Consider the following 196,838-nt stretch of genomic DNA (forward strand, 5'->3'; position numbering starts at 1 on the left):
CAGTTAAGTAGCGGGCTTTAAAATGCTCTATGGCTAAGTGCTTAGCCTAGGAACTTGCGTGCGTTTTGGAATAGACGCAACCAAGGACCTTGCTCTTGCCAGCCTTCTGGTTTCCAGCTGTGTTGTACCGCACGGTAAACACGCTCTGGGTGAGGCATCATGATAGTCACTCGACCATCTTCAGATGTTAGACCAGTGATACCTTCAGCAGAACCGTTCGGGTTGAATGGGTAACGTTCCGTTGCTTGACCGTAGTGGTCAACATACTGAAGTGCTACTTGACCATTAGCTTGAAGGATCGCTTTGTGTGCATCATCACGGTATTCCGTGTGACCTTCACCGTGAGCAACCGCAATCGGCATAATCGAACCAGCCATGTCTGCAAGTAGAACAGAGTTAGACTCTTTCACTTCTACCTGAACTAGGCGTGCTTCGAACTGAGCGGATTGGTTACGTACGAACTTCGGCCAGTTTTGCGCACCTGGGATCAAGTCATGCAAGTTAGACAGCATCTGACAACCGTTACACACACCTAGTGAGAAGGTTTCTTGACGGTTGAAGAATGCTTCGAACTGCTCGCGTGCACGTGTGTTAAATAGGATAGACTTCGCCCAACCTTCACCGGCACCTAGCACGTCACCGTAAGAGAAACCACCACAAGCCACTAGGCCATGGAATTCTTCTAGTGAAACACGACCAGATAGAATGTCACTCATGTGAACATCCACTGGGTTGAAGCCAGCTTTATGGAAGGCTGCCGCCATTTCCACTTGACCATTTACACCCTGCTCACGCAATACGGCCATGCGAGGTTTCGCACCAGTATTGATGTAAGGCGCTGCAACATCAGCATTGATATCGAAACTTAGCTTCGCAGATAGACCTGGATCTTTGGCATCTAGCAGGTTATCGAATTCTTGCTGTGCTGATTCTGGGTTATCACGCAATGCTTGGATACGGTAACTTGTTTCAGACCAAGTACGCTGCCAAGTCACACGATCTTGAGAAAGCACTTGCTCACCTTGGAAAGCGAAGTTCAAGGTATCGCTATCGTTTAGTGTAGCAACCGCTGTCGCAGAAACACCCGCTGCTTGGTAAGCCGCTAGGACTGCATCCACTTCGCTGTTCGCGACTTGGATTACCGCACCTAGTTCTTCGTTGAACAACGTCGCTGCTAGAGACGCTTTATCTTTCGCTACATTTGTTAGGTCAACGTCTAGACCGATGTGGCTAGCAAACGACATTTCTGTCAGCGTTGCGAATAGACCACCGTCAGAACGGTCGTGGTAAGAAAGCAACTTACCTTCAGCGTTCAAGGCTTGAGTCGTATCAAAGAAGCCAGCCAGTACTGCTGCACTGTCAACGTCAGGTGTTGCGTTACTTACTTTGTTAAACACTTGAGCAAGTACCGAACCACCTAGACGGTTTTGACCCGCGCCAAGATCTAGAAGAATCAATTGGCTGTCAGCTTTCTTAAGCTCAGGTGTTAGCGTCTTACGAACGTCTTCCACTGGTGCAAACGCTGAAATCACTAGAGACAATGGTGAAGTAACGGCTTTTTCTTCGCCGTCTTCTTTCCATACCGTCTTCATCGACATAGAGTCTTTACCCACAGGGATCGCGATATCCAGTGCAGGACACAGTTCCATACCTACGGCTTTAACCGTTTGGTATAGCTTCTCGTCTTCACCTGCGTGACCCGCAGCCGCCATCCAGTTTGCCGATAGCTTAATGTGGTTACGTTTGGTGATTTTCGCTGCTGCAAGGTTGGTTAGCGCCTCACCTACTGCCATGCGACCAGAGGCTGGTGCATTCAATAGTGCTGCAGGCGTACGCTCACCCATTGTCATTGCTTCACCAGTGTAGCTATCTAGTGATGAAGTCGTTACCGCAACGTCAGCTACCGGCACCTGCCATGGACCAACCATCTGGTCACGCGCCACCATACCTGTGATCGTACGGTCACCGATAGTGATCAAGAAGCTCTTAGACGCAACCGTTGGCAAGCTAAGTACGCGCTTCGCTGCTTCAGCAAGATCCAGCTCAGAACCGTCAAAGTCATCGCCTTTAACATCGGCTTTAGTCGCTTCACGGTGCATCTTAGGTGGCTTACCAAATAGTACTGACATTGGTAGGTCAACTGGGCTGTTGTCAAAGTGTGGATCTTCCACTTCCAGATGTAGTTCTTCTTTCGCTTCACCAACCACAGCAAACGGACAACGCTCACGCTCACAGATCGCAGCGAACTCATCAATGCGGTCAGCAGGAATTGCCATGACGTAGCGTTCTTGCGATTCGTTACACCAGATCTCTAGTGGTGACATGCCTGGTTCGTCGTTCAATACCTTTCGTAGATCGAACTTACCGCCACGCTCGCCGTCTTTTACAAGCTCTGGCAAAGCGTTAGATAGACCACCAGCACCCACGTCGTGGATGAAGCTGATTGGGTTCTTGTCACCAAGCTGCCAACAACGGTCGATTACTTCCTGACAACGACGCTCCATTTCTGGGTTGCCACGTTGCACCGAAGCGAAATCTAGATCTTCGTTACCGTCAGAAGAGGCCATAGATGATGCTGCGCCACCACCAAGACCGATCAACATAGCAGGACCACCTAGCACGACTAGTTTAGAACCTACTTGGATCTCGTCTTTTTCAACGTGCTCACGACGGATGTTACCAATACCGCCGGCAAGCATGATTGGCTTATGGTAACCACGCACTTCATCACCTGTAGGGCCTTCTACTTTCTGTTCGAAAGTACGGAAGTAACCTAGTAGGTTTGGACGACCAAATTCGTTGTTAAATGCCGCGCCACCGATAGGACCTTCGATCATGATGTCCAGTGGCGTCACGATACGGCTTGGCTTACCGTATTGACTTTCCCATGGTTGTTCAAAACCAGGAAGTTTCAGGTCAGAAACCGTGTACCCTGTTAGACCCGCTTTAGGCTTCGCACCGATACCTGTCGCGCCTTCGTCACGGATCTCACCACCAGAACCTGTTGCTGCACCGGCAAATGGAGCAATCGCTGTCGGGTGGTTGTGAGTTTCAACCTTCATCAAAATGTCGATGTTCTCTTGCGAGAAATCGTATTCACGAGTTTCAGAGTTCGGGAAGAAACGACCTGCTTTGTGGCCTTCCATCACCGCAGCGTTGTCTTTGTAAGCTGACAACGTGCCATCTGGGTTGTGCTCGTGTGTGTTCTTGATCATCTTGAACAAAGAACGCTCTTGTTCTTCGCCATCGATTGTCCAAGAAGCGTTAAAGATCTTGTGACGACAGTGTTCAGAGTTCGCTTGAGCAAACATCATTAGCTCTACGTCATTTGGGTTACGGCCCAATTCTTTGAATGACTCTACCAAGTAGTCAATTTCGTCTTCCGCCAAAGCTAGACCAAGCTTTTGGTTAGCTTCTACCAATGCATCGCGGCCGCCGCCTAGCACATCCACGCTGGTCATTGGTGCTGGTGTTGCATGACTGAACATTGTTTCCGCTACCGCTACATCTAACAGTACGCTTTCAGTCATACGGTCATGAAGTAGTGCTGCGACTTCACCACGTTGTACATCAGACAATGCTTCATTTGCATGCACAAAGTACTGAACACCACGCTCAACACGCTCGACTAACTCAAGACCACAGTTATGCAGGATATCCGTTGCTTTAGAAGACCATGGAGAGATGGTACCTAGACGAGGTACTACCAAAACGTAGTTATCAGATACTTGAATCGGCGCAGACTTAGCCCCGTAAGTCAGAGCCTGTTCTAACACCGCTTGTTGCTCTGATGTCAGTGCCTGACCTGACTTTAGCTCAACAAAATGTAGAAACTGGGCATCGATATCTGTGATGGATGGATGCAGATCTTGTAGACCTGCTAAAAGCTTAGCTTTGCGAAACGCAGAAAGCGCTGCGGAACCATGCAGAGTCAGCATGTCGAGTTTTGCCTCATGTGGTAGTTTGGGGAAAAATTTGCGCGTATTTTAAATCATTGGGGCGTTTTGAAGCCAGCATAGTCTGCTTAATATGACGACTTTCCTTACTCAGTATCGTCAACTTGCGCTTTAGCTTGTTGTTTTAAGCGCTTTTTTTGCTCACGACGATATTGAAAAAAGTTTGAGAGCTGTGAGCTTGCTTGCTCCGCTAGCACACCTCCCGATGACTCTACTCGATGATTCAGGAAAGGATGAGAGAAAAATCGCTGCTGACTTTCAATAACACCGCTCTTTGGTTCTGTCGCGCCATAGACCACACGAGCAATACGACTGTGCACAATCGCGCCAGCACACATGGAGCAAGGTTCCAATGTGACGTATAGAGTGGCTTCTGGCAAACGGTAATTATTGACGTTTCTACAAGCATCCCGAATCGCCTGAATCTCCGCATGAGCGGTCGGGTCACAAGTATGAATAGGTGAGTTAAAGCCTTGACCAATAATCTTTCCATTCAGCACGATGATAGCTCCGACAGGAATTTCACTTTCCGCTTCTGCTCTCATTGCTAATTCTAGGGCTTTCGCCATCCAATACGCATCAATCTCTGCTTGAGAATGACTCGGGTCTATTGCACTCGGCATTTCAAATCTCCTACACTCAAGAAAACTATTATACAAGGAGTTTGAAGCGTGCAAACTGTAGCTGATTTAATGATTACCAATTTAGTCACTCTTAAAGAAAGCGACTCAATGGCCAAAGCAAAAGCTCTGATGGCAGAAAAGAACATTCGAAACCTGCCAGTCGTTAATGATGAAGGCGCCTGCTTAGGTATGCTCACACAAAGAGAATACCTAAAACACGCATTTTATTTAGTGAGCCAGTTCGGCACCCAACAGCTCACAAAAAAAGAGGAACAGACACCTGTACGCAATGCCATGAACAAAGACATACTTAGTATTGAACCAGGTATGTCGTTAAAAGCAGCGGCGGAATTCTTCATTGAAAACAAGTACGGTAGTTTACCTGTTGTTGAACACGATAAGCTTGTTGGAATTCTAAGCCCTGTAGACTTTGTGAAACTTGCTCATAGCATGCTATAGAGCTTTAATTTGAAGATAAAAAAACCAGCACTGGCTGGTTTTTTTGAGATAGATATCAAATATCTGCTGTTGGTCTTTTCTCTAAAATAACATCAGCGGCTTGCGTACCAAAATCCGTTTCCGTGATGGAAAAGCTAACAGACTGTCCTTTCTTCAAGGTTTTATGACCTTCAGACATTATCGCTTTATAATGCACAAACACATCAGGCTGATCATCGCGCTTAATAAAGCCAACCCCCTTTGTGTCGTTAAACCAGCGTACCTTACCGAAAAAACGCTCTGTCATTGACCACCTCTTGTTATTTTTTTAAGCCAACCACTCAGGTGACGCCAACGCCACCTGAGCGTACTAGATTACAGCGACTCGATGCTTGTTTTTTGCTCTTCAAGCCTCGCGACAACCGACTTTAAGTCTTCACACTTCGCTTTTTCTTTCTCAACAACTGCCGCAGGTGCTTTTGCTACGAAAGATTCATTTCCAAGCTTACCTTCAATACGCTGAAGGTCCTTACTCGCTTTGTCGATTTCTTTTTGCAAACGTGCAAGCTCTGCTTCTTTATCGATCAGACCAGCCATTGGTACCAATACTTCCATCTCACCGACTAGCGCAGTCGCAGACATTGGTGCTTCAGCGCCAGCTTCAAGCCAATTGATCGACTCAATCTTCGCAAGTTTCTGTAGGAAAGCTAAGTTAGCCTCCATGCGCGCTTTGTCTTGCGCGGAGCCATTACGGAAGAAAATCTCCAACGGCTTAGACGGAGCAATATTCATCTCACCACGGATATTACGAACGCCTTCAATAACGCCTTTTAACCATTCCACATCAGCTTCTGCTTCTACATCAATCTTAGAAGTCTCTGTTTCAGGGAACGTTTGCGTCATAACAGTTTCGCCCGTTTGACCCGCTAGCGGAGCAACACGCTGCCAGATTTCCTCTGTAATGAACGGCATCATTGGGTGTGCAAGACGAAGGAATGCTTCCAATACACGAACCAATGTACTACGAGTGCCAGCAAGCTGTGCTGGCGTTGCATTTTCATCCCAAAGCACTGGTTTCGACAGCTCTAGATACCAGTCACAGTACTCATGCCACATGAATTCATAGATAGCTTGCGCCGCCAAATCAAAACGGTGTGTGTCGTAAGCTTTATTTACCGCATCTTCCGCATGCTGCAAACGCGAAATGATCCACTTATCCGCTAGAGACAACTCAACTTCGCCACCGTTCTGCGCACAGTCGTTACCTTCTGTGTTCATTAATACGTAACGAGCTGCGTTCCAAATCTTGTTACAGAAGTTGCGGTAACCTTCTAAGCGGTTTAGGTCGAACTTAATATCACGACCACCCGATGCGAGCGAGCACAGAGTAAAGCGCAATGCATCAGTACCGTATGCAGGCATACCTTCTGGGTAAGCCTCACGAGTGTTTTTCTCAACTTTTTCCGCCAAGCGTGGTTGCATCATACCGTAAGTACGTTTTGCAACCAGCGCATCTAGGTCGATACCATTGATCAAATCCAATGGATCGATCACGTTACCTTTTGACTTAGACATTTTGTCGCCACGTTCATCACGGATCAAACCAGTGATGTAAACGGTTTTAAACGGCACTTTGTTAGTGAACTTCAGGGTCATCATGATCATACGAGCAACCCAGAAGAAAATGATGTCGAAACCTGTTACCAGAACATCAGACTCACCGAACAGGTCTAGATCTTCCGTTTGCTCAGGCCAACCTTGTGTTGCAAAGGTCCATAGCGCGGAAGAGAACCAAGTATCTAGTACATCTTCATCTTGAGTCAGTTCAAGGTCAGCCGCTAGATTGTACTTAGTACGAACAGTCGCTTCGTCTTGACCTACATAGAAGTTACCTTCTGCGTCATACCACGCAGGGATTTGGTGCCCCCACCAAAGTTGACGAGAGATACACCAATCTTGTAGATCACGCATCCAAGCAAAGTAGGTGTTTTCCCACTGCTTTGGTACGAATTGAATGTCGCCATTCTCAACCGCTTCGATCGCTGGCTTAGCCAATGATTCAACCGCTACGTACCATTGATTAGTCAGGTATGGTTCAACCACTGTGTTACCACGTTCACTGCGCGGCACCTTAAGCTTGTGGTCATCAATCTTCTCAAGCAGGCCTAGCTCTTCGAAATCTTTAACAATGACTTTACGAGCATCGAAACGATCAAGGCCACGGTATTTTTCTGGTGCGTCGTTATTAATTGCCGCATCATCAGTGAAGATGTTTAGCATTGGCAGATCGTGACGCTTACCCACTTCGTAGTCATTGAAATCGTGGGCAGGGGTGATTTTCACACAGCCTGTACCAAATTCTTTGTCTACGTATTCATCAGCAATAATTGGAATACGACGATCAACTAACGGCAATAGAATTTCTTTACCTACTAAATCAGCATAACGCTCATCATCTGGAGCAACGGCTACAGCAGAGTCACCTAGCATGGTTTCTGGACGCGTTGTCGCCACAACAATGTAATCTTTGCCGTCCGCTGTTTTCACGCCGTCAGCTAGCGGGTAACGGAAGTGCCACATAAAGCCATTTTCTTCTTCTGACAATACTTCTAGGTCAGAGATGGCTGTGTGTAATTTTGGATCCCAGTTAACAAGACGCTGACCACGATAAATAATGCCTTCGTCGTATAAACGAACGAAAACTTCTTGAACCGCAGCAGACATACCTGGGTCCATAGTGAAGCGTTCTTTACTCCAATCTACAGAATCACCCAAGACACGCATTTGATCAGAGATTGTACCGCCTGATTGACCTTTCCACTCCCAGACTTTCTCTAGGAATTTTTCACGGCCTAGCTCAGTACGCGTTTGGTTTTGCGCTGCCAATTGACGTTCAACTACCATCTGAGTCGCGATACCCGCGTGGTCGCTACCTGGCTGCCATAATGTGCGTTTACCTTGCATACGTGCACGACGAATCATGGCATCCATCAAACTATGCTGGAACGCATGGCCCATGTGTAGGCTACCCGTGACGTTTGGCGGTGGAATCATGATAGAAAACGGTGTGCCGTCACCCTTAGGGGCGAAGTAATTATTTTCTTCCCAGCGCGTATAAATTGGCTGTTCGATACTCTGAGGTTGGTAAGTCTTTTCCATTATGGTGTCTTAAAGCTCTTGGATGGCAAAATTAAAGTTGTGGGAATTATAACGCTTACATGGCGACCGAGAAAGTCAACAAACTATTAAGAACGCTTGCCTTGCTCAATTTCCAGTAGAACTTCTGAAACCAGTTCCGGCAAACGCTTTTCAAGCACTCTTCTTATCGCATTTTCAATAAGTTGCTTAGACGCGAAGATGTCAGTTTCATTCCTTGTCTCCGCAAGATCTATAGAAGGTTTATGCTGATTATCAGGAGTAGATTCATCAGATTTCTTGAGTGTGGCATCTGTTAAAGTGGATACTTTTTCAAAAACAGCATCAGCAACCTGATTTTCAGTGGGCTCAAGGTCAGAACTATCCCTAAATAAGGACTTCTTTAAATGAGTTTCTTGACTAACAGGCGTTGAGACATCGTCATCTCCTACAACATCCATAAGAATAGGAATGTCATCTTTATTACGTAGCGCTGCCGTCAAAACCGTTTCATCTGGTTCTGACAAATACATTTGAGCATCAGAAAGCACATCAGACATAAAAAACCACAAACAACTTATGTAAAGGGCGCATCAGAATCAACCACACGCCCAACCACAACAATCTAATTGTACAACTTTCGCACTGACGTCCATAAAAGTCCACCCTATCTCACACAAGAGCCAATTAACTTTAACTATACCCAGCCAAGATATACGAAAGGATACAGAGAACTCCTATTTACCTATACAACAAATGTTTACAGACATACCAAACTAAAAAGCCCTGTCGTAAGTGATCACAACAGGGCTTTCATGGGTTGAATTAACTCTCTAGTTTACTTTGCTTAATAAGTACTGAGTCAACAAACCTACCGGACGACCACTCGCACCTTTTGCTGCACCGCCAGTCCATGCTGTACCTGCAATGTCCAAGTGTGCCCATGGATAGCTTTCAGTGAAACGAGACAAGAAACATGCCGCCGTTACCGAGCCCGCCTCAGGACCGCCAATGTTACCCATATCCGCAAAATTACTGTCTAACTGCTGCTGGTACTCTTCATCTAGCGGCATCTGCCATAGTTTATCGGCAGCATCTTTGCCCGCTGCTTTTAAGGCATCCGCTACTTCTTGCTTGTTGGCATACATACCCGTGTTCACACTACCAAGCGCCACAATACACGCACCAGTTAGAGTTGCGATATCAACGACTGACTGAGGTTTAAAGCGTTCAATGTAAGTCAATGCATCACACAAAACCAAACGACCTTCCGCATCTGTGTTTAATACTTCAACCGTCTTGCCTGACATAGTTTTCACGATGTCACCGGGTTTCGTTGCACGACCACTTGGCATGTTCTCAGCCGCAGCAATCACAGCCGTGAAGTTCAATGCAGGCTTAAGCTCACAGATGGCTTTCATCGTACCAAACACACTTGCCGCACCGCACATGTCGTACTTCATTTCATCCATCTTCGCACCTGGCTTCAATGAAATACCACCTGTATCAAAGGTAATGCCTTTGCCTAGCAATACATGCGGCGCTTCGTCTTCTTTACCGCCACGGTAATGCATGACGATTAGGTAACTTGGCTGATCGCTACCTCGACCAACAGACAGTAGACAGTGCATGCCCAGGTCGTCCATTTTGGTTTCGTCTAGCAATTCGATCTCGATGTCGTAATCTTCTCCTAACTGCTGAGCTTTTGAAGCAAGGTAAGCTGGCGTACAAACGTTGCCTGGCAAATTACCTAACTGGCGAGTAAAGGCAGAACCCGCAGCCGTCGCTACACCAACTTTAAGTGCATCTTCATTTGCGCCTTCGATTAACAACGTTTCAACTTTATTGACTTTCTCCGCATCAGATTGCTTGAAGCCTAAGAACTCATAAAACGCTTCGTTTAACCATTGAGCTAGAAGCGTTACTACATTGTCAGCACTGCGTTCTTTCACAGTCAGAGCACTTGCTGCAACGGCAACTGTCGCATACGGTAGCGATTTAATTTGACTACCAACCGCTGCTGCCACTTTTTTAACATTCATGTCAGTCAGTGCATCTTTACCTGTTCCAACCAGTAATAACGATGGTTGACCTTCTACAACACTTGGCAATAGAAGTGTTTGAGCAACTGAACCTTTGAAAACGCTTTGTTCGCGTAGCGCGGTAATTTGACCATTAACTTTTTCGTCCGCTTGAGCCGTTGCTGCTGGCAATACACCTTCACTTGGAACAAAAACGACAAGCAGGTCAGCTTGAACATCAGCAACATTGTTGAACAATTCTGTTTTCATATTTCCCATCCAATTCAATAATCTTTCTAAAATACTGGCTACCTACGGCAACTATCGAGATAATACTGGCCGTTTAATTTTTAGTAGCGATCACCTGAAGTCACGCTAGAACTCCAGTAGAGGTTCCTTTGAAACTATTCAGATACTTGGCTAAAGAAGTGTTGGTGTCAACCGCAGCAGTGACCCTCATCTTACTTCTTGTCATTTTAAGTGGACGCATCTTTAACTATTTAGGTCGCGTCGCAGATGGCAGAATGAGCTTTGACTTCCTTTTTATATTATTGGGTCTACATATCCCAAGCTTCATTCAAGTCATTTTACCTTTGGCTTTTTTCCTTTCACTATTATTAGCATATGGTCGTTTATATATTGAGAATGAAATGTCCATTCTATTTGCAAGCGGCATCAGCAAACTCAAGCTGGCAGGATACACCTTGGGTATTGCATTTTTTATTACAGTACTGTCTGCTGCCATCAACTTCTGGATATCGCCTAGCTTTGAATATAAGGCGCAAGAAATCACCCAAGAACAAGACAAGCTAACCGCCTTTGATTTTCTTCAACCAGGCAAGTTTGAAGGGCATGGCCAACGAGCGACCTACATCGAACGATTTACGGCTGATGAGGACTGGATGGAAAACTTATTTATTTCAGATGTCAGCCAAAAATCCAAACAGTATGTACCATCTCAAACATTAGCTCAGTACGGAGAGTTGGTGCGTTTCCCTGAACACGACGGTCTACAATATTTAGTATTAAAAAATGGAGTCCGCTATGAAGGCAAACCCGGAACAGGGAACTACAGCATTACTACGTTTGATACGTACGCTATTAGAATAGAAGATTCTCCATCTGGCGATATTACAGATGAGAAAGCTCAACCTACTTTAAAGCTTTTACAGTCCAACGAACCCAAACTGGTCGCTGAACTACATTGGCGTATTGGGTTAGTCATTATCGTCCCTATCCTTGCTGTGATTGGCTTATCTCTAAGTCAGGTTAACCCTAGACAGGGACGCTTCTTTAAGATGCTACCTGCTATTATCTTGCTTATTACCTACCTTGGCCTACTCATTTGGGGACGTACTGCACTTGAAAAACAAATTATTCCACTATCACTAGGGATGTGGTGGGTGCATGGCATTTTCGCTCTTATTGCTGCATATACGTTTATGATGTTTAACCAAGTCTTTTCTAGGAAAGCCGCCAAACTACCCAACTTAAACGGAGATTCGAATGCGTAAATTAGACCGCTATGTGGGTCAAAGCGTCTTCCTTGCCGTCTGTTTAGTCGCGTTTGTTTTACTAGGACTAGACTTTGCCATCACATTCATCGAAGAAGTGAAGAAAGTAAACGAGCAATATACAGCGACAACTCTGATCCAAGTGTTAGGGCTTCGTATGCCAGGTAAGCTGGCTGAATATTTACCCGTCTCATCCCTAATTGGGACATTAATTGGGCTAGGGGCGTTAGCCTCTACCTCCGAGATAACTGTTATGCGAGCTGCCGGCATTCCTTTATGGCGGATAGGTTACGCAGCTTGTAAACCCGTTCTAGCTCTTGCCTTAGCGGGCTTGCTCGTTGCCGAGTTTGTATCTCCTATCGCCGAGCAAAAAGCAAACTTAGTTGATAAATTACAAGTCGGTGCAAGTAACGATTTTGCCATCACCGGTGGTAGCTGGCTAAAAGCAAACGGGGACTACGTCTACATCGATGCCGCAGACACTAAAGGAAACCTTTATAACATTACCATTTATGATCGAGAAGGCGATCAATTAAAAGCCATTCAAACAGCTAAGCGAGCGACGCAAGAAACGGATAACATCTGGAAGCTCCACAATATCGCCACTTCTACATTTGAAAACGATCAAATTAGTGTCAGCCATGCTGACACATTAGAATGGCGCTCGTCTCTCAAAGCAGATTACCTTTATTTATCCACCCAAAAACCCGATAGCCTGTCTTTGTCACAGCTTTATCAATACTCTAGCTTTTTGAACGAGCAAGGTTTAAATGCAGGGGAATACGAGCTAGCATTTTGGAGTAAAGTGTTTCGCCCGCTGTCTTCGTTAGCGTTAGTAATTGTAGCGATTTCAACTATTTTTGGACCACTTCGCTCATCCACTATGGGCGGCAGAATTTTCTCAGGCGTGCTTATCGGCTTAGCTTTTCAAAACACCTTATACATTATGGGAAGGCTTAGCTTAGTCAGTTCATTGCCCCCTCTTGCAGGGATCTCTCTACCGATCATAGCGTGCTTCATCATCGGTATTTATTTACTGAAGCGCCGTCACTAGAGCAAAGAAAAAGCAACGAGACCTATGACGGATCTCGTTGCTTGTGATCAATAAACTCTAAGCGTGTTTGAGAAAGCTTATCATGCCAAGTCTGTTGATTCTTATCGATAAAAGCCCACAAAAAGCCCACCCCGAAGCACGCCCATGACACCATTGCAAAAACATAGCGAGCCGTTGCCTGACGCACCGTAATCGGCGCCCCGTTTTCTTGCACCACGCGGAACTTCCAAACTTGCATCCCCAATGTCTGGCCAGGGTAACGCCAGAATTTCACAAAGAAGCTCCAAGCAATCAACAACAACACCCAGAACAGCCAAAAACCTTCCACCGCTTCGCCATCATTCGCCATCACAGCGATCCAACCCACGATAAAATACAGGGCTATTAACAAAAGAGAGTCGTAAAAGGCCGCCGCCAAACGACGCCATAAGTGAACTTTGCGCATTATGTCCCTTCACTCTTACATGCTAAACGATATAGCAAGCTATAATGCAGAGTAATAATGCGCATTTGAAGCAGCTTTTGGAAAACCTTAGGAGAACACGATTGAGGTCAATAAATAGGCTTACGCTTGAATAAAACGCTTTATTCGCTCTAAGGCTTGTTCAATACGTTCACAATCGCACGTGTAAGCAAAGCGCACATATTTATGGGCATCCTTCATCCCAAAATCTGCTCCAGGCGTTAATGCCACAAACTCCTTTTGCAACAAATCCAAACACCACTGCATGGCATCGGACGTGATACTCGACACATCTACGTAGACATAAAAGGCCCCTTGCGGTGCTGAAGCAATAGGCAGACCTAATGATTGCACCCCCTTCATCAAGGTTACTCGACGTTTGGCTAGAGTTTGGCGTCGCGCCTCACATTCCTCCAATACATCCGGCTGAAAAGCACGTAACGCAGCATGTTGAGCTACGGATGATGCGGATATAAATAAATTCTGCGCTAGCTTAGTTGCACCTTCAATCGCCCACTCAGGCACCACAATCCAGCCTAAGCGCCAGCCAGTCATGGCGAAGTATTTTGAAAAGCTGTTCACCACAAAAATGTCGTCGCTAATGCTTAACGCCGTAAAATCTTCACCGTCAAAAACCAAGCCCTGATAAATCTCATCCACCAATAAATGGCCACCTTTCTGCTGCACGATGTCCCACGCTTTAGCAACGTAACCGGGTGACAACACTGAGCCAGTTGGGTTGGCAGGCGATGCTAGCCATAACCCAGTGGTCTGCTCGTGCCATTGTGCAGCAAGCGAGTCTAAATCAATTTCAAAGTTATTTACGCTAGCACATTCAAGCATGCGCGCTTTCGCACCCACTTGTATTAAGAAGTGGCGATTGCATGGATAGCATGGGTCTGGCATCAACACCTCAGAGCCGACTTCTGCCATCAAGGAACTGAGTAACAACAATGCTCCTGAGGCTCCTGGCGTAACAACAATACGCTCTGGTGCTACACTGACATGATAACGCTGCTTATAAAAATCACTGATCGCATGACGCAACTCTGGCAACCCTGTCGCAGCAGTATAACCCGTTTTACCAGCACTGATCGCAGCTTTGCCTGCCTCATTGACAGCCTCTGGCGCTGAGAAGTCAGGTTCTCCTACTTCTAAATGAATCACATCTTCACCAGCGGCTTGTAATTGCTTCGCCCGAGCCATCACCGCCATCACCTGAAATGGCGCAATTTGTTCGACGCGTTTTGCTAATTTCTGCATACTCATTCACTAAATTCGTTAAAAATGCTTGGAAAAGAATCGTCTTTTTGCGCAAAAATTGTGGTTCTGCCGCAAATTATCTGATAACTTTCCGCCCGAAAAATTAAACCACCTTAACTTAATGTCAACAGGTTACCACAAGGAACACCTGGGAAGTGAGGCAAGACTATGCCAAGTAAAAACCCTGAATCATTGATGAAAGACTTTACTCCTTACGTTGCGGCGGAAGGGGAAGAGTACATGAACGAAAATCAATTGGCGCATTTTAAGAGCATCCTTCTCAACTGGAAGCAAAACCTAATGGAAGAGGTTGATCGTACGGTACACAACCTGCAAGAAGAAGCTGTGAACTATGCCGACCCAAATGATCGTGCCAGTCAAGAAGAAGAATTCAGCCTAGAACTTCGTGCTCGTGATCGTGAACGCAAATTGGTTAAAAAAATCAACCAAACCATCGAACGTATCAACGATGACGACTACGGCTTCTGCGACGAGTGTGGTATTGAAATCGGTATCCGCCGTCTAGAAGCACGCCCAACTGCGACCATGTGTATCGACTGCAAAACACTGGCAGAGATTAAAGAGAAGCAAATCGGCAACTAAAACATGCCTAATGCTTATCGAGGCCGGTTTGCTCCTTCGCCAACCGGCCCGCTTCATTTCGGCTCATTACTGAGCGCCGTTGCGAGTTATCTCGATGCTCGTCAGCAGCAAGGTACATGGTTAATTCGCATCGAAGACGTTGACGGCTCACGCTGCTCAACCGACAACCAACACGCCATTATTAAGACCCTGAACAGCTACGAGCTTTTCTCAGACGAAACTATTCTAATTCAGTCTGATCGTTACGACTTATATCAGCATTATTTGGAAATACTGAAGACTCAGAATCTAGTGTATCCATGCCAATGTACACGAGCCTCACTTAAAAACACCCAAGGACTGCACCCCAAACGTTGCGACAGCAATACTCTACAACCTCACTCTTGGCGTGCGCAATGTGATGAGGGAGTATTTGAGTTCACAGATCCTATTCAAGGGCTACAACATTTCGATGTTAGCCAGCCACTGAACCATCCCGTATTAAAGCGTAAAGACGATTATTTCTCTTATCAGTTGGCGGTGGTGATCGACGACCACTTACAAAACATCAGCGACATTGTCCGTGGCGCAGATTTATTAGAAACCACCGGACAGCAGCTTTGGCTGTATCAACAATTTGGCTGGCAATCACCTAGGCTTTGCCATCTACCATTAATCATTAATGAACACGGCGATAAGATCAGCAAACAAAATCACGCCAAAGCGGTGCCCAACGCTGAGCCGAAAGTGCTGAGCAGGGTGCTGCATTATTTAGGTTTCAAAGATATTCCAAGTGACTATTCAATTGCTCAACTACTGGTTTGGGCGACTGAGCGCTGGTCACGCCAACAATTAACCCAAGCCAACCTCTCTTTATCGGAAAATGATCAAGCCCTGATACGTTAATCGACACTCGCACCGCCATTCATTCTGGGTATAATCGTTACATCAAGTTACAAGAGGTGACACGATGTATCATGTAATGGTGATTTGTAGCGAGTATTCACCGCTAAAAGAAGTTGATCGCTGGTTGAGCAGAAACGGCTTTCACGTCAATATAAGCCAATCAATTGAGCAGGCTAAAAAATACTACGAACTAGAGGACTTTGAGATCCTCTTGGTAGACGCTGACGCCTTAACTGACGACTCGTTAAGCACTATTCAATCTTACAAATTCATCGTGTTTGATCAACGCCCTAGCTTAAATGCCGCTGTAGAATACATGGCAAAAGGGGCCCACTATTTTATCCCTCTTCCAACCGACCCCGATACCGTTCTTGCACAAGTTATCGAGGCATTAGAAAAACCCAAAGCCACACAACAAAAAGACACACACGTCCAAAAAAACGACATAAACCTTTTTGGAGATCAAGAAAACGCCCCCAAAACACCACCTTTAGGAACGCCAGAAAGCGGCATCATTGGCAACAGCCCAGCCATGCATATCTTGTTTGACGAGCTGTTAAAGATTGCGAAAACCGATGCTACCGTCTTAATACATGGTGAATCCGGTACCGGTAAAGAGCTGGTCGCAAAATCCATCCACAACCTATCAAAACGTAAGAGCCAAGCACTCATAAGTGTTAACTGTGCTGCTATCCCAGAAAATCTGATCGAATCGGAATTATTTGGTCACGAAAAAGGCGCATTCACTGGAGCCGTCTCTGCGCGTGATGGCCTCATCGTAGCAGCTGATCACGGCACACTTTTTCTTGATGAAATAGGCGAACTCCCCCTTGAAGCCCAAGCTCGCCTATTAAGGGTATTACAAGAGGGTGAGATTCGCAGAGTTGGCGCGGTTACCTCAACTAAAGTCAACATACGATTGGTCACAGCTACTCATAGAAATTTATTGCAAATGGTCCAGAGCGGGATGTTTCGTGAAGACCTTTATTACCGATTGTATGTAATGGAGCTTAGCGTGCCCGCATTACGAGAGCGTGGCGATGACATCCCCTTGATTGCTAAAACTCTTTTAGAGAAGGCTTGTAAAAAACATGACAAGCCCATACCTCATTACAACAAAGCTTTCGATGCAGCTATACGAGAACACACATGGCCAGGTAATGTGCGAGAGCTAGAGAACGCTTTAGAGCGAGCCGTCATTTTAAGCCCTGAAGGCAAACTCGAAGCGCATAACTTAAAATTAAAACGCAATGAGCGTCACCAGGCCGCAACAAAAGGCGCACTTACTACAACCGCTCAAGCCCCCTCTTCCTCTTTTGCAATCGAGGGCACCACGCTAGACGACTATTTCAAGCATTTTGTGTTGACGCACCAACATAAAATGACTGAAACCCAGCTTGCACAGTCTCTGGGCATTTCCAGAAAAAGCCTTTGGGAAAGACGCCAAAAGCTCGGCGTGCCCAGAAAAGTAACAGAATAAAAGTAACAAGTGTTACCAAAACACTCAAAAAAGAATCGCAAAATCGTAAAAAAAGTGCACAACTTTTTCGAAAAATCCTTATTTTTCAGTATATTGAAAAAATTGGCACAACAAATGCCTTATAACAAGCACAACGATAACAAGATTGACGATAATAAAAATAAGTTAATCATGTGTGACGTTCCTAAAACAAAAATAAAACAAAGGAACACCGCAGCCTCTTCAAATAAAAATAAAAATTTGAGGCTGTGGATGGAAAATCGCTTTGGATAATTGATTTTTTTAGATATGCCAGCCGCAAGGCAATGAAAACAATGCAATAATAAAAATAAAACTTGAGTAGAACTGCAGAAGCAGCACGAACTTTGTTTTCGGAACTAGTATCTTCATGTATCCAAAGCGATTATTTTATTTTCGCCTCTCTAGCTATTCTTTTCTTCTATCTCTATTTCTTGTATCACTCTGAATTTTTAAACCGTGTATCTTCTACCTTTTGCCGTGTAGAATAACCAAACCCATCAATTATTGAATTTTAAATAATGCTTGCAGGTTTTAGGTCTTTGGTTCGTAAAGCGACGTCCTTATTTGGCTCAGACGAGTCTCAACAACTTCCTCTTGAAATCCCAAGAGATGATCATTCTTTTTCTAGAAAGAACATTAGTCCCAATGCGCTAAAAGTTCTTTACCGCCTCCATGAAGCAGGTTTTGATGCCTACCTAGTTGGCGGCTGTATTCGCGATCACCTAATCGGTATCGAACCAAAAGACTTTGATGTGGTAACCAATGCCACGCCAGAGGAAGCCCACGCACTGTTTTCCAACTCTCGCTTGATTGGTAGACGCTTCAAGTTGGTACATGTCACTTATGGACGAGAAATCATTGAAGTCTCTACGTTTCGTGCCAACAGTGCTGCGCAAGCAGAAGACACAGACAAACGACAATCTTTAAAAGGCAAAGATACTGCCCGCTCATCTCATGGCATTATTTTGCGCGATAACGTGTACGGCTCTATTGAAGAAGACGCAGAACGTCGTGATTTTACATTCAACGCTCTCTACTACAACATTGCCGACTTCTCTATCAACGACTATTGCGGCGGTTTAGAAGACATCGACAAGCGACAAATTCGCATCATCGGTGACCCAAAGCAACGTTATCAAGAAGACCCCGTTAGAATGTTGCGTGCCGTGCGCTTCGCCGCGAAGCTTAACTTTGAGATTGAAGCGAACACGGCGGCGCCTATCAAGGAGATGGCACACCTACTGGATCACATTCCACCAGCTCGCTTATTTGAAGAAGTATTAAAACTTCTAGGTAGTGGTTATGGCGTCAAAACCTTTCAACTCCTTCGTGAGTACGGACTGTTTAAATATTTATTCCCCGATACCGATGCCCTACTAAACAGCGGCTGGCAACGCAAAGACATCACACCAGATGCCTTTATTCAACAGGGACTCAGTAATACCGACAATCGCATCCAAGCTGGCAAAGGTACTGCACCTTATTTCTTGTATGCCATTTTAATGTGGCCAAGCGTAGCGCTTCGTCATGAAGAGTTTTCTAAACAAGGGTTACCAGAACTTCCTGCTTTACACCAAGCAGCTACTATGGTCTTAGATAACCAAGTTGCTTCCACTGCGATTCCACGCCGTTTCTCAACTCCTATGCGTGAAATCTGGGACCTACAATTCCGCCTGCCGAAACGTTATGGCAAACGTGCCTTTACATTGCTGCATCATCCGCGCTTCAGAGCAGCTTTTGACTTTTTATTGATCCGTGAGCAAAGCGGCACAGATTTAGGCGGGCTCGGCACTTGGTGGACAGAATTCCAAGAAGCACCTGACAATCAGCAGCGTGATCTCGTCAATCAAGCTGACGGTCGCAAAAATGAGGCCAGCAAACCCAAACGACGCCGTCCACGACGCCGTAAAAGCAACGCCAAACGTCCGTCCGATTCTCAAGAGTCATAAACAATGAATAATGTGGTTTATATTGGCCTAGGCAGTAACTTAGATAACCCTTTAGCGCAATTAAAAAGCGCCATTGAACAGCTATCAAATCACCCAAGCATTGCAAACTTTCAAGTCTCTAACCTTTATGGCAGTAAACCGGTTGGCCCACAGGATCAACCGGATTACACCAATGCTGTGGCTCGATTTGAAACCACACTCGATGGCATTGCGACGCTAGACCTACTGCAAAGCATTGAGCAGAATCACCGTCGCGTTCGTGAGCGCCACTGGGGGCCGCGCACCCTTGATCTAGACATCTTACTGTTTAACAATGACACCATTGCCTTACCAAGGCTGACCGTTCCACACCCATTTATGCTAGAGCGCGGGTTCGTGATCCGTCCCCTGCTTGATCTAGCGCCTGAAATGCTTCTGCACAATGGCAAAACCGTGGCAGAGCACGTTAGTCAACTTGATACCAGCGACTTGGTATTGATCAAAGAAGAATAAGCTATGTACTCAGATACTACTGCGAAAAAGCCGACGCGTCCGATTACCTTATCGAAGCTACAGAAGATGAAGCAAGACGGTGAAAAGTTCACCTGTTTGACTTGTTACGATGCCACCTTTACTCACGCTATGAATCAGGCAGGAGTCGAAACCATTTTGGTCGGTGACTCTCTAGGCATGGTCGTACAAGGTCAAGACAGTACGCTTCCAGTGTCCATTGAAGACATGTGCTACCACACTGCTGCAGTGAAACGCGGCAACAGTCACGCTTTTATTTTGGCTGACATGCCTTTTATGAGCTATAGCACCCCAAATCAAGCACTGGAAAACGCAGCAAAGCTTATGCAAGCCGGTGCTAACATGGTGAAACTGGAAGGTGGTAGCTGGCTAGCCGATACCGTTCGCCTGTTATCTGAACGAGGCATTCCTGTATGTGCCCACTTAGGCTTAACACCACAAGCGGTACACAAGCTTGGTGGCTATAAAGTACAAGGAAAGGACAAAGCAGCAGCAGACTTGATCCTAGCAGAATCGCTAGAATTGGTGGCCGCTGGTGCAGACATCTTATTATACGAGTGCATTCCAAGCGCATTAGGCAAAAGTTTAACTGAAGCCGTTTCCGTGCCGGTTATCGGTATTGGTGCAGGCTCTGAAACGGATGGGCAAGTCTTGGTGATGCACGACATGCTTGGCGTCAACATGGGTCGACCAGCAAAGTTCGTGAAAAACTTTTTGACCGAAGGACGCACGATTGAACAAGCCTTTGCTGCTTACGTTGCAGACGTGAAAAGCGGCGTTTTCCCAGCACCAGAGCATACTTTTGACGCATGAAAACATTCCATACCGTTGCTGAACTTCGCACAGCCCTAAAAAGCGAACGCCTACAAGACAAACGCATTGCCTTTGTACCGACTATGGGTAACTTACACGAAGGCCATATGGATCTTATTCGTCGCGCCCGCCTGGAAGGGGACGTTGTGGTGTCCTCGATCTTTGTGAACCCAATGCAGTTCTCCGCTAATGAAGATCTAGAGCGCTACCCACGAACACTAAAAGAAGACCAAGCCTTGCTTGAAAGCAATGGTTGTGACTTCCTCTTTGCTCCGTCTGCGTTAGAAATGTACCCGGATGGCAAACGTAGCCAGACTCAAATCGAAGTTACAGGCTTGTCTGATATCCTATGCGGCGCAACACGTCCTGGACATTTTGTTGGCGTGGCCACGGTTGTGACAAAACTCTTTAACATTGTCATGCCAGACTGTGCCATATTTGGTAACAAAGATTACCAGCAACTAAAAGTCATCGAAGACATGGTGCGCGATTTAAGCTCCAATGTTGAAATTATCGGTGTAGAAATTGCTCGAGCAGAGTCAGGTCTGGCCCTTAGCTCTCGTAACGGTTACCTAACTGAAGCCGAACGCAACACCGCAACAACAATTTATCAAACCCTTCTATGGGCTAAGCAACACATCCTAGAAGGTCACGTAAGTTACGCAGACATTTGTGAACAAGCTCAACAGAAGCTTGAAACTGTGGGGTTTAAGCGTGACTACTTTGAAATACGTGCACAACACGACTTACTAACACCATCAGAGAAAGAGAAGCGACTGGTTATCTTAGTTGCAGCCTATTTAGGCAAAGCGCGGCTGATTGACAACTTAACTGTTGAACTGCCGTAATAACTCTTAACTCAAATTAGGGAGATTGTCATGAGCTCACCAACGCAACACTCCGCTTGGCAAGCGCTGGCGCAACATCAGCAAGATATGACTTCAGTAAAGATGACTGAACTTTTCAATGCTGATTCGACACGCGCCGAGTCTTTCAAAGCATCCGCTGCAGGGTGGACACTGGATTACTCTAAAAACCGTGCCAACGCGAATACCATGAAACTACTGTTTGAACTGGTTGAACAAGCCGGCATGAAGTCTGCTATCCAAGGCATGTTCCATGGTGACCACATTAACAATACGGAAGACCGTTCCGTTTTACATGTGGCCCTACGCGCAAGCCAAGCTCAAGATTCTCTAATGGTCGATGGCGTCAATGTTCTAGAAGAAGTACGCAGTACCCTAAACCAGATGGAAAAGTTTGTCGCGCAGTTACACAGCGGCGAATGGAAAGGCTACACCGACAAAAAAATTACTGACGTTGTTTCCATCGGTATTGGTGGCTCTTACCTTGGCCCAAAAGTAGTGGCCGAAGCCCTTACGCCTTATAAGAAAGATGACATCAAGGTTCATTTTGTTGCAAACATTGATGGTTCAGACATTACAGAGAAGTTGAAGCTTCTTAATGCTGAGACCACTGTATTTATTGTTTCTTCGAAATCATTTGACACCTTAGAAACCCTTTACAACGCCAACGCCGCCCGCGCTTGGTGTATTGATCAAGGCGTGCCAGATGCAGACATCAAGAAACACTTTGCAGCAGTCAGCTCCAATGTCGAAAAAGCCGTTAAATTCGGCATGGCAGAAGAGAACATTTTCCCTATGTGGGACTGGGTTGGCGGACGCTACTCTCTATGGTCCGCTATCGGTCTTCCAATTGCCGTAGCCGTTGGTATGGACAAATTCTATGAGCTGCTAGATGGCGCTCATGCCATGGACCAACACTTCAAAACAGCCCCACTTGAAGAAAACCTTCCGGTGATCATGGGTGCACTCGGTGTGTGGTACAGCAACTTCCATAATGCACAAACCCACGCTCTGATTCCATACGACCACTATCTACGCGCGATGCCAGCACATATCCAACAACTGGATATGGAAAGTAACGGCAAAGCCAACTTGCTGGACGGTTCTGGCGTTGCTACTGATACAGGCCCAATCATTTGGGGTGGTGCAGGCACAAATGGCCAGCATGCTTATCACCAGCTTTTACACCAAGGCACACGCCTAGTACCAGTGGACTTTATTGCACCATTGAAAACCCATAACCCTGTTGCTGATCACCATGCCCAGCTGTTTGCAAACTGCTTAAGTCAATCTCAAGCACTAATGGTTGGTAAAAGCTTAGAACAAGCTGAGAAAGAATTGCGTGATGCGGGTGCAACGGAAGAGCAGGTGGCTGCGATAGCACCGCACAAAGTGATTCCAGGCAACCGTCCAAGCAACACCTTGCTAACAGAACAACTGACACCATTCACGACAGGTTCTTTGATTGCTTTGTACGAGCACCGTACTTTTGTTCAAGGCACTATCTGGGGCATTAACTCTTTCGACCAATGGGGCGTGGAGCTTGGCAAAGTACTAGGTACAGACATCTACAATCGCCTTGTAAGTGATTCTGACAACAGCCAGTTAGATGAATCCACTCAAGCACTGATCGCAGCCTTCAAAGCGGCACAATAAGCTTTCTAAACCTTAAAACCAAAAGCCCTCACAGTATGAGGGCTTTTAAATTCAAACTACATTTCATTTTAAAGATCAAAGTTAGTTGGCATTACCACTACATCACGAATAGTCATGCCACGTGGTCTGGTTAACATAAAGATCAAAATCTCTGCTATTTCATCTGCTTCTACTAAACTACCTGACGCTTTAGCTTCTGCAAGCTTTTCCTCCGGCCAATCAGATAAAAGAGAGGTGACAACTGGACCCGGCGATACTGAACCTACACGCAACCCATCTTTAAAAACTTGACGTCGAGTTGTTTGAACAAAGCAGTCAATCGCCCATTTAGATGAAGCATACACAGGCTCCCATGGCGTAGGGAAATGGGCTGCCAGCGAGCTAGTTACCAATATATCACCCGTTTTACGGGGAGCCATATGCTTAATCACATCTCGCACATTTTTCATTACCACATTGACATTTAAGTTCAACATGCGATCAATCGCATCGGGGTCTGCGTCCACTAAATCTCCACCGACATAAAGACCTGCATTCGCGTGAAAAATATCAAGTACACCGCCAGTGAGCTCTAAAATTTTTGGCACGAGTGTTTTACATGCTTCAGTGTCAAGCAAGTCAACAACCAAAGGTTTAGCCAGCTCAAACTCAGCACATACACGATCAAGCGCCTGAGCATCGCGGTCAACCAACACGACCGTCGCACCTTCACTTAACATTGCTTTCGCACTGGCCCAACCAATTCCTGATGCCGCCCCAGTAATAGCCGCGCACTTACCTTTTAATTTTCCAGACATGATCACCTCTTTATAGTTATTCGACAGAGAATTCACGTATTATCCGACTCATGAACAAGAGATCTTTATACTTTTTCTACAAAGAGTAGTGTTTTTTTGTTAACTATTTTGCGACAGCACCAATCTTCGTTGAGACTGTCGCAAAGGTAGCCAATCAACCAAAAATACAACCTTTCAACGCGCATCTCTAACAAGTCTAAAGAAACGCACATAATCATACTGACCAACTGAACTCTTATCCAAGGTCCCATCAGCAAAGCTAATAACCCAAACAAAGGTATCGGTTGAATCATAGTAAGAAGTAGGTGTCGAGCTAAACAAAACCATACTATTAACAGTGCTTTGATCATCTGATGCTTGAGTGTTCTTCAGTGGAAATACATCCTCATTCAAAGCAGGACGCGTACAACGCTCCTCGACAATACTTCGTAATTCCTTAACATTAGGTAGTCGCCAATCTGTATAACCCGCAAATCCACCGTCTGCATTTAATGAATCAATGTAGCTCAGCACTTGTGAAAAAGTCGACTGAAGCGTATCACCTGTGCGGCAATCACTGCCTGAGAAACCTTCCACACATTGTTTCCACATCAATCCAGTAGAGTGATCAACCACTACCCCATTCTCAGCGTCTACCGTAAAATTACTCGCTGGCGTAGTCGCAGTAATGGTTGACGTATTACATCCAGCCCAAGCATTCAAGCTCAGCATGCAACATAAAACTGAAAAGTATTTTTTATTCATCATCAGTTCTCACTAACATCACCCCTAGACTAGAGCCTTTTGAAAGACCATCCAATAAGCCTAACTCTTGACCGCTTGAAGCGGTATCACGCAAATATACACGCCATGCTCGACTAGAATTGCCAACCTCATAAAAAGGGGAGCTAGTCCAGTAGCTATCGACCAGGGTGTCACTTGTAAAAGGAAAAAAGTTTGTATCAATTGCAAAAGTCGTTCTTCGTGCAAAAGAATTACCGTAATAGACTAAGCTCATGAGCTCTTTTGTCGTCGGTAAGCGCCAATCGTTGAAACCGCATAACCCTTCTGCATTCACTCGCTCTCTAAAAGCTGATGTATTACAAAGGCCATCTGCACCATCATAGCCAAAACAACTATCAGGATTGCTAGTGTTTGAGTCCTCCCCTTCTGTCACACCCGAACCACTTAGATCAGGCTCGTACCAAGTAAAAGAGTCATCTGCATCGTGTAAGCTGCCGCTGAATGCACTGCCACTAGCACTATCACTGCTATCCTTCACTTCCCACATCAAACCTGTCACATGATCCAGAACGCAGTTCCAGTCTTCAGAATCGGCCGTTAAAATACTGCCATCGCTACCCACTTTGCTAAAGCTAAACCCGGCTAAGCCATCATCATCACCGCTGGCGATATCATCAACATCACGCCCAAATGAACAGTCTTGACCTTCAGGTAACAAATCACCGCCTTCACAAGCTTCTTGATGGGTGTCCGAACTCACAGCAAATTTTGAACCGGTATCATTTAGCTCTCTCATTTGAGCAAAATCAGTAACATCTATACCGTTATCCATTGGGACAAATGTTTTAATTGGACTAAAGCTACTGACCGTTGTCGCATCCAGTGAAGTTTGTGCAACAACCGCTGCATAATAAGTCACGCCATTTTCAAGGTACGCGGCAGGCGAGGTATAACTCGTTTCTTCCAAGTCATCTACCGCCAGTAATAAACTGGACAATTCTGAGCTTGCAGTTATTTCCTCTGTCGAATAATACACAGCGTAGGCGACGGCATTTGGCGTCTTATTCCAACGCAACAGGACTTGCTGATCCGCAACCACTGCCACCAATGAAGTAGGAGCCTGCAAACTTACGTCAATAGAATAGTCGACTGGCTCAGAAGAACTATCATCACCGTCGGAGTCATCCGATCCAGTCGAATCCTCTTCCGTATCAGTTTGAGTATCGTCTTCAGACGTATCTGTATCTTCCGTAGTATCAGTATCCGTATTGGTATCGTCCGTACCTGAAGAACCATCAGTACTTGTTTGCTCACCTGAAGAGTCCGTACCATCAGCCGAAGGCTCAGGCTCACCACACGCAGATAAAAGAAACAAACAAAATAGAGAAATAAGCAGTCGATTCATTAGAAAGTCCATAGAAATAGGCGATATACCATGTTGATGGAAACGGCATTTGTACGCAAATGTTTAGCCTATAAAACAAAAAAACGCCAAGAAGTTACCCTCTTGGCGTTTTTATACTAGCCGTTTAGATGACTAGATGTGTTCAACCGTTTCGATTTCATAGACCACTTCACCGGCAGGAATCTTAATCGCAACTTCGTCGCCTTCCATCTTGCCAATGATTGCTTTCGCAATCGGTGAAGCGTAAGAGATCTTTTTCGCTTTCACATCAGACTCATCATCACCCACGATTTTGTAGGTAACCGTTTCTTCGGTATCCACATTGAACAACGTCACTGTGGTACCAAAAATCACTTTACCTGTGTGTGGGATCGTCTTTACATCGATAACCTGTGAGTCAGAAAGCTTGCCTTCGATCTCAGAGATACGACCTTCACAAAAGCCCTGCTCTTCACGAGCCGCGTGGTATTCCGCGTTCTCTTTCAGGTCACCGTGCTCACGTGCTTCCGCAATGTCTGCGATCACACGTGGACGAACAACTGTTTTCAAGTGGTTCAGCTCTTCACGTAAACGTGTTTCGCCTTCCACTGTCATCGGTACTTTTTTCATTATTTCCCCGAATGCAAATCTTGTAGTCTTCTGACTGTGATTTCTTCATTCTTACGGCTGATGGCTAGGCTCGTTGCTTCCGCGCCCGCTAGGGTCGTGGTGTAACAAACTTTGCCTTGAAGCGCTGTACGACGAATCACAGAAGAGTCTGCAATCGCTTGCGTGCCCGATGTCGTGTTGATGATGTAAGCGATTTCGCCGTTTTTCAGCATATCAACGATATGTGGACGACCTTCGTTTACTTTGTTTACTTTCTTCACTTCAACGCCACTGTCAGCAAGGAACTTCGCTGTACCACCTGTAGCCACTAGATCAAAACCTAGTCCAGCCAAACGCTTCGCTACTTCAACCGCTCCTGGTTTGTCTTGGTCACGTACAGAGATGAAAGCACGGCCTGATGTTGGCAATACAGTACCACCACCTAGCACAGCCTTACCAAAGGCTTCGGCAAAACTATCGCCAACACCCATTACTTCACCCGTAGATTTCATCTCAGGGCCAAGAATTGGGTCAACACCTTGGAATTTGTTGAATGGGAAGACTGCTTCTTTCACACTGTAGTAATCAGGAATCACTTCCTCAGTAAAGCCAAGTTCAGCCAATGTCTTACCAGCCATCACTAGCGCAGCAAGCTGCGCTAAAGAACGACCGATACACTTAGACACGAACGGTACCGTACGCGATGCACGAGGGTTAACCTCGATTACGTAAATTTCACCGTCTTGAACTGCTAACTGAGTGTTCATCAGACCGATTACACCAAGCTCAAGTGCCATACATTTGATCATTTCACGGATTTCGTCTTGGATATCCGCTGGCAATGAGTATGGAGGCAAAGAACATGCAGAGTCACCAGAGTGAACACCCGCTTGCTCGATATGCTGCATGATACCACCGATTACTACCTGCTCACCATCAGAGATACAGTCGATGTCGATCTCGATTGCTGAGTTTAGGAAGTGGTCTAGTAGTACTGGGCTGTCGTTTGACACTTTTACCGCAGACGTCATGTAGCGAGTCAATTCTTTCTCGTTGTAAACGATCTCCATCGCACGACCACCAAGTACGTATGAAGGACGTACAACCAGTGGGTAGCCGATTTCAGCCGCTTTCACGATCGCTTGCTCAGTTGAACGAACAGTCGCGTTCTTAGGCTGCTTGTAGCCTAGGCGCTGAATCATGCTTTGGAAACGTTCGCGGTCTTCGGCACGGTCGATCGCTTCTGGCGTGGTACCAATGATTGGCACACCTTCGTTTTGCAGTGCACGAGCAATCTTAAGCGGTGTTTGACCACCGAACTGTACGATAACGCCTGTTGGTTTTTCAGTACGAACGATCTCTAGAACGTCTTCAAGCGTTACAGGCTCGAAGTACAGACGATCAGAGGTATCGTAGTCAGTCGAAACGGTTTCAGGGTTACAGTTAACCATGATGGTTTCGAAACCGTCTTCACGTAGACCTAGGGCCGCGTGTACACAGCAGTAGTCAAACTCGATACCTTGACCGATACGGTTCGGACCACCACCTAGGATGATGACTTTTTCTTTATCGCTTGGCGCTGCTTCACACTCGTCTTCGTACGTTGAGTACATGTACGCAGTGTTCGATGCGAATTCTGCCGCACAAGTATCTACACGCTTGTACACTGGGTGTACATTGACTAGGTAACGACGCTCACGAAGAGACTTCTCAGTAACGCTTAGTAGAGACGCAAGACGTGCATCAGAGAAACCTTTACGTTTCAGGCGACGCATGTAGTCGTAATCAAGATCCGAAAGACCTGCGTTTTCAAGCGCTTGCTCTTCTTTGATTAGGTCTTCGATTTGTACAAGGAACCATGGATCAACACCCGTTACTTCGTACACTTCGTCAACGCTCATACCTGATCGGAACGCATCACCGATGTACCAAATACGGTCTGCACCTGGTGCTTTCAATTCGCGCTGCAATTTCTCTTTGCTGCTTTCATCAGCAAGATCAAGTTGTGGGTTGAAACCATCAGAACCAGTTTCCAGACCACGCAATGCTTTTTGCATAGATTCTTGGAACGTACGACCGATTGCCATCACCTCACCAACCGACTTCATCTGAGTCGTCAGACGGTCGTTTGCAGTTGGGAATTTTTCGAATGTGAAACGAGGAATCTTCGTTACAACGTAGTCGATTGATGGCTCGAAGCTCGCTGGCGTTAGACCACCAGTGATGTCGTTTTGTAGCTCATCAAGGGTGTAACCGATCGCCAATTTCGCAGCAATCTTAGCGATTGGGAAGCCTGTTGCTTTAGATGCTAGGGCAGAAGAACGAGATACACGAGGGTTCATCTCGATCACGACTAGACGACCAGTCTTAGGATCCATACCGAACTGTACGTTCGAACCACCTGTTTCAACACCGATCTCACGCAATACCGCCAAAGAAGCGTTACGCATGATTTGGTATTCTTTGTCAGTCAGAGTCTGAGCCGGTGCAACCGTGATCGAGTCACCTGTGTGAACACCCATGGCATCGAAGTTTTCGATCGCACAAACGATGATACAGTTATCGTTTTTGTCACGAACTACTTCCATCTCGTACTCTTTCCAACCGATTAGAGATTCGTCGATTAGAAGCTCGTTAGTTGGAGAAAGATCAAGACCACGTGTACAGATCTCTTCGAACTCTTCCATGTTGTAAGCGATACCACCACCGGTACCACCCATTGTGAAAGATGGACGAATAATACATGGGAAGCCTACTTCGTTCAGTACACCAAGTGCTTCATCCATGTTGTGCGCGATACCCGCACGTGGACATTCTAGGCCGATTGCCTTCATCGCTTCGTCGAAACGGTGACGGTCTTCCGCTTTATCGATTGCGTCTGCTGTCGCACCGATCATTTCAACATTGTATTTTTCTAGTACACCGTGACGCTCAAGATCCAGGGCACAGTTCAACGCTGTTTGACCACCCATAGTAGGAAGAACGGCATCTGGACGCTCTTTCTCGATGATCTTTTCAACCGTTTGCCACTCGATCGGCTCGATGTAGGTCGCATCCGCCATAACAGGGTCTGTCATGATGGTTGCAGGGTTCGAGTTCACAAGGATTACTCGGAAGCCTTCTTCACGAAGGGCTTTACAGGCTTGCGCACCTGAGTAGTCAAATTCACAGGCCTGACCGATGACAATCGGGCCAGCACCTAAGATTAAGACGCTTTTTATGTCAGTACGTTTTGGCATAGTCTTCTCGTTCTCGCTTAGGCTTTCGTTGCTTTGATGTTTTCAATGAACTGATCGAATAGCGGCGCCACATCGTGTGGACCTGGGCTTGCTTCAGGGTGACCCTGGAAGCTAAACGCTTTCTTATCAGTACGCGCAATACCTTGTAGAGAACCGTCAAACAATGATTTGTGAGTCGCTTCAAGATTTGCAGGCAACGTTGCTTCATCTACGGCGAAACCGTGGTTCTGGCTGGTAATCATGACACGGCCAGATTGGATGTCTTGCACAGGGTGGTTTGCACCGTGGTGACCAAACTTCATCTTCACCGTTTGCGCACCGCTCGCTAGAGCAAGCAACTGGTGTCCTAGACAGATACCGAAAACGGGAATTTCAGTTTCTAGGATTTCTTTGATCGCAGTGATCGCGTAATCACATGGCTCTGGGTCACCAGGACCATTCGATAGGAAAACACCATCTGGGTTAAGAGCTAGCACATCGCTTGCTGGTGTTTTCGCAGGTACAACTGTCAAGCGGCAACCTCGCTCAACAAGCATACGCAAGATGTTGGTTTTCACGCCGAAGTCGTACGCCACTACGTGGAATGGGAATTCAGTTGGCGTTGTGTGACCGTTTACAAGATCCCAAGTAGACTCCGTCCACTCATAAGATTTTTCAGTCGTCACTTCTTTTGCTAGATCCATGCCTTTCAAACCAGGGAAAGCTTTCGCTTGTGCAACGGCTTCCTCTTCGTTGATGTTATCGCCAGCCATAATACAGCCAGCTTGTGCGCCTTTTTCACGTAGGATACGAGTTAGTTTACGCGTATCAATATCGGCGATACCTACAACACCCTTGCGCTTAAGATAAGCGTCAAGAGATTCTTGTTTACGCCAGCTGCTTGCTAGCAAAGGTAAGTCGCGGATAATCAAGCCCGAACACCAAACTTGGTTAGATTCTTCATCTTCGGCGTTAACGCCAGTGTTACCAATGTGAGGGTAGGTCAAAGTGACCATTTGTCGAGCGTAGGAAGGGTCGGTAAGAATTTCTTGATAACCGGTCATAGAGGTGTTAAATACAACCTCTGCGGTTGAGGAGCCATCTGCCCCGATCGACACTCCTCTGAATATTGTGCCGTCTTCCAGAGCAAGAATCGCTGATGTTGCCAAAGGAACCTCCCGTTAGAGCCTATTTTAGGTTGCAAAAAAGCGAGGTAAACTCGTGGTCCACCTCGCTTTCTTAAAATCATGCTGATGTCGTAGCAAAACTACTGCTATGTTATGAGCCGCTACGGCTAAATAAATCTGGCCAATTTTACTCTTATATGACGATAGCGTCCATATAAAAGACCCGATTAAACTGTAAACTTTAACGTTTTTTCGGCACTTTTAACTGACCATTTAGACAAGATTAAGATAATTAGCAAAGCAGCCCTTGAGCGACCCCTTGGGTTTTCTCAATCCCCTGAAGGTTCGCCAAAACAGCCAATGAGAATGCCATCGCCATCGCTGGCCCTTGTCCCGTGATAATATTATCGTCCATCACGACAGGCTGATCCGCAATGTACTCAGCTCCCTTCAAACCTTCCTCAAAGCCTGGGTAACAAGTCGCCTGTTTATCCATAACAAAACCATGAGTACCAAATACGACCGCTGGCGCAGCACAGATAGCAGCGAGCAATGCATCTTGAATATCATGTTTTTCCAGCATATCAATCAGCAGTTTACAGTCACGCAGATGTTCAGCACCTGGCATACCACCTGGCAGCACAATAGCATCATACATATGTTCCGACACATCGGTTAACAGCACGTCCGCTACGATATTCGTACCATTCGCCGCCTGAATTTGCTTTTCTTCATGGACACTTGCCACGGTTACTTCTGCACCACCACGACGTAGCACATCAATGATGGTGATTGCTTCGATATCTTCACTGCCATTGGCAATTGGAACTAATACAGTCGTCATGGATTCTCTCACTTATTTCAATTTGCATGTCATGAGGACAGCATGTTCGCTGCCGCCCTCACCTAAAGGATAATAATTTTTGCGGATGCCCACTTGCTCAAACCCAAGTAGCAAATAAAGCTTTATCGCACCAAGATTGGATTCTCGCACTTCTAACAGCGCTTCTTCACAGTCCTGCTGCTTCGCCCAATCCAACCATTGTTCTAATAAGGCTCGCCCTAACCCCTGTCGACGTCGATGAACATCCGTTACCACCATTTCAAGCTCTGTTTGCTCAAACATCATCGATGCCGTGAGCCAACCCACTATCTGTCTAGATTCTCTACATTCTAGAAGCCAATTATGGCGACTGTGTAACGCCTCTTCGATCAAAGAAAGTCGCCATGGGTGAGGATCAGAAGAGTTTACTAAATCATAGATAGCTGAACTGTCCGCCTCGGTAGCCGCACGTAAAACAGGCACTGAATGCTGATCTTGAATCATGATGAAAAACTCGACTGCATCACACCCCACGCTTCCTTACGAAGCTCAGGTATGCGTAACATTTGCGGTAAACTATGAACATTTGCGGTCGAGATATGACGCAACGGATGCTGTTCATTAAGTTCGTTAAGGTAAGCACGACTTTGCTCCCCTGCGACAATCAACTTAGCAGGCAACGCCGCATCAAGCTGATTTGCAATAAACTGTTCAAAACCACCCACAGCCCAGTCCACCCGTGCCATCAAATGGCGATTAGTCAGCCTCCCTGGCCATTGAAAGTGAGCCGATTGCCAAGCAGAGATATCTTGTTTAAGTAGCGCTTTGGCAAGACTCAGAGACAGTTTATCTAATGGCTCTTGATCGGCAAATGAACGGGGCAAATCAGTGATGATCAGAAGCTGCTCAGCCAACCAATAGGCACACAAATGCACCGGCATGGGCAAGCGCGCACCAGTGATGTCACCCTCTGCGACAGGTGCTTGGATAGGAGCAAGCTCTTCCTCAATCGGCTGCAGATCTTCAACGATGACTTCTGGGCCAGCATCAAGTTGTCGACGCAAATTCGCAACCGATGCATCTTTTTGTTTCTCATCCACTGGAATAACAGGGGCAGAAGGCTGGTGGGGCGTGAATGTTTCGTCTTCCATGTCCAATTCAGGAACTGGCATCGAAGGTGAACTGACCGCCACATTTTCAGGCATTTGCCATGGGTTTGGAGCCAGCCAAATCGCACCATTAACAGGTTCATCCTGTTGAAACCAACTCACCACACCTAGATCCGCTAAACAGCGTGTTTGAAATGCATGATATTGAGAAAGTTCGCGTGACACGAGCGGCCCCTTAAGGAGAAAGTGAATACAGGCAATTATACGCACTCAGCTACCTAAGCGCCAAACAATCCCCAAACAAGTTTTTTGACCAAAGTGTCAAGATAGCGTGGAGCGTTATGCAACAGATGCGTATAATTCTTGCATCCGATTTTTCACCCCAATCAATCTATAGGTCCACTATGAAAAAGCCAATCCTAAGCGCAGCCTGCGCCATGCTGCTTAGCCTTGCTATGCCATCTCAGGCAGACACTCTACCCGACCTGAAAGGCCGTACTATCGTAGCCGTTACAGAAAACGCCTACACTCCATTAAACTTTGTAGACCCAGAAACCGGTGAAGGCATCGGCTGGGAATACGATGCCTTCAATGAAGTGGCAAAACGTCTAAACGCTAAAGTCGATTGGCAACTCAGCAGCTGGGACACCATGATCCAAGCTGTCAAAGAGGGCCAGTACGACGTAGGCATGGATGGCATTACGATCAACGAAGAACGCGCCGCTCAAATTGATTTCTCAGAACCTTACATGGTGTCCGAGCAATTTATGCTCGTGCGCGCTGACGAAGATCGTTTTACCAATGCCAAAGAGTTTGCAGCGGATGATGACCTATACTTTGGCGCACAGCCTGGCACAACTAACTTCTACGTTGCGGTTTATGATGTTCTAGATGGCAACGAAGCCAACCCACGTATTAGCCTGTTTGAAACCTTTGGTGCATCGGTTCAAGCCCTTAAGACAGGTGACGTTGACTCAGTATTGATGGACAGCACATCCGCTCGCGGCTACATGGGTGCAAACCCTGGTGCCTTTAAAGTGGTCGGTGATGCCCTAGGTTCCGAAGCGTTTGGCTTTATCTTCACGCCAGGCTCAGACTTGGTGGAACCTGTAAATGCCGCGTTGAAGGCTATGAAAGCAGATGGCACTCTGGACGCGCTCAATCAAAAATGGTTTTTTGACTACAACCAGTAACCTCCCACATGGCATTTAAATCCTCTATGCAAAAATTACCATGGTGGCTTGTTGCCACCGTGGTGCTCGCTGCGCTGTTAGCTTGGAACATCATTGCGGATCAGAGCTATCAAAAGATAGCCAATACCCTCGGGCAAGGCCTACTGACCACTGTTGGCGTGACCCTTATGGCATTTGTGCTGGCCTCGATCATTGGTCTTCTCATCGCTTTGGCAGGCTTTTCTAAATGGCGTGTAGTAAGAGAGTTCTCGCGATTTTATATCGAGATTCTTCGCGGCATTCCCGTTTTAGTGCTTTTGTTTTACATCGCATTCGTAGGTGCTCCAGAGCTGGTCAAAATTTATAACTGGATGCTGCAATGGCCCATTGAACAAGGTTGGCTAGACAAAGCTCGTACACGAGATTTCACGCTACTCTGGCGCGCTATTTTTGCCCTATCCATTAGCTACAGTGCTTTTATCGCAGAAGTGTTCCGTGCGGGCATTCAAGAAGTCAGTAAAGGGCAGATTGAAGCGGCTCAAGCGCTGGGGTTAAATGGCTGGCAACGCTTTCGATTGATCATTTGGCCGCAAGCGTTACGTAAAATCCTACCGCCACTGGGTAACGACTTTGTTGCGCTTATCAAAGACTCCTCTCTGGTTTCCGTACTCGGAGTGCAAGACATCACTCAGCTTGGCAAAGTGTACAGCTCCTCAACGTTTCAGTTCTTTGAAACCTACAACGTCGTAGCGTTTATGTATTTGATTTTAACCCTCAGCTTATCCTTGATGATTCGTGGGCTAGAACAATATTTAAGAAGACACGAGCACAAGCGGTAGTGAGCAACACCCTCTTACTCTTAGGTGAGAGGATGTTTGCCGATATCGTTAGAAGTGCTGCCAGCCAGACACATCCCCATCATAGCCTTCAATCTCATAGCCAGATTCTGTGATTTCGCCAATGCGTGTACAGGGTAGATGCAATGTTTGTAGGATCAACTGAATGTCTTCTCGAGCCGATTTCGGGGCCGTGAAACACAGCTCATAATCATCACCACCCGTTAGCGCCATGATGCGTGCACCGTCTGGCTGCCAATTCATTAATGGCTCAGAAACAGGCAAAGCATTGAAATCTATTCTCGCCCCCACCCCAGAAGCACGAGTAATGTGCTGCAAGTCCTGACCAATACCATCAGAAATGTCCATCATGCTATGGACGATACGTTTCAAAGCCATACCCGCAATCAAGCGTGGATTGGGACGCCAGAAGCGCTCATAGAAGTAATCAAAGCGCTCAGTGTTGACATGCAGTTCGCCGGTCACGATCGGCACAGCGGCTGCCGCATCACCTAACGTTCCAGTGACATAAATATCATCACCTACTTGAGCTTGGCTTCTTTTGGGTGTCAGCTCTTGCTCAACGTAACCATGCACTTGCAAGGTAATGGTTAACGGGCCTTTAGTCGTGTCACCACCAACCAATAATAGGCCGATAGGCTCCGCCAGTTCCGCCATGCCCTCGGCAAAGCCTGCCAGCCATTGAGGATCGGATTCAGGTAAGGTCAAACCGAGAGTAAAGAATGCAGGTTTTGCGCCCATCGCCGCCAAGTCACTGACACAGGTCGCCACCGCTCGATAACCAATATCAACAGGGTCTGCATCAAACGGGAAGTGTCGCCCTTCTACCAAAGTATCCATGGAGAACACTAGACTCTGACCTTCCGGCACCATGACTTGGGCACAGTCATCGCCAATACCTAGCAGGATATCTGAACGACCTTCGGTCTTGGCCATGATCGACGATTGGAATATAGAACGGATTAACTCAAACTCTTGCATCACTTTTCCTAGACTAGATAAAAGAAAAGCCATCGTTTGATGGCTTTTCTAAATCGGTATGTCGATTACTTAGCGTTACGGCGAGCGGCGATTTCTTCGCGACGCGCACGCTGTGCCAGTTTGTCTAAGATACCGTTCACATACTTGTGACTTTCGCTCGCACCGAACGATTTTGCTAGCTCAACACCTTCGTTGATCGCCACTTTATATGGTACGTCTAGACGTTCTACCAATTCGAAAGTACCGATACGCAGTGTTGCTAATTCGATCGCGTCCAATTCCGCTAGCGGACGGTCTAGGAATACTTCGAATTGCTCATCTAGCGCTTTTGACTTCGACGCAACACCGTAAACCAATTCACGGAAGTAGGTCTTATCACAGCTGCTCATGTCGTGGTCAACCGCGAACTGAGCTTCAATTTCATTTACCGATGAGTGGTTCATTTGCCACTGGTAAAGTGCTTGCAATGCAAACGAGCGCGATGCGCTACGTAGTTGTGAGCGTGAAGGTTTCTTTGGCTTTTTCGCCTTATCTTGATCGCTCATTATTTGCCTTCCAACTCACGCAATACCGCAACAGTTTCTAGTGCAGACAAGGCAGCTTCGCCACCTTTGTTGCCTGCTTTGGTACCCGCACGCTCAATCGCTTGTTCGATGGTATCCACTGTCAACACACCGAATGAAACCGGTACACCAAATTGCAGCGCTAGTTGACCTAGACCTTTAACACATTCGCCAGCAACGTATTCAAAGTGAGGCGTACCACCACGAATCACCGCGCCTAAGGCAACGATAGCATCGTATTGGTTCTGCTCAGCTACTTTTTTAACCACAACTGGAATCTCAAATGCACCTGGTGCATAGATCACAGTGATGTCTTCTTTTTTGATACCGTGGCGAACTAGGGTATCGATGGCGCCTTCTTTTAAACTTTCTACGATGTAGCTGTTAAAACGGCCAACGACAAGCGCGAATTTTGCGCCTGGTGCTGCGAAATGACCTTCGTAAGTCTTAATATCGCTCATATTTGCCTCTAAACTTTAAACTTGATCGGCACGTATTGGCGTGCCCTTGTATGGAATAAATTCCACGGCTTCTAAGTCAAATCCTGTGACGGAGAATTTTCTTGGTGAGCTTAATAGGCGCATTTTACTAACGCCTAGGTCACGCAAGATTTGAGACCCCGTGCCAACGGTCAAGTAAGTACCTGAACCGCTTTTATCCGAACCCTTACCCGCAGGTGGGTTAATCGTCGCCGCAAAAATCTCAGCAAGGTCTGTTGGGCGATCTAGCGTATCCACCAACACCACCACACCGGAGCCTTCTTTGGCAATGTATTCTAATGCCCCTGACATCGACCATTTCGGTTCACCGTCCGCACTAATGATCCCCGCCACATCACGGGCAGGATCTCGAACATGAACACGAACTAATGTCGGAGTTTCAGGAGAAATGTCACCTTTCACAAAAGCCATGTGGCTTAGGCCGTGAACCGTGTCACGGTAAGTGATCAGATTAAATTCGCCCACTTCAGTTTGGACCGTTTGCTCCGCTTCACGCTTCACAGTGGCTTCGTTCAATGTGCGATAATGAATCAGGTCGGCGATTGTACCAATTTTTATGCCATGTTTCTCGGCAAACTTTTCTAAATCTGGTCGACGCGCCATAGTTCCGTCGTCATTAATGATTTCGACGATCACAGAGGCGGCTTCATAGCCTGCCATACGCGCCAAATCACAACCCGCTTCAGTATGCCCCGCGCGCGATAACACACCGCCTGGGCGCGCCATCAATGGAAATACATGACCCGGTTGGACAATGTCCGAAGGCTGAGCATTAGCCGCCACAGCACGTTTAACCGTCAACGCACGGTCGGCAGCAGAAATCCCCGTTGTCACCCCTTCTGCCGCTTCGATAGACAACGTAAAGTTAGTACTAAACTGCGCACCATTTTGCGTCACCATCAAAGGCAAATTCAGTTGTTCACAACGCTCTGGCATCAATGTTAAACAAATCAAACCACGGGCATGAACTGCCATGAAGTTAATAATTTCTGGTGTAATGCACTCTGCTGGAACAATCAGATCGCCTTCGTTTTCGCGATCTTCATCGTCCATCAGGATGACCATTTTACCTTGACGCATATCCGCCAAGATTTCTTCAATGGTATTAATTGCCATGGTACTTCACCTTATATTCGATATTGAGCGCCTTAACGACGCCCTGTAAACCCATGTTCAGCTAAGAATGCAGCTGTCAACGTAGACTCTTTGCTTGGCGCTGACGTTGCTTGCGGAGCGATCAATCGTTCTAAATAGCGAGCGATTTGGTCCACCTCGACATTCACTTTCGTGCCCACTGTGTAGCTTGACATAATCGTCTCATCCGCTGTGTGAGGCACGATGCTGAGTTCAAACTCGTCATTCTCTAGCCCCGTCACCGTTAAACTAATGCCGTCCACACAAATGGAGCCTTTCAGCGCAATATAACGCATTAGCTCAGGCATTACCTTGACGCGATAGCGAATACTGCGTGCATCCGGCCAAATTGCACTGATTTCCCCAATTGCATCCACATGACCACTGACAAGGTGGCCACCAAGACGGGAAATAGGCTGCAACGCTTTTTCTAGGTTCACAGTTTGACCTACTTGCCACTGACCTAACGTCGTATGCGCTAAGGTTTCCGCTGAAACATCCGCCCAATAACTCGCACCTTCTAGGCGAGTCACGGTTAGACATACGCCATTGGTAGCGATGCTGTCTCCCAGCCTCACATCGGACATATCCAACGTTTGCGCGTGAATTTTTAGAGTTAGGTCGCCGCCTTTGCGCTGCAATTGCGCGACGCGACCAAACCCTTCAATGATGCCGGTAAACATTATGCGTCTTCTTCCTCACGGTAAATCGGCTGATACACCAACTTAATGTCGTTGCCGACTTTCGCCATGTCCAACAAGTTTAGCTCAACCGCATCCGACATGTGCTCCAGCGGTAAACTTAATAATGGACGTGCTTCAGAGCCCAGAAGTTTTGGCGCCATATAAATCACCAACTCATCCACTAAGCCAGAGTCAAGGAAAGCCCCCGCCAAGACTGCGCCAGTTTCCACTAACACTTCGTTGATGCCATCGTCAGCAAGTTGCCCCATGGCCTCGACAAGGTCCAAGCGCCCATCGTCCGCCAGCGGTAAAAAGCGCACGTCGACTTTTTTCTTCTGTAACGTTTTTAGATGATCTGCTTCGATCTCTTCTTCATCACAGAACACCAAGACTTCGTTGGTTGGGTAAAGAATTTTCGCTTCTGGCGGAATTGACAGCGCCGTATCCATGATCACACGCAGGGGCTGACGAACCGCTTTCGTGTCCGCCTCATGATCGTTCTCATCAATGCGCACAGTCATGCTTGGGTTATCCATGATCACCGAGCCAATGCCCGTCACCACGGCAGAACTTTGCGCACGCAGGCGTTGTACATCTTGGCGAGCTTCAGGTCCAGTAATCCACTGGCTTTCACCAGACTCCATTGCTGTGCGACCATCAACACTCATAGCCATTTTCACACGCACATAGGGCAAGCCTTCTTCCATGCGTTTGATAAAACCTGGATTTAATGCGCGGCATTCGTTTTCTAACAATGGACCCAGCACTTCGATGCCTGCGTCAGCGAGCATTTTTAAACCATTACCCGCCACTTGCGGATTGGGATCTTGCATGCCATATACCACGGTCGCAACACCTGCTTTGATCAAGGCTTCCGCGCAAGGTGGCGTACGGCCATAATGGCTGCATGGTTCTAGTGTGACATAAGCAGTCGCACCGTTGGCATCCGCTGTTAAGCTAGCTAGGGCTTGCACTTCCGCATGGCCTTCACCCGCTTTTTTATGAAAACCTTCACCAATGATTTGACCGTCTTTAACTATAACGCAGCCAACACGCGGATTGGGATGAGTGGTGTATAAACCTTTACGAGCCAACTGCACGGCACGTGACATAAATTCGTGATGATTGATAGCCATCAACTACTTCTCCTCAGGTGTTTGGTTTGCGCCCAGTTCTAAGCGATCAATTTCTTGGCGAAACTCACTGATATCTTTAAAGCTTCGGTAGACCGACGCAAAGCGCACATAGGCCACCTGATCGAGGCGTTTTAGCTCTTCCATCACGGCTTCACCCAACACCCGAGATGGCAGCTCACGTTCACCGGTTGCCTGAAGCTTTTCTTTGATTCGAGCAATGGCAGTTTCAAGCGCCTCGATACTCACTGGACGCTTTTCAATCGCTTTAATAATGCCTGAGCGCAATTTATCTTCGTCAAACGGCTCTCGGCTACCATCATTTTTGATGAGCTTTGGCATCTGCAATTCAGCGACTTCGAAGGTTGTAAAACGTTCCTGACAGTGGCCACAGGTCCGACGACGACGGACTTGCGCCCCTTCAGACACCAGTCGTGAATCCAGTACTTTGGTATCTTGTGTACCACAAAAAGGACAGCGCATCTTGGTTCCAATAGTTGGCAAAATTTCGTACGATTCAAGCCAAAACAAGATTGGCTTATGCATGGGCTAAATAATACCAACCCCATCACGCTATGGCTATAAAATGGCCTCGGTTTGCGCATTGCCGTCAACTATATCTGGGCACAAAAAGGAGGCCCAAAGATTATGCCATTTGCCGAGCTTTCAGGACTGCTAGCGGCGCTGTGCTGGACACTTTCTAGCTTACTTGCTCCTACTTTAATCAAACAATTCGGCACTTTCCGCTTTAACACCTTTCGGATTGTCATAGCCGCTTCGATGCTGCTGTTGATCAGTCTCTGGCGAGTGGAAGAGCTAGACCGTTTGGCGCTGTATCTAGGACCACTGGTACTCTCTGGCCTACTTGGCATTTTAATTGGTGATACGTTTTTATTCAGTGCAGTACACCGCCTAGGCCCAAGACGTGCTGGGGTACTATTCGCCATGAACGCGCCATTTTCGATCTTACTGGCGTGGCTGTTTTTAAATGAGCAACTCTCGTGGCAAGAACTTCTGAGCTGTGCCGTGGTACTAGTCGGCGTTATCATTGCCATTCTGTTTGGCCGTCGCGGTCAGACTCATGAATGGGAAAATACTCAAGGTTTGCTTTGGGTGGGTGTCTTGATGGGCTTGGGAGCGGCACTATGTCAAGCAATCGGTGCACTGATCGCCAAACCTGCGTTGGTCGCTGGTGTCGATCCGATTGTCGCCTCCGCAGTACGCGTTACCACGGGTGCGGTGGCACTCAGCGCCGTCTACATGTTGCTTTATCGCCCTAAGCATCAAGCAACACTTTCTGATGCTCGCTTATTTCCTATCTCAATATGGCTACGACTTTTGCTTTTGGCTACGGTCGGTATGGTGATCGGCATGAGTGTTTTAGTCTGGGGGGTTGCCAACGCCAACGTCGGGATTGTCACCACGCTTTCTGCGACGGTGCCAGTCTTGATTCTGCCTGGCTTATGGATCACCACTAAGAAAATCCCTGCTCTTGGGGCATGGATTGGAGCCTTTTTCGTTGTGGCTGGCGCGGTGGGGATTGTTCTGAATTAAACGGATATGTGCTATGCTTAGCGCCAAAATTTACATGTATTTTCATTGATTGTGAGCACCTTGATTAGATTGCTGGCGATCAACAGTTTCTTCAACTTAGGACAGACATAACCTTATGGCACAGTTTGTATACAGCATGAACCGCGTTGGCAAAGTCGTACCGCCAAAACGCGAGATTCTTAAAGACATCTCTCTGTCGTTTTTCCCAGGCGCTAAAATCGGTGTTTTGGGTCTAAACGGTTCTGGTAAATCTACACTACTTCGCATCATGGCGGGCGTTGATCAAGAGTACAACGGTGAAGCACGCCCGATGCCAGGTCTAAAAGTGGGCTACCTGCCTCAGGAACCTGAGCTAGATCCAACTAAAGACGTGCGTGGCATTGTTGAAGAATCTGTTGCTGATGTCAAAGAAGCGCTGGTTCGTCTTGATGAAGTGTACGCGGCTTACGCTGACCCTGATGCAGACTTCGATGCGCTAGCGGCAGAGCAAGCAGAGCTTGAAAACCTGATCACAGCGAAAGACGGTCACAACCTTGATCGTGCCCTAGAAGTTGCGGCGGATGCTCTTCGTCTTCCACCTTGGGATGCGAACGTTGAACATCTATCAGGTGGTGAGCGTCGCCGTGTGGCGCTATGTCGTCTACTGCTAGACAAGCCTGACATGATCCTTCTTGACGAGCCTACCAACCACTTGGACGCAGAGTCTGTAGCGTGGCTAGAACGCTTCCTGAAAGATTACCCAGGTACTGTTGTGGCGATTACCCACGACCGTTACTTCCTAGACAACGCTGCGGGCTGGATCCTTGAGCTTGACCGCGGCCACGGTATCCCATACGAAGGCAACTACTCTTCTTGGCTAGACCAGAAGAATGCGCGTCTTGAAATGGAAGCGAAGCAACAAGCATCGCACAACAAAGCGATTAAGTCTGAGCTTGAGTGGGTTCGTCAGAACGCTAAAGGCCGTCAGTCTAAGTCGAAAGCTCGTCTAGCACGTTTCGAAGAAATGAACTCGAAAGAATTCCAAGAACGTAACGAAACCAACGAGTTGTACATTCCACCTGGTCCACGTCTTGGTAACAAAGTAATTGAAATCGAAGGCGTATCCAAAGGTTTCGATGGCCGTGTATTGATCGAAGACTTCAACATGGTTGTGCCACCAGGCGCGATCGTAGGTGTTGTCGGTGGTAACGGTGCGGGTAAATCGACACTGTTCAAAATGATCGCTGGCATTGAACAACCTGACACAGGTTCTGTGACACTGGGTGAAACCGTACAACTTGCTTACGTTGATCAGATGCGTGAGCTAGATGGTGAAAAAACGGTCTTTGAAGAAATCTCTGACGGTCAAGACATCATCACAGTTCACAACTGGAAAGTCCCTGCACGTGCTTACATCGGCCGCTTCAACTTCAAAGGTTCTGACCAACAGAAGCTTGTGAAGCACCTATCTGGTGGTGAGCGTAACCGTCTGCACCTTGCTAAACTTCTAAAAGAAGGCGGCAACGTATTGCTATTGGACGAACCGACCAACGACCTAGACGTTGAAACATTGCGTGCCCTAGAGGAAGCGCTACTAGCGTTCCCAGGCTCTGCCATTGTTATTTCCCACGACCGTTGGTTCCTTGACCGTGTCGCGACTCACATCCTAGCGTACGAAGGCGACTCTAAAGCCGTATTCTTTGAAGGTAACTACCAAGAATACGAAGCCGACTACAAGTCTCGTACTGGTAAAGACGCTACGCCAACACGTATCAAATACAAACGTATCGACGCGTAATCTTCAGGATTATTCGCTTAGACATCTCGTTCAAAACACAATAGCCGCTTCATCGAAGCGGCTTTTTTACACATAAACTGACCTCTTGTGCTTTGTAGGACCGCGCTTCGCGCGGGAACAACATTGCCCCTAAAAGCACTTCCCTCGGAAACCGAGGTCTTACAATAAAGCCCCTAAGATAACTGCAAAACCTTCTTCGACGCCTCAGCCAAGAACCCTGAGCGGGATTTATATTTGGGATTTGCTGCCACAACTTTATCGATTTTGGTGATCAACAAATGTGGCAGGGTGACATTGATCTTCTCGCTTTTGCCAAGCAATGGTGTGATATCCACATTTACGATTGCCCAAACACCATTTCTGTAGTCTGGGTTGTCTTTTAAATCGGCAATCGGGCTAGCGATAGGGATATCCTCACCGTCTTCCAACATCAATTCTAAATGACTAAAAATTGCTTCTTCTGCCATTTCCAAGGCTTCATCAAAGGTATCGCCAGCAGAAAAACAGCCTGGAATATCAGGAACCGTAACGCCGTAACTTACGCCATTATCAGTATGTAATACGATTGGATATTTCATGTTCTACCTACCCATCAAGCTGCGCTTGTTTTCTGATGCTGTTAAACGTGCCAAGCGGCAAGTCTTTTTTCGGGTGCGGCACTGTCACCGTGCCTCGCTTCGTTGGATGTTTAAACTGAACGTGACTTCCTTTAACACGTACTTGATACCAGCCATCCTCCAACAAAAGCTGAATAACCTCTCTACTCTTCATACGATCATTCCTTTGATCTTCAGAATTTAAAATTATAACCCCAATAACCCCATATTTCCAATACAACGATTAACACACAAAAAAGCCGCATCTTTTCAGATACGGCTTCCATTAATCAAAGCTTTATGTAAAAAGACATTACACCTTGAAGCTACCCACTTGGCGATCCAGCTCTTCGAACAAGTCACTGATCTGTTTAGACTGTGATTGAACCATTTCTGAAACCGCTTGTACCTCGTCTGTCTGCGCTTTCATAGATGACAAGTTTTCATTGATTTCGTTAGAGACTGTCGATTGTTCTTGGGTCGCTTGGGCAGTTTGAGCGGCCATTTGCTGCACTTTACCGAAGGATTCTTCTAGCGAACCAAAGATTCGGATGACTTCGTCAAAGTTCGCAACGGTTGTATCTGCGTTGTTACGACTATTCTGAATCGCACGCGATGATTCTTGAACGTTCACCTTCAACTGCTCAATCATTGACTCTATTTCGTTGGTGCTGTCTTGTGTACGGGTTGCCAGAGTACGTACTTCGTCCGCTACCACGGCGAAACCTCGACCTTGCTCACCAGCACGAGCCGCCTCGATGGCTGCGTTCAATGCAAGTAAGTTGGTTTGCTCTGCGATATTGCGAATCACTTCCAGTACTGAGGCGATGGCTTCGGAGCTTTTCTCCAATTCACCAGCGCGATTTAGTGCATCATTGATATCTCGTACCAAACCATCAATTGCGCCTTGGGATGTATTCACAGCACGAATACCTTGGTTTGTCAGTTCACTAGATGTCTGTGCTTCGTTTGCAGTGTCGTTGGCAACACCCGCCATTTCTTGGTTTGACATGCTCATTTGGTGAGCAGCACTAACAATGGAATTCGATGCATTGACCAGATTCATAGTCACACCGGATGTACGATCAGAAGCATGGCTTAAGTCAGCTGTCATACCACCTAGCGTTTCAGATTGTTGTCGAATGCTGCCAATAATACCGCGTAAACGCTCAACGAACCCATCGAACTCATGCGCCAAGTCGCCCAATTCGTCTTTTGCTGTGGAGTTAATTCGCAATGTGAGATCGCCATCGCCTTCTGCAATTTCTTTAATACGCTCTGCAAGGCGCGTAACACGGTGGTTTAAACGCTTAGGAATGATGTAACCCGATACGCCAGCAATCACTAACGCAATGATGATAATGATCATTTCCCAACGCTCGAAAGCGTCTATCCGAGCAATCGATTCATCCTGAGCTTCAACTGCACGCTTACTTACCGTTTCACCTGCTACATCCAACACATCACGGATCATTGAAAAGCTCGTATTGGCTTTTTCAATTGCAGCATCGAGATTTTGTCCAGAGGAAACTAAGCTTAGTAGCGTCTGTTCATCGGCTTTCCATTGTTTGAAAAGGCTATCGAACTGTTTAAATTGCTCAAGCAACTGAGGCTCATCGACTAGAGCTGCTCGATACGCTTGGAAGCGATCAAAGACTTGTTGTGCATTGTCGTTAAAGTCCGCTAGGTTATCATCATAGTTGCCACGCTGGTTAATGATGGCATTTCGCCCAACCAATGCTTGATAAATATCTCTATCGGCATTGAGCACAAGGCTACTGGCAGCAAAATAATTGTCCGATTGCTTCTTAATCGTCGTTTTTTCAAGTTCCAGCATGTAAGAAGAACCAATGAATAACCCTACTAGGATAACGCCTAATAAAGCTATAGGGGCAGTAACTTTGGTTCGAATAGAGTTTAAGCGCATGATCAACCCAACCTTGTTTTTGTATTTAAAGCCATAATACTTGGTGTACTTTGGCACGAGCAATTCATCGTAACAATTGCAAACAATTCTGATCTCAAGTCGAATGATTGGTTATAGTATGGTCTAAATAAGTAAGTTTACTGTTAACTTAGGTAAGTCAAAAAGCTTTCGACAAGGATTTACACTGCATGAAAATCTCACCTGAGGAGCTTCATACGTTAGAAACGATAAAGTCAGATGAATACTCTTTAGATAAAACAACACCGTATGATAAAGACAGCTATTTGAAAATTCTTTGTTATGCGAAATATCTACAAATTGCGTTGATTCTTGTTTTCTTCATTATTGGCTGTGTGATTACTCCTGTGGCATTTGAAACCGGCAATAACCAAGAGATCAATACCTTCTGGTTACTAACTGTCTTACTCGGTGCACACTTATTTAGCCTTTTCTTGTGGCTGATGTTCCAACTGAAGAAACCTGTCCCAACCGCTTCAGAAACAACATGGTTTACTGATCTGCTTAAGCGCGCTGTCAATTTAACAGGAGCACATAATCAGTCTTTTCAATGTTATGTCAGGCTCCACTTTAGTCAGGCTACTGGGAGATGGTACCTTGGGCGTGTTGTCCACAGTGCTTGGATGGGCTATTTGATTGGCGGTCTACTCAGCGCACTGCTGTTTTTGATGACCCATCAAGTCACATTTGTTTGGGAAACCACACTGTTAACAGCGACGGACTTCCAATCATTAACCAAGCTAATTGGCACTTTACCTAGTTTGATCGGTATTCCTACGCCGAGCGTGGAAGACATCGCTACTAGCCAGATAAACAGTACATTTCAGTCTGATGAAACACGTAAAACGTGGGCTGTTTGGATACTCTCTTGCGTTTTTATTTACGGAGTTATGGTGCGCTTATTATGCACGGTGATATGCCATGTACTTTACCGCAAAAAAAGAAACGATTTGTGGCAACAATTGGTTCAGAGCAGACCTAAAACATATCATTCAACACGAGAAATTATCGATGAGAACCACCATGATACTGCCGTTAGCAGAACAAATATCACTCCCCTAGATGCTCTTTCTGTCGCGGATTTCCCTTCTGATAGTTCCTATTTTTTATTTGAATGGAGCCGTGTTGCCCCCTCTATTGTTGCCTCAAACAATGCCATAGTGCCTTTAAATGATAGCGTAGCGCAGCAGCATTACCTTGAAGATTCGAACAATGATCGCATCATAGTCATTGATGCAGAAGCAAGTCCAGATCGAGGATCGCTACGTTTTATGAGAAATGCTGACTCTGTGACGAGAAGCTTTTATTTGCATGGTAATAGGTTTGCACACGCTTGGTCGCAAGCTTTACAGGAAAATGGCATTGCAGCAGAAAAGGTCGCTCGTATGAAAGATCAATCAGAGGATAGTTTATGACAACTTCATTGCTCATTGTCGGACATGCCAACACCGGTAAAACCTCTCTGATCCGTACGCTCATTCGAGATCATGAGTTTGGCGATGTGCAAAACTATTCCGGTACAACACGCCATGTGGAAAAGATTTCTTTATTACTAGGAGATCAGCCCCTACTTGATCTGATTGATACTCCAGGATTCGAAGACTCAATTAGCCTTTGGCAAAACCGCCAACGCCATGAGCATCAACACGTTTCAAATGAAAAATGGCTTGAATTAGTACAACAAGACTCGTCATTGATTGCTGACTTTGAACAAGAACTAAAAGTCATAAAGCAATTAAGTCGCTGCGATATTATTTTGTATGTTATCGACTTACGCCAAGCACCGCTAGGGAAGTATCTTGATGAACTCAGCATTCTCGCTTGCGCTAATAAGCCGATCGTGCCGATTTTAAATTTCAGTCGTAATGCTTCAAATCATGAAAAAGAGTGGAAGCGTTGCCTCGCCGAACGTCAACTGCATGCTTATGTCCGCTACGATACAGTGGCCTTCTACTTAGCAGATGAGCGTAAGCTTTATCAAACATTACAAAGCCTTTTACCGGAACAATACGATCAGCTTCAAGCGCTAACAAAACAACGTGAACAAGATGCTGAGTTAAGGCTCGCAAACACCAAAACAGCCTTAGCTGAATTACTGATTAACTGTGCGACGACACAGCAACTGTGTCAATCAAATACCCCCACAGCAAACGAGTCAAATGCCTTTGAAGACAGCATTCGTGAGCTTGAAAATAGATTTGTGGAAAGGTGCTTAAACTTATACGCATTCCGCAAAGAAGATGTAGCGCTTGAGGCTTTGCCAATTCATCAAGGACAATGGCAACAAGATTTATTTGATGCGGATACCCTTAAAAGCTGGGGGATTAGCACAGGCTCAAGCGCAGCCACTGGAGCAGTGATTGGCGCTGGCATTGATATTTTGAGTGCTGGGTTAACTCTAGGAACAGCAACGACTTTAGGAGCATTAATAGGTGCTGGCCTACAGACTGGACGCTCTTTTAAAAGCATATTATTCAATAAACTGCGCAATCGTTCCGTGCTTGCCCTCAAACCCGAGAGCCTCATAACGATTTTTTGGCGCAGCGCTAAACTCATAAGCCACTTGCATCATCGTGGTCATGCCAGCCAAGAAGCCTATCAAGGAGAAAGCGCGTCAAAGATACCAAGCACTGACATTGCTCATCTCGAAGTGCTATTTCAAAAGCTTAGTCAACGCTCTGAGTGGCAGTCTATTTCTCAGCTACCGGATCATGCTTTAATCAGGAAATTAAACCAAGAGATTGAAACGGCTGTCGAATCAAATCAATAAGGTTTACAGTAAGTTAAGGGCCTCATCCAGTTCTGTTTGCTTCGCTTTCATTAACGCCTCGCAGTGCGCAACCAACTCGGGAATATCTTTCTCTGTCATCCCCTTGGTATAGATAGGGTCCATCACCTCAACTTTTACTCGTCCATTATTAAGTCGGTTTAATTTAACTTGATGGTGAGTCGAACTACACACGACAGGTATGATCGGTACACCAGACTGAATTGCTGCATGAAACGCCCCGCGTTTAAATGGCAAAAAGCCTCTACCGCGACTTCTAGTCCCCTCAGGGAACATCCAAATAGACAGGCCTGTATCACGCATTTGCTCGACGATTTGAGCAATGGTCGCAATGGCTTTGCTGCGGTCATTGCGGTGGATTAGGAAATTCCCTGTTGCCCAATACAACCAGCCAAAAAATGGAATCCATTTCAAGGTACTTTTCCCAACTGTTACGGTGCTGTGTGGCACCACATGGGAGAACGTAAATAGGTCATAGTTGTTCTGGTGGTTGGCAATATAAACGGCTTGAGGCACATCATAAGCTTTATATGACACATGTTTGTAGACACGCAAACCAAATAGCTTGGCCACTGGTGCAAATGCCTTAGCGATGTAGTACACACGATCTTTGGAAAGCGCTAAAAATAGGCTCATTACTAAGCCTCCAGCGGTTACGAGCACAATTAGAAAAAACAAAGCTACCAGTCGAAATAACGCGATCATGTCACACCTTTTTTATCACGCAGGTCTTATTAGTTTAGTTCAATGCCTAGCCCACAACACCCTGGGCTAGGACGACTATTTTCGCCAACGTGCATCACGCCAGAAGTCAATTTGTGCAGGCTCTAAAAAGCTCCAAGCGACGAAACGGCTTACTTTCTGCCCCTGCGCCATCTCAATGGTTTTTACTTGGACAGCACCAACGGACTTCAATACACGGTACAACGCTGCTAAATTTTCCTTACGAGCAACCAGTGATGTAAACCAAAAACATCGATCTTTCACTTCCACACTTTCTTTGATCATGCGTGAAATAAAGCCCGTTTCCCCCCCTTCACACCAAAGTTCAGGGGCTTGACCTCCAAAATTCAACGTAGTCTTTTTGGCATCCCCCTTAACGCCGCGCCACTTACGCTTATTTTCTGACGTCATGGCATCTTGGCTAGAGTGAAACGGAGGATTGCACAAGGTCACATCAAATACTTCATCCTGTTGCCAAATACCCGCAAAAACATGCTGCATATTGCTTTGATGACGGAGTTGAATGCGCTTTTTTAAGCTTGGGTTCGCGTCAACTACAGTTTGTGCCGATTGCACAGCAATATTGTTGGCGTCACTACCAACAAACTGCCAACCGTACTCTTGGGAACCAATAATTGGATAGACACAGTTCGCCCCGGTTCCAACATCTAATGCCTTGATGCCTCGGCCACGAGGGATCTGACCCGCATTGCTTTCAGCCAACAAATCTGCAAGATAATGAATGTAGTCTGCTCGTCCTGGGATTGGCGGACATAAATACCCTTCAGGAATATCCCAAAACAGCACCCCATAAAAATGGTTCAATAGGGCTCGGTTCAACACTTTAACCGCATTAGGATCGGCAAAGTCAATGGTTTGAGTGCCGTATTGGTTGAGCTGAATGTAAGGCGCAAGCTCTGGGCACGAGTCTGCCAACAACGAAAAATTGTAGCGTGCTCGATGAGGGTTTCGAGGATGTAACGTTAGCTTGTGCTCTTTTTTAGCCATACGAAGGTTAAACCATTTTATAAATCTGACAGGGCATAAGAGTTTATTTTACTGAGTTTTACCCCCAACAAACAAACCCTAAGGTGTGACTGGGTAAGGAATCATACTTTGCACCACGTTTGCGCAAAGATTTCTTAGCCACAGACCTCCCGGGTCCTGACTCTGCTCTGATGGCCAAGACAAGCAATAATCGATCGGCGGGAAGTCATAAGGTAACGGCTTAATCACCAAACCAAACTGCTCTTGAAAACGATACGCAAGCAATTGACTGGTACTAAACAGCAAATCGGTTTTACCCACCGCTTCCAGTGCAGACATAAAATACGGCGTACGCAACGTATAGCGACGCTCTTTAGCCCGATCGCCCAGTGCCGATTCACTGTAAATTTGACTGCTGCCACCCAATGTCACTAAGACATGATTGTAAGACAAGAATTCATCCAAACTGATGGTTGGCTTCTCCGCCAAGGGATGATCTTTGGCCATGATGCAACCAAATCGTTCGCGCCCTAGAATCTTACTTTCAAAGCGTGAGGGCAATTGCACATACTCGCTGCAAAGCACCGCATCCACTGTTTGATTTTCAGATCGAAGCAAGCTGTTCTCGGTTACCAAACTAGTTTCTAGGGACGCATTGGGGGCCAGCTGATAAAACCGCTCGGCAATGGTCGGCATGTAAGCTTGCGCTTGATAATGGGACGTTTGCAGACGAAATACCCGCTCCGACTTATGTGGCACAAACTCTTGATCGTTGCTTAAGCCATTCATCTGCTCAAGTATCTGACGCAGTGGCATCTCTAATGCCAAAGCTTTTGCAGTCGGTAACATTTCCTTGTGCGTTCTAATGAATAAAGGGTCATCAAAAGCCTCACGTAAGCGGCTCAAAGTGCGACTCATCGCAGGCTGACTCAGATACAGTTTGTTTGCAACTCGGCCGACGTTTCGCTCTTCTAACAAATATAACAGTGCGGTCAGAGTTTTGATGTCCAGATGCATCATACTGCTATTCAACATAGTAATATCCATTTATTGAATAATATTTAGAAGCATTATGCATTGGATAACATAGCAAAACTAGCACACCATTTAGGCTTATGACATGGGCCTGCTAAATGGGGAAAAAGTTATGCCAATTTCAAGTCGCCAAGCCTTTTTATATGGTTTGTTCTTCTGCACCGTGTGTGTGCTGTTTTGGAGTGCTTTACCGATTGTTCTGAAACTGTCTGGTGGCTTTTCTGACCCCGCAACGCTAACCTGGTTGCGCTTCTCCGTAGCTGGGATCATTTTACTGGCTTGGCAGGGATGGCGAGGAAAGCTCTATGAGTTTACCAAACTGACCAAGAAACAATGGTTAACATTGGCCGCTGCAGGCAGTTTGTTAATCATCAACTACAGCTTTTTCGCGTGGAGCTTGGATTTTTTACATCCAGGTGTGGCGCAACTTAGTTTCCAAGTCGCACCCTTATTCTTGGCACTTGGGGGCATGATATTTTTCAAAGAAAAAATCCGCTGGCCACAGTGGCTATGCTTTGCCGTACTGGGTTTAGGTATGGTGATCTTTTTTCATCCAGTCCTAAGTGGTCAAATCAGCGGTGACCCAAGTATCCTTGCACTTGGCTTTTTGATTGTACAAACATCAGCTTGTGCGTGGTGCTTTTATGCCTTATTGCAGAAATCACTATTTAAAGTACTGTCCTCTACCAATATTTTATTGGGTATTTACATGTATGCCTTAGTCGTAATGCTGCCGTTTACCAGCCCGAGCGATTTGCTTGAGATGAACAGTGATCAAGCATTAGTCGCGGCGTTCTGTTGTTTTAATACCTTGATTGCTTATGGCGCTTTCGCTCAGGCACTGAACTACTGGCAAACCGTTCAAGTCAGTGCCTCTATTGCGCTGACGCCAGTCATCGCCTTTATCGCAACGGAAGCGTGTGTGGCGTTAGGGTTGTGGCAAGGAGTCATCATCTCTAGCCATGCGGACAGCCTGAGTTTATTCGGCATGGCTTTAGTTGTAGGCGCTGCTATTTCCGTACAGTTTATTACTGCGGCATTGAATAAACGACAAGCCAGACTGGATTCATTACAAACAACGACGGCTTAATAAGCAAAATCTGAATTCCCCCACTACACTAAAGAAGTACCTTTCGTTGAGTGGGGGTGTTTATGAAATTTGAAAGTCTTTGTGTCCAAGACATCATGTCCCACGACACGTTCCATGTTTATCCGACGACACGCATTGATGACTGCGCCGAGCAATTGGCTCGACACAAACTCAGTGGTGCGCCGGTCACCGATCAATACGATCACGTCATCGGTTTTGTTTCTGAACAAGACTTATTAGAGCCGTTAAGCCAAGCCGTTTATTACTGTCATCAACCTAAAAATGTGGAAAGTGTGATGCGTTCAAACGTGCTGACCGTGACACCAACCATGCAAGTCATGCAAATTGCTAAATTGATGATGGAAGATAAACCAAAGATCTTTCCCGTGGTGGAAGAAGGTCGCCTAGTGGGCGTTATCACTCGACGTTTGGTGACTCAGGCACTGCTGCAGGCGCAAAAACAATGCGTTCCCGTATAAGCGATTAGGCAGAGAGAAAATAAGGCATAGAATCAGGAAGCGAGGTTCTGACCAATCCAGAATGGGATCAACGTCAGAGATAACACCATGGCGATCGCTACGAGGGTAAATAGAAATTCCACTGGATTTTGGCGTGCATGGGCTAAAAAGCCAACCAGCCAATCACGTGCGCTGATGTTTTGAGCTCTGGCTGCACGCGCTGATTGATCTTCTGCAATCAGCGCTTTTGCCTGTTGGGCTTGGTCTTTGTCGCGTACCCAAATTCCCGCCATAGAAATTTGCCAACGCCCTGCACTGGTTTCGTAAAACTCAATATCATGTTCGTTCAGTAACGCACGGATATCGTCCGCTTCTTCTTCAGGAACATTCTTTAAACGAAATACCAATTGTGCCACGTTTGTTTCTCCAGGCTCGCGAGTTATCTGTATGGCGCGCAGAATAACAGACCCCAATCGTCAATCAAACGCTTATTCACTCTGATGCGCTTTCTGACGAATACTTAAGGTCAGAGATGCCACTTCAAAGCCAAACTTTGTCAGTACTGATTCATTGATCAAATGATCTGGTGTAACCAGATACATACGATCATCGACATTCAAATCAATGGTATCGCCATCATAAGGCACCCGTAACACGTACTCCATAAACAGCGCATTACCAGATGTTTCTAAACGCCCTGCTCCGATTACGTCCCCTGCTGTTGCGGTATAGGTGCCATCACCATTCGGGGTTAGCGTCCAAATGCGCTCCTGCTGTTCCCCATCATCGAATACAAACCACTCTTCCAGTGTGCCCACGCCATTTTCCCAGCTGCCTTTTAAGTCAGCGTAAAAATAACGTGTTACTTTACCACCTCGATCTTTCAGCACACCATGAGCGACGAGATCACCTTGAAAGAAGCTTTCCACCTTAAACTCAGGTTGATTACTGGCATACTCCTCTACCGATGTAGAAGAACAAGCGGTTAGCCATAACATGGCAAAAAACAGGGCCATTATTCGAATCATACGAGCCTCCATTGGCGCAAATTGGGTCAGTTCAAAATTATTCTGGGTACTGGTAGCGAATATCGACGGTTTGGTATTTGCCATCACTGCTAGCAATGTTGCCGCGCCCATTGAAGCGCAATAAATTACGAGTGTCTGGGTCGTACGCCACCGTAATTGGGTCAACAGCGAGGGACACAAACCAAGAAGTAGGTGTAATCGCAAAACACACCGCATCCGCCCGGGTATTCGCTAAACAATTAACGCGCCCGACCTCAAACCCGACTGTTGTCAAACGACTGGGAACTAGGTAATCAATTTGCATGGAAGTATTGCTTAATAGCTCTTCCCAATGAATTTTTACATAACGATCAAAGCCAGCATCGACCAACAAATGCTCATTCACTTTGATTCGCTTATCAAACACGACAGCACCAGATTCTTCTCGATATTGAACCTTTATCTGATCACCTTCAGAGGAAACTTTTATCCACTCTCCACGCAGTGTGTTCTCTTGTTCAAAAGCGGGTGCTTGTTCATATTGACCATAATGTAAGTGCTTCTCAGCAAACAACTTTCCGTTTGGGTCGTAATATTTGACCTCATGTTGATTACCCTCAACATATCGATGTTTCTCAACATAAATCAACTTCTGACTGTCTATATCAAATGCTTCACCAATCACAACTTTAGATTGCTGTGCTAAAGCTGGAAAGGTGATGACCAGTACCAACAGAGCGAATGTGTGTTTAAACATGCTGTTTGCGTCCATTACGTTTTTGAGTAAGTTTTGCCACAAAGACGCCTACCTGCATGACCCAAAACCAGATAAACGCCATCAAAGCCCAAGTTGCGATAGTAGAGCGCCCAAATGACACTTCTGCGAAATCAGCACCGACTAGGTAGCTCATGGGGGCAAAAAATGCGGCTAAGGCACTTAGTAACCAAGGACGATCCAAGCCCCAACTCAGACAATGAAAGAATAAAGATCCCACACCTGCCCACAGTCCGAGCAACCAAGGTGGAGGAATAGGAAACGTCCAGATAGACGAAGGCATTTGTAACCAGCCATCAAAGATCAATGCCCCATCAATAATGATGCCAAGGCCGACAAACAAAAGTATCAACCACCACTCACGCTGGTTGCGGACAAAGTAAATATGATGGATAACAAAATACACTACGATAGCGGCCACCGCCCAGTTGTCTCCTCCGAGCACGCAGGCGAACCAAAATAACTGAAAGCTGATGGCATTGAGCAGAGACTTCATCATAACAGGCCTCCGTCAGGGTCCTCGCCTAACGACGAGGAAAACGGTATTGAGGTTTGGCGAAAACGAACTGACCAGTACTGATTGCACGCTCTCTGAAGCCACCTTCACAGTAGGCTAAGTAGTAATCCCACATACGACAAAACACATCATCAAACCCTTGGCTCTTGACTGTTTCAATTTCGTGATGGAAACGCTCACGCCAATCAGCCAAAGTATCAGCGTAATGCTCGGTAATGTCTTCCACAGCAATAATTTGCATATCTGTTTTACGCGCTATTTTTTCTGCGATCACAGCGTTAGAAGGCAAACAACCACCAGGGAAAATATATCGCTGAATAAAGTCAACTGACTTACGGGCATAGTCATAACGCTGGTCTGCAATCGTAATAGCTTGAATCACCATCAGACCATCCGGCTTTAGTAATTGACTGCATTGAGTGAAATAGCTGTCATAAAACTCATGACCAACCGCTTCGATCATCTCAATTGAGACCAACTTATCGTATTGGCCTTTTAGGTCACGGTAATCTTCAAGCAACAAGGTAATCTTGTCTTGCAATCCTAGCTCTAGAACTCGAGCTTTGGCGTAGTCATATTGCTCTTGTGAAATAGTGGTTGTCGTGACATGGCAGTCATAATGCTGCGCCGCGTGAATAGCCATCCCTCCCCAACCTGTACCAATTTCAAGCAAATGGTCACCGGGACTGAGTTCAAGCTTTTGGCAGATTCTATCCAGCTTGTGAACAGATGCTTCAAAGAGGGTAGATTCAGGCGTAGGGTAAATCGCAGCGGAATACATCATGGTTGGGTCTAAAAACAACTCGAAAAAATCATTGCCCAAATCATAATGTGCCGAAATATTTTTGCGTGATCCATTTTTGGTATTGGCATTAAAAGTATGGAAAAGCTTAGTGGCCAAGCGCATCCAAAGCGAGCCATTCGAATCAGCTTCATTTATGACATTAAGGTTCGCACACATCAAGCGAATAACGGCAGTGAGGTCGGGCGTACTCCAATAACCTTTCATGTAAGCTTCTGCTGCCCCAATACTCGTACTTGAAAAAACATCTTTGTAGGCATGCGAATCGTGGACAGTAATATGAGCATGGTACGGTGTTTCAGAAAGGCTCTGTCCAAAAGTATAGGTATTATCGCCATCCTCTAGCACTAAATGCCCTAATTCAAGACGCTCTAAAATGGCTAGTACAGCTCTTTTAGAGGCTTTATCTACAATACTTCGACGATTTGTTTTTTTCTTTAAACCGACACTGACTGAGTTGATCATCAAATACCCCTTAATCCGAAGAGTGCCCTAATTTATGTTTAGGGTGATCATGCACAGGCACACGCTTTAGAAACAGCTTCAATGCTTGCCAATATATTCCCCAAGCAACTTTCATCGTCATCCAAGGATAACGCCACAAAATTGACGTTAAACTGGCCTTGGTAATTGGCTCACGACGTAAAGAGAGGGTCGCGTCAAACACACATTGCTGTTCACCGTGTTGCTCTTTGTTCTGCATGTGTATTGCAAGCTTTTCACTTGGCTGATTACTGCGCCAGTCATAAAAATGATCCATTGGATGGAATGGCGAAACATGCATTGATTTATCGATATTAATACGCTGAATTGGCTTTTCTGGATCACAAGAAAATACATAAGCAACCTTTTCCCCCCAAGGTGTATTCGTCACCTCTAGTAACATGGCGCATAGCTTTTCTTGTTTGTCGTAGCAGTAATAAACTGAAATAGGATTAATTAGATATCCAAAATATCTCGGGTTCGTCAACAATTTTACAGTGCCATCCAAAGCAAGACCTAAACGCTGATTGACCTCGTCTAGGACGGCTTGCTTGAGTGGAATTTCTGCTTTACCAAAATAGTCTTGGCGCACAAATCGTACCGGGCGCCAGCGTTTCATTGACCACCAAGGAGTTATCGCTAAGATATCCTCAATTTCGTCTAAGTCGAGCAATACCATGCAGACGTCATAAGTAAAGGTATGGTGCCGAGGAGCGAATCGACGATGCCGGACTACCCCAGTATACAAGGCGCTAGACCAGTCAGACATTACCACTCAACTCCCAAAGAACGAGCAACTCTGACAGCACTCCAACAACCGTCTTCATGGAAACCATTGCGCCAATAAGCGCCACAGAACCAAGTATTATTGTTATTAATCTCCTGCCAACGCTGTTGAGCTTCAATTCCTTCGAGTGTGAAAGTTGGATGAGCATAGGTATAGCGCCCTATGATCTTATCTGGATCGATCCAATGGGTGTGATTCAAAGTCACCACAAAGGTCTGTTTCGAATCCTGTATCCCTTGCAAAATGTTCATGTTGTAACTCAGCGTAGCAGGTTTAGAGCTATCATTACCTAAATGATAATTCCAACTCGACCAAGCCAACTTTGCTTTTGGCATGAGAGAGGTATCAGTATGTAATACGATCTCGTTGTCACGATAGGGAATGGCTGAAAGGATTTCACGCTCTAACTCCGTGGCATTTTCACCGAGAAGCGCTAAGGCTTGATCACTATGGCAAGCAAACACGACTTGATCATATTGCTCACTGCTCCCTTCTTCGAAATGCAATGTGACCGAGCCATCTGCTCTAGTCACGTTTTTGATATGACTCTCTAGACGTATCCGCTCTTTAAAAGAATCGCTAAGGGGGTCTAAATAGGCGGCAGACCCGCCTTCAACAACATGCCACTGGGGCCGATTATTCACACTAAGCAATCCATGATTCTTAAAGAAGCGGACAAAAAACAGCAGTGGAAATTGCATCATTTCCTGTAGCGTAGCCGACCAAATAGCACTTCCCATTGGAATGAGATAATGGCTGGCAAACATCTCACCGTAACCTTGGCGAGATAAGTATTCTCCCAAGGTAATTTCAGAGTCCAATTTGTCAGACTCTAAGTCTTCTATTGATTCTTTATTAAAGCGAAGAATGTCCTTCAACATGGATAGAAAGGACCAATTCACGAGGTTTTTACGTTGTGCAAAGAGCGTATTTAGATTGTTTCCACCGTACTCTAAACCAGTGCGTTCGCAACTAACAGAAAAGCTCATTTCCGTGGGTTTGGTTACAACGCCTAACTCTTTCATAAGACGAATAAAATTGGGGTACGTCCAATCGTTGTAGACAATAAAACCCGTGTCGATATGGCGAGTAATACCATGATCATCGACCTTCTTCGTAGCTGTATGGCCTCCAATTCTGGCATCCTTCTCAAATAACGTAATGTCATGACTCTTATTTAATAAGTACGCAGCTGTTAGTCCTGAAATACCGCTGCCGATAATGGCAATTTTCATTACTTTCTATCCTTAACTAGTGCGCTTGCGCGCGTTAAATTTGAACCATCCGGACGGGGCCAAGCGAGCCAAAGCCAACAATGCAGTAAGGCGTTTAGGAAAGGCATATTCGAATACGCGCTTTTCAACTGCATTCGCAATTCGGTGTGCCGCCTGTTCCGGGGACATAATAAAAGGCATATCAAAATCATTACGCTGTGTCAGAGGGGTATCAACAAAACCCGGCAAAATACACGAGACAGACACATCATCAGGAGCAAGGTCTAATCGCAGCGAATGCAATAAATAACGCACGGCAGCTTTACTAGCACCATACGCTTCAGAACGGATGAAAGGCGCCTGTACCGCTTGGGAAGACACGCCTACTAGATGAGAATTGGGTGTGCGTTTTAGTATTGGTAAACAAACTTGCAACGAGTTCACTACGCCAAGGTAGTTAACTTGATTGACGCGCTCAAAGAGACTCCAGTCAGGGGCATCTACATCAAAGTACTCGCAAGTCCCTGCGTTCAAAATGGCTAGGTCTAACTGATCTGTAAGCTGCTCAATTTCATTAGCCACAGATTCTATCTGAGTATTATCTGTAACATCGAACTTCACAAAACTGAGTTCATCCGGATAAAGCTTGGCTAACTGGTTCAGCTCGCCCTCACTTCTTGCTGAAGCAATCACACGATTGCCGGTAAGTAAATAATGTTTGGCAAGTGCCAACCCTAGACCAGAACTAGCGCCAGTAATCCAAATTTTCTTGTTGGGTTTATCCTGTGACATTTTCACCTCTCCGTGGCCATACGTTTGCGTAGCTTTTTAACCGCCCATCCCACTACAGGCACATGCTCATAGATCATTTGCCCCATGTCATAAACATCTTCGTGGTAAAAAATTCGATCCGTAAACTGTATTTGTGACATGCCTCTAACAACATGTGTCTCTTTACCCAGTTTAGGATGACTGAAGTACATATTCCATTTAATGTAAGCTGTATCTTTACCGACTAACTGATCTAGAAACTCGAAGCGACCACTTTCAACATTCTCACAGGCGTCAGACAAGTAAGCATGCAGCTCAGCGAGACCTTGAACTTGGTGTACAGGATCTCGAAATTTAACCGTGCTAGCATAGACGTCACCAATGGCATCTAATTTAGGTCTTTTGACATCTTTGTAGAAATCCTTAAACCGTTCTATTAATTCATTTGCTGAGTCAGAATGTAAGTTGCGTGCCTGCATGGTGAAACTACCTTTAGATCGATTCCAGTAACTTACTGATAATACGTTTTAAAAAAAACTTCAGATCACTGATCCACAAAACGGTATTGCTCGTATAATCACTTGTGAAAATACTTTCACCACACCCAGACTGACTAACGTGCACGTTTGGAGCCTAGGATGAACACAGTTTCTGAAACGAAAACCGATAACACTTTACTGGTAGATATGAGTCAAGTTGCACAGGCCCGTGACACACGAGCGCTTGAGAGGCTTTTTGATCATTATGCCCCGCGCATTCGTGCTTTCTGCCTGTCATCACAGCCTGGAGCTAACTTGATGGCTGACGACATTGCGCAAGAAGTGATGATTCGGATATGGAATAAAGCACATTTGTACAACCCATCAACGGCGTCACTAAATACATGGGTTTTTACGATCGCTCGAAATGCACGCATTGACTACATGCGTAAAAATGGTCGATATCAAAGCGATATCGATCCAGAAGACTTCTGGAGTGAAATGGCGGATGAAAATGCTGATCCCTTTCGGGAAGCGCAGCAACAACGCGACCAAGTACGTATAAGAGAAGGGTTAACACAATTGCCTAGTGAACAGCAGCAAGTCCTTTCTAAAGTGTATTTAGAAGGTAAAAGTCATTCAGAAGCTTCAGAAGAATTAGGTTTACCTCTAGGTACCGTGAAGTCACGTGTGCGCCTAGCGTTAAACAAGTTATCAGTAATTATTAAGAGGTAGTCGTCATGCTTAGCTGCCACCCTACTATAGACATTTTGACAGAATACGCTGCTGGCTCATTGCCACTGGCTCATTCGCTCGGCGTATCGGTCCATTTAGACCAATGTCCGCATTGCCGTGACCAAGTTAGGCGCTTAAATAACATCGGTGCCGAGTTATTTTCTGAGCACTCTGCAGAAGTACGACCTGATCATATGGCTTCTTTAAAAAGTAAGGTCATGGCGTCTCTAGTAAATCATGAAGAGACTCAGGCAGCTGTTGATGATAATACGGCGTTTCAACATATCCCACGTTCTTTACGACGCTGGATACCACAAGGTTTTAATGACCTTAATTGGATGCCTCTGACGCCATCTTTCAAGCTTGCTACGTTGAGCAATGAGTCAGGGGGTGCACAAATTGCTCTTTCTCGTGTTAAGCCTGGTGCAAGGCTCCCAAACCACACCCACACGGGTAATGAGATTACCGTTGTCTTAAAAGGGGCATTTTCTGACGATGAAGGCTTATATCGTGAAGGTGACTTCATTTGTCGTGACCATAACCACAAGCATCAGCCCCGCGTCACCAAGGATGCCGAATGTATCTGTTTGATCATTCTTGATTCCCCTATTGAATTCACAGGGTGGTTTACTCGATTATTGAATCCAATCATGCGCTATTTCCACCCTAACAGTGCAGCGACTTGACATAACTGTAATAGCCATAATCGGTGAAAAAATAAACTAAAGCCAATAAGGTGTAAATTTGATATGATTAGAGTTCAATCTATTATAAAAGGGATACACCATGGCCTCAAAAAAGAAAGCTGCCGACACTCCAATTGAAACTTCAGCAAGCATTGCTAAGCAAATGGAAGAATTTCTGGCTCGTGGTGGGCACATAGAACAAATTGAACAAGGCGTGAGTGGCCAGACAAACTTAAAAGGGTCACGACACATTACCTTGGGAAACAGTAAGCCTAGAGCTTAAATAGTACAAAAAGCCGATCTCTGATCGGCTTTTTACTTTCTACCTGTCATTAATACGACATAAAAGCGTCACCGAGCTGTCATCGTCTCTCCCTAGCCTGTTTAAGAGATCGTTGATGGTTAGTGGAGCTAGATCGTGTTACAAGTTGAACAAATTCTATCCAGTAAAGCCCCCGGCTTTTTAGAGAAAAGCCCTCTTATTACTAAGCCTACTCTTAGTTTGCTCAAACGCCTGTTTCACGAAAGCGAAGTAAACCAATTTCTTGAACAAAATGGCCATTGTGTTGGGTTTGAGTTCATTGATCGCGTTTTAGATCACTTCAATTTTGGCTATCGTGCGAGTCAAGTTGACCGTCGTAACATCCCAGCCATAGGCCGCACTCTGATTGTCGCTAACCACCCTTTAGGTGCTCTGGATGGACTGGCTATTTTGCGTCTCATTGGTGAAATTCGCCCAGATGTCAAAATCGTTGCCAATGACCTGCTACTTGGTTTTGATGCTCTACAAGGCTTAGTGCTCCCAGTGGACAACATCGGTGGCAAAACAGGGCGCAAGCAGCTTAAAGCCATTATGGATTGTCTACACCGAGAAGAGTGCGTGATTATCTTTCCAGCAGGGGAAGTATCACGCCTGTCGCCCAGCGGCGTGAAAGACCTAAAGTGGAACTCCAGTTACTTAAAAATTGCAGAGAAAACTAACAGTCAGATTTTACCTGTTCACATTGGTGGTCGTAATTCGATGATGTTTTACACCAGCTCTTGGGTATACCGTCCGCTGTCAACTATGCAGCTCGCCAATGAGATGTTCCGTCAACGCAATCGTCGTATTCCCATTCAAGTAGGCGAACCTATCCCGATTCAAGAGCTGGCTAAGTTACCATTAAGCAACAAGGAAAAGAACAAACTGGTAAAGCGACACTTGTACCGTATTGCCAAAGGTCGCAAGCCTCTGCTTAAAACAGAAAAAACCATTTCTCATCCGCAAAACCGCCAACAGTTAAAACTTGAGCTAAAACGTGCTGAACATTTAGGTTCCACGAAAGATAACAAACAAATTTACCTAGTCGATTACGAGCATGAATCCAGCTTAATGCAAGAAATTGGTCGCCTGCGAGAAATCGCTTTCCGAAAAGTAGGCGAAGGTACAGGTGAGCAAAAAGATATAGACAAATATGACCAATATTACCGACACCTTGTATTGTGGGATGAAGAGGAGCTTGAAATTGTTGGTGCGTACCGTATCGGAGAAGTCTACCGCTATTTAAAAGCTGGCCAGGATAAAAGTATCTATAGCAGCACATTATTCAGCTATAGCTGTGATATGGAGCCCTATTTTGCACGCGGCATTGAACTTGGACGCAGCTTCATTCAGCCTAAATATTGGGGAAAGCGTAGCCTCGACTACCTATGGTATGGCATTGGTGCTTATTTAATTAAACATCCTGAAGTGCGCTATATGTTTGGCCCCGTCAGTCTTAGTGGACATTTCCCACCTCTCGCCAAAGACATGATTGTCCATTTCTACCGCAGTTATTTTGCAGACCCTGAGCATTTAGCAAGTTCATATACCCGCTACAACATCCAAGAAGAACACAGAACGCTGCTGGAAAGCTACTTTAGTGGTGAAAACTATGAAGAAGACTTTCGCAGTCTAAAAGAGCAACTAGGCAATATCGGTGCAGCCGTTCCTACCCTGTTTAAACAATATAGTGAATTGTGCGAAGACCAAGGCGTTCGTTTTCTGGATTTTGGGGTCGACGCAAGCTTTGGTTACTGTGTCGACGGATTAGTCCTCGTGGATTTAGACCGCGTCAAAGACAGCAAAAGGAAGCGCTATTTATCCAGTAACGACATTGCTCACGAGTCCTTATGATGAGACCGATGTGAAGCACCTGAGTGATGTTTTAAGTACCAAAGGTATCCAAGCTTTAAAACAAAAGCGATGGCTAGAATAACTAAAACAATATGAGTGAATTCCATAGAAGCCTCCTCGATTGTTGAAGAACACCTTTTATTCTAGTCGATCAAGCCAAATAATTGTGCATTGTTTGAACAATACGCCCTCATTTTTGGCGCTAAAGTGATATAGCATCGGTACTACAGGCACAAATTGCACTAAAGCAGGGGATAAAGCAGCAACTTTTCCCCATTGGCGTAAGACTTGCTTGCATAGCGATGGATGTGCATAAGTCATGAGAATCCTGTTACGGACTCAAGGAGCTGAAAATGATTGAAAAGACCTATCTAAAAACCAAACCCGAATGCAAAGTGAAATTTGCCTTACCCATTGATAAAGTCGAGGGCGCTAAGAAGGTTTTCCTTGTGGGAGACTTCAATGACTGGAACGAATCCGCCACTCCCATGCGCAAGCAAAAGACAGGTGTATTTGCTTCGACAGTTAATTTAGAAAAAGATAAGCAATATCAGTTTCGTTACTTGGTGGATGGTAAAATTTGGCTTAATGATGAAAGTGCTGATGCATTCGCTCAAAGCCCAATCAGTCATGATCAGAACTGCGTTTTGCAGCTATAATCTTCGTTTTGACATTCTTTTTTAAAAGCTCCTAACGCTTGTTATAGGGGCTTTTTTATTGCCTTTCTCTTACTAAAATCGCTTTTTCTAGCCATCATTTTCACATTTTTTTTTACTCTATGGATTTCAAAACCACTCATTTTATGTACAATGATTTTTATTAAACGCTCATTTAATAAAAAATTATGCGCAAATTTCAGCAAAATGAGCTAACCCAATACATCCTAACTTAGGATTTAACTTTTCGACTTTGAGAGGTGAAACATGGCACATAAGCAGCAATACATTCACGGCCGTTACGTTGCGTCCACAACAGGTGAGACCTTCGAAACACGTAACCCAGCAACGGGTGAACTGCTAGCGACTCTAGAACTTGCAGGCGAAAAAGAGCTGCAAGCGGCTGTGGACTCTGCAAAACAAGGTCAAAAAGTTTGGGCTGCAATGAGTGGTGTTGAACGTGGCCGTATACTAAAACGCGCCGCTGACCTACTTCGCGAAAACAATGAAGAAATCGCGAAACTGGAAGTGCTGGATACTGGTAAACCGCTTCAAGAAGCGATGGTTGTCGACATCCAAACAGGCGCTGACGTAATCGAATATTACGCAGGCCTTGCAGACAAGATTCAAGGCGACTTCCAAGACCTAGATGCTGACAGCTTCTTCTACTCACGTCGTGAACCACTTGGCGTGTGCGCTGGCATCGGCGCTTGGAACTACCCAATTCAAATTGCTTGTTGGAAATCTGGCCCAGCCTTGGCTGCGGGTAATGCAATGATTTTCAAACCATCTGAAGAAACGCCGCTTACGGCTTACAAACTGGCGGAAATCTTCACTGAAGCAGGGCTTCCTGACGGCGTATTTAACATCGTTCAAGGGGATGCGCGCACAGGTCAATTGATCACTAACCACCCAGAAATCGACAAAGTCTCCTTCACAGGTGAAGTCGGCACGGGTAAAAAAGTTATGTCGGCTTCTGCGTCTTCACTTAAAGACGTCACCATGGAGCTAGGTGGTAAATCACCACTGATCATCTTCCCTGATATGCCTGTAGACCAGGCAGTTTCCGGCGCCATGTTAGCTAACTTCTACACTCAAGGTGAAGTATGCACCAACGGCACGCGAGTGTTCGTACACGAAGACATGCTTGAAGCTTTCAAGGCAGAACTAAAAACACGTACGGAAGCCATGATCATCGGCGACCCAATGGACATGGACACGCAAGTTGGTTCCTTGATCAACCAAGGCCACATGGAAAAAGTGCTAGGCTACATCGATGCTGCGAAAGAAGCTGGCGCAACATTACTATGCGGCGGCGAGCGCTACACAGAAAATGGCTGTGAAAACGGCGCCTTCGTTAAACCAACAGTATTCACAGATTGTACCGATGATATGCCACAAGTTCGTGACGAAATTTTCGGCCCAGTGATGTCAGTACTGAGCTTCAAAGATGAAGACGAAGCGATCCGTCGTGCCAACGATACCAAATACGGTCTAGCAGCTGGCGTATTCACCAAAGACGTGAGCCGTGCTCATCGTGTGATCAAACAGCTTGAAGCCGGTATTTGTTGGATCAACACTTGGGGCGCATCGCCAGCAGAAATGCCAGTAGGTGGTTACAAAGAGTCTGGTATTGGTCGTGAAAACGGTATCGAAACACTGCGCGCTTACACGCAAGTGAAGAGCGTCTTGGTTTCTATGACAGACATTCCTAGCCCTTACTAAGGTAGTGGAGACATCATGAGCGAAGTATATGATTACATCATTGTTGGCGCCGGCTCTGCGGGCTGTGTGCTAGCAGATCGCCTAACGGAAAGTGGCGAGCACAAGGTTTTACTCGTGGAAATGGGAGGCTCTGACAAGAGCATCTTTATTCAAATGCCAACCGCTTTATCGTACCCAATGAACACAGACAAGTACGCTTGGCAATTCCACACTGATAAAGAAGACGGTCTTGATGGCCGTGAAATGCACTGCCCACGAGGCAAAGTGTTAGGTGGTTCCTCCTCTATCAATGGCATGGTGTATGTTCGTGGCCATGCCTGCGACTTTGATGAATGGGAAGAAAACGGAGCCGAGGGCTGGAATTACCAGACTGTACTGCCTTACTTTAAACGTGCTGAGACTTGGTCTGGCGGAGCTGACACCTATCGTGGTGGTGATGGCCCATTATCGACCAACAACGGTAATGACATGACCATGAACCCATTGTATCAAGCCTTTATTGATGCAGGGGAAGAAGCGGGCTACGGAAAAACTGACGACTACAACGGTTACCGTCAAGAAGGCTTCGGCCCAATGCACATGACCGTTAAAGACGGCGTTCGTGCATCAACCTCAAACGCTTATCTACGCCGTGCTATGAAACGCTCGAACCTTACCTTAAAGACAGGCGTTTTAACTGAAAAAGTCTTGTTCGACGGCCAGCGCGCAACCGGTCTTGAGTTCCGTATAAACGGACAGAAACAGCAAGCAACAGCGTCCAAAGAAGTCATTCTTAGTGCCGGTTCAATTGGCTCACCAACCATTTTGCAGCGCTCAGGTGTCGGTCCAAAAGCGGTACTTGAAAACGCTAGTGTACCAGTGATTCATGACCTACCTGGTGTGGGTGAAAACCTGCAAGACCACTTGGAAGTGTACTTCCAGTATTGGTGTAAACAGCCTGTGACGCTGAACAGCAAACTAGGCTTGATTAGCAAAGGCTTAATCGGCACGCGTTGGATCTTGTTCAAAGACGGTCTGGGTGCCACTAACCACTTTGAATCTTGTGGCTTTATCCGCTCACGCGCGGGCCTTAAATGGCCAAACATTCAGTACCACTTCCTACCAGCAGCCATGCGCTACGACGGTCAGGCTGCGGTGGACGGCCATGGTTTCCAAGTACATGTAGGTCCTAACAAACCAGAGAGTCGCGGCAAAGTTTGGATCGAGTCAAACGATCCTGAAGCAAAGCCACGTATTCACTTTAACTACATTGGCACAGAACAAGACAAACAGGACTGGCGCGACACCATTCGCCTAACCCGTGAAGTCTTGCAACAGTCTGCCCTAGACGACTACCGAGGTGAAGAGATTCAGCCAGGTATGAATATCCAAAGCGATGAAGAAATCGATCGCTGGGTAAAAGACAATGTAGAAAGTGCCTACCATCCTTCTTGTACCTGTAAGATGGGCGCCGACGACGACGCAATGGCAGTTTTAGATGCCGAATGTCGTGTACGCGGAGTAGAAAACCTACGCGTGGTGGATTCATCTATCTTCCCAACCATCACCAACGGCAACTTGAACGCCCCAACCATCATGGTGGCAGAACGAGCAGCCGATATGATCTTAGGTAAATCTTTACTGCCAGCGGCCAACGCACCAGTATGGATTCATCCTGAGTACCAGACTCAACAGCGTTAAAGTTGAGTCACAGCGTTACTCCACCTTTAGGCCTCCTCGGAGGCCTTTTTTGCATCTTACGTCGACTCCCAAGCAGCAGAATTAATCACGACTCAACACTCCCCATAATGATATCTAAGCTGCATGATTATCAAAGTATAGTCATCACATCGATAAACAATCCGATGCTCATCGTTAATCCGTTTTGACTAATAGTCTGATAAGCCATGTTTCTATGGTTCTGGCTTACCAATGCCTTCAAATGAAAGATCCGGGTATAAAATCCAACGATTGCTCTCTTCACGTTTTGCCAGTACTTTGTATATCAATTTCGTCAAGGTACACATGGATTCGTAACAACTATGACAACGTTTACCACCTACTATTTAGAAATGCACTCTCCTCACCAACTGAATGCAAAAATGCTCCCAGACTCATTAAATATTGTTGAGTGTGAGCAGCCACAATATGAGCTAAATCGCTTTTTATACCAGCTTGTTGGAGATTCATGGGATTGGGGAGATTTAGACACTTATACTAATGAACAGTGGCAAGCTCGTGTCGAAGACGTGGCTTTAAGAACATGGATTGCATATTATCGTGGCAGCATTGCAGGTTACTATGAACTGTATCGACCAGACGGTGTAAATGCCGAAATTAAATATTTTGGTTTGTCACGAGAAAATATTGGCAAAGGATTTGGTGGAGCATTACTTAGCCAAGCAATAACATCCGCTTGGAAATGGCCTGGAACTCAAAGAGTTTGGGTTCATACATGCACACTAGATCATCCAAGTGCACTGAAAAATTATTTATCCCGTGGTATGACAATCTACAAACAAGAAATTACACCATTAATATAGAGTGTTTACTCCATACTCCCCTGCAAGGAAAAGCAATGAAGATAAGGACATTACAATTATCAGATGTCGAAGTTGCTAGCGGTGTGTGTATCGCCGCATTTGATCAATCTGTGGCGAGCTCTCTGCCCGCAGAGGGCATCGAGACCTTTGCCAAAATCTCAGCCCCCGAAGCCTTTCGAGAGCGAATGAGCAAGGACACAATGATGCTCGTCGCTGAAATAGAAACCAACATTGTAGGTTTTGCAGAGCTTAGGGAGGGAAACCACGTGTCCATGCTGTTTGTACGTCCGGATAGGCAGCAACAAGGAATTGGCAAGGCCTTATTAACACAGCTCATCAAACACGCCCGTAGCCCATCAATAAGCGTCAGCGCCTCGTTGTCCTCAGTCACTGCTTACCAAACCTTTGGCTTTATCTTATCAGGCGAAATTAACCAAATTGCAGGGCTGATCTATCAACCCATGACGATGACTCTACCCAATGAATGAACTATATAAATATCGTGCATGTTCAAGTCTTTACTGGGCAAGGCCTACGTCTACGTACTCAAAATGCATTAGACATGGCCTTCTGTACGTCAACCATTCCGGCGTATGTTACTGCTTTGCTGGATGCCGGTATCATCACTATTGATTACCGTTCCTAAACCGCCATATCTGTTGAGCGATCTCCCTGTCATGCTAAGCGCGACAGGGAGATGTCACTTGGTTTATTCAACGAAGTTTAAAAAACCCAAGGTCGAACCTGTTTGATCACCAAATCTTCATCAGCGGTGATTTTAAACTCCACTTCCAACGCGAATGGCTGGTCATCTTTGATCTGATACAACGGCTTAAAGTGAGCTTCTATTCGCTTCAAATCGTCTCTTAATTCCGCAATTTCGGAGGTTTCTAAAATCACTTTATTGGTGGATGACGCATTTAATAAACGGAAACCTTTGCCCGTATCACGTGCTACTAACAGCTCTTCAGGCGTTGATAATGCTTCAGGGTTAGTCACTAAATCTTCACCCACTTGCGCATTGATATAGAGCGTATTTGGACTACTGTATAGAACGTCTTCCGAGACAGCCACGCCATTAGCAAGCTCCCCTTTAAAATTAGGATGTATCAATACCCCCATGGCCACTTGTTTATGGTTAACACCGTTAAATTCTCGGGCTTCAAAAGCTCTAAAGTTCCACAAGCTAGCGTAGACTTGCTTAATGGATTTAGACAAGTGCCCTTCATGAAGATGATGCGTATATGAGTCATATAACCCAGCTCCGCTAAATCCTTCAAGATCCTCATTGTTCGTGCTAGAACGCGTACGCATGCTTTGCCCTGCAGGAAAACGTGCTTGTACCTCAGCAAGCTTGTTCATCAGCTCTTCTGGAAATGTGGCTCTTTTGATGCGTTTTTGGAATGCCTTTAGCGCTTTTTGCAACCGTTTAGGGTCTTTCTTTAGCTCGTCATCGGCCATCAACGCATCAACGTCAGCATAAAAACCATTGAAACGCATGAAGGCATCGTAGAAATAAAACGGCACGGCAAAGCCATCCGGAATAGTGCCTTCAGGTAAGCCAACACGACGCAGTTCGGCTAGGTTCGCTGCTTTCACACCAATACTTTTGGCATCATGAAACGATAACGAGTCAAGGGAAAGAATCTCTGTTTGAGAAAGATCAGGCTGTAGTTCAACTCCTTTTTTAGGTAAACGGGAGGTGAAATAATCCGTTACCTCATCCAAACTTGCCGCACGTAAACTATAGCCTTCTGATGTGACTTCATAACGAACATATTGCCCGACCAATGCCAAGATAGCCTCAGACGTTAACACATTCGCAATATATGAGTTGGGAATATTATCTTGTACGGCGCGCAGATTAACATGGGATAAAGGCGTCTGTCGGATCGAGGTAATCACACCTGCCACTCGCGGCATGGTATTCGGCAAGGTTTTGGCAATCACAATATCATTCGGATTAGGTTGCTCTTGTTCAGATAAAAACACCAATTTACCAAACGAGACAGCCTCGTTTAACGACGTATACATCTCAACATCACTGTACACATGCACACCTGCGTCTAAATACTGTGAACGCTGATTATTAAAGGTCTCCTTAGAAACACGGTAAGCAAGTTTTCCGTCAGCGGCTGGGAACGATAACAAAATGGCTTGATATACTTTACTCAATAATTCAATTGGGACATTCGGATCTAAATTAAAGGTATAGACCCCTAAAGAGCCATCAGGCGCTTCAACATCTGCCAAGTAGGACATATCAGCACGCAAAACGGTAGATGTTCTACTCGGATCATAATGGTCTATAACGCTGATTTTCTTACCCACATTTCGTGAAACCGCGATCTCTGAGCCTCGTTCTCCACGTTCAATCGATCCTGTTGATTCGACTTGCTTATCGCGAACGTTCGTATTTTTACCGCCACGCTTATCAGTTGATCCTTTTGTGCGGCCTTCTTTCTCACCCCCTTTCCCTCCTGAGCGACCTGATGCACCGCCAAATGAGAAATCAATGCCGACTGCATTCATAAAATTAGGGTGTTTTTGATAATTATTGGTATTCATCCAATACACTAAGATTGGCTGCTCAGGACGAATCTCCACAACAAACTTCATCAGTTCAACGTCTTTAGAAGCTTTCGAGCCCCGCTCAGCCCCTATATGTGCAAGCGTTAAAAACGTTTCACGATCAGGGATATAACCCGCACCTAATTCGATGGGAAGCTGCTCCGGTAATAGTTTTTCTGACGAGGGTGCCGCAAACGCTGACGGCTGAAATACAAATAGGGATGTCACCGCAACGCATGTTAATAAAGATTTCACTGAAGTCATTCCTAATGCAAAGTGAGAGTAAATAAATCAAAACTTTGAGTTATTTAATCACAATTAAAAATGAGAATTAATTTCATTTTCATACATTTACATTAGTTCGTTATTTGCTTCAGCTCACCTTATTTTCTAGGAAAACGCCAGAACAGCAGAATATTCATCAATGCCGAAGCCACATAAGTTAAGGCGCAAGCGGTTAATATGCGTTTAATTTTGGGAAGGTCTTGGCTGGGTAAGTAGCGCCCTTTTTTTAGCATGGGCAACGCTTTGTTAAAGCTCGCATCCCACTCTTCAGGCAAGATCGCTAGCTGTATGAAGACAGTCATCAAACCCAATGTCACAATCACCAGACCATGAAGTAGCGGTGTATAGGGCAAACGCAAAACGGCGCTGAGAATAGGCCAAGCAAATAGCATCAAGACCGCAAAGCGCTGAATAATCATCGCCACTGGCAAATAGCGTGTACGCAATCGTGCCACGGTTTCTTGACGGTGATGAGCAATGGCGTGACCGACTTCATGAGCCGCCACAGCCACTGCGGTGAGTGACCGCTCGTTTAGCACATAGGGGCTCAAACGAACGACTTTTGCTTGAATATCATAGTGATCCTTACCTTCTTGGGCCAGCTCCACTTTCACGTCATTTAATTCATAACGGGATAACAAATGCTGCGCTAACTCACCTCCTGTTCCTGGTAAATCTGGGCGAGGACTACGATATTGATTGATGACGCGTTTCACCCAAACCTGAGGACCAAAGAACAATAAACCAAGAATGATAAGTAACACTATATAAACAATCATGAAATAATCATCTCTCTCGTTACAGGACACACTTTGACGAATGGAAAAAGGGTCGCCTACACTTTAGTAAAGCTAGGAGCAAAACAATGAGAAACCCTTTAATCCCTGATATTTTGGCCATTTTAAAAGAACACTCTCAGGGTATTTCTGAGTTTGACCTTTTGAAAGCCTTGAAAGTTCGTCATGCCATGCTGAATCAGCTGGCAGAGGACGACAACCTTCTGCTTTTTCGCCAACACTTCTTGATCATGAATGCGCTGTATCAGCTGCAAACAAGTCTCTGGCAAGAGGAACAGCTGGCTCTTGAGATCTCCGGCACTCGAATTAGTTTAGTCTACGGAAAACACCAATCCTCGTCTTCCAATACGAACGTTTCTGACAGCGCAGATGCCAAGCTGGCGGCCTATTACAGTGACTGGGATGAATACGTAAAAACAGACAAAGAGGATGTTGAACAGCTGCTGCAAAGTTTTTATCAAGGTATCGCCAGTGTTGATGAGCGTAAAGATGCATTAAAGGTTCTCGCATTACATTCTGACTTCATGAATGATAAAGAAGCGATTAAGCGTCAGTACCGTAAATTAGCAAGAGACGCGCACCCTGATCATGGAGGCGATCCAGAGCGTTTTATCAGCTTAAGACAGGCTTACGAGTGCTTAATGCATACCTTTGTGTGAACTTTACACCGCATTTTTCAGTCTTAACATAACCTATTTTGTTAGCTGTTAACCCTTTTAAAAAATGAGCTTCTATGTCGCTTAAATCTCTGTTCTTATTAATGCCCATCCTACTACTGTCTGCCTGTTCAACACGCGAGATCGATCCCTCCAATGATTTCCCAAATAATGGCCGTGATGAGCAAGCACAAAAGCGTGAATCCCTCTACTTAAGTGAGCGCTTACCACCAGGCATACCCTATCCAGATGCCACTTTTATAACGGGTATTGAACAGCAAATACGTTATCTAGAGCGTATTTCTGCGACCTCATACCAGTTGGATAATCTACTCGTTACCCGTGATGATTTGCGCGCCACCGCAGAAGAAATTCAAACTTGGGTCAATCACCCTACCTACTGGCCTCAGTTGAGTGCTTATCAGATCGCTGGTCAGGATCAACGAGGTAATGTGCAGATTACAGGCTACTATGTCCCTGTGATGAGCGTACGCCATCAGGCAGATGATGAATATCGCTACCCTCTTTACCGCAAGCCTAATATGACCAAAGGAACACCTCTTCCTGATCGTGAGGCGATTGATTTTGAAGGTGCTTTGGACGGCCAAGGGCTAGAGATTGCTTATAGTAACAGTTTAGTAGACAACTTCTTTTTACACGTCCAGGGCTCAGGAATGGTCGAATTTGAAGACGGTGAGCGCCGCTTACTTTCTTGGGGAGGTGTGAACGGTCATGCATACCGCAGCTTGGGTAAAGTGTTGATCGAGCAAGGTGAAATCGATCGCGCTGACATGTCTGCTCAAGCCATACGTGAGTGGCTTGCCGCCCATCCTGAGCGCCAGCGAGAGATCATGTCGACGAACCCAAGCTACTTGTTCTTCAGTGAGGGACTGACCCAACCTGTTGGCGCTGCGAACGTGCCTTTGACGCCACTTTACTCTGTAGCGGTAGACCCAAGCGTCATTCCTCTAGGCAGCATTTTGCTAGGCGAAGTGCCTAAGCTTGATCAACAAGGCAACTTAATTGGACACGAGTTTCGCTTACTGCTGGCACAAGACAAAGGTGGCGCAATTAAAGGTCCAGGCCATATCGATTGGTATCAAGGTATTGGAGAAGAGGCTCATTTTCATGCAGGGCAACTCAAACATTTTGGCCGAGTGTGGCTACTACTGCCACGCTCGGCTAAATAACAAAATGTTAGTCTCTAAGCTGGAAAGCAACAGGAAGCGTGATTTCTAAGGAGTCACTTCCCATTTCCAAGCTGAATGCAGGTAATGGCTGAGAGCGTTTCACCATATCAATGGCGGCTTGGTCTAAACGCTTTGACCCTGAAGACTTATTAATCTTAATTGGGTGCGCTTTTCCGTTTGCGTGAGCAACAAAGTACACTGTAACAATGCCTTCTTCTCCTCGGCGACGAGAAGCTCTAGGATAACGTTTGTTGTGCGCCAACTTCGCCTTTAGCTTAGCGTAGTAATCCGCTTTCACTCCAGTTTGCCCACCATTGTGCGCCGCATTCGCTTTACCCGTTGTCGCTTTTTGCTGCACAACCGTCTGCGCTGCATTCACCTTCTGCGCCACGACAGGGGCAGGTTTTGGACGAGGCTTAGGCTCTGGTTTTGGCTTCGGTTTAGGTTCCTGCTTGGGCTCTGGTTTTGGCTTTGGCTTTGGCTCTGGTTTCGGCTTTGGCTCTGGTTTCGGCTCAGGCTGAACAATCTCACTCTTTTGCTTCACCTCAACCTTAGGTTCCGGTTTTGGAATCAGCTTAGGTGCAGGGATTGGCTCTGGTTCAGGAATTGGTTCCGGTTCAGGAATTGGTTCCGGTTCAGGAATTGGTTCCGGTTCAGGAATTGGTTCCGGTTCAGGATCTACAATTGGCTCCGGTGGTGTCACTTCGGCTTGGGCAACGATGGTTTCTTCTTTGATCCCCATGTCACCTAGCATACCTAAATCAAATTCAATGCCTTGTTCGCCCGAAGCCAAACTGCCGGATTCATTTTTTGGGTACATAAACGCCCCATAAAAAGCACCAGCATGCAAAGACACGGCAAGCCCACCCGCCACAATCCAATGTGTTCTCTTCATTACTCCGTCCCTTTTCCTAATTGTGTCGCCACACTTACTTTAGTTAGACCCGAGGCTTTAATTTCAGAGAATAATGGGCGTAAGGCTTCAATACTGACATCGCCGTCTGCTTTTACCTGAACCCAGAACGCATCTTTATCGGAGGCTTGATCAAATAGGGTACTTAAGCGACTTTGAACCTCTTCGACTTTGGTTAAGTCATCGTTCAAGTACAGCTCTCCATTGGTCCCTAGCACGATCAACACATTGGGCTCAGAGGCAGCACGCTGCTCATTAATGGAGTTAGGCGGTGTAATTTTGATTGGGTCGGATTTTTGAATCTGACCTGCAACCATAAAGAAGATCAACATCAAGAACACGACGTTGATTAATGGAATAACACCATCATCCCCAGCTTGGCTATCACGCTGTGCAATAAATTTTTGATTAATATTCATGGTTGAGATTCATTAAACGCGTTGGCGATCGATAACTTTTCAGCACCTTGTAACTTGAGTTGGTCAGCAAGCGTCATTAATGATTGTAGCGATACGCTATCTTCAGCCTGAAGAACAAACAAGCGATCTTTGTTTTGCTGCACAATGTCGCGAATGCGATCACTGTTTTGCACGGAAATAAACTGATTGTCGAACCAAACTCTGCCGTCGTTGGCTTTCAGCTCAAACAATAACGGTTCTTGCTTATCTTGTTCAGGCAATATTTCCTGAGAAGGCGCAGCCAAAGGTGTGTCTAGTGTTCTCCATGCCACAAACGATGACGTTAGCATGAAGAACAGTAGGAGAATAAAAACGACATCGATCAGTGGTGTTAAGCTAACGAGTTGCTTTTTTCGTGGCTGATCAAGCTTAAGCGGCATGTAACACCTCACGCGCAGCCACAGCTGCAAGGCGCTCACCCTCCTTTGAGGTAAAAACTTGCGTTACTGAATCGTTCATAATATGTGCTACACGCTCTACCTTACGTTCTAACCAAGCGTGCATAGCAATCACAGGAATCGCTACCGCAATACCCACTGCAGTGGTAAGTAATGCCTGCCAAATACCACCAGACAATACAGAAGGGTCAACTTGTGCCCCCGCACCTTCCATCTGCTGGAAAGCGGTGATCATACCTAGTACTGTACCGAGTAGACCCAATAATGGACTTAATGAGCCGATGATTTCCAGTGGTCGCAGGAATGAGCGTAGATCATGAAGGGTGTTCAATGCTCGGCGCTCGGCTTCTTCACGTACCGTAGCTACTTCTCGATTAGCATGACGTAACGCTTCCATGCTGTAAGCAACAATGCTTTCAACCGGACGCTTTTCTGAAAGTTTTGCTAGCGCACCATCGATATCACGCTCACGCCAAGCCTCCAAGGCCATATTAATATTTTTTCTGCTTTCTGCTCGTAGCATAGCCAGTTGCCACAATTTCACCAAAAAGATCGTCACGGCAATAACAGAGAAACCCAACAATATCCATACAACTGGGCCACCCACTATCAAGAAGTCTGAGATTTGTTCCATTGTGCTGTTCATTGCACGCTCCATAGAAGAAAGAATTTTTAACAATGATATTCATTCTCACCTAGATTTACAAGAATTTACCTGACAATTTACAGTAATCCAAAACCAACGATGTATCGTAAATAATTGCTCATAATAAAGAGGATTTTATAATGAGTCTTGGTGTTGTTTGGTTTGGTAATGATCTACGTACTGCTGATCAAGCTATGTTATGGCATGCGTCTCAAGAAGTAGATCAGCTTATTTGCATTGTCTGCGATACAGCACTGCCATCTCATTCATCATTTAATTCCATTGCAAAACCTTCGCAAGCACGTCAAAAATTTCAGCGTCAAGGGCTAAATGACTTAAGTAGAAGTCTGCAGGAATTAGGCCAAACTTTATTTGTATCGTCTGTTTCTGCATTGAACACCTTGACTGTCCTGCTTAACGAGCTCCCAATAACTCATGTTTATCGCAATATTCACCCTGGATGGTACGAGCAGTTCGCATTAAATGAGCTAAAAAAATCCTTCTCAGATGTACAGTTTCAGTTATTTAGCGGACTTCAACTGTTCTCATCTTCTCAAATCGCGCGATTCAATTCCGTATATCCGGATACGTTTTCCAAATTCCGAAAGCATATGGAACGTTTAGAAGTCTCTCCTCCTGCGCCAGAGATCAATCGACTGCCCGCTATTGCACCGTTTGTATTGCCTAATATAAGTCCTTGGAAAGTCACCCAAGAACAAGAAGCTCCGCTCTTTAATGGTGGCGAATTAGCCGCCCTAACACAGCTCAGCGATTACTTCGCTACGCCATTACCAAGCACTTATAAAGAGACACGCAACGCCTTTGATGGTTGGGAAAACTCAACGAAGTTTTCCGCTTGGCTGGCGCAAGGCAGTATCTCACCAAAGCAAATTAAGGCCTGCCTTGATGTCTATGAGCGTGATCACGGTGCCAATGACTCCACCTACTGGATTTTCTTTGAACTGTTATGGCGAGACTATTTCCATGGTTATGGACTGCATTACGGGCGACAGTTGTTTGCTCGCCAAGGTATTCGTGGCCAAGGCGCACAAGGCAGCTTCTACCCAGAACGCTTTAAGAAATGGTGCCAAGGCAATACGCCCTACCCCATCGTTAACGCCTGCATGCGACAACTCAATCAAACTGGCTACATGAGCAATCGTGGTCGTCAGTTAGCAGCAAGCTGCTTAATTTATGATTTGGGGATCGATTGGCGTTATGGCGCTGCTTACTTTGAATCGCAACTATTAGATTTCGATGTCGCTTCCAATTGGGGCAATTGGCAATACATTGCCGGAGTGGGGGCCGATCCCCGTGGTGGACGTCACTTTAATCTAGACAAACAGGCACGCACCTACGACCCAGAACAACGCTTTATTCAAACTTGGAGGGGTAATGACTTTGACCAGAATTTAGATTCTGTCGACGCTGCAGACTGGCCCATCTCACCCACGTCTTAGTCATGGCATTAAACTATTCTCCTCTTGTTGTCTGGTTTAAGCGTGATTTGCGTTTGAGCGATCACGCCCCTTTAAAACAAGCCTGTGCCAGCGGGCAGCCTGTTTTATTGCTGTATGTTTTTGAACCTGAACAGCTAGATGATCCCCATTACGATGAACGCCATTGGCGTTTTGTTTGGCAATCATTGCAGGACTTACAGCAACAGCTCGCACCATACCAAGGACAGATACACATTCGCCAAAAGCCGATTCTAGAAGCATTTGATGAATTGCATCGCAACACGGGCTTTACTCAGATACTGAGTTACGAAGAGATTGGTATTGGGGTAACGTTTAAGCGAGACCAAGCCGTCAAAAACTGGTGCCAGCAACACCAAATACAATGGACAGAGTTCCCAACTGGCGCGGTCATTCGGGCACTGACCTCACGCACCACGTGGGATAAAGCGTGGCAAAGCACTATGCGTGCGCCCTGTGACACACCAAACCTTGAGCAAGCCGAATGGTTTGCTATTCCCAAGACAACTTTCATACCACCTGATTCATGGCAAACACCCCAACGAGGCATGCAAACCGGTGGAAGTTCACTTGCTTGGCAAACGTTAACGAGCTTCTACGAGGGTCGTGGACAAGATTACTACCGCCAGTTATCAAGCCCTCTTACCAGTCGTAACGCCTGCACCCGCTTATCGCCTTACTTGGCTTGGGGCAACATCAGTCTGCGAGAAGTCTACCAAGACTTGCTGTCACGCTGGCACACCAAAGGTTGGCGTCGTACCTTGGTCGCGTTGAGCTCACGCTTGCATTGGCACTGTCATTTTATGCAAAAGTTTGAAAGCGAGTGTGAGATGGAGTGGCGCCCTATCAATCGTGGCTATGACCGTTTCCCTTACCGGCAAGACGAGCGCGTTAACGACGACCTCAGAGCTTGGCAAAGTGGTCAAACTGGCGTACCTATGATCGACGCTTGCATGCGAGCTTTACACTTTACTGGCTACATTAACTTTCGCATGCGCGCTATGCTGGTCAGCTTTTTATGCCACCACTTAAATATTGATTGGCGCTTAGGCGTACATCATTTGGCTAGGCTATTTTTAGATTTCGAACCGGGGATTCATTACCCGCAATTTCAAATGCAAGCAGGTATCACAGGCGCCAACACCATTCGTATCTACAACCCTATCAAGCAGTCCCAAGACCAAGACCCTGATGGGGACTTTATTCGACGCTGGGTACCTGAACTTGCTGACGTGCCAAGTCCACTCATTCACACCCCTTGGACCATGACGCAAATGGAGGAAGCTTTGTATCAATGTACCGTTGGTGAAGATTATCCAGCGCCCATTATTGATGTACCGAGTGCAGCGAAAGCCGCACGGGACAGGCTCTGGGGATTTCGTAAAGAAGCCCTTGTACAGCAAGAGAAACAACGTATTTTAACCACTCACGTACGGCCATCCAGCCGCCGTAAGGGCATGACATCATGAGCCAATTTGAAACCTTGCGCGTCATTTTGGGAGACCAATTAAATGCTGCCCATTCTTGGCTCAAAAAGCCCAATGACAAGGTCGCCTACCTCATCGCTGAGCTGCATCCTGAAGCCACTTATGTGCGTCATCATAAACAAAAATTGTGCGCCTTTTTTCTTGCCATGGAACGCTTCGCTCAAGCCCTGAAAGACGCCGGACACAACGTACAATATTTAACGCTCGACGATACCGAAGGACACAGCCTGGAATCCTTAATCCTGGGCATGGCGGATTCTCTTGGTGTGCGCCGTATTGAATTGCAGCGACCTGACGAGCACCGCGTGATGATGCAGTATCAAGCTCTGGCGAGCCAAGCTAAGGTGCCCGTGCATTTAGCCGACACGGAGCACTTCATGCTGCCCTTCGACGAGATCCCCCGCTTCTTCAAAGCTAAAACCAGTGTGCGTATGGAGCATTTCTATCGCAAAATGCGTCAACGCTTTAACATCCTCATGACCGACGACCACACACCGGAAGGCGGCCATTGGAATTACGACTCCGCGAATCGGCAAAAATTAAAGGCCAATGAGTTAAAAGACATCCCTGAGCCCTTGTTGTTTCAGCATGATGTAAGCCACCTACTCGAACGTATTGAACGTCATAAGATTCCGTTTCTGGGTGAAGCGGATTCTACCTTACCATGGCCTGTGACTCGCCAAGACGGCTTGAGCTTATTGCAGTATTTTTGCGATCACTTACTACCTAATTTTGGCCGTTTCCAAGACGCGATGACTGGCCGTTCGCCGCATGCTTGGAGTCTGTACCATTCGCGCCTATCGTTCGCGTTGAATGCCAAAATGATTCACCCAAATCATGTTATCAAAGCGGCCGTGATGGCCTATCGTCAGCGAAAAGACATCGATATCGCTCAAGTAGAAGGGTTTGTGCGGCAGATTCTTGGCTGGCGCGAATACGTGCGGGGCATGTACTGGATCAACATGCCCGATTACTACGAGCAGAATGCACTGGATGCCCAACGAGACTTACCCCAATATTTCTGGGATGGCCAAACCAAGATGAACTGTATGGCTCACGCCATCGGTCAATCTCTCGAATACGCCTATGCTCATCATATTCAGCGGCTGATGGTGACGGGGAATTTCTGTCTATTGGCTGGCATCCACCCAAAACAAGTGGATGAGTGGTATTTGGGGATTTACGTGGATGCCTTGGAGTGGGTGGAACTGCCCAATACCCGCGGCATGAGCCAGTTCGCTGATGGAGGCTGGATTGCCTCAAAACCTTACGCGGCCAGTGGTAATTACATTCAAAAAATGAGCGACTATTGCAGCGATTGCCACTATCAAGTGAAAGAGAAAGTGGGCGACAAAGCCTGTCCAATGAACAGTTTATATTGGCGCTTTATGGTACAACACCGTGACCGTCTATTAAAGAACCCGCGCATTGGTATGATTTACGGCAACTGGGACAAACAAGATAAAGCCCAACAAGATGCCGTACTAGAGCGGGCACAGTGGTGCCTAGATAACATCAACGAATTGTAGCGGACAGTCTCGTTCTGTTATTACCATTTCTCAGACAGATTGAGCATGACCTAAGCGTCATGCTCAATCTGACAAGATGTTCGATAGATTGATTGATAGATCCACCAAGCGGCCACACCCGCGCAGACATTCGCCAAGCTAGCACCGATAAACAGCCCCCATAAACCACCGATCTGGCCACCGATCCATAGGCAAGGTAGGAAAAAAGCAAACAGGCGAAGCGCCGACATCCACAACGCGCGATAGGGTTTACCCAATGCATTCGCCGCAGAAACCATCATCATACACACGCCCAAAGGCCCTAAGCTGATCGGTACCCACATCAAATGCCAAGTCACGATATCTGTCACCTCCGCGTCGCTCGACATCAACTGAGCTAAGCTCGGTGCCCACCACCAAACCAAGATCGCCACAAGGGTCTGGAAGACCAAGACATAACCCACAGCGATTCGTAGCAGCTGCTTAATCGCTTCGAATTGGCCTGCCCCAAAAAAGCGACCAACCATAGGTGGCAATGTCATGGTCAGCGCCAATACAGTCACAATCGCCAAAAACTCGAACCGAGAGCTTACCGCCCAAGCTGCAACCGCCGCCGTACCAAACCCTGCTAATAACTTAGTCGCCAACACTGACGATAGCGGTGGCAATAATTGGCTAACCATAGCAGGCCCCATAATATGACCAATGCTACCCAGTGTTTTGATAACAGACAGGTTGCCAAAATCAAACGTCAGCCAATGGCTGGCAAAGCATTTTGGCACAATAATCAACATCCCCAATGAGAAAGCTAAGCAAGTCGCTAAAGCGGCCCCCACAATGCCCAAATCAAGCACAAAGATAAACAATGGGTCCAAGGCGATGTTCAGTAAGCTGGTCACTACCATAATGGTGCCAGGTAGCATGGTATTACCATTAGAGCGACAAATACTGTAGAAGAAATAGATCATGGCGCCCATCCAAGTACTGACGAGCCACCATCCCCAGTAGTCATCAATAATCGGTGTCACGCTCTCTGGCGCACTTAGCAATGCCAGAACTGCAGCTCGGCAAAACCAAACCAATACGGCAACCAGACCGATACCGACGGCTCCCAACAGCACGACCAAACCGGCTAATTGCTTAGCGTACAGGGATTCTGATGCACCCAGTGCTCGGGAAATCAAAGACGTTGTGGCAATGCCTAGCCCCACCTGTATACCGATAAAGATTAACGCAATCGGTGCAGTGAAGCCTTGAGCCGCCAAAGGTAAAACACCCAATTGACCAATGAAGGCACTGTCTACCAACTGGAAACTCATAATCGATAAAATGCCAAACAGCATCGGCCAAGTCATCGAGAAAAGTTGTTTACCAAGTGAGGATGTTGACTGCATGGAATACCTTAAATATACGCATTAACTTTCGACCACACAGTATACGGGAGAGTCATGACACTAAGGCGAATTTTCCGTGATTTTTGCTAGGTTAACACGCTGTCCACGGCACCGTTCCGAGCAGTATTTCACCTCATCCCAACATTTAGCCCACTTTTTCCGCCAAGCAAAAGGTCGCTGACAAACTGGACATTGTTTACTGGGAAGGTGTGGTTTCTTGTGTGCCATGAGGTTTCTCTTGCTGTAATCGACAAACTCGCCACATTAATACGATGGCCAAGCCCGTAAAGATCACATACCCTACAGCCAAGGGTGTTACAGAAAAATCATAGAAACGACCTACCAATACAGACAAGACAACGGCCAGCAAACTGGACAGCGACGAAATCAGGGAAGCTCCGAGTCCTGCCATACGCCCTAATGGCTCCATCGCCATGGCGTTAATATTGCCAAACAATAACCCCATGCTAAAAAAGATTGGAATCCCCAAAGATAAGAATAACCATAATGGCGGCTGTCCTTGCCATACCAGCGAAACGCCCATCATGGCTAACGCTGCGCTACATTTCAAAGTTAATGCAAACCAGATCAAACGCTGCATACCAAAACGCATCACAATACGACCATTGGTAAAAGACGCTAACCCTGCGCCACCCGCCATCATGGCGAAGTACAGGGGAAAGGCCTCTCCCGTTTGGTAAACATCCTGAAAGATCGATTGTGAAACCCCCAAATAAAGCATGAGCCCCGCAAAAACGAGCCCTGCCATTCCCGTTAAGCACATCACTTCTTGTTGTTTAACGATAAACTGAGCATCACGCCACAAGCGAGATAAGACCATGGGCTGGCGTTGTTCTTTAGCTAGCGTTTCAGGCTGGCGCAGGATCAGCCAAATGGAGGCAATGGTGGCTTGGAGCATCAATGCGCCGAAGATCCAGCGCCAGTCTCCGAGCAATAACACCAGTTGACCAAAAGCAGGTGCCAGCATAGGCACTAAAATAAAGATAAGCATCACATAAGACATGATGCGCGCCATGGCCGCCCCTTTGTACAAATCTCGAATCAAGGCCCGAGAGGCGATCTTTGGACCAGCAACTCCGAAACCTTGAATAAAGCGTCCCAACAACAGCTCTTCTAACGTGTTCGCTGACATGGCAACTAAACAGCCCACTAAATATAGAACCACACCAGTGAGGATGCTTTTTTTGCGCCCTACCGCGTCCGATAACGGACCAAACAGCAATTCACCAAACACCATCCCTGCAATCAATGCAGACACCACCCATTGAATATGAGTGTAATCAGTGACTGCTAATTGCTCAGCCATATCTCGAAATGCAGGCAGCACGGCATCCATACTCAATGCCGTGAGCGACATCATGCAGGCAAATAAACCAATAAACTCTTTTTCAGAAAGGGAGATAGATGGACTAGGCAGGCGGCTAGCGAAACGGCGTTTCATGTTGTTATCCTTATAATTTAGAAACAAGGCTAGCATGAAACGCCGTGGTAAGGTGGGAGTAATTATCTAATTAAAGACAAGCTTTCTTCGGCAAAACCAGTACCGGCTTCAGTATAGAAGTTGAAAACGTTATCGATGCCCGCTTTTAACATGTAGTCACGTTCATCATGATAACGAGCAATGGCCGCTACCTGACCATGGAAACCACCACTACGCAGCTGCTTAACAACATTGACACTATCGTCTGCAGAAGGCAGTGCAAGCAGAATCAACTTCACATTAGACAGGTCTAAGTGCTCCCACAGGTCGACGTCTTCACCGTCACCAAAGAAGACATTGTGCTGATCGTTTTGCATTTGTTTGATACGGAACTGATCCGCATCCATACCAGCTACCACATTACCAACCATACTAGTGAGAGAATCGAAGGCGCCTCGTCCCACTCGACCTAAACCGACTACCAAGACTTCCATATTTTTAGGTTGTTCAAAGCAATCTTCAGGCAGTGGTACTGTATTTTCATAACGGCGAACAATGTCTTTATAGCGTCGGAAATAACTGTGCGCTTTACGATAGAAAACACTAGTAATTACAAACGAGAACGACACCGCTAACGCCAAAATCACTAACCAATCATTGCTGATCCAGCCCGCTTGCACACTCAGTGCTACGACAATTAGACCAAACTCACTGTAGTTTGAAAGCGCCAGCGCCCCCAGAAAGGAGGTACGCCCGCGTAGGCGTAAACTGGTAAAGAAATAGAAGAACAGTACGAACTTAACCACTAACAATGCTGTTAGGATCAAACTTAGTCCCAACATGCTCCATGTCGGTAAAGCACTGAATCCTATGGAGAGGAAGAAGCCAATTAAGAATAAGTCCTTAAAGTTCATAAGTGACTTGTTTAACTCAGAGGCTTTGGTATGGGACGCTAATAAAATACCCATAATCAACGCACCAAGGTCCCCTTTTACCCCCACTAGGTAAAACAGTTCATAGCCACCCAGCGCAAAGAACAGTCCTGTTAGCGGTAGCATTTCACCGTGACCAGACTTGTTCAAAAGTTTGCCTAGTACAGGACGCAACGGAATCAGAGCGAATAATAGTACCGCCCAGATCGAAGGCACTTTTCCGGTCGCTAATACGAGGAATACGACGGCTACGATATCTTGCATAACCAGGATACCGAGCGCCAGTTGACCATGGCGGGTCTTCATTTCACCGGCTTCTTCGAGCAACTTCACAATACAGACCGTACTAGAGAAGCTCAGTGCAAAACCAATTAATGCTGCGGTGCGCAGAGACAAGATTTCAAAAGCATGCAGACCTACGATGCCAAGCAAAGACGCGACACCGATGATCAGAATCGTCCAAGCTCCCATATGCCCTATGGTGGATGCCCAAACCTCCCGTTTTAGCAGGTCTTGTACATGCAGTTTTAGACCAATACAAAAGAGCATCAAGGTGATACCCAAGTTGGATAAATGCTCCAAAATACTGCTGGGCTGAACTTGCATAAAGTTCAAAATAAACCCCGCAGCCAAGAAGCCAATCAGTGGCGGTAAGTTCACCAACTTAACCGCTAAACCACAAATAAACGCAAACAGTATCCAGATAAATTCCATAACGACGACGTACTTTTCCTAACAATTCGGCACCCGATGTACCTTAGTTCACAGCATAACGACAAAGTGCTTAGCTTGCTATATAAGCAATCTAAGAATTATCTGACCGATCAGTGCAGCAATGGCGGCATAAGCTAGCATCGGTAAGATGGTACGCTTAATCATCGCGCCTTCTTGGTTTTTAATACCTAAGATCGTACATACGGCGATGATATTATTTAAACAGATCATATTGCCCATGGACGCGCCAACAGATTGCAATGCCAGCACCACACTCACCGGCAAACTGGTCTGCTCGGCAATACTGTATTGAATACCGCCAAAGGTCAGATTCGAGACCGTCGCAGAACCTGAGAAAAACGAGCCCAACGCTCCCAATAAAGCAGAGACATAGCTCCAGTTCGATCCCATTGTACTGGCAAGGCTGTTGGCAATGATAAAGATCGGCGCTTGCTCGCCCCCTTGCATCATAAAGTTCACCATCATCAGAGCGCCAATCAAGGCAAGGATAGGTAACTTAATCCGCCCCCAAGTTTCTTCTACCGCATGACTTAAATGACGACGTGACAATGACAATATTGGCATCAGCACCAGTACCGTGACGACAAATGGAATCAAGGCTGGCACATAAAGGGTTTTATAAGACCAACCGACGCTGGTATCTAAAATGGATGACCAAGACAAGATCAGCGCTTGGCTAACACCAAAGTCTCCCAACGTTAGCCAAGGCGTATCATCGTTGAGCCAAGCTTTAAATGGCCACTGCTGAATACGAGTCACCAGCAAAATAACAATCAACAAAATAAACGGTGAAAGAGCTTTAATCACCTCGATCTTCGGCAATTGAGTCACTTCTGAACGCTTTCCGTCGCCTTCTTTATGCAACCCAATATGGTATTTCGCTGCCAGAATCGAACCACATAATCCGATCGCGCCACCGATCAATGATGGAAATTCATAGTTCACCTGCGCCAACAAATAAAAAGGCAGGGTACAGCTTAACGCACTGATTAGAATGAAGAGAAGGTTCTGACGAATGGCTTGCCAACTGACCAAAAAACGCAGCGCCAGCATAGGGATAATCAAACTTGCTATTAAATGAATTAATGCCGTCCATTGGGAGGTTTGCAGCAATTGCGCTTCGCTAAGTTCAAGAGCGGCGAAGCCAAACCAGGCAGGCGTGCCAACCGCACCAAATGACACAGGCACACTGTTCATCACGAGGGTTAATAACGCCACCGGCATGGCAGAGAAGCCAAGTCCTACGAGAATCGGTGCTGCAATCGCAGCGGGCGTGCCAAAACCTGAAGCGCCTTCCAACATAAAGGCAAACGCCCAACCGATAATCATCAGCTGGGCAACTTTGTTATGACTGATGCTTTCAAGCCATTGACGTAAGGTATTCTCCGCGCCAGAAATCACCAGTACACGATTCAGTAGAATCGCTCCCGCAACAATCGAAATAGGCGTAAACACCGAAAGACCACCAGCGATGGCATTGGCCAATAGCAACGTTAAATCTGCTTGGAAAAAAAACGCTTGAAGCAACGCCACCAATAAAGCCGTCAAGGGTAACGCAACGTGCGCTGCCAACGGCCGCTGTTTGGTCATACTCCAAACCAAAAAGATGACAGGGGCAAGAGCGACTAAGGTATCCATACACGGTCTCCGAGTTTGCTGTCTCGTCATTATCTCTAGGGAGGAATGCAATAACAGTGCAAATGTCAGCAAAGTATTCGATTGCGTTTCAAAATAACGACTATTTATGACACTCGTTATTCCAGTTGATGACTACGCAGCAGATGCAATAGCACTTCTGGGATAAACTTACGCGGCATTTGCAACGCATAGAAATGCTCATAGGCCTGTGGAAGCTCTTGATAAATTTCAAGTTTCTTGGCTTCGATTTCGTCCTTTACCACCACTGGTGGCATCACCGATAGAAAACCGCTGTCACGGGCCAATAGACGCATCATCGCCATATCGTCTACTTCTGCTTTAATATCCGCTCGATATTCATGGGTAGCACAAAAGGATTCAAACACCGAGCGTATGCCCATATTCCGTGCGGGCAAAATCCAGTGCTTGTCTTCGTAACCTTTTGGAAAAGGTTGCTCTGGCTGTTGCCCATAAGGACCAACGATCGCTACAGATTGTCGCGCTACCAATTGGTTTTGCCACAGCACTCCTTGCACATCATTGGTGATGGCTCGGTTAGTCAGTGCGATATCCAATTCGTGGTTTAACAATCCTTCTGTTAGGTCACTCATGGTGCGGGCATACAACGAAAAGCTCACGTCGTCTTGGGCAAATAACGGTGTAATGAACGCCTCAATAAAGTTACGGGATAAGTGGGTTTCAAAGCCAATATTTAAGTGCGTATGCGAGGTATTACCGCTCTTTAAATACTGCTCCAACTCTTCTCCTGTGGAAAAAATATCCTGTGCGTAACTTTGCACTCGACGTCCAACATCCGTTAACACTAAGCGGCGTCCTTCTCGTTCAAACAAGGTACGTCCTATTTTATTTTCAAGCTGCTTAATTTGTGCCGACAACGCAGATTGAGACACATGCAACTGCTCTGCGGCTTGGGTTAAGTGGCCAATATTGGCCACGCGCCAGAAATAATAGAGGTGGTGGTAGTTCAAACGAGGCATAGGGGGGCTCAATTCATAACTAAAAAAGAACGATACATTAAAATATATGTATTTTTATTAACTTTAAAGACCCGTCATACTTAGCGCAAATGGATTCACTCGATGTAGCGCCTTTATTTATGACTTTCATGACGTTTCTTTTACCTGCCCTGTTCGCCGTTTCAGGGATTTTATGTGGCTTATCAAGATTGGAGCGTCATGCCGCTTGCATTGCCTTGTGGAGTGTTCGCAGCGCACCTCTACTTTTGCTCGGCATTTTGAGCTCTTGGCTTGTCACAACGCCTGATCCTCAAGCCGCTTTTCACGGGTCGTTACTTAGCGCTCTGATGCTCATATTGGTGGTCTTTATGGCCTGGGTATTGGTGCAGTTTTCGCAGCATTATATGAAAGGGGAGCAACGCGTCGCACAGTACTACCGCTGGCTGATGCTCACCTTAGCCGCCGTCACCTTGACACTATCTAGCAATCATTTATTAAGTTTCTGGATCGGCTGGGTGGGCATCAGCCTTGGCCTACACTTTCTACTCACGTTTTATCCTGAACGCCCCCGCGCAATCTTAGCGGCCCACAAGAAATTCATTCTTGCTCGGGTAGCTGAGCTGTCCTTGCTTGTCGCTTTCGCGTTGTTGTATTGGGAACATCAAACTTGGTATTTGCTTGAGCTTATGTCCGACATAGATGACGCCCTATCTTGGTCTGAGCAAATAGCGGCTTGCCTCATCGCCGTCGCAGCACTCATGAAGTGTGCGCAGCTCCCTGTGCATGGCTGGCTTATGCAAGTGGTCGAAGCACCAACCCCCATCAGTGCATTATTGCATGCCGGCATCATCAACTTAGGTGGCTATCTGGTACTCACGTTCTATCCATTGCTACACCTAAGTCATTCAGCCACTTGGTTACTGCTCATTGTCGCTGGATTCACGACCTTATTCAGTGCTCTGATTATGACAACACGAATCAGTGTAAAAGTGCGTCTCGCTTGGTCGACCAGTGCGCAGATGGGGTTAATGCTTTTAGAATGTGCTCTGGGCTTATACGAACTGGCGGTTCTGCATCTACTAACACACTCAGTTTATAAAGCGCACGCATTCTTAAACTCTAGCAGTGCCGTTCAGGAATTCATCACGCGCCGTGCCGCACCCGATGATACGCCAACCCCCATTATCTGGCTGTCAGCGTTTCTATTCAGTGCTATCACCGTTATTTTTTCGGCTCTGTTTTGGCACTATCAAGGTCCGATGAGCCCTTGGCTGTTGATGGCACTTGCGTTAACGATATTGGTTGCACAGGGACGCAGTATTCCCAAACCGGTGCCTTGGCCTCGATTGCTGATGCTCACATTTGGCCTGTCATTGCTCTACGGAGGCCTAAAGACAGCGCTTGGATGGCTGTTTCATGGACACATTGCTAGCCATACAGGAATTCCATTAAGTGCTGCTGACCTTTGGGTGTCAGGAATTTTCATCAGCTTATTCGTGTTAGCGGTTTGTTTGCGTTATTACGCCCATCTCGCTTGGGTAAATCGCTTCTCAGTGATTTTATTTGCCGGCCTTTATATGGACGAATGGTTCACCAAGGTGACCTTAAAAATCTGGCCTGTTGCACTACCGGCTTATTCAAAAGCGAAACACCACGGTGTTTCATTGCTGTTCCCTAATCTGTCAAAAGGTTGGAAAAAATAATGTCTGATTTCACTCTCTCCCAATCCTTGACAACACAGCAGCAAGAGGCGCTACAACGTGCCACAAAATGTCTAGCGCCAAACTGGCCACTCGATCGCATGATTGCAGTGAATCCGCTTTGGAACTTGGTGGATCGCCCCTTTGATAACGTCGCCACCGATATGTCCTTATTGGCTGGCATTCGCTGTCATATGCCAGTAGAAACCTACTTAAGTTGGTACGAAGAAGGTCGTATTCAAAATCAGCAACTGCTGCAAGCCGCCCATGAATACGGGCTGAACCTTTCTGCGGAAGCGCTGATTGTTCATCTGAGCAAAGACACAGGACGCGTGCAAAGCTGGCGTAACATTGCCGATTGGGCAGATTTAACTCGTAGCAATCATAAAATGTCGTGGCACGACGAGATCACTCATCAAATTAGCCAGTTCTGTGCTGCCCATTATCAAGATCAGCGCCCCATGCTCCAGCGCCAATATCGCCAGCAGTCTTTAAACCTGTATCAGCATTGGCTACAAGTATCTCGCATGGACAGAGGCTTATCGATCATCCTGTCAGAAAGCCATCTAGATGATGAGTTTGACTTGTTACCAGACGATCAAGAGCAATTATTTGTCACCGCTCTCAACGAATTAAAAGTTCCCAGTCAAAGCATTTACAACTTCGGCCAAGCATTACTCTTAGACATTAATGGTTGGGGCGCCTATTTGGCTTATCGTGCTTTCGAAGCGGAGAAAGTCGGTAAAAGCCAAGACGATGTGCGCTCTTTGCTTGCCATCAAGTTAGCTTGGGAATTGGTTATTTGGCGCTACTTAGAGAAACACCAAGCAGACGAATTCGAGGCATTGAAAGAGCGCTGGGGACAGCAACTACTGCATACTCAAGAGTTGCGCAGTCAACATCATGATGCTCTGAGCATCCCGCGTATTTGGGCCCGAGCGCTAGAACTGAGTGAACAACATCGTTTGCAAAAACAGCTCGTTAACGCACAACCTAACACTTCAGACAATGCGACCCTGCAAGCTATTTTTTGTATCGATGTGCGCTCAGAAGTTTATCGACGCGCTCTAGAAAGCCAGAGTAGCGAGGTGGAAACCTATGGTTTCGCAGGATTCTTCGGCCTGCCCATTGAGTACGAGCAAGCTGGCACTCAAGTTGCTCGGCCACAATTACCGGGGCTGGTTCCTGCTTCCATTCGCGTCTTCGAGAGTACACCAAACGAGCATAAGCTAGCACAAACCAGTCGCCATGCTGGCTGGAACCGCTGGGGCAATGCAGCCGCGGCAACTTTTTCGATGGTTGAGTCCATGGGCTGGTGGTATGCCTTTAAGCTGTTCAAAAAGAGCCTAAAAGGCGATCAAGGTCATGCCTTATCGCCTACCGATGCCACTCATTGGACGTTAACCCGTCAAGGCCATGCTTTGAGTGTTGATGACCAAGCGTTGTTGGCAAAAGGGGTTCTGGACACCATGGGGCTACGCTATTACGCCCCCACTGTGTTGCTGGTGGGGCATGGCAGCCATAGCTGCAACAACTTGCAAAGCGCTGGGTTGGAATGTGGCGCATGTGGCGGACAAACGGGGGAAGTGAACGTCCGTGTATTGGCTCAGCTGCTGAATGATACCCAGGTGCGTGAGGCATTAGCCAAACTTGGACACGAGATTCCTAGCCATACCCAGTTCGTCGCCGCCTTGCATAACACGATGACTGATCATGTCACCTGCTTCCAAGAAGTTCGTGACAGCTTTGTTTACGACTGGCTGCAGCAAGCCACTTATCTAACGCAACTTGAACGTGCCCCTCGACTTGATCCGGCCTTACTGGAAATGGATAAGCAGGAACGTAATGAAGCCTATTTAAAGCGAGCCAAAGATTGGTCACAAACACGACCTGAATGGGGCTTGGCTGACAATAATGCCTTTATTATTGCGCCACGCCAGTACACCAGAGCTTTAGATCTTAATGGTCGCTGCTTTTTACACGATTACGACTTTCAACTTGATCCAGACAGTGCCGTGTTAGAACGGCTGATGACGGCTCCAATGCTGGTCACCCATTGGATTAACATGCAATACAACTTATCAACCACTGATAACTTTAAGTTCGGCAGCGGTAATAAAGTACTGCATAACGCTGTGGGCGATCATATTGGTGTATTTGAGGGCAACGGCGGGGACTTGCGTATTGGACTCGCCATGCAGTCTCTGCACGACGGCCAACAATGGATGCACACACCGCAGCGATTAGCGGTCTATATTCGTGCGCCACAATCCGCTATTGCAGCCGTGGTTTCCAAGCATGCATTGCTGCAACACTTGATCAATCACCAGTGGCTTTATGTTTTCCAATGGCAAGACCAGTCCATCCACCGCTTTCATGCTGGTGAGTGGCACCCTTGCCCCGCTAATGATTAATCAATAAAGATCCGTATGCAGTTGAAGCTGCCACTGCGGTTCCGGCAAAATATTTTGGAGAGTCGCGAGCACAGACTCTCCAAAACCTGCTCGACTACCACATACGTAAACATGCGCCCCTTGTTCTACCACCCATTGGCGAATAGCTTTGTGGGACTGCTGCAATAAGTCCGGAACATAGACCCCATCACTGCGAGACCATGCTCGATCCAAACGTGTCAATATTCCCTGCTTCTGGAACTCGGTCAGCTCCTTAGCAAAGTAGTCATCATGTTCTAGATATTGCTCACCGAAAAATAACCAACATGGCGCATTGTCTTGCCCTGTTTGGCGTTTCTTTAAAAAGCTGATAAACGGCGCAAGCCCAGTACCCGCGCCGATCATAATCCAAGGTACAGTTGTCTTTGGATGAAAAGTCGTATGCTCACGCACACTGGCCAATACACGATCCCCCGGTGTTAACTGACTCAGCATTCCCGATACCAGCCCAATGGTTCCATCCGCACGGATATGCTGACGCACCAAAAGTTCTATTGTGTTGTCTTGGTAAGATGCAATCGAATAAAGGCGTTCATGCTCATCCTTTTGCTCAGGCTGTACTGCCAATAAGTCACCAGCTTCATAGCGCACATCGGCTCTAAACAATGTCACTCGATGAGCCAAGCGGTGCGTTTGCTCTGGGTTCAAACATTCGTTCGCCACCACCGTATAATCATCGTATTCAAATAATTCAGGCGCAGTATGGATACCTAGCAATTCCCCAACTTGCTGCCACCAATGAGCGACCCCTTGAGGATCCATTCGATCGATTTCTGTTGTAGGAATGGCTCTTTGGTAGCCTTTTTGCTCTAGTAGCTCAGACAAATAATGACCAAATGCACAGAACGTTTGATAATTTCGATCACCCAATGCGAGTACACTGAATTGGGTTTGAGAGGCAGCCGAGTTTGCCTCCTGCAATGTAGTAACAAACCGTCGAGCACTGTCAGGCGCTTCCCCTTGCCCATAGGTACTCACTACAAAGAAGACTCGCTGATAACGCTGAAGTGTGTGCTCAGTTAGCGTCGAAACACAGGCAATATCCATTAATGCATGAGCTGTATCGTGTAGGCGTTGAGCCAAATATTTTGCACTGCCAGTTTGGCTGGCATAGACGATGAGCGCCTGACTATGGGGCTGTGGAGTCGGCAAAGACTTTGCCGCCCAACGTACACACAATAAAGCGCCTGCCACACGTACTAACTCCCACCATGGCAATACCGTACCGGATTCATACAGTGAGTAAAGCGGCGAAACCATAAGCAAGCCACTGGCGTACAAGACTACCCCAGAGTAAATACGATAAGACTTATCACGTAAAGTGATTAGACAAAGCATCATAATAATGGCCAGTATGACCTGACAGAAAAAGATCACAGTTGAGATAAAAAGCTGCTCTGTACGAGTAAAAACGTAACCTACCTCACCTTCGCTAATATGCGCCCAAATGCCTCCCGGTAACTGATGTACAGATTGCTCGGCAAATTCAAAACTGCTTAACGATTCTAGTGAAGCCATAAATGACAGAGGGTGGCTCATACCAAATTCCAGCACCCCCCAAAGGTAACCAAGCACAAATAACATACCGCTGCTGACGAGCCACAGCACACGTTCAAACTGAAGCACAGCCTTTGTTAGCCAAGTTGATGACACCCAAGCCTCACTTATACTGGAAATATTATTGATAATTATTGTCATTATATTGCAAATATCAATTGCAAGCGATTATCATTAGAGAATTATTTACATTTGAATACTATTTAATGACAACTAGACTCTCAATCATTAATCGCTGGGCTCGATGGCTACATATTTACAGTGCGGCGCCAGTGCTATTACTGATGCTGTTTTACTCCCTAACAGGGGTATTGTTGAACCATACGACTTGGCAACTAGGTGAAACAAAAAAAGTAAACCAGATCATTGATTTGCCAGACTATTTACTAGATCTAGACTGGCAAACAGAGTCTGCAAAAACAGCCTTCAGTGTTGTGAATTGGTTAGACATAGAGCATGACATTCATGGCGTTGACATCGAGATCGGTTGGGAGCTGGAAGAATCATTACTAATACTCAACCTAGAAACACCGGAAGGTAGCTATACCGTTGAAGTCTACCCAGAGGACGAGGTCGCCGAGCTGTTTGTACTCGATCTGCCATTTTTAGAAATGCTCAACAACTTACACCGTGGCAAACACGTGACGGGATTTTGGCGCTTTCTCTCAGATTTCGCGGGTATTTGTATGTTTGTCTTTTGCGCCACTGGGTTGTGGCTGTTATTGACCAACGCTTTACAGCGACAAAGCACACTGAGCTGGGTTGGGCTCGGGGCAATTGTCATGGTAGTGACCATTTTTCTAATGCATTAACAAAGGAGAGCTTGATGCGCTCATTGTGTAAAACGTCCATTTTGGCCGCAACGTTAGGCTTTGCTGGCATCACACAGGCTGCGTCGATGGAGGTGTCTTTTGACATTCCTCAAGTGACGACTGGAAAGTATGCCCGTCCTTATGTGGCTATTTGGGCTGAGCAAGGCAAAGAATCCAAACCGCTGCTGGTCTGGCACTTACAAGGCAAAGAAGACAAGTGGCTGAAAGACCTGCGCCGCTGGTGGCGCAAAATTGGTCGCTATGATGCCCACGTTGACAGCTTAACCGGAGCGACAAAAGGCCCTGGCCATTACCAAGAAACCCTAGACCTTGGTGACTGGAGCGAGTTCACCCTGTACGTCGAAGCTGCCCGAGAAAATGGTGGCCGATCTTTAGTGAAAACCAACATCGATCTGAATAGCGCCAAACAGTACAACATTCCAGCAGAGGCTGAAATCGGCCCTATCCAAATTTCCATTAACCCCTAAATAGTTAGGATTGAATATGTTTAAGACAAGTCTTTGTGCTTTGGCTGTCGTTGCGGCAAGCTCAAGCTTTGCTCACGATCTAATGGTATTACCAAGCAAATCCATTCTGTCAGCCGTGCCTGCTAATGTGGCCGTTGATGTAACAGCTACACACGACGTGTATCGTTTTGATAAAGCCGTTTCTCCTGACAATGTCACAGTTTACAGTCCTGACGGCAAACGTATTCGCGACCTTGGCACCATGGTAAAAGGCGCAACACGTACGTCATTTGATCTTGCTGTCACCGAAGAAGGCACTTACAAGATCACCTACGGCTCCAGCATGGCGGGCTACATGACCACCTATGAGATCGGTGAACGCAATACTCGTAAGCGTCTACGTGGTAATCAGCAAGAAATGGCTGACCAAATCCCTGCGGATGCGAAAAATATCGAGACCACAAAAATGGGCCGCACTGGCGTAACATACATCACCAGTAAAGCGCCAACGGATACGGTATTGAAGCCAAGCAACCAAGGCTTTGAAATGGTGCCAGTGACCCACCCAGCCGATTACATTAACGGCGAAGAAATCGAAATCAAAACCCTAATGGATGGCAAGCCACTAGCGGGCGCGAACATTGTAGTCAAAGCAGAATCTGCAATGTATGGCATTGCCAAAGAGCCTGTTGAAGTCAGCACAGACAAATCCGGTGTTGCTAGCTTTACTCTAGACAATGCAGGTCGCTACAACGCTGCGGTTTCTTACAGCGGTCCAAGCAATGACCCATTGGCAGATAAAGAGTCTTACACTGTGTTCTACACCTTTGAAGTGGTATACGAATAATGACCAAAGCTGCCTTATTATTGGGTAGCGCAGTGGCTTTGCTTTCGAGCAAAGCCATGGCTCATTACCCTACGTTAGATTGCCAACTGGATCAGCAAAAAGTGGTTTGTGTGGCCGCCTACAGTGACGGTTCGGTCGCCTACAACGAGCACGTAGAAGTACGTAGCTATGACGATGACGTGCTGCAAACACTCACCACCGATGACGATGGTGAAATTCGTCTTGCTCAGCCAGATGGTGAATATTACTTAATCTTCGATCCTGGCCACGAAGATCCTGCTGAGTTCGACTATGCCGAATTCTAATATTGAGATCATTGCGCCAGCGGATGGTCGCGGGGAGACTCGTAACTTTCTATTGGTATGTGCCGCGGTACTTATCAGTGCCGTCAGCTTGCTATCACTGATCCACTCTGCGTCTCCTAAAGCGTTGTCAGAATTACCCAATCACCTGAGCAATTTAGCAACTCAGGTGAGCAACGCGGTAGAGGAAATCGAATTATTTGAAGAAGCTGAGCTGATCAGTGCCCCTTACCAGTTAGCTGACCTTCCTCTTCCAACTTACCAGAGCCAGTCATTCATTCAGCAAGATGAACATTGCTTTAGCTTGTTTCAAGGTCAATATGTGTTCGTTATCGAGCGTCATGAAGCAGGCTGGGATGCTCATTGGGCACCGTCAGAACAAGCTGTTGACTGCCACGCCTCGCTTGATTGGCATTCGCTTAACCAATAGGAACCCTCATGCGTTTACTTTTACTCAGTCTTTTGGTGTTACTCAGCTCTCAGGCAAACGCCCGCTTGCAAGTTGGCATCACACTGCACCCATACTATTCCTACGTGAGCAATATCGTGGGAGACAAAGCCGATGTATTGCCATTGATCGACAGTGGTTTTAACCCGCATAATTACCAGCTAAACCCTGCCGATATTGAGCGCCTCAACGGTTTGGACGCGCTGGTAGTGAATGGCATCGGTCACGACATGTTTGCGACCAATACCGTTGATCGTCTCCAGCCAAAAAACCTGACTGTCATTTACGCCAATAAAGATGTTCCATTAATCGGACACGATGAGAAAGTAAACCCCCATACCTTTGTCTCCATTGATGCTGCCATTCGCCAGGTTTACACCATCGCTAAAGAGCTGGGCGCTTTGGATCCAGACAACAAGGCATACTTCCTCAAAAATGCGCTGCAATACGCGAAAAAGCTAAGAGCATTAAAGAAACCGGTTCAGCAAGCACTGCTGAATAAAGACGTTAGCAAGCTACGCATTGCCAGTACCCACGGCGCCTACGCTTACCTATTACAAGAGTTTGGCTTAACCGTCTCTGCGGTCATCGAGCCTGCCCACGGTGTTGCACCTACCGCATCGCAACTGGAAGAAACCATCGAAACCATTCGTCAGCAGAACATTGACGTACTGTTCACCGAGCTGAACATGGAAAATAAATACGTGGATCTGATCGAACGTGAAACTGGGATCAAAATTTATTACTTCAGCCATATGACTCATGGCGCGTACAGTAAAGATCAAGTCGAGCAAGAAATGGGGCACAACTTAAGCAAACTGGCTGAGGCACTGAGTTCATGATGGGACCAAGTCTTCATTTATCTAATGTTGGTGTCACAGTAAAAGGACAAGTCCTCGTGACACCACTAAGCCTGCAACTAGAGGGTGGCTTGTGGCATGGCATTGCTGGCCCCAATGGCGGTGGTAAAAGTACCTTACTCAAAGCGATCGCAGGCCTTCACAATCATGTGGGTGAAATAGCCTTACATTGGCCTGCAGATCGTGGGCAGATCGGCTACATGCCTCAATTATCACCTTTTGATGCTTCACTTCCCGTGACGGCGCTGGATTTCTTACGTATGCATTGTGATAAGCAACCTGTATGGCGGCGCTATCGAGGCAACTCTTCTATTGAGCAAGTGATCGAAAGAGTACAAATCAAAGGTCTACTTAATAAACGCTTAGGCACGCTTTCGTCAGGAGAGCGGCAGCGGGTTTTATTGGCTTGTGCGTTGGTTAAACAACCCGACATTCTGTTATTGGATGAACCGTTAGCAGGAGTTGATAAAGCAGGTCGAGAGCAAATTATGTCTCTGCTCCGCGAGTTCAAAGCCGAAGGTGGTACGCTGATTATGATCGAGCACGACTGGCAAATCTTACAGGCTCATTGTGATACCCTGTCATGGATTGATGGCGGCTTGCTGCACCACGATTCTCCCGACACTGTTTTTTCCCAAATAAACAGCCTTCATTTAGGTCTTCGCCATGCTAGCTAATCTACACAGTTTCTTTTCAGGGCTAGTGGACGCTGGCTTATTACCCACTATGTTCAGTTATGGCTTTGTGGTTAATGCCTTCATCGCCTGCCTGATGATCGGCCCTCTACTCGGCTTATTAGGCACCTTGGTGGTGGTAAAACGCCTGGCATTTTTATCCGAAGCGGTTGGGCACAGCGCTTTAACTGGTGTATCCATTGGTATTTTGATGGGAGAGCCTGTCACCGAACCTTGGATCAGTCTATTCGCCTTCTCGGTCCTATTTGCTCTGACACTGCAGTGGGTACGAGGCAGAACCACTGTCCCTTACGATGCCTTGATTGGGGTATTCCTCGCCTTTGCTTTGGCGCTCGGCGCAGCATTACTGATGTTTGTCGCAAAGAAGATTAATGCACACTTGGTAGAACAAGTGTTGTTTGGCTCTATCTTAACGGCCTCTGCCTATGATTTAGTGATTTTGGCCCTCATCACCAGTGTGGTCTTAGTCCTCGCGTTTTTCAGTGCCAACGATGCCTACTTAAACGCCCTCAGCCCAGACATCGCTCGTTCACGACGCATTCGCACCACACTGCATGATTATGGCTTTGTGCTACTGATTGCATTAGTCACGGTAGCAGCCGTCAAAATCATCGGCGCCATTTTAGTCGGCGCACTACTGTTAATCCCAGCGGCCAGCGCCCGATTAATGGCTCGGGACTTACGTGGCATGGTGGGGTATTCCGTACTGATTGCCACCACCAGCGCCTTGATTGGCGTGCTACTGCCCATGCATATGAAGTGGGCCATTGGCACTGGCCCTGCCATCATTCTAGTGGCGTGTGTGTGGTTCGTTATCGCCATTTCTGTTTATTCGTTGCGTAAAGGAGGACAACCGGCATGCGCATAATCCTAATCAGTCTGTTCGCGCTTCTTGCCAATATTGGACACGCGGCTAGCCTCGCGACGGTGTCACCGATTGCCCATAGTATGAGTAGCGCTCTCAGCGAAAACACACCTATTGAGGTCACTTATTTGCCTCCTACCCGGCTACCGATCAATCGTATACCGAGTTGGCTAAACCGCTCGGCAACGGAACCGATGGCGCACTTTGATGCCATTGTAAACATCAGCTCTATGCGCCCAGACCTTGCGTTCTACGTGCCTTTACGCAGTCGTAATATTCGCATTGTGCCAATTGATATCGCCAAAGCTTTGATCCCTGGTGGAGAACAAGTGGCTACTCATCAAGCTGATGAGTACTTTTGGCTGAACACCAATAACGCCTTACTCATGCTCGGCATTTTAAAGCGAGACTTGTCCACCCTATGGCCTGAATACGCAGAGCAGATCAGTCAAAACTATCAAACGACTAGTGCAGCGTTACGTCAGTTAGCATTGGATATTGATGACGCTTTACTGATGAAGGGATACGACGCCATTGAACTGGATAAATCCTCATTAGAGCCTTTTAGCAAGGGGTTATTGCTGCCCACTCTTGATGCTTCTGAAGCGGAGGGGTTAAACACTGTCACTCTCTCAAGCAAGGCTTCAGCAAGCACTTGGCAGGTAGACGACTTCAGTCGCTACAGTGAGGTACCGTTTGTTGAACGCTGGCAACAAGCCATCCAATCCATGCCGTAATAACTGTTTTCAACGTTCTAAACAGAGCGTTTTTCTCTCAACTATCTTCCTAGCATGCTAAAGCGGAGTTCAGTTTCTGAACTCCGCTTTTTTTATTCTCAAAATCAATTAATGCAAATTAATGTAAATCAACGTAAATTTATTATTTAAATAATACTGATTATCGTTTAGCATTCGCTTCTCATTAAAAATATAAATAACACTAATATAAATTTTGTATGGATAAACGAATGAAAAACGCGGCTCCTAGTTACACTCCTTTCAAAGTAGCACCCATCGCTATCGCGGTCAGCTCAGCACTTGCAATGATGAGCTCCACAGCTCTTGCAGCAGAGCCAAGCACCGTTGAGTTGGAACAGATTGAAGTAGTTGATACTGCGCAAGATGGTTATGCGGTGAAATCAGCAGCGAGTGTGAAATACACTCAGGAATTAGTAGATACTCCTCAGACAATCAATATTGTCAACGAACAGGTTTTAGAAGATCAAGGCGTCACTTCCCTTGAAGATGCCCTACGTAACGTAGCAGGTGTTTCTACTTTTGGTGCCGGTGAAGGCGGTGGCGGTAACGTTAACACAACAGATAACGTGACCATTCGTGGCTTTGATGCAAACGGCAGCATCTACTCTGATGGTATCCGCGATGTGGCAGGCTACAGTCGCGATACATTCAATACAGAACAAATTGAAGTAGCGAAAGGTGCCAACGGCACTATTTCAGGCAAAGGTTCAGCAGGTGGATCGGTTAACTTAGTCACCAAAGCAGCTAACCTACGTGGTGACAAAAGCAGTATCAGCGCCTCTTACGATGAGGGTGATACAGCCCGCTTAACAGGTGACTTTAATAAAGTGCTATCAGATGACAGCGCTCTGCGCTTAAACCTGATGGCTGAACAAGGTGGCGACTACTGGGACAACGGCGAAGAAGAATACAAGAGTTACGCTATCGCGCCATCTTATTTCACTAAAGTCAGTGAAGACACAGACTTGACCATCAACCTTATGCATATGAAGCAAGACAACACTCCTGTGATTGGTTTGCCATTCGTTACGGAAACTGTTTCAACTGAAACAGGTTTACCAGAGGGTATGATCGCAGAACAGTACTGGAGTAATTACTACGGTGTTAAAGGGCTAGATTTCGAAGAAGTCGATGCAACAACCTTAACAGCAATCATCAACCATCAACTTAATAGCAGCTGGGCCTTCCGCAACCAAACTCGCTTTGGTGAAACAGAAACCAAGAGCATCGTTACACGCCCTTGGCCAAACTCAGATGGCACTTATAGCACTGAGCGTGCCAGCACTAACTTCAGTGAGAACCAACTGGCTGTTTCGCAATTTGATTTCTTAGGCGAAATAATGACGGGCTCAGTCAAACATGATCTTGTAGTGGGTGCAGAGATTTACCAAGAGACACAAAAGACACCAAATGTAAGTTTGGACAATGTCGTGCGCTCACAGACCAGTTACGATGCAACAAACCCCGGCGTCACCACAGCAACAGGATCGTACACTGTAGATGGTTACTCTAAAGATGCTACCGCAACCGGCTTAGCCGCTTACTTAAGTAACACCGCCACGCTGAATGACAAGCTTCAATTAGCTGGTGGCGTACGTCTAGAGAAATACAAAATTGACAGTACACAAAACGTTGGTCGCGGCACGAGTGCGACATCCGTTAGCGCTGTCGACAAATCAGATCTAATTAGCTGGCATACGGCGATCAATTTTAAACCAAGCAACAACGGAAGTATTTACGCATCCTTTGCCAATAACCAAGAACCTAACGGCAACAATTTATCTCTGAATGGTCGTAGTGCTGAGCAAGTTGCAGAATACGCAAGCCTAGATCCTATCGAGTCCATCACTGCAGAGGTTGGTACGAAGTGGGAACTATTTGACGACAAATTACTACTAGCAGCCGCTGTTTTCCAAACCAACAAAGACGTTTACCAAACAGTTGATAACGTTTTGGAAGCATCCGGTGAGCAAGAAAGTAAAGGGATGGAACTGTCTGCTACAGGTCAACTGACCGATACTATTAGTATCACTGCTAGCTACACTCATCAAAATGCGAAAGTCACTGAAGCGGCAGATCGAACAAACCGTTCAGGAGAAGTCACCAATGCAACAGGGAATGGCTTGAGCTCTGCACCAAAAGACTCGGCTGCTGTGTGGCTGTCTTACCAAGGCGAGAAGTTAGGCCTAGGCTTAGGTGCGGAGTACAACTCAGGCAACGAATACTGGCGTCAAAACCGTGTTTACTTCACCACCGGTGATGTCACTTTAGTGAATGCCATGGCGAGCTACGCCTTCACCGAGAATCTGTCAGCGCAGCTTAACATCAGCAACTTAACCGATGAACGTTACGCATCAGACTACAGCGCTAAAGGCCATTTCTTACCTGGCAACCCTCGAAATGTTAAGGCAACAGTGAAGTACGATTTCTAAGACGGCTTCAATCTAGCTAGATAAGAGCCAAGTGACTCCCCTTCTTCGCTCTTACAGAGCAGCTGTGTTAGTTTCAGCACAGCTGCTTTGCCGTTTTAGCTTTTCATTTACCTTTATAAGAAGCGTTTCAACATGTTGTTACACCTCAAAAATATTCTCACCAAAGAACAAGTCAAAGAGATTCGCCAAGCCTTAGATCAAGCCAATTGGCAAGACGGTAAACTCACCGCTGGCAACGCATCACGACAGCAGAAAAGCAACTTACAGCTTAACCAAGAAGATCCATTAGCCCGCAAGTTAGGGGACTTTTTATTACATACCTTGAGTCAACGGGAAGACTTTATGGGCAGTGCCCTACCTGCCAAAATTTTCCCGCCGATGTTCAATCGCTACGAAGGAGGTGGAGCCTTTGGCTACCATGTGGATAACGCCATCCGCCAGGTGCCCAACACACCGGTAAAGATTCGCACCGATTTATCGATGACGATTTTCTTGAGTGAACCAGAAGAATACGAAGGTGGCGAGTTGGTCATTCAAGATACCTTTGGCACCCAAGAAGTTAAGCTGCCAGCAGGAGATATGGTGTTGTACCCTTCAACCAGCGTACACAAAGTTAACCCTGTGACTAAAGGCGCACGTGTCAGCTCCTTTTTTTGGCTACAAAGCTTAGTGTCCGATAACGAACAACGTCGCACCTTGCATCAACTTGATCAAAGTATTCAAGGCCTTAGAAAAGAACACGGCGAAGAAAGCGAACATATCCAAAACCTAATTTGGGTGTATCACAACCTGCTCCGCCAATGGAGCCAAACCAACTAATGTTCAGAACGTCGATGCATTAGGTTGATACAAGCATTCGGACGTAATGTCCTGCACACTGGCACAGCCACACAGTGCCATGGTGGCTTCCAATTCATCCCGCAGGATGCGCAAGCAATGGGCTACCCCCAATGGACCCGCCACGGCTAGAGCGTAAAACAACGAGCGGCCAAGCAATACCGCATCCGCACCTAACGCAATCGCTTTAAAAATATCACTGCCACGACGAATACCGCTGTCCAATAAAACCGTCGTCTCCTTGCCTAGCGCAGCACGAATGGCTGGCAAGACCTCAATGGTAGCAGGTTGGCTATCGAGTACACGGCCGCCATGATTAGAGACGATGATGCCATCTATCCCAAGTGCAACAGCACGTTGAGCATCTTGTATCGACATAACGCCCTTCAATAAAAGTGGCAGCTTAGTTTGCTCACGTAACCAAGCGAGGGTTTGCCAATCCGCAGCCTGTCCCATCCAACAGGAAAAAACTGAGTCGCCTTGCGCTGCACTAGGTAGGCTTTCTAAATTCACCGCTCTGACGCCCTCTGGCAATGAAAAGCCTGCTCGCTGCTCAGCATTACGTACGCCGTTAATCGGCGCATCAGCAGTCACAACAATCGCTTGGTAACCGGCCTGCTCTGCACGGCGCACAAGTTGCAAAGTGGTTTCACGGGAGGGCTGACAATACAACTGGAACCAACGGGTGGCCTCTGGCGACATTTGCGCCACATCCTCCAGAGGCGCACTGGCTAGGGTGGACAAACAAAACCCTACTTTTTGCGCTGCTGCGGCTTGCATCGTTCCGAGCTCTCCTGTGGGATGAGCCAACTTTTGATAGGCCAGCGGCGCTACCAACAATGGCATGGCCAGATGCTGGCCAAATAAGGTCTGCTGACAACCGCCCTTGGCCATGTCTTCACATAACACACGCTGCTGTAACAAGACCTCATCGAGCTTTTGACGATTACGTTGGTACGTCAGGCCGTCCATAGCCGTTCCAGAGAGGTAAGCCCATGTAGGCGCAGGTAATATTTCTCTCGCATGTTGCTCATAATCCGCTAATGAGCAAACACCTACAGGGATGGTGGACATTTAAAACCTCTTATTTTGTTCGTTGCGGACGCTCTGCGGGCGGTGCAATAAAACGCACCACGCCCAACAAACGCCATAGTTTGGCAAAGCTTTCTGGTGCAAAGTTCACTAGCACAGTCACCGCAAGAGCAGATACCGTAATCAACAATAGCCATGTCATGATACCAATGCCAACACCCCAATGCTGAATCGCTGGGATCAAGGTACACAACAATGTTATCCAAGCGACACTTTGCAGTACACGGAACTCTTTGTTGGTAATCGCCATTTTCTTATACAGATCGCGATGGTGCTTTTGCACCGACACAGCAAAGTGCATAAAACTAAAGAAGCTGACAATTAAAATCCCCCATAATGCGGTCATTTTGCAGCTCCTTCTAAAGTGGGTTTACGAGTGACTGGTTTTGGGGATGCGACACGACGAGCCTTATTCTGTAAGTAACGCGCGGTGGCCAACATAATGCCGCCTAATAGCAAGCACATTACATCGAAACTTAAACGCAAGACATCCACATGAACGATGGCATGTAAAAGGCTAGCGGAAGACGTTAGCGTGTCCAATACAGGAATCAAGCAGAACAGTGCACCAGCAATGCCGAGTTGCACCACCCAAGCGCCTTTATTGCGATAGAAAATCGCATGGATCAATGACAGTAGCCAAGCCACAAAGAAGCCATTGATTTCCCAGTTGCTACGATTTTCGAAGGTTGCAGGCAGTAAGCGGTTTAACCAGAAATACACTGCCACCGCACCGCACAAACCAGCAATGCTGGCGATATTTGTGATCACCACTAATTCATAACCGAATTGGCCCATCTGGCGTTTGGCACGCTTGACCGCCCATAAGACAGAGCCCGTTCCCACCATAATCGTGCCCATCACACCCGCTAAGAAAAACGCCCAACGGGTAATCGCGTCTGCGAAACGCGCTTCATGTAGAGTATGCAGCACACCGCCGGCGGCACTGAAGAACGAATTGTTTTCACTCGCTTTCGCTTGACTACGTTCGACCTCCAATCCCGTCGCTGAGAACGTGACACTGTCATTGGAGCCACGCTCCGCCATTAACATATGGCGATCCACAGGGGAAAAGGTAAACGTCGCATCGGCTGTCAGAGGATTCTGAACCTGCACTCGGTTGATATCACCGCCAAACAACAATTCGGCTTGAGTCAGCATGTTACGTAAAGGTGGTGTTGGTATGTCTTGACGACCTTGATGACGAGCCGCTTGACGACCTTCGCCGCGGGTTCTTCGTTCACCTAGACGCTCACCCTCTGTTTCGCGAGCATCACGATTCGGTCTCGCGCGTACTTCTGAAGTGTCAGCGCCAGCACGGGCCCTGTCTTGTCCGCGAGCGCCATTCATAGCTTGCGTACGCTGTTCCGTCATACGCCCACCTTCTGTACGGGTAGTCGTCAATGTGGCCAAGTCGCCTTGTCCACCGCGCGGGCCGTTCTCTGCCATTTGCTGTTGGGCATTAGGTGCTTGGTTACGTTCACCGCCACCGCCGCCTCCACGAGTATTTTCCGTCCAAAATATTAAACTAGAGGACAACAGCAACAAACCAGAAAAGGTAATCATAATGTGGAATGGCAACGCCAGCACCGCTGTCACCGCGTGGGCATCCGCCCAGCCTAAAGAACGGTTTTTGGTGCGCATCATAAAGAAGTCACTGAAGATTTTCCGGTGCATCACAATGCCACTTAAGATCGCAATAAACATCGCCATGGTGGCAATTTCGACCACGGTTCGAGCAAAGCCTCGCGGCATGCCGTACAACTCAAAGTGGAAGCGATACAGGAAGTCACCGCCACGGGTTTCTCGCCCATCAATGGATTCACCTGTCGCAGCGTTCATGGTTTCTTGAGGACCACGGCGACGCTGGTTTTCACCTTCGTTCTGCCAACTTAGTCCTACCGTATTATCACGTACAGTCGGCAGAGAAATACTCCAGCTATTGGCGTCAGGCGCTACCTCTGAAAGACGTTCATAGGCCTTCATAATCGTATCGTCGGTGACATATGATGCATGCTGCTCAGGCGTCATCCAATGGCTGATTTCACCACGAAAATACGACAAAGTACCCGTTAGGAAAATCGCAAACAGTAACCAACCTAATAAAATGCTGCTCCACGTGTGCAGCCATGTCATGGTTTTACGTAACGGCCCCTTCATACCGTTTGCCCTCCGAGTAACCACCAGCATCCCCACACCACTACGTTGGCACCCAACGCAATCCAGGCGCTACGGTAAAGAGAGTTAATCGCCACGAAGGTCATAATAGAAAAGGCGTAATAGAGGAAAAACATAAAATGCACGATGGTGCGCATTTCACGCTCTGTGCCGCCAAGGATAGCGCTGGTTAATAGACTTAACCCGGCGGACAAAACATATCCACCAATCAATGCTACAGCCAGACGGATCGCTAAAGACATCTTCGGCGACAGAGCAAGGCCATACCCTTTTTTAATTGCATGCAACATTATTAAACATTTCATCCCCATTTAAAGATGAGAATGATTATATTTACAAGTTACATACCAAGCGACACCCCAAACGTAAATTTAAGTAAATAAAAACCATTTACATACATTTACCAATAATCGTTTTCATTCTTATTTACTTGTTTTCTGCAATTTGTAAAGATCTCCCTCCCAATTGGTCAATCAAATCTTAATTCTATGAAAGCTTTACTTCTTTCTGCGGTGCTTAGCCTCACCTTCAGCGCGTCAGTTATGTACTTCTTCAGTTCGTCTTCCGGCCAGCAACAACTGCTCTCATATATCGGTCTTTCGGATGATGTCTCGCCCTCTCAAGGCGAACGTCCACGCCGTAACCCTGATGCTAATAACCGTCCAGTAAGGAGCGAATAATCACCATGGCAATCTTACGATTCACGTTGAAGTGTGTGCTATGGAGCATCACATTGGGCAGCCCTATTTTTGCGGGTTGGTGGCTCTACCAGGACAGTCAAAACGCTTCTGTAAGTTGGCTAACGGATACGGTAAAAACGGGGTCTATTGAGATCACTATTCCAGCCACAGGTACACTAGAGCCCGCCAACTACGTAGATGTCGGTGCACAAGTCTCAGGGCAAATTAAAACCCTGCATGTCAGCGAAGGTGATGTGGTGAAAAAAGGTCAGCTGCTAGCAGAGATTGATGCCACCGTTTTTGAAACAGAAATCAAAGGCAGTCGCGCTAGTTTGTTAAGTCAAAAGGCTCAACGGGATCAATTGGTTGCCCAGTTAGAATTGGCAGAAAGCCAGCTCGAACGCGATCGACGCCTTAATGCCCGTGGTGCTGTCAGCGATGATTCCTTAAAACAAAGTGAGACAGACATTGTTGTTCAGCGTGCCAAACTTGCCGCCACCGAAGCCGAGCTACAAGTAGATGAAGCCACCCTTGAACAAGATCTCATCACCCTATCTTACAGCCAAATTTATGCCCCGATGGATGGCACCATCACCAGTGTTGAAGTGCGCGTAGGGCAAACGCTGAATGCCAGCCAAAGTGCCCCAACCTTGATGACTATCTCTGATTTGTCCCATATGACATTGCGTGCCAATGTGTCGGAGGCGGATGTACAACGTTTATACAAAGACATGCCCGTTCGCTTTTCGACGCTTGGTAACCCCAACGAGTTCTTTTATTCAAGTATGAACAAAGTGCTGCCAACGCCCTTAGTCAATAATGACGTTGTGCTATACCAAGCGTTAATCGATGTGGATAACAAAACGGGGCGTTTGATGGATGGCATGAGTACTCAGGTCTTCTTTATTGAAGCTCAAGCCAAAGACGTAATGACTGTGCCGCTTGCCGCCATCTCTGAGCGCCCCCGCGGCACCGTGGCTTACATTCCAGGATCAGAAAGCGGCTCACGTGCGACCACTGCAGTGAAAATTGGCCTTAAGAATCGTACTCAAGTGGAGATAGTAAGCGGACTAAGTCTTAACGATACGGTTATTGTTGGTCGAGAGAATGGTGCGAGCAGTGAGAAAAGCATCAGTTTAACTGGCTCATCGAGTAGTCGAGCACCAATGGGAGGACGTCGTGGGTTCTAAACGTCCGCTGCTGTCGATTGAGCAAGTGAGCCGCCATTATCGAAATGGTGACTCGCTGATCAGTGCTTTAGATGGAGTTTCTCTCACCGTACACGAAGGTGAATTTGTCGCCATCATGGGACAATCAGGGTCGGGGAAATCCACCTTGATGAACATTATTGGCTGTTTGGATCAACCCAGTGAAGGACGCTATCTGATTAACGGCCACGATGTTAATAAGCTCAATACCAACCAGCTTGCAGCGTTGCGTCTTAAAACCTTTGGCTTCGTCTTCCAACGCTATCAGTTGTTACCGACACTGAATGCTCAAGAGAACGTTGCCCTACCCGCTCTGTATGCGAACACAGCAAAAGAGCAGCGTCTACAAAAGGCCATGGAGCTGCTGCAAAAGCTTGGCTTAGAAGGACGTGAGCACCACAAGCCAAGTGAGTTATCGGGTGGTCAACAACAGCGTGTTTCCATTGCTCGGGCATTGATTAATGGCGCTGAAGTAATTTTGGCCGACGAGCCCACTGGCGCGCTGGACTCGAAAAGCAGTGAACAAGTACTAGCCTTGCTGAGTGAATTGAATGATCAAGGAGTAACGGTCATTCTGATCACTCACGATGCCGACGTCGCGGCCAAAGCCAAACGTCAGGTACATATTCAGGATGGCAAGATCCTGTCCGACAGCGATGTTTCAAACACCGACCCGGTGAGCGAAAACCCTGAAACCATGCAAGAGCTGCCCTCTATTGGCATTGATGAAGCCATTAATATTTCGTTTAAGGCGCTTCGTGCGAATTGGTTCCGTACCATGCTTACCTTGCTCGGAGTAGTAATTGGTGTCGCCGCGGTGGTGGCCATGATGGCCATTGGTGAAGGCGGCAAACAGCAAGTGGTACAGCGTATCCAGTCGATGGGCACCAACCTACTACTGGTTCGTCCAGGCGGCGCTAATATGCGCAACACAGGAGACATTGCTACATTAACCGAGTATGACGCTGAAGCACTCAGTACCCTTGAGCATATAGAACTTGTGGCACCTGAGCGAGAAAGTCGCTCGACGATTCGTTACCGTAGCCAAGACTATCGTGGCAAGATCATGGCCACAACACCAAATTATATTGACGTAAAAGAGTGGTCTTTATCGCAAGGGGTCATGTTCGACCAGCAAGACATACAGAATAAGGCCCCTGTGATTGTTATCGGCGACACCATTGCCACATCTTTATTTCCGGATGAAAACCCAATCGGTCAATACGTGATGATGAAGAGCGCTTTGTACCAAGTGATTGGTGTGCTCAGCACCCAAGGTGCCACCGCCAGCGGCGTCAACAACGATGAAATGGTGCTCATCCCACTATCTACTGGCCTGTCGCGAGTATTTGCTGGACAGTACCTAAATGGCCTAACCGTTAAAGTGGATGATACGGACAATTTGGACAGCGTCGAAGAAGCCATTCGTGCGCTCTTAATCCAACGTCATGGTACTGAAGACTTTCAAGTATTGAACACAGCGTCTTTGATCGAGGCCGTTTCCGAAACCCAAAACACCATGACTTGGTTGCTCGGTTCCATTGCCGCCATTTCACTGCTCGTCGGTGGTATCGGCGTGATGAACATTATGCTGGTCAGTGTTTCAGAGCGACGCCGAGAAATCGGCTTGCGTATGGCAACAGGCGCCAAACCAAAAGACATCTTACGCCAGTTTAATATCGAAGCATTGGTGGTGTGCTGCAGTGGTGGCTTACTAGGTATCGCAATTGGCCTCAGTGCTGCCTTAGCCATGTCCAGCTTTAACCTTGCTATCGCTCTATCTTGGCACCCACCTGCGCTAGCGTTTGCTTCAGCGTTCTTTGTCGGTTTGATTTTCGGACACGCACCCGCACGCAAAGCTTCTAAGCTCAACCCTATTGACGCACTCGCGGAGGAATAATGAAGTATCTAATCACCGGTTGCGCCGTTCTATTATTATCCGGTTGTGCCAGTCAGTATCAGTATGAAGCGCCCTCTGTGGCCGCAGAAACCATGCCGACGTATGCCCTTGCAGAATTTTCTGCTAACCAATGGTTAAGTTTTGGCTCCCCTGATCTGGAAGCCTTACTTAAGACTGCATTTTCCCATAACTGGAGCATCGCGGTGGCGGCTGAACGGGTACGTTTAGCACGATTGGCAATCGAGACAGAGGAGGCTAACCAAGGCATTTCAACGACGGCCACACTTACTGCTGGCTCAACACAAAGCGCCAACACCAATGACCTGAGTAACTTCACTAGCTCGGATGCGTCATCACTGTCCTTTAGTGCGAAATACGAATGGGATTTATGGGGTAAATTACAGGCCCAAATGGATCAGACCTTACTGTCCGCACAAACCTCTGAATGGGACTTAGAAGCTGCCCGATTGACCGTCGCGGCCAGTATTGTGAAGCAGTACATAGCCTATCTAACCCTGCAAGAGCGTCTGCTTTTGTCACACAAGAATTTGCGCTCAGCAAAGGAAAGCTACGAGTTGTATCAAGCGCAATTTGAAGAAGGCTTAGTATCACAAATTGACTTGATTGATCAGCAAGAGACCATTCTCAATTTAGAAGAAGACATTGAAACGTACCTCATTGATCGGCAAGATCAAATGCGAGCCTTGGCTCTATTAACTGGACAAAATGACTGGAAAGCACTCGATACCGAGTTTCGTTTATCAGACTTAACCATACCTGATGTGGCACTCAACCAACCTGCTGAGCTGATCCGCCAACGCCCTGATTTAAAAGCCGCTGAAGCATCAGTCAAAGCAGCATTCCTTAGCAAAGTGGAAACCGAGTTAGATCGATGGCCTAATTTATCTATTAGCATGAGCTTACGCCCTTCGGATTTGTATGATTTAGCTGAAGCCTGGACCTTATCACTCGTTGAATCCATTAGTTTGAGTCTATACGACAATGGCGACAATAAACGTGCCGTAAAAAAAGCCGACATCAACGAAACTATCACGCGCATCAATTACCAAAACACGGTTATTTCAGCCTTGCATGAGGTACAAGATACCCTCAGTACCTATCAGCAAAGCTTGATCGGCTACCGTTATGCACAAATTTACTATCAGAATCAGGTGACGAAAACCCAGCTTACTGAATATGAATGGGAAGAAGGTGTCAGTGACAAATCAGACCTAATTAGTGCTCAACGCAGTTTATACAACTCCGAGGCTTCTTTGGTGACAGCAAGACAAAGCATACTCAACGCCGTCATAGCGATTTATCAGGCAAATGGAGCCCCTCCCGAATTGTAAACTCTTCTGTAGAAAGCTAAAGCCGATTGAAGTCATGCTTCATTCGGCTTTTTTTGTGCACAAAAACAACACATAACTTTGATTTTGAGTCATTTCAGAGCCATTTAGCATTAGTCATTGCGCAAAGCAAAATAACTCGTTGCTAAATAAGGAACACAACGTTTCATTAAAATTAATGATAACCATTCCCATTACTATTTATATCATCCATCCTCTATGAGAATATAGCGCCACATTTACGAAAACTGACACTAATTGACATAAGGAGCCACCCTTCCCATGAAACCTACGTTGGTCGCATTGGCTGTAGCGCTAGCATCAGGCGCCCTACACGCCGACAATGAACTGGATACATTACTTGTAGAGGGACAGACAGAGCTTCAAACCACAGACAAAGCACGAGTGAGTGAGACTCAAGGCGCTACGACTATTACGAGTGAAGATCTTGTGGAAGCTCAAGCCTCTAACCTGGCCGATGCGCTGCAAAATAATGCCTCAGTGCAAGTAGACGAAGTGGGCGGCTCGCGCGGTAGTGAAATCACTATTCGAGGTCAATCAGGTAATGCAGTGAGTGTTCGCGTCGAAGGCGCACCGAATAACCGTAGTCAAATCATGCACAAGGGTAGCAGTGATCGAGACACCATTTGGTTAAATATGGACATGTATGAGTCTGTGACAGTCATCCCTGGTGCCGCTGCAAACACCTACGGTAACGGTTCAACAGGTGGAGTATTGCTTTTAGAAACCAAAGACCCTGAAAGCATTATCCGTGACGGCCGTGGTTGGGGCGCAAACCTGCGCTACACCCATGAAACCAATGGCGAAGCGAATGGCATCAGTGCCGATGTAGCTAAGCAGTTCAGCGATAAATTCTCCGCTAACGCCACCATTTCTGCCAAAGATACAGACGCCTATGAAGATGCTAGCGGCATTAAAACCGACAACGGAAGTACCGGTTCTGAGGACTTAAGCTACTTATTAAAAGGTGTCTTCACACCTAATGACGAGCAACGCTTAGAAGCCAGCATTCTAAAAAACAATATGGACTACTCTGACTTTGCTGACGATGGCACAGAGACAAAGAAAGAAGTTCGCGATCAAACTCTTTCTGGACAATATACCTATAATCCAAAGAACAACGATCTTGTCGATCTTAAAGTACGTGTCTCTCGTGCTGAAAGTGATCAAGACTCCGATGCTGGCACAGGGAGTTGGTCAAACACAGGCGGTGTTACAACGACCTACACAGAAATCGAAAATACTAGCGTTTTGTTCCCAACCCAAAACACCATGCATGTGGTGCGCTACGGCCTAGACTACACCTTTGACGATGTGCGCATGGTATATGACAACGATGACGGTACACCGAAACAAGTAGAGCGTACCTCGATTGGTGCCTACCTATCAGATACCCTACATATCGGTGAAGACTTAGAGCTTTCTGGCAGCCTACGATATGACCAGTACGATGCAGACTTCAATAGTGATTCCTTCGAAGGGGAGGACTCGATCAACTCTAAGCTGTCAGCAGTATGGAAACCGTTTGAAAATACGTCCGCACATGGGCTTGGCTTTACTGCATTAGTAGGCTCCGGTTACCGAGCTCCGGCGGTGTATGAAATTTACGGTAAAGGCTTCCCTTCTGAACCCTTCTCAGGGACCGATGCTGACGGTGATGGTGTATACGAAACAGGTAACGTTTCGGGTTGTATGGATGGGCACGGTAACTGGTGTGTGATTCCAAATGAAGACCTAACTGGTGAAACGTCTCTGGATACAGAAGTTGGCCTGACCTTCGAACGTATGGGAATTTGGCAAGCGCAGGACCGCGTTAATGCTAGTGTTAGCTATATCCACACGGATCTAAAAGACAAAATCTACAACGAAACACTGGGAACTCTTGATACAAGTATTGCTACCTACAATGGTAGTGCCTACAACGTACGTCAGTTTGTGAATAAAGATGAGGCCGCAGTTTTCGGCTGGGAACTGGCAGCAGGTTACGACAGCCCTCTAGTGTTTGCTAACTTCACACTACAAGACATGAACGGGTATGTGGTCGAAGACGATGGTTCAAAAACCAAAGATACCAGCTTAGTGCCACGTAGCGTTAGCGTTACACTAGGTACTTACTTCAATGACCAAAAAGGTCGTGTAGGACTGGATACCAAGTACCGTAAGGGGCGCAGCTACTTCGGTGGCCGCAATGGTACTACCGAGTACACTTATAAAGGTTACACCGTTTACGATGTTTTTGCCTCATACCAGTTCAGCGATAACTTGAGCGCACAATTTCGTGTGGACAACGTGACCGATGAACTTTATAGCAAAAGCCAGACATCTGAAGACAGTACTACTGGCGCTGATACAACATCTTACCAGCCAGGTAGAAATTTCAAAGTGGGTGTAAATTATCGTTTCTAACCCCCTTTAAAAACGATCATTTCCTTTCTGTTTGAGCAGCCTTTGGCTGCTCATTTTTCATTTCACACTGCACTCTTTGTCATATGCAACAGGATTCTAACCCATCATGACACTGCAAAGTTGTCTCATGCTTTCCCAGTTTCATTTCACCTTATGTAAATTAGTGTCAACCCACCTTCAATTTATGTAAAAAACGCACCATTTAACGAAACGTAGCGTCCCACAATTATTACTAATAATGATTCTCAAATGCATTAAAAACTCATTCTCATTGTGAGATGATAGCGCCCTCTCGTACGAACTTATGACAGTTTCCTTACAAAAAGTCCTTAATATGGAGATCGATGTTTTATGAAACCCACCATGATTGCTCTGGCTGTTGCGCTAGCATCTGGAACACTGCAAGCAGAAGAAGCACTAGACACACTTTTGGTTGAAGGCCAAACAGAATTGCAAACCACTGAACAGCCTCGCGTCAGTGAAGCGGAAGGTGCAACCACTATTACGAGTGAAGACATTGCTGAATCTCAGGCGTCTAATCTAGCCGATGCTCTGCAAAGCAATGCAGCCGTGCAAGTCGATGAAGTGGGTGGTTCACGAGGCAGTACCATTACGGTACGAGGACAAACAGGTAACGCTGTCAGCGTAAGGGTCGAAGGGGCACCAAATAATCGTAGTCAGATTATGCATAAGAGCAGTAATGATCGCGATACCGTATGGTTAAATATGGATATGTATGAGTCTGTGACAGTCATCCCGGGCGCTGCAGCGAATACCTACGGCAATGGCTCAACTGGTGGCGTGGTTCTTCTAGAAACCAAAGACCCGGAATCCATCATTCGCGAGGATCGTGATTGGGGAGCCAATATACGCTACACCAATGAGACGAATGGTGAGTCAAATGGCATCAGTGCTGATATCGCCAAACAGTTTAACGACAAGTTCTCTGCAAATGCGACCATCTCAGCCAAAAACACTAACGCCTATGAAGATGCAAATGGCGTCAAGACAGATAATGGTGGTACGGGTTCAGACGACCTAAGCTACCTGTTAAAAGGCGTGTATACGCCCGATGAAGCACAGCGCTTAGAAGCCAGCATTCTGCAAAATAATATGGATTACTCTGATTATGCAGATGATGGTACCGAAACGAAAAAGAAAGTACGTGACCTCACTCTATCAGGGCAGTACACCTACAACCCAAAAGACAATGACTTGGTTGACCTGAAAGTCCGCGTATCGCAAGCTGAAAGCGACCAGGACTCTGATGCTGGTACTGGCGATTGGTCAAACACAGGCGGTGTCACAACGACCTACGCAGAAATCGAAAATACCAGTGTCTTCTTCCCTACCCAAAATACCATGCATGTGACGCGTTACGGTTTAGATTACACCTTTGATGATGTGCGCATGTCTTACGACAATGATGACGGTACGCCAAAGCAAGTGGAACGTACTTCCATTGGCGCTTATTTATCTGACACCATGCACATCGGCGAAGACCTACAATTAACGGGTAGTTTACGATATGACTCTTATGATGCCGATTATGCTGGACGTGAGACTCAAGGCGAAGACTCTATTAACTCGAAATTGTCCGCGCTTTGGAAACCATTTGAAAATACATCAATGCATGGTCTTGGCTTTACTGCTTTAGTGGGTTCTGGCTACCGCGCACCAGCCGTATATGAAATTTACGGTAAGAAATTCACATCCGAGTACTTCACTGGTACAGATGCTGATGGCGATGGCGTATACGAAACAGGTAACCTTGCTGGTTGTGGCGATGGTAACGGCAACTGGTGTGTTATCGAAAACGAAGACCTGACTGGCGAGACCTCACTGGATAGAGAAGTCGGTCTAACCTTTGAGCGTATGGGTATATGGCAAGCTAATGACCGTTTCGACGCAAACATCAGCTACATTCATAACAACTTAAAAGACAAAATCTACAACCAACTTCTAGGTACACTCGACACCAGTATCGGTACATACAACGGTAGCGCCTACAATGTGCGTCAGTTTGTGAACAAAGATGAAGCCGCTGTCTACGGTTGGGAATTGGCTGCTCGCTATGACAGCCCTCTACTCTTTGCTAACTTCACTTTCCAAGATATGAATGGTTATGTGGTGGAAGATGATGGTACAAAGAGCAAAGATACCAGCCTGATTCCACGCAGTGTGAGTGTTACGTTAGGCACTTACTTTAATGATCAAAAAGGTCGTATTGGCTTCGATACCAAGTATCGTACAGGACGCATAGAAGAAGGCACACGCAGCACAAGCGAGTACTTAACGTACACTGTTTACGATGTATTTACCTCTTACAATTTTACAGAAAACCTAAGTGCTCAACTGCGTGTTGATAACGTGACCAATGAGCTATACAGCAAAAGCTCGACCTCTGAAGATGCCGACACTGGTGCGGATGTGACGTCATACCAACCTGGCCGCAACTTTAAAGTGGGGGTTAACTACCGCTTCTAACCACCTTCAAAGAGTTAAGATTTCCTTCTGATTGAGCAGCCTTTTGGCTGCTCTTTTTTCTTTTTATTCCTCTACTAAAGTGTAAATCAAAGTAAATACAAATGAGATGCAATATCACTTAAAGCTATAATATGAACAATTTATGACGTTCTAATGACTAATTTTATGTACCAGACTTACCGCTCTATTAAGCCTTACTTATTTGCTGCGTTCGTGGTGATCACTGCTTTAGCTGTGCTCGCTATACATCAGACAACTAAAACACAGTCTGCCAGTCACTTATTTATCAGCGAAGTATCGTTTTCTAATAACGATAAGCAAGATTGGGTTGAACTCTATAACCCCAGTCTCAACAGCGTTTCCCTAAAAGGTTTTTATCTAAGCGACGACATAGACGACCTAGAGCGATTTCGCATACCGTTCGATGTCATTGTCCCTTCACACGGCACAGCACTTTTATATGGAGCAAAAGCCGAAGATCTTCCGTTTGACGCGATTAAGCTGAACTTCAGTCTTAGTAACGGGGAAAGCGTTATTCTCACAAGCCCTAGCGGCAAGACTCAATTGGATCGCATCGCCTTAGTTGCACCAACCGCTTATAAAGGCCAATTTTCCATCGGGCATAATCTGAAAGATTCTGACGTTGTTGAGATATCCTATCAACCTACTCCAGGACACCTTGGGGGAGTGACATCTCGATGAGTAAGACGTTAAAAGTTCAGCGCCATGAGGTGAAGTATTACATCAGCTACGCGGATTACGAATACGCGCGTCATCTACTCGCCACGCTAATGCAGCGGGACCCTCATCAAAAAGACGAACGCGGCTATTTCATTCGTAGCCTCTACTTTGATGATGACTATGACACCAGCGTTGAGGAAAAACTGGACGGCATTGAACACCGTGATAAATACCGCTTACGCACCTACGACCCGACGCTCGATTGGGTCAAGTTAGAACGCAAGCGCAAGCACAACCAATTTGTCAATAAAAGCTCTGTGCGCTTGAGCAAGGCTGAAGCCCTGCAAATGATCGATGGCGATGTGGACTTTTTACTGGAAAAAGACAGCCAAAGCGCACGCTCTATCTACTTTGATTTAAAGCGCAAATTTATCCGTCCAAAAGTGATCGTCGACTATGACCGGGAAGTCTACATGCTCGACTACAACGAAATTCGCGTGACGTTTGATAAAAACATTCGCGTGAATACCAGCGATCTAGACCTATTTAATCCTGATCTTGAAACGCAAACTTTGCAACGCCCTGACACCATCATCATGGAGGTCAAGTTCAATACTTGTTTGCCCTCTTGGTTCCCGACTCTGCTGAAATTTGATGGCACCACCGCCATGGCGATTAGTAAATATTGCCAAGGTCGAATGCATATGCGTGAGTTTTACGGCGATTGATTAAACCTTTTTATTTAACCCTTTAACCTTTGAAACAAAACGAAACATCATGGACTCAACTAACCTAAGCCAAATTCTTAATAACAGTCTGCTCTTTTCGGAAAACACCATGAGCATGCTGCAGATTCTATTGTCATTGTCGATCACCTTCTTGATGGCGATGTTCATCTATTTTATCTATAAACGCACCTACAACGGTGTACTGTACTCACAAAACTTCAACATCACCTTGGTGATGACGGCGATTGCGATCAACGCCATCGTCATCGGCATCAGTGGCAACTTGATGCTGTCTTTGGGTATGGTGGGTGCGCTGTCGATTATTCGTTTTCGTACGGCCGTCAAAGACCCTCGTGACACAGCTTTTATCTTTTGGTCCATCATGGTGGGGATCGCCAATGGCGTGGCCTATTACGAGCTGTCATTTATCGCGAGCATTTTCATTGCCATCGTACTTTGGGGGCTATCACGTTCGGTGACCTTCGAGCCAGCTTACATGCTGATTATTAAATACCCACGCAGTAGCGATTGGGCTCCTGTACAAACTATTTTAGATGACCGCAAATTGGTCAACAGCTATCTAACTCGCTCTGACACCCTAAAAGGAGACGTGGTGGAACGCGTTACCGAAGTCAAAATTAAGCGCGGTCAGCAAGAACCTCTTCTTACTCAGCTGCGCTCATGTGCGAGCATCAACAGCTGTGTTCTTCTTTCAAGTAACGGCGAATTTACGGAATAATATGATGAAACACCTATCTCGACGTTGGGCGATCGCGCCTCTATACGCGGCCTTGTTCGCAGCCAGCACCCAAGTCTCTGCGGCCAACGATGCCATTGAACTGAATGTGGCACAGCCACCGTTATCGAACCCAGCCATCTTGGTCAAAGACGGCCGTATCCTTATTACCCGAGGTGGTACTTACCGTTTGACGGGACAAAGTGACAACGGTCAAATCTGGGTTAACACAGGAGATGAGAAAGTCACGTTACAGCTGGATAATATCCAACTGTCCAACGCTTACGGATCTGCTCTGTATATCGAAGAAGCGGGTGATGTGGATGTCGAGTTGGCACCAAACTCCAACAACCGCTTTGAAGACCACAACCACAGCGCAGAGAAAGAAGGCGAAGCAAAACAAAACGCGCCAATTTACTCTAAAGCTGATCTAAAAATCATCGGCGCACCACAAGCCACCTTGACCATTGTGGGCCGCTATAAAGACGGTATCGTGAGTAAAGACGACCTTGATATCCGTCACGCAAACATCAGTATCGAATCGATAGATGATGGTCTTTATGGTCAGGACAGTGTCGATATCCGTGATTCTAAGATCCTCATCAAAGCGGGTGATGATGGCATTAAAGCCGATAACGCAGAGCGCGAAGACAAAGGCTTTGTCTACTTGGAAGGCAGTAATATTCAAGTATTTGCTAAAGATGACGGTATCAAAGGCGTACGTCGTGTAGACATTATGAGCGGCACTGTTCGTGTCGAAGAGTCTTATGAAGGTATTGAAAGTCGTAATATCACCATCCATGGCGGTGATATTTTTGTTAAGTCGGAAGACGATGCTCTAAATATCTCCGATGGCAGCGGTGCAGATAAAGCAAGCTTCGGCGAACGCATGAAAGGTTTCTTCAAAGGTGGTGAACGACCTGAAGGTGAACCGGGTGAGCGCCCTCCACGTGGTGAGCGTCCGGAAGGCGAAATGGGTGAACGCCGTGGCGGCGGCGGAAAAGCCAAAGTGGACGGCATCGCCAGTATTCTAGGCGGTCGTGTTCATATTCAAGCCGGCGGTGATGGCTTTGATTCCAACGGTGACGCCATGATGAGTGGCGGCGAGCTGTTTATTGAGGGGCCAACCAGTGGACGTGATGGTTACATTGATGTGGATGGTTTCTTTAAGGTAACGGGTGGCCGCCTGTTCGCGATGGGCAGTGGGGGCATGGCGCAAGCGCCTTCCAATGACTCCACTCAACCTGCAGTCCAAATTAATCTTGAAAACACCTACACAAAAGGTGCCACCGTCATGATTCGCAATCAGCAAGGCAGCCCAGTGTTCAAACAAGTGATGCCAATGGATTTTCAATCGTTCACTATTTCGGAGCCTGAATTCACGCTGGGTCAAACTTACCAAGTGCAAGTGAATGACGAAGACATTACCACTGTGACACTGGATACCGTGATTACTCAATTTGGTAATACTGGTCGCGGCGGCCCTCGTGGCGAAAGAGGCGAAAAGAAAGGTTGGTGGTAACGCTTTAACACGCCCCACAACCACCACACTAAAATAGGAGACGTCATGTCTCCTATTTTTACTCTACTTCTAACGCCCGTTTTATCTCAGACCAATCCGCCGCGGCTGGTGACACGGATGCAGGCTGCTCTGCTTGGTACAGCGCAATCATCTGACCCGCAATGGAGACAGCGACTTCCATGGGACGTTTGCCTGGAATATCCGCGAGCCCTACAGGACAGGTCATTTTGGCGATATCAGCCTCAATAAATTGTCGATGGGCCAAGCGCTGACGAAAGCGTCGCGCCTTAGTATCTGAGCCAATCACGCCGATGAAGCCCATATCACCACGCTTTAATGCCGTTTCAGTGAGTTCGTAATCCAACTGGTGATTATGGGTCAATACCAACATATAGCTGCCCGATGCAGCCTGTGTGACTTCTCCAACCGGATCGTCGGTTAAGCACTTCTCAACCTGACTCGGGATGTGTTCAGGAAACTGCTCTGCCCGGCTATCCACCCATTTCACACGCACGGGCAATTCACTCAATATCGGAATCAATACCTTTGCTACGTGCCCTGCGCCAAATACTAAAAGAGGCTTAGCTGACGCCGCAAAATGTTCAAACAGCACGGACACATGCCCCCCACAGCATTGCCCTAGGGAGGCGCCTAAAGGGTATTGCTCCAGCGTTTGAGAGTCCTGTTCGCCCAATAGTAATTCACGAGCGCGAGCAATGGCTTTGAATTCTAGGTGCCCACCACCAATGGTGTCATAGGTCTGTTCTGCGGTGACCACCATTTTACTGCCCGTTTCCCGTGGCGTAGAGCCACGGGTGCCAATAATGGTGACCATAACAAAGGCACAGCCTTGACGTTGCAAGGCTGCCACTTGTTCTGCCCAACGAATCATACGGCCTCCTTTTGACCCGCTGCACGAGTCGCCATCACGGCATTCAGTACACGCTCTGGTGTCGCTGGCGTATCCAATGGTGGACTGACACGATAATCCGCTAGAGAAGCGATCGCATCACGCAATGCTGACCACACAGAGATCGCCAACATAAATGGCGGCTCTCCGACGGCTTTGGAGTGATAAACGGTTTCTTCGTCGTTATCACGCTCAAACAAGTCTACGTTAAAACGTTTGGGGGTATCGCTGATCGCTGGAATTTTATAGGTCGCAGGCCCATTACTGGTCAGCACACCTTTCTCGTTCCACTTCAATTCTTCGGTGGTGAGCCAGCCCATGCCTTGAATAAAGCCCCCTTCAATCTGACCACGGTCGACGGCTGGGTTTAAGCTGCGCCCCACATCATGCAAGATGTCAACACCCACGACTTTGTATTCACCTGTTAATGTGTCCACCACGACTTCGGACACTGCTGCACCGTTAGCAAAGTAGAAGAACGGGCGACCTTTGGCTTGCTCTCTGTCGTACCAGATTTTTGGGGTTTTGTAGTAGCCTGTCGCAGACAAGGAAACGCGGTTTACGTATGCAAAGAGCGCTGCTTCGGCAAAGCTCATGGACTCAGATTGATCCCCCCAATGAATACGACCCTTAGCAAAGCTGACGGTTTCAAGTGCACAGCCCTTTTGCTCAGCGATGCATTCCGCGATGCGCTGTTTCAACGTTAGTGCTGCATTCTTCGCCGCTTGGCCATTTAAATCAGTGCCGCTTGAAGCGGCCGTTGGCGAAGTATTAGGAACCTTATCCGTTCGCGTCGCGGTAATTTGGATTTCATTAGGATCGATTGCCAAGGCTTCTGCGACGATCTGAATGATCTTGGTGTGCAACCCTTGTCCCATCTCCGTGCCACCGTGGTTCACTTGGATGCTGCCATCGGTATAAATGTGGATCAGGGCACCGGCTTGGTTCAAGTGCTGTAGAGTAAACGAAATACCAAACTTCACTGGCGTCAGCGCCAAACCCCGTTTTAAGATACGACTGGTTTTATTCCACTGGGTGATTTCATCACGGCGCTTGCGATAATCACTGGATTGCTCAAGCTGCTCCATCAGCGCTAATAAAACATTGTGCTCCACTTTTTGATGGTATGGTGTCGTATCACGTCCATCAGGGCCATACAAGTTGAGCTTACGCACATCGAGTGGGTCTTTGCCGACTGCACGTGCGATATCATCCATGGCCCGCTCAATAATCATCATCCCTTGTGGGCCACCAAAACCACGGAATGCCGTATGCGATACTGTGTTCGTCATGCAACGATGACCTGCGATGCTCACATCTGGCAAATAGTAAGCGTTATCGGCATGGAACATGGCACGATCCACGATCGCATCAGACAGATCCGCTGAGTGACCACAGTTACCCGCCACCATGATGTCCGCCCCTTGAATCAGGCCTTGCTCATCAAAGCCAATATCATAAGTGTTGTAAAACGGATGACGCTTACCGGTCATGCTCATATCATCGACACGTGGCAAACGCAGTTTCACTGGTTTGCCCGTTTTCAACACCAAGGCCGCTGCCATGCATGCCCAAGCGGCGGCTTGGCTTTCTTTACCGCCAAAACCGCCCCCCATACGACGCATGTCTACGGTGATACGGTTCACTGGTACAGCCAACACTTCCGCCACCAGTTTTTGCACTTCACTGGGGTGCTGGGTGGAGCTGTACACCAGCATGCCTCCATCTTCGGCAGGCACCACCAGCGCCACTTGGCCTTCTAAATAAAAGTGTTCTTGGCCGCCGACATGTTGTTCCGCTTGCAAGCGGTGCGGGGCTTGCTCTAAGGCCTTTGGCGCATCGCCGTGATGCATAAAATGTGAAGGCCGAACAAATTGTTTATGGGTTAGCGCTACGGTCACCTCTAACAGAGGCGTTTGCGTTTCAAACTCAATTTTGGCTTGCTTTACGGCACGGCGCGCCTGTTGCTCTGTTTCCGCGACGACCACAAAGATGGGTTGTCCTTGGTATTTCACTTCGTCAGACGTCAAAATCGGATCACCACCGAACACCGCACCAATGTCCGTATGACCAGGGATATCTTCTACTAAGAGTGTCTCAACCACCCCTTCGCTAGCTCTTACCGCCGATAAATCCAGTGATGTAATTCGGCCCTTGGCAATGGCACTGTAGCCCACAGCACCGTATAACGTGCCCCGTGGCTCCAGCATATCGTCAACATAGATAGCTTCACCCGCCACATGTTTCGGCGCACTTTCATGCTTGCGTGATACGCCCGTTGCACCAATGGTTTGAGGGGCACTGTTTTGATTTGCGGTCAACTTACGCATACTGCACCACCTCCATGATTTGATTGGAATTTTCTTGTTCAGAATCGTGTTCTAGAACGGCACGCAGCAATAGATTTTGCGCCACTTGTAGGCGATAAGTACCGGTTGCACGAACATCATCAATTGGACTGAAGTCCTGGCTTAAGGCTTGTTGCGCAGCGACAATTCCTAGTTCGGTAAAGGGCTGACCGATCAAGGCTTTCTCTGCATTTAAAGCGCGTGCAGGCGTTGCCGCCATGCCGCCAAAACCAAGACGTGCATCGGTAACTACGCCATCTTTCAGTGCGATTGAAAACGCTGCACACACGGCTGAGATATCATCATCTAAGCGTTTTGAGATTTTATAGACACACAACGTTCGCTCTGATTGCAGTGGAATTTCAATGCTTTCAATAAACCCAGCAGGTGGCAGCTTAGTTTGACGATATCCAGTGAAGAACTCACTGATCGGTATCGCCTCTCGTCCGGCAGGACTTCTTAAGTGCAATACGGCATCCAGTGCCAACAACACGGGTGGCGTATCACCAATAGGTGAGGCATTGGCCACATTGCCACCCAATGTACCCTGATTGCGTACTTGCAAAGAGCCTAAGCGCTCTAATAACGAAGCGAAGGGAAGGAAATGTTTATGCAATAAAGATTCGGCATCACTATAAGACACCGCGGCACCGATTATGATGCTGCGTTCCGTTTCTTCACATTGCATGAGTTCCGCTACTCGACCAGTGTAAATAATCACCTCTGGCTGTTGTAGCTGCTGAGTGATCGCTAGCGAAAAGTCCGTGCCACCCGCCAATAGCTTTGCCTCAGGATGAGGATGGTCTGTTAAAGACTGCAATAACGCATCACTCGAGGTTGGAATTAGAAACTGACGACTGCCATCCACTAATGAGCCACTTGGCTGTTGGGTTAAAATCGCCTGTAAACAAGAAACGGTCTGCGCTTCTTTTTCAGAAAAGGCATCGTTGCTCCCCTGCCCTGCCAGACTTAGTGCTGCATCAATGATTGGGCGGTAGCCAGTACAACGACAAAGGTTTCCGGCAAGCGCCTGCTCAACATCAGCCCGAGTCGGTTGTGAACAGTTTTTATAAAGGAAGAACATCGACATGATAAAGCCGGGGGTACAAAAGCCACACTGAGAACCGTGTAAGTCCACCATGGCTTGCTGTACAGGATGTAATGCCCCTTGCTGTTTGAGATGCTCCACCGTAATCAGTTGCTTGCCATGCAAACTACCTAGGAGCGTAATGCAGCTATTAATATTGCGGTATTGCAGACGCCCTTCATTTACTTCAGCCAACACCACGGTACAAGCACCACAGTCTCCTGATGCACAACCTTCTTTGGTGCCCCGCTGCTCGGCTTTGGTGCGTAAGTATTCCAATACGGTGGTATGCGGTGCACATTGCTCAATGGACACTGTTTGATCGTTCATCAAAAAACGAATCATATCTCTCTACTCCTAATCTCAAACAAAGCCTTCCAACACACTTTGATTGCTTAGTGCCTGATTTTTAAGCCTTTACAACGAACACAAGCGATCGCTGAAAAAACTAATCAGTACACTGAATTATGCTTTATTAGGATAGAGTAGCAGGAATCCTGCCAAATTTAACCGATCGGTTAAATTTGGCAGGATATTGAAGTATAGAAAGTGTTAATTTTGAATTAGTGATTACTTTTTGCTAGCAACATTTTCTTCATAGAAGGCTTTGACCTTCTCTTTAAGCAAGAATTCTTTCTTTTGGCCTTCTTGAAATCCAATCTGAGCGCCTAGTTGCATCAGCCTTGGCATTTCGTTCAGAGTTTTCTGGCCTGTTGGTGTGTTGTAGAAGTTTATTAAGTCCTGTAACTCTGACTCACTAAATGTTTTATCGTACTCAAGTGTGATTTGCTCGTTAATAGCACTTAAATCAAAGTCCTTAGCAAACCAATCACGATGAATCGAGCGGTATTCCTCCAATTGGGCAGGAGTCAGTTGCCAACTCTGCGCTTGAGCTTCGATCATTGGTAACATAGCGTCAAAGCCATCCATCATAGACTGCTCCATACGCATCACTGACATTAACTCTCGTGCTTCTTTACTGGGAGTATCTGCGGCGTGTACAGCAGCCACACTGAACCCAATACATAAAACAGCTGTAGAAATAAATTTTTTCATTTAAAAGTCCTTTTAAGAGGTGTTACGAGAAGCCGAATATTACAATAGCCCTTCCCAATTTGATATTAATTATCATTCAAGATTCGTTATCGAATTAAGGTATTCGATCGGGTTAAGCCAATTGGCTTTTTGTTCACCTAGCGTCGAATCATCGATACGAGACTCATCGGCAAACACTAGACGAATGCCATAATGTAAATGCGGCGGCTTACCTTGCGCGTTGCCGGAGCTGCCAACGGTGCCAATCTGCGTACCTGCTTCGACATAGCGCCCTAGATTTTCTTCAATGGAGTCGAGGTGAGCGTAATAATGCATACGCCAATTAGGCCCAAGCGCCCAGATGTTCTTTCCACCACGTCGGCTATCATTGATGGATACAATAATATGATTCGTCGCCGCGACTACTGGCGTGCCACGTTCGGCGAAGATGTCCATACCTTTATGAACCAGAGACTCTCCCCAAGGCTCATACCAGAATGTTTCAGGGTGCCAATCACGAGGCGTCGCTCCAACAACTGGCATGACTATCGGCTCTTGCCAATTTTCGTTCGCATGCCAAACAGCGCCAACCATGCCAATAACACCGACAATGAATGCGCTGGTTACGATCAAGGTTTTACTCATGATGGACTCCGTATGATTAGGCGTCCTATCACTATCCCTAGACGCTTCCTGTTTCTCAAGGCGAAATAAGGAAGCGCTGTGATCTAACTTTGAAAGCGACGTGGGTTATTCTAGGAATGCCAATTGCTCATAAGCATTACGGAGCCACACTTTCATGCGCTGGCGTTCGGCAATATTCATTAGGCTACGGTTATTGGCTACCGCCCAGAAGCTGCTGTTGTTGAAGTCGATCTTCTGCGTCAGCTTACTTTGCAATTTAGGTAACTCAATGATGAAAGCATCACGCTGCTGAGCTTTTTTGAAAGTATCTGATTTTTGGAAACGCGAGAAGTCAGTACCGCGACCCAAGTTTTGCACTACGATAAACTCAAGCTCTGGCTGTTGGTAACGTTCTAGCAGTTGATCAAGTAGCAACACTGAGTCGGCACCGTCGTCCATCACATGCCATAGGCATACTTGGTAGTCCATTTCGTCTAACAAACCAAACACATCCGTATCATCAATCCAGTCACCTAAAGGCTTCGCAGCTTGCGCGGCTAAATCAATAATGAGATCTTTGCCCGGATTAGCTTCCATAGCTTCCAATAAACCATCTAAGCTATCTTCTTCACCAATCACAACTGGTGAGGCAAATTCGCTGTAAAATCGTGAAAACGTGCCGTGTGACGCATCGCAATCAAAGCCTAAAAAGGGTAATTCGTGATCAATGTAATATTGCGCTAGCAAACGCGCCGTCATCGATTTACCCACACCACCTTTTTCGCCACCGACGAAGTGTACCTTACCCATGTATCGCTCCCTGTGTTTAAAGTTAATAGCCAATATATACAGGACTTCATGACGGGATGATGAAGCCGTTAATCAAACATACAGGCAAGCTAAAAAAATAGGAACGAGTAAACGCAGATTAAGGTACGTTTAGTCAAAACCGAGTTAAAAACATCGACAAAGGTCTATAACTCAGGAGCATTACGTTGTGAAGGCGCGATTTGAAACGCTGCACTACCTTCAAAAGGGTCAACCTTGATCCGTTGTTCATGAGTCGCCTCAGCCCACCAAACTAATTGACTAAAAGTACGTGCCAAATAGTCTTGCCAATGACTAACTTCACTGTCTTTTAGTATCGCTCCAGATTCGTCTAATACCTCTTGCGCTTTCGGCACATGGATCATCGCTGAAACAGGCAAGCAGCCAAGCTCCCCTAAGAAGGTTCGCATACCCACTGCGGCACGCATTCCGCCCCACTGCCCCGCAGAATACGTGACGATTGCACTGGGCTTAAACGAGAACAGCGAGCTACCAAAATGGTTCAATAGGTTCGCCAACGCTGGGCTCATAGAATGGTTGTACTCTGGGCTTACCATAACATAGCCATCCGCCTGCTGGATTTTATCTGCCAACGCGTCTAAATCCTGTGGCACTTTGCTTTTTGCGTAAGCAAAGTGAGGTTTAAAAACCGCCCCTTGAACGTAATCCAGTGGATCAATTAATTCAAATTCATGCCTTGGATAACAATTTGAGAGCTCATTTAAACAAAGCTTAGCAACTCGCTCCCCTAACCTTTTAGGTCGCGGTGGTGTTGATGTTCTAACTGAGCCTAAAAACACTAAAAATTTCATACAACTATTCTATCTAACTCTGTTTCACTCAAGACCTGTCTATACCCACTATTTGGTATAGCAAGTCGCTTTAAAAAACGTCTAGACTGACTACTTTATCAGCATGGTACTTAATAATGACAATTAAAATGTTAAATATCACAGAGGCTTGCGAAGAATACTTCATTGCACCTGAAAAACTCATACAAGGAAACCCACTACAAAAAATTTGGATTGAATATACCGATCCTAGCGAACAGTTTTTTGTTGGTATTTGGCAAAGTGAGCAGGGTAAATGGCACATCCACTATACGGAAGAAGAGTATTGCCATATTTTGGAAGGGGAAAGTGAAATTTTTGATCTCAGCAATAACCAAAAAATGATTGTGAAACCAGGAGATCGATTCGTAATTCCCGCAGGATTCACAGGCACATGGACTGTCATCAAAGCTACTAAAAAAAATTTTGTTATATACGAGAAAAAGTAACTCAAACGCCATCAAACTAATATAGAAAGCCTAATAGTAAATAAGGCTTTCTATATTAAAAATAAAATCAAATTTAGAAATAATAGAACATAATTTCAAAGAAACTAGAAATTAATATAAAATAAATTCTTTAATGCTATCCAAGGTAAAGGATTTATAGTGAACAATACTTTTAAGCATAGGTTTAACCCTTTCATACGAGATAAATCTGTTTATTACGTAACTCTCTTAGCTATTATTTTTCAATGGTCTCTTTACCTTTTTAACAATGAAGTTCAATTCACACTATCCCTATACAGAGGTACGTTTTTAGTTTCTCTAGTATTGAGTGCATGTTTAATGTTTCTAGGCTATTTTTTCTTTATCCTTTTCAAGAAAAGCAAGAGACCGTTAAAAGAGCTGCTAGAATATGTATTAATCCCGATAAAGGAATGGCATGAAACTTTAAACTTTATCGCACTTACTTTATCAATATCTATAGTCGCTTCAATCTACACTTCTGTGAAAAGCTCTATCCCATTATTTGTACCATTTTATCTAGACCCCATACTTTACAATATGGATCAATTCATCTTTTTTGGTAACACGCCATGGGAGCTAACACATATTATTTTTAGCACACCAGAATCTACTGCCTTCCTAAACCTAATGTACAACCTTTGGTTTTTAGTAATCTGGGTATTTTTGACTATTTTTATGGTGATGACAAATCTAAAAATAAAGAGGCTACAATTTATTATCTCTTTCCTATTGTGCTGGATTGTTATTGGAAACATTTCTGCAATCATCTTTTCATCTGTAGGCCCATGTTTTTATGGCTCTTATTATGTAGGACATGACCCGTATGAAGGCTTGATGAATTTACTAACGCATCAGGATAACATTCTTGCTTCAGAATATGGCACACTACGGGTTTGGTCGCTCCCCATCCAAGATCTTCTTTGGGAGAGCTACGTAAATAAGACCAATGACTTAGGACTTGGCATCTCAGCTCTTCCCAGTATGCACGTTTCCATTACAGCAATTATTTCTATTGCTCTTTACAGCATAAATAAAAAGTTAGGAGCGGTAGCTTGGATATACACTTGCATTATTATGATTGCTTCCGTGCATTTAGGATGGCATTACGCTGTCGATAGCGCTCTCGCCCTTGTGTTAACAACAGCAATTTGGTTTTTCGTTAAAAACGTTTTGCTCAATGAATCGGACAAAAAAAAGCCCCTATCATAAGATAGGGGCTGAGATGAGACACCACAAGCGTGGGTCACATGACGAATCTTAAACGTCTAGGAAATCCATGATACCTTCAGCGGCTTTACGACCCTCATCAATCGCTGTCACCACTAGGTCAGAACCGCGTACCATGTCACCACCCGCGAAGATTTTTTCATTGGTGGTTTGGAACATGAACTTACCGTCTTTTGGTGCCAATACGCGACCGCGGTTGTCCGTTTCAATGCCGAACTTTTCAAACCAAGGTGCAGGGCTAGGTTGGAAACCAAAGGCCACCAATACGACGTCTGCTGGGATGATTTGCTCGCTGCCTTCAACGATTTCTGCGCTGCGGCGGCCATTGGCATCAGGCTCACCCATTTGTGTTTCAACTACTTTGATGCCTTCTACTTTGCCATCACCAATGATTTCTACTGGCTGACGGTTAAATAGGAACTGTACGCCCTCTTCACGAGCATTTTTCACTTCTTTGCGTGAGCCCGGCATGTTCTCTTCGTCACGGCGGTAAGCACAAGTAACGCTCTTCGCACCCTGACGGATAGACGTACGGTTACAGTCCATCGCGGTATCACCACCACCTAAGACAACCACTTGCTTGCCTTTCATGTTGATGTAATCGTCTTCGCTTTCTTCGAAATCCAAGCAATGGTTCACATTGGAAATTAAGAAGTCTAGGGCATCGTAGACACCTGGTAGGTCTTCACCTGGGAAGCCACCTTTCATGTATTTGTAAGTACCCATGCCTAGGAATACGGCATCGTATTCTTCAAGTAGGTGCTCGAATGGCACATCATCACCCACACTGGTACCCAGTACGAACTCAACGCCCATCTCTTCAAAGATTTCGCGGCGACGAGTCATCACAGACTTTTCAAGTTTGAACTCTGGAATACCAAACGTTAGAAGACCACCAATTTCTGGGTTCTTATCGAATACAACTGGCTTCACACCGTTACGAACCAGAATGTCCGCACAAGCAAGACCCGCAGGGCCTGCACCAACGATGGCAACGGTTTTATCAACTGGAACAACCTTTGACATATCTGGGCGCCAGCCCAATGCAAACGCTGTATCAGTGATGTACTTCTCCACAGAGCCGATGGTTACAGCACCGAAACCACCTTCACCTAGCGTACAAGCGCCTTCACATAGGCGATCTTGCGGGCACACTCGACCACACACTTCTGGTAGTGAGTTCGTCTGATGACTTAGTTCTGCTGCTTCCAGAATGTTGCCTTCTGATACCAACTTCAGCCAGTTCGGGATGTAGTTATGTACCGGACATTTCCATTCACAGTATGGGTTACCACACTCTAAACAGCGGTGTGCTTGGCCTTTCGCTTGCGTTTCTTCGAAAGGACGATAAATTTCCACGAACTGAGATTTACGCGTCAGCAGTGGCTTCTTCTTCGGATCTTTACGATCCACTTCAACAAATTGAAATACGTTGTTCAAGCGCTCAGACATAAGCTGCTATCTCCTGTGGCCGCGCTCGGCGCGGCACTCTCTCAAATGGGTCAAACTGGGTTAGGAACGTTCTTCTCTAAAGCTTATTCAGGACGCTGACGAGTATTCGCCAACAACTGTCCTAAGCTTGCTGCTTTTGGTTTCACTAACCAGAACTTACCGATGTAGTCGTAGAAGTTTTCTAGGATCTCACGGCCCCACTCGCTATCAGTTTCGCGAACATATTCTTCGATCACGCTGCGTAAGTGCGAACGGTATTCTTCAGTCAATTCTGTACCTACGCGTTGGATTTCCACCAACTCGTGGTTGTACTTGTCTACGAAGGTACGGTCTAAGTCGAGTACGTAAGCAAAACCACCGGTCATACCTGCACCGAAGTTGTAGCCAGTGCTACCTAGCACCGTTACCAGACCACCTGTCATGTATTCACAACAGTGATCCCCTGCACCTTCGATCACCGCATGAACACCTGAGTTACGTACGCCGAAACGTTCACCCGCTGTTCCAGCCGCGAATAACTTACCGCCGGTCGCACCGTATAGACAGGTGTTACCAATGATCGCTGATTCTTGAGACTCAAACGCCGAACCTTTTGGTGGACGAACTACTAGCTTACCGCCAGTCATACCTTTACCCACGTAGTCGTTGGCATCACCTTCTAGGTACATGTGCAATCCGCCAGCGTTCCATACACCGAATGATTGACCCGCTGTGCCTTTCAGTTTCAAACTTAATGGCGCATCAACCATGCCTTGGTTACCGTAGCGCTTGGCAATTTCACCTGACAGACGAGCACCGATAGAACGGTCGCAGTTGGTTACATTGAACTCGAACTCACCGCCTTCTTTCTCTTCCACTACCTCTTTAACGGTCTCCCACATCTTCTCAGCCAATAGGCCTTTATCATGAGGCGGGTTAAACGGTACTTGGCAGAATTGGGGCTTGTCCGCTGGGATCGCATCGTTGTTCAAAATTGGCGATAGGTCTAAGTTTGCTTGTTTAGACGTTTCACCTGGTAGCAAAGTCAGTAGATCGGTACGACCAATCAATTCTGCCATGCTAGAAACACCCAACTTCGCCATCCATTGACGCGTGTCTTCTGCCATAAAGCGGAAGAAGTTTTTGATCATTTCTACGGTGCCGATGAAGTATTCTTCACGCAGTTTTTCGTCCTGTGTTGCCACACCCGTTGCACAGTTGTTTAAGTGACAGATTCGTAGGAACTTACAGCCCATTGCCACCATTGGAGTGGTACCAAAGCCGAAGCTCTCTGCGCCTAGGATCGCAGCTTTCACTACATCCAGACCCGTTTTCAGACCACCGTCTGTTTGCAGGCGAATCTTACCACGCAGATCATTGGCACGAAGAGCTTGCTGCGCTTCCGCCAAACCTAGTTCCCATGGTGAGCCCGCATGGCGGATCGATGTGATTGGTGATGCAGCGGTACCACCGTCGTAACCAGAGATCGTGATTAGGTCAGCGTAAGCTTTGGCAACACCTGCGGCGATCGTTCCAACACCTGGCTCAGATACCAGTTTCACTGATACTAGAGCATCTGGGTTTACTTGCTTCAAGTCGAAGATCAGCTGTGCCAAGTCTTCGATCGAGTAAATATCGTGGTGTGGTGGTGGCGAAATCAAGGTTACACCTGGTACCGCGTAACGTAGACGAGCAATTAAGCCATTTACTTTACCGCCCGGTAGCTGACCACCTTCACCTGGTTTCGCACCTTGAGCGACTTTGATCTGTAGCACTTCAGCGTTCACAAGGTATTCTGGCGTCACACCAAAACGGCCCGATGCGATTTGCTTAATCTTAGAGCGACGTTCTGTGCCGTGACGAGCTGGGTCTTCACCACCCTCACCAGAGTTTGAGCGACAGCCCAATTCATTCATTGCTTGTGCTAGTGCTTCGTGGGCTTCAGGAGACAATGCACCAAGAGACATACCAGCCGAGTCAAAGCGTGGCAGGATAGCTTCGATTGGTTCAACCTTGTCCAAAGCAATCTCTTTCACGTCTTCTTTGATGCCAAATAAGTCACGTAACATCGAAGCAGGACGCGTGTTAACTAACTCTGCATACTTAGAGAAATCTTCGAATTTACCACTGCTCACCGAGGTTTGTAGGTTACGAACCACATCTGGGTTAAAGGCATGGTATTCCGAATCATGTACGTATTTTAGGTAACCGCCTTGCTGTATTGGCTTACGTGCTTTCCAAGCGTGGGCAGCAATACTCGCTTGCTCACGCTGGAAGTCTTCAAACGTGGCCCCTTGGATACGGCTTGGCACACCTTTGAAGCATAGATCAACTACTTTGCTATCTAGGCCAACTGCTTCAAACAGCTGCGCACCTCGGTAGGAAGCAATCGTAGAGATACCCATCTTAGACATGATTTTCATCAGGCCTTTGTTGATGCCTTTACGGTATTTCTGGTGACAAGAAATCGGATCACCTAACACTTCACCTTTATCGATCATATCGTTGATCAAGCGGTAAGATAGGTATGGGTAAACCGCTGTCGCACCAAAGCCTAGTAATACGGCGAACTGGTGTGGATCACGCGCAAAGCCTGTATCTGCGATGATGTTTGAATCACAACGCAAACCCACTTCAGTCAAGTGGTGGTGTACCGCACCCACAGCCATTGGCGCAGGAATCGGCAGCTGACCTTTTTCGAACTCACGGTCCGTCAACACAACAATCACAGCACCATTACGTACGACTTCTTCGGCACTGATTTTTAAGTTACGAACCGCTTGCTCTAAGCTAATTTCGTCAGGATTGTATGTAGTGTTCAAACGTACTAGGCGGAAACGGTGGTCGTCCAACGCTAATAGTCGGCTGTACTTACGTGCCGACAAGATTGGCGACGATAAGATAATACGATTAGCGTGCTTAGGCGTTTCTTCAAACAAGTTACGCTCAACACCGATCAATGTCTCAAGGGACATAACAACCGACTCACGCAGTGGGTCGATGGGTGGGTTGGTTACTTGAGCAAACTTCTGACGGAAGTAGTCTGATACCGGACGAGTTTGGCTCGACATAACCGCCATTGGCGTGTCGTCACCCATCGAGCCAACTGCTTCATGACCACTTTCAGCCAATGGACGGAAAATCTGATCACGTTCTTCAAAAGATACTTGGAACATCTTTTGGTAAGTCGACATCTGTTCAGGGGTAAACGGCACAAACTCCATCGAATGCTCTTGCAATAAAGCCTCAATACGCAAACCTTCTTGCTTCAACCACTTCTTATATGGGTGAGCAGATTTCAGTTTATTGTTAATGTCGTCCGTGTGCAGTACTTTACCGTTTTGCGTGTCCACCACCAACATTTGGCCAGGACCAACACGTCCTTTAGAAACAACGTCTTCGGCTTTGTAATCGTAAGTACCGATTTCAGATGCCAGTGTGATGTAACCATTCTTAGTCACTACCCAACGGGCAGGGCGCAAACCATTACGGTCCAACATACAGATAGCGTGACGACCATCAGTCATAACAAGACCTGCTGGGCCATCCCATGGTTCCATGTGCATTGAGTTAAACTCATAGAATGCACGCAGTTCAGGATCCATGTTCTCTACGTTTTGCCATGCTGGTGGAATGATCATACGTGCCGCACGGAAGATATCCATGCCGCCAGTTACCAATAGCTCCAACATGTTATCCATAGAAGACGAGTCAGAGCCCGTTAGGTTAACAATCGGTTGAAGGTCCGCTAACTCAGGGATCAAAGGAGAACGTAGTTTGCTACCACGTGCGATCGCCCAGTTACGGTTACCGTCGATCGTGTTGATCTCACCATTGTGAGCCACCATGCGGAACGGTTGTGCCAACGGCCATTTAGGCAAAGTGTTAGTGGAGAAGCGCTGGTGGAATACACAAATAGCGGTTTTTAGCTTTTCATTACCTAGATCTTTATAAAAAGTAGGTAAATCAACTGGCATCATTAAGCCTTTGTAGGCCAACACTTTGTCAGACAAAGAACATATGTAGAAGTTTTCGTATTCAGCTAGCTCGATTTCAGTACGGCGACGAGCCACGAAAAGACGAGTGGCGAAAGTGCGCGCATCAAGACGGTTACTGTCGACAAACACTTGCTCAATGCGAGGTAGGCAATCCATCGCAATCGTACCTAAGCAAGAAGGATCTACTGGCACATCACGCCAGCCCACTACATTCAACCCTTCTGTTTCTAGTTGCTTGGTTAACGCATCACGTTGTTTTTCAGCCAGTGCTTCGTCTTGGTCCAAAAACACCATACCCACACCGTATAGGTCTGAAAATACATGATTGAACAAAGTCTTAGCTTCTTCACGCAAGAACGCATCAGGCTTTTGAATTAATAGACCACAACCGTCGCCGGTTTTTCCGTCGGCAGCAATACCACCACGGTGTGTCATACAGGTTAAAGATTCGATTGCGGTTTTTAGAAGGTCATGACTAGACGTGCCTTCCATATGAGCGATTAGGCCAAACCCACAGTTGTCTTTGAACTCGCCAGGACGATAAAGGCCTGCATTCATACACCAACTCCCACAGTTAAAACGTAGAAAACTCTACTCGATTTACTTCATATAACGTTAGGTGAGAATGCCTCAGAAGGGCACGAGAAATGGTTGTAATATACCCACCTAACCATTCAAACTGAGGGTCATACTACTCTGGGCTTTGGGATCGCTCAAACTTCAAGCATGGTCAAATGGGGTAAAACGGGGCTTTCGAAGCCTCAAATAAGAACCGTTCTCATAGTAAAGTAGAATTATCTATGGTTCGCTGATTTGCAGACAGAAAATTCCTCTGACTTACATTGGAAATCAGAGAAATATGGTTTTTTTTACTTATTTCTCTTTTTTTTTATCAAAATGCGACGGAAATCATGCATTAAAAGTGCAAAAACACAAAAAGCGTACAAATTTCATACAGCTCATTGTGCTTTGGCCTTCTGAATATCTTGCTGAATACCTCGCACACTCCGCGCCCATGGGTTCAAGGTCCTCAAGGACTGAGGTAAGTTTTCAACCGCTGCGATGGCCTCACTACGATTACGGTACTCACCGTATACAACTACGTACCATTCCCTACCATTGTGCATGGCTTGGAAGTAACTAAAAGCGGCCAAACTTCCTTGATCCCGAATAAAATCCTGAACCGTATCTTTATTATGAGTTCCGAGCAATTGCAGGGTATAACGATTAGGGTTTCTCTCTAACCAAGCGTCTGTTTTATCAAATGGGTCCGTTGATTCCACTTGTTTAACCTGCGCAGGCGTAGTTTCCAAAGGCTCTTCTGTTTGCAGAACCGGAGTGGTTTGAATAGGTGCAACCGGGGCTGAGTCAGGCGTATTTTGAACAGGAGAGGTTGAACGGATTGGAGCCGTCTCAATATTATTGTTGCTCGTTTGCTCTGATGGTTGTAATGCTTCAGCGGGAATAGGCGGAAGGGATACCGGTGTTTCTTGACCAATCTGGCGCTGCATCGCTTCAATTCGCGCTAATGTTTCTGAGCTCGCCTGTCGCGGCGCACTCTGTGCAATCGGTGCAATGCTGGTACTGTTGCTAACCGGCATTGATTCCTCCTCGCCATCACTGAAAATCACCGCTACGAGTATTCCCAGCATAATGATAGACATCAACGCCATATGAACTAAAGGAAAGCCAAATGACCCGCCAAGACGTATCCAAGAGCGCTTGCCTTTAGTGTCTCCGTCATTATTTTTACCATCTCCCATCAATGCAAGTGCGGCTTGATTGATAGCTCCCGGAAAGCCTCCGGACTGTTGGTAAATCTTTTTCAGCTGGCGCTCATTAAAAGGTAAGTTTATCCCTCCCCCAATCGCACGAACCCGGTGCAATAGGTAAGCTTGAGTCTGCTCAAAAGAATACGGCGCGAGTTCAAGCTCATGACTTAATTGCTCATAGCGACTGCGCTGATAGCTGTCTAAATTTCGAGCAACAGAGTATTCGGTAAACAGCGCGACGTGTGGGACTTCCTGAGACTCTGTCGCGAGGGACATCATGTCCATGAGCATAGTAACGGCATCCGTATTTAACTCATGCGCATTATCAATCAGAATAATAGCTTTTTGCCCCTTCGCTTCAATCTCATGAGCAAATTTTAGTAAGGGACCAAATGAAGTTCCGGCATTTTGACTGTCCAGCACATCGGCATAGCCTTGATAAATACTTTGCAATAGCTGGCCAGCTGTCATCAGCATAGAAGCTTTCACATGACTAATGACAGCGGTGTCATTCTGCAGGCGTATAAACTCCTGTAAAAACCGAGTTTTACCGCTGCCGGCAGCGCCTTTTACAACAGAAAGCAGATTTGAGTATCGACTAAGGTGTTCCAGCATACCTAGCTGCTGGTTTCGCTCTTCGCTGGAGAAGTAGACTTGCGAATCATTGGAACCAAACGGATTCCTCAGCATCACTTTCGGTTGCTGATCTAAGGCTTCCTCCAGATTAAACTGAAAGTTTGGCTCCGCCATGCACGTCCTCAGGATATAAGTTGAATGATTAAGCGCTTGCTGCTTCTATCGCATCATCTAAACAAGCGTTGAAGTCTTCCATAGCAAAGTCAGACGTAACGTACGCGTCCCCCAGTGCCTTCAACAGTATTAAACGTAAACTACCATCGAGTACTTTTTTGTCCAACAACATTCGCTCAATAAATGCATTACGACTCATCTCTTTTGGTGGCAGCACAGGTAGGTTAGCTTTTGCTAACAGGTTCACACTGCGCTCAACATCTGACTCAGTCAGACTGCCCAAACGCCAAGATAGGTCAACCGCTAAGACCGTTCCCGCTGCAACGGCCTCGCCATGTAACCAGTTGCCATATCCCATTTCCGTTTCAATTGCGTGACCAAAAGTATGACCAAGATTCAAGATTGCGCGAATGCCGCCTTCTCTTTCGTCTTGCGCGACAACATCCGCTTTTGCTCGACAAGACTCGTAAATAGCATGTGTAATTTTCTCACCATCTAGTGTCATTAAGTCGTCAATATTATCTTCTAACCATGAAAAGAATGGCGCATCGCAAATCAATCCATATTTAATCACTTCCGCCATACCAGCAGACAATTCACGTGCGGGCAGTGAGTTCAGTGACTCCGTATCAATAATGACCGCTTGTGGCTGATAAAAGGCACCAACCATATTTTTACCTAACGGGTGATTCACTCCCGTCTTTCCGCCAACCGATGAGTCAACTTGCGACAACAGGGTGGTTGGCACCTGAATAAAAGGCACACCACGCTGGTAGGTAGCAGCTGCAAAACCAGCCATATCTCCAACAACCCCACCACCCAACGCAATGATCGTCGTTGTACGGTTGTGCTTCGCTTCTAATAAAGAGGATAGAATAAGCTCATAGGTATCTAGCGTTTTATACTTTTCACCATCGGGTAGAACGCATGTGTCGACTTGGTAATCGTCACCTAGTAAGGCAACTAAATCGGCTAAATAAATATCCGCAACCGTTGTATTTGTCACGATCATGATTTGTTTTCCATGTATCGCATCATCAAACAATTGTTTTTGTTGACGAATACCTGCTCCAATATAAATAGGATAGCTTCGATCACCTAAATCGACCGTAAGAGTTCGCATGCGTTTAAACCTCCGCAGCTAAATGCTTTTTAATAGCGTCCATTACTTTGTTCGCAACCGTTTTAGGGTGTCGGGAGTCGGTTTCCACAATCACCGATGCCACCTCACGATAAAGAGGGTCTCGAATCGAGAATAATCGATTCAATGTTTCTTTCGGGTTCCCCTGTTTGAGCAACGGGCGATTATTACTTTTGGACGTTCGCTGTAATTGTTGGGCAACTGATGCAAAAAGATACACGACTAAGGATTGCTGCTTTAGCATGTGACGATTCTCCTCTTTCATCACGATTCCTCCTCCAGTCGCTAAAACGACGGGAGTCTGGTCGTCTTGTAGCATACTTTGTAAAGTTTGCGTTTCTCGTTTTCGGAACCCTTCCTCACCTTCTTTTTCAAAAATCCAAGGAATGTCTGCACCAGCTTTTTCTTCAATCACCCGATCAGAATCGAAAAATTCTCTGTCCAGCTGTTGCGACAGAAGGCGCCCAATGGTCGTTTTCCCTGCTCCCATTGGGCCCACTAATATAATTGTCGGGGCGTTAATCATTTTTTTAATACTTCGAAGTTAACTGTTTTCGGCTACCGCCTAGTTTACCGACATTTTTAGCAGTTTTGGCGTAATAAATACAAGTAGTTCCCTTTTTTCTTGTTGTTCGGTGCTCTGCTGGAATAATGCCCCCAATAAAGGCACCTCACTAAGGACTGGAACTTTGCTAATGGTAACAAGACGCTCTTCCCGAAAAATCCCTCCTAAGACTAACGTTTCGCCATTTAATACCTCAACCTGAGTTTGGACACGATTGGTTTCCAAGCTAGGCACACCATTGACCATATCACCAACCGAGTCTTGATGAATTTTGAGGTTCAACAAGAGTGTGTTGGCATCTTTCACTTCCGGTGTCACTTCTAATACCAACCCTGCCTGACGAAACTCGACGCTTAGACTTTCATCGTTCATAACTTGATAAGGTATTTCAGTACCAGACTCGATACGAGCAGACTGCCCTTCTGCCGTGACAATTTTAGGTCGTGCGACAATGTTGGCTGAGCCATTACGTTCTAGCCAATCCAAGGTTGCAGATAAATTCATGATCCCAGATTGTCCACTCACTCCCAGCGTAATAGGAGAAGATGCAATACCAAGCCCAACATCAGCTGAAACGCCTTGATTGGCTCTATCCAATAATGATGCTTGCCAATTCACACCGAGTTGTTCTTGGACACCTTCATTGATTTGCACAATTTCCGCAGCGATTTCTATTTGTCGCATGGGGCTATCTAGCCAAGTTAAGGACTGCTCTAAAATGGTGGGTGCGCCACAGTAGTGTGTCATTAACGCATTGGTTCTCGGATCAATAATCACTTTAATACCAGAGAAAAATTGTTGTAGATGAGAGCCTACTTGCTCAGCTTTAGCATGCTTTAAATGCCAGATTCGGTGAAAACAATCCTTTGCCTTGGGCGTAATATCTTCCATGGAAGAAGGAGACATAGGCATCAGTACAGCAATATCGTCTTGCCATTGAAGTGTCAGCTGATGCTGCAACGCTACTGCCGATAAAACCTGCTCCCACGTAGCGTCTCTTATGGATAACGAAATATCGCCATCAATGTCTGGGTCGATAACGACACTACTATTCAGTTGAGTTGCGAGCTGAGGTAAGACTTGCTGAAGAGGCTGCTGCCTAATAAAAACATCCAGAGCAAAAACGAGATCACTTAATATGAATGAACTCAATATGATAAAGAAGTGCACATACCTACGCATACTAAGGCTCCTTTGAATCATCATATAGGCTTAATGCTCGATTCAGTTCTATGCGCCGTTGTTCACCCTGGCTATTTGTTAAGACAATTCCATCTTGATCAATCTCAGTGAGGGTGGCATGCAGCGCAGGTAACCAGCTACCTTGCTTATGCCAGTGCTCATCGCCATTTATATTTATTAAAGCTGAAGCGTCATAGTTGTTCAATGTGGTCAGTAATTCACCTTTGCTCGGCCATTCACTTTGACTAGAAATAGGCAGCCAATCTTGCTCAGGCTTTAGGATCTCTGGTTTAGTAAAGTGCCAGGTTAAATCTGCCTGCCAAAGCTCACCACTTCGATGCCAAGTGGCGCGCTCTAATGCTAACCAATATTGATTTTGTATTTCACTTAAAGCCTCACGCCAATGCGTTAACGTCATGTTATCTTGAAGCCGTAAGCCAACAACCAAATCATCTTGATATAGAAGTGTCATGGCGTTTGTATTTTGCAAAGACTTGATACGCTGTTCCACTGACACCCATTTTTGTGAAGCATGTTGCCATTGAATAATAGCTTGTTGGCGCTCCTTATATTCCTGCCATAATAGGCGTCCTCCCCATACAGCGCTGACTATTTCGATTAGTAGCAACCAACGAAGCATTTGAAGTATTCGTAAAGTACTGTTTGATGGATACCTCATGGCCACACCTCACCATTTAGAACGACTTTCACAGCTGGGAGAGATGCAGACCAGTTTTCGTACCAAAGCTGTAAATCCCGATCCGGTCCAGTCAATGTAAGATCTACTTGATAAGGCTGTAGTTCTATGTGCTCTAAACGAACAGTTCTCGGAAGTGCTTGTACGTATTCAAGCGTCGTATTCAGGTAAGAGAACTTCGCCTCAGGCCATGGCCATTGGAACGGCTCTTTTAGCGTAGGCATCTCAGCCAATAAGAAGCTGGCTACACCAAGGGTCAAAACAGTCGTTAGAAATGTTCCGGCGCCCCAACAGGACAGCTCAAAACGTCGCTGTTTTTCCGCCATATAGGCATCGCTGTATGGGTGAAAGCAATATGGTTCTCTGTTGATTAATAGCCAATCGGCCTCTCGCAAAGAGATCAACTCTTCACTAAGAATATACTTAAAACCAAGCTTCGATAGCGCTTGATAGTAAGTATTTGCCAACACATAAACATGCAGTGTATATGGCTCTCTAGCCCTGTCTTGCCAAAAAACTAGGTTGCGCTCTGACTCCTGAAGAGAAGAAGTCACTCCTGCGTAAGCCTGAGCAGCAACTCCTAGTAACTTTTTCGACAAGCGCCTACCGACAACATGTGAGGACTTTTCTAGCCAGTGATTGGGTAATAATATGGCGTTAGGAAAGGCACTCTGTTGACTGAGAAACTTCTCTAATTGACATAACTCATTCTGAATATCGGAATGCCCAGTACTTTTATGAACTTTAGAAGCTAAGTTTTCTTTCGCTGTTTTGGTGATGACACACCATGCACCATCACGCCAAACAATAAACTTGGGATGAGAAAATATAGACACGTCTTCCTCCATGAATCGATGTCGTTGTTAGTAACTTTTAAATATGACAAGCAAAATTAGTCGTTTGATTATTAATCATCATATTTTTACAAGAAGATAACACGAAAATTCCCTCCGACAAGCCTCCATGGCTAACTCAAGTCAGGTATAATCCATCGCACACTAATTAATCAGTGACCTAACATGGCCAAAACATTCAAAATTCTTTTTATCCTTGCTCTACTTGGCGCACTGGCCGCTGCTGGGATTATCTTCGCTGTATACCATCAAGTAAAAGACAGCATCCCAACTAAAGAAGAAATGCAAGCTATCGAACTGCAAATCCCTTTACGAATCTACACTCGAGATGAGCAACTAATCGGGGAGTTTGGTGAGCAACGTCGTACGCCTGTTCGCTACGAAGATATTCCTCTGGATTTAGAGAATGCTGTGTTAGCGGCAGAAGACAGTAATTTTTACCACCATCCAGGTGTCGATATCATGGGGCTATTACGCGCCGCCTATCAATTAGTATCGACTGGGGAAATTCAGAGTGGTGGTAGCACCATTACCATGCAGGTCGCACGTAACTATTTTCTGTCCTTTGAACAAACCTTCATGCGTAAATTCACGGAGATTTTTATCTCTCTGAAAATGGAGCAAGAGCTCAGTAAGCACGAGATTCTAGAGCTCTACATGAATAAAATTTATCTAGGTAAGCGCGCCTATGGTTTTGATGCAGCAGCACAAGTCTATTACGGTAAACCATTAAATGAGCTATCTCTAGCGCAATACGCCATGATTGCAGGTTTGCCTAAAGCTCCTTCACGCTATAACCCAATCGCCAATCCATCCCGAGCATTGATCCGCCGGAACTGGATCCTACAACGCATGCTAACGTTGGGAATGATTGATAAAACAGCCTATCAAACAGCTGTTGAAGCCCCAGTTACCGCGCAGAACTATGGTATTCAAGCGGATGTGGAAGCCAATTATGTAGCGGAAATGGTGCGTCATGAACTTTACCAAACCTACGGAGACAAGCTTTACTCAGAAGGCCTTGTGGTCTATACAACGATAAATTCACAACGCCAGAAGGACGCCAATGATGCAATTTATAACGGTGTACTTGCGTATGACGAGCGACACGGTTATCGCGGTACATTGGATACTCGAACCGATTTAATCAATGCCACATTAGAAGATCAGCAAGCAGTGTTTAAAGAGTTTGATAATATTCCTGATTGGACACTGGCCTTGGTATTGAGCACCGAACAAGAACAAGCGACTGTACGTTTACAAGATGGCAGTGCTGTGGACTTACCTTTCGCGGCGTTGAGCTGGGCGGCCCCTTACTTAAATGAAAACGCTCATGGCCCCAAACCTAAAACCGTTGAAGACGTTGTCGTACCGGGAGATATCATTCAATTACGCCCAGATGAAGAAACCGTCTGGCGTTTAGCGCAAACTCCTACCGTACAAAGTGCATTAATTTCTCTAGATAGCCGTGATGGTGCCATTGAATCCCTTGTCGGTGGATTTAACTTCTTCGCCAATAAATTTAATCGCGTAACTCAATCAAAGCGCCAGCCTGGATCGAACTTTAAGCCGTTCATTTATTCCAGTGCACTAGCCAATGGTTATACCGCTGCCAGTGTCATTAACGACGCACCGGTTGTCTTTCATGACAGCAACTTAGCCAATGCATGGCGTCCAACAAACGACGGCGGTAAATTCTATGGCCCAACACGATTACGCCAAGCGCTGTATCGCTCCCAAAACGTAGTCTCGGTTCGTTTGCTAGATGAAATGGGGGTACGTCCAACCTTGCAGTTTGTGAAACGATTTGGCTTCGACCCAGATGAATTACCGCATAATTTGTCCTTATCTTTGGGTAGTGCAAACCTCTCACCATTACAAATTGCTTCAGGATACAGCGTCTTCTCAAATGGTGGCTTCCGTGTTCAGCCTTACTTAATTGACCGTATCGAAGATCGTTCAGGTGAGACAGTATTCCAAGCTGAGCCAGTAACAGTCTGCAAAGACTGTACTTTATTAGAAGGTGTTGACATTGATAGCCCTGAAAAAGGACTATTCGACAAACAACAAGGGGTGGTTGAGCTACCTGTCGCACCTCGCGTATTGGATGCAGAAATTAACTACATCATGTACGACATCATGCGCGATGTGATTCGCTACGGCACAGGACGTCGTGCCCGTGTCCTAGAACGAGACGATATTGCAGGTAAAACAGGCACCACAAATGACGGTCGTGACGCTTGGTTTTCAGGCTTTAATGGCGATGTGGTGACGACGGTTTGGACCGGCTTTGATGATATGTCTCCGCTGGGACGTGGCGAATGGGGTGGCTCTGCTTCCCTACCCACTTGGATCAACTACATGCGCCCAACCTTAGCAGGAACAGAACCAAGCTATGTCGAGAAACCTTCATCATTGGTAACGGTTCGCATCGATCCAACCACCGGCGAGCGGGCATATCCTGGCCAGAATAATGCTATTTTCGAGCTATTCCGCAAGGATCATATTCCCACAAGACGAGTCACAGCACGCTCCGAGCCTCAAGAACGATCATCGGATACTACGGCAGAACCTGCTCCTTCCAGTAATATCGCCATTGAGAATTTATTCTAAACCACAAAAAACGCTGCCATCTGGCAGCGTTTTTTTATGCTTCAAGCGTTACGTGTGATGTTAATCTTGATGACAAAGAAGGTAATCCGCTAGCTGGGCAAAGCCTTCCCCACCTTCGGCATCGGTTAGGTAGCCTGGAAGATGCTTCAGCGTTGTTAAATGTGGCGCGATGTTCGCTACGCCGACACTTACAGGAAACTCAGCAAACATAGACTCATCATTGGGAGCATCGCCTACGTAGATGACTTGTTGATGGGCTTGCGCCATAGACAGTTGCAAGAATTGCGTCAGCACATGACGCGCCATAACCACTTTATCTACCCCTGATTGGCAAACATTGATATGAATGGAAGACGCTTTCGCATTCAACCCTTTATCTCGCAAAATAGCCAGTAACGCCTCTTTCTCTTGATGGGCGGGCGGTTGCACCTGCTGTGCATAATCGATCGCCACATCCGTTAATCGATAAGCTTGATCCTTTGCCAGAGCCAAAGTAGGAAAATGCACCAACTCTGCTTGAACCGTTGCTAACAGTGATGCTTGCTCTGTGCGCATAGCCGCTTCAGCATTCAAAAAATGGTAATGGACGACACCAGATTTTGGCTCTAGAAACACACCGCCACCTTCACTGATGACACCGGCTACAGGCAGCACTCGAGCCATCATATCCGACCATCCAGCACAGCCACCGGTGACGGGGATTACCTTAATTCCCGCTTGTTCTAATCGGTACAAAGCACTCAGTGCTGCAGAAGGTAAACGGCCATGAAGTGTTAAAGTGTCATCAAAGTCTGTGAGCACATAACGTATGTTTTTGAGTGATGTCAGCGGTAAATCCACTAATGGTTTAGGCATGTCGAATACACTCTTCGCTAAGCACAATGTCCACTCCTTGTTGCATCAGTAATTGACGCTGCTCTACGGAAATAACGTCGGTGTACAGGGCTTCCACTGCGGCAAAGGATGTGACACAGGCACTCGCCTTACGCCCCCACTTATGCTGATCTGCAACCAACAACACATGGCGGCTTTGCTCGATCAACACACGACTTAGATTGGCCTCGTCTGGGTCAAAATCGAGAATGCCATAGCGTTCATGTAAGCCACCGCAGCCTAGTATGCCGTAATCAAATACATACTTGCGCATACTCTCGATGGCATCGCTTCCCACCAAATCACAATGACGATGACGCATTCGCCCAGCCGTTAGCCTTACAGGAATGTCTTGGCGATTTGCAAACAAGGTCGCGACCGTTAGGTTATTAGTAAACACTTGCAGCGCTTGATGGTTCAGCAACGTCTTCGCCACGTACTCCACCGTTGTGCCTATGCCTAGAAATACCGACGCACCATTAGGAATGGCCTGCGCCACCTGTTGAGCGATTTTCTGCTTCGCATCACTATTCAAGAATTGGCGATTCGCGAAGGGTAGATTTTCCGCTGTGGATACCGGCGCAATGCCGCCATGTTGGCGCCTGACTAGATGTTTTTCAGCCAGCTGGTTAATGTCTTTTCGAATGGTTTGTGAGGACACATTGAAGCGTTCCACCATGTCCTCAACCAATAATAAATCGCACTGCTGCACCCAATTTAAGATGTGCAGCTGACGTTCATTTAAACTCAAATCATGACTCCAAATGCATAAACTGATTAGGATCATCGGTGATCACCGCATCCATACCCCACTGCCAGTGATCTTTAACCGCATCGGTGGTGTTGGCGGTGTAGCAAAGCAATTTGTAGCCAGCCTCTTTTATCGCTCGCGCTTGCGTTTCAGTTAATTGCGAATAGTCACAATTTAAACTGTATGCCGCTATGCCAGAGAGTTTCTCCTGCCAATCCTGCGGTACATCTTCCACTAAGTAAGCCAAGTAAAGAGCGTTGTTTAAACGATAACAGACTTCCAACGCAGGATAGTTGAAGCTTGAAATCATTAGCTTTTCAGCGTCTTGCCAAAGCGCTTTTAACGTAGCCAAAATCGGAGGTACAACCGTCTCAACATCCGTGCCTTCGTATTTGATTTCTAAGTTAAGCCCCAAACCAAGATCCTGAATACACACTATCGCCTGCTCAAGTGTGGGCACCCCTTCCCCTGAAAACTCGCGACCAAACCAAGCTCCAGCATCCAAAGATAAGACCGTTTTAAGCTCTGCATCTGCTGTCACTCCAGAACCATTGGTGCAACGGTCCAAGGTATCGTCATGAAAGATCACAAGGCCGCCTTGAGCAATTGGGTAGACATCAATTTCTACCCATTTCACGCCTGTTTTCGCTGCAGCTTTGATCGATGCCAAGGTATTTTCTGGCGCTAACAATGCTGCCCCACGGTGCCCCATAACTTTGCTCAGTTGCATGATTTTTCTACCCTTTGTTGGGTCTCAGCATCGAATAAATGCCAAGCAGATTTAGGAACCCTAAGGGGCAAGCGCTCTCCCGACTTAGGCGTATGATGTCCCGCCAATCGTACTACAAAGTTTGGCGTGTTGCCGTCTCCTAATTGAAGGCTACCGTGGACTAAGGTTTCCGCACCTAAGGCTTCCACTGCTTTCACGCTCAGCATGACATCGGCTTCTTCTGCAGCACAGATTTCCACATGCTCAGGTCGAATTCCCCAAATAAGCTTTTGATCCGCAAGCTGTGGACAAGGCAAGCGGATATCCACACCTAGTTGCAAATACTCACTTTTCACCGCGGTGGGGATAAGATTCATGGACGGTGAGCCGATAAATTGCGCCACAAACGTCGAGGCAGGGCGATCATACAATTCCATTGGGGTGCCAATCTGCTCCGCATGACCTTTATTCAATACCACTAATCGATCGGCCAACGTCATGGCCTCGACTTGGTCATGGGTCACATATAGCGTGGTCGTTCCCAGCTTACGCTGCAACTCGCGAATTTCCACGCGCATTTGCACACGTAGTTTTGCGTCTAAGTTGGACAAAGGCTCATCGAATAAAAAGACCTTAGGATCACGTACCATGGCACGCCCCATAGCAACACGCTGACGCTGTCCGCCTGACAACTGCTTCGGTTTACGACTCAACAGCTCTTCAAGTCCAAGCATTACGGCGACCGCATTCACCTTGGTGTCGATCTCGTCTTTATTCACACCTCGGTTTTTCAAACCATAAGCCATGTTGTCGTACACGGACATGTGTGGATAAAGAGCATAGTTTTGAAACACCATGGCAATGTCACGCGCGGCGGGCTCTTTGTCATTCACCCGCTCGCCTTTGATCAGCAAGTCTCCTTGGGTAATGGTTTCCAAGCCTGCCACCATACGGAGCAAGGTTGACTTACCACAACCGGATGGCCCCACTAAAACGATGAATTCACCTTGTTCAATATTCAGGTCAATACTGGGGATCGCGTGATATCCGTTAGCGTAGGTTTTACCAATATTTTCTAAGACTAAATCTGACATACTACTTCTCCGCGTCCACCAGACCTTTTACAAATAATTTCTGCATACCTACCACTACTAATACTGGCGGTAGCATAGCTAATAATGTGGTGACCATAACTTGGTTCCATTCCACATCACCTTGCTCCACAGAGAGCATCCGTTTAATACTCATGACCAAGGTGTAATAGGCATCATCTGTGGTCACGATCAACGGCCACAAATACTGATTCCAGCCATAGATAAACATGATCACAAACAGGGCCGCGATATTGGTGCGCGACAATGGCATCAAGATGTCAAAGAAGAAACGAATCGGTCCTGCACCATCGATGCGAGCCGCTTCCACCAATTCACCAGGTACCGTCATAAAGCACTGGCGAAATAAAAACGTTGCCGTGGCACTGGCAATCAGAGGCAGTACCAAACCTGAATAACTGTTGAGCATATCGAGGTTTGCCACCACTTCATACGTCGGCACAATGCGCACTTCAACGGGCAACATCAAGGTAATGAAAATGACCCAGAACGCTGCGCCTCGAAATGGAAAACGGAAAAACACAATCGCGTAAGCGGATAAAATGGAGATCGCAATTTTGCCGATGGTAATACCCAATGCCATCACCAGCGAATTCAGCATCATCGACCATACTGGGGCATCGATGCCATTCCCTGCTTTAGCGAACAACACCGCGCCCCAGTTTTGGATCGCCTGATCACCAAACCAGAGTGGGATTTCCCCAGAACCAAAGGCTTCCGTAGGATGCGTCGACGCGACTAGCGCCACCCAGACAGGCAATGCCACCATGGCAATGCCTAAAAGTAGGGAAAGGTGGCTAATGGCCGTTAGCCAAGGACGATTTTCAATCATTAGTATTCCACCTTACGCTCAATGTAACGGAATTGAACCACCGTCATAATCCCCACCAATCCCATGAGCACCACAGATTGCGCTGCAGAGCTGCCAAGATCTAGACCAATGAAACCGTCATTAAAGACCTTGTAAACCATGGTGGCGGTGCTCACACCTGGACCACCTTGAGTGGTCGCATCGATCACACCAAAGGTGTCAAAGAAGGCGTACACCAAGTTCACGACCAATAAGAAGAATGTGGTCGGTGATAGCAACGGAAACACAATGTCCCAGAAGCGTTTTGCAGGGCTGGCACCATCAATTGCAGCCGCTTCAATCAAAGAACGTGGCACCGCTTGAAGGCCCGCTAAAAAGAATAAAAAGTTGTAGCTGATCTGCTTCCAAGTGGCAGAAATTACCACCAAAATCATTGCCTGATCACCGTTTAAAAAGTGATTCCACTCGACACCAACCGTTTCTAACCAAAGCGCAACGGGCCCCATACTGGGGTCAAATAGAATCCACCACAAAACGCCAGCCAACGCAGGGGCGACGGCATAGGGCCAAATCAGCAACGTCTGGTAAGCCAACTTGCCTCGAATCACACGATCGGCCATCACGGCCAGCCACAAGGCTAACGCCATACCGAGGAAAGCCACCGAGAAACTAAATATCAACGTCACACCGATCGAGGTGTAATACTGTGGGTCTTGGAAAATATCGATAAAGTTATCTAAACCGACAAATTCACGGCTTAGACCAAACGCGTCTTCTTGATAAAACGCTTGTTCAATGGCCTGTTCGGCAGGCCATAAAAAGAAGATAAAGGTAATTACTAACTGTGGTAACAGCAGCAAATACGGCAACTTCTTTTGTGGAAAATGTACGGACATACTCGCACTCAGCTATTTAGAGCAAACATCAAAGCAAAAAAGCCTCCCTCCGAGAGAGGGAGGCACCTCAAGAGTGAGGAAGTGATGATCAGTTATTCGCTTTTTCGAATTTACGTAGTAACGCGTTACCACGCTCAACCGCTTTATCTAGGGCGGCTTGAGCGTCCGCATCACCACTCCAAACCGACTCTAGTTCTTCGTTGATGATGTCGCGGATTTGAACAAAGTTACCTAGGCGCAGACCTTTAGAGTTTTCTGTTGGTGTCACAGAGGTCATTTGAATCACACCTGTTTCCGTACCTGGGTTCGCAGCATAGAAGCCTTGTCCTTTAGTCAGATCGTAGGCTGCATGAGTGATCGGTAGGTAGCCTGAGAATTGGTGCCAGTCAGCTTGCATGTCTGCACGAGATAGGAAGTTTAGGAACGTTGCCACACCTTGGTATTCTGCATCGCTCTTACCTTGAAGCACCCAAAGCGATGCGCCACCAATGATGGTGTTTTGTGGGGTATCGATTTGGCTCGCCCAATAAGGTAATTGCGACACACCAAAATCAAATTTCGCATTACGCTTCATGCCGGCATAGCCTGCAGAAGAGCCCATAAACATCGCACATTCCTGGCTGTAGAATTTCGGTGCAGAATCACTACGACGGCCGCCGTAGCTGAAGATGCCATTTTGCTGCCACTCGCTCATTTTCGAGATGTGCGCAACTTGCACAGGACCGTTAAAAGCAAACTCGGTGTCCATGCCAGCGAAACCGTTCGCCTTCGTCGCAAAAGGCACATTGTGACGCGCACTTAAGTTTTCTAATTGAATCCAAGACTGCCAAGAGGTAGTGAAACCACATTCCACTCCGCTATCCAGTAGCTTTTGCGATACAGTTTCCATGTCTTCCCAAGTTTTTGGTGCCGACACGCCAGCTTTCGCAAACAGTTCCTTGTTGTAATACAGCACTGGTGTTGAGCTGTTAAATGGCATAGAAAGCATGTTGCCATCTTGGTCTGTGTAGTAACCCGTTACAGAGCTTAGATAGTCATCCTGATTGAACGGCTGACCTTGTTCACGCATCAATTTGTAAACTGGGTAAATCGCGCCTTCTGCGGCCATCATGCTCGCCGTACCGACTTCAAACACCTGCACAATCGCTGGCTGCTGCTTAGCGCGAAACGCCGCAATTGCTGACGTCATGGTTTCAGTGTAGTTACCTTTGTAAACCGGTTTTACTTCATACAAGTCTTGGGCACTGTTAAATGCCTGCGCAATTTCTTCAACTTTCTCACCGTTAGCGCCACCCATTGCGTGCCACCACTCAATCTGTGTCGCAGACATCGCAGAGCCTGAAACCGCTAATCCTACCGCTAATGAAACCAATGCACGTGAACTCATGCTAATAACCCTCGTTGTAAGCCAAAAATGGAATAAGAATTCGTCATAACGCATCAAACGAGGGTCAATGTACGTGCGTAATGTTTCATTTTGATGATATTTAAATTTCAAATGAAACCAGCTTCTTTCATTTGAACAATATTTTGTCCCTTATCGAACTTATAAAACGAAAAAAGGGTTTCAAGTCTGCCTTGAAACCCTTTTTCAACGAAGCCAATGTCTCGCTATACGCTACTCTTGCGAGTTAACTTGCGCCAATACCGCTTCGATTTCCTGTTTCTTTTTACGGGATTTAAAAAAGTTTGCGATCACCGATGCGGCAGTAATACCGATCAGAGCGGACAACATGTCATCATTGCCGTAGCTGACAATGAAGCTATAAATCAGCAGCACACTACCAATAATCAATATCAGTGGTTGATAAGAAACCTTCAACGCGCCAGTTTGTTCATTTTGAACGATAGTGACGCCGTAAAATGATCCGATTGAGCCAACATAAATACGGCGTGGGAAGGCTTTTAATTTAGCGGGATAGCCCTGCTCTTCTAATAATGTCGTAATGTCTTCTAATTGCTTCATGATTTTGTCTTTGATTGCACTCCACCTGTGACCGCAATGCGCATACCTTCTTCCATCGTTACATCTAAAGGTGTCAGTTTATCCAGTTCAACGTATACCGTCATACCACCGATTTGATAGCTCAAAGGAAGATAAACCCCCACTAAATTCCCGTCGCCAAACAGTCGCTGCCCCATTTTTTCACCAGTAACAAAACCAATGACCTGCATACCTTGGACTTCTAACGACACGACACTCTGCTGCTCAGTTTTATTGGACAGACTGAACACTGTCATCATGTCTTGCAGCGCCCCATAGATCGATTTGACTAAGGGGATGTTCTCAAACACCCTGTGGCTTACTTTCATTAGGTAGCGAACGCCGTAAAAGTTCACCACCAAGCCAATCAGAGCCAACCCTGCTAGGCAGGTTAACACTCCAAGCCCAGGGAAATAGTAGTCCACTGGCCATACTAACAACACTAGCGGGCGTACCAATGTCTCGGCTGTAGTAAACAACCAATAAATAAAATAGACCGTCAGGCCAATCGGTAAAACGGCCACCAAGCCTTTTAATACTAAGGATATCAGTTTATTCATTTTGCGCTCCATTAGGAGTAACAGAGCATACAAAACCCGTACCAGCATAGATAGAGAGTTGGACGCAATGATTCGGCAATAACATAGGAAAGTGCGTCACACTGGTCTGGCTTAGAGGTTTAAAGCCCGTTATTCTGCTGTGTCAGGTAAAAGGGAGAAGTTCATTGAATTACAAACGCTTAGAGACTTTTGTTTGGGTCGCCTCACTTGGCAGTTTTCGCAAGGCAGCAGAACGCATGCATACCACGCAACCCGCGATTTCTGCCCGCATCTCAGCCTTGGAATCCGAACTGGGGGTGAAACTCTTTGAACGGGAAGTTGGCTCAGCCCCCATCGCCCTAACCGCTAAAGGCAAAGACTTACTGCCTTACGTTGAGAAGATTTTGTACCAATCGGAACAACTACGTAAACGAGCAGAAAGTACAACCGCATACTCGGGTGTGATTCGTATTGGCGTTTCGGAAACCATTGCTCACACATGGCTATCGACGTTTTTGTCTCGTTTGCACAATGAAATGCCCAAACTAGACGTAGAACTCACGGTCGAAGTCACCACCGTACTCTCAGCAGGGATCAAAGACCGCTCCATCGATTTGGGGCTTTTAATGGGGCCTATTAATGATCCGAGCATTGTCAATTTAGACTTATGTACCTTCTCACTTTCTTGGGTAGCCAGCCCAATGCTTAACTTACCTGACCGTTTGCTGTATCTCGAAGAACTGACTCCTTGGCCGATCATCTCCTATGCCCGAAACAGTAAACCTTACGCTGAAATCTCCCAGAAATTCAGGGAGTTAGAAGGGCCTCCAGCGCACTTTTTTGCGTCGACCTCGCTCGCTGCCTGTCGCAGTTTGGCGCTGGATGCAGTGGGGGTTGCCACCATGCCCGATGTCATGATTGAGGACGCGCTGCAAGCAGGCACACTCAAGCGCATTCGCGCCATTTGGACGCCATCAGAACTAAAATTTACCGCGTCCTATTCAGATGAGCCGTTTAACCCCATTGCAGAAGTCGCCGCAAAAATCGCCGTTGAAACAGCCAATGAATACGCTCAAATGAACACTTGATAAAAAAAATTGATCAAAAATACCAAAAAAACACGATTAGACTTTTTATAGGGTGTGCTTCTACTCTTGATTTAACCCAACTGTGATAAAAATTAGGAAAACAGTCATGCCTCAGTCATCGTTAACCTTGTTGCAACAGACCTCAGAACTCCGCCAAGCGATACGCCGAAAAGAGCACACAGGGCCTACCAGTGGCTTAGCAACGGGAGCGATGCAAGGTAACGTAGTGATTCTACCGGCTGAGTACGCAAATGAGTTTTTACTGTTCTGCCAGAACAACCCTGTCTCTTGCCCTTTGATCGGCGTTTCAGAAGTCGGCGACTATCGTATGCCTATGCTAGGTGAAGACATCGACATGCGTCACGATATTCCCGAGTACTATGTCTATCGCAACGGTGAAAAGGTAGAAAGTCGCTCTGATATTGAAGCACTTTGGCAAGACGATATGGTTGCGTTTGTCCTAGGTTGCTCGTTTTCCTTCGAACATGCTTTGTCCCAAGCAGGCTTAACCCCTCGAAACATTGAAGAAGACGTTAATGTTTCCATGTTTGAAACTAATATTGCGACGACGCCTGCTGGACGCTTCCATGGTAATACCGTAGTGACCATGCGTCCCTATTTACCTAAAGATGCCATCCGAGCGATTCAAATTACCACACGTTTTCCTAAGGCCCATGGCGCGCCACTTCACTTCGGTAGCCCAGAAGCCATCGGTATCAATGACCTTAGTAAACCAGAGTTCGGTGATGCAGTCAGCATTCGTGCTGGCGAAGTACCGGTATTTTGGGCCTGTGGTGTCACACCTCAGCTGGCGATTCGTAATGCCAAACCGCCAATTTGCATCACCCATGCACCAGGTAAAATGCTGGTGACTGACATTCTCGATACTGACTTAGCGGTCTTTTAGTGTCTGCTTTACCGTGCAGATGCCCTAACTCTGTACGGCGATTTTTAAAATCAAAATAACTTTAAACCTTCAATTGAAAGGACAAGGAACAATGAAGAAAATCACAACAGCATTAGTATTCGGCAGTTTACTATCAACCTCTGCAATAGCGGATAAATGGCACATGCCAACACCTTATGGCGACGGTAATCTGCCGACTCAAATTGCTTACGGTTTTGCTGAAGAAATCAAAGAGAAAACAGGTGGCGAGTTGGATATTACTGTTCACTCAGCAGGCTCTTTGGTGAAACACACTGAAATTCCACGAGCAGTGAAAACGGGCCAAGTGCAGATTGGTGAAGTATTCCTAGGTATTTTGGGTAACGAGCACCCAGTCTTCAAACATGACAATATTCCTTTTCTAGCGACGTCTTTCGAAGAAGCCAAGTCTCTTTGGGAAGCGGCAAAACCAGCCGTTGAAAAGCAACTGGATAAAAGTGGTATGAAGCTGCTGTATGCGGTGGCATGGCCAGCACAAAGCCTTTACACCAAGATGCCTGTTTCTCAGCTAAGTGACCTTGAAGGCTCTAAGATGCGTGCATACAGCCCATCAACATCCCGTCTTGCTGACCTAATGGGCACAACACCGACAACCATCCAAGTACCAGATATCCCACAAGCGTTCAGCACGGGTATCATCCAAGCCATGATCACCTCTCCTTCAACAGGTGTCGACAGCCAAGCGTGGGACTATGTGAACTACTACACCGATGTTAAAGCGTGGATTCCAAAGAACATTATCGTTGTTAACAAGCGAGCATTCCGCCGTTTAGATAAAGACACTCAAACCGCCATCCTAGACGCGGCAAAACATGCTGAAGCTTTGGGTTGGGAAAAAGTCGCTGAACGCGCCGCGAGCGACAAGCAGAAGCTAATCGACAACGGCATGAATGTATCCGACCCATCGGATACGTTAATCAAAGAACTGCAAGCGATCGGAAATACCATGGTGTCCGAGTGGAAAGCGGAAGATCCTAAAGAAGTAGGTGCGATCCTAGACCGTTACCAACCTTAAGCACAACCTTCGCATCCTAGCCTCCCTCTCGCACTGAGGGAGGCACCTTCAAAAAGAGAACACCATGAAAGATTTCAAAGACACTTGCTACCGCATGTCGGGTTGGCTTTCTGGCCTATGCATCGTCGCCATCACATTGCTACTGCTTGCTCAAATTGTTGGGCGATTGTTCGGCTTTATCGTTCCTTCTGCTGAAGATTTTGCGGGCTTTGCCTTAGCCGCAGCGACTTTTTTCGGTTTGGCGTACACCTTTCACGAAGGCGGACATATTCGAGTCACATTGTTGATTCAACGCCTCAACCAAGGCCCGCGTAAAGTACAAGAAGCCTTCGTACTGACGTTAGGTCTGATCCTAAGCGCCTTTGTCGCCTACGCTTGCTGTTACATGGTGTATGAATCTTACATTTATGAAGAAGTGTCATACGGCTACATCCCTGTTCCCTTATGGATTCCTCAACTAAGTGTCGCCCTTGGCTCCATTGCCTTAGCACTTGCTGTGCTGGACGCTTGGCTCAGTGCGATTCGTGGTCAATCCCCACACTATATTCGTCATGAAGACGAACTGTCTCTGGAGGAATAACCATGGACTTAACACTTATTTCTATTATCCTCGCAGTCGGCATGCTTGTCATGCTGGCACTAGGCGTTTGGGTCTCTTTTACCTTAATCTTTATCGGTGGCTTAGGCCTTATCCTTTCTGAAAACTACCAGATTGGATTGTTATTCTCGACGTCTTCATGGGGTGCAGGCACCGCTTGGTCACTCACAGCATTGCCGTTGTTTATCTGGATGGGTGAGGTGTTATTCCGTACCCGTTTGTCCGAAGACTTATTCAAAGGTTTATCTCCTTGGCTGGGAGGCGTTCCAGGCAAACTGTTTCACGTCAACATTTTAAGCTGTGGCATCTTTGCCGCCGTATCCGGCTCTTCCGCTGCAACCGCAGCAACCATTGGACGTATGACGTTGCCAGAGCTTAAAAGGCAAGGCTACAGCGAGCGCATGGCAATTGGCACATTAGCTGGCTCTGGTACGCTAGGTCTATTGATTCCACCGTCTATCATCTTGATCGTTTATGGTGTCGCAGCAGAAGTATCGATTGCACGCCTATTCATTGCAGGGGCGCTTCCTGGCTTGCTGCTGGTCGCACTCTTTATGGGTTACACCATGATCTGGGGGCTGATGCACAAGGACGAATTGCCACAACAAACTCGCGCACAAGTTAGCTGGAGCGTGAAGTTCAAAGCACTTAAGCAGTTGTTACCAGTTGTTGGTCTGATTGGTTTTGTTCTTGGTTCGATCTATGGTGGTATTACCACACCTACAGAGGCCGCAGCCATTGGTGTAACTGGCGCATTGGTCATCGCAGCAGTAACGGGATCTCTCAACATTAGCAGCTTTATGGAAAGCCTAATGGGAGCGGTAAAGAGCTCTTGTATGATCACCTTTATTTTAATTGGTGCTCACTTCCTAACCCTTGCTATGGGGTTCTTAGGCATCCCGAAAGAATTAGCGGTTTGGATTGGCAGCATGAACCTGTCACCTATGGAGCTAATTCTGTATCTAACCGTGCTTTTTGTTATTTTGGGCTGTTTCCTTGATGGAATTTCTGTCGTGGTACTGACGGTTGCAGTGGTACTGCCTATGGTGGATGCAGCGGGTATTGATCTACTTTGGTTCGGTATTTTCATCGTGCTGGTTGTGGAGATGTCGCAGATTACACCACCTGTCGGCTTCAACTTATTCGTGATCCAATCCCTTACCGGACGCGATATTTTATACGTCGCACGTGCTGCACTGCCGTTCTTCTTGTTAATCGGCGCAGCCATTGTCCTGGTGACTCTATTCCCTGAAATCGTCACCTACTTACCCACTACGATGTCGCAACGCTAACGGAGGCTATTATGAAATTAAACTGTGATATGGGCGAAGCCTTTGGCGCATGGAAAATGGGCATGGATGAACAAATCATGCCATACGTTGATCAAGCGAACATTGCCTGCGGTTTCCATGCTTCAGACCCTCTGACCATGGCCAAAACCGTGGCGCTTGCAAAACAGCATAATGTCACCATTGGCGCACATCCGGCTTACCCTGATTTGGTAGGTTTTGGTCGCCGTAATATGGACATTGCGCCAACAGAGCTCAAAGCCCTGATTCAGTATCAAGTGGGTGCACTACAAGGTATTTGTAAAGCGCACGGGACTCAGGTTACCTATGTGAAGCCACATGGCGCACTTTACAATACGATGATGGCGGATTTCTCGGTACTAGAAACCGTGATGCAAGCGGTCAGCGAACTGGATCCATCATTGGTTCTGATGGTGATGGCCATTCCAGAATCTGATCAGGTTAAAGCCCTAGCAGAGAAATACCAGCTAGCACTTTGGTTCGAGGCATTCTCCGATCGCCTGTATACAGATGAAGGGCGCCTCACGCCACGTAAACAAAACGGTGCCGTGCATCAGACCTTTGACTTGATTGAGCAGCAAGTGCTGCAGCTTAGTGAGCAAGGCGCGTTAACCACTGAATCCGGCCAGCTTTTAGCGATTCAGGCTGACACCATTTGTGTCCATGGTGATGGCGCTCATGCCGTAGAAGCAGTCCAGCGTATCCGCCAAGTGGTTGATGGTGCCAGCGCCTTATGATGCATAACGAAACATCAACATCTGCCACCCCCACTCATATTGAAATCAGTCTAGTGAGCGATCAAGCCTGTTTGCTACAGTTTTCAGACAGTATCAGTGATGAGGTGGCCGATCAGATCAGTCTCGTGACCACTGCGCTCCAGAATCATCAGGGCATAATAGACCTGATTCCATCCTATACTACGTTGCTAGTGGTATTTGATGCAGGCTGCTTTGATCGGTTTGCCATTCAGAAAACGCTACAGAGCGTGCTAGCTAAAGTTGATTGGTCCAGTGCAGGCAATCGTATCAGTCATGAAGTGGTCATCCCTGTGTACTACGGCCCAGAAGTCGGACCAGACTTAGAAGATGTCGCAAAGCATTGTCAGCTAGACATAGAGGAAGTGATTCGCCTCCATAGTACGACGACTTATCGAGCTTATGCCATTGGCTTCACGCCAGGTTTTGCTTTTCTTGGCAATACGCCTGAGGCTTTACATGTTCCTCGCAAAACAACACCTCGACTAAAAGTACCACTGGGAAGTGTAGCCATCGCTGAGCGTCAAACTGCGGTTTATCCAAGCGTGACACCGGGAGGGTGGCAAATTTTAGGCCGAACCCCGACCAAATTAGTCGATTGGACGAGTGACAGTTTAGCGTTAATCAAAGCGGGAGACAGCGTTCGTTTTAAGCCAATGTCAAAAGAAGAGTTTTTAGCACAAGGGGGTAATCTAGATGGCTTTTAAGGTGTTAAAACCTGGCATGCTGACACTGCTGCAGGACTTAGGGCGACATGGCTATCAACACCTAGGAGTCACCTCAGGTGGTCCAATGGATGAGGTCGCTTTCCTGTGGGGCAACTCCTTACTGGATAACGATGATAATGCAGCTCAGCTCGAAATTACGTTTGGTATGCTTTCTCTAGAAGCCACGCAACCCACGAGTATCGCCCTAGCAGGCGCAGACTTAGGAGCAACGCTAAACGGTGATTCCATCATGCCTTGGCAAACTTATGCCGTCAAAGCAGGAGATGTGCTGACATTCCAGCAACCAAAATTTGGACTCAGAGCGTACTTAGCTGTCAAAGGGGGCTTTCTTGCTGAACCCGTGTTAGGCAGTGTCGCAACGGTCATACGAGAGCAACTTGGAGGCTTCACCGGAAAGGGAGATAAGCTACAGAAAGGTGACCTGCTACCTTATGCCCCAACGCAACAACATACTCCTAGGCATTTACCCCGACTGGCCATTCCGAATTATGATCAAACCGAAATCGATGTGGTGACTGGCTACCAATATAAAAGTTTTTCTGGCTTAGATCGCGCACACTTTTTTAGTAGCGCTTATACCTTAAGCCAAAATTGCGATCGTATGGGATACCGTCTTGATGGTCGGCCTATAGGAAAAGATCAACCAGGAATTATTTCTGAAGGCATTGCATACGGCGCGATTCAAATTCCCAGCGATGGTCAGCCCATTATTTTATTAAAAGACCGACAGACCATTGGCGGGTATCCCAAAATCGGCTGTGTTACGAGTATTTCGGGAAGCTTGCTGGCACAAAAGAAACCGGGCGATAAAATTGGCTTTCGGTATATGAGCGTCGACCAAGCCGAACGGGAACGGCATTTAGCACTTGCTCGCATTCATCAATGGCGTTGAGTTGCGCCATTTAATCCACCTTACAATCCGACACAAAAAATCCACTAGAGAATTCGCCATTTGCTTCTAAACTTAGGTCTACTAATTTAGTTTAGGAGCAAGTTTAGGCTCCATTCTGTACAACTGCGCACGAATTGTACTTTTGTACGATAGTGTTTTGGTGGGGATGTATTGTGCGTAGCTACACACGTATTGGATTACTGGCGTTAACGTCTACTTGGTTACTTTCTACAAATGTCGGTGCAGCAGATGTAAAGCTGGGGTTTACAGGCCCATTGACAGGCCCCAGTGGCTCACTTGGACAACAACTTGTCAGTGGTATCGAGCTTGGTTTCACTGCCATTAATGATGCTCAGACCTTGCCTTTTTCATTATCTGTCCTTGCTAAGGATGATGGTTATGAGCCCAGTCAAACCCCCTCACTTATCAAAAACATGGTGTTAAATGATAACATTGTTGGCTTAGTCAGTAGTGTAGGAACCCCCACTGCCGTCAGTGCCTTTCCCATTTTAAAAGAGTTTAAACTCCCTCTGATTGCGCCATACACTGGCAGCTCTTTACTAGAACAAGAAGACGTCAAACCATTCATTTTTACACACCGCCCGAGCTATCATGATGAAGCAAATTTATTGGCTTCAACAATCGTTCAAGATTTGGGCATACAGCCCAGTGAAGTAGCGGTATACATTCAAAAAGACAGTTATGGCGAAATAACCTTACGCAGTTTAACCGATGCTCTAAAGTCATACGGACTTAAGCATGCGAATGAGTTAATGCAAATACATTATGTTCGTAATCAACCCAATACGGCACATGCCGTTGCTCAAATATTATCTAGACCTACTGCCCCTAAAGCGATATTTCTGATCAGTACTTTTCCCGCTGCTGAAGAGCTCATCACTATGCTCGATCAAGTGGGTGTTAGTCCTACGTTCGCAGCCTTTTCATTTGTGAGCCATGACATGTTTAAAGGGCGATTGGCCGCAACCCAAGCCAAAGTCCTATCTTCACAAATGCACCCTTGCATGAACAACAGTGAAGACAATTCCGTCTTTCATCGACTTGTTCAAGATGTAAATACTTACACACCCTCAGTAGAAGTCTCCTCTGCTGTATTTGAAGGCTATCGAGCCGCTTACTATATTTATGATGTACTCAAATTTGCCAACTTAAAAACCGCGCCTACACGCAAAGAATTTCTCAACGCTTTGAGTCGTTACGAGTTTTCACATAAACACGACAAAAGTAACACGAACTTAGTAAGCAACTCGCGCAACAATGGTACTCAACTCTGGCTGAAGTGGTATAACTATAAAACTCAGCAAGAATTCTGTGGGACATCTCTATCTAAAGAGCTCTTTAGGACTGCCAATGAGTAAAGCGGGAAATGTTCAATCGTCGATAACACCGCTAGTAAAGCTGTTAGCTTTATTTAGCTTGCTTTCTATCGTGATTGGCACGTCTATTTTGGGCGGTACCGCATACAACTTAAATGATCAATTACAAACCTTACGCAGTCGTCAGACGTCTATGATTGATGCGGTTTCAGAACTGCGTGAAGTCGTACCTGCACAACGCACCAGAGTTCGCCAAGCACTGCTTGAAGGTATGAATAACGCTTACTTAGATCAAAGCCTTTTTTCTCGTTATAACCGCGCACTAAATATGTTAAGCATGGCGTCAGAGGAAAATATGGACATTGCCTCCCTCAGTATGTCTCTGCAGGCTCGAGGTAGACAAATCAACGAGCTCATTACCAGCTTAAATGACTGGCATCTTCAAAACGAAGCGATCGTTACTCAAGCCGAACGAACCAATTTAGCACTCAATGCAGAGGCCAAGGTCGATACGATCACTGGTATCATACGAGGCTTAAGCAGTCGCCACCGTTTACGAGAGGCCGTGCTACTTTTTCAGTATCGTAGTGCTTCGGGTGAGGAACAACTAAAGCTCACAGAAGAGTATATGTCGCTTCGGTCCAGCAGTGTCGAAAGCGCACTCACTACGGCTTTAGAAGACATACTAAACCTTGAAATGGGGGTGAATCATCTCAGCACGGCATTAACGCAAGTACAGTTAGTTGACCTACTAAACAACAGAGTTTCCCCTACATTCGAACGTCTTGACTACGCCGTGTCTCAACTTCAATGGGAATATCCAGATGTTTTCGAGCAGCTACAAGTTTCTTCCGACGAACTAAAATCAATTCTCTATGGCTCATCCTATGAATACAACCAGCTTAACTCTATCGAGCTTGGAGAAGGCGGTTTATTTAATGAGCGTATTGCTATCATCCAATCTGAACTTAAAAGACAAGCGATCAGTCAGCAAGTCGATAGCATCTTTTTTCCTATGACAAGTCTATTAGACAAGATCAATGAATCGGTTCAATCGGAAAGTCATAAGCTTGAAGTGCAAATTGAAAAACAGCTGTCCCGATTAACCGTTGCCATATTGTGGATTGGCAGCCTAACCAGTTTAATTATTCTTATCCTTGCTTGGGTTATCTCAAAGCGTGTAAAACGCCAGCTAAATACCCTAATCGAAAGCGAAGACCGCTTCCGCTCCATGTTCGAATCCTCCCCCGACCCAGCTTGGATTTTACGGGAAGGGCAGATTATAGAATGCAACGCGTCAGCAGCTCATACCCTAGGCTACCCTGAGGTACAATCCCTTTTAAATGCCACGATGAGTGATTTGTCGCCATTTACTCAACATGATGGCAGCACCACCTTAACGAAGTTGGATTTACTCACGAAACAAGTGTTTGAAAAAGGTCACAGTTACCAAGAGTGGATCTTCAAAGGAAAACAAGACGATTTCATTTATGCAGATATGACGATGATCTCAGTTATTCTCGATGATCATCCCGCTATTATTTGTACGTGGCGTGATGTTTCTGAGCGCTTCAAATATCAAATGTCTTTACAGTCTTATAAGCAAAGACTTGAAGAGGAAATTGCCGAACAAACCAGCGAACTTAAAGAGGCTAAAAACAACGCTGAACAGGCGAATCGTGCAAAGAGCGACTTTTTAGCAAATATGAGCCATGAAATTCGTACCCCTATGAATTCAATTATAGGTATGTCTTATTTGGCGCTTCAAACGGACTTAAAAGGACGACAACGACACTACATCCAAAACGTTCGAAATTCTGCTGAGTCCTTACTCAATATTATCAATGATATTCTCGACTTTTCTAAGATCGAGGCGGGTAAATTAGAGCTTGAGCAAGCGCCTTTTAATTTACAGGACATCCTCACCGAAGTAGCTAACCTACTTACTATAAAAGTTGATGAGAAAGATCTGGAGTTGATCTTTGATATTGATGAAAACCTACCCCAAGTATTCAATGGAGATGTCACACGTTTACGTCAAGTACTGCTCAATTTAGGCAATAATGCAGTCAAATTTACCGAACAAGGGGAAATAGTCATCCGTGCTCGCTACCTCAAACATTATGGTGAGCAAATGGAAGTTCATTTCAGCGTTTCTGACACAGGCATAGGCATCCCCGATCAAAATCAAACTCGTTTATTTAACTCGTTCTCTCAAGCTGACTCGTCTACCACCCGTCGTTTTGGCGGTACAGGTTTGGGACTCGCCATATCAAAGCAACTGATTGAACTGATGGGCGGTAAAATCTGGCTGGATAGTTCTGAAGGAAAAGGCAGTACATTTCACTTTACCGTTACCTTAACGAGGGTCGAGGATGAGATTCCAGAGTGCATCACTCAATTATCAGATGACATATCTAAAGTGCTGGTAGTAGATGATAATGATACTGCTCGAGAAGTTTTACAGAGCTATATTGTAGGACTTGGAATGCAATGTGATGCGATCGATAATGGTTCTGATGCCGTTCAATTAGTCAAAGAAGCCAATAAGAAACAAGCGCCTTATGATCTCTTACTAGTGGATTGGAAAATGCCAGGTATTGATGGCATCGATACCTGCCGCGTCATCAGTGAATTGCCTACGCATTACGCACCAACCATGATTATGGTAACTTCCTATAACTTAGAAAAAGCACGCGAAGCGGCTAAAGGTGTGGATATTTCAGGGTTTGTTACCAAACCCATAACGGTTTCAAGTCTTTATGATGCCATTGCAGAAAGTTACGGTGTTGAACGCTTAATTCATCATAATCAAGTGGGACACAATGAACTGGAGCAACATAAATTCTCTTCTCTCTCTGGCGCTACCGTTCTACTGGTAGAAGATAATGAAATTAACCGTGAGTTGGCTATTGAGCTGCTTGCTCAACAAGACATTAACGTTGTGGTAGCAGAACATGGCGAAGAGGCAATTGAACGCCTCGAAGAGCAAGAGTTTGATTTAGTCTTAATGGACTGTCAGATGCCAGTCATGGACGGCTATCAAGCAACTAAGAAACTCAGAGCGATGTCTAAATACGCGCAATTACCCATCATTGCTATGACCGCAAATGTACTACAGCAGGACATCGACAAAGCGATCCAAGCAGGTATGAATGATCACATTTCTAAGCCAATCAACTTAGAGCAAATGTTCATCACCATGGAGCGATGGATGCCGAAATCCAAGGTTGCAACCCCTCATGAATTTCCAGACGTTACAACTGAGGTCGCTCCAACCGACAACAGTGGGCTGCAAGACTTACCAGACCATATAACCAATATTGACTTTGTTGTTGGCTTACAACATACCCAGACACTTGGACTCTATGTACGTCTTTTGAAACGCTTCATCAAAGCACAAGCCGACTTTCCGGAGCAATTAGAGACGATGATGAAGCAGCAACAATATCAAACCGCAACGCGACTCGCTCACACTCTAAAAGGCAACTCTGCTACATTAGGTATGACGCAATTATCTAAACTATCCTCAGACTTAGAGATGCAAATTGAACAACGTTTACCCACGGATGACACAATTACTCAACTAAAATCTGAATTGGAAGCTATTCTTAAAGGATTACAGGAATGGCAAGATCAATACGTAGAAGAAATGCATCAAGAGAGTGATGCCAATATAGAAGAGATAGACAACGCTAATAAACAAGTTGAACTTGAAAAACTGAAAGCCATGTTAGAGCAAAACTTGTTTGAAGCCAGAGACGTTGCGGAGGGTTTAACCCCATATTTTAAAGCGAATCAGAAAGTCGCTATGATGGAAATTAAAGAAGCCATTGATGTTTACGACTTTGATCAGGCATTAGAACGTCTCGATGCATTGCTAGATAGTATTAAGGATTAAGTGAGTGATATATGGTAGAGAATAATGAGATCACGCAATCAATGGAATTAGATAAACCTACTAAACCCACTCTACTTGTCGTCGATGACATCCCTGAAAACATTGACGTTCTCGTTGCATCATTACGTGATGAATACAGTATCAAAGTGGCCCTAAACGGAACACGAGCACTTTCTATTGCACAAAAAAACCCACGTCCAGACTTAATCCTACTTGATGTCATGATGCCTGATATGGATGGCTATGAAGTCTGTCGGCGCTTAAAAGCAGATCCTGTCACAGCTAATATCCCCGTCATTTTTGTCACCGCCAAGCACGATATCAGTGATGAAGAGCGAGGGTTTGCGCTTGGTGCTGCAGACTATATTGTCAAGCCTATCAGCCCGCCTCTTGTTAGAGCTAGAGTACGTAACCAGATTGCGTTGTACGATCAAAACCGTCAATTAATGGAAATGGTTCGTGTGCGAACAAAAGCACTTCAAGACAGCCAGCTACGTATTATTCATCACTTGGGCCGCGCCGTTGAGTATCGTGACAACGAGACTGGCGCCCATGTCGTTCGTATGAGCTATTTATCCAAATACATCGCAGAAAAATGTGTCGACGATAAAGAATGGATTGATCGTTTATTTCATGCAGCGCCAATGCATGATCTTGGAAAAATAGGCATTGCCGATAAAATCCTTTTGAAACCAGGTAAGCTCGACCCAGATGAGTGGGAGCAGATGAAGCGCCACACTCAATTCGGCGCTGACATCCTCTCTGTTGATGGCGACCCTTTACTTGAAATGGCTCGTACCATTGCTCTAACTCACCATGAGCGCTGGGATGGTAAAGGCTACCCTGCCGGACTTAAAGGAGAAGAGATCCCTTTAGAAGGTCGTATTGTTGCTTTAGCCGATGTGATTGACGCCCTGTTGTCCAATCGCCCTTACAAACGTTCATGGAGCATTGAGAACACTTTTAAATACGTTAAGGATCAATCTGGTCGCCACTTTGACCCCAAGCTTACCGAAATTGCCTTAGATCTTACGGTTAAGATCGCTGATTTACATGTGCAATATCCAGATACTTAGATTTTATTAAAGCTTAATAGTTTTTTTTTATCTAAGTTTTAGTAAAACACAATTTCAATTCGTCACATCGACCCCATACTATAGACACTGTTGGAAACGCAAACAGCGAAATACATTTACTTAGGAGATGAACATGATTAACACTCAAATCAAACCATTCAACGCGACTGCATTTAAAGAAGGCGAATTCGTAGAGATTTCTGAAAAGGACGTTCTAGGCAAATGGGCCGTGTTCTTCTTCTACCCAGCTGACTTCACTTTCGTATGTCCTACAGAGCTTGAAGATCTAGCAAGCAAATACGAAGAGCTTAAAGGCATGGGCGTTGAAGTGTTCTCTGTATCTACAGACACTCACTTCTGTCACAAAGCTTGGCACGACACTTCTGAAGCAATCGGCAAAATCAACTACTACATGGTAGGTGACCAAACTGCAACGATCACGAACAACTTCGGTGTTCTACGTGAAGGTCAAGGCCTTGCTGACCGTGCTACTTTCTTGATCGATCCAGAAGGTACTATCCAAGCAATGGAAATCACTGCAGAAGGTATCGGCCGTGACGCTGAAGACCTAATGCGTAAAGTGAAAGCTGCTCAATACGTAGCTGCACACCCAGGTGAAGTTTGCCCAGCTAAATGGAAAGAAGGTGAAGCGACTCTTGCTCCATCTCTAGACCTAGTAGGCAAAATCTAAGACGCCTCTTCCTTTGTTGGGCGCTTAGCGCCCAACATCGGGCTTAGCCTTCCAGTGCAAGGCACAAAAGCCCAAAACTTATTTTTCGAGCTAAGGAACCTCACACCTCAAAGAGCAGGTGCTGACCTCTCTCGCCCGAAATTTATTGGCACTGTAATCATTTTAGTAAAACTCAACTAATACAACGGGTTAATCAATATGTTAGACGCAAACATGAAACAACAGTTGGGCACATACCTTCAAAACATCGTTAATCCGATTGAGATTACTGTGTCCTCAAATGGCAATGCAAAATCTGAAGAATTACTAGAATTAGCGCGTGAAATCACCGAGCTAAATTCAGCAAAAATTTCCATGTCTGTGAACGAAAACTCAGCGGGCCGTGCACCACAAATGACAGTGGGACCACAAGGCGGCGAAGCGCGTGTTCACTTCGCAGGTATTCCGATGGGTCACGAGTTCACCTCTCTTGTATTGGCACTATTACAAGCGGGTGGTCACCCATCGAAAGCAGCTCAAGAAACACTTGAGCAAATCAAAGGTTTAGACACTGAGCTGAACTTTGAAGTATACATTTCATTGTCATGTCACAACTGTCCTGATGTGGTTCAAGCCGTTAACCTAATGGCTGTATTGAACCCTAAAGTGACCGCGACAATGATCGATGGTGGGTTGTTCCCACAAGAAATCGAAGATCGTAAGATCATGGGTGTACCAGCCGTTTTCCTAAACGGTGAGCACTTTGGCCAAGGCCGAATGACTCTGGACGAGATTTTAAACAAGGTCGATACCGGTGCAGAAGCAAAACAAGCCGCTGCTTTAGCAGAAAAAGCGCCATACGACATGTTAGTTGTAGGTGGTGGTCCAGCAGGTTCAGCGGCAGCGATTTACGCGGCACGTAAAGGCATTCGTACCGGTGTGGTAGCGGAGCGCTTCGGTGGCCAAGTGGCAGATACGATGGCAATCGAAAACTTTATTTCTGTTAAAGCCACTGACGGTCCTAAGCTTGTCGCAGGTCTAGAACAGCACGTACTAGACTACGATGTTGATTTAATGAAGACGCAAAAAGCCGTGCGTGTAGAAAAGAAAGATCTAATCGAAGTCGAGCTTGAAAACGGCGCCGTACTGAAAAGTAAATCAGTCGTACTTGCAACCGGTGCTCGCTGGAGAGAAATGAATGTACCAGGTGAGCAAGAGTACAAAACAAAAGGCGTTGCTTACTGCCCACACTGTGATGGCCCACTATTCAAAGGCAAGAAAACAGCGGTAATCGGTGGTGGTAACTCAGGTATTGAAGCAGCGATTGACCTTGCTGGCATTGTCGAACACGTTACCGTTCTGGAATTCGGTGATAAGCTACGTGCCGACGATGTATTGGTTAAAAAAGCAGAGTCTTTACCTAACGTAACGATCATTAAAGAAGCGATGACCACTGAAGTACTAGGTAACGGTGAACATGTTACGGGGCTTCAATACACTGATCGTAAGACAGGTGAATCACACAAACTGGATTTGGCAGGTATCTTTGTTCAGATCGGTTTGGTGCCAAACAGCGAATTCCTTCAAGACACTTTGGAGCTGACGGATCGTGGTGAAATTGTGATCGATACTCACGGCCGTACATCAATGGATGGTGTCTTTGCTGCGGGTGACGTAACTAACGTTCCATTCAAGCAGATCATTATCTCAATGGGTGCAGGCGCTACCGCAGCATTGGGTGCATTTGACTACTTGATTCGTAACTAAGCCCAGCTAAAACGATATAGAAGAACTGATACTAAAGCCGCCTTAATAAACATTGAGGCGGCTTTTTCATCGCTACCATCCAGCATGTAACGGCTGCTAAAAAGTCCAGACCTATCAATAAAAGGCCAAGAACAGCCTAACCTTCAAATGCAGTTGGCAAGAGGAAAAAGATCACAAAGACAAACCAAACAATCGCAAATACACCTGCAACCCCCATAATCCAGCGCAATCCGAGTGGTTTTTTCGGTTTCTCGCCCATGCCGTATTGTGTCACATACTCGGAAACTGCTTGCTCAGGCGTTTGCGCTTCAATTTGCCCTCGGGCTGTATAACCACAAACGGTAAAGCTCTCAATAGCGCTATCATCTTGCTCCGCACGAATAAGATCACCACGTTGTAATACAGTAAAAGTTGGCATGTCAGTATCTCTTGGAATAAAGTGCTGTAGTCTTAAACTAAATGGTAACATTTCTCAATAGGTATAGGGAGTGTGTTTTATCCACTTCTCTAGGTTGATTTTATTGGGACTGAGTACATTCAAACTGGGATGTAAGTCATGTTGATCTTTTATGTGTTGTTGGTGCTGATTTGGTCCACAGGGTTTATTATCGGGAAGTTTATAGTAGGGGTAATTGACCCAAATATTTTCCTCACCCTACGCTTTGCTTGTGTTGGTATCATCTTTCTAAGTTTAGCTTATATACTTAAACGCCCTTTTCCTCCCCGCCAAGATTGGATCAAACACGCGATTGCTGGCACGCTCCTAAATGCCCTCTATCTATGCTTAGCCTATGTGGCGCTAGCTGAAGGGCTGCCCGCTGGCATAATGGCTCTTATCGGTGCTATCCAGCCGTTGTTAGTGATGCTATTGGCGTTAGTCTTGATTAAAGAGAGGACCTCTCTTTTCAGTATTATCGGTGTGCTCATCGCTCTGTCTGGCTTACTACTGGTGATCAGCCCGTCCTTGTCCGCAAGCTCAGCCTCCCATTTTGAACCTTGGCTGGTCCTTATAGGAGGCGCTGGGGTGTTAAGTCTGGCTCTAGGCGCCATCTATCAAAAAATGTCTATTGCCCACTCTGACATTGTGTCATCCATGGCACTACAGAATTTAACGGCAGCGCTTGTATCCGGCTTATTTGCAGTAGCATTGAGCGAACACCTATTTGTATTCAGCTGGCAATCCTTTGCATTATTGGCTTGGGGAGTCTTTGTACTCTCCTGTGGCGGTGTTTTTCTGCTGGTATGGCTATTGCGTAAAGTTCCTGCCGCACTGGTATCAACATTAATGTTACTCGTACCACCGCTTGCCGCTGTTGAAGGTTATGTCTTATTTAATGAATCACTGACCTCAATGCAGATCGTCGGGATCGCCGTAACGCTAGGAGGCGTCCTTCTTAGTCGCGTCCCTTGGCCTCGTCAAGCGTCTAAGAAACTTGGTACGGCTTCATGACGTACAATTAGTCTTGCGATACGAGCTAGGGGTTTGTTTTGTTAAACGCGAAAACTCCCTATGGAAATTAGATTTCGTTTGAAAGCCTGAGTCCAAGTAGATTTGTGTAATCGGTGCATCGGTTGTCGTTAGCAGGTTTTTCGCATGTTCAATACGATACTGATTCACCCATTGAGAAACATTTTGCGACGCGGTTCGATTAATCGCTGCAGAAATCTGACGTGCTGGAATCCCTGCTTTTCGAGCAATTTTCGCTAGCGTTAAATCTGGGTCTAGATATAAAGCTTGCTCTTTTAAGACCTTATTGGCTTGCTGGGAAATTTGCACCGCTCCGGCTTCTTCATCAAGACTCGCTTCATCTTTTGTGCAGGCAAAATTGTCTTCAGTTTTTGTGCCATTAGCGACCTCAGCTGGATGCTCAATGTCTTCGGTCGTTGTCACGCTCAGACAAACAACGGATAACGCCAGAGTCGGTAATAACATCGCATGACCAATGGATAGAATCCATACAGCGTGATGTCCTTGATAAAGCATAAAATCTAACGTCATTGCCCCATCAATTAAGGCAGAGAATAGCAACATAGTGCCCGCCACTCGCTCAGACTGAATCGCCCAGTTCAAATCCGATAACCGGACATTTTCTAGCGCATGACTATGCTTCGCGGAACGCCATAAAGCCACACCATAAGCGATGTACTCAGCAGTGATCAGCATATCGACTGGAGGTTGCCACCATGGATATGTCACCGCACAAACGCAAACCAGTGCAGGTAATAGGCCATGCCACCATGGCAGACGTTGTTGGCTTCTCGCCTTAGCAAATACCCACCAAGCTAAAACGGGAATCAAACTGGCACAGATAGGTTGCAGCGTTCGCAGTAACGCGGCATCAAGAGCCCAGCGAAGCCCCACAATAAACGTTGTAAACGCGCACATTAACAAGAATGCACAAGCCAGTAATGACGTATGGCGACGCTGCATCCACAAACTGCCCGCCAAGACACACAACAATAACGACACCACAAACGGTAGAGGAATGGCCACCATGTTTCGCTCCTTTGACTCCTATCTCAGAACATCCAGTGTGTCCTAAGTCGCAAAGCAAGACGTCCTAAATCCTGATCTAGGACGCGAGATTACAGGCTTTGCACGATTATGAACGTACTTTTTAACACAGGAGAACTCCCATGTATTGGTATCTAGATGCTTTTCGACACTACGCCGATTTTACCAGCCTCACCCAGCGCCGAGCGTTCTGGATGTTTGTTTTCATCAGTGTCTTGATCAGTCTGTTTATCGCCACCATCGAAATTCTGACGAATAATCCAGGGTGGCTTGATCTGATTTACTCAGTGATCGCGTTGACGCCAACGTTGGCCATTACCGTCAGACGGTTACGTGACACAGGCTTATCACTCTGGTGGTTTCTCGTCTTGCTGATTCCAGGTTTCGGTTTGCTCGTCATGCTTGTTCTATTAAGTCTGCCAAGCCAAACCTACACAGCTCATCAACCAAAAGGAGTCTAAGTATGCATACTCTGATCGTTATTCTTTGGGGGTTGGTTATATCATTATTTACTATGAGCGCCCCTGCACGTCCCTTGCCAACTATCCCTTCAGGCGCTCTAGGGGTACTCACCATCACCTCAGTAAAGATTGGCAGTTTACCCTTTTTACACGGACTAAAAGGAGAAGGACGCTATCTCACATACAATGCTCAAGGAGAGCTATGTCAAGCTGCACCAGTCGAGTTCATCGCAGGTGCAACAACAGGAGACAGTATTGGATTTGGCGAAAGGGACGATATTGAGCTTGTGGTTTACAATGACACAATTTCTAAGCGCCTGCTGGCAGGACAAAAAACCGTGAGTGTCGATTTCAACATTGACTACCAAGCACATACCCCACTGACAGATATTCACATCACCGAGGGATTACTAAGGGAGGAAGGTTTCATCCTCCACCCTCATAAAGCTTGGTCAAGCTGGTTTGGTATTCGCCCGAGTACCTTAACCTGCCATCCGCTCTAGTGTGTTTACTGAGTTGGGCTGCCTAAAAGCAGCCCTACCCCGTCTAGAGAGCTTAATGAGCACATTAGAAAGCTGCTAGTGATAAGCGGAATGAGTTACTCGACCAGCTCAACCACTAAGTCACTACTGATTTCTTCAATGGCTTTTTCTAACGCCTGAACAGAGCAATTGCTTGGTAAAGCAATCTCCAACTCTGCTTTGAAAAGCATTTCTGAGCTCATCGGAGCAGGCTCACAGTAGCTATTCAAATCAATAACGTTAGCCCCAAGACTGCTGAGTGTTTTCGACACTTCACGAATAATACCTGTTCGATCATTACCCATAATCGATAGCACCACGACATCTTGATTCGCAGAACCTTGATTAGCCGTTTCAACCGCCACTTTCAAACCAATCGAAGAAAGCTCTTTCAAAGCTGCGACTAACGCCAATTCATTTGCTTTGGGCACCGTGACTGTGACAATACCAGCAAACTTATCAGCCAAATGCGCCATGCGACTCTCACTCCAGTTGCCATGGTGTTCAGCGACCACATGAGATAACGCCTCCACCAGTCCTGGGCGATCATCACCAATTACTGTTAACACTAAATGCTGTGTCATAAGACCATCCTATTGTTGTATTGCGGCAAGTGTTCCTATCAGTATAAACCTGTATTTTGGTCCTAGTCAGTAGTTGTCAAAGCTTAAATACAAGTGATTGCTCCAAAGCAATCACTGCACTTGACGTAAATGACGACTAGACTTTGTCCATAAAATAAACGATTCTAAAACGTGACGATGTAGTAATGGAATTGAGATGAGAGCATTCACTGTTTTAATCGTAGACGACGTCCCTGATAACATCGATGTCCTACGAAAAGTATTAGAGCCTTTAGCGTGTAAAGTTTCAGTAGCCACTTCTGCTGAGCGCGCATTATCTATTCTTGAACAGTTAACACCAGATCTAATTTTACTGGATGTTATGATGCCAGGGATGAGTGGCTTTGATCTATGCAGACTGCTTCGCAAAGACACTAGATTTACAGATCTCCCAATTATATTTGTTACTGGGCGCACTGATGATATTAGCCAAGGCTTTGCTGTTGGTGGTAACGATTACATTACCAAACCCATAAACGCCGATGAAGTCATTGTGCGCGTTAAGCACCATCAAGAACGACACACCCTTTTAACTCAATTGCGTTCATTAAATAATGAGTTAGAAGAGCGTGTTAGACAAAGAACAGCTGAACTCGTCACCACTAATAAACTGCTCCGAGAAGAAATCAATGAGCGGCGTTACATGCAAGACCGCTTAAAATACCTCGCAGAACATGATTTTGTGAGTCGAACTCACAACCGCAAAGCACTCGAATCTTATGTCGTAGAACTCATTTCTTCTGCCCCCGAAATGTTTACCCCGGCCTTTTATATCTCCATTGATTTATCTCGCTTCCGCGTCGTAAATGAGAGTTGTGGTCTTATTGCTGGGGATGAGCTCTTAAGTGAAGCGGCTGAAATGATCAGTGTTATTACTGGTCCGAGTGCTTTCATCGCACGCTTAAGCGGCGACAGTTTTGCAGTGATTTACCCAACAGATCAATTGGATATCGTGGCCACCGTTGCCAATCAACTACATGAAGAGTTTTCTCGATTTACCTTCAGTTGGGATGACCGACAGTTTGACGTTGGTGCAACCATAGCTATCGTGAAAATTGATCAAACTGTCACATCCTTTGATCAAGTTCTTATGATGGCCGACGAAGTCATGTACAGCGCTAAACGAGCTGGAGGTCAGTGCGTACGTTACTTTTCTGACTTGGATAATCAAGCCAATCAGAAAAGAGCTCGCCAAAACTGGGCTCTGCGCTTAATTGATGCTCTAAAATATGACCACTTTCGTGTCTACTTTCAGCAAATCTGCCCTCTAAATAGCGAACGAGATGGTGTACATATGGAAGCACTCATTCGCTTATATGATCCTGAAAATGATGGACTAATCTTCCCTGACAGCTTTTTGTTCGCTGCAGAGCGCTACCAGCTTATTGCTGACATTGACCGTTGGATGATCCGCAAGGTATGCGAATTCCTCAGTACCAACCCTCGACAACAGCAACAAATTAAACAGATTGCGATCAACCTTTCCGCTACCACTCTAAGAGACTCCCATTTAGCGGACTATATTCAAGACACGCTCGAGAAGTATGCAGTGTCACCTAATAAGCTATGTTTTGAGGTCACAGAAACGGAACAAATCATTCACGTTAATAAAACCTCCTCGATTCTGGAACGCATTAAGCAGCTAGGATGCAGTATTGCGATTGATGACTTCGGAAGCGGCTACTCAAGCTTTAGTTATTTACGTGATTTTCCTTTTGATCACATTAAAATCGACGGAATTTTTGCCAGAGAAATTGAGCATTCAGACGCAAGTTTAGCCATGGTTCAATCGATTCTAGATGTTGCTAAAAAATTGAACAAACCATGTGTGGTTGAGTTTGTGGAAAACCAAAGTCTTGCTGAGCGATACAAAAGCATGGGGATTGAGTGGGGCCAAGGGTATCACTTCCATAAGCCAGAACCGTTAAGCATCGCCAATGTGGAACGTTGTTTAACTAGGTCACAATTATGCGAAGAGAGTTCTTAAACTTACTTCGTTTTGTCACTCTAGCTCTCATATCTCTTGGTATTGGAGGTGCCTACTCATTTGAGCTGACCGAAGGTGACAAGCAATGGCTTGCTCGCCATAAGGACCCAATTGTCTTCACAGGAGATCCAAACTGGCTGCCGTTTGAAGCCTTCACTGATGAGGGAGAATACATAGGTATCGTGCCCTCCTTTCTCAAACAGTTTTCACTCGATACAGGTGTTCAGTTCGAATTCCACCCCACTAGTTCTTGGTCTGAAACACTTGAACTCGCCGCGAACAAGCAGGTGGATGCCTTATCCGATGTGCTTGGCAGTCTAACATTACATAAGCATTATACTTTCACTGATTCATACATTAGCAACAACCTCATTGTGATCTCCGATAAGGTGGGCGGACAAATTCAGGACCTTACGGACTTGTCTCCTCTGCCGATCGGCATTATCAAAGGCTATGGTTATACATGGGAGCTTTATCAACGTTACCCAGACGTCAATTTTGTCGAAGTTGATAATATTCAAGCGGGTATTGCGGCGTTAGAAAACAATACTTTTAACTATCTCGTGACCACTTATGCTTTAGGTCAATTCCAACTGACTGCCCTAGATAAAACAGACCTAGGCATTCGTGGACAGCTGCCCATTCAAACTCACCTCGCCTTCGCGATACGCAATGACTGGCCGCAACTAGTCGACTTATTTAATCGCTGGATTGATTCTCTTACACCAGAGCAACGCTATCAAATTGCTGAGGGTTGGTATTTAGATAACACGAACCTTCTAACCAAGAAACAATTTGACTGGACGTATATCAGTTGGTCGACAGTGATCATGTTACTGCTACTTAGCTTGGTGGGATACGCTTGGCGAAGCCGAAGTATTGTCAACGAGCAAAAGCAACGCTTTAAAGCTGCACTCGCCGCAATTGATGCGGTTGAATGGCGTATGCCAAAAAGTACCGCGGAGCTAGAGCTTTCCAATGAGTTCCGTCATATTGTTCCCGAACCTTTGTCTCACCCAGAGAAGCTCAACGACTTAATCGAGCTGATTCACGAACATGACCAAGAAGCTGTTTACGAAGCATTTAGGCAAGCACGCTTAGATGCAGAGCAATCTTTAGATATAGAGTTTCGTCTAAAGACTAAAATTCCTTGCTGGCTAGCATTAAAAGGAAGCACCTCAGAGGCTTTTGGCAAAAAGGCCATCCTATTAGGTACGATCGAAAATATCACAACGCGTAAAATTGCCGAAACAGCCAAGCATCAAAGCGATGCCATGGTGACACTATTATTTGACGTACTACCGGACCTTGTGGTGTTGGATCTTCTGGACGAAGATAAGCCCGTTACCAACCAAGCCTACCGCCGTTTTTTCTCTGATCGCACGTTATTTGACAGTTTACCTGATGAACAAAAAGAGATCTGGCTAAAACAGGAACAGACCTTATTATCAAACCAAAGTCTTTGCCACACCTCAACATGGGTATCGCCCAGAGACAGTAAAAAAGCCTATTTCAGCATCATCCGCACCCCTTTCATCAACGCTGAAAATGAAATCATCGGGATTCTATCGGTAGCGCGAGACATTACAGATACCTTTTTGTTACAGCAAGAATTGCAAGAAGCAAAGCATCGGGCAGATCAAGCCAACGCAAGTAAGAGTGTTTTCTTAGCCAATATGAGCCATGAAATACGCACGCCATTAAACGCTATTCTTGGTTATGCTCAGCTTCTACAGCAGGATAACTTGGACCCAGAGTCAAGCCGGCAAATTCAGCGTATTTATTATGCTGGCCAGCGCTTACTTGGACTCATCAACGACATCCTCGACCTATCCAAAATTGAAGCAGGCAAGTTACAACTAAATGAAGAAAAGTTCCCGTTAATGTCGGAGTTACAAGAGCTTACGACATTACATGCTCAAAAAGCACAGGCTAAAGGGCTACGTTTTGTGGTCGACATAAAGCTCAACCCATATGATCAAGTCGTTTTGGATCGGGTAAAGTTTGGACAAATCATCACAAATGCCTTGGATAATGCGGTGAAATTCACAGACCAAGGAGACATTCGTTTTACTGCAAGTTACCGTCAAAGCCATCTTAAAATTCAGGTTTCTGATACTGGGCCTGGCATTACTCAAGAAGAACTAGATCGCCTGTTTACTCCATTTAGCCAAGGACAAAGTGGCAAAACAAACGGCGGTACAGGGCTGGGATTAGTATTGGCAAGACGTCTGGCAGACGCAATGAGCGGTACTTTTGCTCTGCACAGTATGTTAAATCAAGGCACAGAGGTCCAAATTGACTTACCGGTACAACTCATCGCAGACGACCCAACCGATGATACGCATTTATCAAAGTCGATGACCATCGCCTCTGCGAAAACTGCCTTGATTATCGAAGATGATGAACTCAGCCGCGACATGATGCAGCACACTCTTGAGAAACTCGGCTTTAAAACGTTGCTAGCAGAAGATGGGCTGCAAGCATTGGAGTTTATGACCTACCCTATTGATATCGTATTTTCAGATATTCGCATGCCTAATATGGATGGCATGACGCTTATCGAACACATTCGCCAAAAGCCTGAACTAGAGTCTCTTCCTGTCATCGCAGTGACCGCCTCAAGTTTCGAACATGAAAAGCAAAGCTATTTGAACAGTGGCTTTTCAGACTTTATCGCCAAACCTGTACATTGGCAGCCACTATGTGACTGTATTAACCGTTTTATACCTTTAATCGAGTCACCAAATACTGCAACAACAAACCAAACGCCCCCCTCTGTTGAGGCCATAGAACCAACCGACAAACTCTTAGACCAGGATGAGCAAGAGGCATTGCTACTGCAATTCAAGCAGGCCTGTCAGCTGGGTGATGCCGATGCAGCCTTCCAGTGTTTAAACAAACTTCAAGAATCAGCCTACTCTTCCGATAAATTGGATATAATTAAACAATATGTCGAGCAATACGACTTTGACAGTGCTTTAGCTATGACGTTGTAATTACTAATCTAGGCCGCCATTATTGCGCGGGACAGCGCACTAATAAGAGAATAAAACGATCCTTATGTCGCCAACTGAATTGTCTAAGATGGAAAAGAAAGACGCCGTCAACCTGCTTTACTCAAATGCTGGGGTAGGGATATTTGTTACATTTATTATCTCTTCTGTTTTAGTGTTTACGTTTCCTCATAGCGGACCAGATCGCGTTGTTCAACTTGGCTGGTGGAGTATTATTAACTGCGTTGTATTCATTCGTCTGATCGACTTAGCGTATTTCTTTTCCAAAGTTCGTCATCAAAGCCATGATATCGTCAACAAAGCATTCCCACGGTTTGCTTCAGGCGTAATGATTACTGGTGCTTTGTGGGCATGTTATACCGCCATAATGATGCATTCGACTAATTGGGCCGAAGTCGCCATTACTTGTATCGTCATTTCTGCTTTTGCCGGTGGTTCAGTCAGCCTATTATCAGGGTCTAAACGATTGTCTGTTGCTTACAGTGCAATACTCACAATACCACTTGGTATTTCACTCATTCTGGTCGGTGGTGAAATCTTTGATACCTTAGGCTACCTCACTCTGGGCTTTTTCTTCATCATTCTTGCCAGTGCACATAAAGCAGCATTATTCACCTCTCGATCTATCCATTTAAAGCATCAAAACGACCATTTGCTCTCGCATATGGAACAAGAGGTCGCAAAGCGAACGCAAGAAATTTACTCTCTTTCAAACATTGATCCGTTAACAGGGCTTTTTAACCGAAAAGCCTTTTCAGAAAAATTGAACTACCGTTTACAAACACAGCCCAACACACAGCTGGCTGTACTCTTTATAGATTTAGACGGCTTTAAAACTATCAATGACTCGTTAGGACATGAAACAGGTGATCGGGTTATTCGAGAAGCCAGTCAACGTATACAACAAAACATCGAACCCTCTGATTTACTATGCCGTTGGGGTGGCGATGAATTTTTACTGGCCATTGAGCAGCATCAAGGCCTATTAGAGGACGCTCAAGAACTCATTGCCACTATCTCCCTACCCTATATTGTAGATGGGTCGAAGCTTAACTTAGGCGCAACCATAGGCATTGCATATTACCCACAGCATGGTACTCATCATGAACGCCTTATCCAACGGGCGGACATGGCAATGTATCATCAAAAGCGTTCAGAAAAAGGCCGTGTCGGTATATTCGATGAATCTTTACGCGAACAACTAATGCGTGAGCTGCGCCTTCGAGATCATCTAGAGAACGCCATTCATCGCCATGAGCTATTCTTGGTATATCAACCCATCATCGCAACCGATACAGGGAAAATTGAAGCAGTAGAAGCATTGCTGCGTTGGCGCTTGGACAACGAAATGATTCCCCCTGATGAGTTTATCGGCATTGCTGAGCAGTACGGTTTTATTCGCGCTATTGGCCTTTGGGTATTAGGAGAAGCTTGTTTGGCTGGTAAGCGTCTGCAAGACCATCACCCTGATCTAGGCATCAGCGTTAACGTCTCTATTCAGCAGCTTTTAGACGATGACTTCCCCGATGAAGTGGCTGCGACATTAAAGAGAACAGAGTTTCCTGCACATTGCTTGGATTTGGAAATTACAGAGTCCTTGTTTGCACACGACAAACGTCGATTGATCGAGAACATTCGCAGGTTGAAACAAACCGGAATCCAAGTTTCCATTGATGACTTCGGCACTGGTTACTCTTCCCTTTCAGTGATGCAAGAATTTGATGTAGATTACGTCAAAATTGACCGTTCTTTCATTTGGTCAATGGATAAAGGTGGGCGTGCGATTGTCGAAGCTGTGTCTCAAATTGCGACGTCATTCAATTACAAAGTTGTTGCTGAGGGCGTTGAAACTGAAGAGCAGCGTCGTCTACTGAGTAATATGGGAGTAGACTATCTGCAAGGGTATTTATTTCTACCACCAACGCCAGAAGATGAACTCATTCGCCATTTAGGCTAATGCTCGTGTTCACGTTTCTTCAGCTCGACCTACTAAACAAATTTATCCATATTATGGATTAAATCTGGAACGTTCTCTAAAAACGCGCATCTTGCGCGTTTTTTTTGTCAAACTGGAAAGATGACATGGAGAATACTATGAAGAAAACGTTATTCGTAACAAGCTTAGCCGTGCTTGTGAGCGCCTGCTCTAATTCTGACTGGCGCACCGCAAGTCGCGAGCCTGCGGGCATTGCACCTGACCCGCAAAAAGAGCAAGAAGCCGTCATAGAGTTTTATGGTGCCGATGCGTTTAGCTGGCGCGGGTGGTTCGCCATTCATACATGGATCGCCACGAAAGAAGCGGGGGCATCACAGTATAAAGTACACGAAGTTACGGGTTGGCGTGTCGAGCGCGGACAGCCGGCGCTTTATACCTACAACACTGCCACACCAGACCGATATTGGTTTGGCGCAAAGCCTGAAAAGATTTTATCAATCAAAGGTGAGAAAGCAGCCGAACTGATTCCCAAGATAGATCAAGCCGTTCAAAGCTACCCTTGGAAAAACGAATACAGCGTCTTTCCTGGACCAAACAGCAACACCTTCCCGGCATGGATTGGAAAGCAAGTCCCTGAACTGGGTTTAGATATGCCTTTTAGTGCGATTGGCAGCGGCTACGCAGACTAACGTAGCCCTCGCCTTATAGATCAGTGCTTCGTTGACCCTGGATTTGGCACAAAGTTGATCACTGCGGTATCACCTTCTGGTGCAGAAGAATGCGGCTGGTTAACGCGTGTGACTAACTCTTGCGGCTGCGCTTGCACAACCGTCGATTGTTCATCTTCGTACCCACAGGCAATACATTCGCGGTATTGTTTCTCGGCATCGTCATCGCGCCATGCACGAATCTTATCCATCTCACTACAGCGTGGGCATACGGCCCCAGCGATAAAGCGTTTAACTGTCATTTCTTACCTCGGTTTATTGGGACTGGCTCGATGCCTCGGTGCTACTAGTTACTTGGTTCCTTTTCACTCGGGCGTGGCGCATCCCTGCGCCAGAGCCCTCGCGCCACCCTCCTTGGTGACTGTCGAAAAGGAACACAAGTGACGCCTAATAAGTCCTTAGTCTCACCTAAAATACACATTTGCGAGTTGATCCAAATCCCTTTTGACCGCGGCTATGGATGGCCGCACGAGACGTTAGGTGCAGGGATACACCTTCGTCGAGGCAAAAGGGTATGGATCAAGTAGCCCTTGCTGAACAGAGATTACTCAAAAGCAGACTCTAAGCAGCAATGCCACTATGACGCAGCAGCGCATCGACACTTGGCTCACGGCCACGGAAGGCTTCAAACAGCTCGGCCGCTGGGCGTGAACCGCCGTTTGCCAATATGGTATCACGGAAGTGGGCACCGGTTTCAGTGTTGAAAATGCCATCTTCTTCGAATTTCGAGAACGCATCGGCAGACAAAACTTCCGCCCACTTGTAGCTGTAGTAACCGGCCGCGTAGCCGCCAGCAAAGATGTGCGAGAAGCTGTTCTGGAAACGGTTAAACGCAGGTGGAACAGTGACTGCCACTTGGCTGCGAACTTCGTCTAATACGTCTTGCGCCTTGATACCGTCTTTGTATTCGCGGTGTAAGCGGAAGTCGAACAGAGAGAACTCCAATTGACGCACCATCTGCATACCAGACTGGAAGTTCTTCGCCGCGAGCATTTTGTCTAACAAGTCTTGAGGCAGTGGCTCGTTGGTTTCGAAGTGACCCGCAATATGCGCTAAAGCTTCCGGCTCCCAGCACCAGTTTTCCATAAACTGACTTGGTAACTCGACCGCATCCCATGCCACGCCATTGATGCCTGATACAGAAGAGACTTCAACCTGCGTCAGCATGTGGTGTAAGCCGTGACCGAACTCATGGAACAAGGTCGTGACTTCATCGTGGGTCAGTAAAGCAGGCTTATCGCCGATTGGCTGAGTGAAGTTACAAACAAGATATGCCACAGGTAGCTGTAGACGGCCATCGTCTAAGCGACGACGTACACGACATTCGTCCATCCACGCACCGCCACGCTTGCCTTCGCGAGCGTAAGGGTCTAAGAAGAAGCGAGCAATGTCTTCACCATTTTTAGAGATGGTAAATAGCTGAACGTCTTTGTGGTACGTATCAAAATCAGACTCTTCGCGAATATCCACACCGAACAAGGTTTGTGCCGTATGGAACAAGCCCGACAGCACTTTGTTAATCGGAAAGTAAGGACGCAGCACTTCTTGCGAAATGGAATATTTCTTCTCGCGCAGTTTCTCTGCGTAGTAGCCCACATCCCAAGAATTCAACTCTTCGACACCGTATGCTTCTTTAGCAAACGCTTTAAGGTCCGCAAGGTCCGTCTCAGCAGAAGGCTTAGACTTCACCGCAAGATCACTCAAGAAGTCTACAACTTGCTGGCCACTTTCCGCCATTTTCGTCGCAACTGATAATTCTGCGTAGTTTTCAAAACCAAGGATCTGAGCCATTTCATGGCGAAGCGCCAGGATTTCATCGATCAATGGCGCGTTGTCGAATTTACCTTCGCTGCTTAACTCAGACGCGCGTGTTGCGTACGCCGTATACATTTCTTTGCGCAGTTCTTGGCTGTCTGCATAGTTCATCACTGGCAAGTAAGATGGGATGTCTAGTGTGAACAACCAGCCTTCTTGCTCTTTCGCATCCGCCATTTGCTTGGCTTGGGCAATGGCTGATTCAGGTAAACCCGCCAGCTCTGCTTCGTCGGTGATCAGCTTGCTCCACGCACGGGTCGAATCCAATACATTTTCCCCAAACTGGCTGCCTAGCTCGGATAAACGTGCGCTGATTTCGCCGTAACGTTTTTTCGGCTCGCCTTCTAGACCAACGCCCGACAACTCGAAGTCACGAATAGTTTGCGTCAAAGCCTCGGCTTGCGCAGGTGTCAAAGATTTGGCTTCAGCGCTTTCTGCTAGGGCTTTGTAGGCTTCGTACAGAGCTTTGTTTTGACCAAGCTCTGTGTAGTAGTCGCTAAGCATTGGCAAGCTTGCGTTGTAGGCTTCACGAATCTCAGGCGTGTTTTGTACAGAATTAAGGTGACTGATCGGCGACCAAAATTGACCTAAGCGATCGTGGATCTCATCCAAAGGCGTGACTAAACTTGCCCACGTTGGCTGTGCGTTCTTTTCAACGACAGCCGCAATATCCGTGCGGTTCTTCTCAAGTAATGATTCCAAGTCGGCAACGATGTTCTTAGGCTCGACCTTGGAAAATTCTGGCAATGTCGTAGCGTCCCATACGGATTGTGTCATATCGTGATATCCTTTTTGGCGTTTGCAGGATGCAGTAGCACCCTTGCAGAAATAGGTTTAATACTGACATATAAGATATGTGGTCTTGGCGCTTTTTCAATGGGCAAACGCCGATCACCCTCATAGCTTTCATTAATACTGCACGGTGCGTGCTAAGGATTAGACAATGGCAATTAAGACATTTCGTGGTCATACCCCAACATTTGGCGCGCGAGTCTGGGTCGATGACAGCGCAGTGATCATCGGTGACGTAGAGATCGGTGATGACAGCTCAGTTTGGCCATTGGTTGCCATTCGCGGTGATATGCACCGCATTCGTATCGGCCAACGCACCAGCATCCAAGACAACTCTTGCTTACATATTACTCACGCCAGCACTTACAAGCCAGAAGGTCACCCATTAGAAATCGGTGACGACGTCACCGTAGGCCATATGGCCATGCTGCATGGCTGCAAAATCGGCAACAAAGTCCTCGTCGGCATGGGCACTACGATTCTGGACGGCGCTGTGATTGAAGATGAAGTCATTATCGGTGCAGGCTCATTGGTGCCACCTGGTAAACGTCTTGAATCAGGGTATCTATACATGGGCTCACCAGTGAAACAAGCTCGCCCACTGAGCGAGAAAGAGATCGAATACTTCCAATACGCAGGTCTTAACTACGTCAAATTAAAAGACGAATACTTGGCCGAAGCTGAGGCCGCAGGAGACGCCTAATGAGCCGTTTAAGTGCGCCATTTATCGGTGTAGCACTGGTCGCTGGGGCGTTCTGGGTCGCGACTCAGTCCTACCAGAAAAACTTCGCAGGCCCGGCCCTAGATGAAGCCAAGCAAGCTGAGTTGGGCATTCAGCTGGTTGAGTTCCCGCGTCAAATTCCACCCATTGAGCGTCTAGAACAAGGCCAATGGCAAAGCGTCTACGTCCAACCTGAGTTCTGTGATGCCGTTTGCCAAGGCAGTAGTGTGCAAATGACAAAACTGGGCGTACATGTTCTCCCTGCTAACCAAGCGACTTCTGCTGAACTGAGCCAAATTCTCAGTACAGAAAAATATGTAGGGCATCAAAACCGAGTACTTCTGCTTAACAAAGAAGGAAAGTTTGCCGGCTCAATACAGCCCCCCTACACGCAAGAATCTTTTGACGTCATTTTTAAAGCATTGAATCCATAAATTTTCGATTTTTTTGTCCATAGTGTGTAATAAACACTCGGCTTGTTCCGTCTATAGCGTTAAATTGATAACCCGTAGAAACGACAAGCCGAGATTTTACATGACCCAAGCCCTATCTCGCTCCAACGAACAAACGAACGCCCAACTGTTTCATGACACGGAGTTCATGGAAAGTTTGCGTGCCCAAATGATCAAGTTTGCGGTGCTGCAAGTCAGAAACGACGCCCTAGCTGAAGATGCCGTTCAAGAAGCAATGATCTCTGCTTACCAAAATATCGAACGTTTTAATCGTCAGGCCGCTTTAAAAACATGGGTCTTCGCGATTCTCAAAAATAAATTAATTGATATTTTGCGTAAGGAAAAGCGCTATACCAGCGTCAGTTTATTAGAAGAAGGCGCAGGCCGAAGCGACGAAGCATTACTAGAAGATCTATTTAATGAAAAAGGTCACTGGCAAAAAGATGAGCGCCCTAAAAAATGGGATGAGCCAGACCACGGCCTTGAGAGCCAGCATTTTTGGCGTACTTTTGATGTCTGTTTAGATGCTCTGCCTGCAAAATATAGCCGATTCTTTATGATGCGTGAATTCTTAGAGCTCGACACAAACGAAATTTGCGACAACGAGGATGTCACCGTCAGTAACCTGAACACCACACTGTTTCGTGCGCGTTTACGCTTGCGCGAATGCCTTGAAGATAACTGGTTTCAAGGGGAGAAAAACACATGATGAAATGCACCGAAGCCACACAACTTTTATCGGAAAAGATGGATCGCTCATTATCCAGCAAGGAAAAAATTAACTTAGGCGTCCACACTGCTATGTGCCCCGCGTGTCGTCAATTTGGTAAACAGATGCTTTCTTTACGTAAAATTAGTCAGCAATACGTGAACCATAAGGAAGGAAACAACTAAAAAGCGGAGCCTATCGCTCCGCTTTTACTAACACACTCAAAAAGTCTTATTTCTTAGTGGCTTTTTTCAGTGATTTTTTTAGCTTAGCAATTTTGTCTTTTTGCTTAGATACTTTTTCTTTACGTGCTTTGATCTCTGACTTGATTGCTTTCACTTCTTTCTTAGACATATCCATAGTCTCCTTATAATTCAATGATTTAAGATCTTCACTGTACGCTTGTTGAAGAGAAAACCCCACCCCTCAACAGCAATTGTCATAAAAACTTAATACATAAGTCACAAAACCGCCACATAAACAAAAACCATCTGGGGAAAAAATTTTATCTTTTTTTTAAAATTGTCTGTAAGAATTTAAAAAACGAATCGTCCAAAGGATGTAACAAAACATTTATTCCTTTGGAGGAAAACATCATGTCTACTAAAAACACTTCACTTGCTCTTGCTTTAGGTACTGCGGTTGCTCTATCAGCTGTAGCGGTCCCAGCCCAAGCCGCATCGAAAGAAAAATGTTACGGTGTGGCGCTTGCTGGTCAAAATGACTGTGCAGCAGGCCCAGGTACATCTTGTGCAGGCACATCGACCATGGATTACCAAGGCAATGCTTGGAAACTGGTTCCAGCTGGCACATGCATGGAAATGGACTCGCCAACGTCTCCTTCTGGTCACGGTAAATTGGAAGCATTCTAAGGGCTGTCATGATGACCTTTAGTAAGCCGCAAGCCGAGGGTAAATATTTACCCTCAGGCTTTGCCCAGCAAACAGGGATCAGCTTAAAGCCGTGCTATTACGAGCAAATCTTAACAACACGGCCTAAGGTTGGCTTTTTTGAAATCCATGCCGAGAACTACTTGAGTGAAGGCGGCCCCGCTCGTCATTACCTTGAAGAAGTTCGTAGTCTGTATGACATCACCGTTCATGGTGTGGGGTTATCCTTAGGCGGCGATGACACACTCAACCTTGACCATTTAGAACGCGTTGCACGTTTAGTAGAAAGAGTTCAACCCGCCGTATTTTCTGAGCACTTGGCTTGGTCCACTCACCAGCAACATTTCTTTAATGACTTATTACCAGTGCCCTACTCCGAAGATCGGTTGCAGCGGCTATGTGAGCACGTTGACCAAGTACAAGCACGACTCAAACGCCAGATATTAATCGAGAACCCTTCTACCTATTTCGAGTTTTGCTCCAGCGCCATGGAAGAAACTGACTTTATCGCGGAGTTGGTCAAACGCACAGGCTGTGGGCTTCTACTCGACGTCAATAACGTTGATGTCTCTTGCTTTAATCATCAACGTAACCCTTATGATTATTTACGAACCTTCCCGTTACAGGCCGTTCAGCAGATACATTTAGCTGGACATACGCTAGACGAGAAGGCGCAACCTGCACTAAAGATCGACTCACACGATCAACCTGTGACCAGCGATGTCTGGCAGCTTTATCAACACACACTTGAGTTGATGGGAGATTGCCCAACCCTGATTGAACGTGATGGCAATTTTCCTGAGTTATCTGTTTTGCACGAAGAAGCGGTTATGGCCGACCGTATTCGAGCCTTAGTAAAGGAGGCCCAGAATGCAGCAGCAATTTAGTCAGGCTCTGTTTTCCACAAACGAACTAGAGCAAGAAGATTTACTCAACGATATTAAGGGCCACTCGCTAGCTGAGCGCACACAACGCCTAAACGTCTACCGCAACAATGTGTATGTCTCTCTGATGGACGCCCTTGGGGAAATTTTCCCCGTGTGCAAGCAAGTGGTGGGTGACGCTTTTTTTAATGCCATGGCACGCCAATATGTAGATAGACACCCTCCTAGATCAGCAATCCTAAGCGAGTACGGCGATCAATTCAGTGAATTTGTCAGCCATTTCTTTGCAGCCCAATCGCTGCCCTATCTTGCCAGTTTGTGTGACCTGGAATACCGACTTTTGCAGATGACGCATAACGCTGAGCCGACACATTTGTCTCTAAGTGAAGCACAACAACGCCTCAGCCAAGCCAACAATCCAGACGCATTACAACTGTTACTGTACTCGCAATGTGAGCTTCTAAGCTATCCTTACGCCGTCGGACAACTTTATCTAGCACATAAACAACCACAGCTGAATTTAAAGCAATTGCAACTTCAACAGGCAGACCACTTATTAATTGCTAAATCTGGCCTGTACGGCTGTATTTACCCACTTAATGCCCTAGAGTTCGAGTTCATTAAGGCGTTAAAAGAGAACCCGAGTTTGGGGCAAGCATTGCCTGAAAACGAATCTTTCGACTTAGGCCAAACCCTCGCAAAATTAATGACTTGGGAAGTGTTTTCAGACATTTATGAATCTTAGGAGCCTGATATGCTAAACCTGTTAACACGTGTTCCCGAACAGCTGTTTCGCACCATCCCTGAAACACTCATTCTGTTATTGGCTCGATTTGCTCTGGCCACTGTATTTTGGCTCTCAGGACAAACAAAAATCGAAGGCTTTGCCTTCAACCCATTAGCGGGACAATTTGAATTTGGCTTACCTACCATAAAGGAATCCACATTCTTCTTATTTGAGTATGAGTACGCCCTGCCTCTGATCCCAGCCAACCTCGCGGCTTATCTCGCCACCGCTGCCGAGCATGTACTGCCCATTTTGCTTGTGCTGGGTTTGTTCACGCGATTAGGCGCTGCGGGCATTTTGGCCATGACCCTAGTGATTCAACTCTTTGTTTACCCTAGTGCCTATGCCTTGCATACTTCTTGGGCCGCTATGGCATTACTACTTATGAAACAAGGCGCTGGACGTGTTTCTCTAGACAACCTTCTCACTCGCTAGAAAGCGTTTCATTAAATTAAGAGCCTAAGCAATACGCCATAAAAAATGCGACACCTTGATCTCTCAAGATGTCGCATTTTTAAGTCTTACTTGGCGATCAGCGCTTAGTTTAAGCCGTCTTACGAATCGGAAGAGTGTAAGCGATCAAGAATAGAAGCGCTGCACAGACAACCACACTTGGGCCAGTTGGTGTATCCCAATGATACGACGCCCACAAGCCACCACACACCGACAAACACCCTAATACGCCTGCCATAGACGCCATCTGCACGGGGGTTTGTGAGAGCTTACGTGAGGTCGCCGCCGGAATGATCATCAAAGACGTAATCAGCAACACACCCACGATCTTCATCGCCACCGCGATGACCACCGCCACCAACAGCATTAGCAACAGGCGGATGGCTTCAACTGGATAACCTTCCACTTTCGCCAACTCTTCGTTCACGGTCAGAGCCAGCAAAGGACGCCAGAAGGTCACTAACAAGCTCATCACTAATAAGCCGCCGCCATAAATCCAATATAAGTCTGTCTGACTGATGGCAAGCAAATCACCAAATAAGTACGCCATCAGATCAATGCGCACATTGTCCAAAAAGCTAACCGCCACCAGTCCCAGCGACAAAGCGGAGTGGGCTAAGATGCCCAGCAATGTATCCGTCGCAATGATGTGTTTTTTCTGCAACGCCACCAGTACCAATGCCAAGCCAACACACAGCACCACAATGGCGAAGTTCAAATTAATATCCAACAAGAAACCAAGCGCCACACCCAATAAAGCAGAGTGCGCTAAGGTATCGCCAAAGTAGGCCATCCGCCGCCAAACGACGAACGCACCTAACGGCCCCGCAACGGCTGCCACACCAATGCCGCCAATCAAGGCTCTCATTAACAGTTCAAGCATGTTCTAGAAATCTCCGATTAATGAGTATGATGCTGGCAACTAGCCGTGTGTACATGGCCTTCTTCGACCACTTCACCACTGTCATCGTGCACGTGATTATGATTGTGGGCATAAATCGCCAAGGACGAATCCGCACCAGGAATACCGAATAGAGCCTGATACGCTGGGTGGCCTTTGACATGCTGTGGAGAACCTGAACAACACACGTGCTGATTGATACATACCACGGTATCCGTTTGCGCCATCACCAAGTGCAAGTCATGGGAAATCATCAAAACGCCACAGTTTAGCTCTTTGCGAATCACATCAATCAAGTTGTACAGTTCTACCTGACCACTGACATCGACCCCTTGTACCGGTTCATCCAACACCAATAAGTTAGGGCGATTCAAAAGCGCACGGGCCAATAGCAATCTCTGCGTTTCACCGCCGGACAACACATGTACTTGAGAGTTTTCTAAATGCGGAATACCCACTTTATTGAGCGTAGGGCGAATGTCTTTTTTATTCACGCCACGTACCAAGCCTAAAAAGTGCTTAACCGTCAGTGGCAAGGTCGGATCAATATGCAGCTTTTGAGGCATGTAACCAATTCGCAAATGGTCATGACGCACCACTTTACCCGTGGTAGGTTCTTGCAAGCCTAACAAGGTACGGATCAAAGTACTCTTACCACTGCCATTCGGGCCGATCAGCGTCACAATCTCCCCTTGATGCAGGGTCATATTGATATTGCTCAGCAATTGGCGTTCCCCAAAACGAATGCCAATGTCTTGTAGCTCTGCTAGTCGCGTACTCATGATGCAGGCGCTTCCTGAGTACGGCAATCGGCACATAAACCGGTCAATTCAATGGTTTCAGAACGCAGCTCAAAGCCCTGCTCCGCTGCCTTATCAATCAACGACTGGTGAATGTCTTGGTAATCAAATTCCATCACGTTTTGGCAGTCATCACAGATCAAGAAATAGCCCTTATGTGGCTTATCAGCATGAGCACAACCGAGGTAGGCGTTCATAGACTCTACCTTGTGAATCAAGCCTGCCGACATCAGAAAATCCAAGGCACGATAAACCGTTGGCGGGGCCGAGTTAAAGCCCTCTTCTGCTAACTTCGCCAATAGCTGATACGCCCCAAGAGGACGATGACTTTGCCAAATCAGCTCAAGCGCACGTCGGCGCACTTTGGTTAGACGCTGGCCTTGCTCAGAACAAACCGTTTCAGCGGTTTCCAAGGCCTGCTCAATGCATACATCATGATTGTGTGCATGATCATGGCCAGCCGTATGGGAGTGGTGGTGTTCGGTCATTAGAATGCCCGCCCTGCTACTTGTAGGTCACTGTAAATCATCGTGACACTGATAAAAATTAAGGCGCATGCGGCAAGCACACCCAGTAGGCGTGTCACCCGTTGTCGCCATCGACTGGGGCTTAATGCGAAGCTGCCATCGCGAAACAATACACTCAGTAATGCTAACGCAGATACCGTTAAGCCTGTGCCTAACGACATGACCAAGGTCGCTAATACGCCCCATTGAAAAATGCCTGTGCTGGTGGCAAACAACAGCACTAAGACCGCCCCCGTACACGGGCGAATACCAATCGCAGACACCATAGCTATGGTGCTGCGCTTGGCTGTTTTAACTTCCTCTTCCGGCGCATCCAAAAGCTTTGCATCATGCTCATGGCTATGATCATGATGCTCACAGCGGCTATGCTCATGATGACCACAATCGTGGTGACTGTGATCGTGCAAGTGATCCTTACTGTGATCATGCCCACAACTGGATTTGCCTTGCGCCAAGCGCCACAGCATCCAGATACCAATCAAGCCTATCGCGGCATAAGAAGCCAGTTCTAAGATACGGGTGGTTTCAGTGATCGCACCAGCAATATCGAGTAGTTGCGCCATCCCCCAAACCAAGAGAATCGCCACTGCACCTTGCGCCAAAGCGGAGATAAAAGACAGCTGAACGCCCTTACGCAACGGTGCCTTAGTAGCAAGTAAGTAAGAACCGATTACCGCTTTGCCATGACCGGGGCCGGCCGCATGAAAGACACCATACAAAAAGCTAGCCACCAGCAAGCTGCCGATTAATGCAGGGCTTTCTTGCTTGGCTAAGGTTTGCACCAAACGCGCCAATTCACGGTGAAAGTCGCGCTGCTGTTCCATGACCCAGCGCCCTATTTCAAAGACAAACGTCTGGTCAGCCGCCCATGCAGTGCTGGACAGCAACATCATCCAAATGCTTAACCACTTTATTACTCGCACCACAGCTTTCCTACGAACGAAAATCGAATTATTGTTATAGTATAACAATAATTCTCATTTGGAAATGTGGTGCGTATTAGGATTTATCCAGCACTAGGCTGCAAGAAGCCCATCACACCACCCATAAAGATCTGCGCCGCCATGGCTGCCAAAATCAAACCGGTGATCTTCGATAGAATATTCAGACCTGTGCGGCCTAATAAGCGCTCAATAATCGAACTGCAGTACAACAACACACCTAGGGTCAATAGCGCTGCGACTAAGCCCATCAAGCCGATAGCAAACTCCCAGCCTTTAAACTCTGCACCGTAGACCAAGATCGTACCAATCGTCGCCGGACCAATGATGGTCGGTACCGCGAGCGGCACCACAGAGATATCATCGCGCTCTTCGTTCGGCATCCCCGTAGCATGGTTACGAGTACCGTCTTTCACCAAACTGATGGCAGACATAAATAGCAAAATACCCGCACCGATTCGAAAAGAATCCAGCGTAATCCCTAATACCGCAAACAAAGTGCTGCCAAAGAACATCAGCACTAAAGCAATCGCTAACGCGGCAATAATCGACTTATTGGCCACATGACGGCGGGCTTCAGGGGTTTCACCGCGCGTGAGTGCCAAAAACATCGACATCACGAAAAACGGAGCAAATAGGAAGAAGAACTTAATCCAAGTGGAAAGTAATAGACTCATGATAGGAGTACCTAGGTCGGCAGTGCGTTCGCGATCAGCGTTGCGTCAGTGCCAGTTTGATGCCAAAGCCCACCAGCAATACGCCGGTTAAGCTATCCAAGACTTGCGCCACTTTTGGTCGCGCTAGCCATACTCTTGCTCGGTGAACCATCACCGCAAGAAACGTTTGCCACACCATCGCTATGATAAAGTGAAGGGCAGCCATAAACAGAGATTGCGCCACGGCAGAATATTCTGGATTAATAAACTGCGGCAAGAACGCCATATAAAATACAATGGTTTTAGGGTTTAAGATGTTCGACAAGATGCCCTGACGAAATGCCAATTTGGCATTCATCTGACGCCCTTCTGGTAAATTTAGCGTCAGTCCTTGAGGCCGCCAAGCACTGCGCAAAGCTTGTACTCCTAAGTACACTAAATACAGAGCACCAGCGACTTTAAAGGCCGTAAACAAGGTCGCAGAACCTAATAAAATCACCGACAAGCCTAGGGCTGAAATCGTGGCATGGGCAAACAAGCCCAAACAAATACCTAAGCTACATACGAAGCCTACACGCCAGCCTGCCACAGCAGAGCTACGAAGCACCAACAAAGTGTCCACCCCAGGACTCATGGTTAACACCGTTATCGCCAGTAAAAATGGCAACCATTGGAATTGCTCGATCATAGGACGCTCTCAATCAAATTAGGAACACGACAGCCTAAGAACTAGGTGTCACAGTGAAGGTCGACCCAACCTTCCATATAGAATTCATCGGCTTCTTGCTCCGCTGGCGTACAGGTTTCCGCCATCAGCCCCGTCAGCTTAATCAAACCTTCATCAGGTATCACTAGAGCAAAATAGTTTTCTCTATCGCCAAAGCCCATACGCAACGTGCTTTGCTGTAAATCTACGGTCTCAGGTAAGACAATACCTAAGCGAACAGTCATGGCTTGGTCTACCACCCCAACATCCACGACTTGCACATCAATAGGCTGAATCTCTCGTCCATCGACTTGCAAACGCAGAAAGTATTGATATTGAGCTAAGTTGGTCATGGCCTTGGCTGCGTCAGCCTTTTCAGCCCCCAGCAGCTGACCGTCGGCGTTTTTATCAAACTCCATCAGCATATCGAGACTGGAGAACACATCAAACGTCCAGTAGGCATCCACAGTCTGAATCGCTGGCGTCGTCAGATTGACTTGGTAATAAGAGTCGATCCAAATATGCGGATGAGCCAACGCCTGCCCTGCACCAAGCCACAAAAGGCCAGCACTAATGCTTTGACAAACATGACGACGCCAGCTCAACATAGCTTAGTTCTCCGTCAAGCTCGGTGCATGACGCACTCGCGCTTCAAGGATACGTTGGAACTCCATTGGATCATGCTGTTGTGCTAAACGCTCTGGATCGTGCTTCGCACCATGCCATGCTTCTAGACGTGACAACCAAAAACGCAACGCAGCGATTTTCAGCATATGCGGCCAAGACATGATTTCCGCCGCACTTGGCTCGCGCTCATAAATGTAAGCATTGACCATCGCGTGGTACTTATCCATGTCTAACTCACCAGTACTCATATCCGAGCACCAATCGTTCACAACAATGGCTAAGTCATACATCAACCAAGAGTAACACGCATTGTAGAAGTCGATGATCGCAGACAGCTGCTCCCCTTCAAACAAGGTATTGTTGTAGAACAGATCACCGTGCACCGTACCTTTGGCTAACTGATCATCGTATTGCGCAATAAAGGTATCAAACTCAGACACTTGCTCTAGCAATAAATGCGCTTGATCTGTTTCTAGCTCTGGGGCAATCGACTTTGACGTCGCGCGCCACCAATCCATACCACGGTGGCTTGGACGGTGTTCAGGGAAATCCATACCTGCTGTATGCAACTGCGCCAACACTTTGCCCATTAAACGACAGCTTTCAACAGTGGTACCTTCTTCTAGCAAACCACCAGGGAAGCAATCCACCATGATCGCAGGGCGACCTTGGACGATACGTAAACGCTCGCCATGGTTATCAAGCAAAGCCGCCGGTACATTAAAGCCTTTATGCTTTAGATGCGCGACCACATCTAAAAAGTACGGCACTTCATCGTATTCAAACTCTTCAAACAAAGTAAGTACATACTTACCGGTGGTAGTATTCACAAAGTAGTTGGTATTTTCTACGCCACCTGAGATGCCTTGAAAAGACACCAATTCACCTAAGTAATAATCGGCCACAAGGCCGCGCATATCAGAGTCCGAAAGAGAAGTGTAAACAGCCAAAATCTGTACCTAATGTATTTTATTTGCGCAATGATTCATTTAGCCGCTTATGCTCCACAATCAGAGCAAAAAGGTCAATTGAACACCGCGAAAAAGCGGCGATTATGTTAGGCTAATGGGCAATTATTTGTACTTTTACCGCGCTGCGCACGTCATCGCGCAGCCCACGAGGGAAACTATGTCGGCTCAAGACTCTCTGACCAATGCATCACCAATGGTTTTAGTAGACGGTTCATCTTATTTGTACCGTGCTTTTCACGCGATTCCACCACTGACGACCAGCGATGGCCAACCGACCAACGCAGCCCGCGGTGTGATCAGCATGATTCGCAGTTTAATTGGTCGTTATCCTAACTCCCCGATAGTGGTGATTTTCGACGCCAAAGGTAAAACTTTCCGCGACGATATGTACAAAGAGTACAAAGCCCAACGACCACCAATGCCAGACGATCTGCGCCTACAAATCGAACCGATCCACCGCATGATCGAAGCCATGGGCTTACCTTTGGTGATCATCGAAGGAGTGGAAGCAGACGATGTGATCGGCACCATCGCCAAACAAATCGGCGGTGAAGGCCGTGAAGTCGTTGTCTCAACGGGCGATAAAGACATGGCCCAGTTAGTGACGGACAAAGTCACACTGGTGAACACCATGACCGATACCGTAATGGACGTAGAAGGCGTTAAAGAGAAATTCAAAATTCCACCTGAGCTAATCATCGACTTCCTAGCACTAATGGGCGACAAGGTCGATAACATCCCAGGTGTACCGGGTGTCGGTGAGAAAACTGCCTTAGCAATGCTGCAAGGCATCGGCAGCCTAGAGGAAATCTACGCACGTCTTGATGACATTGCACCGCTTGGCTTCCGTGGTTCAAAAACCATGGCCAAGAAAATGGAAGAACACCGCGAAATGGCCGAGCTTAGCTACAAGCTAGCGACCATCAAATGCGACGTGGAACTGCCATTTGATCCACACAAGTTGAAAAACGAAGAGATCAATAAAGAAGCCCTTCGCGAGTGGTTCACTAAACTGGAATTCAAAACTTGGCTGCGCGATCTAGATAAAGCCCCAGCCTCCGGCACCGCCGATGACACGGTAGACAACGATGATGAGCCAGCGCCTGCAGCCAATATCGACGTCGAGTACGACACGGTGCTCGATAAAGACAGCTTTAATGCTTGGCTGAAGAAAATCCAAGACGCAGACCTTGTGGCATTTGATACCGAGACCACATCTCTTAACTACATGGCCGCCGAGCTAGTTGGCGTAGGCATCTCTGTTGAGATCGGCAAAGCCGCCTACATTCCTGTGGCACACGATTACGAAGGCGCACCAGAACAGCTTGATCGTGACTGGGTACTAGAGCAATTGAAACCTTGGCTTGAAGACGACAACCAAAAGAAAGTCGGCCAGCACCTTAAATACGATGCTAACGTATTGAACAACTACGGCATCACGCTACGTGGTATCGAGTTCGACACCATGTTGGAGTCTTATGTATTGAACTCCACCGCAACTCGCCACGATATGGACAGCCTAGCGTCCAAGTTCCTTGGTCACACCACCGTGAGCTTTGAAGAGATCGCGGGCAAAGGTGCGAAGCAGAAAACCTTTAACCAGATCGACCTAGAGCAAGCCGCCTTCTACGCGGCCGAAGACGCAGACATTACCCTGCGCCTACACCATGCGATCATGCCGAAGCTGGAAAAAGAAGGTGATTTGGTTAACGTCCTAAAAGACATCGAACTACCATTGGTGCCCGTGTTGGCGAAAATGGAACAAACCGGCGCTTTAATCGACCCAGACCTACTGCATGCACAGAGCACTGAGATCGCCGCTAAATTGCAGGAGATCGAGATCAAAGCTCACGAAGAAGCGGGTCAAGCCTTTAACCTAAGCTCGCCAAAACAGCTGCAAGAAATCCTGTTTGAAAAACAAGGCTTGCCGGTTATTAAGAAGACACCAAAAGGCCAACCGTCTACCGCTGAGCCGATCCTGCAAGAACTGGCGGAGCAATACGAACTGCCACGTTTGATCATGGAACACCGCAGCATGTCGAAGCTAAAATCGACTTACACCGACAAGCTGCCAGAGATGCTGCAAAAGACCGGCCGTATTCACACGTCTTATCACCAAGCGGTGACCGCGACAGGTCGTTTATCTTCGACCGATCCAAACTTGCAGAACATCCCGATTCGTACCACCGAAGGCCGCCGCATTCGCCAAGCGTTTATCGCCCCAGAAGGCTACAAATTGATCGCCGCCGACTACTCGCAAATCGAGCTGCGCATCATGGCGCACCTATCACAAGATAAGGGCCTATTGGATGCGTTTGCCCACGATGTGGACGTGCACAAAGCCACCGCTGCGGAAGTCTTCGACACCACCGTAGACGAAGTGACCACAGAACAACGCCGCCGCGCCAAAGCCATCAACTTCGGCCTGATCTACGGCATGTCGGCGTTTGGTCTAGCGAAACAGCTTGGCATTGGCCGCCCCGAGGCGCAGCAATACGTACAGCGCTACTTTGAACGCTACCCTGGCGTTCGCACCTACATGGACAACACCCGTGAAAACGCCAAAGAAAAAGGCTATGTGGAAACCATCTTTGGTCGTCGTCTATACCTTCCTGAGATCAAAGCCCGTAATGCCATGATGCGTCAAGCCGCCGAACGCACCGCGATCAACGCCCCGATGCAAGGCTCCGCCGCCGACATCATCAAACGCGCCATGATCAACATGCACAACTGGCTCGCAGAAACCGATCTAGACGTGAAAATGATCATGCAAGTACACGATGAATTAATCTTCGAAGTGGCCGAGAAAGACCTTGATGCTGCGCAGAGTAAGATTGTCGAGATTATGCAGAATAGCAGCGAGATCGACGTGCCCTTGCTTGTGGAAGCTGGGGTTGGGAACAACTGGGACGAGGCGCATTAGTGCGCCTTATTAAATTAAACGAATTCCATCTTAGTTCTTAAAGGAATAGGAAAATTGAAAGCTTTACAAACAGTCACTCCAACTGATGAGCAACTTAAACTATTGGTAAGACCTCAGGCAGGCACAATGGTTATAAGAGGGGCAGCCGGAAGCGGTAAAACGACCACAGCATTAATGATGTTAAACTTAGCTTTAGGTTATTTGATAGATAAACACTCAGGTCAAGAAAAAGAGATAACCCTAAGAGTTTTTACTTTCAACAAAACTCTTGCCGCGTATGTTGACGAGTTTGTTTCAAATGAGATTAATCTAATCAAACAAGACAGTAAAGTATCTATAAATTCAGAAGTAACAACTATTTCAAAATATATGTGGAATAGAATAAATCCAAACACAACAATAGTTGAGTTTAGGGATCAGAGATCTTTAATAAATGATTTTATTAGAAAAAACGACTTTGAATACAGTTTCATTGTCGATGAAGTAGAGTACCTACTAGGTCGACTTGATGATAATAATT

The 196,838-nt window shown here is 46.5% G+C and carries 184 protein-coding genes; 89 read left to right on the forward strand and 95 right to left on the reverse strand.

Annotation, left to right across the window (positions count from 1 at the left end; genetic code table 11):
• Positions 1-41 precede the first annotated feature (41 nt).
• Together purL and tadA are read right to left on the reverse strand one after the other, a co-directional pair.
• Positions 42-3,938, reverse strand: a complete 3,897-nt coding sequence (gene purL / locus JHD44_RS09405; RefSeq protein ID WP_199462503.1) for a phosphoribosylformylglycinamidine synthase — start codon at positions 3,936-3,938, stop codon at positions 42-44.
• A 104-nt stretch (positions 3,939-4,042) separates the two neighbouring features.
• Positions 4,043-4,579 carry a tRNA adenosine(34) deaminase TadA gene (tadA, locus tag JHD44_RS09410; protein WP_199462504.1) on the reverse strand — a complete coding sequence of 179 codons (537 nt, stop codon included), beginning with the start codon at positions 4,577-4,579 and terminating at the stop codon, positions 4,043-4,045.
• A 48-nt stretch (positions 4,580-4,627) separates the two neighbouring features.
• On the opposite strand from tadA, the gene JHD44_RS09415 reads away from it, so the two are divergent.
• Positions 4,628-5,038, forward strand: coding sequence for a CBS domain-containing protein (locus JHD44_RS09415; RefSeq protein ID WP_199462505.1), 411 nt, complete (start codon positions 4,628-4,630; stop codon positions 5,036-5,038).
• Positions 5,039-5,093: 55 nt separating this feature from the next.
• Here the strand turns inward: JHD44_RS09415 and JHD44_RS09420 are convergent, their stop codons facing one another.
• From JHD44_RS09420 to JHD44_RS09435, 4 genes are all read right to left on the reverse strand, one after another.
• Entirely contained in the window at positions 5,094-5,324 is a 231-nt protein-coding gene (locus JHD44_RS09420; RefSeq protein WP_199462506.1) for a cold-shock protein, read from the reverse strand.
• A gap of 68 nt (positions 5,325-5,392) precedes the next feature.
• Positions 5,393-8,176: a valine--tRNA ligase gene (locus JHD44_RS09425; RefSeq protein WP_199462507.1), complete on the reverse strand. Its 2,784-nt coding sequence runs from the start codon at positions 8,174-8,176 to the stop codon at positions 5,393-5,395.
• A gap of 86 nt (positions 8,177-8,262) precedes the next feature.
• Positions 8,263-8,712 (reverse strand): hypothetical protein, encoded by a 450-nt coding sequence (locus JHD44_RS09430; protein ID WP_199462508.1) that lies wholly within the window; start codon positions 8,710-8,712, stop codon positions 8,263-8,265.
• Positions 8,713-8,985: 273 nt separating this feature from the next.
• Positions 8,986-10,443: a leucyl aminopeptidase gene (locus tag JHD44_RS09435; RefSeq protein WP_199462509.1), complete on the reverse strand. Its 1,458-nt coding sequence runs from the start codon at positions 10,441-10,443 to the stop codon at positions 8,986-8,988.
• A 128-nt stretch (positions 10,444-10,571) separates the two neighbouring features.
• Between JHD44_RS09435 and lptF the strand changes: the two genes are divergently transcribed.
• Complete coding sequence (gene lptF, locus JHD44_RS09440) at positions 10,572-11,687, forward strand: LPS export ABC transporter permease LptF (protein WP_199462510.1); 1,116 nt, start codon at positions 10,572-10,574, stop codon at positions 11,685-11,687.
• Positions 11,680-12,741, forward strand: a complete 1,062-nt coding sequence (gene lptG, locus JHD44_RS09445) for an LPS export ABC transporter permease LptG (protein ID WP_199462511.1) — start codon at positions 11,680-11,682, stop codon at positions 12,739-12,741. Before lptF ends, lptG begins: the two co-directional genes overlap by 8 nt.
• A gap of 22 nt (positions 12,742-12,763) precedes the next feature.
• Here the strand turns inward: lptG and JHD44_RS09450 are convergent, their stop codons facing one another.
• Both JHD44_RS09450 and JHD44_RS09455 read right to left on the reverse strand, forming a co-directional pair.
• Positions 12,764-13,186, reverse strand: a complete 423-nt coding sequence (locus tag JHD44_RS09450; protein WP_199462512.1) for an RDD family protein — start codon at positions 13,184-13,186, stop codon at positions 12,764-12,766.
• 120 nt (positions 13,187-13,306) lie between these two features.
• Positions 13,307-14,473 carry an aminotransferase class I/II-fold pyridoxal phosphate-dependent enzyme gene (locus JHD44_RS09455; RefSeq protein ID WP_199462513.1) on the reverse strand — a complete coding sequence of 389 codons (1,167 nt, stop codon included), beginning with the start codon at positions 14,471-14,473 and terminating at the stop codon, positions 13,307-13,309.
• Positions 14,474-14,635: 162 nt separating this feature from the next.
• Here JHD44_RS09455 and dksA point away from each other — a divergent pair, with 162 nt between their 5' ends.
• The 8 genes from dksA (at position 14,636) to pgi (ending at position 23,250) form a co-directional block, all read left to right on the forward strand.
• Entirely contained in the window at positions 14,636-15,070 is a 435-nt protein-coding gene (gene dksA / locus JHD44_RS09460; protein WP_133564347.1) for an RNA polymerase-binding protein DksA, read from the forward strand.
• 3 nt (positions 15,071-15,073) lie between these two features.
• A complete protein-coding gene (gene gluQRS, locus JHD44_RS09465) occupies positions 15,074-15,955 on the forward strand; it encodes a tRNA glutamyl-Q(34) synthetase GluQRS (protein WP_199462514.1) in 882 nt (293 codons plus the stop codon).
• Between the two features lie 64 nt (positions 15,956-16,019).
• Complete coding sequence (locus JHD44_RS09470) at positions 16,020-17,435, forward strand: sigma-54-dependent transcriptional regulator (protein ID WP_199462515.1); 1,416 nt, start codon at positions 16,020-16,022, stop codon at positions 17,433-17,435.
• 539 nt (positions 17,436-17,974) lie between these two features.
• Positions 17,975-19,405 carry a polynucleotide adenylyltransferase PcnB gene (pcnB, locus tag JHD44_RS09475; RefSeq protein ID WP_199462516.1) on the forward strand — a complete coding sequence of 477 codons (1,431 nt, stop codon included), beginning with the start codon at positions 17,975-17,977 and terminating at the stop codon, positions 19,403-19,405.
• 3 nt (positions 19,406-19,408) lie between these two features.
• Positions 19,409-19,897: a 2-amino-4-hydroxy-6-hydroxymethyldihydropteridine diphosphokinase gene (gene folK, locus JHD44_RS09480; protein ID WP_199462517.1), complete on the forward strand. Its 489-nt coding sequence runs from the start codon at positions 19,409-19,411 to the stop codon at positions 19,895-19,897.
• A gap of 3 nt (positions 19,898-19,900) precedes the next feature.
• A complete protein-coding gene (gene panB / locus JHD44_RS09485; protein ID WP_199462518.1) occupies positions 19,901-20,728 on the forward strand; it encodes a 3-methyl-2-oxobutanoate hydroxymethyltransferase in 828 nt (275 codons plus the stop codon).
• A complete protein-coding gene (gene panC / locus JHD44_RS09490) occupies positions 20,725-21,576 on the forward strand; it encodes a pantoate--beta-alanine ligase (RefSeq protein ID WP_199462519.1) in 852 nt (283 codons plus the stop codon). Before panB ends, panC begins: the two co-directional genes overlap by 4 nt.
• Positions 21,577-21,606: 30 nt before the next feature.
• Positions 21,607-23,250: a glucose-6-phosphate isomerase gene (gene pgi, locus JHD44_RS09495; RefSeq protein ID WP_199462520.1), complete on the forward strand. Its 1,644-nt coding sequence runs from the start codon at positions 21,607-21,609 to the stop codon at positions 23,248-23,250.
• A 68-nt stretch (positions 23,251-23,318) separates the two neighbouring features.
• Here the strand turns inward: pgi and JHD44_RS09500 are convergent, their stop codons facing one another.
• The 9 genes from JHD44_RS09500 to JHD44_RS09540 form a co-directional block, all read right to left on the reverse strand.
• A complete protein-coding gene (locus JHD44_RS09500) occupies positions 23,319-24,047 on the reverse strand; it encodes an SDR family oxidoreductase (RefSeq protein WP_199462521.1) in 729 nt (242 codons plus the stop codon).
• Between the two features lie 174 nt (positions 24,048-24,221).
• Positions 24,222-24,794 carry a DUF1566 domain-containing protein gene (locus tag JHD44_RS09505; RefSeq protein WP_199462522.1) on the reverse strand — a complete coding sequence of 191 codons (573 nt, stop codon included), beginning with the start codon at positions 24,792-24,794 and terminating at the stop codon, positions 24,222-24,224.
• Positions 24,784-26,175, reverse strand: coding sequence for a DUF1566 domain-containing protein (locus tag JHD44_RS09510; protein ID WP_199462523.1), 1,392 nt, complete (start codon positions 26,173-26,175; stop codon positions 24,784-24,786). Before JHD44_RS09510 ends, JHD44_RS09505 begins: the two co-directional genes overlap by 11 nt.
• 132 nt (positions 26,176-26,307) lie before the next feature.
• Positions 26,308-26,784, reverse strand: a complete 477-nt coding sequence (gene greA / locus JHD44_RS09515) for a transcription elongation factor GreA (protein ID WP_133564367.1) — start codon at positions 26,782-26,784, stop codon at positions 26,308-26,310.
• Positions 26,784-30,002, reverse strand: coding sequence for a carbamoyl-phosphate synthase large subunit (carB, locus tag JHD44_RS09520; protein ID WP_199462524.1), 3,219 nt, complete (start codon positions 30,000-30,002; stop codon positions 26,784-26,786). Before carB ends, greA begins: the two co-directional genes overlap by 1 nt.
• A gap of 17 nt (positions 30,003-30,019) precedes the next feature.
• Complete coding sequence (gene carA / locus JHD44_RS09525) at positions 30,020-31,150, reverse strand: glutamine-hydrolyzing carbamoyl-phosphate synthase small subunit (RefSeq protein WP_199462525.1); 1,131 nt, start codon at positions 31,148-31,150, stop codon at positions 30,020-30,022.
• Between the two features lie 250 nt (positions 31,151-31,400).
• A complete protein-coding gene (locus JHD44_RS09530) occupies positions 31,401-31,952 on the reverse strand; it encodes a DJ-1 family glyoxalase III (RefSeq protein ID WP_199462526.1) in 552 nt (183 codons plus the stop codon).
• 12 nt (positions 31,953-31,964) lie between these two features.
• Positions 31,965-32,435, reverse strand: a complete 471-nt coding sequence (rimI, locus tag JHD44_RS09535; RefSeq protein ID WP_199462527.1) for a ribosomal protein S18-alanine N-acetyltransferase — start codon at positions 32,433-32,435, stop codon at positions 31,965-31,967.
• Complete coding sequence (locus JHD44_RS09540) at positions 32,432-33,265, reverse strand: hypothetical protein (RefSeq protein ID WP_199462528.1); 834 nt, start codon at positions 33,263-33,265, stop codon at positions 32,432-32,434. The genes rimI and JHD44_RS09540 overlap by 4 nt, the downstream gene beginning before the upstream one ends.
• 179 nt (positions 33,266-33,444) lie before the next feature.
• Between JHD44_RS09540 and JHD44_RS09545 the strand changes: the two genes are divergently transcribed.
• Positions 33,445-34,233 carry a transporter substrate-binding domain-containing protein gene (locus JHD44_RS09545; protein ID WP_199462529.1) on the forward strand — a complete coding sequence of 263 codons (789 nt, stop codon included), beginning with the start codon at positions 33,445-33,447 and terminating at the stop codon, positions 34,231-34,233.
• Positions 34,234-34,241: 8 nt separating this feature from the next.
• Positions 34,242-35,051: an amino acid ABC transporter permease gene (locus JHD44_RS09550; protein WP_199462530.1), complete on the forward strand. Its 810-nt coding sequence runs from the start codon at positions 34,242-34,244 to the stop codon at positions 35,049-35,051.
• 48 nt (positions 35,052-35,099) lie between these two features.
• Here JHD44_RS09550 and thiL read toward each other — a convergent pair whose 3' ends face one another.
• The 7 genes from thiL to nrdR form a co-directional block, all read right to left on the reverse strand.
• Complete coding sequence (gene thiL / locus JHD44_RS09555; protein WP_199462531.1) at positions 35,100-36,050, reverse strand: thiamine-phosphate kinase; 951 nt, start codon at positions 36,048-36,050, stop codon at positions 35,100-35,102.
• 65 nt (positions 36,051-36,115) lie between these two features.
• Positions 36,116-36,595, reverse strand: coding sequence for a transcription antitermination factor NusB (gene nusB, locus JHD44_RS09560; protein WP_199462532.1), 480 nt, complete (start codon positions 36,593-36,595; stop codon positions 36,116-36,118).
• Positions 36,595-37,074, reverse strand: coding sequence for a 6,7-dimethyl-8-ribityllumazine synthase (ribE, locus tag JHD44_RS09565; protein WP_133564389.1), 480 nt, complete (start codon positions 37,072-37,074; stop codon positions 36,595-36,597). The genes nusB and ribE overlap by 1 nt, the downstream gene beginning before the upstream one ends.
• A 15-nt stretch (positions 37,075-37,089) precedes the next feature.
• Positions 37,090-38,229 carry a bifunctional 3,4-dihydroxy-2-butanone-4-phosphate synthase/GTP cyclohydrolase II gene (gene ribBA / locus JHD44_RS09570; RefSeq protein WP_199462533.1) on the reverse strand — a complete coding sequence of 380 codons (1,140 nt, stop codon included), beginning with the start codon at positions 38,227-38,229 and terminating at the stop codon, positions 37,090-37,092.
• A 32-nt stretch (positions 38,230-38,261) separates the two neighbouring features.
• Positions 38,262-38,930, reverse strand: coding sequence for a riboflavin synthase (locus tag JHD44_RS09575; protein WP_199462534.1), 669 nt, complete (start codon positions 38,928-38,930; stop codon positions 38,262-38,264).
• Entirely contained in the window at positions 38,930-40,066 is a 1,137-nt protein-coding gene (gene ribD, locus JHD44_RS09580) for a bifunctional diaminohydroxyphosphoribosylaminopyrimidine deaminase/5-amino-6-(5-phosphoribosylamino)uracil reductase RibD (RefSeq protein WP_199462535.1), read from the reverse strand. Before ribD ends, JHD44_RS09575 begins: the two co-directional genes overlap by 1 nt.
• A gap of 3 nt (positions 40,067-40,069) precedes the next feature.
• Positions 40,070-40,546, reverse strand: coding sequence for a transcriptional regulator NrdR (gene nrdR, locus JHD44_RS09585; RefSeq protein WP_199462669.1), 477 nt, complete (start codon positions 40,544-40,546; stop codon positions 40,070-40,072).
• A gap of 165 nt (positions 40,547-40,711) precedes the next feature.
• Between nrdR and JHD44_RS09590 the strand changes: the two genes are divergently transcribed.
• Complete coding sequence (locus JHD44_RS09590) at positions 40,712-41,617, forward strand: DMT family transporter (RefSeq protein WP_199462536.1); 906 nt, start codon at positions 40,712-40,714, stop codon at positions 41,615-41,617.
• Between the two features lie 115 nt (positions 41,618-41,732).
• A complete protein-coding gene (ettA, locus tag JHD44_RS09595; RefSeq protein ID WP_199462537.1) occupies positions 41,733-43,394 on the forward strand; it encodes an energy-dependent translational throttle protein EttA in 1,662 nt (553 codons plus the stop codon).
• 173 nt (positions 43,395-43,567) lie between these two features.
• On the opposite strand, the gene JHD44_RS09600 is transcribed toward ettA, so the two are convergent.
• The 3 genes from JHD44_RS09600 to JHD44_RS09610 form a co-directional block, all read right to left on the reverse strand.
• Complete coding sequence (locus tag JHD44_RS09600) at positions 43,568-43,972, reverse strand: type II toxin-antitoxin system HicB family antitoxin (RefSeq protein ID WP_199462538.1); 405 nt, start codon at positions 43,970-43,972, stop codon at positions 43,568-43,570.
• A gap of 7 nt (positions 43,973-43,979) precedes the next feature.
• Positions 43,980-44,165 (reverse strand): type II toxin-antitoxin system HicA family toxin, encoded by a 186-nt coding sequence (locus tag JHD44_RS09605; protein ID WP_133564410.1) that lies wholly within the window; start codon positions 44,163-44,165, stop codon positions 43,980-43,982.
• Positions 44,166-44,303: 138 nt separating this feature from the next.
• Positions 44,304-45,917 (reverse strand): methyl-accepting chemotaxis protein, encoded by a 1,614-nt coding sequence (locus tag JHD44_RS09610; RefSeq protein WP_199462539.1) that lies wholly within the window; start codon positions 45,915-45,917, stop codon positions 44,304-44,306.
• 188 nt (positions 45,918-46,105) lie between these two features.
• Between JHD44_RS09610 and JHD44_RS09615 the strand changes: the two genes are divergently transcribed.
• Both JHD44_RS09615 and JHD44_RS09620 read left to right on the forward strand, forming a co-directional pair.
• Positions 46,106-47,350, forward strand: coding sequence for a DUF2868 domain-containing protein (locus JHD44_RS09615; RefSeq protein WP_199462540.1), 1,245 nt, complete (start codon positions 46,106-46,108; stop codon positions 47,348-47,350).
• A complete protein-coding gene (locus JHD44_RS09620) occupies positions 47,347-48,705 on the forward strand; it encodes a GTPase/DUF3482 domain-containing protein (RefSeq protein ID WP_199462541.1) in 1,359 nt (452 codons plus the stop codon). Before JHD44_RS09615 ends, JHD44_RS09620 begins: the two co-directional genes overlap by 4 nt.
• A 3-nt stretch (positions 48,706-48,708) precedes the next feature.
• Here the strand turns inward: JHD44_RS09620 and JHD44_RS09625 are convergent, their stop codons facing one another.
• From JHD44_RS09625 to JHD44_RS09635, 3 genes are all read right to left on the reverse strand, one after another.
• Positions 48,709-49,359: a 1-acylglycerol-3-phosphate O-acyltransferase gene (locus JHD44_RS09625; RefSeq protein WP_233401981.1), complete on the reverse strand. Its 651-nt coding sequence runs from the start codon at positions 49,357-49,359 to the stop codon at positions 48,709-48,711.
• Positions 49,360-49,503: 144 nt separating this feature from the next.
• On the reverse strand, positions 49,504-50,454 hold the full coding sequence (gene rlmF, locus JHD44_RS09630) for a 23S rRNA (adenine(1618)-N(6))-methyltransferase RlmF (protein ID WP_199462543.1): 951 nt from the start codon (positions 50,452-50,454) through the stop codon (positions 49,504-49,506).
• A 78-nt stretch (positions 50,455-50,532) separates the two neighbouring features.
• Positions 50,533-51,468 carry a LysR family transcriptional regulator gene (locus tag JHD44_RS09635; RefSeq protein ID WP_199462544.1) on the reverse strand — a complete coding sequence of 312 codons (936 nt, stop codon included), beginning with the start codon at positions 51,466-51,468 and terminating at the stop codon, positions 50,533-50,535.
• Between the two features lie 112 nt (positions 51,469-51,580).
• Here JHD44_RS09635 and JHD44_RS09640 point away from each other — a divergent pair, with 112 nt between their 5' ends.
• Together JHD44_RS09640 and JHD44_RS09645 are read left to right on the forward strand one after the other, a co-directional pair.
• On the forward strand, positions 51,581-52,558 hold the full coding sequence (locus JHD44_RS09640; RefSeq protein WP_199462545.1) for a DMT family transporter: 978 nt from the start codon (positions 51,581-51,583) through the stop codon (positions 52,556-52,558).
• Between the two features lie 62 nt (positions 52,559-52,620).
• Positions 52,621-53,037, forward strand: a complete 417-nt coding sequence (locus JHD44_RS09645) for a CBS domain-containing protein (RefSeq protein ID WP_199462546.1) — start codon at positions 52,621-52,623, stop codon at positions 53,035-53,037.
• Between the two features lie 32 nt (positions 53,038-53,069).
• Here the strand turns inward: JHD44_RS09645 and JHD44_RS09650 are convergent, their stop codons facing one another.
• From JHD44_RS09650 to JHD44_RS09690, 9 genes are all read right to left on the reverse strand, one after another.
• Positions 53,070-53,432: a DUF6164 family protein gene (locus tag JHD44_RS09650; RefSeq protein WP_199462547.1), complete on the reverse strand. Its 363-nt coding sequence runs from the start codon at positions 53,430-53,432 to the stop codon at positions 53,070-53,072.
• A 72-nt stretch (positions 53,433-53,504) separates the two neighbouring features.
• Positions 53,505-54,044: a DUF3833 domain-containing protein gene (locus tag JHD44_RS09655; RefSeq protein ID WP_199462548.1), complete on the reverse strand. Its 540-nt coding sequence runs from the start codon at positions 54,042-54,044 to the stop codon at positions 53,505-53,507.
• Positions 54,045-54,081: 37 nt separating this feature from the next.
• Positions 54,082-54,780, reverse strand: a complete 699-nt coding sequence (locus JHD44_RS09660; protein ID WP_199462549.1) for a hypothetical protein — start codon at positions 54,778-54,780, stop codon at positions 54,082-54,084.
• Positions 54,773-55,297, reverse strand: a complete 525-nt coding sequence (locus JHD44_RS09665) for a DUF2878 domain-containing protein (RefSeq protein ID WP_199462550.1) — start codon at positions 55,295-55,297, stop codon at positions 54,773-54,775. The genes JHD44_RS09660 and JHD44_RS09665 overlap by 8 nt, the downstream gene beginning before the upstream one ends.
• A gap of 25 nt (positions 55,298-55,322) precedes the next feature.
• Positions 55,323-56,582 (reverse strand): SAM-dependent methyltransferase, encoded by a 1,260-nt coding sequence (locus JHD44_RS09670; protein ID WP_199462551.1) that lies wholly within the window; start codon positions 56,580-56,582, stop codon positions 55,323-55,325.
• A gap of 10 nt (positions 56,583-56,592) precedes the next feature.
• On the reverse strand, positions 56,593-57,369 hold the full coding sequence (locus JHD44_RS09675; protein ID WP_199462552.1) for a DUF1365 domain-containing protein: 777 nt from the start codon (positions 57,367-57,369) through the stop codon (positions 56,593-56,595).
• Positions 57,369-58,622, reverse strand: coding sequence for an NAD(P)/FAD-dependent oxidoreductase (locus JHD44_RS09680; protein WP_199462553.1), 1,254 nt, complete (start codon positions 58,620-58,622; stop codon positions 57,369-57,371). The genes JHD44_RS09675 and JHD44_RS09680 overlap by 1 nt, the downstream gene beginning before the upstream one ends.
• A 12-nt stretch (positions 58,623-58,634) precedes the next feature.
• Positions 58,635-59,393: an SDR family NAD(P)-dependent oxidoreductase gene (locus JHD44_RS09685; protein WP_199462554.1), complete on the reverse strand. Its 759-nt coding sequence runs from the start codon at positions 59,391-59,393 to the stop codon at positions 58,635-58,637.
• 2 nt (positions 59,394-59,395) lie between these two features.
• On the reverse strand, positions 59,396-59,851 hold the full coding sequence (locus JHD44_RS09690; RefSeq protein WP_199462555.1) for a nuclear transport factor 2 family protein: 456 nt from the start codon (positions 59,849-59,851) through the stop codon (positions 59,396-59,398).
• Positions 59,852-60,010: 159 nt separating this feature from the next.
• Between JHD44_RS09690 and JHD44_RS09695 the strand changes: the two genes are divergently transcribed.
• The 7 genes from JHD44_RS09695 to betA all read left to right on the forward strand — a co-directional run bounded on the left by JHD44_RS09695 (position 60,011) and on the right by betA (position 67,488).
• A complete protein-coding gene (locus JHD44_RS09695) occupies positions 60,011-60,586 on the forward strand; it encodes a sigma-70 family RNA polymerase sigma factor (protein ID WP_199462556.1) in 576 nt (191 codons plus the stop codon).
• Between the two features lie 5 nt (positions 60,587-60,591).
• The gene (locus JHD44_RS09700; protein WP_199462557.1) at positions 60,592-61,272 is read left to right on the forward strand and encodes a ChrR family anti-sigma-E factor; all 681 of its coding nucleotides are present in this window, start codon (positions 60,592-60,594) and stop codon (positions 61,270-61,272) included.
• Positions 61,273-61,372: 100 nt separating this feature from the next.
• A complete protein-coding gene (locus tag JHD44_RS09705; RefSeq protein WP_199462558.1) occupies positions 61,373-61,555 on the forward strand; it encodes a hypothetical protein in 183 nt (60 codons plus the stop codon).
• 135 nt (positions 61,556-61,690) lie between these two features.
• A complete protein-coding gene (locus tag JHD44_RS09710) occupies positions 61,691-63,427 on the forward strand; it encodes a GNAT family N-acyltransferase (protein WP_199462559.1) in 1,737 nt (578 codons plus the stop codon).
• A gap of 353 nt (positions 63,428-63,780) precedes the next feature.
• Entirely contained in the window at positions 63,781-64,086 is a 306-nt protein-coding gene (locus JHD44_RS09715; RefSeq protein WP_199462560.1) for an isoamylase early set domain-containing protein, read from the forward strand.
• Between the two features lie 264 nt (positions 64,087-64,350).
• Entirely contained in the window at positions 64,351-65,808 is a 1,458-nt protein-coding gene (betB, locus tag JHD44_RS09720; protein WP_199462561.1) for a betaine-aldehyde dehydrogenase, read from the forward strand.
• A gap of 15 nt (positions 65,809-65,823) precedes the next feature.
• The gene (gene betA, locus JHD44_RS09725; protein WP_199462562.1) at positions 65,824-67,488 is read left to right on the forward strand and encodes a choline dehydrogenase; all 1,665 of its coding nucleotides are present in this window, start codon (positions 65,824-65,826) and stop codon (positions 67,486-67,488) included.
• A 92-nt stretch (positions 67,489-67,580) separates the two neighbouring features.
• On the opposite strand, the gene JHD44_RS18920 is transcribed toward betA, so the two are convergent.
• On the reverse strand, positions 67,581-67,667 hold the full coding sequence (locus tag JHD44_RS18920) for a hypothetical protein (protein WP_325097081.1): 87 nt from the start codon (positions 67,665-67,667) through the stop codon (positions 67,581-67,583).
• A gap of 162 nt (positions 67,668-67,829) precedes the next feature.
• Between JHD44_RS18920 and JHD44_RS09735 the strand changes: the two genes are divergently transcribed.
• Genes JHD44_RS09735 through JHD44_RS09745 form a run of 3 tightly spaced genes read left to right on the forward strand, consistent with a single transcriptional unit; the run spans position 67,830 to position 68,976 of the window.
• A complete protein-coding gene (locus JHD44_RS09735) occupies positions 67,830-68,330 on the forward strand; it encodes a GNAT family N-acetyltransferase (RefSeq protein WP_233401983.1) in 501 nt (166 codons plus the stop codon).
• Positions 68,331-68,365: 35 nt separating this feature from the next.
• Positions 68,366-68,818, forward strand: a complete 453-nt coding sequence (locus tag JHD44_RS09740; RefSeq protein ID WP_199462563.1) for a GNAT family N-acetyltransferase — start codon at positions 68,366-68,368, stop codon at positions 68,816-68,818.
• Positions 68,815-68,976 (forward strand): hypothetical protein, encoded by a 162-nt coding sequence (locus JHD44_RS09745; RefSeq protein WP_199462564.1) that lies wholly within the window; start codon positions 68,815-68,817, stop codon positions 68,974-68,976. Before JHD44_RS09740 ends, JHD44_RS09745 begins: the two co-directional genes overlap by 4 nt.
• A gap of 77 nt (positions 68,977-69,053) precedes the next feature.
• On the opposite strand, the gene JHD44_RS19105 is transcribed toward JHD44_RS09745, so the two are convergent.
• Complete coding sequence (locus tag JHD44_RS19105; RefSeq protein ID WP_199462565.1) at positions 69,054-71,156, reverse strand: PEP/pyruvate-binding domain-containing protein; 2,103 nt, start codon at positions 71,154-71,156, stop codon at positions 69,054-69,056.
• 128 nt (positions 71,157-71,284) lie between these two features.
• Positions 71,285-71,965 carry a zinc metallopeptidase gene (locus tag JHD44_RS09755; RefSeq protein ID WP_199462566.1) on the reverse strand — a complete coding sequence of 227 codons (681 nt, stop codon included), beginning with the start codon at positions 71,963-71,965 and terminating at the stop codon, positions 71,285-71,287.
• Between the two features lie 86 nt (positions 71,966-72,051).
• On the opposite strand from JHD44_RS09755, the gene JHD44_RS09760 reads away from it, so the two are divergent.
• Positions 72,052-72,642 carry a DNA-J related domain-containing protein gene (locus tag JHD44_RS09760; RefSeq protein WP_199462567.1) on the forward strand — a complete coding sequence of 197 codons (591 nt, stop codon included), beginning with the start codon at positions 72,052-72,054 and terminating at the stop codon, positions 72,640-72,642.
• 74 nt (positions 72,643-72,716) lie between these two features.
• The gene (mltA, locus tag JHD44_RS09765; protein ID WP_199462568.1) at positions 72,717-73,829 is read left to right on the forward strand and encodes a murein transglycosylase A; all 1,113 of its coding nucleotides are present in this window, start codon (positions 72,717-72,719) and stop codon (positions 73,827-73,829) included.
• Positions 73,830-73,836: 7 nt separating this feature from the next.
• On the opposite strand, the gene JHD44_RS09770 is transcribed toward mltA, so the two are convergent.
• The 4 genes from JHD44_RS09770 to JHD44_RS09785 are packed head-to-tail and all read right to left on the reverse strand — an operon-like array spanning position 73,837 to position 76,244.
• The gene (locus tag JHD44_RS09770) at positions 73,837-74,724 is read right to left on the reverse strand and encodes an energy transducer TonB (protein ID WP_199462569.1); all 888 of its coding nucleotides are present in this window, start codon (positions 74,722-74,724) and stop codon (positions 73,837-73,839) included.
• Positions 74,724-75,161, reverse strand: coding sequence for an ExbD/TolR family protein (locus tag JHD44_RS09775; RefSeq protein ID WP_199462570.1), 438 nt, complete (start codon positions 75,159-75,161; stop codon positions 74,724-74,726). The genes JHD44_RS09770 and JHD44_RS09775 overlap by 1 nt, the downstream gene beginning before the upstream one ends.
• The gene (locus JHD44_RS09780) at positions 75,158-75,580 is read right to left on the reverse strand and encodes an ExbD/TolR family protein (RefSeq protein ID WP_199462571.1); all 423 of its coding nucleotides are present in this window, start codon (positions 75,578-75,580) and stop codon (positions 75,158-75,160) included. The genes JHD44_RS09775 and JHD44_RS09780 overlap by 4 nt, the downstream gene beginning before the upstream one ends.
• Positions 75,570-76,244: a MotA/TolQ/ExbB proton channel family protein gene (locus JHD44_RS09785; protein ID WP_233401985.1), complete on the reverse strand. Its 675-nt coding sequence runs from the start codon at positions 76,242-76,244 to the stop codon at positions 75,570-75,572. Before JHD44_RS09785 ends, JHD44_RS09780 begins: the two co-directional genes overlap by 11 nt.
• A gap of 140 nt (positions 76,245-76,384) precedes the next feature.
• Here JHD44_RS09785 and JHD44_RS09790 point away from each other — a divergent pair, with 140 nt between their 5' ends.
• Genes JHD44_RS09790 through JHD44_RS09800 form a run of 3 tightly spaced genes read left to right on the forward strand, consistent with a single transcriptional unit; the run spans position 76,385 to position 80,738 of the window.
• A complete protein-coding gene (locus JHD44_RS09790) occupies positions 76,385-77,704 on the forward strand; it encodes a DASH family cryptochrome (RefSeq protein ID WP_199462572.1) in 1,320 nt (439 codons plus the stop codon).
• Between the two features lie 2 nt (positions 77,705-77,706).
• Positions 77,707-79,191: a cryptochrome/deoxyribodipyrimidine photo-lyase family protein gene (locus JHD44_RS09795; protein WP_199462573.1), complete on the forward strand. Its 1,485-nt coding sequence runs from the start codon at positions 77,707-77,709 to the stop codon at positions 79,189-79,191.
• Positions 79,188-80,738 carry a cryptochrome/photolyase family protein gene (locus JHD44_RS09800; RefSeq protein WP_199462574.1) on the forward strand — a complete coding sequence of 517 codons (1,551 nt, stop codon included), beginning with the start codon at positions 79,188-79,190 and terminating at the stop codon, positions 80,736-80,738. The genes JHD44_RS09795 and JHD44_RS09800 overlap by 4 nt, the downstream gene beginning before the upstream one ends.
• Positions 80,739-80,788: 50 nt before the next feature.
• Here JHD44_RS09800 and JHD44_RS09805 read toward each other — a convergent pair whose 3' ends face one another.
• The 6 genes from JHD44_RS09805 to JHD44_RS09830 form a co-directional block, all read right to left on the reverse strand.
• Positions 80,789-82,111: an MATE family efflux transporter gene (locus tag JHD44_RS09805; protein WP_199462575.1), complete on the reverse strand. Its 1,323-nt coding sequence runs from the start codon at positions 82,109-82,111 to the stop codon at positions 80,789-80,791.
• A gap of 60 nt (positions 82,112-82,171) precedes the next feature.
• Positions 82,172-82,339, reverse strand: a complete 168-nt coding sequence (locus JHD44_RS19230) for a DUF2256 domain-containing protein (RefSeq protein WP_199462576.1) — start codon at positions 82,337-82,339, stop codon at positions 82,172-82,174.
• On the reverse strand, positions 82,308-83,573 hold the full coding sequence (locus tag JHD44_RS09815; protein ID WP_199462577.1) for a multidrug effflux MFS transporter: 1,266 nt from the start codon (positions 83,571-83,573) through the stop codon (positions 82,308-82,310). Before JHD44_RS09815 ends, JHD44_RS19230 begins: the two co-directional genes overlap by 32 nt.
• Before the next feature lie 62 nt (positions 83,574-83,635).
• Complete coding sequence (locus tag JHD44_RS09820; RefSeq protein ID WP_199462578.1) at positions 83,636-85,198, reverse strand: cation:proton antiporter family protein; 1,563 nt, start codon at positions 85,196-85,198, stop codon at positions 83,636-83,638.
• Positions 85,199-85,276: 78 nt separating this feature from the next.
• Entirely contained in the window at positions 85,277-86,857 is a 1,581-nt protein-coding gene (locus tag JHD44_RS09825; protein ID WP_199462579.1) for an L-lactate permease, read from the reverse strand.
• A gap of 116 nt (positions 86,858-86,973) precedes the next feature.
• Entirely contained in the window at positions 86,974-87,855 is an 882-nt protein-coding gene (locus JHD44_RS09830) for a LysR family transcriptional regulator (RefSeq protein ID WP_199462580.1), read from the reverse strand.
• A 128-nt stretch (positions 87,856-87,983) separates the two neighbouring features.
• Between JHD44_RS09830 and JHD44_RS09835 the strand changes: the two genes are divergently transcribed.
• Positions 87,984-89,537: an NADH-quinone oxidoreductase subunit L gene (locus tag JHD44_RS09835; protein WP_199462581.1), complete on the forward strand. Its 1,554-nt coding sequence runs from the start codon at positions 87,984-87,986 to the stop codon at positions 89,535-89,537.
• Complete coding sequence (locus JHD44_RS09840) at positions 89,537-91,948, forward strand: DUF2309 domain-containing protein (protein WP_199462582.1); 2,412 nt, start codon at positions 89,537-89,539, stop codon at positions 91,946-91,948. The genes JHD44_RS09835 and JHD44_RS09840 overlap by 1 nt, the downstream gene beginning before the upstream one ends.
• Here the strand turns inward: JHD44_RS09840 and JHD44_RS09845 are convergent, their stop codons facing one another.
• Positions 91,949-93,640 carry a flavodoxin domain-containing protein gene (locus JHD44_RS09845; RefSeq protein ID WP_199462583.1) on the reverse strand — a complete coding sequence of 564 codons (1,692 nt, stop codon included), beginning with the start codon at positions 93,638-93,640 and terminating at the stop codon, positions 91,949-91,951.
• Positions 93,641-93,750: 110 nt separating this feature from the next.
• Between JHD44_RS09845 and JHD44_RS09850 the strand changes: the two genes are divergently transcribed.
• From JHD44_RS09850 to JHD44_RS09900, 11 genes are all read left to right on the forward strand, one after another.
• Entirely contained in the window at positions 93,751-94,356 is a 606-nt protein-coding gene (locus JHD44_RS09850) for a PepSY-associated TM helix domain-containing protein (protein ID WP_199462584.1), read from the forward strand.
• A gap of 14 nt (positions 94,357-94,370) precedes the next feature.
• On the forward strand, positions 94,371-94,844 hold the full coding sequence (locus tag JHD44_RS09855; protein WP_199462585.1) for a DUF2271 domain-containing protein: 474 nt from the start codon (positions 94,371-94,373) through the stop codon (positions 94,842-94,844).
• A gap of 16 nt (positions 94,845-94,860) precedes the next feature.
• Entirely contained in the window at positions 94,861-95,670 is an 810-nt protein-coding gene (locus JHD44_RS09860) for a DUF4198 domain-containing protein (RefSeq protein WP_199462586.1), read from the forward strand.
• Positions 95,670-95,975 carry a hypothetical protein gene (locus JHD44_RS09865; RefSeq protein WP_199462587.1) on the forward strand — a complete coding sequence of 102 codons (306 nt, stop codon included), beginning with the start codon at positions 95,670-95,672 and terminating at the stop codon, positions 95,973-95,975. The genes JHD44_RS09860 and JHD44_RS09865 overlap by 1 nt, the downstream gene beginning before the upstream one ends.
• Positions 95,962-96,402 (forward strand): hypothetical protein, encoded by a 441-nt coding sequence (locus JHD44_RS09870; protein WP_199462588.1) that lies wholly within the window; start codon positions 95,962-95,964, stop codon positions 96,400-96,402. The genes JHD44_RS09865 and JHD44_RS09870 overlap by 14 nt, the downstream gene beginning before the upstream one ends.
• Before the next feature lie 8 nt (positions 96,403-96,410).
• Entirely contained in the window at positions 96,411-97,262 is an 852-nt protein-coding gene (locus JHD44_RS09875) for a metal ABC transporter solute-binding protein, Zn/Mn family (protein ID WP_199462589.1), read from the forward strand.
• A complete protein-coding gene (locus JHD44_RS09880) occupies positions 97,259-97,957 on the forward strand; it encodes a metal ABC transporter ATP-binding protein (protein ID WP_199462590.1) in 699 nt (232 codons plus the stop codon). Before JHD44_RS09875 ends, JHD44_RS09880 begins: the two co-directional genes overlap by 4 nt.
• Positions 97,947-98,843, forward strand: a complete 897-nt coding sequence (locus JHD44_RS09885; RefSeq protein WP_199462591.1) for a metal ABC transporter permease — start codon at positions 97,947-97,949, stop codon at positions 98,841-98,843. The genes JHD44_RS09880 and JHD44_RS09885 overlap by 11 nt, the downstream gene beginning before the upstream one ends.
• The gene (locus JHD44_RS09890; protein WP_199462592.1) at positions 98,834-99,577 is read left to right on the forward strand and encodes a hypothetical protein; all 744 of its coding nucleotides are present in this window, start codon (positions 98,834-98,836) and stop codon (positions 99,575-99,577) included. The genes JHD44_RS09885 and JHD44_RS09890 overlap by 10 nt, the downstream gene beginning before the upstream one ends.
• A 230-nt stretch (positions 99,578-99,807) precedes the next feature.
• A complete protein-coding gene (locus JHD44_RS09895) occupies positions 99,808-102,030 on the forward strand; it encodes a TonB-dependent receptor (protein WP_199462593.1) in 2,223 nt (740 codons plus the stop codon).
• Between the two features lie 132 nt (positions 102,031-102,162).
• The gene (locus JHD44_RS09900; protein ID WP_199462594.1) at positions 102,163-102,849 is read left to right on the forward strand and encodes a Fe2+-dependent dioxygenase; all 687 of its coding nucleotides are present in this window, start codon (positions 102,163-102,165) and stop codon (positions 102,847-102,849) included.
• A 3-nt stretch (positions 102,850-102,852) separates the two neighbouring features.
• Here JHD44_RS09900 and JHD44_RS09905 read toward each other — a convergent pair whose 3' ends face one another.
• Genes JHD44_RS09905 through JHD44_RS09920 form a run of 4 tightly spaced genes read right to left on the reverse strand, consistent with a single transcriptional unit; the run spans position 102,853 to position 106,427 of the window.
• Positions 102,853-103,941 carry an alpha-hydroxy acid oxidase gene (locus JHD44_RS09905; RefSeq protein WP_199462595.1) on the reverse strand — a complete coding sequence of 363 codons (1,089 nt, stop codon included), beginning with the start codon at positions 103,939-103,941 and terminating at the stop codon, positions 102,853-102,855.
• A 10-nt stretch (positions 103,942-103,951) separates the two neighbouring features.
• Positions 103,952-104,305: a DUF3325 family protein gene (locus tag JHD44_RS09910; protein WP_199462596.1), complete on the reverse strand. Its 354-nt coding sequence runs from the start codon at positions 104,303-104,305 to the stop codon at positions 103,952-103,954.
• Complete coding sequence (locus JHD44_RS09915) at positions 104,302-106,119, reverse strand: PepSY-associated TM helix domain-containing protein (RefSeq protein ID WP_199462597.1); 1,818 nt, start codon at positions 106,117-106,119, stop codon at positions 104,302-104,304. The genes JHD44_RS09910 and JHD44_RS09915 overlap by 4 nt, the downstream gene beginning before the upstream one ends.
• A complete protein-coding gene (locus JHD44_RS09920; RefSeq protein WP_199462598.1) occupies positions 106,116-106,427 on the reverse strand; it encodes a hypothetical protein in 312 nt (103 codons plus the stop codon). Before JHD44_RS09920 ends, JHD44_RS09915 begins: the two co-directional genes overlap by 4 nt.
• A gap of 395 nt (positions 106,428-106,822) precedes the next feature.
• Between JHD44_RS09920 and JHD44_RS09925 the strand changes: the two genes are divergently transcribed.
• From JHD44_RS09925 to JHD44_RS09965, 9 genes are all read left to right on the forward strand, one after another.
• Complete coding sequence (locus tag JHD44_RS09925) at positions 106,823-108,007, forward strand: efflux RND transporter periplasmic adaptor subunit (protein ID WP_199462599.1); 1,185 nt, start codon at positions 106,823-106,825, stop codon at positions 108,005-108,007.
• Positions 107,997-109,925: a MacB family efflux pump subunit gene (locus JHD44_RS09930; protein ID WP_199462600.1), complete on the forward strand. Its 1,929-nt coding sequence runs from the start codon at positions 107,997-107,999 to the stop codon at positions 109,923-109,925. The genes JHD44_RS09925 and JHD44_RS09930 overlap by 11 nt, the downstream gene beginning before the upstream one ends.
• Complete coding sequence (locus JHD44_RS09935; RefSeq protein ID WP_199462601.1) at positions 109,925-111,277, forward strand: TolC family protein; 1,353 nt, start codon at positions 109,925-109,927, stop codon at positions 111,275-111,277. Before JHD44_RS09930 ends, JHD44_RS09935 begins: the two co-directional genes overlap by 1 nt.
• Before the next feature lie 279 nt (positions 111,278-111,556).
• Positions 111,557-113,701 (forward strand): TonB-dependent receptor domain-containing protein, encoded by a 2,145-nt coding sequence (locus tag JHD44_RS09940; protein ID WP_199462602.1) that lies wholly within the window; start codon positions 111,557-111,559, stop codon positions 113,699-113,701.
• 351 nt (positions 113,702-114,052) lie between these two features.
• Positions 114,053-116,188 carry a TonB-dependent receptor domain-containing protein gene (locus JHD44_RS09945; protein WP_199462603.1) on the forward strand — a complete coding sequence of 712 codons (2,136 nt, stop codon included), beginning with the start codon at positions 114,053-114,055 and terminating at the stop codon, positions 116,186-116,188.
• Positions 116,189-116,341: 153 nt separating this feature from the next.
• On the forward strand, positions 116,342-116,890 hold the full coding sequence (locus JHD44_RS09950) for a lamin tail domain-containing protein (protein WP_199462604.1): 549 nt from the start codon (positions 116,342-116,344) through the stop codon (positions 116,888-116,890).
• Positions 116,887-117,597 carry a polyphosphate polymerase domain-containing protein gene (locus JHD44_RS09955; protein WP_199462605.1) on the forward strand — a complete coding sequence of 237 codons (711 nt, stop codon included), beginning with the start codon at positions 116,887-116,889 and terminating at the stop codon, positions 117,595-117,597. The genes JHD44_RS09950 and JHD44_RS09955 overlap by 4 nt, the downstream gene beginning before the upstream one ends.
• A gap of 109 nt (positions 117,598-117,706) precedes the next feature.
• A complete protein-coding gene (locus JHD44_RS09960) occupies positions 117,707-118,336 on the forward strand; it encodes a DUF4956 domain-containing protein (protein ID WP_199462606.1) in 630 nt (209 codons plus the stop codon).
• 1 nt (position 118,337) lies between these two features.
• Positions 118,338-119,855, forward strand: a complete 1,518-nt coding sequence (locus JHD44_RS09965) for a carbohydrate-binding domain-containing protein (RefSeq protein WP_199462607.1) — start codon at positions 118,338-118,340, stop codon at positions 119,853-119,855.
• Positions 119,856-119,913: 58 nt separating this feature from the next.
• Here the strand turns inward: JHD44_RS09965 and xdhC are convergent, their stop codons facing one another.
• The 7 genes from xdhC to JHD44_RS10000 all read right to left on the reverse strand — a co-directional run bounded on the left by xdhC (position 119,914) and on the right by JHD44_RS10000 (position 127,499).
• A complete protein-coding gene (gene xdhC, locus JHD44_RS09970; protein WP_199462608.1) occupies positions 119,914-120,747 on the reverse strand; it encodes a xanthine dehydrogenase accessory protein XdhC in 834 nt (277 codons plus the stop codon).
• Positions 120,744-123,095: a xanthine dehydrogenase molybdopterin binding subunit gene (gene xdhB, locus JHD44_RS09975; RefSeq protein WP_199462609.1), complete on the reverse strand. Its 2,352-nt coding sequence runs from the start codon at positions 123,093-123,095 to the stop codon at positions 120,744-120,746. The genes xdhC and xdhB overlap by 4 nt, the downstream gene beginning before the upstream one ends.
• On the reverse strand, positions 123,088-124,545 hold the full coding sequence (xdhA, locus tag JHD44_RS09980; RefSeq protein WP_199462610.1) for a xanthine dehydrogenase small subunit: 1,458 nt from the start codon (positions 124,543-124,545) through the stop codon (positions 123,088-123,090). The genes xdhB and xdhA overlap by 8 nt, the downstream gene beginning before the upstream one ends.
• Positions 124,546-124,770: 225 nt before the next feature.
• Positions 124,771-125,256, reverse strand: coding sequence for a DUF2059 domain-containing protein (locus JHD44_RS09985; protein ID WP_199462611.1), 486 nt, complete (start codon positions 125,254-125,256; stop codon positions 124,771-124,773).
• Between the two features lie 72 nt (positions 125,257-125,328).
• Positions 125,329-125,880 (reverse strand): M23 family metallopeptidase, encoded by a 552-nt coding sequence (locus tag JHD44_RS09990; RefSeq protein ID WP_233401987.1) that lies wholly within the window; start codon positions 125,878-125,880, stop codon positions 125,329-125,331.
• A 105-nt stretch (positions 125,881-125,985) separates the two neighbouring features.
• Entirely contained in the window at positions 125,986-126,669 is a 684-nt protein-coding gene (locus JHD44_RS09995; RefSeq protein WP_199462612.1) for a mobilization protein, read from the reverse strand.
• A gap of 164 nt (positions 126,670-126,833) precedes the next feature.
• Positions 126,834-127,499, reverse strand: a complete 666-nt coding sequence (locus JHD44_RS10000; RefSeq protein WP_199462613.1) for an NADPH-dependent FMN reductase — start codon at positions 127,497-127,499, stop codon at positions 126,834-126,836.
• A 116-nt stretch (positions 127,500-127,615) separates the two neighbouring features.
• On the opposite strand from JHD44_RS10000, the gene JHD44_RS10005 reads away from it, so the two are divergent.
• Together JHD44_RS10005 and JHD44_RS19110 are read left to right on the forward strand one after the other, a co-directional pair.
• Positions 127,616-127,966: a cupin domain-containing protein gene (locus JHD44_RS10005; protein WP_199462614.1), complete on the forward strand. Its 351-nt coding sequence runs from the start codon at positions 127,616-127,618 to the stop codon at positions 127,964-127,966.
• A 159-nt stretch (positions 127,967-128,125) separates the two neighbouring features.
• Positions 128,126-129,196, forward strand: a complete 1,071-nt coding sequence (locus tag JHD44_RS19110; RefSeq protein ID WP_199462615.1) for a phosphatase PAP2 family protein — start codon at positions 128,126-128,128, stop codon at positions 129,194-129,196.
• 48 nt (positions 129,197-129,244) lie between these two features.
• Here the strand turns inward: JHD44_RS19110 and JHD44_RS10015 are convergent, their stop codons facing one another.
• The 8 genes from JHD44_RS10015 to JHD44_RS10050 form a co-directional block, all read right to left on the reverse strand.
• The gene (locus JHD44_RS10015) at positions 129,245-130,666 is read right to left on the reverse strand and encodes an FAD-dependent oxidoreductase (protein WP_199462616.1); all 1,422 of its coding nucleotides are present in this window, start codon (positions 130,664-130,666) and stop codon (positions 129,245-129,247) included.
• An 83-nt stretch (positions 130,667-130,749) separates the two neighbouring features.
• Positions 130,750-135,201 carry a glutamate synthase large subunit gene (gene gltB, locus JHD44_RS10020; protein ID WP_199462617.1) on the reverse strand — a complete coding sequence of 1,484 codons (4,452 nt, stop codon included), beginning with the start codon at positions 135,199-135,201 and terminating at the stop codon, positions 130,750-130,752.
• A gap of 401 nt (positions 135,202-135,602) precedes the next feature.
• Positions 135,603-137,165, reverse strand: a complete 1,563-nt coding sequence (locus JHD44_RS10025; protein WP_199462618.1) for an SPOR domain-containing protein — start codon at positions 137,163-137,165, stop codon at positions 135,603-135,605.
• A gap of 28 nt (positions 137,166-137,193) precedes the next feature.
• Positions 137,194-138,288: a 3-dehydroquinate synthase gene (gene aroB, locus JHD44_RS10030; RefSeq protein ID WP_199462619.1), complete on the reverse strand. Its 1,095-nt coding sequence runs from the start codon at positions 138,286-138,288 to the stop codon at positions 137,194-137,196.
• A 4-nt stretch (positions 138,289-138,292) separates the two neighbouring features.
• Positions 138,293-138,832 (reverse strand): shikimate kinase AroK, encoded by a 540-nt coding sequence (gene aroK, locus JHD44_RS10035; RefSeq protein ID WP_199462620.1) that lies wholly within the window; start codon positions 138,830-138,832, stop codon positions 138,293-138,295.
• A 39-nt stretch (positions 138,833-138,871) separates the two neighbouring features.
• Positions 138,872-140,053: a type II and III secretion system protein gene (locus tag JHD44_RS10040; RefSeq protein ID WP_233401989.1), complete on the reverse strand. Its 1,182-nt coding sequence runs from the start codon at positions 140,051-140,053 to the stop codon at positions 138,872-138,874.
• Position 140,054: 1 nt separating this feature from the next.
• On the reverse strand, positions 140,055-140,732 hold the full coding sequence (locus JHD44_RS10045) for a hypothetical protein (RefSeq protein ID WP_199462621.1): 678 nt from the start codon (positions 140,730-140,732) through the stop codon (positions 140,055-140,057).
• The gene (locus JHD44_RS10050) at positions 140,729-141,586 is read right to left on the reverse strand and encodes a hypothetical protein (RefSeq protein WP_199462622.1); all 858 of its coding nucleotides are present in this window, start codon (positions 141,584-141,586) and stop codon (positions 140,729-140,731) included. Before JHD44_RS10050 ends, JHD44_RS10045 begins: the two co-directional genes overlap by 4 nt.
• A gap of 183 nt (positions 141,587-141,769) precedes the next feature.
• Between JHD44_RS10050 and JHD44_RS10055 the strand changes: the two genes are divergently transcribed.
• Positions 141,770-144,217, forward strand: a complete 2,448-nt coding sequence (locus JHD44_RS10055) for a penicillin-binding protein 1A (RefSeq protein ID WP_199462623.1) — start codon at positions 141,770-141,772, stop codon at positions 144,215-144,217.
• A 60-nt stretch (positions 144,218-144,277) separates the two neighbouring features.
• Here the strand turns inward: JHD44_RS10055 and JHD44_RS10060 are convergent, their stop codons facing one another.
• The 9 genes from JHD44_RS10060 to JHD44_RS10100 form a co-directional block, all read right to left on the reverse strand.
• Positions 144,278-145,072, reverse strand: coding sequence for an HAD-IIB family hydrolase (locus tag JHD44_RS10060; RefSeq protein WP_199462624.1), 795 nt, complete (start codon positions 145,070-145,072; stop codon positions 144,278-144,280).
• Positions 145,065-145,841, reverse strand: a complete 777-nt coding sequence (locus tag JHD44_RS10065) for a DeoR/GlpR family DNA-binding transcription regulator (RefSeq protein WP_199462625.1) — start codon at positions 145,839-145,841, stop codon at positions 145,065-145,067. Before JHD44_RS10065 ends, JHD44_RS10060 begins: the two co-directional genes overlap by 8 nt.
• 1 nt (position 145,842) lies before the next feature.
• A complete protein-coding gene (locus JHD44_RS10070) occupies positions 145,843-146,571 on the reverse strand; it encodes a glycerophosphoryl diester phosphodiesterase (protein ID WP_199462626.1) in 729 nt (242 codons plus the stop codon).
• Complete coding sequence (locus JHD44_RS10075; RefSeq protein WP_199462627.1) at positions 146,562-147,644, reverse strand: sn-glycerol-3-phosphate import ATP-binding protein UgpC; 1,083 nt, start codon at positions 147,642-147,644, stop codon at positions 146,562-146,564. The genes JHD44_RS10070 and JHD44_RS10075 overlap by 10 nt, the downstream gene beginning before the upstream one ends.
• A 1-nt stretch (position 147,645) precedes the next feature.
• Complete coding sequence (gene ugpE, locus JHD44_RS10080; RefSeq protein ID WP_199462628.1) at positions 147,646-148,494, reverse strand: sn-glycerol-3-phosphate ABC transporter permease UgpE; 849 nt, start codon at positions 148,492-148,494, stop codon at positions 147,646-147,648.
• Complete coding sequence (gene ugpA, locus JHD44_RS10085) at positions 148,494-149,369, reverse strand: sn-glycerol-3-phosphate ABC transporter permease UgpA (RefSeq protein ID WP_133564611.1); 876 nt, start codon at positions 149,367-149,369, stop codon at positions 148,494-148,496. Before ugpA ends, ugpE begins: the two co-directional genes overlap by 1 nt.
• Positions 149,370-149,457: 88 nt before the next feature.
• On the reverse strand, positions 149,458-150,756 hold the full coding sequence (ugpB, locus tag JHD44_RS10090; RefSeq protein ID WP_199462629.1) for a sn-glycerol-3-phosphate ABC transporter substrate-binding protein UgpB: 1,299 nt from the start codon (positions 150,754-150,756) through the stop codon (positions 149,458-149,460).
• 231 nt (positions 150,757-150,987) lie between these two features.
• Positions 150,988-151,335, reverse strand: a complete 348-nt coding sequence (locus tag JHD44_RS10095) for a hypothetical protein (protein ID WP_199462630.1) — start codon at positions 151,333-151,335, stop codon at positions 150,988-150,990.
• Positions 151,332-151,913 carry a DUF502 domain-containing protein gene (locus JHD44_RS10100; protein ID WP_199462631.1) on the reverse strand — a complete coding sequence of 194 codons (582 nt, stop codon included), beginning with the start codon at positions 151,911-151,913 and terminating at the stop codon, positions 151,332-151,334. Before JHD44_RS10100 ends, JHD44_RS10095 begins: the two co-directional genes overlap by 4 nt.
• Before the next feature lie 164 nt (positions 151,914-152,077).
• On the opposite strand from JHD44_RS10100, the gene JHD44_RS10105 reads away from it, so the two are divergent.
• The 13 genes from JHD44_RS10105 (at position 152,078) to ahpF (ending at position 167,975) form a co-directional block, all read left to right on the forward strand.
• On the forward strand, positions 152,078-152,980 hold the full coding sequence (locus tag JHD44_RS10105) for a LysR family transcriptional regulator (protein WP_199462632.1): 903 nt from the start codon (positions 152,078-152,080) through the stop codon (positions 152,978-152,980).
• Positions 152,981-153,086: 106 nt separating this feature from the next.
• A complete protein-coding gene (locus JHD44_RS10110; protein ID WP_199462633.1) occupies positions 153,087-153,887 on the forward strand; it encodes a putative hydro-lyase in 801 nt (266 codons plus the stop codon).
• A gap of 91 nt (positions 153,888-153,978) precedes the next feature.
• Positions 153,979-154,941 (forward strand): TRAP transporter substrate-binding protein, encoded by a 963-nt coding sequence (locus tag JHD44_RS10115; RefSeq protein ID WP_199462634.1) that lies wholly within the window; start codon positions 153,979-153,981, stop codon positions 154,939-154,941.
• Between the two features lie 64 nt (positions 154,942-155,005).
• The gene (locus JHD44_RS10120; RefSeq protein ID WP_199462635.1) at positions 155,006-155,521 is read left to right on the forward strand and encodes a TRAP transporter small permease; all 516 of its coding nucleotides are present in this window, start codon (positions 155,006-155,008) and stop codon (positions 155,519-155,521) included.
• A 2-nt stretch (positions 155,522-155,523) separates the two neighbouring features.
• Positions 155,524-156,831, forward strand: coding sequence for a TRAP transporter large permease (locus JHD44_RS10125; protein WP_199462636.1), 1,308 nt, complete (start codon positions 155,524-155,526; stop codon positions 156,829-156,831).
• 11 nt (positions 156,832-156,842) lie between these two features.
• The gene (locus JHD44_RS10130) at positions 156,843-157,586 is read left to right on the forward strand and encodes a 5-oxoprolinase subunit PxpA (protein ID WP_199462637.1); all 744 of its coding nucleotides are present in this window, start codon (positions 156,843-156,845) and stop codon (positions 157,584-157,586) included.
• The gene (gene pxpB / locus JHD44_RS10135) at positions 157,583-158,311 is read left to right on the forward strand and encodes a 5-oxoprolinase subunit PxpB (RefSeq protein WP_233401992.1); all 729 of its coding nucleotides are present in this window, start codon (positions 157,583-157,585) and stop codon (positions 158,309-158,311) included. Before JHD44_RS10130 ends, pxpB begins: the two co-directional genes overlap by 4 nt.
• Entirely contained in the window at positions 158,301-159,224 is a 924-nt protein-coding gene (locus JHD44_RS10140) for a biotin-dependent carboxyltransferase family protein (protein WP_199462638.1), read from the forward strand. Before pxpB ends, JHD44_RS10140 begins: the two co-directional genes overlap by 11 nt.
• Before the next feature lie 173 nt (positions 159,225-159,397).
• Positions 159,398-160,603 (forward strand): ABC transporter substrate-binding protein, encoded by a 1,206-nt coding sequence (locus JHD44_RS10145; protein ID WP_199462639.1) that lies wholly within the window; start codon positions 159,398-159,400, stop codon positions 160,601-160,603.
• Positions 160,596-164,462 (forward strand): response regulator, encoded by a 3,867-nt coding sequence (locus tag JHD44_RS10150; RefSeq protein ID WP_199462640.1) that lies wholly within the window; start codon positions 160,596-160,598, stop codon positions 164,460-164,462. The genes JHD44_RS10145 and JHD44_RS10150 overlap by 8 nt, the downstream gene beginning before the upstream one ends.
• 11 nt (positions 164,463-164,473) lie before the next feature.
• Positions 164,474-165,538, forward strand: coding sequence for an HD domain-containing phosphohydrolase (locus tag JHD44_RS10155; RefSeq protein ID WP_233401994.1), 1,065 nt, complete (start codon positions 164,474-164,476; stop codon positions 165,536-165,538).
• A 127-nt stretch (positions 165,539-165,665) separates the two neighbouring features.
• The gene (gene ahpC / locus JHD44_RS10160; RefSeq protein ID WP_228190552.1) at positions 165,666-166,229 is read left to right on the forward strand and encodes an alkyl hydroperoxide reductase subunit C; all 564 of its coding nucleotides are present in this window, start codon (positions 165,666-165,668) and stop codon (positions 166,227-166,229) included.
• A 198-nt stretch (positions 166,230-166,427) separates the two neighbouring features.
• Positions 166,428-167,975 (forward strand): alkyl hydroperoxide reductase subunit F, encoded by a 1,548-nt coding sequence (gene ahpF, locus JHD44_RS10165; RefSeq protein ID WP_199462642.1) that lies wholly within the window; start codon positions 166,428-166,430, stop codon positions 167,973-167,975.
• Positions 167,976-168,111: 136 nt separating this feature from the next.
• Here the strand turns inward: ahpF and JHD44_RS10170 are convergent, their stop codons facing one another.
• Complete coding sequence (locus JHD44_RS10170) at positions 168,112-168,393, reverse strand: hypothetical protein (RefSeq protein WP_199462643.1); 282 nt, start codon at positions 168,391-168,393, stop codon at positions 168,112-168,114.
• A 138-nt stretch (positions 168,394-168,531) separates the two neighbouring features.
• On the opposite strand from JHD44_RS10170, the gene JHD44_RS10175 reads away from it, so the two are divergent.
• A complete protein-coding gene (locus JHD44_RS10175; RefSeq protein ID WP_199462644.1) occupies positions 168,532-169,425 on the forward strand; it encodes a DMT family transporter in 894 nt (297 codons plus the stop codon).
• Here the strand turns inward: JHD44_RS10175 and JHD44_RS10180 are convergent.
• Positions 169,420-170,472: a helix-turn-helix domain-containing protein gene (locus tag JHD44_RS10180; protein ID WP_199462645.1), complete on the reverse strand. Its 1,053-nt coding sequence runs from the start codon at positions 170,470-170,472 to the stop codon at positions 169,420-169,422. The two genes, JHD44_RS10175 and JHD44_RS10180, sit on opposite strands and share 6 nt — an antisense overlap.
• A 140-nt stretch (positions 170,473-170,612) precedes the next feature.
• Here JHD44_RS10180 and JHD44_RS10185 point away from each other — a divergent pair, with 140 nt between their 5' ends.
• Positions 170,613-170,951: a DUF805 domain-containing protein gene (locus tag JHD44_RS10185; protein WP_199462646.1), complete on the forward strand. Its 339-nt coding sequence runs from the start codon at positions 170,613-170,615 to the stop codon at positions 170,949-170,951.
• Between the two features lie 2 nt (positions 170,952-170,953).
• Entirely contained in the window at positions 170,954-171,454 is a 501-nt protein-coding gene (locus tag JHD44_RS10190) for a hypothetical protein (RefSeq protein WP_199462647.1), read from the forward strand.
• Between the two features lie 95 nt (positions 171,455-171,549).
• Here JHD44_RS10190 and JHD44_RS10195 read toward each other — a convergent pair whose 3' ends face one another.
• Positions 171,550-172,056, reverse strand: a complete 507-nt coding sequence (locus tag JHD44_RS10195; protein ID WP_199462648.1) for a glycine cleavage system protein R — start codon at positions 172,054-172,056, stop codon at positions 171,550-171,552.
• A 196-nt stretch (positions 172,057-172,252) separates the two neighbouring features.
• Here JHD44_RS10195 and JHD44_RS10200 point away from each other — a divergent pair, with 196 nt between their 5' ends.
• The 4 genes from JHD44_RS10200 to JHD44_RS10215 all read left to right on the forward strand — a co-directional run bounded on the left by JHD44_RS10200 (position 172,253) and on the right by JHD44_RS10215 (position 179,724).
• Entirely contained in the window at positions 172,253-174,082 is a 1,830-nt protein-coding gene (locus JHD44_RS10200; RefSeq protein WP_199462649.1) for an EAL domain-containing protein, read from the forward strand.
• A complete protein-coding gene (locus JHD44_RS10205; RefSeq protein ID WP_199462650.1) occupies positions 174,064-177,081 on the forward strand; it encodes an ATP-binding protein in 3,018 nt (1,005 codons plus the stop codon). The genes JHD44_RS10200 and JHD44_RS10205 overlap by 19 nt, the downstream gene beginning before the upstream one ends.
• 64 nt (positions 177,082-177,145) lie before the next feature.
• Complete coding sequence (locus JHD44_RS10210) at positions 177,146-179,056, forward strand: putative bifunctional diguanylate cyclase/phosphodiesterase (RefSeq protein WP_199462651.1); 1,911 nt, start codon at positions 177,146-177,148, stop codon at positions 179,054-179,056.
• A 137-nt stretch (positions 179,057-179,193) separates the two neighbouring features.
• Entirely contained in the window at positions 179,194-179,724 is a 531-nt protein-coding gene (locus JHD44_RS10215) for a DUF3750 domain-containing protein (RefSeq protein ID WP_199462652.1), read from the forward strand.
• 20 nt (positions 179,725-179,744) lie between these two features.
• On the opposite strand, the gene JHD44_RS10220 is transcribed toward JHD44_RS10215, so the two are convergent.
• Together JHD44_RS10220 and prlC are read right to left on the reverse strand one after the other, a co-directional pair.
• The gene (locus JHD44_RS10220; RefSeq protein WP_199462653.1) at positions 179,745-180,005 is read right to left on the reverse strand and encodes a YheV family putative zinc ribbon protein; all 261 of its coding nucleotides are present in this window, start codon (positions 180,003-180,005) and stop codon (positions 179,745-179,747) included.
• A 319-nt stretch (positions 180,006-180,324) separates the two neighbouring features.
• Entirely contained in the window at positions 180,325-182,355 is a 2,031-nt protein-coding gene (gene prlC, locus JHD44_RS10225; protein WP_199462654.1) for an oligopeptidase A, read from the reverse strand.
• 166 nt (positions 182,356-182,521) lie between these two features.
• Between prlC and JHD44_RS10230 the strand changes: the two genes are divergently transcribed.
• The 4 genes from JHD44_RS10230 (at position 182,522) to JHD44_RS10245 (ending at position 184,437) form a co-directional block, all read left to right on the forward strand.
• Complete coding sequence (locus tag JHD44_RS10230; protein ID WP_199462655.1) at positions 182,522-183,073, forward strand: gamma carbonic anhydrase family protein; 552 nt, start codon at positions 182,522-182,524, stop codon at positions 183,071-183,073.
• The gene (locus JHD44_RS10235; protein WP_199462656.1) at positions 183,073-183,525 is read left to right on the forward strand and encodes a hypothetical protein; all 453 of its coding nucleotides are present in this window, start codon (positions 183,073-183,075) and stop codon (positions 183,523-183,525) included. The genes JHD44_RS10230 and JHD44_RS10235 overlap by 1 nt, the downstream gene beginning before the upstream one ends.
• Positions 183,526-183,625: 100 nt before the next feature.
• Positions 183,626-184,252, forward strand: a complete 627-nt coding sequence (locus JHD44_RS10240; protein ID WP_199462657.1) for an RNA polymerase factor sigma-70 — start codon at positions 183,626-183,628, stop codon at positions 184,250-184,252.
• Positions 184,249-184,437 (forward strand): zf-HC2 domain-containing protein, encoded by a 189-nt coding sequence (locus JHD44_RS10245; protein WP_199462658.1) that lies wholly within the window; start codon positions 184,249-184,251, stop codon positions 184,435-184,437. The genes JHD44_RS10240 and JHD44_RS10245 overlap by 4 nt, the downstream gene beginning before the upstream one ends.
• Before the next feature lie 46 nt (positions 184,438-184,483).
• On the opposite strand, the gene JHD44_RS18925 is transcribed toward JHD44_RS10245, so the two are convergent.
• Complete coding sequence (locus tag JHD44_RS18925; RefSeq protein WP_267905828.1) at positions 184,484-184,606, reverse strand: hypothetical protein; 123 nt, start codon at positions 184,604-184,606, stop codon at positions 184,484-184,486.
• Positions 184,607-184,848: 242 nt separating this feature from the next.
• Here JHD44_RS18925 and JHD44_RS10250 point away from each other — a divergent pair, with 242 nt between their 5' ends.
• From JHD44_RS10250 to JHD44_RS10265, 4 genes are read left to right on the forward strand one after another with little or no spacing between them, the layout of a single operon-like run.
• On the forward strand, positions 184,849-185,124 hold the full coding sequence (locus tag JHD44_RS10250) for a DUF2282 domain-containing protein (protein WP_199462659.1): 276 nt from the start codon (positions 184,849-184,851) through the stop codon (positions 185,122-185,124).
• Between the two features lie 8 nt (positions 185,125-185,132).
• Entirely contained in the window at positions 185,133-186,029 is an 897-nt protein-coding gene (locus JHD44_RS10255; RefSeq protein WP_199462660.1) for a DUF692 domain-containing protein, read from the forward strand.
• Entirely contained in the window at positions 186,013-186,771 is a 759-nt protein-coding gene (locus JHD44_RS10260; RefSeq protein ID WP_199462661.1) for a DNA-binding domain-containing protein, read from the forward strand. The genes JHD44_RS10255 and JHD44_RS10260 overlap by 17 nt, the downstream gene beginning before the upstream one ends.
• Before the next feature lie 9 nt (positions 186,772-186,780).
• Positions 186,781-187,248 (forward strand): DoxX family protein, encoded by a 468-nt coding sequence (locus JHD44_RS10265; protein ID WP_199462662.1) that lies wholly within the window; start codon positions 186,781-186,783, stop codon positions 187,246-187,248.
• 109 nt (positions 187,249-187,357) lie between these two features.
• Here the strand turns inward: JHD44_RS10265 and znuB are convergent, their stop codons facing one another.
• From znuB to JHD44_RS10305, 8 genes are all read right to left on the reverse strand, one after another.
• Complete coding sequence (znuB, locus tag JHD44_RS10270; RefSeq protein WP_133564692.1) at positions 187,358-188,149, reverse strand: zinc ABC transporter permease subunit ZnuB; 792 nt, start codon at positions 188,147-188,149, stop codon at positions 187,358-187,360.
• Between the two features lie 17 nt (positions 188,150-188,166).
• Positions 188,167-188,949, reverse strand: coding sequence for a zinc ABC transporter ATP-binding protein ZnuC (gene znuC / locus JHD44_RS10275; protein ID WP_199462663.1), 783 nt, complete (start codon positions 188,947-188,949; stop codon positions 188,167-188,169).
• On the reverse strand, positions 188,946-189,455 hold the full coding sequence (locus JHD44_RS10280) for a Fur family transcriptional regulator (RefSeq protein ID WP_133564695.1): 510 nt from the start codon (positions 189,453-189,455) through the stop codon (positions 188,946-188,948). Before JHD44_RS10280 ends, znuC begins: the two co-directional genes overlap by 4 nt.
• A complete protein-coding gene (locus JHD44_RS10285; RefSeq protein WP_325097080.1) occupies positions 189,455-190,417 on the reverse strand; it encodes a nickel/cobalt transporter in 963 nt (320 codons plus the stop codon). Before JHD44_RS10285 ends, JHD44_RS10280 begins: the two co-directional genes overlap by 1 nt.
• Positions 190,418-190,500: 83 nt before the next feature.
• The gene (locus JHD44_RS10290; protein WP_199462664.1) at positions 190,501-191,112 is read right to left on the reverse strand and encodes a MarC family protein; all 612 of its coding nucleotides are present in this window, start codon (positions 191,110-191,112) and stop codon (positions 190,501-190,503) included.
• Positions 191,113-191,146: 34 nt separating this feature from the next.
• Positions 191,147-191,779: a LysE family translocator gene (locus JHD44_RS10295; RefSeq protein WP_199462665.1), complete on the reverse strand. Its 633-nt coding sequence runs from the start codon at positions 191,777-191,779 to the stop codon at positions 191,147-191,149.
• A 41-nt stretch (positions 191,780-191,820) separates the two neighbouring features.
• A complete protein-coding gene (locus tag JHD44_RS10300; protein WP_199462666.1) occupies positions 191,821-192,405 on the reverse strand; it encodes a DUF1007 family protein in 585 nt (194 codons plus the stop codon).
• A 3-nt stretch (positions 192,406-192,408) separates the two neighbouring features.
• The gene (locus JHD44_RS10305; RefSeq protein WP_199462667.1) at positions 192,409-193,374 is read right to left on the reverse strand and encodes a homoserine kinase; all 966 of its coding nucleotides are present in this window, start codon (positions 193,372-193,374) and stop codon (positions 192,409-192,411) included.
• 178 nt (positions 193,375-193,552) lie between these two features.
• Here JHD44_RS10305 and polA point away from each other — a divergent pair, with 178 nt between their 5' ends.
• Complete coding sequence (polA, locus tag JHD44_RS10310) at positions 193,553-196,318, forward strand: DNA polymerase I (RefSeq protein WP_233401996.1); 2,766 nt, start codon at positions 193,553-193,555, stop codon at positions 196,316-196,318.
• A gap of 54 nt (positions 196,319-196,372) precedes the next feature.
• A partial coding sequence (locus JHD44_RS10315) for a hypothetical protein (protein ID WP_199462668.1) occupies positions 196,373-196,838 on the forward strand: 466 nt, incomplete at its 3' end.

This window comes from Marinomonas ostreistagni (genome assembly GCF_016461785.1).
In the GTDB taxonomy this organism is placed as follows: domain Bacteria; phylum Pseudomonadota; class Gammaproteobacteria; order Pseudomonadales; family Marinomonadaceae; genus Marinomonas; species Marinomonas ostreistagni_A.

Bases quoted from the DNA above. Each gene is read 5' to 3' on its own strand.
- purL (WP_199462503.1), bottom strand. From the start codon at position 3,938: ATGCTGACTCTGCATGGTTCCGCAGCGCTTTCTGCGTTTCGCAAAGCT.
- tadA (WP_199462504.1), bottom strand. From the start codon at position 4,579: ATGCCGAGTGCAATAGACCCGAGTCATTCTCAAGCAGAGATTGATGCG.
- JHD44_RS09420 (WP_199462506.1), bottom strand. From the start codon at position 5,324: ATGACAGAGCGTTTTTTCGGTAAGGTACGCTGGTTTAACGACACAAAG.
- JHD44_RS09425 (WP_199462507.1), bottom strand. From the start codon at position 8,176: ATGGAAAAGACTTACCAACCTCAGAGTATCGAACAGCCAATTTATACG.
- JHD44_RS09430 (WP_199462508.1), bottom strand. From the start codon at position 8,712: ATGTCTGATGTGCTTTCTGATGCTCAAATGTATTTGTCAGAACCAGAT.
- JHD44_RS09435 (WP_199462509.1), bottom strand. From the start codon at position 10,443: ATGAAAACAGAATTGTTCAACAATGTTGCTGATGTTCAAGCTGACCTG.
- lptG (WP_199462511.1), top strand. From the start codon at position 11,680: ATGCGTAAATTAGACCGCTATGTGGGTCAAAGCGTCTTCCTTGCCGTC.
- JHD44_RS09450 (WP_199462512.1), bottom strand. From the start codon at position 13,186: ATGCGCAAAGTTCACTTATGGCGTCGTTTGGCGGCGGCCTTTTACGAC.
- JHD44_RS09455 (WP_199462513.1), bottom strand. From the start codon at position 14,473: ATGAGTATGCAGAAATTAGCAAAACGCGTCGAACAAATTGCGCCATTT.
- dksA (WP_133564347.1), top strand. From the start codon at position 14,636: ATGCCAAGTAAAAACCCTGAATCATTGATGAAAGACTTTACTCCTTAC.
- gluQRS (WP_199462514.1), top strand. From the start codon at position 15,074: ATGCCTAATGCTTATCGAGGCCGGTTTGCTCCTTCGCCAACCGGCCCG.
- JHD44_RS09470 (WP_199462515.1), top strand. From the start codon at position 16,020: ATGTATCATGTAATGGTGATTTGTAGCGAGTATTCACCGCTAAAAGAA.
- pcnB (WP_199462516.1), top strand. From the start codon at position 17,975: ATGCTTGCAGGTTTTAGGTCTTTGGTTCGTAAAGCGACGTCCTTATTT.
- folK (WP_199462517.1), top strand. From the start codon at position 19,409: ATGAATAATGTGGTTTATATTGGCCTAGGCAGTAACTTAGATAACCCT.
- panB (WP_199462518.1), top strand. From the start codon at position 19,901: ATGTACTCAGATACTACTGCGAAAAAGCCGACGCGTCCGATTACCTTA.
- panC (WP_199462519.1), top strand. From the start codon at position 20,725: ATGAAAACATTCCATACCGTTGCTGAACTTCGCACAGCCCTAAAAAGC.
- pgi (WP_199462520.1), top strand. From the start codon at position 21,607: ATGAGCTCACCAACGCAACACTCCGCTTGGCAAGCGCTGGCGCAACAT.
- JHD44_RS09500 (WP_199462521.1), bottom strand. From the start codon at position 24,047: ATGTCTGGAAAATTAAAAGGTAAGTGCGCGGCTATTACTGGGGCGGCA.
- JHD44_RS09505 (WP_199462522.1), bottom strand. From the start codon at position 24,794: ATGATGAATAAAAAATACTTTTCAGTTTTATGTTGCATGCTGAGCTTG.
- JHD44_RS09510 (WP_199462523.1), bottom strand. From the start codon at position 26,175: ATGAATCGACTGCTTATTTCTCTATTTTGTTTGTTTCTTTTATCTGCG.
- greA (WP_133564367.1), bottom strand. From the start codon at position 26,784: ATGAAAAAAGTACCGATGACAGTGGAAGGCGAAACACGTTTACGTGAA.
- carB (WP_199462524.1), bottom strand. From the start codon at position 30,002: ATGCCAAAACGTACTGACATAAAAAGCGTCTTAATCTTAGGTGCTGGC.
- JHD44_RS09530 (WP_199462526.1), bottom strand. From the start codon at position 31,952: ATGACGACTGTATTAGTTCCAATTGCCAATGGCAGTGAAGATATCGAA.
- rimI (WP_199462527.1), bottom strand. From the start codon at position 32,435: ATGATTCAAGATCAGCATTCAGTGCCTGTTTTACGTGCGGCTACCGAG.
- JHD44_RS09545 (WP_199462529.1), top strand. From the start codon at position 33,445: ATGAAAAAGCCAATCCTAAGCGCAGCCTGCGCCATGCTGCTTAGCCTT.
- JHD44_RS09550 (WP_199462530.1), top strand. From the start codon at position 34,242: ATGGCATTTAAATCCTCTATGCAAAAATTACCATGGTGGCTTGTTGCC.
- thiL (WP_199462531.1), bottom strand. From the start codon at position 36,050: ATGCAAGAGTTTGAGTTAATCCGTTCTATATTCCAATCGTCGATCATG.
- nusB (WP_199462532.1), bottom strand. From the start codon at position 36,595: ATGAGCGATCAAGATAAGGCGAAAAAGCCAAAGAAACCTTCACGCTCA.
- ribE (WP_133564389.1), bottom strand. From the start codon at position 37,074: ATGAGCGATATTAAGACTTACGAAGGTCATTTCGCAGCACCAGGCGCA.
- ribBA (WP_199462533.1), bottom strand. From the start codon at position 38,229: ATGGCAATTAATACCATTGAAGAAATCTTGGCGGATATGCGTCAAGGT.
- JHD44_RS09575 (WP_199462534.1), bottom strand. From the start codon at position 38,930: ATGTTTACCGGCATCATTGAAGGGTTTGGTCGCGTCGCGCAATTGCAG.
- ribD (WP_199462535.1), bottom strand. From the start codon at position 40,066: ATGGCTATCAATCATCACGAATTTATGTCACGTGCCGTGCAGTTGGCT.
- nrdR (WP_199462669.1), bottom strand. From the start codon at position 40,546: ATGCGCTGTCCTTTTTGTGGTACACAAGATACCAAAGTACTGGATTCA.
- JHD44_RS09590 (WP_199462536.1), top strand. From the start codon at position 40,712: ATGCCATTTGCCGAGCTTTCAGGACTGCTAGCGGCGCTGTGCTGGACA.
- ettA (WP_199462537.1), top strand. From the start codon at position 41,733: ATGGCACAGTTTGTATACAGCATGAACCGCGTTGGCAAAGTCGTACCG.
- JHD44_RS09600 (WP_199462538.1), bottom strand. From the start codon at position 43,972: ATGAAATATCCAATCGTATTACATACTGATAATGGCGTAAGTTACGGC.
- JHD44_RS09605 (WP_133564410.1), bottom strand. From the start codon at position 44,165: ATGAAGAGTAGAGAGGTTATTCAGCTTTTGTTGGAGGATGGCTGGTAT.
- JHD44_RS09610 (WP_199462539.1), bottom strand. From the start codon at position 45,917: ATGCGCTTAAACTCTATTCGAACCAAAGTTACTGCCCCTATAGCTTTA.
- JHD44_RS09615 (WP_199462540.1), top strand. From the start codon at position 46,106: ATGAAAATCTCACCTGAGGAGCTTCATACGTTAGAAACGATAAAGTCA.
- JHD44_RS09620 (WP_199462541.1), top strand. From the start codon at position 47,347: ATGACAACTTCATTGCTCATTGTCGGACATGCCAACACCGGTAAAACC.
- JHD44_RS09625 (WP_233401981.1), bottom strand. From the start codon at position 49,359: ATGAGCCTATTTTTAGCGCTTTCCAAAGATCGTGTGTACTACATCGCT.
- rlmF (WP_199462543.1), bottom strand. From the start codon at position 50,454: ATGGCTAAAAAAGAGCACAAGCTAACGTTACATCCTCGAAACCCTCAT.
- JHD44_RS09635 (WP_199462544.1), bottom strand. From the start codon at position 51,468: ATGTTGAATAGCAGTATGATGCATCTGGACATCAAAACTCTGACCGCA.
- JHD44_RS09640 (WP_199462545.1), top strand. From the start codon at position 51,581: ATGCCAATTTCAAGTCGCCAAGCCTTTTTATATGGTTTGTTCTTCTGC.
- JHD44_RS09645 (WP_199462546.1), top strand. From the start codon at position 52,621: ATGAAATTTGAAAGTCTTTGTGTCCAAGACATCATGTCCCACGACACG.
- JHD44_RS09655 (WP_199462548.1), bottom strand. From the start codon at position 54,044: ATGATTCGAATAATGGCCCTGTTTTTTGCCATGTTATGGCTAACCGCT.
- JHD44_RS09660 (WP_199462549.1), bottom strand. From the start codon at position 54,780: ATGTTTAAACACACATTCGCTCTGTTGGTACTGGTCATCACCTTTCCA.
- JHD44_RS09665 (WP_199462550.1), bottom strand. From the start codon at position 55,297: ATGATGAAGTCTCTGCTCAATGCCATCAGCTTTCAGTTATTTTGGTTC.
- JHD44_RS09670 (WP_199462551.1), bottom strand. From the start codon at position 56,582: ATGATCAACTCAGTCAGTGTCGGTTTAAAGAAAAAAACAAATCGTCGA.
- JHD44_RS09675 (WP_199462552.1), bottom strand. From the start codon at position 57,369: ATGTCTGACTGGTCTAGCGCCTTGTATACTGGGGTAGTCCGGCATCGT.
- JHD44_RS09680 (WP_199462553.1), bottom strand. From the start codon at position 58,622: ATGAAAATTGCCATTATCGGCAGCGGTATTTCAGGACTAACAGCTGCG.
- JHD44_RS09685 (WP_199462554.1), bottom strand. From the start codon at position 59,393: ATGTCACAGGATAAACCCAACAAGAAAATTTGGATTACTGGCGCTAGT.
- JHD44_RS09690 (WP_199462555.1), bottom strand. From the start codon at position 59,851: ATGCAGGCACGCAACTTACATTCTGACTCAGCAAATGAATTAATAGAA.
- JHD44_RS09695 (WP_199462556.1), top strand. From the start codon at position 60,011: ATGAACACAGTTTCTGAAACGAAAACCGATAACACTTTACTGGTAGAT.
- JHD44_RS09700 (WP_199462557.1), top strand. From the start codon at position 60,592: ATGCTTAGCTGCCACCCTACTATAGACATTTTGACAGAATACGCTGCT.
- JHD44_RS09705 (WP_199462558.1), top strand. From the start codon at position 61,373: ATGGCCTCAAAAAAGAAAGCTGCCGACACTCCAATTGAAACTTCAGCA.
- JHD44_RS09715 (WP_199462560.1), top strand. From the start codon at position 63,781: ATGATTGAAAAGACCTATCTAAAAACCAAACCCGAATGCAAAGTGAAA.
- betB (WP_199462561.1), top strand. From the start codon at position 64,351: ATGGCACATAAGCAGCAATACATTCACGGCCGTTACGTTGCGTCCACA.
- betA (WP_199462562.1), top strand. From the start codon at position 65,824: ATGAGCGAAGTATATGATTACATCATTGTTGGCGCCGGCTCTGCGGGC.
- JHD44_RS09735 (WP_233401983.1), top strand. From the start codon at position 67,830: ATGACAACGTTTACCACCTACTATTTAGAAATGCACTCTCCTCACCAA.
- JHD44_RS09740 (WP_199462563.1), top strand. From the start codon at position 68,366: ATGAAGATAAGGACATTACAATTATCAGATGTCGAAGTTGCTAGCGGT.
- JHD44_RS09745 (WP_199462564.1), top strand. From the start codon at position 68,815: ATGAACTATATAAATATCGTGCATGTTCAAGTCTTTACTGGGCAAGGC.
- JHD44_RS09755 (WP_199462566.1), bottom strand. From the start codon at position 71,965: ATGATTGTTTATATAGTGTTACTTATCATTCTTGGTTTATTGTTCTTT.
- JHD44_RS09760 (WP_199462567.1), top strand. From the start codon at position 72,052: ATGAGAAACCCTTTAATCCCTGATATTTTGGCCATTTTAAAAGAACAC.
- mltA (WP_199462568.1), top strand. From the start codon at position 72,717: ATGTCGCTTAAATCTCTGTTCTTATTAATGCCCATCCTACTACTGTCT.
- JHD44_RS09770 (WP_199462569.1), bottom strand. From the start codon at position 74,724: ATGAAGAGAACACATTGGATTGTGGCGGGTGGGCTTGCCGTGTCTTTG.
- JHD44_RS09775 (WP_199462570.1), bottom strand. From the start codon at position 75,161: ATGAATATTAATCAAAAATTTATTGCACAGCGTGATAGCCAAGCTGGG.
- JHD44_RS09780 (WP_199462571.1), bottom strand. From the start codon at position 75,580: ATGCCGCTTAAGCTTGATCAGCCACGAAAAAAGCAACTCGTTAGCTTA.
- JHD44_RS09785 (WP_233401985.1), bottom strand. From the start codon at position 76,244: ATGAACAGCACAATGGAACAAATCTCAGACTTCTTGATAGTGGGTGGC.
- JHD44_RS09790 (WP_199462572.1), top strand. From the start codon at position 76,385: ATGAGTCTTGGTGTTGTTTGGTTTGGTAATGATCTACGTACTGCTGAT.
- JHD44_RS09795 (WP_199462573.1), top strand. From the start codon at position 77,707: ATGGCATTAAACTATTCTCCTCTTGTTGTCTGGTTTAAGCGTGATTTG.
- JHD44_RS09800 (WP_199462574.1), top strand. From the start codon at position 79,188: ATGAGCCAATTTGAAACCTTGCGCGTCATTTTGGGAGACCAATTAAAT.
- JHD44_RS09805 (WP_199462575.1), bottom strand. From the start codon at position 82,111: ATGCAGTCAACATCCTCACTTGGTAAACAACTTTTCTCGATGACTTGG.
- JHD44_RS19230 (WP_199462576.1), bottom strand. From the start codon at position 82,339: ATGGCACACAAGAAACCACACCTTCCCAGTAAACAATGTCCAGTTTGT.
- JHD44_RS09815 (WP_199462577.1), bottom strand. From the start codon at position 83,573: ATGAAACGCCGTTTCGCTAGCCGCCTGCCTAGTCCATCTATCTCCCTT.
- JHD44_RS09820 (WP_199462578.1), bottom strand. From the start codon at position 85,198: ATGGAATTTATCTGGATACTGTTTGCGTTTATTTGTGGTTTAGCGGTT.
- JHD44_RS09825 (WP_199462579.1), bottom strand. From the start codon at position 86,857: ATGGATACCTTAGTCGCTCTTGCCCCTGTCATCTTTTTGGTTTGGAGT.
- JHD44_RS09830 (WP_199462580.1), bottom strand. From the start codon at position 87,855: ATGCCTCGTTTGAACTACCACCACCTCTATTATTTCTGGCGCGTGGCC.
- JHD44_RS09835 (WP_199462581.1), top strand. From the start codon at position 87,984: ATGACGTTTCTTTTACCTGCCCTGTTCGCCGTTTCAGGGATTTTATGT.
- JHD44_RS09840 (WP_199462582.1), top strand. From the start codon at position 89,537: ATGTCTGATTTCACTCTCTCCCAATCCTTGACAACACAGCAGCAAGAG.
- JHD44_RS09850 (WP_199462584.1), top strand. From the start codon at position 93,751: ATGACAACTAGACTCTCAATCATTAATCGCTGGGCTCGATGGCTACAT.
- JHD44_RS09855 (WP_199462585.1), top strand. From the start codon at position 94,371: ATGCGCTCATTGTGTAAAACGTCCATTTTGGCCGCAACGTTAGGCTTT.
- JHD44_RS09860 (WP_199462586.1), top strand. From the start codon at position 94,861: ATGTTTAAGACAAGTCTTTGTGCTTTGGCTGTCGTTGCGGCAAGCTCA.
- JHD44_RS09865 (WP_199462587.1), top strand. From the start codon at position 95,670: ATGACCAAAGCTGCCTTATTATTGGGTAGCGCAGTGGCTTTGCTTTCG.
- JHD44_RS09870 (WP_199462588.1), top strand. From the start codon at position 95,962: ATGCCGAATTCTAATATTGAGATCATTGCGCCAGCGGATGGTCGCGGG.
- JHD44_RS09875 (WP_199462589.1), top strand. From the start codon at position 96,411: ATGCGTTTACTTTTACTCAGTCTTTTGGTGTTACTCAGCTCTCAGGCA.
- JHD44_RS09880 (WP_199462590.1), top strand. From the start codon at position 97,259: ATGATGGGACCAAGTCTTCATTTATCTAATGTTGGTGTCACAGTAAAA.
- JHD44_RS09885 (WP_199462591.1), top strand. From the start codon at position 97,947: ATGCTAGCTAATCTACACAGTTTCTTTTCAGGGCTAGTGGACGCTGGC.
- JHD44_RS09890 (WP_199462592.1), top strand. From the start codon at position 98,834: ATGCGCATAATCCTAATCAGTCTGTTCGCGCTTCTTGCCAATATTGGA.
- JHD44_RS09895 (WP_199462593.1), top strand. From the start codon at position 99,808: ATGAAAAACGCGGCTCCTAGTTACACTCCTTTCAAAGTAGCACCCATC.
- JHD44_RS09900 (WP_199462594.1), top strand. From the start codon at position 102,163: ATGTTGTTACACCTCAAAAATATTCTCACCAAAGAACAAGTCAAAGAG.
- JHD44_RS09905 (WP_199462595.1), bottom strand. From the start codon at position 103,941: ATGTCCACCATCCCTGTAGGTGTTTGCTCATTAGCGGATTATGAGCAA.
- JHD44_RS09910 (WP_199462596.1), bottom strand. From the start codon at position 104,305: ATGACCGCATTATGGGGGATTTTAATTGTCAGCTTCTTTAGTTTTATG.
- JHD44_RS09915 (WP_199462597.1), bottom strand. From the start codon at position 106,119: ATGAAGGGGCCGTTACGTAAAACCATGACATGGCTGCACACGTGGAGC.
- JHD44_RS09920 (WP_199462598.1), bottom strand. From the start codon at position 106,427: ATGTTGCATGCAATTAAAAAAGGGTATGGCCTTGCTCTGTCGCCGAAG.
- JHD44_RS09925 (WP_199462599.1), top strand. From the start codon at position 106,823: ATGGCAATCTTACGATTCACGTTGAAGTGTGTGCTATGGAGCATCACA.
- JHD44_RS09935 (WP_199462601.1), top strand. From the start codon at position 109,925: ATGAAGTATCTAATCACCGGTTGCGCCGTTCTATTATTATCCGGTTGT.
- JHD44_RS09940 (WP_199462602.1), top strand. From the start codon at position 111,557: ATGAAACCTACGTTGGTCGCATTGGCTGTAGCGCTAGCATCAGGCGCC.
- JHD44_RS09945 (WP_199462603.1), top strand. From the start codon at position 114,053: ATGAAACCCACCATGATTGCTCTGGCTGTTGCGCTAGCATCTGGAACA.
- JHD44_RS09950 (WP_199462604.1), top strand. From the start codon at position 116,342: ATGACTAATTTTATGTACCAGACTTACCGCTCTATTAAGCCTTACTTA.
- JHD44_RS09955 (WP_199462605.1), top strand. From the start codon at position 116,887: ATGAGTAAGACGTTAAAAGTTCAGCGCCATGAGGTGAAGTATTACATC.
- JHD44_RS09960 (WP_199462606.1), top strand. From the start codon at position 117,707: ATGAGCATGCTGCAGATTCTATTGTCATTGTCGATCACCTTCTTGATG.
- JHD44_RS09965 (WP_199462607.1), top strand. From the start codon at position 118,338: ATGATGAAACACCTATCTCGACGTTGGGCGATCGCGCCTCTATACGCG.
- xdhC (WP_199462608.1), bottom strand. From the start codon at position 120,747: ATGATTCGTTGGGCAGAACAAGTGGCAGCCTTGCAACGTCAAGGCTGT.
- xdhB (WP_199462609.1), bottom strand. From the start codon at position 123,095: ATGCGTAAGTTGACCGCAAATCAAAACAGTGCCCCTCAAACCATTGGT.
- xdhA (WP_199462610.1), bottom strand. From the start codon at position 124,545: ATGATTCGTTTTTTGATGAACGATCAAACAGTGTCCATTGAGCAATGT.
- JHD44_RS09985 (WP_199462611.1), bottom strand. From the start codon at position 125,256: ATGAAAAAATTTATTTCTACAGCTGTTTTATGTATTGGGTTCAGTGTG.
- JHD44_RS09990 (WP_233401987.1), bottom strand. From the start codon at position 125,880: ATGAGTAAAACCTTGATCGTAACCAGCGCATTCATTGTCGGTGTTATT.
- JHD44_RS09995 (WP_199462612.1), bottom strand. From the start codon at position 126,669: ATGGGTAAGGTACACTTCGTCGGTGGCGAAAAAGGTGGTGTGGGTAAA.
- JHD44_RS10000 (WP_199462613.1), bottom strand. From the start codon at position 127,499: ATGAAATTTTTAGTGTTTTTAGGCTCAGTTAGAACATCAACACCACCG.
- JHD44_RS10005 (WP_199462614.1), top strand. From the start codon at position 127,616: ATGACAATTAAAATGTTAAATATCACAGAGGCTTGCGAAGAATACTTC.
- JHD44_RS10015 (WP_199462616.1), bottom strand. From the start codon at position 130,666: ATGTCTGAGCGCTTGAACAACGTATTTCAATTTGTTGAAGTGGATCGT.
- gltB (WP_199462617.1), bottom strand. From the start codon at position 135,201: ATGAATGCAGGCCTTTATCGTCCTGGCGAGTTCAAAGACAACTGTGGG.
- JHD44_RS10025 (WP_199462618.1), bottom strand. From the start codon at position 137,165: ATGGCGGAGCCAAACTTTCAGTTTAATCTGGAGGAAGCCTTAGATCAG.
- aroB (WP_199462619.1), bottom strand. From the start codon at position 138,288: ATGCGAACTCTTACGGTCGATTTAGGTGATCGAAGCTATCCTATTTAT.
- aroK (WP_199462620.1), bottom strand. From the start codon at position 138,832: ATGATTAACGCCCCGACAATTATATTAGTGGGCCCAATGGGAGCAGGG.
- JHD44_RS10040 (WP_233401989.1), bottom strand. From the start codon at position 140,053: ATGCGTAGGTATGTGCACTTCTTTATCATATTGAGTTCATTCATATTA.
- JHD44_RS10045 (WP_199462621.1), bottom strand. From the start codon at position 140,732: ATGAGGTATCCATCAAACAGTACTTTACGAATACTTCAAATGCTTCGT.
- JHD44_RS10055 (WP_199462623.1), top strand. From the start codon at position 141,770: ATGGCCAAAACATTCAAAATTCTTTTTATCCTTGCTCTACTTGGCGCA.
- JHD44_RS10060 (WP_199462624.1), bottom strand. From the start codon at position 145,072: ATGCCTAAACCATTAGTGGATTTACCGCTGACATCACTCAAAAACATA.
- JHD44_RS10070 (WP_199462626.1), bottom strand. From the start codon at position 146,571: ATGCAACTGAGCAAAGTTATGGGGCACCGTGGGGCAGCATTGTTAGCG.
- JHD44_RS10075 (WP_199462627.1), bottom strand. From the start codon at position 147,644: ATGTCAGATTTAGTCTTAGAAAATATTGGTAAAACCTACGCTAACGGA.
- ugpE (WP_199462628.1), bottom strand. From the start codon at position 148,494: ATGATTGAAAATCGTCCTTGGCTAACGGCCATTAGCCACCTTTCCCTA.
- ugpA (WP_133564611.1), bottom strand. From the start codon at position 149,369: ATGTCCGTACATTTTCCACAAAAGAAGTTGCCGTATTTGCTGCTGTTA.
- ugpB (WP_199462629.1), bottom strand. From the start codon at position 150,756: ATGAGTTCACGTGCATTGGTTTCATTAGCGGTAGGATTAGCGGTTTCA.
- JHD44_RS10095 (WP_199462630.1), bottom strand. From the start codon at position 151,335: ATGAAGCAATTAGAAGACATTACGACATTATTAGAAGAGCAGGGCTAT.
- JHD44_RS10100 (WP_199462631.1), bottom strand. From the start codon at position 151,913: ATGAATAAACTGATATCCTTAGTATTAAAAGGCTTGGTGGCCGTTTTA.
- JHD44_RS10110 (WP_199462633.1), top strand. From the start codon at position 153,087: ATGCCTCAGTCATCGTTAACCTTGTTGCAACAGACCTCAGAACTCCGC.
- JHD44_RS10115 (WP_199462634.1), top strand. From the start codon at position 153,979: ATGAAGAAAATCACAACAGCATTAGTATTCGGCAGTTTACTATCAACC.
- JHD44_RS10120 (WP_199462635.1), top strand. From the start codon at position 155,006: ATGAAAGATTTCAAAGACACTTGCTACCGCATGTCGGGTTGGCTTTCT.
- JHD44_RS10125 (WP_199462636.1), top strand. From the start codon at position 155,524: ATGGACTTAACACTTATTTCTATTATCCTCGCAGTCGGCATGCTTGTC.
- JHD44_RS10130 (WP_199462637.1), top strand. From the start codon at position 156,843: ATGAAATTAAACTGTGATATGGGCGAAGCCTTTGGCGCATGGAAAATG.
- pxpB (WP_233401992.1), top strand. From the start codon at position 157,583: ATGATGCATAACGAAACATCAACATCTGCCACCCCCACTCATATTGAA.
- JHD44_RS10140 (WP_199462638.1), top strand. From the start codon at position 158,301: ATGGCTTTTAAGGTGTTAAAACCTGGCATGCTGACACTGCTGCAGGAC.
- JHD44_RS10150 (WP_199462640.1), top strand. From the start codon at position 160,596: ATGAGTAAAGCGGGAAATGTTCAATCGTCGATAACACCGCTAGTAAAG.
- JHD44_RS10155 (WP_233401994.1), top strand. From the start codon at position 164,474: ATGGTAGAGAATAATGAGATCACGCAATCAATGGAATTAGATAAACCT.
- ahpC (WP_228190552.1), top strand. From the start codon at position 165,666: ATGAACATGATTAACACTCAAATCAAACCATTCAACGCGACTGCATTT.
- ahpF (WP_199462642.1), top strand. From the start codon at position 166,428: ATGTTAGACGCAAACATGAAACAACAGTTGGGCACATACCTTCAAAAC.
- JHD44_RS10170 (WP_199462643.1), bottom strand. From the start codon at position 168,393: ATGCCAACTTTTACTGTATTACAACGTGGTGATCTTATTCGTGCGGAG.
- JHD44_RS10175 (WP_199462644.1), top strand. From the start codon at position 168,532: ATGTTGATCTTTTATGTGTTGTTGGTGCTGATTTGGTCCACAGGGTTT.
- JHD44_RS10180 (WP_199462645.1), bottom strand. From the start codon at position 170,472: ATGGTGGCCATTCCTCTACCGTTTGTGGTGTCGTTATTGTTGTGTGTC.
- JHD44_RS10185 (WP_199462646.1), top strand. From the start codon at position 170,613: ATGTATTGGTATCTAGATGCTTTTCGACACTACGCCGATTTTACCAGC.
- JHD44_RS10190 (WP_199462647.1), top strand. From the start codon at position 170,954: ATGCATACTCTGATCGTTATTCTTTGGGGGTTGGTTATATCATTATTT.
- JHD44_RS10195 (WP_199462648.1), bottom strand. From the start codon at position 172,056: ATGACACAGCATTTAGTGTTAACAGTAATTGGTGATGATCGCCCAGGA.
- JHD44_RS10200 (WP_199462649.1), top strand. From the start codon at position 172,253: ATGAGAGCATTCACTGTTTTAATCGTAGACGACGTCCCTGATAACATC.
- JHD44_RS10205 (WP_199462650.1), top strand. From the start codon at position 174,064: ATGCGAAGAGAGTTCTTAAACTTACTTCGTTTTGTCACTCTAGCTCTC.
- JHD44_RS10210 (WP_199462651.1), top strand. From the start codon at position 177,146: ATGTCGCCAACTGAATTGTCTAAGATGGAAAAGAAAGACGCCGTCAAC.
- JHD44_RS10215 (WP_199462652.1), top strand. From the start codon at position 179,194: ATGAAGAAAACGTTATTCGTAACAAGCTTAGCCGTGCTTGTGAGCGCC.
- JHD44_RS10220 (WP_199462653.1), bottom strand. From the start codon at position 180,005: ATGACAGTTAAACGCTTTATCGCTGGGGCCGTATGCCCACGCTGTAGT.
- prlC (WP_199462654.1), bottom strand. From the start codon at position 182,355: ATGACACAATCCGTATGGGACGCTACGACATTGCCAGAATTTTCCAAG.
- JHD44_RS10230 (WP_199462655.1), top strand. From the start codon at position 182,522: ATGGCAATTAAGACATTTCGTGGTCATACCCCAACATTTGGCGCGCGA.
- JHD44_RS10235 (WP_199462656.1), top strand. From the start codon at position 183,073: ATGAGCCGTTTAAGTGCGCCATTTATCGGTGTAGCACTGGTCGCTGGG.
- JHD44_RS10240 (WP_199462657.1), top strand. From the start codon at position 183,626: ATGACCCAAGCCCTATCTCGCTCCAACGAACAAACGAACGCCCAACTG.
- JHD44_RS10245 (WP_199462658.1), top strand. From the start codon at position 184,249: ATGATGAAATGCACCGAAGCCACACAACTTTTATCGGAAAAGATGGAT.
- JHD44_RS18925 (WP_267905828.1), bottom strand. From the start codon at position 184,606: ATGTCTAAGAAAGAAGTGAAAGCAATCAAGTCAGAGATCAAAGCACGT.
- JHD44_RS10250 (WP_199462659.1), top strand. From the start codon at position 184,849: ATGTCTACTAAAAACACTTCACTTGCTCTTGCTTTAGGTACTGCGGTT.
- JHD44_RS10255 (WP_199462660.1), top strand. From the start codon at position 185,133: ATGATGACCTTTAGTAAGCCGCAAGCCGAGGGTAAATATTTACCCTCA.
- JHD44_RS10260 (WP_199462661.1), top strand. From the start codon at position 186,013: ATGCAGCAGCAATTTAGTCAGGCTCTGTTTTCCACAAACGAACTAGAG.
- JHD44_RS10265 (WP_199462662.1), top strand. From the start codon at position 186,781: ATGCTAAACCTGTTAACACGTGTTCCCGAACAGCTGTTTCGCACCATC.
- znuB (WP_133564692.1), bottom strand. From the start codon at position 188,149: ATGCTTGAACTGTTAATGAGAGCCTTGATTGGCGGCATTGGTGTGGCA.
- znuC (WP_199462663.1), bottom strand. From the start codon at position 188,949: ATGAGTACGCGACTAGCAGAGCTACAAGACATTGGCATTCGTTTTGGG.
- JHD44_RS10280 (WP_133564695.1), bottom strand. From the start codon at position 189,455: ATGACCGAACACCACCACTCCCATACGGCTGGCCATGATCATGCACAC.
- JHD44_RS10290 (WP_199462664.1), bottom strand. From the start codon at position 191,112: ATGAGTCTATTACTTTCCACTTGGATTAAGTTCTTCTTCCTATTTGCT.
- JHD44_RS10295 (WP_199462665.1), bottom strand. From the start codon at position 191,779: ATGATCGAGCAATTCCAATGGTTGCCATTTTTACTGGCGATAACGGTG.
- JHD44_RS10300 (WP_199462666.1), bottom strand. From the start codon at position 192,405: ATGTTGAGCTGGCGTCGTCATGTTTGTCAAAGCATTAGTGCTGGCCTT.
- polA (WP_233401996.1), top strand. From the start codon at position 193,553: ATGTCGGCTCAAGACTCTCTGACCAATGCATCACCAATGGTTTTAGTA.